This is a genomic window from Psychrosphaera algicola, from assembly GCF_028401425.1.
GTDB classification, from domain to species: Bacteria; Pseudomonadota; Gammaproteobacteria; order Enterobacterales; family Alteromonadaceae; genus Psychrosphaera; species Psychrosphaera algicola.
Genome location: NZ_JAQOMS010000002.1, coordinates 3229602 through 3460287 on the forward strand (window position 1 = coordinate 3229602; position 230686 = coordinate 3460287).

General features: G+C 40.0%; 189 protein-coding genes and 54 pseudogenes (2 of these 243 only partly in view). 130 read left to right on the plus strand and 113 right to left on the minus strand.

The window, feature by feature from the left end; genetic code table 11:
* From PN838_RS17720 to PN838_RS17775, 12 genes and pseudogenes are all read left to right on the plus strand, one after another.
* Positions 1-573 (plus strand): annotated as a pseudogene (locus PN838_RS17720) (cation diffusion facilitator family transporter); it begins 314 nt to the left of the window's first position.
* 79 nt (positions 574-652) lie between these two features.
* Entirely contained in the window at positions 653-994 is a 342-nt protein-coding gene (locus PN838_RS17725; protein ID WP_215963183.1) for a hypothetical protein, read from the plus strand.
* A gap of 64 nt (positions 995-1058) precedes the next feature.
* A complete protein-coding gene (locus PN838_RS17730) occupies positions 1059-2255 on the plus strand; it encodes an efflux RND transporter periplasmic adaptor subunit (protein ID WP_272181497.1) in 1197 nt (398 codons plus the stop codon).
* 42 nt (positions 2256-2297) lie between these two features.
* Positions 2298-5446: pseudogene (locus PN838_RS17735) on the plus strand (efflux RND transporter permease subunit).
* 247 nt (positions 5447-5693) lie between these two features.
* Positions 5694-6369, plus strand: a pseudogene (locus tag PN838_RS17740) (response regulator transcription factor).
* A complete protein-coding gene (locus PN838_RS17745) occupies positions 6366-6956 on the plus strand; it encodes a hypothetical protein (RefSeq protein WP_272181498.1) in 591 nt (196 codons plus the stop codon). The pseudogene PN838_RS17740 and the gene PN838_RS17745 overlap by 4 nt, the downstream one beginning before the upstream one ends.
* On the plus strand, positions 6893-7783 hold the full coding sequence (locus tag PN838_RS17750) for a sensor histidine kinase (protein ID WP_272181499.1): 891 nt from the start codon (positions 6893-6895) through the stop codon (positions 7781-7783). Before PN838_RS17745 ends, PN838_RS17750 begins: the two co-directional genes overlap by 64 nt.
* Positions 7783-8049 carry a hypothetical protein gene (locus tag PN838_RS17755; RefSeq protein WP_272181500.1) on the plus strand — a complete coding sequence of 89 codons (267 nt, stop codon included), beginning with the start codon at positions 7783-7785 and terminating at the stop codon, positions 8047-8049. The genes PN838_RS17750 and PN838_RS17755 overlap by 1 nt, the downstream gene beginning before the upstream one ends.
* 48 nt (positions 8050-8097) lie before the next feature.
* Entirely contained in the window at positions 8098-8421 is a 324-nt protein-coding gene (locus tag PN838_RS17760; RefSeq protein WP_272181501.1) for a DOMON domain-containing protein, read from the plus strand.
* 94 nt (positions 8422-8515) lie between these two features.
* Complete coding sequence (locus tag PN838_RS17765) at positions 8516-8695, plus strand: DUF5916 domain-containing protein (RefSeq protein ID WP_272181502.1); 180 nt, start codon at positions 8516-8518, stop codon at positions 8693-8695.
* Positions 8695-9495, plus strand: a complete 801-nt coding sequence (locus PN838_RS17770) for a hypothetical protein (RefSeq protein WP_272181503.1) — start codon at positions 8695-8697, stop codon at positions 9493-9495. Before PN838_RS17765 ends, PN838_RS17770 begins: the two co-directional genes overlap by 1 nt.
* Positions 9465-9989 (plus strand): TonB-dependent receptor, encoded by a 525-nt coding sequence (locus PN838_RS17775; protein ID WP_272181504.1) that lies wholly within the window; start codon positions 9465-9467, stop codon positions 9987-9989. Before PN838_RS17770 ends, PN838_RS17775 begins: the two co-directional genes overlap by 31 nt.
* A gap of 77 nt (positions 9990-10066) precedes the next feature.
* On the opposite strand, the gene PN838_RS17780 is transcribed toward PN838_RS17775, so the two are convergent.
* Entirely contained in the window at positions 10067-10363 is a 297-nt protein-coding gene (locus PN838_RS17780; protein ID WP_272181505.1) for a DUF3108 domain-containing protein, read from the minus strand.
* A gap of 133 nt (positions 10364-10496) precedes the next feature.
* A complete protein-coding gene (locus tag PN838_RS17785; protein ID WP_272181506.1) occupies positions 10497-10784 on the minus strand; it encodes a hypothetical protein in 288 nt (95 codons plus the stop codon).
* Between the two features lie 168 nt (positions 10785-10952).
* Here PN838_RS17785 and PN838_RS17790 point away from each other — a divergent pair, with 168 nt between their 5' ends.
* The 7 genes and pseudogenes from PN838_RS17790 (at position 10953) to PN838_RS27535 (ending at position 19453) form a co-directional block, all read left to right on the plus strand.
* Positions 10953-11804, plus strand: a complete 852-nt coding sequence (locus tag PN838_RS17790) for a phosphatase PAP2 family protein (RefSeq protein ID WP_215964987.1) — start codon at positions 10953-10955, stop codon at positions 11802-11804.
* Positions 11805-12068: 264 nt separating this feature from the next.
* The gene (locus PN838_RS17795) at positions 12069-12419 is read left to right on the plus strand and encodes a phosphoethanolamine transferase domain-containing protein (RefSeq protein WP_272181507.1); all 351 of its coding nucleotides are present in this window, start codon (positions 12069-12071) and stop codon (positions 12417-12419) included.
* Positions 12371-13243 carry a sulfatase-like hydrolase/transferase gene (locus PN838_RS17800; RefSeq protein ID WP_272181508.1) on the plus strand — a complete coding sequence of 291 codons (873 nt, stop codon included), beginning with the start codon at positions 12371-12373 and terminating at the stop codon, positions 13241-13243. Before PN838_RS17795 ends, PN838_RS17800 begins: the two co-directional genes overlap by 49 nt.
* Positions 13244-13479: 236 nt before the next feature.
* Entirely contained in the window at positions 13480-14940 is a 1461-nt protein-coding gene (locus tag PN838_RS17805; protein WP_272181509.1) for a BamA/TamA family outer membrane protein, read from the plus strand.
* 318 nt (positions 14941-15258) lie between these two features.
* Positions 15259-16775: pseudogene (locus tag PN838_RS17810) on the plus strand (phosphoethanolamine transferase).
* A gap of 3 nt (positions 16776-16778) precedes the next feature.
* Entirely contained in the window at positions 16779-17144 is a 366-nt protein-coding gene (locus PN838_RS17815; RefSeq protein ID WP_215964983.1) for a diacylglycerol kinase, read from the plus strand.
* 349 nt (positions 17145-17493) lie between these two features.
* Positions 17494-19453, plus strand: a pseudogene (locus PN838_RS27535) (LTA synthase family protein).
* A 662-nt stretch (positions 19454-20115) separates the two neighbouring features.
* Here PN838_RS27535 and glmS read toward each other — a convergent pair.
* Positions 20116-21949 (minus strand): annotated as a pseudogene (gene glmS, locus PN838_RS17835) (glutamine--fructose-6-phosphate transaminase (isomerizing)).
* A 13-nt stretch (positions 21950-21962) separates the two neighbouring features.
* A pseudogene (locus tag PN838_RS17840) lies at positions 21963-22720 on the minus strand (DeoR/GlpR family DNA-binding transcription regulator).
* A gap of 538 nt (positions 22721-23258) precedes the next feature.
* Here PN838_RS17840 and PN838_RS17845 point away from each other — a divergent pair.
* Entirely contained in the window at positions 23259-24602 is a 1344-nt protein-coding gene (locus PN838_RS17845; protein WP_272181512.1) for a methyl-accepting chemotaxis protein, read from the plus strand.
* A gap of 129 nt (positions 24603-24731) precedes the next feature.
* Here the strand turns inward: PN838_RS17845 and PN838_RS17850 are convergent, their stop codons facing one another.
* Positions 24732-26228 (minus strand): hypothetical protein, encoded by a 1497-nt coding sequence (locus tag PN838_RS17850; RefSeq protein ID WP_272181513.1) that lies wholly within the window; start codon positions 26226-26228, stop codon positions 24732-24734.
* A 174-nt stretch (positions 26229-26402) separates the two neighbouring features.
* Positions 26403-27761, minus strand: a pseudogene (gene glmU / locus PN838_RS17855) (bifunctional UDP-N-acetylglucosamine diphosphorylase/glucosamine-1-phosphate N-acetyltransferase GlmU).
* A gap of 81 nt (positions 27762-27842) precedes the next feature.
* Here glmU and PN838_RS17860 point away from each other — a divergent pair.
* Positions 27843-28319, plus strand: coding sequence for a 2-thiouracil desulfurase family protein (locus PN838_RS17860; protein WP_215962589.1), 477 nt, complete (start codon positions 27843-27845; stop codon positions 28317-28319).
* 84 nt (positions 28320-28403) lie between these two features.
* Here the strand turns inward: PN838_RS17860 and PN838_RS17865 are convergent.
* Positions 28404-29920 (minus strand): annotated as a pseudogene (locus PN838_RS17865) (protein adenylyltransferase SelO).
* A gap of 149 nt (positions 29921-30069) precedes the next feature.
* Between PN838_RS17865 and PN838_RS17870 the strand changes: the two are divergent.
* Positions 30070-30339, plus strand: coding sequence for a c-type cytochrome (locus PN838_RS17870; RefSeq protein WP_272181514.1), 270 nt, complete (start codon positions 30070-30072; stop codon positions 30337-30339).
* 102 nt (positions 30340-30441) lie between these two features.
* Here PN838_RS17870 and recQ read toward each other — a convergent pair whose 3' ends face one another.
* The gene (gene recQ / locus PN838_RS17875) at positions 30442-32208 is read right to left on the minus strand and encodes a DNA helicase RecQ (protein ID WP_370661051.1); all 1767 of its coding nucleotides are present in this window, start codon (positions 32206-32208) and stop codon (positions 30442-30444) included.
* Positions 32209-32330: 122 nt separating this feature from the next.
* On the opposite strand from recQ, the gene PN838_RS17880 reads away from it, so the two are divergent.
* The 5 genes from PN838_RS17880 (at position 32331) to PN838_RS17900 (ending at position 34874) form a co-directional block, all read left to right on the plus strand.
* A complete protein-coding gene (locus tag PN838_RS17880) occupies positions 32331-32786 on the plus strand; it encodes a thioesterase family protein (protein ID WP_215962587.1) in 456 nt (151 codons plus the stop codon).
* Positions 32787-32902: 116 nt separating this feature from the next.
* Positions 32903-33757 carry a hypothetical protein gene (locus PN838_RS17885; protein WP_272181515.1) on the plus strand — a complete coding sequence of 285 codons (855 nt, stop codon included), beginning with the start codon at positions 32903-32905 and terminating at the stop codon, positions 33755-33757.
* Positions 33757-33921 carry a hypothetical protein gene (locus PN838_RS17890; protein ID WP_272181516.1) on the plus strand — a complete coding sequence of 55 codons (165 nt, stop codon included), beginning with the start codon at positions 33757-33759 and terminating at the stop codon, positions 33919-33921. Before PN838_RS17885 ends, PN838_RS17890 begins: the two co-directional genes overlap by 1 nt.
* A 16-nt stretch (positions 33922-33937) precedes the next feature.
* Entirely contained in the window at positions 33938-34408 is a 471-nt protein-coding gene (locus PN838_RS17895) for an alpha/beta hydrolase family protein (protein ID WP_272181517.1), read from the plus strand.
* 31 nt (positions 34409-34439) lie between these two features.
* Positions 34440-34874, plus strand: coding sequence for an alpha/beta hydrolase family protein (locus tag PN838_RS17900; RefSeq protein ID WP_370661052.1), 435 nt, complete (start codon positions 34440-34442; stop codon positions 34872-34874).
* A gap of 173 nt (positions 34875-35047) precedes the next feature.
* Here PN838_RS17900 and PN838_RS17905 read toward each other — a convergent pair whose 3' ends face one another.
* From PN838_RS17905 to prlC, 4 genes and pseudogenes are all read right to left on the minus strand, one after another.
* Entirely contained in the window at positions 35048-35521 is a 474-nt protein-coding gene (locus PN838_RS17905) for a peroxiredoxin (RefSeq protein ID WP_272182643.1), read from the minus strand.
* A 14-nt stretch (positions 35522-35535) separates the two neighbouring features.
* Positions 35536-36258: pseudogene (locus PN838_RS17910) on the minus strand (class I SAM-dependent methyltransferase).
* 49 nt (positions 36259-36307) lie between these two features.
* Positions 36308-37029, minus strand: a pseudogene (locus PN838_RS17915) (DNA-3-methyladenine glycosylase I).
* Positions 37030-37067: 38 nt separating this feature from the next.
* Positions 37068-39117: pseudogene (gene prlC, locus PN838_RS17920) on the minus strand (oligopeptidase A).
* 276 nt (positions 39118-39393) lie between these two features.
* Between prlC and gorA the strand changes: the two are divergent.
* Positions 39394-40745: pseudogene (gene gorA / locus PN838_RS17925) on the plus strand (glutathione-disulfide reductase).
* A 222-nt stretch (positions 40746-40967) separates the two neighbouring features.
* Here the strand turns inward: gorA and PN838_RS17930 are convergent.
* From PN838_RS17930 to PN838_RS17940, 3 genes are all read right to left on the minus strand, one after another.
* Positions 40968-42929, minus strand: a complete 1962-nt coding sequence (locus PN838_RS17930; protein WP_272181518.1) for a FlgO family outer membrane protein — start codon at positions 42927-42929, stop codon at positions 40968-40970.
* A gap of 670 nt (positions 42930-43599) precedes the next feature.
* Positions 43600-43860, minus strand: a complete 261-nt coding sequence (locus PN838_RS17935) for a hypothetical protein (RefSeq protein ID WP_272181519.1) — start codon at positions 43858-43860, stop codon at positions 43600-43602.
* An 8-nt stretch (positions 43861-43868) separates the two neighbouring features.
* The gene (locus PN838_RS17940; RefSeq protein ID WP_272181520.1) at positions 43869-44153 is read right to left on the minus strand and encodes a hypothetical protein; all 285 of its coding nucleotides are present in this window, start codon (positions 44151-44153) and stop codon (positions 43869-43871) included.
* A 520-nt stretch (positions 44154-44673) separates the two neighbouring features.
* Here PN838_RS17940 and PN838_RS17945 point away from each other — a divergent pair.
* Positions 44674-45333: a CPBP family intramembrane glutamic endopeptidase gene (locus PN838_RS17945; RefSeq protein WP_215962579.1), complete on the plus strand. Its 660-nt coding sequence runs from the start codon at positions 44674-44676 to the stop codon at positions 45331-45333.
* 52 nt (positions 45334-45385) lie between these two features.
* Here PN838_RS17945 and PN838_RS17950 read toward each other — a convergent pair whose 3' ends face one another.
* From PN838_RS17950 to PN838_RS17960, 3 genes are all read right to left on the minus strand, one after another.
* On the minus strand, positions 45386-46576 hold the full coding sequence (locus PN838_RS17950; RefSeq protein WP_272181521.1) for a sigma-70 family RNA polymerase sigma factor: 1191 nt from the start codon (positions 46574-46576) through the stop codon (positions 45386-45388).
* 82 nt (positions 46577-46658) lie between these two features.
* Positions 46659-46853 (minus strand): energy transducer TonB, encoded by a 195-nt coding sequence (locus PN838_RS17955; protein ID WP_272181522.1) that lies wholly within the window; start codon positions 46851-46853, stop codon positions 46659-46661.
* A complete protein-coding gene (locus PN838_RS17960) occupies positions 46838-47305 on the minus strand; it encodes a hypothetical protein (RefSeq protein WP_272181523.1) in 468 nt (155 codons plus the stop codon). The genes PN838_RS17955 and PN838_RS17960 overlap by 16 nt, the downstream gene beginning before the upstream one ends.
* Positions 47306-47598: 293 nt before the next feature.
* On the opposite strand from PN838_RS17960, the pseudogene PN838_RS17965 reads away from it, so the two are divergent.
* From PN838_RS17965 to PN838_RS17980, 4 genes and pseudogenes are all read left to right on the plus strand, one after another.
* Positions 47599-48839: pseudogene (locus PN838_RS17965) on the plus strand (ABC transporter substrate-binding protein).
* Positions 48840-48934: 95 nt separating this feature from the next.
* Positions 48935-49300 (plus strand): hypothetical protein, encoded by a 366-nt coding sequence (locus tag PN838_RS17970; protein ID WP_272181524.1) that lies wholly within the window; start codon positions 48935-48937, stop codon positions 49298-49300.
* Positions 49228-49899 (plus strand): hypothetical protein, encoded by a 672-nt coding sequence (locus tag PN838_RS17975; RefSeq protein ID WP_272181525.1) that lies wholly within the window; start codon positions 49228-49230, stop codon positions 49897-49899. The genes PN838_RS17970 and PN838_RS17975 overlap by 73 nt, the downstream gene beginning before the upstream one ends.
* Positions 49900-49934: 35 nt before the next feature.
* Positions 49935-51086: a response regulator gene (locus tag PN838_RS17980; RefSeq protein ID WP_272181526.1), complete on the plus strand. Its 1152-nt coding sequence runs from the start codon at positions 49935-49937 to the stop codon at positions 51084-51086.
* Between the two features lie 304 nt (positions 51087-51390).
* On the opposite strand, the gene PN838_RS17985 is transcribed toward PN838_RS17980, so the two are convergent.
* The 3 genes and pseudogenes from PN838_RS17985 to proB form a co-directional block, all read right to left on the minus strand.
* Positions 51391-51843, minus strand: a complete 453-nt coding sequence (locus PN838_RS17985; RefSeq protein WP_272181527.1) for a VOC family protein — start codon at positions 51841-51843, stop codon at positions 51391-51393.
* 159 nt (positions 51844-52002) lie between these two features.
* Positions 52003-53253 (minus strand): annotated as a pseudogene (locus tag PN838_RS17990) (glutamate-5-semialdehyde dehydrogenase).
* A gap of 2 nt (positions 53254-53255) precedes the next feature.
* Positions 53256-54366, minus strand: a pseudogene (proB, locus tag PN838_RS17995) (glutamate 5-kinase).
* Between the two features lie 287 nt (positions 54367-54653).
* Between proB and rho the strand changes: the two are divergent.
* The 4 genes and pseudogenes from rho to fre all read left to right on the plus strand — a co-directional run bounded on the left by rho (position 54654) and on the right by fre (position 58537).
* On the plus strand, positions 54654-55922 hold the full coding sequence (gene rho / locus PN838_RS18000; protein ID WP_215962571.1) for a transcription termination factor Rho: 1269 nt from the start codon (positions 54654-54656) through the stop codon (positions 55920-55922).
* 109 nt (positions 55923-56031) lie between these two features.
* Positions 56032-57517 (plus strand): annotated as a pseudogene (gene ubiD, locus PN838_RS18005) (4-hydroxy-3-polyprenylbenzoate decarboxylase).
* Positions 57518-57811 carry a 2Fe-2S iron-sulfur cluster-binding protein gene (locus PN838_RS18010; RefSeq protein ID WP_215962569.1) on the plus strand — a complete coding sequence of 98 codons (294 nt, stop codon included), beginning with the start codon at positions 57518-57520 and terminating at the stop codon, positions 57809-57811.
* Between the two features lie 15 nt (positions 57812-57826).
* Positions 57827-58537: an NAD(P)H-flavin reductase gene (gene fre / locus PN838_RS18015; protein ID WP_272181528.1), complete on the plus strand. Its 711-nt coding sequence runs from the start codon at positions 57827-57829 to the stop codon at positions 58535-58537.
* 90 nt (positions 58538-58627) lie between these two features.
* Here fre and PN838_RS18020 read toward each other — a convergent pair whose 3' ends face one another.
* Positions 58628-58924, minus strand: coding sequence for an MAPEG family protein (locus PN838_RS18020; RefSeq protein ID WP_272182644.1), 297 nt, complete (start codon positions 58922-58924; stop codon positions 58628-58630).
* Positions 58925-59134: 210 nt separating this feature from the next.
* Here PN838_RS18020 and PN838_RS18025 point away from each other — a divergent pair, with 210 nt between their 5' ends.
* From PN838_RS18025 to trhO, 7 genes and pseudogenes are all read left to right on the plus strand, one after another.
* On the plus strand, positions 59135-59563 hold the full coding sequence (locus PN838_RS18025; protein WP_334313401.1) for a MarR family winged helix-turn-helix transcriptional regulator: 429 nt from the start codon (positions 59135-59137) through the stop codon (positions 59561-59563).
* Between the two features lie 231 nt (positions 59564-59794).
* Positions 59795-60448, plus strand: coding sequence for a GntR family transcriptional regulator (locus tag PN838_RS18030; protein ID WP_215962566.1), 654 nt, complete (start codon positions 59795-59797; stop codon positions 60446-60448).
* A gap of 120 nt (positions 60449-60568) precedes the next feature.
* Positions 60569-60754 (plus strand): hypothetical protein, encoded by a 186-nt coding sequence (locus tag PN838_RS18035; protein ID WP_272181529.1) that lies wholly within the window; start codon positions 60569-60571, stop codon positions 60752-60754.
* Positions 60755-60789: 35 nt separating this feature from the next.
* Positions 60790-61083 (plus strand): peroxiredoxin family protein, encoded by a 294-nt coding sequence (locus PN838_RS18040; RefSeq protein WP_272181530.1) that lies wholly within the window; start codon positions 60790-60792, stop codon positions 61081-61083.
* 129 nt (positions 61084-61212) lie between these two features.
* Positions 61213-61698: a GNAT family N-acetyltransferase gene (locus PN838_RS18045; protein WP_272181531.1), complete on the plus strand. Its 486-nt coding sequence runs from the start codon at positions 61213-61215 to the stop codon at positions 61696-61698.
* A 164-nt stretch (positions 61699-61862) separates the two neighbouring features.
* A pseudogene (locus PN838_RS18050) lies at positions 61863-63186 on the plus strand (MFS transporter).
* A gap of 188 nt (positions 63187-63374) precedes the next feature.
* Positions 63375-64363 (plus strand): annotated as a pseudogene (gene trhO / locus PN838_RS18055) (oxygen-dependent tRNA uridine(34) hydroxylase TrhO).
* Between the two features lie 79 nt (positions 64364-64442).
* Here trhO and PN838_RS18060 read toward each other — a convergent pair.
* Positions 64443-65317, minus strand: a pseudogene (locus PN838_RS18060) (EamA family transporter).
* Between the two features lie 201 nt (positions 65318-65518).
* Between PN838_RS18060 and PN838_RS18065 the strand changes: the two are divergent.
* On the plus strand, positions 65519-66196 hold the full coding sequence (locus PN838_RS18065; RefSeq protein ID WP_272181532.1) for a hypothetical protein: 678 nt from the start codon (positions 65519-65521) through the stop codon (positions 66194-66196).
* A 126-nt stretch (positions 66197-66322) separates the two neighbouring features.
* Here PN838_RS18065 and PN838_RS18070 read toward each other — a convergent pair whose 3' ends face one another.
* The 7 genes from PN838_RS18070 to PN838_RS18100 all read right to left on the minus strand — a co-directional run bounded on the left by PN838_RS18070 (position 66323) and on the right by PN838_RS18100 (position 69341).
* Positions 66323-66571, minus strand: coding sequence for an RNA recognition motif domain-containing protein (locus tag PN838_RS18070; protein WP_272181533.1), 249 nt, complete (start codon positions 66569-66571; stop codon positions 66323-66325).
* Between the two features lie 150 nt (positions 66572-66721).
* Complete coding sequence (locus tag PN838_RS18075; protein ID WP_272181534.1) at positions 66722-66940, minus strand: hypothetical protein; 219 nt, start codon at positions 66938-66940, stop codon at positions 66722-66724.
* A 23-nt stretch (positions 66941-66963) separates the two neighbouring features.
* Entirely contained in the window at positions 66964-67158 is a 195-nt protein-coding gene (locus tag PN838_RS18080) for a peptidylprolyl isomerase (protein ID WP_272181535.1), read from the minus strand.
* A 157-nt stretch (positions 67159-67315) separates the two neighbouring features.
* The gene (locus tag PN838_RS18085; RefSeq protein WP_272181536.1) at positions 67316-67603 is read right to left on the minus strand and encodes a peptidylprolyl isomerase; all 288 of its coding nucleotides are present in this window, start codon (positions 67601-67603) and stop codon (positions 67316-67318) included.
* 174 nt (positions 67604-67777) lie between these two features.
* Positions 67778-68167, minus strand: a complete 390-nt coding sequence (locus PN838_RS18090; RefSeq protein WP_272181537.1) for a hypothetical protein — start codon at positions 68165-68167, stop codon at positions 67778-67780.
* 53 nt (positions 68168-68220) lie between these two features.
* Positions 68221-68937, minus strand: a complete 717-nt coding sequence (locus tag PN838_RS18095; RefSeq protein WP_272181538.1) for a substrate-binding periplasmic protein — start codon at positions 68935-68937, stop codon at positions 68221-68223.
* A gap of 71 nt (positions 68938-69008) precedes the next feature.
* The gene (locus PN838_RS18100; RefSeq protein ID WP_272181539.1) at positions 69009-69341 is read right to left on the minus strand and encodes a DUF2956 domain-containing protein; all 333 of its coding nucleotides are present in this window, start codon (positions 69339-69341) and stop codon (positions 69009-69011) included.
* 302 nt (positions 69342-69643) lie between these two features.
* Here PN838_RS18100 and PN838_RS18105 point away from each other — a divergent pair, with 302 nt between their 5' ends.
* Positions 69644-70483 (plus strand): mechanosensitive ion channel family protein, encoded by an 840-nt coding sequence (locus tag PN838_RS18105; RefSeq protein WP_272182646.1) that lies wholly within the window; start codon positions 69644-69646, stop codon positions 70481-70483.
* Here PN838_RS18105 and PN838_RS27540 read toward each other — a convergent pair.
* The 7 genes and pseudogenes from PN838_RS27540 to cyaY form a co-directional block, all read right to left on the minus strand.
* Positions 70480-71117 (minus strand): annotated as a pseudogene (locus tag PN838_RS27540) (GGDEF domain-containing protein). The gene PN838_RS18105 and the pseudogene PN838_RS27540 overlap by 4 nt on opposite strands.
* 540 nt (positions 71118-71657) lie before the next feature.
* Positions 71658-72848 (minus strand): heme biosynthesis HemY N-terminal domain-containing protein, encoded by a 1191-nt coding sequence (locus PN838_RS18120; protein WP_272181542.1) that lies wholly within the window; start codon positions 72846-72848, stop codon positions 71658-71660.
* A gap of 9 nt (positions 72849-72857) precedes the next feature.
* Positions 72858-74615: a uroporphyrinogen-III C-methyltransferase gene (locus PN838_RS18125; protein WP_272181543.1), complete on the minus strand. Its 1758-nt coding sequence runs from the start codon at positions 74613-74615 to the stop codon at positions 72858-72860.
* 136 nt (positions 74616-74751) lie between these two features.
* A complete protein-coding gene (locus PN838_RS18130) occupies positions 74752-75099 on the minus strand; it encodes a uroporphyrinogen-III synthase (RefSeq protein ID WP_272181544.1) in 348 nt (115 codons plus the stop codon).
* Between the two features lies 1 nt (position 75100).
* Positions 75101-76038: pseudogene (hemC, locus tag PN838_RS18135) on the minus strand (hydroxymethylbilane synthase).
* A 158-nt stretch (positions 76039-76196) separates the two neighbouring features.
* Entirely contained in the window at positions 76197-76601 is a 405-nt protein-coding gene (locus tag PN838_RS18140; protein WP_215962550.1) for a DUF2914 domain-containing protein, read from the minus strand.
* A gap of 303 nt (positions 76602-76904) precedes the next feature.
* Positions 76905-77222 carry an iron donor protein CyaY gene (gene cyaY / locus PN838_RS18145; RefSeq protein WP_215962549.1) on the minus strand — a complete coding sequence of 106 codons (318 nt, stop codon included), beginning with the start codon at positions 77220-77222 and terminating at the stop codon, positions 76905-76907.
* A gap of 70 nt (positions 77223-77292) precedes the next feature.
* On the opposite strand from cyaY, the gene lptM reads away from it, so the two are divergent.
* The 9 genes and pseudogenes from lptM (at position 77293) to PN838_RS18190 (ending at position 83113) form a co-directional block, all read left to right on the plus strand.
* The gene (lptM, locus tag PN838_RS18150) at positions 77293-77562 is read left to right on the plus strand and encodes an LPS translocon maturation chaperone LptM (RefSeq protein ID WP_272181546.1); all 270 of its coding nucleotides are present in this window, start codon (positions 77293-77295) and stop codon (positions 77560-77562) included.
* A 2-nt stretch (positions 77563-77564) separates the two neighbouring features.
* Positions 77565-78815, plus strand: a pseudogene (gene lysA, locus PN838_RS18155) (diaminopimelate decarboxylase).
* Between the two features lie 15 nt (positions 78816-78830).
* Positions 78831-79661, plus strand: a pseudogene (gene dapF / locus PN838_RS18160) (diaminopimelate epimerase).
* A 141-nt stretch (positions 79662-79802) separates the two neighbouring features.
* A complete protein-coding gene (locus tag PN838_RS18165; protein ID WP_272182647.1) occupies positions 79803-80315 on the plus strand; it encodes a DUF484 family protein in 513 nt (170 codons plus the stop codon).
* A complete protein-coding gene (locus PN838_RS18170) occupies positions 80308-80508 on the plus strand; it encodes a site-specific integrase (RefSeq protein WP_272181547.1) in 201 nt (66 codons plus the stop codon). The genes PN838_RS18165 and PN838_RS18170 overlap by 8 nt, the downstream gene beginning before the upstream one ends.
* A complete protein-coding gene (locus tag PN838_RS18175; RefSeq protein WP_272181548.1) occupies positions 80502-81239 on the plus strand; it encodes a tyrosine recombinase XerC in 738 nt (245 codons plus the stop codon). Before PN838_RS18170 ends, PN838_RS18175 begins: the two co-directional genes overlap by 7 nt.
* A 183-nt stretch (positions 81240-81422) precedes the next feature.
* The gene (locus PN838_RS18180; RefSeq protein WP_272181549.1) at positions 81423-82232 is read left to right on the plus strand and encodes a response regulator; all 810 of its coding nucleotides are present in this window, start codon (positions 81423-81425) and stop codon (positions 82230-82232) included.
* A gap of 142 nt (positions 82233-82374) precedes the next feature.
* The gene (locus PN838_RS18185; RefSeq protein WP_272181550.1) at positions 82375-82935 is read left to right on the plus strand and encodes a hypothetical protein; all 561 of its coding nucleotides are present in this window, start codon (positions 82375-82377) and stop codon (positions 82933-82935) included.
* A gap of 4 nt (positions 82936-82939) precedes the next feature.
* Complete coding sequence (locus PN838_RS18190) at positions 82940-83113, plus strand: hypothetical protein (RefSeq protein ID WP_272181551.1); 174 nt, start codon at positions 82940-82942, stop codon at positions 83111-83113.
* Between the two features lie 69 nt (positions 83114-83182).
* Here the strand turns inward: PN838_RS18190 and PN838_RS18195 are convergent, their stop codons facing one another.
* The 5 genes from PN838_RS18195 to PN838_RS18215 form a co-directional block, all read right to left on the minus strand.
* A complete protein-coding gene (locus tag PN838_RS18195) occupies positions 83183-83785 on the minus strand; it encodes a sensor histidine kinase (protein WP_272181552.1) in 603 nt (200 codons plus the stop codon).
* 86 nt (positions 83786-83871) lie between these two features.
* Positions 83872-84399, minus strand: coding sequence for a hypothetical protein (locus PN838_RS18200; protein ID WP_272181553.1), 528 nt, complete (start codon positions 84397-84399; stop codon positions 83872-83874).
* 66 nt (positions 84400-84465) lie between these two features.
* Positions 84466-85083 carry a response regulator transcription factor gene (locus tag PN838_RS18205; protein WP_272181554.1) on the minus strand — a complete coding sequence of 206 codons (618 nt, stop codon included), beginning with the start codon at positions 85081-85083 and terminating at the stop codon, positions 84466-84468.
* Complete coding sequence (locus PN838_RS18210; RefSeq protein WP_215962542.1) at positions 85083-85454, minus strand: DUF3019 domain-containing protein; 372 nt, start codon at positions 85452-85454, stop codon at positions 85083-85085. Before PN838_RS18210 ends, PN838_RS18205 begins: the two co-directional genes overlap by 1 nt.
* On the minus strand, positions 85442-86269 hold the full coding sequence (locus PN838_RS18215; protein ID WP_272181555.1) for a MipA/OmpV family protein: 828 nt from the start codon (positions 86267-86269) through the stop codon (positions 85442-85444). Before PN838_RS18215 ends, PN838_RS18210 begins: the two co-directional genes overlap by 13 nt.
* A 197-nt stretch (positions 86270-86466) precedes the next feature.
* Between PN838_RS18215 and PN838_RS18220 the strand changes: the two genes are divergently transcribed.
* From PN838_RS18220 to PN838_RS18230, 3 genes are all read left to right on the plus strand, one after another.
* A complete protein-coding gene (locus PN838_RS18220) occupies positions 86467-88458 on the plus strand; it encodes a S8 family serine peptidase (RefSeq protein WP_272181556.1) in 1992 nt (663 codons plus the stop codon).
* A gap of 41 nt (positions 88459-88499) precedes the next feature.
* Positions 88500-91718 (plus strand): S8 family serine peptidase, encoded by a 3219-nt coding sequence (locus tag PN838_RS18225; protein WP_272181557.1) that lies wholly within the window; start codon positions 88500-88502, stop codon positions 91716-91718.
* A gap of 371 nt (positions 91719-92089) precedes the next feature.
* Entirely contained in the window at positions 92090-92491 is a 402-nt protein-coding gene (locus tag PN838_RS18230; RefSeq protein WP_215962539.1) for a hypothetical protein, read from the plus strand.
* A 182-nt stretch (positions 92492-92673) separates the two neighbouring features.
* Here the strand turns inward: PN838_RS18230 and PN838_RS18235 are convergent, their stop codons facing one another.
* The 4 genes and pseudogenes from PN838_RS18235 to PN838_RS18250 form a co-directional block, all read right to left on the minus strand.
* Positions 92674-93279 (minus strand): transporter substrate-binding domain-containing protein, encoded by a 606-nt coding sequence (locus PN838_RS18235; protein ID WP_441295805.1) that lies wholly within the window; start codon positions 93277-93279, stop codon positions 92674-92676.
* Between the two features lie 326 nt (positions 93280-93605).
* Positions 93606-94553, minus strand: coding sequence for an SRPBCC family protein (locus PN838_RS18240; RefSeq protein ID WP_215962537.1), 948 nt, complete (start codon positions 94551-94553; stop codon positions 93606-93608).
* A 378-nt stretch (positions 94554-94931) separates the two neighbouring features.
* Positions 94932-97269 (minus strand): annotated as a pseudogene (locus PN838_RS18245) (Tex family protein).
* A 99-nt stretch (positions 97270-97368) separates the two neighbouring features.
* Positions 97369-97708: pseudogene (locus PN838_RS18250) on the minus strand (GreA/GreB family elongation factor); the annotation flags it as partial.
* Positions 97709-97816: 108 nt separating this feature from the next.
* Between PN838_RS18250 and gmtY the strand changes: the two are divergent.
* The 18 genes and pseudogenes from gmtY to PN838_RS18340 all read left to right on the plus strand — a co-directional run bounded on the left by gmtY (position 97817) and on the right by PN838_RS18340 (position 114243).
* A complete protein-coding gene (gene gmtY / locus PN838_RS18255) occupies positions 97817-98800 on the plus strand; it encodes a gamma-mobile-trio recombinase GmtY (RefSeq protein ID WP_272181558.1) in 984 nt (327 codons plus the stop codon).
* A gap of 438 nt (positions 98801-99238) precedes the next feature.
* Positions 99239-100521 (plus strand): annotated as a pseudogene (locus tag PN838_RS18260) (VPA1269 family protein).
* 469 nt (positions 100522-100990) lie between these two features.
* Positions 100991-101869: a hypothetical protein gene (locus PN838_RS18270; protein ID WP_272181559.1), complete on the plus strand. Its 879-nt coding sequence runs from the start codon at positions 100991-100993 to the stop codon at positions 101867-101869.
* Positions 101859-102461 carry a gamma-mobile-trio protein GmtX gene (gene gmtX / locus PN838_RS18275; protein WP_272181560.1) on the plus strand — a complete coding sequence of 201 codons (603 nt, stop codon included), beginning with the start codon at positions 101859-101861 and terminating at the stop codon, positions 102459-102461. The genes PN838_RS18270 and gmtX overlap by 11 nt, the downstream gene beginning before the upstream one ends.
* A 1050-nt stretch (positions 102462-103511) precedes the next feature.
* Complete coding sequence (locus PN838_RS18280; RefSeq protein ID WP_272181561.1) at positions 103512-103691, plus strand: hypothetical protein; 180 nt, start codon at positions 103512-103514, stop codon at positions 103689-103691.
* A 57-nt stretch (positions 103692-103748) separates the two neighbouring features.
* Positions 103749-104818 (plus strand): annotated as a pseudogene (locus tag PN838_RS18285) (alpha-amylase family glycosyl hydrolase).
* Positions 104819-104844: 26 nt separating this feature from the next.
* A complete protein-coding gene (locus tag PN838_RS18290; protein WP_272181562.1) occupies positions 104845-105384 on the plus strand; it encodes a hypothetical protein in 540 nt (179 codons plus the stop codon).
* Positions 105385-105408: 24 nt separating this feature from the next.
* On the plus strand, positions 105409-105879 hold the full coding sequence (locus PN838_RS18295; RefSeq protein WP_272181563.1) for a hypothetical protein: 471 nt from the start codon (positions 105409-105411) through the stop codon (positions 105877-105879).
* 70 nt (positions 105880-105949) lie between these two features.
* The gene (locus PN838_RS27545) at positions 105950-106126 is read left to right on the plus strand and encodes a SpvB/TcaC N-terminal domain-containing protein (RefSeq protein WP_370661053.1); all 177 of its coding nucleotides are present in this window, start codon (positions 105950-105952) and stop codon (positions 106124-106126) included.
* The gene (locus tag PN838_RS18300) at positions 106048-106413 is read left to right on the plus strand and encodes a hypothetical protein (protein WP_272181564.1); all 366 of its coding nucleotides are present in this window, start codon (positions 106048-106050) and stop codon (positions 106411-106413) included. Before PN838_RS27545 ends, PN838_RS18300 begins: the two co-directional genes overlap by 79 nt.
* A gap of 444 nt (positions 106414-106857) precedes the next feature.
* Positions 106858-107208, plus strand: a complete 351-nt coding sequence (locus tag PN838_RS18305) for a hypothetical protein (RefSeq protein ID WP_272181565.1) — start codon at positions 106858-106860, stop codon at positions 107206-107208.
* A gap of 1 nt (position 107209) precedes the next feature.
* On the plus strand, positions 107210-107494 hold the full coding sequence (locus PN838_RS18310) for a hypothetical protein (protein WP_272181566.1): 285 nt from the start codon (positions 107210-107212) through the stop codon (positions 107492-107494).
* Between the two features lie 152 nt (positions 107495-107646).
* A complete protein-coding gene (locus PN838_RS18315; RefSeq protein ID WP_272181567.1) occupies positions 107647-109131 on the plus strand; it encodes a toxin TcdB middle/N-terminal domain-containing protein in 1485 nt (494 codons plus the stop codon).
* A gap of 89 nt (positions 109132-109220) precedes the next feature.
* The gene (locus tag PN838_RS18320; RefSeq protein ID WP_272181568.1) at positions 109221-111113 is read left to right on the plus strand and encodes a hypothetical protein; all 1893 of its coding nucleotides are present in this window, start codon (positions 109221-109223) and stop codon (positions 111111-111113) included.
* Positions 111114-111125: 12 nt separating this feature from the next.
* Positions 111126-112460: pseudogene (locus PN838_RS18325) on the plus strand (RHS repeat-associated core domain-containing protein); the annotation flags it as partial.
* A gap of 2 nt (positions 112461-112462) precedes the next feature.
* Positions 112463-112717 carry a hypothetical protein gene (locus PN838_RS18330; protein ID WP_272181570.1) on the plus strand — a complete coding sequence of 85 codons (255 nt, stop codon included), beginning with the start codon at positions 112463-112465 and terminating at the stop codon, positions 112715-112717.
* Positions 112718-112805: 88 nt separating this feature from the next.
* Positions 112806-113327, plus strand: coding sequence for a hypothetical protein (locus PN838_RS18335; protein WP_272181571.1), 522 nt, complete (start codon positions 112806-112808; stop codon positions 113325-113327).
* A 265-nt stretch (positions 113328-113592) separates the two neighbouring features.
* Positions 113593-114243, plus strand: coding sequence for an ATP-binding protein (locus PN838_RS18340; RefSeq protein ID WP_272182650.1), 651 nt, complete (start codon positions 113593-113595; stop codon positions 114241-114243).
* 64 nt (positions 114244-114307) lie between these two features.
* Here PN838_RS18340 and istB read toward each other — a convergent pair.
* The 6 genes and pseudogenes from istB to PN838_RS18370 form a co-directional block, all read right to left on the minus strand.
* Positions 114308-115068: pseudogene (istB, locus tag PN838_RS18345) on the minus strand (IS21-like element helper ATPase IstB).
* A gap of 15 nt (positions 115069-115083) precedes the next feature.
* Positions 115084-116628, minus strand: a complete 1545-nt coding sequence (gene istA / locus PN838_RS18350) for an IS21 family transposase (protein ID WP_272181572.1) — start codon at positions 116626-116628, stop codon at positions 115084-115086.
* A gap of 281 nt (positions 116629-116909) precedes the next feature.
* Entirely contained in the window at positions 116910-117266 is a 357-nt protein-coding gene (locus tag PN838_RS18355) for a hypothetical protein (protein WP_272181573.1), read from the minus strand.
* A 540-nt stretch (positions 117267-117806) separates the two neighbouring features.
* Complete coding sequence (locus PN838_RS18360) at positions 117807-117959, minus strand: hypothetical protein (protein ID WP_272181574.1); 153 nt, start codon at positions 117957-117959, stop codon at positions 117807-117809.
* Positions 117960-118037: 78 nt separating this feature from the next.
* Entirely contained in the window at positions 118038-119078 is a 1041-nt protein-coding gene (locus PN838_RS18365) for a DEAD/DEAH box helicase (protein ID WP_272181575.1), read from the minus strand.
* Positions 119079-119178: 100 nt separating this feature from the next.
* Positions 119179-119691, minus strand: coding sequence for a VspR family transcription factor (locus PN838_RS18370; protein WP_272181576.1), 513 nt, complete (start codon positions 119689-119691; stop codon positions 119179-119181).
* A gap of 99 nt (positions 119692-119790) precedes the next feature.
* Here PN838_RS18370 and PN838_RS18375 point away from each other — a divergent pair.
* A pseudogene (locus tag PN838_RS18375) lies at positions 119791-120100 on the plus strand (helix-turn-helix domain-containing protein).
* 27 nt (positions 120101-120127) lie between these two features.
* Positions 120128-120600: pseudogene (gene greB / locus PN838_RS18380) on the plus strand (transcription elongation factor GreB).
* 106 nt (positions 120601-120706) lie between these two features.
* Here the strand turns inward: greB and PN838_RS18385 are convergent.
* The 13 genes and pseudogenes from PN838_RS18385 to PN838_RS18445 form a co-directional block, all read right to left on the minus strand.
* On the minus strand, positions 120707-121534 hold the full coding sequence (locus PN838_RS18385) for a M48 family metallopeptidase (protein ID WP_272181577.1): 828 nt from the start codon (positions 121532-121534) through the stop codon (positions 120707-120709).
* Positions 121534-122430: a hypothetical protein gene (locus tag PN838_RS18390; protein ID WP_272181578.1), complete on the minus strand. Its 897-nt coding sequence runs from the start codon at positions 122428-122430 to the stop codon at positions 121534-121536. The genes PN838_RS18385 and PN838_RS18390 overlap by 1 nt, the downstream gene beginning before the upstream one ends.
* 8 nt (positions 122431-122438) lie before the next feature.
* Positions 122439-123113 (minus strand): type I restriction enzyme subunit R domain-containing protein, encoded by a 675-nt coding sequence (locus PN838_RS18395; RefSeq protein WP_272181579.1) that lies wholly within the window; start codon positions 123111-123113, stop codon positions 122439-122441.
* Positions 123107-123598 (minus strand): DEAD/DEAH box helicase family protein, encoded by a 492-nt coding sequence (locus PN838_RS18400; RefSeq protein WP_272181580.1) that lies wholly within the window; start codon positions 123596-123598, stop codon positions 123107-123109. Before PN838_RS18400 ends, PN838_RS18395 begins: the two co-directional genes overlap by 7 nt.
* Complete coding sequence (locus PN838_RS18405) at positions 123574-124452, minus strand: type I restriction endonuclease (protein ID WP_334313540.1); 879 nt, start codon at positions 124450-124452, stop codon at positions 123574-123576. Before PN838_RS18405 ends, PN838_RS18400 begins: the two co-directional genes overlap by 25 nt.
* Positions 124392-124952: a type I restriction endonuclease gene (locus PN838_RS18410; protein ID WP_334313541.1), complete on the minus strand. Its 561-nt coding sequence runs from the start codon at positions 124950-124952 to the stop codon at positions 124392-124394. Before PN838_RS18410 ends, PN838_RS18405 begins: the two co-directional genes overlap by 61 nt.
* A gap of 110 nt (positions 124953-125062) precedes the next feature.
* Entirely contained in the window at positions 125063-125230 is a 168-nt protein-coding gene (locus PN838_RS18415; protein WP_272181582.1) for a hypothetical protein, read from the minus strand.
* A gap of 29 nt (positions 125231-125259) precedes the next feature.
* Positions 125260-126135 carry an STAND family AAA ATPase gene (locus PN838_RS18420; protein WP_272181583.1) on the minus strand — a complete coding sequence of 292 codons (876 nt, stop codon included), beginning with the start codon at positions 126133-126135 and terminating at the stop codon, positions 125260-125262.
* A gap of 405 nt (positions 126136-126540) precedes the next feature.
* The gene (locus PN838_RS18425; protein WP_272181584.1) at positions 126541-126870 is read right to left on the minus strand and encodes a hypothetical protein; all 330 of its coding nucleotides are present in this window, start codon (positions 126868-126870) and stop codon (positions 126541-126543) included.
* Positions 126861-127349, minus strand: coding sequence for a toll/interleukin-1 receptor domain-containing protein (locus tag PN838_RS18430; RefSeq protein ID WP_272181585.1), 489 nt, complete (start codon positions 127347-127349; stop codon positions 126861-126863). Before PN838_RS18430 ends, PN838_RS18425 begins: the two co-directional genes overlap by 10 nt.
* A gap of 121 nt (positions 127350-127470) precedes the next feature.
* On the minus strand, positions 127471-128574 hold the full coding sequence (locus tag PN838_RS18435) for a restriction endonuclease subunit S (RefSeq protein WP_272181586.1): 1104 nt from the start codon (positions 128572-128574) through the stop codon (positions 127471-127473).
* A pseudogene (locus PN838_RS18440) lies at positions 128564-130091 on the minus strand (type I restriction-modification system subunit M). Before PN838_RS18440 ends, PN838_RS18435 begins: the two are co-directional and overlap by 11 nt.
* A gap of 59 nt (positions 130092-130150) precedes the next feature.
* Positions 130151-130381 carry a restriction endonuclease subunit S domain-containing protein gene (locus PN838_RS18445; protein WP_272181587.1) on the minus strand — a complete coding sequence of 77 codons (231 nt, stop codon included), beginning with the start codon at positions 130379-130381 and terminating at the stop codon, positions 130151-130153.
* A gap of 481 nt (positions 130382-130862) precedes the next feature.
* Between PN838_RS18445 and PN838_RS18450 the strand changes: the two genes are divergently transcribed.
* Together PN838_RS18450 and PN838_RS18455 are read left to right on the plus strand one after the other, a co-directional pair.
* Positions 130863-131408 carry a hypothetical protein gene (locus PN838_RS18450; RefSeq protein ID WP_272181588.1) on the plus strand — a complete coding sequence of 182 codons (546 nt, stop codon included), beginning with the start codon at positions 130863-130865 and terminating at the stop codon, positions 131406-131408.
* Positions 131405-131980 carry a hypothetical protein gene (locus PN838_RS18455; RefSeq protein WP_272181589.1) on the plus strand — a complete coding sequence of 192 codons (576 nt, stop codon included), beginning with the start codon at positions 131405-131407 and terminating at the stop codon, positions 131978-131980. The genes PN838_RS18450 and PN838_RS18455 overlap by 4 nt, the downstream gene beginning before the upstream one ends.
* A gap of 487 nt (positions 131981-132467) precedes the next feature.
* Here the strand turns inward: PN838_RS18455 and PN838_RS18460 are convergent, their stop codons facing one another.
* The 4 genes and pseudogenes from PN838_RS18460 to PN838_RS18475 form a co-directional block, all read right to left on the minus strand.
* Complete coding sequence (locus tag PN838_RS18460; RefSeq protein WP_272181590.1) at positions 132468-132728, minus strand: hypothetical protein; 261 nt, start codon at positions 132726-132728, stop codon at positions 132468-132470.
* Entirely contained in the window at positions 132718-132927 is a 210-nt protein-coding gene (locus PN838_RS18465; protein ID WP_272181591.1) for a hypothetical protein, read from the minus strand. Before PN838_RS18465 ends, PN838_RS18460 begins: the two co-directional genes overlap by 11 nt.
* Positions 132928-132929: 2 nt before the next feature.
* Positions 132930-133331, minus strand: a complete 402-nt coding sequence (locus PN838_RS18470; protein ID WP_272181592.1) for a hypothetical protein — start codon at positions 133329-133331, stop codon at positions 132930-132932.
* 819 nt (positions 133332-134150) lie between these two features.
* Positions 134151-134291 (minus strand): annotated as a pseudogene (locus PN838_RS18475) (transcription elongation factor GreAB); the annotation flags it as partial.
* A 434-nt stretch (positions 134292-134725) separates the two neighbouring features.
* On the opposite strand from PN838_RS18475, the gene PN838_RS18480 reads away from it, so the two are divergent.
* The 4 genes and pseudogenes from PN838_RS18480 to pckA all read left to right on the plus strand — a co-directional run bounded on the left by PN838_RS18480 (position 134726) and on the right by pckA (position 138805).
* Positions 134726-134911 carry a response regulator gene (locus PN838_RS18480; RefSeq protein ID WP_272181593.1) on the plus strand — a complete coding sequence of 62 codons (186 nt, stop codon included), beginning with the start codon at positions 134726-134728 and terminating at the stop codon, positions 134909-134911.
* Positions 134912-134918: 7 nt separating this feature from the next.
* Positions 134919-135446 carry a winged helix-turn-helix domain-containing protein gene (locus PN838_RS18485; RefSeq protein WP_272181594.1) on the plus strand — a complete coding sequence of 176 codons (528 nt, stop codon included), beginning with the start codon at positions 134919-134921 and terminating at the stop codon, positions 135444-135446.
* Positions 135447-135479: 33 nt separating this feature from the next.
* On the plus strand, positions 135480-136781 hold the full coding sequence (envZ, locus tag PN838_RS18490; protein ID WP_272181595.1) for a two-component system sensor histidine kinase EnvZ: 1302 nt from the start codon (positions 135480-135482) through the stop codon (positions 136779-136781).
* Positions 136782-137198: 417 nt separating this feature from the next.
* Positions 137199-138805, plus strand: a pseudogene (gene pckA / locus PN838_RS18495) (phosphoenolpyruvate carboxykinase (ATP)).
* Positions 138806-138944: 139 nt separating this feature from the next.
* On the opposite strand, the gene rarD reads toward pckA, so the two are convergent.
* The 3 genes from rarD to PN838_RS18510 form a co-directional block, all read right to left on the minus strand.
* Positions 138945-139616, minus strand: a complete 672-nt coding sequence (gene rarD, locus PN838_RS18500) for an EamA family transporter RarD (RefSeq protein WP_334313402.1) — start codon at positions 139614-139616, stop codon at positions 138945-138947.
* A 477-nt stretch (positions 139617-140093) separates the two neighbouring features.
* On the minus strand, positions 140094-140252 hold the full coding sequence (locus PN838_RS18505; protein ID WP_272181596.1) for a hypothetical protein: 159 nt from the start codon (positions 140250-140252) through the stop codon (positions 140094-140096).
* Positions 140253-140464: 212 nt separating this feature from the next.
* On the minus strand, positions 140465-140770 hold the full coding sequence (locus tag PN838_RS18510; protein WP_272181597.1) for a hypothetical protein: 306 nt from the start codon (positions 140768-140770) through the stop codon (positions 140465-140467).
* Between the two features lie 116 nt (positions 140771-140886).
* Here PN838_RS18510 and PN838_RS18515 point away from each other — a divergent pair.
* Positions 140887-142178, plus strand: a pseudogene (locus PN838_RS18515) (NCS2 family permease).
* Between the two features lie 88 nt (positions 142179-142266).
* Here PN838_RS18515 and PN838_RS18520 read toward each other — a convergent pair.
* Together PN838_RS18520 and PN838_RS18525 are read right to left on the minus strand one after the other, a co-directional pair.
* A complete protein-coding gene (locus tag PN838_RS18520) occupies positions 142267-142827 on the minus strand; it encodes a phosphoribosyltransferase (protein ID WP_215962528.1) in 561 nt (186 codons plus the stop codon).
* 132 nt (positions 142828-142959) lie between these two features.
* The gene (locus tag PN838_RS18525; protein ID WP_215962527.1) at positions 142960-143550 is read right to left on the minus strand and encodes a hypothetical protein; all 591 of its coding nucleotides are present in this window, start codon (positions 143548-143550) and stop codon (positions 142960-142962) included.
* Between the two features lie 448 nt (positions 143551-143998).
* Between PN838_RS18525 and PN838_RS18530 the strand changes: the two genes are divergently transcribed.
* On the plus strand, positions 143999-144745 hold the full coding sequence (locus PN838_RS18530) for an SDR family NAD(P)-dependent oxidoreductase (protein WP_272181598.1): 747 nt from the start codon (positions 143999-144001) through the stop codon (positions 144743-144745).
* Between the two features lie 232 nt (positions 144746-144977).
* Here the strand turns inward: PN838_RS18530 and PN838_RS18535 are convergent.
* The 12 genes and pseudogenes from PN838_RS18535 to PN838_RS18590 all read right to left on the minus strand — a co-directional run.
* Positions 144978-145160 (minus strand): annotated as a pseudogene (locus tag PN838_RS18535) (IS4 family transposase); the annotation flags it as partial.
* Positions 145161-145405: 245 nt separating this feature from the next.
* The gene (locus tag PN838_RS18540) at positions 145406-146137 is read right to left on the minus strand and encodes a FadR/GntR family transcriptional regulator (protein WP_215962525.1); all 732 of its coding nucleotides are present in this window, start codon (positions 146135-146137) and stop codon (positions 145406-145408) included.
* Positions 146138-146701: 564 nt separating this feature from the next.
* Positions 146702-147322 carry a MarC family protein gene (locus PN838_RS18545; RefSeq protein ID WP_272181599.1) on the minus strand — a complete coding sequence of 207 codons (621 nt, stop codon included), beginning with the start codon at positions 147320-147322 and terminating at the stop codon, positions 146702-146704.
* Positions 147323-147693: 371 nt separating this feature from the next.
* Positions 147694-148065, minus strand: a pseudogene (locus PN838_RS18550) (VOC family protein).
* A gap of 49 nt (positions 148066-148114) precedes the next feature.
* On the minus strand, positions 148115-148324 hold the full coding sequence (locus PN838_RS18555) for a hypothetical protein (RefSeq protein ID WP_272181600.1): 210 nt from the start codon (positions 148322-148324) through the stop codon (positions 148115-148117).
* A 31-nt stretch (positions 148325-148355) separates the two neighbouring features.
* Positions 148356-148784, minus strand: coding sequence for an RDD family protein (locus PN838_RS18560; RefSeq protein WP_272181601.1), 429 nt, complete (start codon positions 148782-148784; stop codon positions 148356-148358).
* A gap of 116 nt (positions 148785-148900) precedes the next feature.
* Positions 148901-149395: pseudogene (gene ccmE, locus PN838_RS18565) on the minus strand (cytochrome c maturation protein CcmE).
* Position 149396: 1 nt separating this feature from the next.
* A complete protein-coding gene (gene ccmD, locus PN838_RS18570) occupies positions 149397-149612 on the minus strand; it encodes a heme exporter protein CcmD (protein ID WP_215962521.1) in 216 nt (71 codons plus the stop codon).
* Positions 149602-150358, minus strand: a pseudogene (locus tag PN838_RS18575) (heme ABC transporter permease). The gene ccmD and the pseudogene PN838_RS18575 overlap by 11 nt, the downstream one beginning before the upstream one ends.
* A pseudogene (gene ccmB / locus PN838_RS18580) lies at positions 150358-151031 on the minus strand (heme exporter protein CcmB). Before ccmB ends, PN838_RS18575 begins: the two co-directional pseudogenes overlap by 1 nt.
* Positions 151032-151057: 26 nt before the next feature.
* The gene (gene ccmA / locus PN838_RS18585) at positions 151058-151696 is read right to left on the minus strand and encodes a cytochrome c biogenesis heme-transporting ATPase CcmA (protein WP_272181602.1); all 639 of its coding nucleotides are present in this window, start codon (positions 151694-151696) and stop codon (positions 151058-151060) included.
* A 126-nt stretch (positions 151697-151822) separates the two neighbouring features.
* Positions 151823-153149, minus strand: a pseudogene (locus PN838_RS18590) (M24 family metallopeptidase).
* A 452-nt stretch (positions 153150-153601) separates the two neighbouring features.
* On the opposite strand from PN838_RS18590, the pseudogene PN838_RS18595 reads away from it, so the two are divergent.
* The 8 genes and pseudogenes from PN838_RS18595 (at position 153602) to PN838_RS18625 (ending at position 160862) form a co-directional block, all read left to right on the plus strand.
* Positions 153602-155277, plus strand: a pseudogene (locus PN838_RS18595) (ABCB family ABC transporter ATP-binding protein/permease).
* Positions 155274-155609, plus strand: coding sequence for a hypothetical protein (locus PN838_RS18600; protein WP_215962517.1), 336 nt, complete (start codon positions 155274-155276; stop codon positions 155607-155609). The pseudogene PN838_RS18595 and the gene PN838_RS18600 overlap by 4 nt, the downstream one beginning before the upstream one ends.
* Before the next feature lie 1027 nt (positions 155610-156636).
* Positions 156637-157281, plus strand: a complete 645-nt coding sequence (locus tag PN838_RS18605; RefSeq protein WP_272181603.1) for a MipA/OmpV family protein — start codon at positions 156637-156639, stop codon at positions 157279-157281.
* 196 nt (positions 157282-157477) lie between these two features.
* Positions 157478-157645 (plus strand): annotated as a pseudogene (locus PN838_RS27550) (DUF3081 family protein); the annotation flags it as partial.
* A 113-nt stretch (positions 157646-157758) separates the two neighbouring features.
* On the plus strand, positions 157759-158652 hold the full coding sequence (locus tag PN838_RS18610; protein WP_272181604.1) for an MOSC domain-containing protein: 894 nt from the start codon (positions 157759-157761) through the stop codon (positions 158650-158652).
* An 82-nt stretch (positions 158653-158734) separates the two neighbouring features.
* Entirely contained in the window at positions 158735-159388 is a 654-nt protein-coding gene (locus PN838_RS18615) for a tetratricopeptide repeat protein (protein ID WP_272181605.1), read from the plus strand.
* A gap of 209 nt (positions 159389-159597) precedes the next feature.
* Positions 159598-160521, plus strand: coding sequence for a hypothetical protein (locus tag PN838_RS18620; protein ID WP_272181606.1), 924 nt, complete (start codon positions 159598-159600; stop codon positions 160519-160521).
* A gap of 140 nt (positions 160522-160661) precedes the next feature.
* Entirely contained in the window at positions 160662-160862 is a 201-nt protein-coding gene (locus PN838_RS18625; RefSeq protein ID WP_272181607.1) for a hypothetical protein, read from the plus strand.
* A 123-nt stretch (positions 160863-160985) separates the two neighbouring features.
* Here the strand turns inward: PN838_RS18625 and PN838_RS18630 are convergent, their stop codons facing one another.
* A complete protein-coding gene (locus PN838_RS18630; RefSeq protein ID WP_272181608.1) occupies positions 160986-161573 on the minus strand; it encodes a DUF1287 domain-containing protein in 588 nt (195 codons plus the stop codon).
* A gap of 243 nt (positions 161574-161816) precedes the next feature.
* Between PN838_RS18630 and PN838_RS18635 the strand changes: the two genes are divergently transcribed.
* From PN838_RS18635 to PN838_RS18655, 5 genes and pseudogenes are all read left to right on the plus strand, one after another.
* A complete protein-coding gene (locus PN838_RS18635) occupies positions 161817-162446 on the plus strand; it encodes a DUF4097 family beta strand repeat-containing protein (protein ID WP_272181609.1) in 630 nt (209 codons plus the stop codon).
* Between the two features lie 201 nt (positions 162447-162647).
* On the plus strand, positions 162648-163508 hold the full coding sequence (locus tag PN838_RS18640; protein WP_272181610.1) for an SDR family oxidoreductase: 861 nt from the start codon (positions 162648-162650) through the stop codon (positions 163506-163508).
* A 17-nt stretch (positions 163509-163525) separates the two neighbouring features.
* Positions 163526-164683 carry an ergothioneine biosynthesis protein EgtB gene (gene egtB / locus PN838_RS18645; RefSeq protein ID WP_272181611.1) on the plus strand — a complete coding sequence of 386 codons (1158 nt, stop codon included), beginning with the start codon at positions 163526-163528 and terminating at the stop codon, positions 164681-164683.
* A 37-nt stretch (positions 164684-164720) separates the two neighbouring features.
* A complete protein-coding gene (locus tag PN838_RS18650) occupies positions 164721-165668 on the plus strand; it encodes an L-histidine N(alpha)-methyltransferase (RefSeq protein WP_272181612.1) in 948 nt (315 codons plus the stop codon).
* Between the two features lie 185 nt (positions 165669-165853).
* Positions 165854-167183 (plus strand): annotated as a pseudogene (locus PN838_RS18655) (BCCT family transporter).
* Between the two features lie 121 nt (positions 167184-167304).
* Here the strand turns inward: PN838_RS18655 and PN838_RS18660 are convergent.
* On the minus strand, positions 167305-167694 hold the full coding sequence (locus PN838_RS18660; RefSeq protein WP_272181613.1) for a hypothetical protein: 390 nt from the start codon (positions 167692-167694) through the stop codon (positions 167305-167307).
* A gap of 364 nt (positions 167695-168058) precedes the next feature.
* On the opposite strand from PN838_RS18660, the gene PN838_RS18665 reads away from it, so the two are divergent.
* Positions 168059-168553 carry a DUF3087 family protein gene (locus PN838_RS18665; protein ID WP_272181614.1) on the plus strand — a complete coding sequence of 165 codons (495 nt, stop codon included), beginning with the start codon at positions 168059-168061 and terminating at the stop codon, positions 168551-168553.
* Positions 168554-168634: 81 nt separating this feature from the next.
* Here the strand turns inward: PN838_RS18665 and PN838_RS18670 are convergent, their stop codons facing one another.
* From PN838_RS18670 to PN838_RS18685, 4 genes are all read right to left on the minus strand, one after another.
* Positions 168635-169216 carry an HAD family hydrolase gene (locus PN838_RS18670; protein WP_215962502.1) on the minus strand — a complete coding sequence of 194 codons (582 nt, stop codon included), beginning with the start codon at positions 169214-169216 and terminating at the stop codon, positions 168635-168637.
* 219 nt (positions 169217-169435) lie between these two features.
* The gene (locus PN838_RS18675) at positions 169436-170437 is read right to left on the minus strand and encodes an AraC family transcriptional regulator (protein ID WP_272181615.1); all 1002 of its coding nucleotides are present in this window, start codon (positions 170435-170437) and stop codon (positions 169436-169438) included.
* A 2-nt stretch (positions 170438-170439) separates the two neighbouring features.
* Entirely contained in the window at positions 170440-170721 is a 282-nt protein-coding gene (locus PN838_RS18680) for a diguanylate cyclase domain-containing protein (RefSeq protein WP_272181616.1), read from the minus strand.
* 91 nt (positions 170722-170812) lie between these two features.
* Positions 170813-171364 (minus strand): hypothetical protein, encoded by a 552-nt coding sequence (locus PN838_RS18685; RefSeq protein ID WP_272181617.1) that lies wholly within the window; start codon positions 171362-171364, stop codon positions 170813-170815.
* A 339-nt stretch (positions 171365-171703) separates the two neighbouring features.
* Between PN838_RS18685 and PN838_RS18690 the strand changes: the two are divergent.
* The 6 genes and pseudogenes from PN838_RS18690 (at position 171704) to PN838_RS18715 (ending at position 179005) form a co-directional block, all read left to right on the plus strand.
* Positions 171704-174478: pseudogene (locus PN838_RS18690) on the plus strand (TonB-dependent receptor).
* Between the two features lie 77 nt (positions 174479-174555).
* Positions 174556-175913, plus strand: a pseudogene (locus PN838_RS18695) (metallophosphoesterase).
* Between the two features lie 248 nt (positions 175914-176161).
* Complete coding sequence (locus tag PN838_RS18700; RefSeq protein WP_272181618.1) at positions 176162-176746, plus strand: hypothetical protein; 585 nt, start codon at positions 176162-176164, stop codon at positions 176744-176746.
* Positions 176747-176772: 26 nt separating this feature from the next.
* Positions 176773-177375 (plus strand): glycoside hydrolase family 26 protein, encoded by a 603-nt coding sequence (locus PN838_RS18705; protein WP_272181619.1) that lies wholly within the window; start codon positions 176773-176775, stop codon positions 177373-177375.
* Between the two features lie 8 nt (positions 177376-177383).
* Complete coding sequence (locus PN838_RS18710) at positions 177384-177857, plus strand: family 43 glycosylhydrolase (protein WP_272181620.1); 474 nt, start codon at positions 177384-177386, stop codon at positions 177855-177857.
* A 2-nt stretch (positions 177858-177859) separates the two neighbouring features.
* Positions 177860-179005, plus strand: a complete 1146-nt coding sequence (locus PN838_RS18715; RefSeq protein WP_272181621.1) for a glycoside hydrolase family 43 protein — start codon at positions 177860-177862, stop codon at positions 179003-179005.
* A gap of 203 nt (positions 179006-179208) precedes the next feature.
* On the opposite strand, the gene PN838_RS18720 is transcribed toward PN838_RS18715, so the two are convergent.
* On the minus strand, positions 179209-179769 hold the full coding sequence (locus tag PN838_RS18720) for a hypothetical protein (protein ID WP_215962496.1): 561 nt from the start codon (positions 179767-179769) through the stop codon (positions 179209-179211).
* A 798-nt stretch (positions 179770-180567) separates the two neighbouring features.
* Here PN838_RS18720 and PN838_RS18725 point away from each other — a divergent pair.
* The 6 genes and pseudogenes from PN838_RS18725 (at position 180568) to PN838_RS18750 (ending at position 185254) form a co-directional block, all read left to right on the plus strand.
* A pseudogene (locus tag PN838_RS18725) lies at positions 180568-182044 on the plus strand (NarK family nitrate/nitrite MFS transporter).
* Positions 182045-182127: 83 nt separating this feature from the next.
* Complete coding sequence (locus PN838_RS18730; RefSeq protein ID WP_272181622.1) at positions 182128-183261, plus strand: PP2C family protein-serine/threonine phosphatase; 1134 nt, start codon at positions 182128-182130, stop codon at positions 183259-183261.
* Positions 183234-183887 carry a serine/threonine protein kinase gene (locus PN838_RS18735; protein WP_272181623.1) on the plus strand — a complete coding sequence of 218 codons (654 nt, stop codon included), beginning with the start codon at positions 183234-183236 and terminating at the stop codon, positions 183885-183887. Before PN838_RS18730 ends, PN838_RS18735 begins: the two co-directional genes overlap by 28 nt.
* A gap of 137 nt (positions 183888-184024) precedes the next feature.
* Positions 184025-184243 (plus strand): hypothetical protein, encoded by a 219-nt coding sequence (locus PN838_RS18740; protein WP_272181624.1) that lies wholly within the window; start codon positions 184025-184027, stop codon positions 184241-184243.
* A gap of 62 nt (positions 184244-184305) precedes the next feature.
* Positions 184306-184665: a GAF domain-containing protein gene (locus PN838_RS18745; RefSeq protein WP_272181625.1), complete on the plus strand. Its 360-nt coding sequence runs from the start codon at positions 184306-184308 to the stop codon at positions 184663-184665.
* Positions 184658-185254 (plus strand): GGDEF domain-containing protein, encoded by a 597-nt coding sequence (locus PN838_RS18750; protein ID WP_272181626.1) that lies wholly within the window; start codon positions 184658-184660, stop codon positions 185252-185254. Before PN838_RS18745 ends, PN838_RS18750 begins: the two co-directional genes overlap by 8 nt.
* Positions 185255-185267: 13 nt before the next feature.
* On the opposite strand, the gene PN838_RS18755 is transcribed toward PN838_RS18750, so the two are convergent.
* Positions 185268-185480 carry an accessory factor UbiK family protein gene (locus PN838_RS18755; protein ID WP_334313404.1) on the minus strand — a complete coding sequence of 71 codons (213 nt, stop codon included), beginning with the start codon at positions 185478-185480 and terminating at the stop codon, positions 185268-185270.
* A gap of 259 nt (positions 185481-185739) precedes the next feature.
* Here PN838_RS18755 and rep point away from each other — a divergent pair.
* A pseudogene (gene rep / locus PN838_RS18760) lies at positions 185740-187751 on the plus strand (DNA helicase Rep).
* A gap of 126 nt (positions 187752-187877) precedes the next feature.
* On the opposite strand, the gene PN838_RS18765 reads toward rep, so the two are convergent.
* Positions 187878-188273 (minus strand): c-type cytochrome, encoded by a 396-nt coding sequence (locus PN838_RS18765; RefSeq protein ID WP_215962491.1) that lies wholly within the window; start codon positions 188271-188273, stop codon positions 187878-187880.
* 535 nt (positions 188274-188808) lie between these two features.
* Between PN838_RS18765 and polA the strand changes: the two are divergent.
* Positions 188809-191597, plus strand: a pseudogene (gene polA, locus PN838_RS18770) (DNA polymerase I).
* 822 nt (positions 191598-192419) lie between these two features.
* On the opposite strand, the pseudogene yihA reads toward polA, so the two are convergent.
* Positions 192420-193095, minus strand: a pseudogene (yihA, locus tag PN838_RS18775) (ribosome biogenesis GTP-binding protein YihA/YsxC).
* Positions 193096-193283: 188 nt separating this feature from the next.
* On the opposite strand from yihA, the gene PN838_RS18780 reads away from it, so the two are divergent.
* The 3 genes from PN838_RS18780 to PN838_RS18790 all read left to right on the plus strand — a co-directional run bounded on the left by PN838_RS18780 (position 193284) and on the right by PN838_RS18790 (position 195942).
* Positions 193284-193910 carry a c-type cytochrome gene (locus PN838_RS18780; protein ID WP_215962489.1) on the plus strand — a complete coding sequence of 209 codons (627 nt, stop codon included), beginning with the start codon at positions 193284-193286 and terminating at the stop codon, positions 193908-193910.
* A 1258-nt stretch (positions 193911-195168) separates the two neighbouring features.
* The gene (locus PN838_RS18785; RefSeq protein WP_272181627.1) at positions 195169-195486 is read left to right on the plus strand and encodes a GTPase-activating protein; all 318 of its coding nucleotides are present in this window, start codon (positions 195169-195171) and stop codon (positions 195484-195486) included.
* Between the two features lie 78 nt (positions 195487-195564).
* Positions 195565-195942 (plus strand): DUF2489 domain-containing protein, encoded by a 378-nt coding sequence (locus tag PN838_RS18790; protein ID WP_334313405.1) that lies wholly within the window; start codon positions 195565-195567, stop codon positions 195940-195942.
* Between the two features lie 279 nt (positions 195943-196221).
* Here PN838_RS18790 and PN838_RS18795 read toward each other — a convergent pair whose 3' ends face one another.
* From PN838_RS18795 to PN838_RS18855, 14 genes and pseudogenes are all read right to left on the minus strand, one after another.
* Positions 196222-196932, minus strand: coding sequence for a response regulator (locus PN838_RS18795; protein ID WP_272181628.1), 711 nt, complete (start codon positions 196930-196932; stop codon positions 196222-196224).
* On the minus strand, positions 196901-198265 hold the full coding sequence (locus tag PN838_RS18800) for an ATP-binding protein (protein WP_272181629.1): 1365 nt from the start codon (positions 198263-198265) through the stop codon (positions 196901-196903). The genes PN838_RS18795 and PN838_RS18800 overlap by 32 nt, the downstream gene beginning before the upstream one ends.
* Before the next feature lie 640 nt (positions 198266-198905).
* A complete protein-coding gene (locus PN838_RS18805; protein WP_272181630.1) occupies positions 198906-199688 on the minus strand; it encodes a TonB-dependent receptor domain-containing protein in 783 nt (260 codons plus the stop codon).
* Positions 199676-200833 carry a TonB-dependent receptor domain-containing protein gene (locus PN838_RS18810; protein ID WP_272181631.1) on the minus strand — a complete coding sequence of 386 codons (1158 nt, stop codon included), beginning with the start codon at positions 200831-200833 and terminating at the stop codon, positions 199676-199678. Before PN838_RS18810 ends, PN838_RS18805 begins: the two co-directional genes overlap by 13 nt.
* Positions 200800-201282 carry a TonB-dependent receptor plug domain-containing protein gene (locus PN838_RS18815; protein ID WP_272181632.1) on the minus strand — a complete coding sequence of 161 codons (483 nt, stop codon included), beginning with the start codon at positions 201280-201282 and terminating at the stop codon, positions 200800-200802. Before PN838_RS18815 ends, PN838_RS18810 begins: the two co-directional genes overlap by 34 nt.
* A gap of 178 nt (positions 201283-201460) precedes the next feature.
* A complete protein-coding gene (locus PN838_RS18820) occupies positions 201461-202318 on the minus strand; it encodes a diguanylate cyclase (protein WP_334313406.1) in 858 nt (285 codons plus the stop codon).
* Positions 202306-202689: a response regulator gene (locus PN838_RS26605; RefSeq protein WP_334313407.1), complete on the minus strand. Its 384-nt coding sequence runs from the start codon at positions 202687-202689 to the stop codon at positions 202306-202308. The genes PN838_RS18820 and PN838_RS26605 overlap by 13 nt, the downstream gene beginning before the upstream one ends.
* A gap of 73 nt (positions 202690-202762) precedes the next feature.
* Positions 202763-204881: pseudogene (gene recG, locus PN838_RS18825) on the minus strand (ATP-dependent DNA helicase RecG).
* A 2-nt stretch (positions 204882-204883) separates the two neighbouring features.
* Positions 204884-205666 (minus strand): tRNA (guanosine(18)-2'-O)-methyltransferase TrmH, encoded by a 783-nt coding sequence (gene trmH / locus PN838_RS18830; RefSeq protein ID WP_215962482.1) that lies wholly within the window; start codon positions 205664-205666, stop codon positions 204884-204886.
* Between the two features lie 7 nt (positions 205667-205673).
* The gene (locus tag PN838_RS18835) at positions 205674-206063 is read right to left on the minus strand and encodes a RidA family protein (RefSeq protein ID WP_215962481.1); all 390 of its coding nucleotides are present in this window, start codon (positions 206061-206063) and stop codon (positions 205674-205676) included.
* A gap of 13 nt (positions 206064-206076) precedes the next feature.
* On the minus strand, positions 206077-208176 hold the full coding sequence (spoT, locus tag PN838_RS18840; RefSeq protein ID WP_272181633.1) for a bifunctional GTP diphosphokinase/guanosine-3',5'-bis pyrophosphate 3'-pyrophosphohydrolase: 2100 nt from the start codon (positions 208174-208176) through the stop codon (positions 206077-206079).
* A gap of 104 nt (positions 208177-208280) precedes the next feature.
* Complete coding sequence (gene rpoZ / locus PN838_RS18845; RefSeq protein WP_215962479.1) at positions 208281-208553, minus strand: DNA-directed RNA polymerase subunit omega; 273 nt, start codon at positions 208551-208553, stop codon at positions 208281-208283.
* Between the two features lie 107 nt (positions 208554-208660).
* Positions 208661-209277, minus strand: a pseudogene (gene gmk / locus PN838_RS18850) (guanylate kinase).
* A gap of 67 nt (positions 209278-209344) precedes the next feature.
* Positions 209345-209662 (minus strand): hypothetical protein, encoded by a 318-nt coding sequence (locus PN838_RS18855; RefSeq protein WP_215962477.1) that lies wholly within the window; start codon positions 209660-209662, stop codon positions 209345-209347.
* 302 nt (positions 209663-209964) lie between these two features.
* Between PN838_RS18855 and PN838_RS18860 the strand changes: the two genes are divergently transcribed.
* The 4 genes from PN838_RS18860 to PN838_RS18875 all read left to right on the plus strand — a co-directional run bounded on the left by PN838_RS18860 (position 209965) and on the right by PN838_RS18875 (position 212658).
* A complete protein-coding gene (locus PN838_RS18860) occupies positions 209965-210303 on the plus strand; it encodes a hypothetical protein (RefSeq protein WP_272181634.1) in 339 nt (112 codons plus the stop codon).
* 23 nt (positions 210304-210326) lie between these two features.
* A complete protein-coding gene (locus tag PN838_RS18865) occupies positions 210327-211775 on the plus strand; it encodes an FG-GAP repeat domain-containing protein (RefSeq protein WP_272181635.1) in 1449 nt (482 codons plus the stop codon).
* A gap of 69 nt (positions 211776-211844) precedes the next feature.
* Positions 211845-212300, plus strand: coding sequence for a hypothetical protein (locus PN838_RS18870; protein WP_272181636.1), 456 nt, complete (start codon positions 211845-211847; stop codon positions 212298-212300).
* Positions 212275-212658 carry a hypothetical protein gene (locus PN838_RS18875; protein WP_272181637.1) on the plus strand — a complete coding sequence of 128 codons (384 nt, stop codon included), beginning with the start codon at positions 212275-212277 and terminating at the stop codon, positions 212656-212658. Before PN838_RS18870 ends, PN838_RS18875 begins: the two co-directional genes overlap by 26 nt.
* A gap of 112 nt (positions 212659-212770) precedes the next feature.
* Here PN838_RS18875 and metE read toward each other — a convergent pair whose 3' ends face one another.
* Positions 212771-214084 carry a 5-methyltetrahydropteroyltriglutamate--homocysteine S-methyltransferase gene (gene metE, locus PN838_RS27555; protein ID WP_370661054.1) on the minus strand — a complete coding sequence of 438 codons (1314 nt, stop codon included), beginning with the start codon at positions 214082-214084 and terminating at the stop codon, positions 212771-212773.
* A 103-nt stretch (positions 214085-214187) separates the two neighbouring features.
* Positions 214188-215060 (minus strand): annotated as a pseudogene (locus tag PN838_RS27560) (5-methyltetrahydropteroyltriglutamate--homocysteine S-methyltransferase); the annotation flags it as partial.
* Positions 215061-215099: 39 nt separating this feature from the next.
* On the opposite strand from PN838_RS27560, the gene PN838_RS18885 reads away from it, so the two are divergent.
* Positions 215100-216065: a LysR family transcriptional regulator gene (locus tag PN838_RS18885; RefSeq protein ID WP_272181638.1), complete on the plus strand. Its 966-nt coding sequence runs from the start codon at positions 215100-215102 to the stop codon at positions 216063-216065.
* Positions 216066-216178: 113 nt separating this feature from the next.
* Here PN838_RS18885 and PN838_RS18890 read toward each other — a convergent pair whose 3' ends face one another.
* Positions 216179-216646 carry a YehS family protein gene (locus PN838_RS18890; RefSeq protein WP_215962474.1) on the minus strand — a complete coding sequence of 156 codons (468 nt, stop codon included), beginning with the start codon at positions 216644-216646 and terminating at the stop codon, positions 216179-216181.
* 500 nt (positions 216647-217146) lie between these two features.
* Between PN838_RS18890 and PN838_RS18895 the strand changes: the two genes are divergently transcribed.
* The 8 genes from PN838_RS18895 to PN838_RS18930 form a co-directional block, all read left to right on the plus strand.
* Entirely contained in the window at positions 217147-218337 is a 1191-nt protein-coding gene (locus PN838_RS18895; protein WP_272181639.1) for a type III PLP-dependent enzyme, read from the plus strand.
* Positions 218338-218768: 431 nt separating this feature from the next.
* Complete coding sequence (locus tag PN838_RS18900) at positions 218769-219275, plus strand: FecR domain-containing protein (RefSeq protein ID WP_272182652.1); 507 nt, start codon at positions 218769-218771, stop codon at positions 219273-219275.
* Between the two features lie 30 nt (positions 219276-219305).
* Complete coding sequence (locus PN838_RS18905; protein ID WP_272181640.1) at positions 219306-221504, plus strand: CHASE2 domain-containing protein; 2199 nt, start codon at positions 219306-219308, stop codon at positions 221502-221504.
* Positions 221505-221593: 89 nt separating this feature from the next.
* Positions 221594-227572, plus strand: coding sequence for a putative Ig domain-containing protein (locus PN838_RS18910; protein ID WP_272181641.1), 5979 nt, complete (start codon positions 221594-221596; stop codon positions 227570-227572).
* Complete coding sequence (locus PN838_RS18915; RefSeq protein ID WP_272181642.1) at positions 227569-227943, plus strand: hypothetical protein; 375 nt, start codon at positions 227569-227571, stop codon at positions 227941-227943. The genes PN838_RS18910 and PN838_RS18915 overlap by 4 nt, the downstream gene beginning before the upstream one ends.
* A gap of 19 nt (positions 227944-227962) precedes the next feature.
* Positions 227963-228502, plus strand: coding sequence for a hypothetical protein (locus PN838_RS18920; protein ID WP_272181643.1), 540 nt, complete (start codon positions 227963-227965; stop codon positions 228500-228502).
* The gene (locus PN838_RS18925) at positions 228502-230064 is read left to right on the plus strand and encodes a hypothetical protein (protein WP_272181644.1); all 1563 of its coding nucleotides are present in this window, start codon (positions 228502-228504) and stop codon (positions 230062-230064) included. The genes PN838_RS18920 and PN838_RS18925 overlap by 1 nt, the downstream gene beginning before the upstream one ends.
* Positions 230001-230686, plus strand: partial view of a hypothetical protein gene (locus PN838_RS18930; protein ID WP_272181645.1) — the 5' portion only. Its footprint extends 16 nt past the window's final position; only the first 686 of its 702 coding nucleotides appear in the window; its start codon is at positions 230001-230003; the stop codon falls past the right edge of the window. The genes PN838_RS18925 and PN838_RS18930 overlap by 64 nt, the downstream gene beginning before the upstream one ends.

Sequence of the window (230686 nt, forward strand, 5' to 3'; positions counted from 1 at the left end):
GCTATCCCTAGGTTAGCTCATCCTGAAATGCCGATGGTAGAGGGGATGTTAGGATTGGCACTACTCGGTGTTACAGTCAATGGTTATGCCGTATATAAACTTAAGGCAGGAACTACGTTAAATGAAAAAGTATTATCGTGGCATCTCTTAGAAGACGCTCTTGGCTGGGTGGCAGTCCTAATTGTTTCTATTATCTTGATGTTTGTGGATTGGCCTATTTTAGACCCGTTATTATCGATAGCTTTCACACTGTTTATTTTGTTTAACGTGGTCAAAAACTTAAAATCGACCTTAGCACTATTTTTACAAGCGTCACCTGATGAAGAAACACAAACCAAGATAACGGATGCCTTGTTATCTAATTCTGAGGTGAAAGAGATTCATCACATACACTATTGGTCTTTAGACGGGGAAAGCCATGTGTTAACTGCACATTTGCTATTAAAAGAACAATTTGATGTATCTACTATAAAATTGCTCAAAAAGACCATAGCTGAAGATTTAGCCACTTTTGACTTGTCTCATACAACCATCGAGTTTGAGTTTCCTGACGAAGTTTGCCGAGATGATTAACATAAATGCTATACAACGAATTTAGATTTGTACTCATAAATTTGTTATCTTACAGCCGTCTAACGAAGAGAATTTAATTTTGAACACTAACGTTGCTTTAAAAATACTGCTGATAATATTGATTGTTTTACAATCGTTTGTCACCGTATCTGCGAGTATGGAAACTCACCAGTTAGACGTTGAGCATCTACAAGTCATTCATGACCACGAAACAGATCACTTTTCTCAACTAGATATTGGTAACGAGCACGATATAGACGACTGCCACCATTGCGGACACTGTAGTGGCAAACATACCAGTTGGATTTTGATAAAAGCGCTTACACCAAACCTATCTTTAAATCACTCAGACAACTTTAACAAGTTAATTTTGTTGCCTCTAGGTACTTCAACTAGGCTCTATCGACCACCGATCAGTTAACTTTACTCCATGCAGTGCGCTTTTGCGCAAACACAATTTGGTTTAATAAAAGTTAAGAGTCATTATGAATAATATTTTTCGAATCACGGGCATTGCCTTAGTGATCATTATTGGCGTGTTTTCAATAAACACAACACTGGCTAATGAAAGTCAAAACATCACAACACCCGATGAACATTCACATGAGCATGAAAAGCCCACTAAGGAGCTTGCTCATGACCACGATCATGCTAACGACAAAGGAAATAACCCTGAAAATCTTGCAGTAGTTGAAGATGAGCATGAAGTTGGGGTTACCTTAAGTACTGAAAAAATTAATTTAGCAGGCATTAAAGTTAATGCTGTTTTCCCAAGGGCACATCTAAATACGGTGTACGCCCCCGGAGAAGTGAAAGCAAATGGCTATAAGAGCTATATAGTTTCACCTCGTACCGATTCTGTGGTTATTAATCGCCATGCGAGCTTGGGAGACCACGTCAAATTTGGACAACAATTGGTTACCTTGTTCAGTGAAACTATGGCTCAAACTCAAGCTGACTTTTTAATTGCGTCTTCTAACTGGAAGCGAACAAAAAAGCTAGGTACTAATAATATAAGCGAACGTGCACTTGTTGAAGCAGAAAACATCTACAAAGGTGTATTCGGCAAGTTGGTGGCTTTTGGTTTAACAAAGCAGGCAATCGAAACAATATCCCAACAAGATAGCGCTACGTTTGGACAGTATGATCTCGTTGCTGAGCGAGAGGGCGTTGTTTTACAAGATGATTTCATGCAAGGCCAACGTATTGAGGCGGGTGAAACCATCATGTTACTTGCTGATGAAAAAGACCTATGGGTAGAAGCGAATGTTCCCCCAAATAAAGAACTAAATTTATCATTAGGTAGTCCTGCATTAATTGATTTGAATGGTTTTAAATACCAAGCCAACGTTATACAAGAAGCTCACACAATTGACCCTATCACTCGAACCCGAATTGTTAGACTGTCGATTACTAACCCTGAACATAAACTTCATTCCGGTATGTTTGTGAAGGTCTATTTTCAGTTCGAGTCGAGTAATGAAGTCATTGCCGTACCAGAAGAAGCACTAATAAGAAGTAGCGATGGTGACTGGACAGTGTTTATTGAAGATCACCCAAATGAATTTAAAGCGGTTGAAGTAACAAGAGGTCGGTCTTTTGGCGATTATTGCGAAGTTTTGGGTATTGAAGCCGGAACGAAAGTCGTTACACGCGGTGCTTTTTTGTCGCGTCTGAGATAGCGAAGGGCGGATTTGATCCGCACAATCACTAAGGAGGCCAGCATGTTTAATCGAATTATAGATTGGTCTATTAACAACAGATTGCTTGTATTGATCTCAGTAGTTGCTCTGATAGCAAGTGCTTCGTTCACTATACCTAAGTTGAATTTAGACGCGTTTCCAGACGTTACAAACGTACAAGTAGCCGTTAATACTGAAGCGCCGGGGTTAGCTGCTGAAGAAGTAGAGCAACTTATTACCTATCCAATTGAAGCTGTGATGTACGCATTACCAGATGTAGAACAAGTCCGCTCTATATCAAAAACAGGTTTGTCGGGTGTTACCGTAGTATTTAAAGAAGGGACAGATATATATTTTGCTAGGCAATTGGTTTTTGAACGCCTACAGGCTGCCAAGGATCTTATACCTGTTGGAGTTGGAACCCCTGAAATGGGGCCTAACACTTCAGGCTTAGGGCAAGTATTTCAATATTTGCTGATTTCGGATGACACAAGCAAGTACGATTCAATGGCGCTTAGAAGTCTGAACGACTGGATCATTAAATTACTAATAATGCCTGTAGACGGTGTAACAGATGTGCTGTCATTCGGTGGTAACGTTCGTCAATATCAAGTTAATGTCGATCCTTCCATATTATTGTCCTACGAGTTAACTCAAGAGGATGTGGTATCAGCGCTTGAAAATAACAACGCCAATGTCGGTGGTTGGTATTTGAATCGTGGGCAAGAACAGCTAGTCATTCGAGGCACAGGTTGGTTTGAAAGTGGTGATAAAGGTATTGCTAATATTCAGCAAGTGCCTGTGAAAACACTTAATGGTGTCGTAGTTACAGTGTCTGATGTTGCTAAAGTAGAACTCGGTGCCGAGATTAGACAAGGTGCTGTCACGATGACACGTAAAGCTGACAATGGCGCTGTTGAAAACTTAGGTGAAGTGGTCTCTGGCATTGTTTTAAAACGCATGGGTTCGAATACCAAAGCGACGATAGATGGTATTAATGCCAGAACTAAGCTTATCAATCAGGCTTTACCTGAAGGTGTAAGGTTTGAGCCTTTTTATGACCAAGCTGACTTAATTGAAAAAGCGGTGGCAACTGTAGTTGAAGCCCTAACTTTAGCTTTTATCTTGATTACTATTGTACTGGCGCTCTTTTTAATGAATTTAAGAGCCACATTTTTAGTACTGATTTCTATTCCAATTTCTATTGGTATTGCATTAATGGTAATGGCTTGGTTGGGTATTTCAGCCAACTTAATGTCGCTTGGCGGTATCGCTGTGGCTATTGGTATGTTAGTCGATGGTTCAGTTGTTATGGTTGAAAACATGTTTAAACACCTAAATAGGCAACTAGAAAGCGACAGTGATGAAGCAAGAATTGAAACTAAGCAAAAGTTAAAATTGGCAGGTAAAGAGGTAGCTCGCCCGATCTTTTTGCGGCTTCAATTATTCTCGTTGTTTTTACGCCATTGTTTAGTTTCGAAGGTGTAGAAGCAAAGTTATTTCAGCCAATGGCTATCAGCATTATGCTAGCAGTGGTGTCAGCTATTGTCGTTGCTTTATTTATTGTTCCTGCACTTGCCACTTTCATGTTTAAAAAAGGAGTCAAAGAAAGGGAAAGTTTGATTTTAAAGCCTATCGATATTTTGTATCGAAAGTCTTTAAAAATCGCGTTAAAGCAAACCAAGTCTGTTGTTTTTGTATCACTAGCATTCTTTGGATCGGCAGTGGTTGTTCTTCCACAAATTGGTACTGAGTTCGTGCCAGAATTAGAAGAAGGAACGATTAACCTGAGAGTTACGTTAGCGCCTTCTTCTAGCTTGGAAACGGCACTTTCTGTTACCCCAATATTGGAAGAGAAGTTGATGGCATTTCCTGAAGTGACTTATGCACTTAGCCGAATTGGTAGAGCAGAAATTGGTGGCGATCCCGAACCTTTGAACAACATTGAAATCTACATTGGCCTTAAGCCTGTTTCAGAATGGACAAGCGCCTCTAATCGTTACGAGCTACAAGACAAAATGGAACGCTCATTGGAAGAGTTTCCGGGGCTGTTACTAAATTTCTCTCAGCCTATCGCTACTCGTGTCGATGAGTTGTTATCAGGAGTTAAAGCACAGCTTGCCATTAAATTATTTGGCTCTGATTTACAGGTGCTTGCAAACAAAGGGCGAGAAATAGAAGCTGCCATTAAGTCAATTGACGGTGCCAAAGACGTTGCACTAGAGCAGATTGCAGGTGAAGCACAACTTGTTATTGCTCCAAATCGACTTGAGCTTTCTAGATTTGGCCTATCTGTTGGCGATGTCATGGAAGTGGTTCAAGATGGGATTGGAGGCGTTGAAGCAGGTCAAATTATTAACGGCAACGAACGCTATAACATATATGTGCGCCTAGATGAGGAATTTAGAGCGAACAGTGAAGCAATAGCCGATATAAGGCTTCAATCTCCTACTGGGGCATGGGTGCGAATTGGTGATGTAGCATCTGTCACTTTTGAGTCTGGACCTCCACAGGTTAGACGAGATGATGTGCAGCGTAGAGTGGTAATTCAAGCCAACGTCCAAGGCCGTGACATGGGAAGTGTAGTTGAAGATATTCAAGCAAGGATAACCTCTGAAGTAGAGTTGCCAGCAGGTTATTCAGTATTGATTGGTGGACAATTCGAAAGCCAGCAACGAGCGCAACAACGTCTTTCTATAGTCGTACCGCTATCATTGGCTTTGATTGCACTACTCCTTTATTTTGCATTTGGTTCAGTAGGACAGGCTATTTTGATCCTGCTAAATGTTCCACTAGCCGTTATCGGTGGTGTATTTTCACTTTACTTTTCGGGTCAGTACCTATCGGTTCCAAGCTCTGTTGGCTTTATTACCTTGTTTGGCGTGGCTGTGCTTAATGGAGTTGTCATGGTGGAAAGTATTAACCAACGAGTCAAAGATGGATTTGAAACCACTGAAGCAGTATTTGACGGTGCGACTTCGAGGCTACGCCCTGTGCTTATGACTGCAATTACATCCGCACTAGGCTTGATACCAATGCTGTTATCAAATGGAGTTGGTTCGGAAATTCAAAGGCCACTTGCTAGTGTCATTGTTGGAGGCTTAATTACAGCAACATTACTCACGTTATTTGTTGTACCAAGCCTATATCAGTTATTTTCTAAAGGAAAATTAAAAGATATTAGGTCTTAGCAACTCGATATAGCCCCATTCATCCTTTGCGCGGGGCTATTCAAAAGGTCATTATTTAATTTTGAATAAATATAGGATTAAGTCGAAGGTACAATCGCCCCCTACCGAGATAGAGCTAATCTTCACTCTTGCCGAGTTTATGAGCTAAACCAGTTCTCAAAATTAATAGAATTAAGGATAAATTCAGTAAATCTTAAGGTTTATGGGTTAACTTACGAGATATTTTATTTGTTAGGTAATACAAACTTTGAAAGTTTTAATTATAGAAGACTCAATCCCGCTAAGAAGAAGTTTAAGAGTTGGCCTATCCAACCTTGGTTTCACCGTTGACGACACAGGTGATGGTTCTGAGGGGCTAAGTATGGCGTTAGCAGGTAATTATTCATTGCTGATACTCGACCTTATGCTTCCTACCCTTAACGGTACTGCGATCTTAAAGGCAATTCGTCAAGCAAATAAAGATATTAGGGTATTAATATTATCTGCTAAAGATCTAACCGAAGATAAAGTGGACGGCTTACTTAATGGCGCTGATGATTATTTAACTAAACCTTTTTCTTTTGATGAACTTCATGTTCGTTTGCTGTGCCTAATGCGACGCGGCAGTTTAAACGTTAATGATAGTAGTATAAATATTGGTGCTATTTCATTAGACCTTCATTTAAAGCAGCTAAAGTGCGGAGGGACTGACGCTAATTTGACACCCAATGAATATAAAGTTGTTGAGTGCCTTTTTCTAATCAAGGTAAAGTTATCTCACCAGAAAAGCTTAGCGAATATCTAGCGGGACAATATGATGCTGTAGCTAAAAATTCTATCGAAGCACATTTATCGTCAGCAAGAAAAAAGTGAAAGCTCTGGGGTTCGAGTTACCTATTAAAACTAAACGCGGATTTGGTTATTTCGTAGAGAGTGATTTGTGAATTCTATTAAAAAGAAGCTCAGCCGCTACTTATCAATTTCGATATCAATACTCTTGGTTTCTATTCTTCTAGCAACAGATATAAGCGTTGACACGTGGATCAGTAGTGAATTTGATCGTGCTATGACTAACAAAGCTAGTTTACTCGAAACATTAGTCGAAGAAGACGAGCAAGAGGTTGATTTTGATTTTGCGGGTGAATTTATGCCTGAGTTTGAAGGTAAAGTAAATCCTGAATATTATCAGCTATGGCACAAAAATAAGGTATTTGAAAAATCTGATACTTTAGAGCTTTTTGAGGTCAATGAGCTACCCAGATTAACAGTTAACCTTGGGGGATCTAAGTTTAAAAATATTACTTTGCCTGATGGACGGCAAGGTAGGATGATTTTTACCAAATTCCTACCTCAAATTGACTCGGAATTGAGGAAAAAGCTTGGGGTAACTAGAGCTGAATTTGCAAAAACACAACAACCTATGGAATTTGCTTATGCCCTTAGTACAGAAGAGTTAGACTATATACTTTGGTACGTGGATATTATTTTTATTCTTGTTTCTCTACTTGCGGTATTCACAATAAAAAAATAGTCTCAGTAGTTGTCGATAAAAGCTTAAAGCCAATCGATAATTTTAATAGTCAATTAGGAGAAATTAATCTTAACTCCGAGCAAATAAAAGTGCCTACCGACCAACTTCCAGAAGAATTACTACCTACGGCTAGCGCGGTAAATCAATTTATTATGGAAACTCACGAACTTTATAAACGTGAAAAACGGGTAACATCAGATATCGCACATGAACTCAAAACCCCTATTGCGGAGTTACTCAGCTTGAGTGAAGTTGCCATTAAGTTTCCACATGAAGAGCAAATCACCAGCCAGTTAGCCTCTGATGTGCAACAAATATCCAATAGGCTCAAAAATATAGTTAATGGAATTTTACTACTTCAAAAAAGCAGTACGACAACGGCTCTAGAAAAATCAGATATCAATCTAGTGCAACTAATTGAAAATACATTAAAAAGAGAAAACCTAAATAATAGAGAAATATCTTTCATAAAAAACCAAAATGGCTACACGGTAAAAACAAATAAAGTTGCCCTTGATACTATATTATCAAACCTGATTAATAATGCTTTTTACTATAGTCCAGACAACTCACCTGTAACCGTTGATATTTCAGAAGATAAAGACAATACGGTAGTTCAAATTTCTAATCTCTGCACTAATGGTTGTAACGAGGAAGATCTTAACCGATTTTTTGAACCTCTTTGGCAGCAAGATTCATCAAGAACTTCTACACAAAGATATGGCCTAGGGTTGGCAATAGTTAAGTCTTATTGTGAAAGGTTAGGCGCTTCTATCTCTGTGTCACTTGGTCCAGACAAACAAATAACTTTCACCCTCGTTATTTAATGAAAGCGCTTATCTATCTATTTGTTTTATTAATGCTACCGGTGAGTTTCCCTAGTAAAGGAGCTGTTCGCGATATTGGAGTCGATGGTTTACTCGACGAAGAGTTATGGCAAAAAGCGACTAATCATCATGAAACTTACCAAGTATCGCCTCAAACATTTAGAAAATTAAATAACAACTTTTCTTATAAATTTATTACTTCTGAGCAAGGAATATATTTAGCTTTAACGGCAATTATAAAAAATAAACTGAGGTTAAGAACCTAGGAAAATGACAAACTTTTTACCAATGATCACTTCCAAGTAATGCTCGATATGGATAATTCAGGCCAGACTAGCTATGTATTTTCAGTTAACCATCAGGGCAACTATTTTGACGGTATTTATAAACAAGACAAAGAATTAGATCTGGACTGGAGTGCCCAATGGCAATATGCCGTTAATGTTACTGATGATTTTTGGACAGCAGAAATATTTATTCCTTGGTCATCAATGTCTTTTAGCATTCAAAAGCAAAACCAATTTGGCTTAGCAATTAGCCGCTTAGATGAAGCTAGTAATTCCACTTATGCATCTATTCCCGCCAATTCGACTATGAATAGTTTTTTACAACTTTTTCCAAACACAATGTTGTTGTAAAAAGTCATTCAGGCTTTGATATTTACCCTCATATTTCACTTAATCGAGATATTATTAACAACGATGAATCAGCGGATATTGGCGCTGAAATATTTTGGAAACCCACAAAAATCAACAAATAAGCGCCACGCTTAACCCAGACTTTGGACAAGTAGAATCCGATGAACTCGTTGTTAACTTTTCCGCTATCGAAAGTTTTTTCACCGAGAAAAGACCTTTTTTAATGAAAATCAGAGCATCTTTGATGTATCAGGGCCTGAAACACTCAGAATAGTGCATACGCCAAGAATTGGCGGGGATGCATATTATGATGACGATTATTCCAGCGACCTTGATGCCGCACTTAAATACACCTATGCCAATGATAACTTTGCGTTAGGGCTAATGTCAGCTTTTGAAAGTTCGTTAGATAAAAACTCTACCGGGCGAGATTTTTGGTTAATGCGGGGGCAATATTATTTTGGCGAGAATAAATTAGGTATTTCTTTAAATAACGTTTCAACTCCCAGCGTAGAACGTCAAGCACAGATATTATCTACCGACTTTATATACACGTTTTCAGACAGTACAGAGTTTAATGTCGGTATTATAAATTCGAGAGTTGAGCAGCAAACTTTACCTATAGATGGCGTTGGTTGGTGGATTACAGGCAGCTCTGAGTTTTCAATAAATCATAGCCATGAGTTTAGCTTGTTTAGCTACGGTGAGAACCTACAGCTTAATGATATAGGTTACGTCAAACGAGTAAATAGAAAACAGTTTGAATATGAGTATCAATATCAAATTCCAGACTTATACCTATGGTCAATTAGAGACATGGCCTTTTCCTTAGAGTCAGAAATAAAAACCAACTTTCAAGATAAAAAGTTACCACTTCTCTTTGGGTTTGGTATTGAATTTGTCACAGAAGATGAATTCGAATATCAGTTTTCTATTGAACATGGCTCATCAGGTTATGATGACTTCCTAACTCGCGGTTATAATTCATTATGGTTGCCCTCATTTTACATAACCGAATTAGAAGTTAGCTCACCAGAATACCTTTGGGGAAATTTGATTTCCAATTTGAATTAGGCACAGAAGGGTTTTCTGGTCGCTTTTACAATATACAAAGCAGTATTGAACAACAGTTCAATGATAATCTCTATGTTTCTTTTACTATGTCGCAATACAATAGTGACAGTTGGCTAGAGTGGGATGAAGGAAACATTATTGATGAGTTTGATTTTACTGAGCAAGGGTTTGAGATCAGCGTAAATTACCAAATAACGGATAATCATGAAATTAGAATAAAGTTAGAATCATTGATTGGTAAAGCAAAGCACCTTGCAAATTATCAAGTTGATTCTAATGGCAAGGCTATACAAACCAATGAATCAGGTGATTTCTCTTTTGCAGAAAATGAGTTTCAACTGCGATACAAGTATTCATTTAGTAAGCTCACCGCCTTTTATTTAAGCTATGGTTTTGGCGGAGAATTCGAAGATGAGATTGCTAAGTTTGGTAAAAGAAATCTCTACAAAAAGCGATTGAATCAAAAGAAGCACATAATATCTTCGCGAAGTTAAGGCTACATTTTTAAATTACTTGAATCACACTAGACTTTACTAATTGAGTGATTATTTTAACTCTATCGAGTCTATAATCATTGTAGCGACTTCATCACCATCTTTTTCTGCAATACTTTAACGGGAACAAAATTATACTTTTCACTAAACCAAAACGTTGTTTTTCTAGTACTATTTTTGCGTACTCTTGTTACCTTCACGCACTCTGGCTCGCTAACATTAGTACTAATCACTTCTGTTCCTTCGTTAACGAAAAGGTAATCTTTAATTTTTGCGTCATCGTATACTTGATAACTGGTGTCAAAATTTTTACTGCTCAGATTTAACCTTAATATTTCAAAAACTAAAAGTGGGTCATACGTATTAGCTTGCAAGTTTTTTACCAACCATTTCCTTTGCTATCGCCAACAACAATATTTTTTATGATCAAAAAGCATTATTTGCCGTTTCGCTTTTTTAAAACTTCAATCGTCTATGATTTTACAACTTATTTGTTAAAAATCATTATCATACAAAGAGAATTTCCTCTTTTTTGTTTAGTGCAAATATTGTAAAAAATGCCGATAGTTTGGAAGTCAATTCTAATTTATATACTCCATTTGTATGAATTAGGGTTCGAGTAGCTTTACCATACTCTTTCCCTTTACGAAGTATTTTATAGTTTGCTGTGTACTGTGCTAATTGATTACCTCCAGCTATAGCATTTGGATTTATATTTTCTTTTGCTACTACAACCGATAGGCATAAAGTGAACATTATCAAGGAGAAAAACACACGCTTTACTGGCAGATTCATTATATTTTCTTCCTAAAACACTACTTAACGTCACGACTTGTATCACTTTTATCCGCAACATGTGTGCTTGGTCAAATTAAAAGTGCATCTATTGCCAAATTTCAGTTTTCACTAAGCGATTCTTAAGTTTCAGTTCATAAAATCAGCTCATCAAACTAGAGGTGATTTATGTTAATTAAGCCTGAACTTTGCAAAATAAATGTTCATTCCAACAAATCCTTTTATTGGAAGCCATTCGCTCTTTTTCTATTATTTTCGGCATTAGTTTCAAGCATTGCGTTGAACAAAGACCAATATATAGCCAGCCAACTAAAGGTATTTATTTTTGGTAATCAAACATTCCAGTTTTTACCTCAATACTTTTGGCATAACGTTACTTATTTAGGCGATGCGTTAATTCTCGTTCCTTTGCTTTCATTCATTTGTTTATTTAGCGTTAAAGCATGGGCTGCAATGTTTGGCTCAGTACCGCCTGCATTTATTATAAGTCATGCAGGAAAAGCATTTTTCGCTATTCCCCGACCAGCAGCAGTATTGGAGCATGACCAGTTTACTATTATTGGTCGTACTTTAGCCGCACACACAAGCTTTCCTTCTGGGCATACCATTACAATTTTCACTGCTATGTCAGCACTTATTTTTGTATATTTGAAGCAGGATAAACATCATTCGAATTTAAGAAACTCTGTAATAGCAATGCTACTGTTTATTGCAACCATCACTGCTATTTCAAGAGTTGCCGTTGGTGCTCATTGGCCTGCCGATTTACTCTTAGGCGCTCTTTTGGGTGGTATGGCAGGGATGAGTGGTGAGTATTTAAGTCGTCATTACTCAAAATGGTGGAACTGGGCAGTGACTAAGCCTATTTATCTAGGATACTTTATTCTTAATTTTTGTGCGCTATTACTTTATTTAACAATTAGCGGCGAAACCCCTGCATTATTTATAGTGTGGGTAGCGATAATTGTTAGCGGCACGGTCGGCACATACATTTCACTTAAAGCTATCCTATTAAAATGATATTAAAACTAAATTCATTATTCTTAATGATGAAAGCCAGTCATTATGTGTTAATAACTAGCATAATAAATACAATTTTTTCAATCTAGTTTTGTTCTCTTTTGTTGTAGAAAATACCGATGTATTAAGTGCCAGTGGTGCTGTCATTTTGTTGTCTGTGTTCCTCATCGCTTTTACCTTTACTTTTACATTCGCTTCCATTGTTACATTAATTTCCCTATCTTACTTAAAATATTTCTTGGAGTGACCGCGATAATTAATGCCATGGCAATTTACTATATGGCTAATTACCAAGTGGTTTTAGATAAAACCATGATGGGCAATATATTTAATACTGAGTACTCTGAATCATCTGAACTTATTACCTTTAAGCTTTTATTATTTATAGTATTTATCGGCTTAATTCCGGCTTATTTTTATATAAAGCTTAAAATAAATCGACTAGATAGAGGAAAGGTCGCGATAAATGGAGTTATTGGATTAATTACTTCAATCCTTATCCTCTATTTAAACGCCTCAAGCTGGCTATGGATAGACAAATACGCAAGCTTGCTTGGGGGAAAATATTGCCTTGGTCTTACATCATTAACACCAATCGATATTACGCTTCACTGAATAACTCAACTGACGGACAAATGCCCTTACCTGATGGGCAATTTAGCAATACTAAAAAGATGGTCTTTGTCTTAGTGATAGGTGAAACCGCTCGCTCAGACAATTTTTCTTTATATGGTTACCCGAAAAATACAAACCCTAAATTGCAACAAACGCCTAATTTACTTGTGTTTAAAAACACACAGTCATGCACCACGTATACTACAGGTTCACTAGCTTGCATGTTATCTCACACTGAAAAAGTCGCCAATTTTGAAGCATTACCAACTTATTTAGCTAGGCATGGGGCTGACGTGATATGGAGAACAAACAACTGGGGAGAGCCAGCAATTGACGTAAGCAGTTATGTTAAAGCTAGTGATTTACGTTCAAGTTGTCAGGGAGAAGGCTGTAGATTGGATGAGGCTCTATTAACAAACTTAATTGAAACTATTGAATCATCAACAAAACAAAAAATATTTATTGTTTTGCATACTAAAGGAAGCCACGGCCCTAGTTATTACTCTAGATATACAGCAAGTTTCAACCAATTTAAGCCAGTTTGTCGAGATGAGGAAATTAGTAAATGCACTTCACAAGAGCTGATTAATGCCTATGATAATACGATTTTATATACGGATCATTTTTTAGCAACTTTGATCGCCAAGCTTGAGAGTTTGCAGAGCATTCCATCAGCCATGATGTATATTTCAGATCACGGTGAGTCATTAGGAGAGCAAGGACTTTATTTGCACGGAACACCTTATTCATTTGCCCCTGACTATCAAAAAACATCCCCTTTTTGTTATGGGCTTCAGATTCGATGCAATCGCATAAGCAAATAGACCTGGAGTTTATACAACAAGGCGAGAGTCATACACACTTCAATGTATTTCATACTGTATTAGGTGCGTTTGATTTTCAATCACCTATCTACAAAAAAGAACTAGATGTATTAAACCAAAATATTTCACCTAACCTGAGAGAATAATCAGTGTAATTTAGGTCAAATATCAGTTTACACTAAGCCGATCTTAAGGTTACCTCATTACTATAAAGTCACATTGAACGAGGTGACTTTATGTATAGAATTATTACTTCCACCGTATTAGTCAGCACATTACTAAATATTAGCTTTACATCTAAAGCTTCCGACCAAAAGCAAGTCTGTAACCAAACAAAAAATCTTGAACTGACCACTAACGATATTTTTGACCTAGAAGATCCTGACACTATTTTCCTCCATCGATGGGGGAATTTTCTACACATAAAAACCAAAAGTACAACCCTAATAAATGAAGCCGCCTTTTTCATAAAAAAATGTGAAATTGATGAGCAAGACTTACAAGAGTTAGAGCGCCACCTTAGAAGCAAAAAGTATCTCAAAGATGCACGAGTTACCACTAACGAAAACTCATCCAAGATAAAGGTTGAAACGTGGGATAATTGGTCATTAATGCCTACGGTCGATTTTGGCAGAAAAGGCGGAAAAAATAAGTATGCCATTGGTATTAAAGATAGAAATTTTCTTGGCTTAGGCATTAATGCGGAAATTGAATCGTTTACCAATGATCAGCGCAGTGGATATAAATTTAAGTCAAGTTTCCCTCTGTTTTTAAACAACAACATCAATGCAAATATTCGCTTCACAAGCAATGATGACGGCACATCAGAAGCAATATCAATAGACAAAGACTTTGTAAGTTTCGACACAAATAAGGCCTTTAATATTGGTTTCAATAATTTTAATCAAATTGATACTCAATACAAAAATGGTGAGGAATATGATCGATACAACCATAAACAAAAGCTTTCTACTGCACGCTGGCAGTGGCTGTATAAAGATACGACTGCCAATACGCTAAGGTTTGGTATTGGCTATACCAGTGAAGAACATCAGTTTTCAAACGATGATATTACCCATTTAACCGCACCAGAATTCCTGCCTGAAAATAGAGAGTTTAACTACCCATTTCTAAGCGTTGAATTTTTACAAAAAGATTATAGAAAACTCACCAACGTCAATTTAATTAATCAGATTGAAGATTTTAACTTAGGTTGGCACCTAACAGGTAATGTTGGCTCCGATATCAGTGGGTCAAATACCTCACCAATACTCATCTGGCAGTCGAGTGTTTCCAAAGGCATAGATATTTTTGAGAACTCCTTTTGGTTTTTTACAGCTACTTTTGAAGGGGAAGCGTATAGCTTGTCAGGTAAAGAATCTAGAACTCTTCTAAATATTAGCAATGAGTACTTTCACAAATTCAATAACAATTGGGGCGGCTATTTTAAGAATGTAAGCCAAATTAGTCAGAACCAATTTAAAGACTCTCCCATCGTATTAGGCGGCGAAACTGGGTTGCGAGGCTACCCTCTTCAATATCAACATGGCGACCACAGTACGCTTTTCACTCTTGAAGCGAGGTATTACCCTCATATCAATATTTACAAACTTATAGAAGTAGGTGGTGCTGCGTTTATCGATGTAGGAAAGATTTTTAACCAGCAAGAAGCAACCTCAGAAAAAACTCATGGATGAAATCAATAGGACTAGGTGCTCGATTTTATTCAACCCAAACGAGTGAGGCACGAGTCATTCATGTTGACGTTATTAAACCAATAAGCTCCGATGCCAATGTCAATGGCGTTGAGTTTCGCATAACAACTAAACATTCATTTTAAGGCCATAAAAGTGAACCGCGCTATTCCCTTTATCAAAAACCTCAAACTCACAACAAATCAACTAGTAATCTATACCTGCCTATATATTACTTTTATTGTGAATATCCCGTTTTTAACCAAAACGGTAACTGTCATTACAGCCTTAGATCAATATAACCTATTATTTTTAATTTCTGTGCCTTTTTTCTTATTGTCGTTATCAATCATAGTACAAAGCTTTTTCGCTTTTAGATGGATAACTAAGCCGCTCTTAATCTTAATAGTTTTATTATCATCAATACTATTCTATGCGACTCTTAATTACGGCATCGTTTTTGACTACGGCATGATTCAGAACACTGCTGAAATCGATACTGCTGAAGCGTTTTCATATTTCAATTTGTCTGCTATTTTCTTCTTTCTATTTTTTGGGGTTGTACCTTCTATACTCATCGCAAAAGTGCAGTTAACCTATAACTCATTTATAGGGGAATTGTTCACTCGTTTAAAACTACTCAGTGGCAGTATTGGTGTACTATTATTAATAGCGATAGTTTTCTATTCTAGCTATGCATCTGTCGGCAGAAATAACCGCGACCTTGTAGGCTATTTAACACCTTATGCTTTAGTTGATTCAACAGCCAAATATATTAGGAAGAACTACTTATATCCTCCATTAAAATTTAGCCTATTAGACACCAAACCTGAAATTGTTAAGCCTACACAAAACAAACACGTAACTGTCATGGTATTAGGCGAGACAGCTCGCGCTCAAAACTTTTCGCTTAATGGTTATGATAAACCTACCAATCAGTATACCGACAAGTTGAATGTTGTTTCATTTGCAAACGTTAGTTCTTGTGGAACTGCAACAGCCGTTTCTGTTCCTTGTTTGTTTTCAAGATTAAATAAAGAAAACTATGACAAACGAATAGCAATTTCGCAGCAAAATGCTATTGATATTATTCATTTAGCAGGTGCGGACGTATTATGGATTAGTAACAATAACGGTAGCTGTAAAGATGTATGCAACCGGGTAAAAACACTAAAGATTGCAACTGAAAAGGCAAGTCCATTATGTGATGGAGAGTATTGTTTTGACGAAGCACTACTTCCCCCACTAAGACAGAAGCTGACTTCGTTAACACATGAAAACACGTTAATTGTGCTTCACATGATTGGCTCTCACGGTCCAACGTATTACAAAAGATATCCAGAAAAAAACGTATTTTCACACCTGACTGCCAACGTAGCGATATTCAAAATTGTACGCTAGATGAGTTGGTGAATACTTACGATAATACAATAGCGTATACTGATTACGTGCTATCTAAAGTTATAGGTGAATTGAGTTCCTTAAGTGAACTAAATGATGTTGAAACCTCTATGCTTTATATCTCAGATCATGGAGAGTCATTGGGTGAAAGTGGCGTTTTCCTGCATGGCTTACCTTATGCTTTTGCTCCAAGAGAACAAACCCACGTACCTTTTATCTATTGGGCCGATTCATTACACTTGAAAGGTAAAGCAGATTGTTTAAAAGAAGCAAGAAATGTCGACCTTTCCCACGACAATATATTTGATATTTTACTCAATGAAATGTCGGTAAAGTCCGGCACCTACAAAGAACAAAACAATCCATTAAACCAATGTAAGCTATCGAGTTTGATAGCTCAATCAGCATACCAATCTACTTCTATTGGAGCCAAATAAGTCATGTTTGATAATAAAAATAAACCGAAAGGTTTAAAAAGAGTTTACTTAGCAACCTTAAACTCGTTAAGAGCTTTTAACTGGTTAGTAAAAAACGAAGCTGCCTTTAGACAAGAACTTGTACTCTTAATCGTAGTTATCCCAATTACCTTTTTATTTGATATTACAAATAAAGAGCAACTGATATTAATTATAGTGACTTTGTTCATCCTTTTTACAGAAGTACTCAATACTGCGATTGAATCTGTTGTTGATAGAGTAGGGTTAGAAATTCACCCTTTATCAGGCTTAGCTAAAGATTTAGGCTCTGCGGCAGTTTTTATAAGCCTAGTTATCGCAGTATGTACTTGGGCTGCGGTTTTGATTTAATAACGAGAAGAATACAAACCAAAACTTAAAAGATATAGTGGTTAAAGTACTTCAAGTTACCCTAGGTTTTTGGGTTATTAAAGTGCTTGCCACCACATTAGGCTAAACAGGTGGATTAGAATTGAGTAGGTACACTGCAAACTTAGGCATTACTGTTTGACATAATAGTTTTAGTTGTAACTCTACCTCTACGGCCAGCCTTAATACAACATTGAGAATTAATTTTCATTAATTCATAGAAAATTTCAGTAGAAATCTACTTACCTAGTTAAATATCAGTTTAAATTAAGCAAATTTTAAGCTTCATAAAATAAGGTAAACATCGTTTTATTAAGAGAGTTTTTCAACGATGTTTGCTCCTGTCTATAGTGTTTTAAGACCATTTGTTATTTTTTCTGCTGCATTGCTTATATTTCTTACGGCAACAAGATTTGGTTTAGCTATGTGGCAAGTTCAACGATTTGATACGGCTTCTAGCCTTATTCAGCTCTTCGTAAATGGTCTACGTATTGACTTAAGTCTGCTCGGCTACCTATGTGCATTACCAGCTTTACTTCACCCTTGGCTAGTAGCGACTAAATTCAGATTAATCTGGTTAAACTGTTTGAAAATTTGGTTTTTCATTGCCGCTATTGCTGTCTTATTTTTTGAATTAGCAACACCTGCTTTCATAATCGAATACGGTTTTAGACCTAATCGTTTATTTATTGAGTATCTAGCTTATCCTGATGAAGTAACAAAAATGCTAGTTAATGGTCATTCACTGACGTTAATCGTAGTTTTTACCGCCTTAATTGTTGCTAGTAAATTTATATGGAAGTACTTAGGAAATTCCTACCAGCAGGTACAAATACCAATTTAAAAATCTCTATCGTTTCGTTCTTTACGCTTTTTATCGTTTTGTTTTTGTGTGCAAGAGGTACTGTTGGTCATCGCCCAATTAATCCTGCATTGGTCTATTTTTCAACAGACCCATTAATAAACTCACTGACCTTAAACTCAACCTACAGCGTTGCCTATGCACTTAATCAGTTTGGCGATGAAAAAAATGCTGCCAAGCTTTACGGCAAAATGAGTGATGAGCGAATTATCGAATTGGTTAGACACCAAACGCAACAACCTAAAAGTAGCTTTAATAATAGCGAGTATCCAACTCTAACTAAACGTTCGCCTTCTTACCAAGGCAAACCCAAAAATCTTGTGATCATTTTAGAAGAAAGTTTAGGCGCACAATATGTTTCATCATTAGGCGGAATACCAATAACGCCTGAAATAGACAAACTCAATGCACAAGGATGGGCGTTTAATCGATTATATGCCACAGGTACGCGCTCAGTTCGCGGTATCGAAGCGGTCATCACTGGGTTTACTCCGACCCCATCAAGAGCGGTAGTCAAACTAGATAAGTCTCAAAAAGACTTCTTTACCATTGCATCATTATTAAAACGTAATGGCTATGAAACCCAATTCATTTACGGTGGCGAAAGTCATTTTGACAATATGAAAAGCTTTTTCTGGGGAATGGGTTTACTGACATCGTTGATTTTGATGATATTGAAAACCCTCAATTTATCGCATCTTGGGGAGCTAGTGATGAAGATTTATTTAATCAAGCTGATATAGAGTTAACTAAATTACACAAATCTAATAAACCTTTTTTTAGTTTTGTGTTTACCTCTAGTAATCACGACCCTTTTGAAATCCCAGAGGGTGTCATAAGCCCTATAGAATATACCAAAGAACAATTACAACGATATGATTCTAAAGAATTACTTCGCCATAAAGCAATTCAATATGCTGACTATGCTCTTGGAAAATTTATAGCCAAAGCTAAAACACAACCATATTGGGAAGATACCGTATTCCTTGTTGTCGCTGATCATGATGCTAGAGCAACAGGCAGTGACTTAGTGCCAATCAATAACTTTCATATACCCGGTGTCATTTTAAATTCAGGAAACAGCCCTCAGTCAGATGAGCGAATTGTCAGTCAAATTGACTTAGCACCAACATTGTTATCGTTAATGGGCGTAGAAAATCATTCACCTATGTTAGGGCAAGATCTTACCGAACCAAACTCATCAGGCAGAGCAATGATGCAATACGCAGAAAATTTTGCATATATGATCGATGATGAAGTAACCATATTACAACCAAGTAAACCTGCTTTAAATTTTGAATATAATATTAATGAAAATCAATTAAACCCAAAAGCAGAAAACGTTTATTTATCTGAAGTAGCTTTAGCTCATGTTCTATGGGGCAGTTTAGCGTATAAAAATGGCTGGTATTTTTCTTTGTATGACTAAAAATACAACCTATTCATTTTAGTGAGCTCTAGTTATTAAGTCCTACATTAATCAATCACAGAACTTTAAATACTGTGATTGATTACGAGCCTATTGCCTATACAGCCAACACAATTAATAGATAAGTTATTGCTTGAGCTAAAGCATCTATTTAGATCTCGCTTTGTTCACATTCAGGCTGAACTTTTGTACTGAACCTTATGTTTTAGAGTACTCATACTTTGTAATAAGTGCACGTAAACCCTATGGCGTAATGTGCCCGAAAGCATCAAAGAATCACAAAAATTTAATACCTAAAATCATCTTAATTGAATGTCCACTTCTTTTAGGTAACTTCTTTATCTAACGCTGGGAGAGTTGTATCGATTCAAATATCGTGAGAAATAACAAGGCTTATGTCCGCTACCGTATAATTGTTGCCTTAATCGTTAAGTGTCTCAAGGCTTGTTATTGGCACAAAGCACGCATTCGTTCTAACTCACAAGTGTCCAAAAATGAGTTGGTTTTTCGGCAAGGGTTACCAATCGCTGTTTAGCGATATGCTTTAACTCTCACACGATTAGTAAAAAGGGCTCAATGAGCCCTTTTATTTTGTTTCCATCTTTATTTAGATGTTTCCAATGTTAATTGGAAATGACAATATGTCGTTTTATATCAATTGCTTATTCAACCGTAACGCTTTTCGCTAAATTACGAGGTTGGTCAACGTCGGTGCCTTTGATGATTGCCACATAGTAGCTTAATAGTTGTAATGGAATGGTGTACACAATTGGCGCGATAAGTTCGTCAACGTGTGGTACTTCCATTACTCGCATTGTATCGTCGCCTTTGAACTTAGCGTCTTTGTCGGCGAAGACATACAAAATACCGCCGCGGGCGCGAACTTCTTCAACGTTTGATTTTAGTTTTTCCAACAATTCATTATTAGGTGCAACAACGATGATTGGCATTTCTGCGTCGATTAGCGCTAAAGGACCGTGTTTTAATTCACCGGCAGCATAGGCTTCGGCGTGAATATAAGAGATTTCTTTAAGCTTTAATGCGCCTTCCATTGCGATTGGGTATTGCTCGCCACGACCTAAAAACAGACTGTGATGTTTATCAGCAAATTCTTCAGCCATTTTTTCGATGCCTTCGCTCATTAGAAGTGACTCTTCTAATTTTGCAGGTAAGCTGCTAAGTGCAGTCACAATCTGTTTCTGAACTTCGGCTGTCATCCCTTTTTGTTTACCTAAGGCTGCGGTTAACATAAGTAACGCAACTAATTGTGTGGTAAATGCTTTGGTTGATGCAACGCCAATTTCAGCACCGGCATTTGTCATAACCGCTAAGTCTGATTCTCTGACAAGTGATGAACCTATGGCACGTTACAAATAGTTAAGCTGGCTTTGTAGCCAATTTCTTTTGCAAGTCTTAGTGCAGCAAGTGTATCTGCGGTTTCTCCAGATTGGGAAATCGTGACGATAAGCGAGTTTTTAGGAACATAAGATTTGCGGTAACGGAACTCAGATGCAATCTCGATATTACAACTTACATTGGCGAGTGACTCTAACCAATAGCGAGCAACCATGCCTGAGTGATATGAGGTGCCACATGCAATAATTTGAACATGGTCTATCCCTTTTAGGATTTCAGCGGCGTTGTCGCCTAAACAGTCTTCAATTACGGTATTTTCGTTAATACGGCTAGCTAAAGTATTACGTACTGCAATTGGTTGTTCATGGATTTCTTTTAACATGTAGTGACGGTAAGCGCCTTTGTCACCTGCGTCATGAGTGACCGTCGATTCGTTAATTTCACGTGTTACTGGGTTACCATCGGCATCGTAAATATTAACTGAATCACGTGTTACTTCTGCTACATCACCTTCTTCTAAGAAGATAAAACGGCGAGTTACTGGTAAAAGGGCAAGTTGGTCTGAAGCAACAAAGTTTTCGCCCATTCCCAAACCAATAACTAATGGTGAACCTGAACGAGCAACAACGATGCGATCAGGGTTTTGTGGTTCCATGATGACTGTGCCGTAAGCGCCTTCAAGTTGTTTAACTGAAACCTGAACTGCTGCCAATAGCGTATCGTGCTGTTTGCGGTTTTTGCTACTAAGTGAGCAATTACTTCTGTGTCAGTGGCTGAGGAGAAGTCGTATCCGTCTTGTTGTAACTGTTCTCTCAGGCTTTCGTGGTTTTCAATGATACCGTTGTGAACCAAAGCAATTTCAGTTGACGAAATATGTGGGTGAGCATTGGCTTGCGTAACGCCGCCGTGAGTGGCCCAACGAGTGTGCGCGATACCAGTGGTACCATTTAGACCAGAAGCAGCGACGGCATCGGCTAGTGCCTGTACCTTGCCAACTTCGCGTTCACGCTTTATCACGCCGTCGCCATCTAATAAGGCGACACCTGCAGAATCATATCCACGATATTCTAATCGTTTTAAACCTTCTAACAGGATATTTACGATCCGACGTTCAGCTACACCACCAACTATTCCACACATGTTCTCTCTCCAATTAAACTTTTATAATTTTTACGTTATTTTTTGCGATTTGCGCTTCACTGTTTGCGTCAATGTCTGAATCAGTGATCAGGACATCTATTTCGCTCCAGGAAGCTCTAAATTTGGTATTTTTCGTTGTAATTTGTCTGACTCTGCAAGGACGATAACTTGCTGAGATACTTTTGCCATCACGCGGCTTAAATTTGTTAATTCGTTAAACGTTGTTGTACCACGCGTAACATCAAGTCCAGAGGCGCCTAAAAACGCCTGATCAAAGTTATATGAATCTAACATAGATTCTGCGAGTTGGCCTTGAAACGAACAGGATTGTGGGTCCCATGTGCCACCAGTCATCAACAAGGTTGGTTCGTTTTCAAGTTCAAAAGTTTGATTCGCCACTTGCATTGAGTTGGTCATAACCACTAAACCTCGCACATGTTGAGCGTGCAGCAATAATGTTGATGTGGTTGAGCCACTATCTATGACAATTCGGTTGTGATCTTTTATTAAACTGGCCGCGGCTTTAGCAATGTTCTGTTTGCGACTAGAAACCTGAGGACTACTGAGCTCGGATGAGCCTTTTGGTAGTGAGATAGCACCGCCATATTTACGCAACAACAATCCACTGTTTTCAAGTGCGGTTAAGTCTTTGCGAATGGTCACTTCTGACGTACCAAAGCTAGCCGTTAATTCATCTACGCTCACTTCTAATTTGTCATTTACTAAGTCAACAATTGCTCGTCGTCTAGATTGAGTGTCGCGTTTTTGCACTTAAAAGTCCCGTTTATCGTTTGATATTTGTTCAAATTGTTTATCGGATAGTGAACCTAGTCATTTTTGAAAGCAAGTTGGGAAACAGACTTTCGAAATTAACAATGTTCGAATCTTGTATCTTTCGAAACGAAACCATTATAGTTTCGTAATAACACACGTCAAGTTGTTCACAAAAAATATAAAGTCGATAAAATAAAATACCTCATCTATATTAACTATTATCTATATCAACTAGCTGAAACTAATATGACTGTACATAGCATCCGATTCAAATATACCGCAGCCTTTGGCGCAATTGCGCTATTTCTCATACTGTTGGTGGCATTTTATAACGCACTAATATCAAAAACCGAATCTGCGTTAGATTTATTTGGGAAAAATTTAATCCAGCTATCTCGGCTGTTTTAAACGCCGACAGAGATTTATATCAAGCCCGTGTTGCCGAGCAGCAAGTTTTACTTAATTCCCTAATAGTGAATCTGCTAAACAAGCAATTGTCGATTATCAAGATAATGCGCAACAAGCGCTTGACCGCATGAATAAGTACAAATTTCTGCTTCAGGCTTATCCTGAGATTTTAGCTAAATTAAGTGGGTTTGAACCGGCCTACAAAACGTGGTTACAAGAAAGTGGCGAAGTTTTTGAATTGGTCAGTAAGAGTGATGTTTACAAAGCTCGGGATGTAAGCGCTAAAAGTTCGTTAGCGGCTTTTGAAGCGCTGCGGAGTTTTTATGACATTGCAGGGGAAGAAGCCGACAAAATGTCTAAGTTAGTGTCATCAGAAACGGTAGACTCGGTGGCTAACCAACAGAGTGTTTTGCTTACGATTAGTTTAATTATTGTTTGTGGGATGATGACGATTGGTTATATCGGTCCTAAGTTGATGTCGAATTCTTTGATAACGCTACGCAACCAAATTGATAGCTTAAACAGCGGCGATGGCGATTTAACTCAACGTCTTAATTCGAAACGCCATGACGAAATTGGTGATGTGGAAAACAGTTTAGATCAGTTTGTAAATGATTTAGCGAAACTTATCTCGTCCATTGTTGGTCAGTCTTCAAAAGTTATTGAGGGTGTTGGACAGATGGATGGCGGCGCGAAAAGAGTGCAGGAGATCAGCCAAGAACAATCTGAATCTGTTGAGCAAATCGCGACGTCTGTAAATGAGATGTCTTATGCAATAAAAGAAGTTGCTGAAAACGCGCATTTAACCGCGGATGAGTTACAGCAGGTAACAGTATTGACTGAAGAAGGCACTCGAATTACTGAATCAGCCGTTACTGAAATTTCTAACTTGTCAGATACGGTTGCCAATGCGGCTGAGGTTATTATTAAATTGTCTGAGAACTCGGCGGATATAGCATCGGTTCTAGATGTTATCCGTGGTATCGCTGAGCAAACAAACTTACTGGCATTAAATGCAGCAATTGAAGCCGCCCGTGCGGGTGAGCAGGGACGAGGCTTTGCCGTTGTAGCAGATGAAGTGCGTACGTTGGCGAGTAAGACTCAGCAGAGTACTGAGAACATTCAAAAAATGATCGAGAATTTACAAAATGGTGTTGAACATGCTGTGGAATCGATTAATGCCGGTAGCGCGGTAACTGAATCTACAGTAGCACTGTCTAAACAAACCTTAACGGCGTTATCTAAAATTGCAGAAGCTTCGCAAAAAGTAACCGACGTTGCTGCGCAAACCGCAACCGCGACTGAAGAGCAAAGTCAGGTCGCACAAGAAATAAGTAAGTACCTAACAGAGCTCGCTGATAAAACGGCAAATACGTTTGAAATTGCGTCGCAAAATGGCGAGAGAGCAAGAAATGCGAGAGTTGAGGCGAAACAACTCAGTGATTCGGTAAGTCGATTTAAACTGAATTAACCGGGTTAATCTGACTAAGGGTAAAGCTCGGTTTACCGAAGTGTTGGTTATGCAGAATAAATAGAACTAACCAAACATATAGACTCAAAGAAGTTATCTATAATAGGTAACTTCTTTGAATTTTATATATTACTGAATAACTGCGATAAGGCTGTTTAAACTGCCGCTTGATGTCGCTAATGCTGGGTGACCTGCATGGAATGTTAAAGCTTGATTAATTAAACTCGCCGCTCGATTTAATTCACCATCTTCTGCCAACTCAACTGCAGTTTCATTCACTTTCTTAATTAAGTCGTCAAAATATCCAGCCACTTTTTCATTATCAGGTTCAGCCGCTAATACTTTAAATAAAGCATCATTTGCATTTTTAGTGCTGTCGCCTACGCTAAAAAAGTTACCACTGCGGATATATGATCTCGCATTTGTAAGCAACGCCTTGCGGTTTCTTGATGACATGGTTGGAGAATAGGTAGCTTGTGCATAATCCAAACGTTTTTGTTTTAATGCACTTAATTCATCAAGCTTTACTAGTGTTGAACTCCAACTGGCCATTTCAGGTATCGCACCAAGTGCTTGATGCAATAAGTTTCTTGCCAACTCAATTTTACCGTCGCTAACTAATTCTTTTATTTCTTCATCAAGCTCTTTAACTAGTTTGAACATACCCGTTTTTGCTTTTGAATTATCCGGTTCGCTGGTCAATACACGTTTGTATTTAGAGTAGGCGTTCGACGACTCAGGAGCGAAAAATTGCTTTCTTTTTAGGTAGGTTTTTGCATTTGACAATAGCGCATTACGAGTTGATGTAGACAACTCTGGAATATATTCATTTGGATCATGTAACGCACTAATATGACTATCAATGTTTTGTAATCCAATCGCACGTTCATTTAAATTAAGCAATAATGCGTGATCTGGTAGCTCGCTCAGGCCTTGTTCGGTCAGTGAAATGGCTTTAAAAATTTCTCCGTCATCCAGCAAATCATCAACTTCTTCTTGAACGTCTTCAAGCAAATTAAAATACTGGGCAATCGCTTTGGTATTTTTAGGATTGTCTTTTAACAAACGTCTAATATTATTAAAGGCATTTTTATGTTCAGGAGCAAAAAATTGTTTTTGACGTAAATATACTTTGGTATTTGAAATCAAAGTTCTAACCTGACTACTCGACAGTTGATTTGTTGCTTTTAGGTCAGCAGGAGAAATTTTTGGTACTGGTGTCTTTGCAACTTGACTGGTGGTTGCAGGGGCTTGAGTAAAACTTTGTTTTAATGCCGCCCAACTGGAAGGCTCAACACCTACTTCATACTGCAGTGACAAATATTCAAGTTTTAAACGGTCAGCGTCTAACGACTGACCTTGCTGAACAAGTGCCATTACCTGTTGTTTAGTTGCGGTGTCGAGTAACAATGCAAATGAATGGGTTTTTGGGTGCTCACTGTCGGTTTTAGCCATCATTTTGTAGACGCTAAACGCACTTGCACTTCTACCTGAAAGGGTATCTGAAGAAATGAACTTGATCCCCTGCTCATACAACGTATCTAAGATTAACGTATTGTTAGCACTTAACAAACTTGAAAATCCAATAAGAATTGCTGCAAAAGTAGTGATAAACCGTTTGTTCATGATAAATTCAGGGCCTTTGATTTGTCGAGTTTAAAAACACAGTACATTATACTGAATTCGAGTTATTATTCTATTAATTAGTCGAGCATTCCCCGACGACTGAATCGATGTATTAGTTACTGCAATGGTATTAAACGCTCCGGTATTACTAAAAAGTAACACCGGATCATGAGTTTAGCCTTTTACAGGACGTGGCCAATTGTCTATGTTTCGTTGCTTTCCGCGCGCAATTGAAAGAGCATTTTTTCAACATCTTTGGTAATCGTTGAACCTGCAGCAACAAAACCGTTTGCAGAAATGGTAACCGGTGCCACAAGTGTTGAGTTTGTGCCAATAAATGCGTTGTCTTCAATGGTCGTTTTAAATTTATTCACACCATCGTAGTTTGCCGTGATAACGCCGGCACCAATGTTTACACCTTGGCCAACTGTTGTATCACCTAAATAAGAGAAATGATTAACTTTAGACCCTTCGCCTAATGTTGATTTTTTCATTTCTACAAAATTGCCGACCTTAGCTTTATTGCCAACGACCGCACTAAGGGCGCAATCTAGCGAATGGACCAATTTGAGCATTGGTTAAAACTTCGGCTGACTCAATAATGCTATTTGCGTGAACCACAGTGTTATCACCAATCACGCAGTCAATAAGCAAGCAATTTGGACCAATAACCACATTGTTACCTAAAGTAACTTTGCCTTCAAAAACAACATTGATATCAAGCTCAACATCTTGGCCAACGGTTACGTCACCACGGACGTCAACTCTGCTTGGATCGCGCATTGAAGCGCCTGCCAACATTAGCTTTTCGGTTTCACGTTTCTGATATTCACGTTCTAAAGCGGCTAGTTGTACACGGTTGTTCGCACCTTCAACTTCCATTGCACTGTCGGGATGTGCTGTTGTTACAGCATAGCCTTGCTCATTCGCCATAGCGATAATGTCGGTTAGATAGTATTCGCCCTGTGCATTGTCGTTTGAAAGGTTATTCAACCACGATTTTAACAAGTCGCCGTTAACCGCCATTATGCCCGTATTTACTTCATTGATTGAGAGTTGTTCTGGATTTGCGTCTTTTGCTCAATAATGCCTACAACTGAACCGTTTTCACTGAATAATTCGACCGTAACCAGATGGATCGTCTAGCTTAACAGTGAGAAGCGCAATGCCTTTTTCTGGTTTAACAGCGAGTAACCGTTCTAGAGTTGCGCTTTGAATAAGTGGTACGTCGCCATATAGAATTAAAATTGTATCGTTGTCAGGCATAAATTGTTCAGCAACCTTTACCGCGTGACCGGTTCCAAGTTGCTCAGCTTGCAGTGCCCAATTGGCGTTGTTTTCAGCAAGTGCCTGTTTTAACGTGTCGCCGCCATGTCCGTATACTATTGTCACTCCTGACGCATTCAATGCAGTACCTGCATCAATTACATGTTGTACCATAGGCTTGTGTGCAACTGGGTGCAAAACTTTTGGTAAGCTAGAACGCATACGTGTGCCTTTTCCGGCAGCTAAAACCACGACAGATAAACTCATTTGGGCAATACTTCCATTTTAATTATTTTAAACGCAGGTATTATACGCAATCAGATGACATTTTTTTGAATTTTTTTATTAATGTATAAAACCAACAATTTTAAGTTATTAGTCTCAGCTTGTTTGCTTGGCCATCCGGTTCGGTATGACGGTAAGAGTAAACCTTTGGCTGACTTAAGTTGGTTAAAGCAGTTACAGCAAGACGGTAAGTTAGTGGTTATGTGTCCAGAGGTGATGGGCGGGCTTAACACACCAAGGGCGCCAGCTGAATACGCTGAAGGTAAAGTCATCACTGTACAGGGAATTGACGTAACAGAGGCCTTTGAAAAGGGGGCTGACCAAGCGTTAGCACTTTGCCAAGCGCACCAAGTGAGTCACGCCTTGCTGAAAGCGAATAGTCCAAGTTGTGGTAATCAACAAATATATGACGGTACGTTTAGCGCAACTTTAATTGATGGTGAAGGGGTAACGGCTAGGCGATTGCGTGAAAATGGGGTCGCGGTCTTTTCAGAATTGCAGCTTAATGAATTGCAACAGCAGCTAAATCACTCAGATTAGTTAATTCGTACTCAATCATTGAAATGTCGCGCGCAGCTTTTACTAAGGGCATTGCGCGCCACGATTTCGTATTACTTTTTGGTATTAACTGCTGCAACTGATACTGAGTTTACCTGCCCAGTCTGGGGGCAGTTTACTATAAAGGTCGAAGTCAGGCTGCTCGGCAAATGGCTGTGATAACACCAACAACAGTTCCTCTAAAGGTTTGTTATCTCCGCTCTCTGCAGCTTCAATGACTTGCTGTGCTAAGTAGTTTCTAACAATGTATTTGGGGTTTACCGAATACATTAGCTCGCAACGTTCATCATCTGAAATAACTTCCATAGAAACACGTTTTTTATAACGTTTTAGCCAAGCTGTTGCTGCATCACGGTCGACAAAGGTATCAATAAATACTTGTTCATTTTTGTCACTAAAACGGACATTGCTTAACATTCGCCACGTATAGGTATAGTCGCGTTTTTGTTCCTGCATGAGGGCGAGAAGTCCCCCAACAAGGCTTGATCTTCTTTTTGCTTTTCTTTAAAACCAAGCTTTTTCCGCATTAACGAAGAATAATTATCAAGTAAAATTGTTTCGTACTGTTTTAGCAATTCGGTCAATTCTTCTTTTGACAATAAAGGCGAAAGTGAATAGCCAAGCGCGTTGAGATTCCACAACCCAATACTCGGTTGTTCGTCAAATGCATATCGACCACTGTGATCTGAATGATTGCAAATATGTGATGGTTCATACACATCTAGAAAACCGTAGGGACCATAATCAAAAGTGATGCCCAAAATTGACATGTTGTCGGTGTTCATAACCCCGTGGCAAAATCCATAAGCTTGCCACTTCGCAATCATTTCCGCCGTTGTTCGGATCGTGAATTTAAGTAATTGATAAGCTTGCTGTTGCGCTGAGGCATTGGGCTTTAGAGCGCGTATTTCATCCGACGATTGCGGCAATACGTCAGTTACAGCATATGCCACAAGTTGTTCTAATAATTTAGTATCGTTTTGATAAAAGGCGTATTCAAAATGACCAAAACGAAGGTGACTTTCGCAAACCCGGATTAAAGCGGCACCGGGTTCGATGGTTTCACGCTGGACTTTTTCACCTGTTGTAAATAAGCCTAAAGCCCGGGAAGTTGGTATCCCCAAATGATGTAATGCTTCGGAAGCTAAATATTCGCGTATGCAGCTTCTTAATACTGCTCGGCCATCGCCAAATCGAGAATATGGGGTTTTTCCCGCGCCTTTTACGTGAATATCCCAACGCCCTGTGTCGGAAAGTAATTCACCGAGTAACAATCCGCGGCCATCGCCTAATTCGGGATTATATTGACCAAATTGATGCCCTGTGTATTTTTGCGCAATAGCTTGGGCCGCATCTACCATTTGATTTCCGCTAAACCAGTTAAGCCATTCAGATTGGCTTTCTAAGGCAGTCGCATCGATATTGAGTATCTTACTTGTTTGCGAACTGATACTTACCCACTTAGGTTTTGGGAATGCCGTTGGATTTACAAAATGCCCTAATTCAGACAACGAATTAGCATACGTATTGGAAAATCGTAAGTCGGTAATTTTTGTCGATTGCTTGCCAGATAGAATAGTCATAATCGTCGTTAATTTGATCTCAAACAAAGTGTGCGCCTTTCAATAGTTTACGCTATATTTAATTCAAATGTTTGGTGTTAAGCTGAGAAAAAGTAAAATTACAATAGGGGTTAAGATGAAAAGTTTAGTGTTTGGTACTGGTTGCCATTATGTCACTTAGTTCAACAACTGTACTTGCTGGCGATGCTGCTGCAGGTAAAACAAAATCCGCAGTTTGTGCTGCTTGTCACGGTGCTAACGGAATTAGTGCAATTCCAATGTACCCAAATTTAGCAGGTCAAAAAGAGCAGTATTTAGCGAAACAGCTAAAAGACTTTAAGGCGGGAAATCGTAAAGACCCAGTTATGGGCGCGATGGCTATGCCACTGACAGATGCCGATATTGCTAACTTATCAGCGTATTATGCGTCGCTAAAATAAAATAAAGTAAAATAAAATAAATTTAAAATGATAAAACCGACGCTTTGTCGGTTTTTTAATGCCCAGCAAATAACCTAGGTCGATTGGCATTGATTCTGAATTTTACAATTCAGAGACGTGACGATTGATCACTGATAAAAACGCGTCACCATAGCGACGTAGTTTTGTTTCACCAACCCCGGATACTAACAACATATCGCGTGGCGTAGTGGGTAATTTGTCTGCCATATCCGCCAGAGTTGCATCTGAAAATACGACAAACGGTGGCACATTATGCTCTTCTGCTATGGATTTTCGAAGTCCCTTCAATCGAGCAAACAATCGTTTGTCGTAATTTACAGGTGCGGCTTTTTCAAATAGCTTTTTGGTATTTAATCTCGGTACAGCAAGTTGTAACGTCGATTCGCTGCGTAAAATAGGGCGAGCCTTTTCGGTTAAAACAAGACTACTACCACGGCTAATATCTTGTTCAATCAAACCTTGATGTATTAGTTGGCGAATAATGCTGAGCCAATAGTCGTGCGTTTGTTCTTTGCCAATTCCATAGGTGCTCAATTCGTCATGTTTATGATCTTTAATCCGGATCCCTTGGCTGCCACGTAAAATATCGATGATATGACCAATTCCAAAACGTTGACCACTGCGGTAAATACAAGACATTGCTTGTTGCGCTAATAATGTCCCATCAAACGAGGTCGGTGGGTCTAAGCAAATATCGCAATTACCACAACCTGTGGTTGTAGGTTCGTTAAAGTAGTTTAGTAATACTTGGCGACGACAGGTTTGTGCATCAGCAAGGGCGACCATAGCGTTAAACCGTTGGAGTTCAACTTTTACTCGGTCTTCATTTTGATTGTCGCTGATCATACGGCGAATTCGAGGTACATCGCCTGAGTCGAAGAACATAAGGCATTGGGCGTCAAGTCCATCACGTCCAGCGCGTCCAGTTTCTTGATAATAACTTTCTATGGTTTTTGGCAGATCGTAATGAACTACAAATCGAATATTAGGCTTATTTATACCCATGCCAAACGCCACGGTCGCGACCACAATTTGAATTTGGTCTCGCTGAAATTGCTCTTGTACTTTTATTCTGTGGGCGTTTTCGTGACCTGCATGATACGGCGCAGCATTAAAACCTTTTTGCTTGAGTTTTTCTGCGACGTCATCAACTCGGGCACGACTCGAACAATACACCACACCGCAAGCATCGGTTTGTGTTCCAACAAAACTTAATAACTGATTCAGTGGTTTGAATTTTTCTTCTATGGTGTAGCGCAAGTTAGCGCGGTCGAAACTGCCAATATGGATATAGGGGTCGTTAAGATTGAGTTGGTGGCTAATATCAAATCGCGTTGCTTTATCGGCCGTCGCCGTTAATGCCATGATTGGCACATGCGGGAATAGGTTTTTAATTTGGCCTAAGCGCAGATAATCGGCACGAAAATCATGTCCCCAATGAGACAAACAATGTGCTTCATCAATTGCAAATAGACTGACCCCAGCTTGATGTAAGTGATCTAAAAATCGCTGCTGTAGCAAACGTTCTGGCGACACATACAAAATTTTTATTTCACCGTATTGCAACTGATTTAACGTTTGAAATTGCTCTTGTCGAGTTTGCTGACTATTAATGTAACTCGCTGCGATACCAAGCTCATTAAGTTGATCTACCTGATCTTTCATTAACGACAAAAGAGGGGTAACGACTATTGTTACATTTGGCAGCAATAATGCGGGTACTTGGTAACACAAACTTTTACCGCCACCCGTAGGCAATAGAACCAAGGTATCTTGTTGATTAATGCAGGATTCAATGACTTTATCTTGGCCCATGCGAAAAGCATCGTAACCAAATATTTTTGTCAAAATGTCGAGTGGTGTAGTCTGGTTGTCGGTCAATTTAGCGGTTCAAATTAAATATTTGGGGGCATTGTAGCATTGGAATCAAATGTTATACTCATCCGATCAGTTATTTTGGAATTATTTTTATGTTATCAAATGACGACGCTCGATCTTGGTTGGTAAATGTGTTCACCAATTTAAATTTCAACAAAAATTTAGGGCTAAAGATCACCGTTTGTGAGGCAAACAAAGCTGAAATTAGATTTGTGTGGGATGACAAATTAATGGGCAATCCAATGCAAAAAATTCTGCACGGGGGCGTAACCGCCTCGGCACTCGATACGGTGGGTGGCATATTGGCCATTTTTAGCCGGATGGAAAAAATGCACTTTGAAGATTCAGCCGCATTAATCGAATTTACCAAAAAAGTGGGAACTATCGATTTAAGAACGGATTATTTGAGACCCGGTCGTGGTGACGAGTTTATTGCAACAGCGCAACTGATCCGTTCCGGCAGCCGAGTTTGCGTGACTCGCATGGAATTACATAATCAAAAAGGTGATCAAATTGCCTTTGGTACTGGGACTTATTTGGTTGGTTAGTACAATAAATGCCTAGAACCTTAGACATTTTTAGTCCAACTCTTTAATATTACTGACTAAATAAAAAAGATATACAATATTTAAAATATAAAAATAAAGGGATAAGGGAATTTTATGTGGAAGAAAATTTTAGCAGTTGCCTTGCTAATAACGGCTTTTGGCAGTTTTGCGGAGAAAAAATACCGCTTGAGAATTTTGTTAAATTTTCAGAATTTGGTTCTGTTAAAATCTCCCCAAAGGGCGATTATTTAGCTGCAACAACCGTTCGCGACGGTAAACAAGTTTTGGTGGTATTGCAACGCGATACTATGAAACTAATAAATGTCGTGCAATTCGACGGTGATAAAGAGCAGGTTGGCGGATATAACTGGGTCAGTAAAGACCGTCTTGTATTACAAAAAACTTATATGCGCGGCGCTTATACGCAACCGTCTTATCATGGCGAATTATTAGGTGTTAATGCCGATGGCTCAAAATCACAATACTTAATGGGACACAAAGCTGGAGGCAAGTCATTAGGAGCATCAAGCAAAGCTGATGCGCTTCGTGCGTCATCTTTAGTGTTAGATCCTTTAGTACATGATGATAATTATTTTCTTGCAGAAGTTCATCCTTGGTTGAGAAAAAGCGGCGCAGACCGACACTCAACTGTCTATCTTGTCGATGTTTATACTGGTAAACGACGTAAAGTGACACGCTCGCCAGCCTTTAATGCGCAATATATTACCGACGGTAATGGTGAGGTTCGCTTCTCGGTCTCTAGTAATGATTATATTGATCAAGAAGTTTATAAGCGGGATGTTGAGACTGGCGAATGGACTAAGTTTAACAATTCGTTTAAACACCTTAGTAAAATTACACCACGCGTTATCGTTGATGGCGAAGACAATGCGATGTTTGTTACCGCAAGTGAAGACGGTGCGCCAATCGGTTTGTACAAAATCGATTTTGAAAAAATTCAGTTGAGTTAGTGAGTAAAGATCCAGTTGTAAATATTAGAAATGTTTATGGCAATGAAAAAGACGGCAAAATATATGCGGTTGAATATGAAAATGGTTACCCGGCTTATGAATTTGTCGATGGAAAAGCACTTTTATCAAAGCGCTTAAAAGGCTTGTTACAAGCCTTACCTTAGTCATCAAGTTCAAATTGTGAGTTCTACCCCGGATGAGCTATTTCAGATTGTTATCGCTTATAACGACCGTAATCCAGGTGATTATTACATAATGCACCCGGACGAAAAAACCGGAAAACCTAAAATTCAATATTTGTTTTCAGCACGTAGCTGGATTAACCCCGATCTTATGGCAAGTACTCGTCCGGTTAAATACACAACTCGAGATGGTATTGAAATTAATGGTTATTTAACGGTTCCTAAAGGCAAGGCGGAGAAAAATTTACCATTGATTGTTATGCCTCATGGTGGACCACATGGACCGCGTGATTACTGGGGATTTGATCCAGAAGCGCAAATGTTAGCGAGTCGTGGATTAGCGGTGTTAAAAGTGAATTTCAGAGGATCTGGTGGTTACGGTCCTGCGTTTGAAACTTCTGGTCACGGCAAGTGGGGCACGGAAATTCAATATGACATAATTGACGGCACCAAATATTTAATCGACTAAGGGCATCGCCGACAAAAACAACATTTGCATCATGGGCGCAAGCTTTGGTGGTTATTCGGCATTGATGAGTCCGATAATTGAGCCAGATTTGTACAAATGTGCTGTTGGTGTAGTTGGTGTTTACGACTTACCTTTGATGTTCAAAGAAGGTGATGTGCAAGAGCGCCGCTCTGGTGATAAATATTTAAAAGCGGTGTTGGGGCAAAATGTTGCACTTCAAGAGTCAATGTCTCCATCGTATAATATCGATAAATTGAAAGTACCCGTACTTATTGCTCATGGTGGAATGGACCAACGAGCGCCAATTGAGCAGGCTGAAAGTTTGATTGCCGCCCTAGAAAAAGAGGATCATCCGTATGAGTATTTGTTGTTTGAGAAAGAAGGTCATGGATTTTATTTAGAGAAAAACCGCCTTAAGTATTTCAAACGCGTACTTAAATTCTTAGGTAAACATATCGATTTTTAGTTGGGTTGACCGCTTATTATGAGGCGGTCAATGCGATAAATGGTTAGTTTATTGAACGCCACAATACATTGTTGTAGAAACAAAAAAACCGATGTTGCATATCAACATCGGTTTTTTATTTTTATCAAAAGCCACAGCTTACTTAAGCTTTTAATTGTTATTGATTTTCCTATTTATAATAGGGCTAGAATTGACTCCGCGTCACTCACTGCAAATTCTTTTGGTTCTTCAACATTGAGCTGAGTCACAATTCCATCTTCAACGATCATCGCGTATCGGCGTGAGCGAATACCACCAAAAATGCCTGTTTCAGCTTCTAAGCCAATTGCTTTTGTGAAATCAGCACCGCCATCCGCTAACATTAGTAAGTGTTCGGCATTATGTGCTTTACCCCAAGAGGACATGACAAAAGCATCGTTTACAGATAAACAAATAACTTTGTCGACGCCTTTTGCTTTTATTTTATCAAAATTGACAACATAACCCGGCAAGTGACTTTCAGAGCAGGTTGGCGTAAATGCATCAGGAACTGCAAACAAAACGACTTTTTGGCCAGCAAACAAATCTTCTGTGGTAACGGTTTTTACTTCGTTTGTGTCAAAAAACTGGAATTGTACACTTGGTAATTTGTCATTCACTTCAATCATAAAAGGTTCCATTGTTAGACCATCGCGGCCTTAATATATAAATCGAATCGGTTCTTTTTTGTTTTTATTTGACTATTTGGCGTCTGTTCGTTCAAAAACGGCGCATAGTCAGGCCTTTTACTACAACACGTTTTTGCGCTAATTGATAGGCTAACGGTAATAATTGATCGGCATCGGCATCATCTCCAACAAAAGATTGGAACAATGCCATATCTTTTTTAACGGCGGCAGATTTTTCTCTATGCGGAAACATTGGGTCGAGATAAACCACGTCGTATTGTTGGTTTGATGAAATTGAGTCTTGCAGCGCATCGTGTGACGTTTTATTGATTAACTGCATTCTTTGTTCGAACCAATCAATAGAGCCGTCTGAGATGGCGCGTCGAAAACCATCCACTAACATCATATAAACAGGCGGCTGTCTTTCAACTAAAGTGACATTGCAGCCAAGACTGGCCAACACAAATGCATCTTTCCCCATTCCAGCCGTTGCATCTAAAACGGTAGGCGTTGCGCCTTTATTTAGCCCAGCCGCTTTGGCGATAGCTTGGTTTTACCACCTCCGAATTTATGACGATGAGCGGTGGCGCCCCCGTAAAGTCCACATTGATTAGGGTTTTTCCGTCTTTAGTTAAACAAAATTTATTGTCTTCAAACAAGCCATAAACCGAACCGTTTTGCGGGGCCTTGTTAACCATTTGCCAGCCAAACGTTTCTGCAAGTTCGATGAGTTGCAGTGGCGCTGAGCGCCAATTATAAAATGGTAAAGAAGATTGTTGAGTTTGCTCAGTCAATGGTGTTAGTTCCCGCTTCAATGCCAACAAAATTGTCGCCAACAGAAAAAGACAATATTCGACTGAGTTGCTTGTACGTTAGACCGGTAGACTCGTGCTAAGGCGTTAAAACATTGTTGAATTACGGTTTGGCTTTTTTGCTTGAGATCCCGCCATCAACTAATTTATAAGCTCGAAAATAGGCTTCATTGTCTCTACTAATTAGAAATCCATCTTTGCCCATAAACCTTAATGCATAAGGGCCTGTGTTTCCACCAAGTCGAGCGCCGTGTTTTTTCAAAAATTGCCACAAACCAATAATGTCGTCGCAGGGCCAATTTGCAATAAATTTACCAAATGAGCCGTGTTCAGCGCTTACTTCATAAATCATTTGGGCGTTGGCCTTAATGGTCATAACCTTATTACCATTACGGATTATGCGTTCGTCTTTGCATTTTTGTTCCCACATTTCGTCGGACATCATCAGCATTTTTTCAATATCAAAATTAAAAAGACTTCTTCAAAGCCGGACCATTTTTGCTCAACAACTCGCCATACAAAACCACTTTGAAAAACTTGTTTAGTAAATGCGGCTAACCATCTGTCGTCAGAAAGACTGGCTATTTCGTCGGCGTCAAATATATCGCCGGCCATATCCATTACTATCTCTTTAGAGCCTTTTCGTTCAATAGCGCGGGCTAATATCCGGTCAAAGGGCTCAAGTTTTTTAAAAATTCTGACATTAAAATCGTCCAAATAAAGTCAAATCATGCTTATGCGGCAATGCCACAGTGTCGTAATAATGCATCAATTTCAGGTTCGCGACCTCTAAATGCTTTAAATAATTCCATAGGTTCCGCACTGCCGCCTTTTTCCAGAATATTGGTTAAAAAGCTATTGCCGGTATCGGAATTAAAGATCCCGTCTTCTTCAAATTTAGAAAATGCATCAGCTGATAAAACTTCTGCCCACTTGTAAGAATAATATCCAGCTGCATAACCACCTGCAAATATATGCCCAAAGCCGTGTTGAAAGCGGTTATAAGCAGGTGGTTGAACGACGGCAACTTGCTGTCTGACATCGTCCAAAATAGCCTGAATTTGTGAACCTTTAGCTGGGTCGTATTCAGCGTGGATTCGGAAATCGAATAAGCTGAACTCTAATTGTCTCGCCATTTGCATCGCTGATTGAAAGTTCTTCGCCGCAAGCATTTTGTCTAACATGTCTTTTGGCAATGGTTCACCTGTTTCGAAGTGGCCTGAAATAAATGCCAGTGCGTCTTCTTCCCAGCACCAGTTTTCTAAAAACTGACTTGGTAATTCAACCGCATCCCAGGCTACGCCATTAATACCAGACACAGAGGCTTCGTCAACCTGAGTTAACATGTGATGAATACCGTGGCCAAATTCGTGGAATAAAGTAACGACTTCGTCGTGGGTAAACAACGCGGCGTTGTCACCAATAGGTTGATTAAAGTTACAAGTTAAATACGCTACAGGGTTTTGGAGTTGATCTTCAGACCATAATACTCGTCCGCGACAATCGTCCATCCAAGCACCACCGCGCTTTTTTCTCTTGCGTATAAATCTAGATAGAAACTGCCACGGTATTTCTGGTTTTTATCAACGATATCAAAATATTTAACGTCTTTATGCCATTTATCAATGCCGGTTTTAACTTCAGTTACTGTAACCCCAAATAGGCGATTTACAACGGTAAACAACCCATCGAGTACTTTACTTTCTGGGAAGTACGGGCGTAACGCTTCGTCTGAAATTGCGTATTTAGCTTGCTTTAATTTTTCACTATAAAACGCATAATCCCAAGGATTCAGTTCGCTCACACCAAACTCACTTTGAGCAAATTGGCGTAATTCTTCAACTTCTTGCTGTGCTTGCGGCAGTGATTTCTCAGCCAGTTGGCTTAAAAATCCTAATACTTGTTGCGTATTTTCTGCCATTTTTGTTGCCAACGAACTTTCTGCAAATGACTCAAAGCCGAGTAGTTGCGCCAACTCATGGCGAAGTGCCATCAACTCATCAATAATTTCAGAGTTGTCGTATTGTCCTGCAAATGGCCCTTGGTCAGAAGCTCGAGTTGAAAATGCGATAGACATTTCTTTTCGAAGCTCTGCGTTTTCAGAATAGGTCATAACCGGCAGATAACTTGGGAAGTCGAGGGTAAACAGCCAACCGTCTATTTCTTTTACTTCAGCCATTTGTTTTGCCGCGGCAATTGCAGAGTCAGGTAGCCCTGCTAATTCAACTTCGTCGGTAATGACTTTTTGAAATGCTTGAGTAGCATCCAATACATTATTGCTAAAAGTTGAGCTCAACTCTGACATTTTTGCTTGGATTTCACCGTAGCGTTTTTGTTTGTCTTCCGGCAAGTCGATACCCGATAATTTAAAGTCTCGCAGGGCATTGGTAATAACTTTTTTCTGGGGGTACTTAATGTGGCAAATTCGTCTGATTGAGAATAGGCGTAATAGGCGTCAAACAACCCCTTGTGTTGACCTACCCAAGTTGAGTATTCACTTATAATAGGTAAACAAGATTCATAGGCTTCGCGCCATTCGTCCGAGCTTAATACCGAGTTTATATGAGAAATTGGTGACCAAGCGCGACCAAATTGGTCGCTTACTTTGTCAATATTGACCACTAGCGTTTGCCAAGTTTGAGTCGGAAGTTGAACAACCTGTTCGATGGACTTTTTGCAGCTATCTAGCAATGACTCTACCGCAGGCTTAATATGTTGAGGCTGGATTTGAGAAAACGGTGGCAGATCAAAATTGGATAAAAGTGGGTTTGATGAGTCAGACATATTGGCTACCTAAATTAGTCGCGGATTAAACGCGTGGCTATTCTTGTGATATTAATTAAGTTAGATAGTACCTTGAAAGTAACTTTACAAGGTCTAGTTTTTGTAAATTCTGTACTAGCTGAGTGTTGTTTGTTCACATATTGCTAATTTTTAGCGCATTTTTTCGAGAATATATAACTAACACGAAGGCGATTGCCCGAATCGTTAAATTCGATTTGGTTTTCTGGCGAGTAGGCCATATCCTTATGATAATTAGACTCAATTGGAAATAAATTTATGACAACGCATTTTGACTATATCGCCATTGGCGGCGGTAGTGGTGGTATTGCATCGGCAAATCGTGCAGCGATGCGCGGTGCTAAAGTGGCGCTAATCGAAGCAAAAGCAATGGGCGGCACATGCGTCAACGTTGGTTGTGTTCCTAAAAAGGCGATGTGGTTTGGGGCTCAAGTTGCAGAAGCGATCCATAAATATAGTCCTGATTACGGATTTGATGTCACCGTTAATAAATTTGATTGGAGCAAATTAGTTGCGTCTCGTGAAGCTTATATTAAACGTATCCATGGTTCATACGATCGCGTTTTAGATTCAAACGGTATTACGGTAATTAATGGTTTTGCAAAATTTGTAGATGCTAAAACAGTCGAAGTAGATGGCAAGCAATATACTGCTGACCATATTACGATTGCCACAGGCGGTCGACCAACTTGGCCTAAAATAGAAGGGGCTGAATTAGGTATAGATTCAAACGGATTTTTGCTTTAGATGAACAGCCAAAACGTGCTGTCGTTGTAGGCGCTGGATACATTGCAGTAGAACTTGCTGGTGTATTGCAAAGTTTAGGTACAGAAACTCAGTTAGCGGTTCGAAAACATGCGCCATTAAGAACATTTGACCCGATGTTATCAGAGACCTTAGTTGAAATAATGGCACAGGACAATTTGAAACTGTTAACAAACAGTACACCAAGTCGTGTTGAAAAAGCCGCTGACGGTTCACTGGTGTTACATTTTGAAAATGGCACAAGCGTAGAAACCGATTGTGTTATTTGGGCAATCGGCCGCACGCCTTCTACAGATGGCATTAATATCGAAAAAGCCGGTGTAGAGGTTGATTCTCGTGGTTACGTCCCAGTAAACGAACATCATGAAACTAATGTTCCGGGTATTTACGCCCTAGGCGATATTATCGGTAAGATTGAGTTAACACCAATTGCTGTTAAATCTGGCCGTATATTGGCTGAACGATTATTTAACGGCATTACCGATGTCGTGATGGATTATTCCTTAGTTCCAACTGTGGTATTTAGTCACCCTGCAATTGGGACTATGGGGCTAACTGAACCTGAAGCGGTTGCTCAATACGGGGAAGAAAACGTTAAAGTATATAACTCAAGTTTTGCCGCTATGTATACTGCGGTTACGGAACACAGACAAATGACCAAAATGAAACTTGTTTGTGCCGGTGACGACGAAAAAGTTGTTGGTCTACACGGTATTGGACTCGGTATGGATGAGATTTTACAGGGCTTTGCTGTAGCAATTAAAATGGGCGCGACAAAGGCCGATTTTGATGCTTGCGTTGCAATTCACCCTACCTCAGCTGAAGAGTACGTTACTTTGCGTTAATTTGCTCATATCGATTTGGTGAAGCTTTGCACTTGGGTTAGACCTAACCCTTAAAGAAAAACCTGAATAATGCACTGTGTTATTCAGGTTTTTTCTGTTTTTTCACCAGAATTTAAATCTGCGTATTACCATCCATTTTGCCGTGAAGTAATAGAAGTTAATTCGAAAGGCTTTTATACATTGCAGCGTTTTAATTCAGCAACATGCCATGTGTCCCTCACTTTACTTTGTTGGTGATGCAGTAACTTTCTCTGCCACTAAATCCGGGTTCCATTTTCTGAAGGTACGATCCAAAAATGCATTAGCAAGCGGCTCAAACTCAGGGTGTTGGCTCAAACCATAATAAACGGGCGCAGTTAAGATAAATTTTTCAATCCCTATCAAGTATGTATCCAGCATTGGTTGGCGCTTAAACATATTCTGGGTTTGTTGCTCAGAAATACCGCCAATGAAATCCATAATCCCTGCACAGAACCAACCGACCTTATTTTGTGTTTGTTGGCATTGAGAAGAGCTATAAGCAAGACTAGTTTTCAGTACTTGAACATACCTGTCGTCGCCTTTACGTTTTTTAATGGCAGCATAGTCATAAGGCTCTGTCTGATTAAGATCAACGCGTTGGATAAACTCCTCTGCGCTTAACCCTGTCAACTGCTGTTGTTGTTCATACAAAGTTTCGTCGCCCAACAGCAGCTTATAAAATACCAGTAATTCAGTTTGGGTAGACTCACTAATCGGTAATTGTTGATAACGCTGTTGCTGTTGTTCGTTTAGTTTTCCGCGCGTATCTAAATCCAGTAGTAATAATAAGGCGTTAATAAATTGTTCTGCATATTCAGGCGACTGGCGTAATTCTTCGTCAATATAATCCAGCGCAGTATCGATATTGCCGGCCAGTATGTTGATTGCGGATTTTGCCCTTCTATAGTCTGCACTGGGTTCGCTACGGTAGTCATTAATAAGCGCTAAGGTCGCTTCAATATCTTGTTGGTAGGCGTAGCTATAATAAATATTGGGTAAGAAGTTTTGTGTGTTTTCGGGAAATAGCTTTTCCATTGTTGATAACATTGCTTGAGCTTTATCTGGCTGTTCCGTTACAAGATACAAAAACACTAAGTTGGTGATATTTATCTGACTTTGTGGATTGGTTTTTAGTATTTTCTCCCTTCGCTTGATGCCATCTAGAATATTATCCAACGCTAAAGTACTCACATTTTGAATTAGCGGGTCATTAGGGGCTTTTTCATAAGCTTGTTGATAAAGCTTGACACTTATTGCTAAGTTACCGCTGTCCGAAGCCTGTGTTGCTATTACCAGCGTTTTAAGTGGAAAATCAGGTGCAATCATTAGTTCCCAAAACAAACGTTCTTTTTCTGCCTGACGCAAAGACTCTATAAAGCCACCATAATTATCAGCAAAGCTATACACCATGTAGAGTTGTGCCTTGGCCAAATAAAATTGCTCATCTAGTTTTATAGCTTGTTGTAATATGTCAGCAGCTTGTTTTAATGATTCCGAACTGCGCTGATAGGCGAGCTCCCGCCCCTGAATAAACAACTCATAGGCCTGTGGATTGGTGGTCATACCGGCTTCATGTTCCACTTGCTCGGGTAACAGATTTAGTTTGAGTGCTTGGGTAATGGCAAAAGTCAGTTCATCTTGCAGGGCAAAGATACTGGTTAATTCGCGATCATAGGTTTGTGACCAAATATGCGCACCACTGGTGACTTCAATCAACTGAGCAGTTATTCGGACCTTGTCTCTATCTTTGCGCACGCTACCTTCTAGTACATAGTTAACATTGAGTTTTTGGCCAATTTCACGAATATCGGTGTTACTGTCTTTAAAATTAAATGATGAGGTACGGGCAATCACCACTAACTGATTTAACCGCGCCAAAGAATTAAGAATTTCTTCGGCAATGCCATCACCAAAATAACCTTGGGATTTATCCGGGCTCATATCTTCAAATGGTAATACTGCGATAGAACGTTCTAAACTAACATCAGCACTGGAGGTAAATAGTTTTTCATAGGCGATAAATGCTAAGGCCAGCACCAATGCGCCTGCTAACAGGTAATTGATTTTATTGCCGGTTTGCTCACCAATAGACTCGTCGATATCAACCTCATGGGTGCGTTTAAGCCCTTCAGGGGTGAGTTCAAATGCCGAGCAAAAATGCATACAAAAGGAAAGGCAATCGTCAGAATAACCGTGGTAATGGTGCTGAATAAAATAGGCAAGTGTAAAGCGGGTGAAATCACCGCAACAATTTGTAGGATAATCCAGCAGGTTACCAAATAAACACTGGCAACCTTAAATACATTTCGGCGTTTTAATTCGGTAAAAAATGTCATCCGTGATGCTCATTATTTTTTATAAATTAACAATAATGGATTAACAACAACAGTACAATAGATATACAAATCAATCTAAAGTTTAAACCGCACGATTCCACTACAGGTGCAGATTAATGTTGTTTACATTAAGCGAGTGATCATTGGAAACTCATTCAGCTAGCCAAAAGTCGACTGTCGCTAGTTTTGAAAATAATTGGTAAATGGCTGTTGGAGCGTATCCCTAATGCCTAATTCAACAACATACTTTGAAAGTTCTTCATAATTATGTAAATGCTTAGCAGAATGAACGAACAGGAAGCAAGTAAAGTCCTGAGTCAGATACTAGGTTAAAAATTATGTACGTTGGGTTAATCTTCGCATCTTGATTTAGTGAAGTTTTGCTCTTGAGTTAGCTCTACCCCTTGAAGAAAAACCTAAATAATGCGCTGTGTTATTCTGTTTTTTTATTTTGTAACCTTTATCGCGATCAGTTAACGCAAACAAAACTACAATTGTTAGCTCGGTTTTATGTCATACCAAGGTTTAAAGCCTGACGGGATCAAAGAAAAGTCAACGTCGTTTTGCAATTCGATTATGTGGCGTTGCTCTAGGTTGGCATCGTTAATAATTTTTTGGTGGTCATTAAACTCATAAAATATCTTGTCAAAGGTGCCGTTTTTGATCAGTACCAAAAGCGCTTGTTGTATTTTATTTGCTAATTTCTCATCTTCAGCCCGAACAAAATAGTAAATGGCAGAGCGGTATCTAAATAACAAATTTTCATCTACGTGGAGGTTTTTCCCTTTACATTTGATAAGTCTGAATAGGTTTCAAGCACGCCTCTTAACGTGTAGTCATAAATACTGCGCCCAACATTTTGGTATATTTGATCTAGCAGTGTGGTTTCAAACACGTTAAAGCCATTGTTCCTTAGGATTGTTGAATCTGGCCAATCGTGGCTCTGGGCGGCTAAAAGGCTTTTTATGGCTGGCAGGTTTTCCGGCTGAGTAAAATGATGTTTGGTGTTGGTGTTTGTTGTGGCAATTCGGTACCCGATAAACCCTTTCATTAAGGGAATGCGTATCGGTCGATAATTTTTTCACGCTCGGCGGTGGTTACCGTCCAAACAATATCGAGCTTTTTTGAGTCAAACTTTTAAGCTGCCTTCGCTGTAACATTGGGACCGACACCGGCTCCAATTTACAACCGCCGAAATCGCGATTAATGACAAGGCAGACTTCTTCTAACATCCTAACGCTATAACTTGTATTTTGTGCCGCTGTATCGAGCTGCGCCATGTACTTTATGTTTGTCTGGGCATTAAGTCCCATCCCCACCAAGAGCAAGGTAAAAGAGAGGATGTAGAGCTGACTTTTTGTTATTTTCAAAAACGACACCCAAATTTGGATTATAAAATGCGAAACCTATAGTAAAAATATAGCAGTAGATTTTAAATGTGGTTGAGAATATTAAATTTAGCCTGTCGCCCCACCATTTATCACCACTTATATTAAATTTTTGTGAATCGAAGTTTATCTAGATATTTAGCTTAAGCTTGTATTTATTAGTTGTTTTGTGTGGAGAACTCGGTGGTTAGTTTGACCAAGGCTTATTACAAGCCAGTAATGTATGTTGAGTTTGTTTTGTTGTTTATCGTTTTACCCATCGTTGTTTATTTTTTAAGGCATACAGTAGCACCCTATTTATTATTGTGTCTGATCACAATTTTACTTTGGTGTTTGTTGTCACTGGTAACAGACCCGCGTTTTAAGCGCTTCAGGTTGTGGAACTTAGAAAAACTGCGAGAATTTCTGCCTAATGTCATGAAGACCTTTTTACTGGCGGCGTTTGTTATCACGTTGGCGAGTTGGTGGTTTACGCCCCAGTGGCTGTTCTCACTGCCGTTAGAGCAAACCCTAATGTGGATTGCCCTGCTATTTTTATATCCGGTTTTATCCGCATGGCCACAGGAAGTAATTTTCAGAACTTACCTATTTCATCGATATAAACATATATTCAAAAGTAAAAATTTACGAGCCTGGTTAAGTGCACTCAGCTTTGCATTAGCACATTTAATGTTTGCCAACTGGATAGCTGTTGTGGGGTCATTTTTTGCAGGATTGGTCTTTGCTTATACTTATATGCACAGTCGTTCAACTTTACTTGTGACTCTAGAGCACAGTTTATGGGGCTGTTGGTTATTTACTGCCGGTCTAGGCATACATTTTGACAGCGGCATGTTGACCTAAGCCTAAAAGCTGGGACTGTCAGCCGCTGTCGAATGACATGTTTAATTGATGATTATGACGGGCATTGTTGAAGCGAATCTCGGTTTTCAATTGCGGTAATAAATCCATTTTCATCCGCCATAAGATAAACCGCTTTGCCAGCAACCATCTGACTATGGCTTGGTGCATGAAGAAGGTGATTAACCATTTCTCGCGACAGCTGAAATACACCAACATCACATACTTGGATGACAATTTCATTGTCTATGCTTTTTACGATACCGGGCAACTTACGTTTATCTTTTAATGATTCGATGGCGGCAAGGTATTGCTGGTAATGTGCATTTTCTTTAATGTTTTTAACATCGTTTTGGTCGGCACTTAAAAACGTTACATCGTGGTAATAGGTCGTTGTATGGTCCGTATTATAAGTAGCTACAACGGAATACTGCTCATTAGTCTGTAGTGGGGCGTCGTTTCTGTTCCAACCAAATATAATAACGGCGACAAATATGCCCATGGCGTACTGCCAGCTCACCCATTTCCAAATAGAGGGTTTTGTTTGTTTAGCATTTGCCAATATGGCTTCTTGCAAATTAGGCGGTGGAACTACGTTTTTTTTCGATTTTCGTAACATTCTTGTAATCGAGTTTCTGTGTGTTTGTTTGACATAATTACTCCCCTCTCGTGTTTCACCAATGAGGGTGGTTAGTGTTTGTTTAGCATAACGTAAGCGACTTTTAACTGTCTCCATTTCGCAATGGGTAATTTGAGCAATTTCTCTCAATCTGAACCCCTCTTGCTGCAAAATAAACGCTTCTCTTTGGAGAAAAGGTAACTCATTAAAGGCCGCGTCAAAACGCTGTTGTTGTTCTATTTCATTCATAACATCAAATTGAGCTTTGGATGGTGTTGAATGGTCATTTATATTTGATTCGTCAAACTCTTCAACTTGCCATCGCTGTTGTTTTCGTAATTCGTCAATAAGTGCGCTTCGGGCAATTTTAAACAACCAACTTTTTACTGTGCCTGTATCAGAAAATGAGCGTCTATTTTTAATGACTTTTTCCCATGCCATTTGGCAGACATCGGAGGCTAGCTCAGGGCCTACTTGGCTAAACAAGTAATGGTAAAGATCTTTTTCGAGTCGTTTTACGATTTCTTTTATGTATTTTAATTCGCCCGAGTCCGCATATTTCAACATGAGATTTTCGTTTGATTCGGCAATATTAAGCCAGTTCTTCAATCCGATCGTAATATTCATCAACATCCTTAACTTCGGCGTTTACTAACCGTTTTTTGTTAGCTAAAACGGCTAGTCTATCGCGGCTTGAAGTTGTAATAACTTAGCTTTGGCCCAAATTAAACTCGAGCATTATCTGTTGGTTTTGCAACGTGATTGCTTTACCGTTTTTAATCTGTGGTTTGTACTTCCACCTTTTTAACGCTTTTTTAGCTTCGTTGTCAAAGACCCTTGCAGGTTGGGACTCTATAACAGCAATATCGATAACACGACCTACGGCATCTATGCTAAATGACAAACTAACCCATCCTTCGATGCCATCCCGCGCTGCTTTAATTGGGTATCTTGGTTGTACCCTGACAATTGGCGTTGCGGAGTTGTCCTGGCGACCTTCAAACACAATAGGGCCAAGTTGGGTAGGGGGATCTTGATACCAAAGTTTGTATTCATAGCCAACAAATTTTCGCTGGTCGTATCCACTGGAATTGGCGGTGGTGGGGGCGGCGCTTTTGCTATAGGCGGTGGCGGTAAAACATTTGGTTTTACTATTGTCGGTTTTTCTTCTTGCACCGCGAGTAATTCAGTTATAAATGTTTCTCTGGGTTCCGCAAAAGAAAGGTTATCGTTTTCTATTAACTTTCCCATCAAAACAAAAAGGGCAAAACATGCCGTCGCGCCGAGTAAAGTAAAGGCAGTAAATTTACCTATACTCTTTATTTCTGGGGCAATTTTAGTTGTGGCTTGGTTCATCTGTATTTCCTCACATTGTCATTAATTTAAAAGGTCAGTTGGCACCAAATGAATAACCTTATTAATAAAACGTTTGGTCATTAGAAAAGGGGTTAAATGTTATAAAAAATATTGCTAGCTTAAGAGACTCCCATAAATAATAGCGACTTGAAGGAAAAGGAAGCTCGTCATCTGTAATAAACATTTCATATATTCTTATAAAAAAACGATAAGTTGAAATTCACTGTCTATACTTCAGTTAATACAACAAACTGGGAACGAGAGTGCCGACAAATCAATCTCGCCGGAAATTTATAAAAAACGTTGCAGCGACATCAACAAGTGCTGCACTTATCTTAAACGCACCATATGTTTTTTCCCGTTCTAAGCCTGTTACGTTAAGGGTGTTGGGCACTCATGTCACCTTGCAAGAAGAGCTACGACAACAGGCGATGCGAGAGTTAGGGATTAATCTAGAGTTCACCGCAATGGGCAGTGCTGCGGTACTGCAAAAAGCGGCGGCTGCGCCTCATTCTTTTGATTTATATGAACAATGGTCAGACTCAATCAACGTGTTATGGCATGCAGGTTCGATTCAGCCAATAGAAATCGAACGCTTAAAATACTGGAATGAGATTAACCCATTAACAAAAACAGGGAAAATCGTTCCCTCAGCAAAATACGGTGCTGGTGATTCCCCAAATAAACTGCTTTATGTGCAGCAAGACGGCTCTTTAGGTAAAGCCGCAAGTTCAAAAGTTAGCTTTATGCCCTATGTCCACAATGTCGATTCGTTTGGTTACAACACAAATTTTATAAAACCTGAAGAAGCTTATAAAACTGAATCTTGGGGATGGTTACTCGATGACGCCAACCGAGGACGCGTCGCATTGGTTAATGCGCCGACCATAGGAATATTTGACGCTGCCTTAGCGGCTCAAGCTAAAGGATTGATGAAGTTTGGTGATATCGCAAACATGACCATCGATGAAATAGACACCTTGTTTAGCATATTACTAGAGAAAAACGTAACGGGCAGTTTGCTGGCTTTTGGACCTCTGTACCTCAGTCAGTGGAGTTTATGACGAACAAGCGTGTGCATATTCAGAGTATGTTTTCTCCTGCTGTGAGTGCATGTCGTGGCCAAGGGGTTCCTGTGCGTTATGCTTCTCCTAAAGAAGGGTACCGAGCGTGGCATGGGGTTATGTGTCTATCGGCAATGACCAACGGCCATGTTAAAGATGCCGCGTATGATTATATGAATTGGTGGCTATCTGGTTACTCTGGTGCGTTTATCGCAAGACAAGGGTATTACATCTCAAATCCAGAACGGAGTCGGTCCTTGATGCACCGAAACGAATGGGATTACTGGTATGACGGAAAACAGTCTAACACGCAATTAAAAGGAACGGATGGTCGTGTTTCAGTCGAAGCTGGTGAGATAAGAGATGGCGGAAGTTACGTTAAGCGTTTTTCAAATATCGCGGTGTGGAATACGGTAATGGACAATTATGATTATAGTTTAGATCGTTGGTTTGAGCTTCTAAATGCGTAAATACCTATATGATTGTTAAATTACAAAATACCATAGCCTTAAAAATCGGGGTGTTATTATTTTTAATAATATTAACGTTATTAGCAAACTACAGAGTGCTAACAAATAAAATTAGCGCTGTTCAATATTCAGTAGAACGAATTTTACAGATATCAAATAATTCAATTATTGTACTCGAAATCAACAAGGACATTGTTGAATTACAACGTGACGTCACAGTGTTTGGACAGGGTGGAAGTACCACGATATTTGCTAAGATGATGACAACTCATGACAGTATCAAAAGTCGATTGGAGGAGGTCCGAAGACAAACAGAAAACGACGAGTTACTCAATACCATTCAAAATATGAAAACGTTGGTGGTTCGCTATGGTGAAAACTTGGGGTTTTGGTTCAGCTGTATCAAACTAAAAGTAATTATATCGACATTGAACTACCGGAAGTGTTCCAACAGGGCGTAAAAGCATTTAACCAAATAGCGAAAGTGAATAACAATCAAAAGTTACTTTTTGAGGCGCTCGTCGCGCATAACCTTTGGTTGCAAATGGAACGCAGTTCAACACTATTTTTTAATAAAAAACAGTTTAAACAACGTAGCGTTGTAAATCAGTCGATAAGTCAACTGAATCAGAAGCTCACAGAATTAGCTCAAACAAGCGAAGCGAATTCGGAGGTTCACTTTGCATCCTTGTTAGCATTAACCAACAGATATCAAACCCTCTTTGCTAAAAGCGTTCAAGCCAACAGAAACTTTCTTGGGCTGATTAATGTTGTAATGGCAGGTGACGCCGTTGAATTTACTAATCAAGCAAAGTTATTAAAAACCCAATCCTTGGGGTTGTTAAGTGCGATCAAAAAGTCAGGTGCGGAAGCTGTAGAAATTACTGAGGTTATTATTAAAGCTTCTATCGCCGTTGGATTGATTTTGTTCTTGGGATTCGCGTTATTCTTTCAGTTGCATATTACCGCTGCAATTAAGCGTTTAACTTATGCATTTAAGTCATTTTTGACTGGCGATTTCTCCCCAAAATATCAGATACAGAACGTAAAGACGAAATAGGTTTATTAGCTAAAGCGGCCAGTGAATTTAAAAAAATGAACCAAGATTTGTTAAAAGCCAAACGTGAGGCTGAAAAAACCAGCAAAATAAAAACCGAATTTTTAGCCAATATGAGCCATGAAATCAGAACGCCAATGAATGGCATTTTGGGAATGGTTAATTTGCTCGGAAAAACGACACTGTCACCGCAGCAAGGTGAAATGGTTGGTGTTATTGAATCATCTGGACAAGGCCTTATGGTGGTACTTAATGACATTTTGGATATCAGTAAGATAGAGTCTGGCAAAGTGCTGTTAGAGCAAAAACCATTTAAGTTTAACGACGTTATCGTCGAACTGCGCCACATGTTTGAGCCATTAGTTGCTGAGAAAAATATTGAGTTCCATATTACGTCTGTGCCAGAACTCGCTTTAATAAATGTTGTTGGGGATGTGACCCGCTTAAAGCAGGTACTCATTAATTTGTTAAGCAATGCCGTCAAATTTACTGAACATGGCACCGTAACTTTGCGAATCGCGGTGGATAATTTGACGGATAAAAATGTCAGTTTGAATATAGCCGTCGTCGACACAGGAATTGGCATTGAACATAAAGTCATCAAAAAACTGTTTGATGCTTTCTCGCAGGGAGATACGTCGATAACGCGCAGATTCGGTGGAACGGGTTTAGGATTGACGATTTCAAATCGTTTGTTGACGTTAATGGGCGCGCCCCTCAAAGTAGAAAGTATGATTGGTGAAGGCTCCAAGTTTTCATTTTCTTTATTATTACCAATTAGCACGGGTCAAACCCATAAGCTTGAAAATGAAAACAAAAAGATCGTAATTGATCCTGCAAAGCGTATTTTGATAGTAGAGGACAATAAAATTAACCAAACGGTGCTAAATGCCATGTTAAAAGGGTTTGGGTTCAAAGATATTAAAATAGCCGATAATGGCGCAATTGCAGTGCAACTTTGTCATGAGTTTGAATTTGATATTATTTTAATGGATATGCAAATGCCAATAATGGATGGCTTAACAGCGACTCGAGAAATCCGCAAACTGATAAATTACAAATCGAAAAAAATAGTGGCGTTAACGGCCAATGTGTTAGTTGAAGATCAACAGTCCTGTTTTGACGCGGGAATGGACGAATTTTTAGCTAAGCCAATTGAACCAGAAAAGTTAAAACAGGCATTAATATAAGTCCCGTTCTCACAATGGAATGAAAATGATGAACGTCCTCCGAAACCAATGAAGTCCAAACCAATGGTAAAACCAATGAGGTCAGTGTTGCTGATTTTGTCAGTTCCTCTGCACTTGGTTGGAGATCCCAAATATCGCTGTGGCTCTTTTAGGATGACGTTTTTCTTATGGATATTAAAACCAATGGGGTCAGTGTTGCTGATTTTGTCAATTCCTCTGCACTTGGTTGGAGATCCCAAATATCGCTGTGGCTCTTTTAGGATGACGTTTTTTGTTCTGAATTAATTAACCGATTAAAAACAAATTAAGAAATTATCCCCGACTTCGAAGAAGATCGGAACTGAATTATTAATTGCCTTAGTATGGAAGCCGGATCCATCCAGAATGCTTCCCAAACATGACCATCTGGATCGGCAATATTTCGATTGTACATAAAACCTAGATCCTGAGGTGGGTTAATATCTAAGGTGCCACTATTTTCCATAGCGGCATCTTTAAATTGGTCAACGGCTTCTCGTGAATCAAAAGATAACGCCAACATAACCTCACTTGAATTTGACGGTGGAATTGGACGATTTGTAAATGTTTGCCATTTAGGATGTGTGAGTAACATCACATTTATTGCATCACTCCAAACCATGCAAGCGGCAGTTTCATCCGTAAAATTTTGATTATTTGTAAAGCCAAAGGATAGATAAAACGCGACGGATGTTGGCAGGTCACTAACTGGTAGATTTATAAAGATCATTTTTGACATGGCCATTACCTCAAAAGTTTTGTGAAACTAGTATTGCTAATAATAATTAATAGCGCCAATTAGTAAATTAATGCCATAAAAAACGGAGAACCTCATTAAAGGCACTCCGTTTATTGGCTATTACAAAAATAGTTATAATTAGAACTATTTGACTAACAACTACCCTCGGATCTGACCATCGCCGGTTACAACAAATTTTTCCGTTGTTAGCGACTCTAGTCCCATTGGACCGTACGCATGCAATTTGCTGGTGGAAATACCAATCTCAGCACCTAGTCCTAATTCTCCGCCATCTGAGAATCGTGACGAGGCATTAACCATTACAACTGCAGAGTTAATACGGCGAACAAACTCTTGGGTTTTTGAAATGTCTTGGCTGATGATAACTTCAGTGTGACCTGAGCTAAAACGTTGAATGTGCAGTACGGCTTGTTCAAAGTCGTCGACAACACGGATAGCAATTTCAAGTGCCAAGTATTCCGCGTCGTAATCCAAATCGGTAGCTAGGTCGGCATTTTCGAAATATGGAAGTGACTTATCGCAGGCATGAACTTTTACACCAGCTTTTGCAAATTCCGTGGCCACTTGTGGTAAAAACGTTGCAGCTACATCTTTATGGACAAGTAAAGTTTCTAATGAATTACATACACTAAGGACGCTGAACTTTACCGTTTAGTAATATTGCTAAACCTTTGTCTAAATTAGCTTGGTTGTCGATGTATAAATGACACACCCCTTTAAAGTGTTGGATCACTGGAATTTGACTGGTTTTAGTCACAAATCGAATTAGACCTTCACCACCACGCGGAATGACCAAATCGATAGTGTCCGATAACGTTAACATTTCGTTCATGATCTCGCGGTCAGGATTTGGTACCAAACTAACTGCAGCAGGCTCGATGTTATGTTCGACAAAGGCTTGATGGATACATTCAGCTAAAGCTTTATTGCTGTTAATCGCTTCTTTACCGCCACGTAATACAACCGCATTACCTGCTTTAAAACATAATACGGCGGCGTCAACGGTAACGTTTGGACGACTTTCGTATACCATTGCAATAACACCTAATGGAATACGTTGTTTAGCGATTTTAATGCCATTTGGGCGCACATCGTTTTTGTGATCATGCCAACAGGGTCTGGCAACGAGACAATATGTTCTACCGCGGCTGCTATGCTGTCGATACGAGCTGCATCTAACATTAAACGGTCAATCATAGCCGCAGCTAAGCCATTTTTTTCGGCGTCGATTAAATCCAGTTTGTTTGCTTCAATAATTGCTGGTGTATTTGAACGTAAATGACGCGCAATGCTAAGCAGTGCATCATTTTTTGTCTGAGTCGATAAATTGGCAACTTGTACCGACGCAGCTTTTGCGTCTTTTGCCATTTGTTGTATAGAAAAAGTCATAATTAGTCCTTGAATAACACAAGGTCATCACGATGAACGACCTCATTTTTGTGTTTGAAACCTAAGATAGTTTCAAAATTTTTGCTTTCTAGGCCGGAAATTTGAAGTAACTCGGCACTAGAATATTGGCTTAAACCACGGGCAATCACTTTATTGTTTGCTAGTATATCTATGGCTTCACCTCGAGCAAACTCTCCGTGTACAGCAGTAATGCCTTTTGCCAGAAGTGACGCACCTAACGTGAGTAGAGCATTTGCGGCGCCGTCGTCAATTTGCAGTGAACCTGCCGCTTTTAACGTGTGTCTTAACCATTGTTTTTTGCACTATCTTTTAGTGCTAGCGGTTTAAACCAAGTCCCCACCGATTTGTTTTCTAAAATATCATTAAATACGCTACTTTTTTACCGTTAATAATAAATGTATTTACGCCGTTACTTGTGGCTTTTTCAGCTGCCTGAAGTTTAGTCTTCATTCCACCGGTTGCGATTTTATTTTTTGTACCGCCGGCTAATTTATATATCTCAGGTGTAATCTGATTGACTTCAGGGATCAGTTTGGCATTTGGAAAACGATTTGGATCGGCGTCAAATAGGCCATCGATGTCACTGCATATAAATAGTGCGTCGGCTTCACAAACGAGCGCAACTAAAGCCGCAAGATTGTCGTTATCGCCTACTTTTATCTCGGCTGTCGCCACAGTGTCGTTTTCATTGATGATTGGCAATACTTGATTCGCCAATAATTCACGTACTGTATTTTTGATATTAACGTAACGACGGCGGTCTTTTAAATCGCCCTAGGTAATTAAAAGCTGGCCACAGGGGAAGCTAAAGTGATGTTGCCAATTGGCCATCATTTTTGCTTGACCTACCGCAGCCATCGCTTGTTTTTCTGCAATCGTGGTGCCTTGTTCATGGCTATTAATTAAACCACGACCTGCTGCCACAGAACCGGAAGAGACTAAAACCACTTCTTTACCAAGGGCTTTTAGTTCGTTGATAAATTTTGCAATGGGTAATACATATTGGCCACTAACTTGTTTGCCATCGGGAGCAATGAGTGCACTACCAACTTTTATTACTGCACGTTGCCAATTTAACCCTTCGTTTGCCATTTTTACCGATACCCTGAAATAGAATAAATACTTTAAAGGGACTCTACCCAATATTGTGCGTTCGGTCGACATCGAAAAGTAATAATGTATGTTTTTACGGTGTAATGTCGGTTAAATAGAAAAAAATAGAAAAAAAACGATTTTATATTAAGATTTGGCTCTGTTAGCTTTACGCTGGTTAAAAATACTGCTAACTTACTTAACAGTTTGTGCAAACCCCGCACGCCTAGTTACTCTAAACAAACAATAACTTCAGATAGCTCATATCAAATATAAAGACATCCTATATGCATTTAAGTGAATTAAAAAATAAGCCGATTAACGAGTTAGTTAAGCTGTCGGAATCGATGGGCTTAGAAAATATGGCTCGTCTACGCAAACAAGACATCATATTTTCCATCCTAAAAAAACACGCCAAGAGTGGAGAATCCATTTACGGTGATGGTGTTTTAGAAATATTACAAGACGGATTTGGATTTTTACGCAGTGCCGATTCCTCTTATTTGGCAGGCCCAGACGATATTTACGTCTCTCCTAGTCAAATTAGACGATTCAATTTGCGAACAGGGGACTCCATTTCAGGCTTAATTCGCCCTCCGAAGGACTCTGAACGTTATTTCGCACTATTAAAAATTGAACAAGTCAATCACGACAAACCAGAAATCTCCCGCAATAAAATTCTTTTCGAAAACCTTACTCCTCTGCACGCAACTGACCGTTTTACTATGGAACGCGGCAATGGTTCGACTGAAGATATTACAGCTCGAGTTTTAGATTTGGCTTCACCAATTGGTCGTGGACAACGTGGATTGATCGTTGCACCACCTAAAGCGGGTAAAACAATGTTGATGCAAAATATTGCAACTTCAATTGCCGCTAACCACCCTGAAGCGACGTTAATGGTTCTACTTATTGATGAACGTCCAGAAGAAGTAACCGAAATGCAACGCCTAGTAAAAGGTGAAGTTATTGCATCGACGTTTGACGAACCAGCGAGTCGTCACGTACAAGTTGCTGAAATGGTAATTGAAAAAGCGAAGCGATTAGTTGAGCACAAAAAAGATGTTGTTATCTTACTTGACTCAATAACGCGTTTGGCTCGTGCATACAACACCGTAATCCCTTCGTCAGGTAAAGTACTGACAGGTGGTGTTGACGCAAATGCTCTGCACAAACCAAAACGTTTCTTTGGTGCTGCTCGTAACGTAGAAGAAGGTGGTAGTTTAACGATTATCGCAACTGCGTTAGTAGATACCGGTTCTAAGATGGATGAAGTTATCTACGAAGAATTTAAAGGTACGGGTAACATGGAGTTACATCTAAATCGTAAGATTGCTGAGCGCCGTGTATTCCCTGCTATCGACTTTAACCGCAGTGGTACGCGTCGTGAAGAGTTGATGACATCGGCAGATGAACTACAAAAAATGTGGATCCTACGCAAAATTGTTCATCCGATGCAAGAAATTGAAGCGATGGAATTTTTGATCGACAAGCTTTCGTTGACCAAAACGAATGAAGAGTTTTTCGATTCAATGAAGCGCCAAAAAGGCAACTAACCATCCGATCAATTTAGTTAGTTGATTGATAATAAACCCCAACTTAGATTGGGGTTTATTTTTAGTTTCAAAGCAATAAAAACACTTCTTTATCTGTTGGTACCCTGAAATGAAATACAAAGATCTGCGCGATTTTATTGCACTTTTGGAAGAGAAAGGCGAATTGGTTCGCGTCACCACTGAAGTTGATACTTATCTTGAGATGACCGAAATAGCCGACCGTACTTTGCGTGCCAAAGGTCCTGCCATTTTGTTTGAAAATCCAAAAGGCTCAAGCATTCCCGTCCTAGTGAATTTGTTTGGTACACCAAAACGTGTTGCTCTGGGTATGGGACAAGAAGATGTATCGGCATTACGTGGTGTCGGTGAAACGTTAGCATTTTTGAAAGAACCGGAGCCGCCGGCGGGTCTTAAAGATGCATTTTCAAAATTGCCTATTTTTAAACAAGTGTTAAATTTAGCGCCAAAAGAAGTGAAAAAAGCACCTTGTCAGCAAGTTATTATTGAAGGTGACGACGTAGATTTGACCCAGTTGCCAATCCAACATTGTTGGTACTGGTGATGTCGCGCCACTAGTGACATGGGGATTAACCGTCACTAAGGGTCCTAATAAACCAAGACAAAACTTGGGTATATATCGTCAACAGTTATTGGGGCCAAATAAACTGATTATGCGTTGGTTGTCTCACCGCGGCGGCGCATTAGATTTTCTCGAATTTAAAAAGGCTAATCCAGGCGAGAATTACCCAGTGTCGGTAGCATTAGGTGCCGACCCTGCAACGATATTAGGCGCAGTAACGCCGGTTCCTGACACTCTGTCTGAATATGGTTTTGCTGGCTTATTGCGTGGTAGCAAAACTGAAGTGACAAAATGTATTTCTAATGATCTACAAGTTCCGGCCTCTGCGGAATTCGTACTAGAAGGATACATAGACCCAAATGAGATGGCGCCAGAAGGACCATATGGTGACCATACTGGTTACTATAATGAAGTTGATGACTTCCCAGTATTTACGGTAACGCATATTACTCACCGTAAAGACCCGATTTACCACAGCACTTATACCGGTCGTCCACCAGACGAACCAGCAATTTTGGGGGTGGCATTAAACGAAGTTTTTGTGCCGATTATCCAAAAGCAATTCCCTGAAATTGTTGATTTTTATTTACCGCCAGAAGGCTGTTCATACCGTATAGCGGTCGTTACCATGAAAAAGCAGTATCCAGGTCATGCCAAACGCGTGATGATGGGCGTTTGGTCTTTCCTACGCCAATTTATGTATACTAAGTTTGTTATTGTGTGTGATGACGACATTAACGCAAGAAACTGGGAAGATGTTATGTGGGCAATAACGACCCGTATGGATCCGGCTAGAGATACCGTATTAATTGAAAATACCCCAATCGACTATTTGGACTTTGCCTCACCGGTTTCTGGCTTAGGCTCTAAAATGGGCCTTGATGCCACAAACAAATGGCAAGGTGAAACCGACCGCGAATGGGGTATTCCCATTGTGATGGATGAAGCTGTAAAAACACGAATTGATGCTATTTGGGATGACCTAAACATTCCTCTGCCGGATGGAGATAAATAAATGACTAAAGTAACCATTCAGCCAAACAATATTGAGTTTGACGTTGCCGTAGGCGAAACGATTTTAGAAGCTGCAGAACGGAATTCCATTGAATTTCCATATCGTTGCAGACAAGGCGTGTGTACAGCATGTGTTTGTAAAACATTAAGTGGGGAAGTCAGTTATGGCGACCGTGATCCAGAGTCCTTATCGTTAACGATGGGCACAGATCCAGACAACCCTCAAAAATATACCTATAGTTGTATCGGGTATCCATTAACGGACATGGTATTGCACCATCCATTTATTAAATAAAAGAGTAAAGATTTAATGCAAGTTGTTAGTGCTCAAACGATTCAGGCAGAAGTGATTTCAATAACAGCCGTGACCGATTTTGTAAATGTAGTGAAACTACAGCCTTTAACAAAGCCAAGTTACCTTGCTGGTCAATATCTGCAAATTGTTTTGTCGGACGAAGACAAGCGGATTTTTTCGATTGCCAGTTGCCCAGATGACCAACATATCGAATTGCATATAGGTGCGGGACCTGATGACGCTTATCCGCGCGGTGCTTTGGATCACATGGCGAACAATGATGTTGTGACGCTTGAAATTGGGCTCGGTAACGCGTTTTATCAAGAGAAAAGCGTTAGACCAATTATTTTAATGGCGGGTGGAACTGGTTTTTCGTATGCCCGTTCGATTGCAGAACATATTAAAAACCATTATCCGGAGCGTAATGTCACTTTTTACTGGGGCGCAAAGGATGAAGAGAGTCTTTATGCCAGTGACGAAATGAAGATATGGGCAAAACAAAACCCTAATTTTACTTATGTCCCGGTAATTGAAGAAGCTACGGCGGAATGGCAGGGGAAAACGGGTTATGTTCACCAAGCGGTTATGGCTGACTTTGCGAGCTTAGAAGCATTTGATGTTTATTTAGCCGGGCCATTTAAAATGGCAGGAGTTGCTCGTGAAGATTTTGTCAAACATGGCGCTGTTTTAGAGCACTTATACGCTGACGCTTTTGCCTTTATTTAACATATTGGTTAATACACGATTTACAAAAAAACCGTAATATAGATTACGGTTTTTTATGTCTTGGTTTTATCAATTTACGGTTTTTAGCAGTTAAAATGACGCATAGATAACGCCTATCAAGTACAACTGGGCAAATAAACCAATCATATAAAAGTAACTGCGAGGGCTTGGGTTTTTATTGGTCGCGATAGCATAAAACAACACCATATGAACCAAACGAGCAACAAAAAATATCACGGTTACTGTTAATAAGTGCTCAGCATTTACACCAACTAAGCATGCAACTAAAACTGAAAGTACAAACAAAGGCACGTTTTCCAGTGAATTAAGAAAAGTACGATTACTGCGGAATACAAAGGAAAAATGATCAAGTTCTGCGCTGACAATTCATAGCACATATTCAGTTTGTTTTCTATGAGCTCCTGTCGCAATTAAGGCTTGCAGAACCATCATGGCAAGTAAGGATGTGACGACAAATAAAACCTGTGTGTATTGTTCAAACATTTTGTTTCCTCAGTTATTAGTTTGTATGCAAATTATAATACTAGGGTAATCTGCTAAAATCAATTTGTTTGTGTACAAAATAAATTTGGAATTATGGAACAGCTAAAATTATCTAACCAAATCTGTCATCGTTATTACGTCGCATCTAATGCGATAACAAGGGCGTATCGCCCACTTTTAGATGAGCTTGGGCTCACCTATCCTCAGTATGTTGTATTAATGGCATTATGGGAAGAAGACAATGTTGAAGTGAAACAAGTTAAGGCCAAGACTCATATCGATGGCGGCGCTTTATCGCTGATTTTAAAAAAGTTATCAGCCAAAAATCTTATCAATATTGTGCCGTCGGAACTGGATAAAAGAATTAAACATGTTCAATTATCTGACAAGGGCTGGCAATTGCAGCAAGAAGCGAGTGGTATTCCTGAAAAATTAATGTGTCAGGTTTCCAATATGTCGAGAGAAGAGGTTTTATTACTTAAAACGCTTACCGACAAATTGGTGGAAAACTTAATTGAGTAATGTCAGACCGTTTACCAAGCAAAGTTATTGCCAATTGAGTTAATCTAGTCCGATTCAGTCTAAAGAATGAGCAAAGCATTTTATTTTTATTTATAGCAAATTGTAACAATTGAATCCTTAGACCGTCAGCCTTTAGCTTGTATAATTAATTTCGCTTTCTAGTGTTCATCGGTTATGTAACACCATGTGAGTTGGAAAGCGGATTTAAACACGCAATATAAAAGGACACATATGGCTATAGTACATAAAACTCGTACCCAGCTTGTTGCAGAGGCAATTAGAGAGCGAATTTTGCAGGGCGAAATTAAAGCCGGAGAACCTTTACGTCAAGCGGCATTAGCTGAAGAACTTAATGTTAGTCGGATCCCAGTTAGAGAAGCGTTGTTGCAACTAGAAGCGGAAGGCCTAGTTAATTTCGAACCGCATAAAGGAGCAACGGCAGCCGATATGTCTGCAAAACAAGTTGATGAAGTATTTGAATTACGTTGTTTACTTGAAACCGAATTATTGTCTTATTCAATTCCCAATCTAACAGATGACGATATTGCCTATGCGCAAGAACTCATGGATAAAATGGCCGAGTGCCAAGATCACGGTACAACACTAGGCGAACTCAACTATCGATTTCATAATATTCTATATAGCCGCGCAGACCGGCCCCATACATTTGAGCTTGCGGACGTCCTGATTAAAAACTCGCTGCGCTATATTCGAATGCACTTGACGTTAGCGGGCGGGGACAAGTCGTCACAAATTGAGCATAAAAAATTATTGGTACTTTGTGCTGAAAAACGAATTAACGCGGCTTGTGAATATTTGCGGGATCATATTCTTAAAGCAAAATACAATATTATTACGTTAATAGAAGCAAGCGAGTCGCGTTAAAGCAAAATAGAACAATAACGCGATTTAGTCTTTTCATCTGCAATAAAATCAGTAAAAGTTGGTTCTTATTATCATTACGGTGTGCCATAAATTAAAGTGTGCCATAAATTAGGAACTGAAATGAAACAGCAACTTGTTCAACTACTTTCAATCGTAACCTTGTTATTTGTCACAGTAGCATGCTCAATTAGTCCTGCGAACAATCAAAATTTGGCGGGGCACTACTCCGATCTTGCCGGTTTTAATATTCAAAAAGGTCAATCTCCAATTGGGTTTAATTTACCGAGTGCTTCAGGGGGAAATTAAGTCTAGCTGATATACTAACCGACCAACATGTGCTTTTGGTTTTTTACCGTGGAGATTGGTGCCCGTATTGTATTGATCAATTCAGTACGATTCAGCCAGTACTGCCACAGCTGAAACAATATAATGTTAAGTTAGTCGCGGTTTCGCCAGATCAACAAAGTGCTGCTCAAAATACGCAACGCAAATTTGGCCAAGATTATACTTTTTTGATGGACACTGACCTGCAGGTCACAAAACAATACGGCATTAATTCAGAAGAAGGGTTGCCGCATCCTGCGGTATTTTTGATGAAACAGGCACCGACGCTTTCGGAGTCGGAAGTGGCCTGAGTATTACGTTTCAACCGACCATACCACCCGACCAACGGGTGAACAGTTGTTAGAGCAAGTAAAAGCATTAATATCTAAACCATCAACTAATTAACAAAATGTTCCACTGTGGGATAAAAGGCAATAAATGTGAATATTGATATTAGATTAGCAAATTACGACGACGCTGAGGACGCTTCTGCAGTTGTTTTGGCCTTAAATATGTACGCCAAAGACCCTATGGGTGGCGGCCAAGCATTATCAGAATTTGCTCAGGCAAATTTGATAGCTGGCCTACAATCCACGCCAAATGCGTTTACCGTTTTGGCTTTTGTTGACGGTAAAATTGCAGGGTTGGGAAATTGTTTCCAGACGTTTTCAACTTTCAAATGCAAACCTATTGTCAATATCCATGATATGGGGGTTAATGATGGCTATAGGGGATTAGGCCTAAGTCAGAAAATGATCGCAATGATAGAACAAGTGGCGAAAGAGCGTGGCGCATGCAAAATTACCCTAGAAGTATTGGAAGGCAATGAGGTTGCCAAAAATGCTTATCTAAAATACGGTTTTACTGGATATGAGCTTGACCCCAAAATGGGCAAAGCGATGTTCTGGGAAAAGCCAATTAAATAATTTATCCGCGTTGTTCAAACAGGACGGTTAATAATTCTACGACTTAGTATTAATACGTCCTGTCGATACTTAACTCGTTATCTGTTTAATACTTCGACTTACTTCTCTTAAATTTATATGCTTTTATTTCTCGGTAATAAGCTCCACTTTTATTAGGAATGTTTATGACTCAGTCCGTATCGTTTAAAACTGTTAAACGATTTCCGTTGTTAATGTGGATATTACTATTTGGGTCTTTTATCACCCGTGGCAGCTTTTATATGGTTTGGCCATTTTTGGCGGTGATACTTTTTGAAAAGTTTCAGCTTTCGGCTACTAGAATCGGGCTTATCTTGTCCTCAGCAGCGGTAGTCTCGGTCTTAGTCAGTTTTGTAGTCAGCAGTTTATCAGATCGAATAGGTCGACGGCCTATGATGTATGCCACGGGCGTGTTGTATATCATTTCCTTTAGTCTTTTAGCTGAAGCAAATACAGTAAATGGCTTTGTAATTGTTATTACGTTGTGTTCCATAGCCACCGCACTTTGGCGTCCGCTTACCTCGGCGTTAATTGGCGATGTTATTGATGATTCAGGCGTCAGAGAGCTTGCCATGCAGTCATTGTATTTTGCCGTAAATGTTGGCTGTGCTATTGGTCCAATTGTCGGTGTTTGGCTGGGGTTAACAGGTCAACAGTCGAGCTTTTATTTCACAACTTATGCGTTTGGATTTTTGCTCGTTTTATTGTTTTTGGGCTTCCGTCATTTTGACCGCCAAGCCAAAATCGACACGTTAGATCCCATTGAAGATATGGTTCAGGTTCAGTTCGATACGCGACAAACATTAACTAATAATGAGTCTAAAAATGATAAACCAAAAAGCGGATTAAAATATGTTTTACGGATCTTAGGACAAGACAAACTGCTGCAATATTTAATCTTGGCGAACGTGTTAGTGTATGTTTATTTACGGCCAAATGGACAGTTCATTAATACAATACTTAACCCGTGAAAAAGTAACCGATTTATTGGAGTTGGTATCGTCAATGATATTTACCAATGCGATGGTGATCATAACGTGCCAATTTATTTTGCTTAAAATGATGTCTAAACAAAGTCTCATAAGGCGAGTACAAATCGGCTTGTTGTTATTAGCCATATCGCAACTTTGGTTTGCGTTAAACCCGGTCACTATGTTTTGGGGCTGGATTGCAGCGGTGATTATTATGAGTCTAGCGGAAGCGATTTTGTTCCCAACGATGAACGTTCATATCGACCGGATTGCGCCCGCGCATTTAAGAGGTGCGTACTTTGGTGCAGCATCGTTTTATGATTTTGGCTTTGCCTTTGCACCGTTAGGCGGTGGTATCATTTTAGATTATTTCGGCGGACCGATACTCTTTTTGGGGTGTGGTTTGTTGGCTTTGTTTATCATTTATCTGTATCACGTTTTGGAACATATGTCGGGACCTGACGTTAAAACCGAAGCTAAATCTACTGGGCAACGATAAACGGATGAACTTTTAATCGCGAGGAGTGATCTAAATCATATTGAGCGAGATCAATGTTTTGGTGCCGTACCGAGGCATCTGATTGAAATTTAGTCAGCTTGGCTTTTTTTGTTAATTATTGGGTATAATCGCGCTCCAAAATTATCCATATGCTCCGGTTTTACGTTCCGGGGGCAAGAGGAATCGACATGTCACAAGTAGTAGTGTGCGCAATGTATAAGTTTGTGCGCTTAGAAAATTTTCAAGAACTCCGTCAGCCATTACAAAATACAATGGAAGCTAACGGTATCAAAGGTACTTTGTTGTTAGCTGAAGAGGGGATTAACGGTACGGTAGCCGGTCATCGTGAAGGAATAGACGCGTTATTAACTTGGCTTCGTCAGGATCCTCGTTTAGTTGATATTTCGACCAAAGAAAGCTTCGACGATGAAATGCCATTTTATCGCTGCAAAGTTAAGCTTAAAAAAGAAATCGTGACAATGGGGGTTGAAGGTATTGACCCTAGAGAAGTGGTTGGCACCTATGTTAAACCCAAAGATTGGAATGCGTTAATAAGTGACCCAGAAGTGGTATTGGTTGACACTCGTAATGACTATGAAGTGCAAATTGGTACATTTGAAGGAGCGGTAAATCCTAACACTGAAACGTTTCGCGAATTTCCTGAATATGTCGAAAAAATCTTGATCCGAAACAACATAAAAAAGTTGCAATGTTTTGTACTGGTGGCATTCGCTGCGAAAAATCTACAGCCTATCTAAAAGAGCAAGGCTTCGAAGAAGTTTACCATCTTGAAGGCGGCATCTTAAAATACCTTGAAGACGTGCCAAAAGAAGAGACCAAATGGCAAGGTGAGTGTTTTGTTTTTGACAATCGTGTAACGGTAAATCATGATTTAGAAAAAGGCGAATATGACCAGTGTCATGCGTGTCGTATGCCGATCACCGAAGAAGAAAAACAATCAGAGCACTATGTTGTCGGTATTTCATGCCCACATTGCATCGACAAAGTTACAGATGAACAGCGTGAACGATTTGCGGAGCGTCAAAAGCAAATGGAATTGGCGAAACAACGTGGCGAAGAACATATTGGCTCAGAAGCCAAAGACGTTATTGAAGCTAGAAAAGCGCTAAAACTGCAAAAAAAGAACAAGCTAGAAACGCTAAGGCGTAATTTTTAAGTCGCCGTTCTTTAGCGAAGGCAACGTATTATACTAATCGGTATTACGTTGCCTTTTTTGTTTTATTCGTTCTTAAAAATTAACTCCACATCACAAGTATTGCCGCCACTGCAATTAACAATAAACCAATAATTTCATAACGTTGTACTGGCTTTTTCAACCACCATACCGAGATCATAATCGTAAATAACACTTCGGTTTGGCCCAATGTTTTAACTAAGGCCACGTGCTGTAATGCCATTGCCGTAAACCAACCGATAGAGCCAATACAACTTGTTATACTGGTGGCGATTGTCATGATTTTATGTTGACTTAATTCAGCTAAAACCTGTGGTTGTTGTTTAAAAATATAAAATGTTAGCGCTAAAGTTTGAATACACAAAACCCACAATAAAGACCACGCCGCGCCGACATGAAATGGCACATCAAGTAAATGGCTTGCTTCTCTTGCTAGCAAAGAGGTAAGGGCGAAACAAGTGCCGCAGGCAAGTCCAATCATCAAGGTTTTAGGGCTTAACGACCCTTTTTTACCGGCACTACTTAAAACAAAAATGGCTATAGACCCGATAAAAATCCCAAGCCAACCTAACAATGACAAATTGCTACCAAAAAACAACACACCTAAAACGCCAGCCACAAGCGCTTCACTTTTTGCCAATCCGGCGCCAACCGCAAAGTTTTTTGCTTAAACAAGATAACCATAAAAGCCGTCGCTGCAATTTGGGTGGCCGCCGCAATACAGGCATAAATAATAAAGCGGGTATTAAATTCAGGTATCGCCATTGGCTGGTACAAATACAAACCGTATAGGTAAATCGCGACGATAGGTGGCGCAAACAAAAAGCGCGACAAAGTCACGCCAGACGTGTGTACATGTGCACTCAGTTTGCTTTGCAAGGCGTTGCGCCATGTTTGCATAACAACCGCTAGTAACGTAAATAAAACCCAAGTCATTACATTGCCCTGAAAATATTATATTTAAAGAAAACAGAAGATTACTCTAACCATTGTTTATGACAATAGGATTTGTTTTATATCTTATATTAGCTACCTGAATTTGCTATTGTCAGTGGTTAATGGCTTATCGAACTCAAGCTCTTAAGCAGAATATTTAAGAGGGAAAGTATATTTGGGAGGTATAAAATGCGGTTCATAATGAGTATTTTATTTTGCCTCTATTTGACTGGTTGTACGAGCACTAAAGTTCATTTTTACACCCGATATTTACCCACCACAGATGTCTCAAAAATAACCAAAGCATTAGAGGACGCCAACTTTACTGTCGTTAAAAATAGACATGCTTTTCCCGAGGACATAGAACAGTCTGCAGTGTTATATTCTTTATTTATTCAAGATGACAAAAGTGTCTCATTGTTGACTAAAACACTTACTGAGATTGGCTGGCCTATCCAACAAACGCAGGCACTTGTTGCAGGAAATCATTGGTATACCAAAAATAGCGTTGGTTTGTACTTATTGCCAGACGGCGTTAAAACGGCCAATAAAGTCGCGACTCAAGATTTAGCCGATGATTACCAAAGTCGTAACTGTAATGAGTCGGTGAAAATTAGTCTTAAAGGTGACAACCGTTATACGATGATGTTTGCTGAAAACAAAGAGAGTAAAACAGATCACCTAAATGGGTACTGGAAGGTAAGAAGTTACCCGTATCTAGAGCTCACTTCGCTGAATGAGCAATGGTGGTTCTATTTTGAAATTGAACAAAAAATTGAAGTTGATAAGGTCAGTAAAATCCAAATAGTAGAGTTAAAGCCAGTCGACCAATATCGATTTTTCCCAAATTGTAGTTTTGTCACTGGTGTTCGGCTTTGATGCTAAGGGACGTTTCTGAATTACCCGCGATATAAAAATTAAAACTGATAGCCACGTCAATAAATACAAGCGGCTAGCAGTTTTTTGGTGCCGTCTTTAGACAACAGCGAGGTGTTTAACTAAGCCTTAGTGTTTATTGATCTTCAGCTTTTTTACTCGGATTACTTTGCCGTCTAGCTTTGTGCCGTTTAACTTAACTATGGCTAAAAGGGCTTTTTTGTCGTCATTAATTTCAACAAACCCAAATCCCTTGGATTTACCGGTGACTTTGTCCAATACCAATGTACAGTATTCTAATTCAGCAAACTGGGTGAAAGCTTCAGTAAGCTGCTCTTCGGTTGTTGAACGGGATAAATTTCTAGCAATTATTTTCATGTGATCTCATTTGTAATGAACTCAAATTACCGCGTAACTCAACACGGTAAATAAGGGTATGCTGGTCATGATAAGAGTGAATGAACGCGACCACAAGTAAATGTATCACTTCAATCAAATATAACCCCATAAAAGCGTGCCAATTTGGCACTATTTGATGAGGTTATTCGCCGTAGGTGTCGCGTTAACACTTGGCTGGTAATAACAAACATCGATATTTCCATTCCTAGGGTACGTATAAAACTCATGGGTCCGGTTTTTAGACGAGTCGATTCGTTGTTGAAATGCAGCCGATTCGACCATTTGTACCTTTACGGTATATTGCTTGTTTGTAGTTAATGTATCGCCAATGTGCGCACTGTTAATCATTCCTTTTGGTTGGTCGCTATCAATTATGCCCCCTTGAGCTTATCTCCTCGAGGCAGTCGTTGTACAACGTCCATACCGAAAACAACTCGACCAAACACCGACATATTACGGTCGAGATGACGCGGAGCGTGCCCTATGACGATATAAAACTCAGAACTGGCACTATCAGCACCGTTGCCCCTTGCCATCGCCACTGTGCCGGAGCAGTGCAAAACCACTGTTCATTAGTTGTAAGATCACGGCCAGCGGGAACTGAATTAATAAAGCCCGTTTGTGGAGCCAATAGATCGGGGCTTTGGATTAAGGTAAAGCTATCTGAGACTGGCTGGGTAAACTCGGCCTTTAATGGCTGTTTAAATTTAGAGGGTTTTCCTTTTACATTATTCCATTCGCCTTCACCTTCACCGGCTTGAGCAACAAAGCCTTCAATGACTCGGTAAAAGGGAGGCCGTTATACCATTGGCTGCTGACGAGTTGCTTAAACTGTTCAACATGTTTTGGTGATACCTGTGGCAATAGTTGAATGATCACTAAACCTTCGGTGGTTTCTAAATAGACTAAGTCTGACTGCGAAACTGAATATTCGTTTTCTTGGCTTATTGCCGCTGAGCAGAAAATAAAAAACAAAAGCCCAAATGTGGCTTTACTGGTTTTGGCCAACATACGTTCACTCCAGTGAGCAGATTGATTTTAAGCCGATACTGTGACCTTTTTTATACGCCAATTCAATACATCGATGTTGTTCTAGACTTTACCAATTGTGCATTTTGTAAATACTAGATGCCAACCTTAACGGATATACACTGGTCTAAAAAGCGAATCCTGCACTTAACCAAATTACATTTTTGGCGCCATCGGTGCTAAAAAACCGTCGCCATCAGTATCCGGCATATGGCCCAAATCTAGTCCAACTCGGAAACCATCAGTTAAACTTTGTGGGTAGTAGTTAATATTTAGAGAATAAACCGATCGTATGGTAGCTGTATATGTCGCCCCGATTGACCAATTACTGTTAAGCAAATAATCATAGCCTGCGCTAGCGCCTATTAAACCAACCGCACCTCGCAAAAGATGCTGCTCTTTCTGTAGTGAGATTTGATAGCCAATTAAACCGGAATACTGTAATCCTGTTCCTAGGTTATGGTTTAGTTCACTTGCTTTGACAACGCAGCTACTAAAAACGGCCAAAAGAAAAATAAATCTGAGTTGCAAAATAGGTCGGTGCATTGTGTCTCTCTTTGGTGGCCTAAAGGGAGGCCAATACTGGTTTTTTGATCGAGTTATTCATTGGTTTGATATTTAGACAATAACGTTTTTTGCTCAGCGGCATTAACAATTTTTGTGAGTTTTCCATTTTTTGTCATTTCAATGATTTTTGCGTCAACAATTGGAACAAGATGTTTGTGGTCAAGATGGATGTAATGATACAAATCGAAAGTCGCTAACGGTTTTTTAATAGCGATTACGTTTTTTAAACCAAGTTCTTTAAGTGCCATTAAACCATCAATGGTATTGGTTAATGCAACGTCAACGCGGCCTGAATCAACCATGCGCATTATCTCAATGGTTGAGTTCATGTCTATCACCTGAGAGTGGCCCTCAGTAATTCTGTTTGTATGTTTTACTCCACGAACTTTTGCGACAAAGTATTTTTCTAGATGGTCTTTGTTCTCAATTACGATATCTTTGTCTTTATGCACAAAGGCTGTGGTCTCAAGGTAGTAATAAGGCGTTGGTACTCTTATTGTGGTTGGGTTTTCAATACCATAACTGAATATCCTCATTATTTCGCCATCACTAACGCCAGAAGTTGCTGAGAGCTGAGCACGTTGAGCCGGCAGCGGTGTAATGCTAATGACGATACCAAGCTCTGAATATATTTGGGGTAAAACAATGCGACCAACTTCTTGCTCGGTTAAAAAATTAATGGATGAAAAATGAAATTCTTCTGCAAAACTATTCCCAATAAATAACAACAAAACCGCAAATAATTTCATTGGGTCTCCGCAAGTTATAAAATACAAATGTCGATTTTTCAAAAATCGACTTTATTCAATGACTGATTGAACTAGATGATGTTTATAAATTGTAGGACATTTATAATTAAACTGACGGCTAATATTAGATTAATAATCAAATAATTGTGGTTTGGACGATTGGTGACCACATTGTCGTTATTAGGCTGAGGGTGTTCAGATTGTATTTTGGTTTCTAGTTTCTTTCGCTTTTTGTCTAAATCTCGTGATTTGGCTTTATGTCTCTTTTTGTACTCGGCGATGCCTTTTTCGATGCCTTTAGCAATCAACTTAGTTTGCTCTTTGGTTTGATTTGGTTTTTGTGTCGCTTTGGCAATTGTCATCGCTTCGTTTTCGGTTTGTGCTGAAATGGTGTTTTTTGTCATACAGATTTTGGTTTCTCATCAAATTTGGTTTAACCTACTGCCATTCAGTTGTAATTTCAAATTGAGGTTTTCTTTTATGGAATGGATGCGAGAACTACTTGATCCAAATAATTATTATTTCCAACAGTTTTTTGCCTTATTCACGTCCATTGTTTCGTTACTTATTCTGCGTACTTTTAAAGGACGATTAATTAATAGAAGTAAACAATCTCTCCTCAATGCCAGTGTTTATGCATTGTATTTACCCGCGAAGTTTTTTCTTATTTTGCTGTCGACCTTAGCACTTAATTGATTTGATCAACGTGCTCGGTGGTGATTATTTTGAGTTTGATAAATACCCAATTGTGCAATTACTCGCGGTCTTGCATTTAAGTTGGTATGGCTTCCGAGTCGTTAATACTATTGAAAGTGAAACATTAAACGAAACAGAACCGACAATGCTTGACGCAACGGCAGTAATTGGAATTGCGAAGATATTTCGTTTGCTCCTTGCGGTGATCTGCATGATTGTCGCGTTTGATCTGCTAGGTCTCGACCCTCGGGGATTAATTGCAGTAGGTAGTGTCTCAGGCGCAGCCTTAGCTTTTGCATCAAAGGACTTGGTATCAAATTGGTTTGGTGGTGTGATGTTGTACTTAGACAAACCGTTTAAAGTGGGCGATTGGATCCGAAGCCCTGACCGCGAAATTGAAGGTACGGTTGAGTATATTGGCTGGCGGATCACTCGGATTAAAACATTTGATAGACGGCCTTTATATGTCCCAAATGCAATGTTTAATAACATTACAGTGCAAAATCCGTCGAGAATGACGCACCGTAGGATCAATGAAACAATAGGTGTTCGCTATGATGATGTGGAACAAGTGCATGATATTGTGGATGCAATTCGGAACTATATTAGCGGATCTGATTTAATTGCTCAGGACCAAGTGATCATTGTTAATTTTAATGGCTTTGGTACTTCGTCGCTTAATATTTTGGTTTACTGTATGACCAAAACGATTGACTGGGTTACGTTTCATCAACATAAAGAAACACTATTGCTAGATATTGCGGGCATTGTTGAAAGTCATGGGGCAGAGTTTGCGTTCCCAACTCAAACAATAAAAATGGCAGTTGCAGAACCAGAACCAGAAGCTTAACCAGCACATACTTGGTTTCTGCCATTTGCCTTCGCAGCGAGTAAAGCTTGATCGGCAAGTTTAATGGTTAAGTCGATATCCGGAATATCCCAAACTTCCGCGACACCAAAACTTGCCGTAACCCTAATTTGTCCCTTGTGAGTGTTAACGCGGATTGCGCGCACTAAATGCCGCAATTCTTCTGCAAAATCGAGGCCTTTCTTTAGGCCATGGTTGTGCAATAAAATCGTAAATTCTTCCCCGCCAAATCTGGCGGCAATACCCAATTCTCCGGTATGTCGAGTGATAAGGGTCGCAATCTCGACAATAACCAAATCACCAATATCATGACCATAATTATCATTAATGCGTTTAAAAAGTCGATGTCGCACATGATGATGGAATGCGGTTCTTTGTCAAAATCCATATGGCAGTCTTTAACTTTATCGAAAAAGTACCTGCGGTTATAGATCCCCGTGAGCGGGTCGCGGATTGATAATTCATAGTGCTGATTAATCGTGTCTGACATAAGCAAAGATTGTAATCCGCCCATCATCATTAATACGGATAACACCTGCAGTAATAGCAATACGCTCATGTACTGGTAGTTGTTTGGAATATAAACATAGGCGATTGGAACCGTAACAAAACACATGATGGCAAAATAGACGGCAATTTTTAACGACTTCTCACCAAAAGTGGGTGGGCGTGTTTTATCGTGCCAAATAATGGTGAGCGATGTTGCCAAAATGTAGATAGAATTTAAAGCGTGATTTGTAGAACGTGCGAGCTGGCTGTCGTCTAAAAAAAGGTATAAGCCGACTTGAGACACTACAAAAATAGAGATGTGTGTTATTGCTTTGGGACATTGGTGGATATGATGATACTGACTAATTCGCCAATGTAACCCAAATTTTAAAGCATATAAATTGCCTAGAAAGAACAAATTAGCGATTAAAATTGATAAAAGTTCAGGAATAAATGGCCGGAATAAATAAAAACAAAAAGCAAAACAAGTAAGGAAAAAAATAACGAGAAATAGCGAGTCACTATTTTAGCATTAGTCGATTCGGCAACAGGACTAAACATCATAAATGCAGCGGATATGATACTGCTGCATAAAATTACGATGATAAAAGTAAGTTGTCCTATTAATTCAGCTGTCAATCGCGTCTCCTGAAACGTATTTAAAAAGTCACGTAATAGACTTAAAGACATCTACACTGTAGCGTAATTCACCTAACTCAGCTAGAACCATGGCGTATAAACGCTTGTCTACCAAGTTGTTATTGGAATAAACAACTTGTTCGAGGGCTTGTTTTGCCAGCTGAAAATCTTTTTGTCCGGCAGCTAGATAAGCATAAATAGTTAATAGTGTTTTATTATCCGGTTGCTTGGTGATGTGTTTCTGTATTTGCGAAAACAGCAGATCCATTGACACAAACGTCGTATTTTTGAATATATGTCGGATCACTTCTAGCAACCAATCCTGTTGCTTCAATAAATCGTTTTCCAATAATATCGGTTCAATAAGTTGGCTCTGTTGTTGTTCTGACAACGCTAAGATGTAAGACGTTTGTAATGCTCTATCTGACCTAATCGCTTTGTGCCAACCGGTCCAAACCGTCTGAAGTTGATTAATGGAAAACGCAGAGATATAGCGCGTAAATGCTTTGTAGAACATGGTTTGATTAAGCTGCTGTAATTCATCAAAGGCGTTAACGTCACTGTGTTTTTTAGCCAGTTTATTTAGACGAGGTAAATGGCTAGCCACTTCATTCCAGTTAAAGTTTTGAGCATACACGCTTAAACATAATTGTTGAAAAGGCAGTGGTTGTTTGGCAATAGGTAATTTTAGGCTTTGCACTAGCAGGTTCGCGTCTTCATATTTGTGCGCTTTCATAAGTCCGGCTAAGGTCGCAAATGGGGTAGTTAACTTAGTATCTTTTGCTATGTCGTCGGTCAGCAGTAAAGTATCTGACTCATTTAATTGAGCACGGCATACGCCCGTAAGTTTATTTGCAGATTCCAATCGTTCGGTGCGTTTTACTCTGGCAAATTGATTAATTGCTTGCTGCCATTGGCCCAACGTCATGTAGTCAATTCCGGCTTGGAGGTAATTTGCCTGATTTTTATTTTGACGTGACTGCCACCACAAAGTAGGCAAAATCAATGTGGTATAAACCAGCTTTAATAGCCAAACCACCATCCATAACGCAACAACAAACATGACAATAGTAGCGCCAAATTCGACAATACTGCCTTCGATTGTGTAGTTGCCTATCGCAATTAACACGTAGCCTTGGTCGCCTTTAATATTCGGCGCAAATATTAGAAACAGTCCAATAATTAAAAGCGCTACGATTTGCTTAGTAAATTTCATCATCGCTATAACCTATTGCCCAGACATGCGCGATTGTTGGCGCGAGACATAATTAGTTAATTCAGACTGACTGCCCAATTTGGTTGGCAAGTTGAGTTCGATGTTGCGGTTTTGCAATTCGCTTAAGGTATTGATAGTTGCAACCACCTGTGGGTCGTTTAGGTCAAAATATTGCTGCATCCAAGATAGACTCCGTACAATACCATCGTTATATAATGCGTTGTTTTGCAACAAAATATTTTGCTGTGCTATTAACAACTGGCGTGTAATATTTGCTCTAATAAACCATTGTTGCTGAGCCGGAATTTGCGGTTCTATGGCAAGTTCTCGATGTTTAATCGTGACAAAGTTTGTCATAAATCGATTAAAACTGGTTTTTAAGTTGGCCTGCCAATCTTGAATTTCATCAGACACAGCCGAGTCTGGTTCGATCGCCGTTGCTGTTGGGATATATATATGTGAGAACTTTAAGGTATTCACTTGGTCGAGAATACCAGACAGGCTTAAATATAAACTGTCTCGGTCTGGTTGTTTAGCGCCATGGAGTTTTGCAACATCTTCACTGATGCTTTGGCGAAGTGGAAAAACACTTGGGTCATTCATTGCAGCCAGTCGATTATTGGCATTTGCTAGCAACATTAGGGCAGTGTCGACATCCTGATCGATAATGATTTTTCGCTCAGCTAGGTTAACTAAGTATAAGGCTTCAGAGGCTAACCATTCGTTCGGTTGGCTTTGGCCTAATTCTTTTACTCGATTGGTTAACGTTTTCACATTATTCGCAATCGATTTATCCTGACTTTGTTGGGCTTTCAGTTGGCTATTAAGTTGACCACTTAATTGACTGATTTGCGATTTAAGGTTTTTGATTTCTGCGACATTATTATTAACCGCTTGTTGGTTTAACGTTTCAACCTGACTTTGCGTTTTAAGCCACATTTGGCCCTGCCACCAGACAAAACCAATGGCTCCGATTGCAACAAAACTGAGCAATAAGGCAAAAACCGCTGTTTTACTTAATCTTGAATTGGACTCTTTTGACGTATTGTGAGGTTTCGCCGTTTGTTTTGGCGTAGGCTCAGTTTGCGCCGTTTTATGTTCGGTTTTCGAGGTAGGTTTTGATTTGGTCTGGGTTTTAGACTCTGTTGCTTTAGGGTTTGTCGCTGTTTCTGGTGGTGTTGTCGCCGTTGCTTTCGCCGCTATTTTTTCTTTTTCTTTAGCGATAGCTTCGTTTTCGGCACGTACTTGTTGCTCGAGTTTCTTTAACGCCTCATTGCTTTTATTTTGAGCTTCATCAACGGATTTTTCCGACGTGTCTGGTTTTTTCAACGCGGCTTCTTGTTTCTGTTTGTCTTTATTCAAAGCAGGCGCTTCCTTACTAGAAGATTGCGTTGTTGAGGTTTTGTTATCTTTATTACTCATCGAAATTTCGCCTTGCCATTGGGTTAACAACTGAATAATCGACTGATTAGTCGTGTGTTCAGAGACTTTTACCTTATTTTTATCAACACCTAACGCTATGACATGGTCACGGATACGGTGACTAATGACAATCCAATTTTTATTGGTAAGCGTTGATATCTGTGCCTTATCTACAGCTGACACAACGTTCTCGAAAATGCCATCGGCGATATCGATACTTGTTGCCAATATAAAGTCGGCAGTAAGCCAGTTTTTTATGTCATTTGTAGCGTGCTTGGTGACTTGACGTTCATATAAATCAACTTCAGTAACGACCCCTAGTTGACTTTCTATATGACGTTTAATCACGTCGCGGCCGCCTTTTCCTTTTAGTATGGCGGCGTTAATTTTTTATCGTCGTTTAAATCGGGCAATAAAATTAACGATTCGCTATTCGACTCTTCCGGGCAGATGATCTGGTCATTAAGATGACTAAATGCCGCAATCAGTTCATCTCGGCTCCTGGGCCGACGGCAATTATTTTACCTTTGGGCATAAAAGCAATTTTGTTTTGTAGTAAATACGTCGCAAAATGTCTGACTGCGGTACGACTGACAAAAATCCAAATAAAATCTGGATCAGGGGTATTTTTTAATAACGCCGTCAAACTTACATCAAGTGTTTCTTTCGCAAATGGGGCTGTCGTTATAATTGGCGCAACTTGTGTTTCCACATTCACTTGTTCGCAGAGTGCTGAAAGCTCTTCAGCCATAGGCGACGGACGTGTATTGAGTAACCGTGTATTGAGTAATCGTGTATTGGGTAACGCAGCTGCGTCAGTTAATTTGCTCATTTTAAACCGTTTTATACACTTCTGTTAAAATTTTGTCAGCGCCTTTTTCCAACAGTTCATTGGCAAGAATTTCACCTAGTTTTTCTGCGTCAGCACAAGGACCAGAAATCTCACCTTCGATGATACTATCGCCATCTAAGCTGCCCACTAAACCTTTAAGTAATAGTTCGTTGTCGATGACTTCAGCATAAGCGCCAATCGGTACTTGGCAACCACCTTGCAACGCTCGGTTCATGGCGCGTTCTGCGGTCACACGAAATCGAGTTTCAGAGTGTTCTAGTACAGATAGCCATTGTTGTACTTGAGTGTCGTCCACTCGACACTCAATGCCAACGGCACCTTGACCATTGGCCGGTAGAATAAACTCAACAGGTAAATACTGCTTAATTCGTTCAATCATGCCTAAGCGAATGAGGCCTGCTGAGGCAAGAATGATGGCATCGTATTCGCCTTCATCTAACTTTCTTAGACGAGTATTCACATTGCCGCGTAAGTCTTTAATTTTAATATCTGGGCGCAGCGCTTTAATTTGGCACTGACGACGCAGACTCGATGTTCCGACAACGGCGCCGGTCGGCAAACTTTCAAAGTCAGTCACGGTATTTGAAACAAAGGCGTCACGTGGGTCTTCACGTTCACAAATGGTGTACAACATAAGACCATCTGGGAAGTCGACAGGGACATCTTTCATCGAATGTACCGCGATATCAGCTCGGTCTTCTAACATGGCCACTTCGAGTTCTTTAACAAATAGTGCTTTGCCACCTATTTTAGCCAACGGCGTGTCCAAAATTTGATCGCCTTTTGTTGTCATCGGCACTAACTTAACCGTCAAATTTGGGTGGGCTTGTTCAAGTTTGTCTTTTACGTAATTTGCTTGCCACATAGCTAACGCGCTTCTCGCGTAGCGATACGTAGAATAGGAGATACAGCTGTCATTAATTTAGAAACCATCGCTTAAAGTTATAGTCAGAGAATACCAGTTAAGACATTATTGCTAAAGACTAACTGGTATTCTTATTGTTTATGCCTGATATACATCAACTTTACGCTGAAAATAAAGACAATAAAATGTCGTTGTTCATTTTGTTGAAAACTTAAGGCTCAAATAAAAAAGTCTCAGTCGTTAATATGGTTCCGTCGGCCGCAACAACCATCACTTCCCAACTACCAGAGTGAAAATTAGCATCTAAGTTTTTACTTGAACGTGTACGCCAGCGATTAGAACCAATATTAAGCTTAACTTCGGCCTCCAATTTGCCATTTAAAAACCAGCGATGCGTGACGTTCGAATCTGCTTGATTCATGACTTCAGTAAAGAAAAATACTTTGTTTGTGCCAGAGGGCAAAGTTTGCTCGTTGTAATTATCAACGGGCTCGCGATCGGCAATGGCGGTTGTAATAATCGCGCGGTTAACCGATGGTGCGATTGTTTCACTAGATGCAGAAAAACTCGATAAAAATACAACAAGGCTAACTAAAGTGTGGATAAAAAATTTCATAAGGCTGACCCTTTAATCGATTTAGAATTAACATGCTGAATGTCTTTAGTGGCGTAAAAAATAATGTATTGAATATTACATTAAATCGCACAATTAATAGTGTAGTGAAATATTCCGTAAGCGATAAGTAGATTTTTGAGTTTTATGCATATTTAACCATATGCGTGAAGAAAGGGTCGAAAACAGGTGGGGTTTAACAACAAAATATTTAGAAACAAATGTTGCAGGAATTTAAAGGTGCCAATAAAACCTGATATTGGCACTCGATAACGTTTATTTCGTGACTATTTATTTTCCGTTAGCTTAAGGCGCAATCGAAATTGGCTCACCAGCTTGTTTTGTTGCTGCATCACTAATAAGCGCCCAAAGTTCAGACCCGCCTCGATTATCAATCCACAGACCATCTTTATATTCAAAGTGATGACCATTAAATTTAGTGGCAACCCATAGCTGTTGCAGTGGTGCTTGTTTATTCACGATAATCTTTGTGCCGTTAGGGAATATGATTTCAACAATGCCGCCAGCGCTTTCGTAATCGAGATCAAAGTCGACTTCATCAACGGCGTCTTGTAATTTCATTAAAAAATCGTCAGCGAGTTGATGATATTCAGAGTCATTCATAGTAGATCCTACTTGCATTTGTTGTTGATAGTGAGATTATAGCGGCAACTATAATAGATACCGTAAAAACATGAAACGTCCGTTTAATTTTTACCGTAAAATTTTTGCATATTTTATAATGAAGATGTTGTTTACAACGACTTTACTCGTTGCTGTGTCTGGTTGTGGCCTTAAAGGGCCGTTATATTTACCTGACCAACCAGAAAAAGCTGAAGTAACACAAACAGAAAAACAAAAAGAAGAACAATCGTCAAAACAGTCTGAACCCACACAACAAAAAAAGATAATAAATAGACTTTGGTGTAAACCACATATTTTGATAATTATTTTGGGAACATAACTTTGGATTACTTTAATTTTCGCGACGGTCAATTATTTGCCGAAGACGTCGCTAGTCAGCACCTCGTTGCTAATTTTGGCACACCTGCCTATGTTTATTCACGTGCGACAATTGAACGCCACTGGAAAGCATTTGATAACGCCATTCAAGATCATCCACACCTCATTTGTTATGCTGTAAAAGCAAACTCAAACTTAGCCGTACTTAATGTCATGGCACGATTGGGTTCTGGTTTTGACATTGTATCTGGTGGTGAACTCGCCCGTGTGATTGAAGCTGGTGGCAACCCGAACAAGGTTGTTTTCTCTGGTGTTGGTAAAACAGAAGCCGAAATCGAGTACGCCTTAGAAGCTGAAATTAAATGTTTTAATGTTGAGTCTGAACCTGAATTGCATCGTATTGCCAAAGTTGCAAAGGCACTAAATAAAGTGGCCCCGGTGTCAATTCGCGTTAACCCAAATGTCGACGCAGGGACTCACCCGTATATTTCAACTGGATTAAAAGAAAACAAGTTTGGCATTAGCGTAGAAAAAGCGCTATCGATATATCCTTGGGCAAATGACAACAAACATCTAGATGTTCAAGGCATCGATTGCCACATTGGTTCTCAACTTACTGAGATCGAACCATTTTTAGATGCTCTTGATATTTTATTAAAACTAATCGACCAACTAGCCGATCTTGGTGTTGATATTAAGCACTTAGATTTAGGGGCGGTTTAGGCGTGACATACGACAATGAACAACCTCCGCAGCCAAGTGAATATATTTCAGCATTGATGGCGCGTTTAGAGAATCATAAGCACTTAACTATTTTGTTTGAGCTAAGGTCGTGCGATTATGGCCAACGCTGGAATTTTATTGACTAAAGTAGAATTTTTGAAAGAAAACGAAGGCAAACACTTTTGTATTGTAGATGCTGCGATGAACGATCTTATTCGACCGGCATTGTATTCTGCGTGGCAAAAAATCGAACCTATTGCGCAATTAGACCGTCCAGTAAATAATTACGATATTGTTGGCCCTATTTGTGAAACAGGTGACTTTTTGGGGAAAAATCGTGATTTAGCGGTTGCAGAAGGTGATTACCTTGTTATTCGTTCTTCTGGTGCCTACGGTTTTACCATGAGTTCAAATTATAACTCTCGAGTTAGAGCGATTGAGTTAATGGTTGATGGTGATCAAACACATGTTATTCGACAACGAGAAACATTGAGTTCATTGTGGGCTGGTGAATCAGTCTTAGATAAGTAATTTGGAATATCGAACATGATGTTAAATTTCACCAAAATGCACGGCTTAGGTAATGACTTTATGGTTGTTGATGGCGTGACACAAAATGTGTTTTTGTCACCGGATCATATTAAAAAGTTAGCCGATAGAAATTTTGGTATTGGCTTCGACCAATTGTTGTTGGTCGAACCGCCTTATGACCCAGACTTAGATTTTCATTATCGAATATTTAACGCTGACGGAACGGAAGTGTCACAGTGTGGAAACGGCGCTCGTTGTTTTGCTCGCTTTGTGCATTTAAAAGGCTTAACCAATAAAACGGCGATTAAGGTCAGTACAAAATCTGGCAATATGGTGTTGTACCTCGAAAACAACAACCAAGTTACTGTAAACATGGGCCGTCCGATATTAGAACCAAAAAAGTGCCATTTACTGCACAGCAACAAGAAAATACTTATTTGCTTCGCAGTAACAACGACACGGTAATGTGTGGTGTCGCCTCTATGGGTAACCCGCATTGCGTGGTAATTGTCGATGACGTAGACACCGCTTCGGTTGAAGATCTCGGTGCTCGTTTAGAATGCCATGAACGGTTCCCAGAAAAAGCCAATATTGGTTTTATGCAGATCCTGTCCCGTGACCACGTTAAATTGCGTGTTTACGAACGAGGTGCCGGTGAAACACTGGCTTGCGGCAGTGGCGCATGTGCCGCTGTGGTCGTTGGGCGAATTCAAGATTTACTAAACAGTAAAGTTCAAGTAGATTTACTAAGGTGGCACATTACATATTCGATGGCATGATGAAAACTCACCGGTCAAGATGACTGGACCTGCAGAATATGTTTTTGATGGACAATTACATTTATGAGTAAAGCGTTGACACCTAATTTTGACGAGTTGGAATTGGATGCTGAATTGGTAAAAGAATACCTACAGCAAAATCCCGACTTTTTCTCCAGCATCCTGAGCTAGTGACTCAGTTAAAAATCCCCCATGTAGCAAAGGGGCGATTTCTCTATTGGAAAAACGTCAAGAGGTACAACGCGATAAAATTACGCTGATGGAAGAAGAATTAACCTCATTAATGGGCCATGCCCGTGCCAATGAGATTATTTTTAAAGCGATTAGCCAAATCTATATTTCATTGGTTGGTTGCCAATCGATTAGTGATTTAGAACAGGCGGTTAATAAAGTCTGCCAAGAGCATTTGTATTTAGTGCAATTTAGGTTGCTGCAACCTGAAGACGAAGCTTACTTGCACCTACAAGCTAAATTAAATTCCAAAGGCACGTATTTAGGTCGCCTTAAAGCCGACCTAATGGACGTTGTTTTTGATCAACCCGCTGGCTCGGTTGCATTAATAGAAGTTGTGCACGAGTCTGAAGATGACGAGCAAATTTTTGGTATCGGAGCGTTTGCAGCAAAGCAACACGACCATTTCCAACCACACATGGATACATTTTTTATCCGTGAACTCGCGCGGCTTCTCAGTCAGCACTTTGTGCATTTAGTACGTGAATAAGATTGAGTTAAACTCAGACACGCTCCCCACAGAGTTGGTTGATCTAACCACTCGATATTTACAATACCTCAAGTTTGAACGCGCTTATTCTGACCATACCGTCAGCAATTATAGCCATACATTAATAAGTTTAATGACGTTTTCTGCGGAAAAAACCTTGTTCGCTGGCAAGATATTGACGATACGTTGTTGAAGCAGTGGATTGGTCAGTTTAAACGAGAAGGATTAAAGGCTAGTTCGATCCAACTTCATTTGTCTGCGGTTCGTGGCTTGTTTAAATATTTGGTGTCAAAGCGCGAGATTGCAATAAATCCAGCCGACTTGCTGGTTTCTCCTAAACAAGATAGACCGTTACCTAAAAATTTAGAAACCGATGAAGTGCATCACTTATTGTCGTTTATTCCGGAATCAGATATTGAATTTCGCGACAAAGCTTATATGGAACTATTTTATTCATCTGGGTTACGTTTAGCTGAATTGACCGGGTTAGACGTTGTCGATGTTGATGTGCAAGAATGTATGGTTAAAGTCACTGGTAAAGGCAACAAACAACGAATCGTGCCTGTTGGCAGCGTAGCGATTAACGCGATTGTTGACTGGATAAAAGTACGACCAAGCTTAAATAAACACAATATCGATGCGCTTTTCATCAGTAAGCTGGGTAACCGTTTAAGCGCGAGACAAATTCAACAGCGATTAAAATATTGGGGTCAAAAGCTTGGAATGGCCAATACGGTCCACCCCCATAAATTACGTCATTCCTTTGCTACGCATATTTTAGAATCAAGTGCCGATCTGCGTTCAGTGCAAGAATTATTAGGTCACGCAAATTTAAGTACAACACAAATTTATACACATTTGGACTTTCAACATTTAGCCAAAGTGTATGATCAGGCACATCCAAGAGCAAAAAAGTCTAACTAAATTAGAAAACTAAGCTGTAAATTTGACTAACCAGCCTATAATTTAGAAATAGCAACCCTCGTAAGGTGCTCAAGTGATGGCCATAAATAATGGATGAGAGTGTAGATTAACTAGTATTAATGTACCGTTGGCGATTACCGAAATTGTCAATAATATGTCCGGAACTAAGAGATGTAGGATCAAATGGAACATATTGGGTTAAACAAAATAACAAACTTCAATGAGCTTAATGTATTAGTTATTGATGACAATATATTGGTTCACGACCTTATAAAACATACCTTCTATGATATGGGTATTGTTAATGTGCGTTGTGCCGAAAATGCGTTTTATGGTTTAAGACTGTGTACCGAAATGCAATTTCATATCGTGATCTGTGCGTTTAATGTAAAAAGTGATAAAGATGGATTTCATATTTTAGAAGAAATGAAATTTAAAGGCTTTGTGACGAAACAAACCGTACTGATATTTTTAAGTTCTGAAACAGACGAAACCTTAGTTAATAGTATCGCTGAATTGCAACCTGATGATTTTTGGGTTAAACCTCTAAACGCAAAAAATGTAATGACTCGCTTGAGTTATATTCTGGATGTTAAGCGTAAGTTATTTAATGTTTTTGAATGCATTGATAATGGCGATTTTAGTAAGGCAATTTATTACGCTGAACGACATATTAAAAACCCTGAACTAAAAAAATACCACATGAACCTCAGACGCCTAAAAGGTGAATGTTTGTTGTCGTTGATGGAATTTGTGGATGCGGAAGAATATTACCGTGAGTTACGTCAAAAATATAAAATGTCTTGGGTCTACCTCGGTTTTGTAAATGCGTTGTTAAAGCAAAATAAGATCGATGAAATTGATCAGTTGCTTGACTCTATGACTCACAGAGTGGACACCCGATTTGCGACCTACGATCTTTTAGCGCAATACTATGTTGACAATGAAGACTATGTAAAAGCCTACGATGAAATTAAAAAGCGGCTGAGTTAGCGCCGAGAAACATCGCAAGAAACAAAAAAGTTTGGGATTTAGCACGACTGAATCATGATCAACGTGAGCAATACCACGCAACGGTTAACATGGCTAAATTTGCTAAAAAGTCAGTTCACGACTCCCTGAGTTACTTCTAAATGTGATCCGTTCAGCCATCGACTTGGCAACGTCAGTTGATGTGCATGAGTCGCTAGATTTATTGGGGAAAGCCGATAAATACATTCATCAACTCGAAGTCGATTACGAAGATGCGGGGCATTTTAAAGAGCAACTGATTGTTGCCAGAGCTCGAATATTTAATGCTAGAGAAGAAAAACAAAAAGCGCTTAGGTTAGTTGAAATGCAAGTTTCGCCTAGACCAAATATGTCAGTAGAGGACAATTTGGACAAGGTAAAAGTTTTCCACGAACTAGGTATGCGAGAAGAAGCCCTAGCGTTACTTGAAGCGGTGAAAAAGCAAATTGCCTGTGATTCATTAGCCGGTGCGGTTACAAATAAATTTGTTGAGCAAGAAGCGGAAGAAAAAGCGGAAATTCATTTTACCCCTAAGCAGTTAAATAGCATGGCCGTAGAGTTTTTCAAGCGCAAGAAAATGGCACCAGCGTTAGATTCATTGCATAAAGCACTAAGGCTCACGCCTAGGAATATCAAGGTGGCTTTAAGCTTGTTAAAGGTTATCCAAGGCAATACATCGCTCTGAAGGGTTGGATTTAGACCAGAAAGAACTTGCTAAAAGTACATTGCAAATGATTGACAGTGGCGAGCTCGAAGATAAACAAAAATTGCACTATGACGAAATACGAGCGGAGTTAGGGCCAATTGTATGTGTTGATGAAGCCGGTGATGTTGAAGAGGGTGATATCGTCACACCAATCTAACTAGGAAAGACCTTAGCGTTACCTTTGATTATCTCTTTAGACGTTAATAGTCGCAGTAATTGAGCATCGTTACTGCGACATAACTATTGGTAAATGCAGTGCCACTTTCGCACCACCGTATACAGACTTAGAAATTGCCATTTGGCCGTCATGTTGCTCTGTCACACGGCGAACGACTGCAAGGCCAATTTGGTGATGTTCCGGAATAATATCGTCATTCGAAGATGTCTGATCCCATCCTAAACCATCGTCTTCAACAGCCAACAATAACGTTTTATGCTCGACGCTGGCAGTTATCCATATATTATGTTGGCAGAAACGAAGGGCATTGCTCACTAAGTTCGTTATCGCCCGGGCAAGCAGTTTTATATCCGCATTAATTACTATTCCTTCTGCAATGTTTAAATGAATAGTGCGATCTTTGTCTTCAATAAATACTTCGGTTAATGCTTTTACTTCGCGAAGTAATTCGGTGGACGTTATATTAAGCGGTTGCTCCCGGTATTCATTTTTTGCAAGCCGCAGATAATCATAAATATTCGCTTCAATATCGTTAAGATTATTTTCAATTTGACCTTTCGACTGTGCAAGGGTTTCTTGTTTGCTCATATGGTTGATAAATTTCAGCCGAGCAAGGGGCGTTTTTATATCATGACAAACGGTTTCCGCCATTTCCGCCTGAAAGCGATTTAGGTGCTCAATCCGTGTGGTTAAGTTTCTCAGTGACTCCGCAAGAGGTTGTAAATAGGAACGAGAACTTAGGCTAAACTTGGGAACTTCCCAAACTTGATCTCATCAAGGGCGCTGTTGCGTAAAATTTCAATGTCGTTGAATAATGACCGACTGAATAGAAATAGAATAAGGAACAGCAAAAAGTAAAATAAGTAAACAAGGTCTAGAGTAAACTCAGCAGACGCCGGCCAATCTATCCGGTTAATGCAAAGTAACTTATCGCTATTGTCGGTAAGACATAACATTCTTTTGCCTTGGCTGTCGGTCAATTCAAATAGCGGCTGCTCATTTGTTGGTAATGCGCCGGCCCAGTATTCAGCAGGATATTCAACAAATAAAGCACCGTCACATGACGATTTTGACTGCGCATCGCATCGAATCGGCCGATTTTTAGCTGTAAGCTGTTGAACGTTTTGCAACACAAGTGCGGCGTCAATTACTGGCGGTTGATCACTTTGGGCTGATTCAAAAATTTGGTCGACACTAAATATCAGCAACAACAAAGTGATAGCTAAAGCGAAATAGAATCGTAATAAAGGGTTATTGACCTTCAATGTGATCATCCTTTGACAAGTAATATCCTTCACCCTAGGCGGTAATCACATTCCAGCTCGGGTCGATTAATTGCAGTTTTTACGAAGCCGAGATGCTCTGCCATCCATTGCGCGGTCGATACCGTCGTATTCACGACCAAGATGGTGCTGAAACAACCATTCGCGACTGACTACGTGTCCAAACTGAGCCAGTAAAGCGGTTAACAACCTAAATTCAGCAGAGGTTAGATTTAACTTTTCGCCATTTAGGTAACTTGTTTTAGAGTTTGTATCTAGCGTCAGGTTACCCATTTGAAATAAAGTTTGCTGGGGTTTAACTTGCCTATCCAATTTGAAAAACACATTTATTTTTGCCAGCAATAGTTCGGGGTTTATCGGTTTAACTAAATAGTCCTCAGCCCCTAACTCATAACCTTTTAATTGGCTTTTTGTGTCAGTCAGGGCTGTCATAAATAAAATAGGGCCGGCAAACTCTGCGCGGACTTCTTGTACAAATTCGAAGCCATTTTTGCCCGGCAGATTAATGTCGCAAAGTAACATGTCAAATTGTTGCTCGGGCAATTGTTTTAGCGCCGTATGGGCCTGACTAAAGTGAGTCACAATAAACCCCTGGTCTTGCAAATAGGCCTTTATCAAACGAGCGAGTTCAAGGTCGTCTTCTAAAATTAAAATATGACGTTTCATTAAAATAAACTCCAGCTTAGCCGACGTTTTTTTAAAGCTGGGCGCTCTGCACTTAGTAGTTTTATTGTGTGACTGTCGACTTGTTGGCTTGTTTTGGCATCCACTAATTGAATAGTGGTGTCGCTGTAAAGTTGGATGCTGAGGTGGATGTTTTCTACTGATTTAGCGCATTGGATTTGGTGTTCATGGCCGGATATTTTTAGGCAGGCGGTTTTGTTATGTCGCCAACTTATTGTCAAATCGACATTACAGATGGGATCGGTTTGATATAAGCAAACTCTGGGCAGTACGTCGAAAGTCGCATCAGCACTAAAAGACTTAAGGCTATTGAGGGTAATAAATACACAAAGTAATTTGCCTACGGCATCCATATTAATCCCATAAACATAATATCGTGATGTTGTTTAACGATATGAATACTGCCGTCAAAATTTGAAGGCATCCACTCTCGGCGCGCATGGAGCAAAATGCGGAGTTCCTCATTGAGCTTCCAACTCGTTTCTAGTTTAAAGGATGGTAGCCAACTCGCACCGGGCAAAAATTGATAACTACCAGTGGTGTCTGCATGGGTTACACTAAAATAGTAATCGCTGTATTTCTTATCTAAATAACGAATGCCCGCGGTCGTCGCGATGGAAAAATGTTCTGTTTGGTATAGCCCTCGTAATTCATTGGAAAACTCATACCCGTTATGAACCGAAGTGATGTCAGTATGCATCGCTGATTTGAATTGAAAATGCTCAGAATGCCAAAATACACTGGCACCTGCGAGGTAGCTCGAACGACGAGTTTGTGGTGTTAGTAAATCTTGTAACGGTGTATTAAAGGGGGCGTTTAGAGGCAGATCGGGGTTTGCCATTATCCCTCTTAATAATGCATCTGATACCGAATCGCCGCGAAACAAGAGTGAATCAAAACTCTGTTTGCTGGTTAAATCGAATGACCAATCATTTAATTCGGCAAAGTTATAACCTAAATCTAGGTTCTCAATATAGAAGTTGTTGTGGTAATAAGACCAACGAGGCAGCAAGTAAAAATTTTGCTCGCTTCCGTGGGCCATAATCGAAGAATATGAACCATAACCAATCGCAATACTGGCACTTAGTTGTTCCTCATCCGCTTTTACACAAAAGCCAAGAGAAATAACCATTGTTAAGCTAATGGCAAAGTGGAGCAACGTTTTCATAAAAAAATGGTACCTAAATAAGTTCTATCAATTTTATATCAAATCCAACCCTATAAAAGTATCGCTAATTATTGATCTGTACACTTTTGCACTCTTTTAAAAATAAATTCACGTTATAACCGCTTAACGAATGAGCAACTCCAAGGTGCTCATTCCAATAAATATTATAGAAATAGTATATAAATTTCGGAGTTAATGTGAAAAATAGCAAAATAGCAATAACTGCTTTGTCGGTGCTTTATGGTTTGGGGTTAGCAGCATCAGTTGATGCAGCGCCATCAAACAAAACATCGGCAAATGGGGTAATACAACAAGTCGATTTAACAACAATAAAGAAACGGAATCACACAGTTCCAAATTCTCTAAACAGAATTAAAACAATGCTAGGGGCTAGAAATCAATTAATAAATAATGCCTCTGCTAAAAGTAAATTTGCCCAGGTAGAACCTCATGATGGCAAACGAGCGTACATTATCCAACTGAAAGATCAACCAATTGCCACCTATACCGGCAATATCAAAGGCTTGCCAGCAACCGCGCGTAGTACGATTGCAAATGAGTTAACGGCTAAGCAAGGTAATGTGAAACGGGCAAGAAGTAACAGTCCGGCAGCCAATGCTAAAACAATAGATCAGATCCAGCAAACCCGCACACAAGCCTACAAAACGTATCTGACTTCTAAAAAACAACTGGTACTTAATAACGTTAGAGCCAAAGGCGGTGACGACAAAGTCCGTGCAGATTATTTTAGTTCGTTAAACGGCATGTCGTTAAATCTAACGTACAACGAAGCGTTAAATCTAGCGGAAATGAAGGAAGTTAAACTTGTTCAACCTTCAAGAATGTTGCAGTTACATACTGACACTGGGCCGCAATTTATCGGTGCTGATAAAGTGTGGGCCGGTCAAACGTCAACAGATGTTGGTTACAAAGGTGAAGGCATCATCGTTGGTATTATCGATACCGGAATTAATAGTGACCATGTGGCGTTTGCCGACATCGGTGGTGATGGTTATGACCACACAAATCCTTTGGGCACTGGCGTTTATTTGGGTGATTGTGCCGACGGAACCGTGCAATGTAACGACAAGTTAATTGGTGTCTATTCGTGGCCTGTTATTACCGATACATATGGTGATTTAGCGCCTGCTACCGGTGAAGATTATCAAGGCCATGGCTCTCATACTGCGGGGACTGCGGCTGGTAATTACGTTGAAAACGTACCGTTATTGTCAGCATCGTTAGGCGACGGAGATGGGGTGGAAAAAGGTTATACTTTTGCATCTACATCAGGTGTTGCGCCCCATGCCAATATCATTTCGTACCAAGCATGTGAATTAGCGGGCTGTCCAGAAGAAGCATTAGTATTAGCGCTTGAACAGGCAATTGAAGATGGCGTAGATGTTATTAATTTCTCGATAGGTGGGGGAGAACCATTTCCGTGGGAAGACGCTACTGAACTTGCGATGTTAGCGGCGCGCGAAGCGGGTATATCCATCGCAGTTTCTGCGGGTAATGCCGGTGGAGATGATAACAACACTTACTTTGCTAGCCTGAGTCATTCAGCACCTTGGTCTATGGTTGTTGCGGCGTCGACCCACGACCGAGTCATTGATGTTAATAATAGTATTTTGACCTTAAGTGGTGGTCTTAATGTTCCTTGGATAGATGTTAATCCAGACGCTGATTGGCCAGATGGTATTGCTGGATATTCCACAACTGGAATTGAAAATGGCACCCCTGTTGTTGCTGTGGATTACGGTGACGAGTTATGTCTAAATCCATTTGCGGAAGGCACATTTACATCTGACCAAATCGTGATTTGTAAACGAGGTGAAAATGCTCGCGTTTCTAAAGCTTACAATGTTATGGCTGGTGGCGCAGGTGGCTTTATCTTATATAACGATTTATATAATTGGGAAGGCACAGAACAAGAACTCGGTTTAATCGACGATACATTCCCACTACCAGGTTTGCATGTTGGACGATCAACCGGTGAAAGCATAATTAGTTGGATTAATGATGGTGGTGAAGACCACAAAATGTCAATTAGCGCAGGTTCAGTGGACGTTTTCCAAGATGATTCGGCAGCTGATATTCTAGCTGGCTTTTCTTCCTTAGGGCCGTCAACAACCTTTAAGCATCACATGTCGCCGAATATTTCGGCACCTAAGGTGTTAATATTTTAGCGCCATACGCGGATGAACATCCATTAAACCCTGACTCAGCTTTGTCGCAAGACTGGACGGTTATCAGTGGTACCTCGATGGCCAGCCCACATGTGGCTGGTGCTATGGCATTAGTACGCCAAGCTAACCCAGATTGGACTGCAGCTGAAGTGCAGTCTGCATTGCAAATGACGTCGCAAAATACGGTTCGTAGAAATGTTGAACCAGATATTGCACCTGAAGGTTTACCGGCAACCGTACATCGCGCAGGCTCGGGCCGTATCGATGTTGCGGCCGCAGTCAAAGCCGGTTTGATAATGGATGAAACCGTTGAAAACTTTGAATTGGCTAATCCCGTGGAAGGTGGTGATGTACGCCAACTTAATTTACCACAATTAATGGATTCTAATTGTCGTGGTGGTGTTTGTTCGTGGCTTAGAACGGTTACGGCAACCGAAGATGGTACATGGACTATTACCGAGGGCGATTGGGTCTATGACCGTTGGACGTCACTTTATGAAGGCGAAATAAATATACAAAACGCCAAAATGGAATTCTACCCGTCGACATTCACTTTAAAAGCGGGTGAGTCACAAAGTATTATTGTTAAAGCTGATATTAAAGATGTTCAATATCAGTATGATACGAGACTTACTGGTTCGGGTGATTACGAAGGTCTGGAGTTATGGAACAACGTTTACCTAACATCTAGTAACGCCACTACGCCAGATTCTCACTGGCCAGTATCAATTAACTTTGACCGCAAAGGTATGCCTGAAAACGTAAATGTTACCGTCAACCGCGACCAAGGTGCATACCATGTTGCCAACCTACCAATGCCAGTAACAAGTGATATTGCTTATCTTGGTCACGGTCCGGTGAAAGCGGATGTTACGGAAATTACGTTACCGCAGGACAACAATCACAAACCTATCTATTCGGGTCCTTCAACCGACTGGGAAGGCAATGAAGTTCTAAGTACTGAGCATTACAAAGTTGATTTAATTGATATTCCTGAAAACACCGCGCGTTTTGTTGTTGAAGTGTTGGGGCATGAAGCTGGACCTAGTGTGCAGGAAAATGTCGGTAATGTTAATGGTTCACTGGCAATTCATATTGGTATCGATACAGACGGTAATGGTTTACCAGATTTTGATAACGAATGGGTTTGTTCGTCAACGACTCAAATCGAATTAAACTACTGTAGCTTAACTAAACCAAATGCCGGTCAATATTGGGTAGTTTACTCAAATACCTCTGCCAATATGTATGACTGGGCTGTTGAAGACATTGAGTTTTTTGAAGAGTGGTATGGATTTTCACCAGACTTACTAAAAGATACTTATTCCATAGCTACGGCAGTAGTTCCGATGGACCAAAATAACTTGAGCGTAACGGGCCCTGCGGCAAATACGGAAGCGAAAATTGGCCTAGACCTATCATGGGATTTGGATGATTTAGTCGAAGGTGACGTAGCTTACGGCGCATTTGAAATTGGCTCGAATAATGTTTCTAATGCATACGGCTTTGTACCACTTCGCTTAGAGCGAGGCCCAGATGACGTTACTATCACCAATAAAAACCGCGCTCGTGGTGGTGAAACGCTAGACGTTAGTGTCCATGTCGTACCGAATAATACTGGGATGGATAGAGATATTGATCTAAGTTTATCTTTACCAGAAGGTGTGACGTTGGTAGAAGGCTCACTTAACGTAAATTATCCTGAGTTAGCACCTGGGTTAGTTATGGATGGCAATGTTATTCGACTAACCGGGACACAACCTGATTCGTCCAATTGGGCTCGTTCTTATAAGGTTACAACAAGTGTTGAAGATGAACTTTGTCAGGTACCTAACTATGGTAGCAATGACAGAGGTTTTGTTGGCCTTTACGAAAATTACGGATTTACACCAGAAGTTGGTGGTTCTTCTATCGATTGGGCTGGTTCATGGAATGATGATTGGACTGAGTTTAGTAACCAATTTGAATTACCGTTAAGTCAGTTTTGGGGCGAAGACGGTCATATTAATTTGTTTAACAATGAGTCATACCGTAAATACTCAAACCTTTACTTGTCACCTCAAGGGTTTGTTTCATTTGATAATGCGTGGTCAGGAAGTCAACACGCTGTTAGTCAACCGTTCCCTTATCTAATGAACCCTTATGCGCCATTTATTGGTGTGTTGTGGAAAGGTCAAACGTTACTAGGCGCAGGCTTTAATCAAGTCATTGAAGCACTATCTACGCCATTAAATATTGACTATGGCGATCCTTCAAAAATGTCTGGGATGATGGTTGCCTATGCCATTGACGAAGCGAGTGAACAAGACGATATTATCATTGAGTGGTTAAATTCACGCTCGGAAAGTATTGAAGCAAGTTGGTTTGGTGAAAATATCGTGCCAGACAGCGAACGTGACGACCGCTATACATTTAATTTAATCCTACATAATGGTAATCGCTTTGGTGCAGGTCAGTTTGAAATTATCATGGCATACGGTGGATTAGATTACGCAGATGTGGGTGATTACGGCTCGGTTGGTCTACATGGTAATTACGGCCCAATTGATATCTTTGGTTTTCCATTTGGTGAAGAGATTGGGGTTAACTATGCTTACAACGACTTGAGCTCTAAATTACAAGAGAACATGGCCGTTTGTTACGACTATACAGGACCTGAAGCGAGCCAGTTTGATGTTTCATTCCAAGTACGCGTATCTGAACTTGCAGCGGGCAAAGCGCTTGATATCGAACTACAAAGCCATGTATCGGGAATGGGCGATGTTTCTATAATGTCACCTGTTGAAGTTGTTGGTAACTTAACGGTACCTCAAATGAATGACTTAGAAGTTGATGAAAACGGCTCAGTTGATTTACTTGTCGCTTATGTCGATTCTGACATTAACCCTAACGTGATATCAGTTGAAGGTGAACACATTAGCGCGGTTGTTCATGGTCATCAAATTGGTTCGAAGGTTACAATAACCCCAGAAGCCAACTGGTATGGTGAAACTGAAGTTATGGTGAAAGTTGCTGACAGCAGTAATCCTACAGACATGGGTTACTCGACCTTTATGTTAACCGTGGTTTCTGATGGTGTGGCACATGTATTAGGTTGTATGGACTCAACAGCAACTAACTATGATGCTGAAGCAACAGAAAGCAACGATAGCTGCCAGTATGCCGTCGCTAAACAAGAAAAAGACAGTAAAGGAGGCTCAATGGCATTTTTATCTTTGTTATTAGTACCATTACTTATGTTTAGAAGACGCACTAAGTAAAACGTTCGTTTTGATAATCAAAGGTTTTCCAAATTGGAAAACCTTTTTTTTGCTGATTTTTATCCTTAATCAGGTATTCCGCACAGCCATGTTTTAAAAATCGTGACTTTGCAAAACTTGTTAGCAAAAAACCGTTGGACTATAGCGACAAACTCGCTAAAGTATCACACAACAAGATGTGTGCCTCTGATTGAGGTGTGACTGTCGATAGGGAATATCAGTTGTAGCGAGTTCAAACAAGGAATGTTTTTAAGGTAACTTAATACGCCAATATCAGCATTCCTCGATTTGTACTCCTTAGCCAACAGAGTTTTTCTACTAGTTCAGCGTTTTGTTTAACTTAAATAGGGTGTTAATTTACAAGGGTTTGTATGAAAAATTTAGTGTTTTTAGTGGTGTTAATGTTTGTTTCTAGCGTGTCATATGCGAGCTCTATTGAAAGCTTCAATAATATAGAAATAAACCCACATAATGATTCCTCGCATAAAGTTACTGCGACAATCCATCTTATCGTAGATTCACCATTTGGACAGGCGGAAGATACATTGGCCGCAAGAGAAATAATTGCTATGGCTTTGAGTAATTTGACGTTAAAAGAGTTAACTCTCAATGGCGTCGAGACAGCGAAACACCATATTTTGAAGCAAGTAAAATCGGGTGGTTTTATTGATGGTAGCAATGTTAATAATGTCTATGTAACCGATTTGTTTGTTACCTTTACTGGGGCTAGTCACACCACGGTACTATCAAGGTCAGGTAAAAAATCTGGATAATGTAAAGGAGTTAGTGGAGGGGAATTCCTCCGCACTCGGCAGGACACTCTGAATATCGCTTAAGTTCAACTAATTTTACAAGCTAAGGAATGTCTAAAACGACGAGACAATTAAATATGAACTTGTCTGCATTTTATTAGATATGCTTGCAGTTATTACTGATTTGGCAGACTTAGTTTGAATTAATGTAACCACTTATTTTTAATAGCCTGCCACTGTTTTTTACCTAGGTCAGACCTTAGCCAACGGACCATAATATTGTTAAGCTCAGGGCTCGCTTTAGAGGTAAGAATGCTTCTGTAAAAAGGCGTACCGTCGCCATTTAAAATATAAGTCTTTTTTGAAATATCGGGGTTGTTTCGTTTCATAAACCAATATGATTGCAACCCAATGATGCCAACATCAGCTCGGTTTTTTAATAACATATCCGCGACCAAGGATTCATGTCTAACATTAAACCGAGTGAAATTATGTTGGCTAGCTCCGTCTTCAAAATTTACGTAAACATACCCTCTGACACCAACAATGACTTTACCATTGAGCGATGAAATATCTTTGTAGACTAAATCTTTATCATTGGTTATGTAGAGTTCGCTATCAAGCATTAAATTGCTAATCCAATCATATTTTGACTTTTTGCGATCGTTTACCCAAAGAGGGTTGGTCCACAACAAAGCACCGCTTTTTTCGTTGAGCATTTTGAGTGCTCTAATTTTAGGTACATAAACCACCTGAAAATGATACGTTGGGGCAAAAGCTTCTAGTGAACGAGCTAAGTCGTAACTCATACCAATTTCTTTTTCTTGATCGAGAATAAAAGGGGCTTATCTATGTAAGTAAATAGATCAAAAGGTTTTTTGTGTTCGAACGCAAACGCATTAAATACCAAGGTATTGGTCAATATAATCAAGATAAGTTTTAGCATGCTCCTCCCTAATTCAATACTACTTGCCATTGTTATTAGTAAAGATAGCAACTTTACTCTATTACTCTGGTGGTTGACGTACAAAACTGTAACAAAGTTTTTAACAAAAAAAGCAATGACATTGCCATATGTCGGTCTTTAAATGATCCTATATATCACCGACTAAATATCATTAACAAAGCGTCCATTTTACTTAATTGGCGTTACCATCATTGTTTTTAAATCTTTTGGCGCTGTTTCGATTGGCGAGTTTAAATAAACTTCGTAATCTTTTGCTTTTTTATTGTTTTTTAACTTAGCGAACCGCATATAGTTGATCAAAGTAACCCAGCCATTTGGAATATGGTAATAACTGCCAGTATGGATCACTTCACAGGCTTTATGTGGCGGTTGTTCACCTTCTACCATACCTTGCGGCAGCGTAAAGTCTGGCCGTTGTTTATAGCCAAAGGCAGCTATCATATCGCCTTGGTTTTTGACTAAATCAAATTCGTTGACGATAGTGGCTACAAAGTCGGGTTGTGGTATGTCCATAGCATGGAGTTTTTCAAAAGCTGGACCAACGGCTTCACTTACCTTGTTAGCGGCAAATGTACAGGCGCAGCCTGCATAATAAAAACCATCTTTATGCACTACACCGGTGATGTCGACTTTGGATGTAACAACGCCGGTTTCAATAAACTCTTTGGCCATTTTTAGACCACGTTCATAATCGCCACCAACATAAACCGACATCATTTTTTTCATAAAAAACATAAAGAAAGGCAGTGTACCTTGCATGGCCCATGTAACTTTTGTCGCGTCATTACCTTCGCCATCAGTAATGGTTTCAAATTGAAATTGGGTTTTAGAATGGCTTTTCCATGGTGAAATAAAATGCAGATCAAATTCGATACTCTTATCCGCTTCTTTATTGATAATTTCTATAGTTCCAGAGCCAATACGTTCGCCATTCCATGATTGCTTGTGACCTAATTCCCCTTTGTTTCCTTCAACCTTAATTGGGCATGTGGGCTCTTGAATTATCCACGGCGACCATTTGTCCCAGTCATTAAAATCACCCAGGACATCAAATACGCTCGCAACGGGCTTATTGATAACTATTGTGCGGTCTAATTCAAATGGGATAGAAAACATAGGGCGTTGCTCCAATAATTGTTTTTTTAGATTAGTGCAAATTTTTTGTTATTGCATGTTATTTATAAAGATTATCTGGTTTGATTGGTTTCTATTACGTTGTAGCACTTTGCACAATGAGTAACTCATTTAGCGATAGTGAAAGGTGGTGAAAACGAAGATTTAATTGCAGACCTTTTATTATGAGAGATGACGTTCTTTTCAAAGTCAGCAACGAACGTTTAGCTAGTCGTACGGGAGCTTATAAACGCATCCAACAGATGGTCATAATTGGGTTTTACTTCGGGGCATTAGTTAGTGGTGTTTTGTTGAAAAATTAAGTTAGCCACTTGTCCCTAACATAACGTTAGAGACAAGATGACTATTATTAAGGTCTGGCTATTTTTTCAATTTGGCAAAGGCATCGGCAAATGCATTGCCCATCGCAGCGTTGCCTGCATTTTTATTGCCACCACCAGAAGACTTCTGTGGTCGTTGATTGTCTTTTTTGTTCGGCGCTCGACTCGGCGCATTGTTTTTAACTTGTGACGGTTTTGCGCTAGCTTGTTCATCGAGCCGCATTGATAAACTGATGCGTTTTCGCTGAACGTCAACTTCCATGACTTTAACTTTTACTATGTCACCCGCTTTCACGACTTCGGAAGGGTCAGCAACAAACTTGTCAGTCAATGACGAAATATGAACTAATCCGTCTTGATGCACACCTATGTCAACAAATGCACCAAAGTTTGTGACGTTAGTCACCACGCCCTCAAGGGTCATATTCGGTTTTAGGTCATTTAATGACTCTACACCCTCTTTAAATGTTGCCGTTTTAAACTCAGGACGGGGATCACGGCACTGGTTTTTCTAGCTCTTTTATGATGTCTTCAACGGTCGGTAAACCAAAATTTTCATCAATGTATTGTTTAGGCTCAAGGCGTTTTAAAAACTCTGCGTTGTTTAAAACATCATTTACCGCTTTGCTATTTTGATCGATGATCCGTGTGACCACCGGGTAAGCTTCAGGGTGAACCGATGACGCATCTAGCGGATTTGTGCCGTTAGCAATTTTTAAAAAACCTGCGCATTGTTCGAACGCTTTTGGCCCTAAACGTTCTACTTTCTTAAGTTCTGTACGGTTTTTAAAACCACCTATTTGATCTCGTAATTTAACAATGTTTGACGCTAGGGTTTTGTTTAGGCCAGAAACTTTAGTCAACAGTGGGATTGACGCCGTATTTAAATCAACACCAACGGCATTTACACAGTCTTCAACAACAGTATCTAGGCTTTTAGATAAGGCACTTTGACTTACGTCGTGTTGATATTGGCCAACACCAATTGACTTAGGATCGATTTTCACTAACTCCGCTAGCGGGTCTTGTAGTCTGCGAGCAATAGAAACTGCACCACGAATAGAAACGTCTAAGTCTGGAAACTCATTTGCTGCAAATTCACTTGCTGAATAAACTGACGCGCCAGCTTCACTGACCATAATTTTAGTCAGTTTAAGTTCAGGTGCCGCAGTAATTACATCGGCGGCTAGCTTGTCCGTTTCACGAGATGCTGTACCGTTACCGACGGCAATAAGTTCAGCTTTGTGAGTACGGGCTAAATGTTCAATGGTCCGCTTTGACTTTTCCCAATGGTTTTGTGGTTCATGTGGGTAAATCGTAGCAGTGTCGAGCAATTTACCTGTTTTATCAATGACGGCAATTTTACAGCCGGTACGAAAACCAGGGTCGATGCCAATCGTGGTTTTTGCACCCGCAGGGGCGGCCATTAATAAGTCGTGTAAGTTTTTAGCAAATACGCGAATAGCTTCGTGTTCCGCTTTTTCCCTAAGCTCGGTTAAAAGTTCGTTTTCCATCGACATGGATATTTTTATTTTCCACGTCCACTGAACAACCGATTTTAGCCACTTGTCGGCGGCTTTTTGATTGAATGTTAAGTCAAAGTGCTGCGCAATAATGGTTTCGCATTGTGATTCTCTTACCGGTGTTTCGTAGCTAGGATCGGCATTCAAGGTAAGTTGTAAAACCCCTTCGTTGCGACCACGTAACATGGCTAGAAGACGGTGAGATGGCGTTTTAACAGCGAGCTCTGAATGTTCAAAATAGTCTCTGAACTTTGCCCCTTCGGTTTCTTTACCGGCAATGACTTTAGCTTCTAGATACGCATTTTGTTTTAAGTGACGACGAATTTTATTCAGCAGATCGGCGTTCTCAGCAAAGCGTTCCATCAAAATATATTTAGCACCATCTAATGCCGCTTTGGTATCAGCGACATCATTAGTGATAAAGTGACTCGCTTCTGCTTCTGGGTCTAATGAAGGGTCGTTATAAAGCTTGTCTGCAAGCGGTTCTAAACCTTGTTCTTTGGCAATTTCACCTTTAGTACGGCGTTTAGGTTTATAGGGTAAATATAAATCTTCAAGTCGGGTCTTGTTGTCTGCACTTAATAAGGCTTTTTCCAACTCCGGTGATAATTTATCTTGCTCGGTAATCGACTTTAAAATGACAGCGCGGCGTTCTTCGAGTTCTCGCAGATAGCTAAGTCGGGTATCTAGGTTTCTTAATTGGGTATCGTCTAAGCCGCCTGTGGCTTCTTTACGGTAACGTGCGATAAATGGCACAGTAGAACCTTCGTCTAACAGTTTAACTGCCGCTAAAACTTGCTCAGGGCGCGCAGTTAACTCGCTTGCGATGATTTGAATTATTTGATTGGCTGACATAGTTCACTTCCAAGGTTTGAATTCAGCAAAATGATCTCCTTTTATGGTGGTTCATTTGCTCTTTTTAAACGGTAACTAAAAATTTAGTGCGAAAAGCATTTATTTAGGTTTTGCGGGGTAGCTAATAGAGTTAACAAACCAGGTTTTTTTCCGCTTGGGGTTTGCACAAAAACTCATCATCTACTTCGCATTTTAAGATTGCCTTTGCCATTGGCGAGTCGATGGAAATGTAGTCCATTCGACCGTAAATTTCATCGGGGCCGACAATACGAAAAGTAAGGGTTTCTTGTTGTTCGTTTTCGATTTGAACCAATGCCCCAAAAAAGGCTTTGCCTTCTTGTTCTGGCGAATAATCGATAACCTTTAGCTCTTCGAGGCATTTGCGCAAATACCTTATACGACGGTCGATTTGTCTCAGAAGTCTTTTGTTTTCTTTATATTAGAACCCCAGTAAAAAATATACTATAAATATTAATTTGTACTAGTTATATCGAATTTCCTTTCTATACTTAATTGTAAACACCATTATTCTTATACTATTTGTTATATGTCGTTTGTTCATAAAGTAAAAGTTAAATATCATAGCACTGAGATTGGTAAAGAGTTTGAGCTCTTAGGCCTATTCACTGATACTGGTGTCATAATATCTCACTTGAGGTATTTGGCCCAAAATTACTACAAAAGTCAGTCTTGGAAGGAACGTTCTGTTTTTTCTGTATCATTGCTCATTAATTATATAAATGCTTGTCAATTTCACTTTGATAAGACAACAAAGCTTTTGAGGGAATTTACTCGCAGCCTAACTACAGGAACAATCGATTACGAAAATCTAGTAGATCCGTCAGGTTTATATTGGAAAGGGCGAAGTATTACCGATGCTAACAACATTTTATATCACATAACGGCTTACACGGATTATTTAGCTCAACAAGATGGTTACGAAACATCGAGAATTAATCCGTTTAGAAAGGCCAATTCTTTTGAACAGCGACTCAATTGGTGTGCTTATTATCAAAAGCAAACAAATGTATTTCTAAATCATCTATCTTCAAAAAGTGACGCTCTTATAGCAAACCAAAAAGTTCGAGAAATAAATGGTTTAGTTACTCCTCATGTCAATCAAGAAAAAGCAATAAAGTTCCCAGAAGAGAAAATAGAAAAGCTCTTAGTGCACGGTTTTGTTGTTAGAAACAAGATAGACTATAAATCGCAGGCAATCACCATGTTGATGCATTTTGGAGGATTACGAAAAAGTGAAGTTTTTCATTTATATGTAAGTGACATTTCCTTACACCCTGTTTATAAAGATGAGGCACTAGTCAGAGTTTTTCATCCTGAATATGGTGTATCACCCGACTCTGACTTCGCTAATAGGCAAGAATATTTGCAGCAAACGACGAATTATAAACCTCGAACCCAATATAGATTAACTGAGAGGCTATATTCGGGTTGGAAAGCTCCTTTATTAACTAGTAAAAAATATTTTTTGAAGTCACTTTTAGCCCTGTTGAAAAGGCTCGAGAGTTTTTAACAATCTGGGCTCTGTATTTAAAGCACCAACGAGTCGAACCACCTAGCAATAACTTCCACCCTTTCGCATTTACAAACAGTATTGGCGAGCCAGAAACCATAAAGAACTACCAAAGGCTTCATAAAAATGCGGTACAAAGAATTGGGCTCATTCACAAAAAAGAAAATGGTACAACCGAACATGGGCATCGGCATGCCTATGGATATCGCCTCAGAAAGCAAGGTTTAACTCAAATCGAAATACAAAAAGCGATGCACCACAAAAGCCCTTTATCTTGTATTGTGTATATTCAACCAACCGCAGAAGATGTTAGAAATTACTTACGTGGTATTAAATAATGGCTTATAAGAAAAATCTGAAAGCTTAGCTTTACCAAATGAGCCGAAATGTTTAGCTGATGTAAAAGCAATATGTGAATATTACGGAATTAAAAACTCAATGGATTATCGCAGCCGTTATAAAACTATTCCAGGTTTACCAGCTCATCCAGAGCGAACGTTTGCTGATGATTGGGTTAGTTATTATGATCTATTAGATATTCCTGTGCCTTACAGTTATAAGGAAATTATAGCAATACTCCATCCACTCAAAATAACATCACAAGCTTCTTATAAAGCGTATGTTAGAGACATTGGTGATAAACGTATGCCACTAGACCCGCAAGGGGTATACGCAACCGAATGGATTAACTGGTTTCAATTTTTGGGGAAAGAAGAGCCTTATAAGCCTAAGTTTATAAATAAGGACTTTATCTTATGGGCAGAGCGGATAGAAGAATTTATGAAAGAAGCTCTAGGGGCTTCAACAAAAGTAAATTACCTATGTCGCTTTGTGAGGCTATTCATTGAAAAATATGATAAAAGCTTGTCCCCCGAGGCATTTCTGACCAAAGAGAAGCAAAATATTAAACCTCTCAAGTTAGAGCTTGAAAAATTAAACACTGACAATATGCGCCGAAGCGTTATTCGATATGCGAATGAATTTCTTGAATATGTCATCCAAAATAAGTTAACAGAAGAGGATCCGGAAACAGGTGAAATATTCCGAGTTCAAAATACTAAAAACCCTATTTCATTATTGTTAAGCAATCAAAGTGTAACTTCGCCAATTAGAGCAGAGACAACGAAGCCTTGTCTTCAATATAGTTTCGTAAAAAAGCCCAGTTATGGATGTTTCCTGAGTCAGCCAAACATTTTCGTGATTTGAAACATATTCAACAATTTGATGCCGATTGGCACAAAGTGCCAAGGTCCTTCATCAATCTCAAAGACCCTGATTGTGTGTTTAAAGAAATTGGTGGCACTATGTATTTATGGGTTCCTATTAGTTGGTTACATACTTATACCCTAGCTACAGTGCCTCTGAGGGGCCGACAAATCGCTTATAATGACTCTGGTGAAGCAGACGAATATATTGCCGATCTAGACGAGAAGGGCAGAATCATATGGAAAACAAATAAAGCCTCTTTTTCAGGAATGACTAAAAACCAATCATTTATTAGTAAATTTCCTGATAATCAATTAGGCATGTATATCACAACAAATAAAACCTCAAATAGAGGTGAAGGTTATTCAATCCCATGGATACACGAAAAGTTACCGTACTGGTTGGTCAAACTAAGAAAATGGCAACAAAACTACAACCCGATAAATCAGCCTACTCCGTGGATGAATTGTAAAAGAACAAATTTAAATGAAATTCAAAAAAGCGAAAAGGCCTGAATTGTTTTCTATTTAGGGCCTTTAACGATGTTGAGCCTGCCCATGTCAGTTCAGCCTTAACTGCTAGGCTCGCTGCCGCTTTATACCATATACAACCCAAAAGCTTTGAACTTGCTTCATTAAGTAAAAACCCAAATACCTTAAGCCACTATAAATCGAAATATACACCTCACTCGATGAGAGTTAGCTTAATTACGGCCTATCTTATGAAAATGGGCTTGCCTGTAGAAGTAGTTATGAAAATAGCAGGCCACTCTTCGATTGTAATGTCAATCTACTACTGCAAAATAACTCAACAAGAGATCAGAAGCCGCCTTGAAAAAGGAGAAAAATAGCACTAAAAGAAAAAGCGAATGCTACCCAATCACTAATTGAACAAAATAAAATAGAACAAGTTAAAAACCAACTTATTGCTAATAACTCCGAACTACTCGCTTCATTGACTAATGACACTCCCGCAGGAAACTTTATGTTTCGTGATTACGGGGTCTGCCCATACAGCGCCAGTCGTTGTGAAGACGGCGGAGAAATGATAGGCGCTACTCAAGCTAGAGCTCCTGCCCCTTATGGCTATCTTGGTATGCAAAACTGTGTTAGATGTCGCCACTTTATTACTGGGCCGGCTTTTTTAGGTGGTTTGATTTCATTAGCGAATGAAGTTTTATTGCAAGCGAACTACCAATCACACCAATGTACTGACTTATTAAGTCAAATTAATTTGAAAGAAGAAAAACTTGCTGCCTATGATAAAGAAGAATATAAATGTTCATTAAACAATACCACTTTTGATTATGCTCCACGAAATCTTATTGAAATTGAGCTGAGGAAACTTGAATCTGAAAATGAAGCCGCATCAAAAAAGATGGACTTATTTCTTTGCGACTTACAATCAATATTTAAACTTATTAAACAATCGCAAACAGCCGCGTCGCAAGAAATAAATTCTGGAGAAACGAGCTTATCTCTAATAAAACAGCCAAATGCCGAACTACAAATAGAGATAGAGGATACCTCTAAACTACAACAACTTAATGAAGTTTGTGAAAACGCGACTATTTACGAATCCGCATCCGCCTCATTAGCGGTCACCCCGAGAACTCAGTTACTAGATAAAATGGCTACCTTAAATAATATCGCACCTTCCTTGTTCTTAATGCCTGAAAAGTTACAGTTAGAAGCGGGAAATCAAATGGTTCAACTGCTATATAGTCGTCTAAAATCATGGGAAAAAGTTAATGACCTAGTCGAAGGCAGAATAACACTTGTGGACCTTCAGGACGAAGAACGTATATCACCATCTGAAATTGAATTAATTACTCGTAATAAGTTACTCAAAAATGAACAATAACACGCCAGAATTAGTATTAAAAAAATTAAAACAAGACGCTAGTAATAAGGTGCAGGAAACGCTTGATGCTATCTATCAAGTTTGTGTAGAACAAGCTAAACACGGGCTTTACGACTTTTCTATAGCGACCATATCTCGCCTTGGTAAAAACCGTGGCGTTCCCAAGGCTCAGAGTATTCGCAATAAATCTGGTGAAAAGTATCGTGCGTTAATTCAATGTTTTTCCGACAATAGAGGCCCTAAACTCAAAGTTAATAGAAAAGAAAGTTGGATAGATGAGATTGATAACCCAAAGCACAGGTTGCTAACTCAAATGTTGGCAGCAGAACTGGCTTCGACTAAACATAAGTTAAACGAAATAGTTCCGCCTGAAACCGTAATCAACGTATTTGATCATAACGAACCTATCGATGAATACAGCAAGCTAACCCAAGTTGAAAGACGAGCCCTAAATTACATTTTGTCCGACTCTTTTAAAAATAAGTGGCATCTCAGCGAGACAGAATATGGTGAATTAGTAGATGAAAATGGAAAAGCTTTATTTAAACCAGCAACTATTGATGCAATAAAGAAAGCATTGAGGTATTTGTGAACGTTACCAAAATCATTTTTGGATTGTGTTGACGGAAACTATTGGGTTAGAAAACCGGGTTATGTTACAGGGGCGAGTTATTCGTCTACTATTTTCCCGATCCTGTAACTAAACCATTACAATACTATTGTTGATAATATTTATGTAGTACTGACTAATCAGTTAACCAATACAATACAGAATCTAAAATTCAAATCAAAAAATTCAAAAGTAGAGAGTCCATAATAGTGCTCAATATCATATGTATGACTCTGAAAAGACAATTATATTTCAGATTTATTTTGACACTTCAGATTAGGCGATGTATGTAAAAGTCAAAGAAGAAGTAGAAATTCTCGGATTGCACAAAATCATTTATTAGCTGTTAAGTGCATAAGTCAGTGGGATGGTAATCTCGGAAAACCATTATGGTCTTCCCCGAACAACTATAACCGTCAGAACAACGCCGCCTAGCAGTTCGACTTCAATCATTTAAAAATATATTCAGCTTTTACTGGAGGTATTATGAAGCGAAGAATACTTGGTGATTGGTGATTGGTGATTGGTGATTGGTGATTAAGCAACAGTAAGCCAGCGGCTTAACGATTGTCTATTTTTGCAAAGAGCATAAACAGCTTACTTCCAACTTTTTAAATATCGAGCTAAGTTAAATGTTGTCGGGACAACACTTACGTTGGTTAACGTTAAAGGCTGCAGCAGGTTAGAACTCTAAATTATAGGAATTGCTTGATAGGGCTTTTGCTAACTCTCCCGCTAAGTCAATACCTGCATACGTATTCATTTTAAAAGTGATGTAATGTAACATAGGATTATTGATCAAAATTTGGTTGCGATTATTGGCTTGTATTTTAAATACTAATTAGCATAGGGATATCACTACATGAAACCTTCGTTATTCTTGATCTTGTTTATCATCTTTTTTCAAATCTTTCGCATGCAAAGAAAGAGAACAAACTTAAATTTAAAGTCAAACAAAATACTGCTTTTGGCGAATGTAAATATTCTGGGGAAGTAGTTCTTTCCGCAAAATACAAATTTGATAATGACGGCTTGAAAATAAATCCAAATACCGACGCCGTAAATTCCTTTATCGAAGTGCTAGGCACGACTGACAATGCGGTTTATGCGACGATTGCGGCGCACCCCATTGTATTCGGTCGTGGAAAAGCCAACATCGTATTTGATGCCGGTAACTGTCTAGCTGACATTAAATTGCAATTTGCATACTAATCGTAATTTAAGCCTTCATTTTATGCGTATTATATTTAAATTTGCCTTTTTTGCTTATTGTCGGGTTGTACGCCTGAAAAAGAGTTACATGTTCAAGCACTTATAGAGCAAGACAATGTTTCAGCTAAAAATGAACAAGTAGTCGTTGCGCCAGTATATCAGATTTGGGTTCGCTCATTCTTCGATAGCAATAATGACGGCAGTGGCGACATCAGAGGGATAATAGAAAAATTTGATTACATTAAATCGCTAAATGTAAAATCAATACTACTGAGCCCAGTTTTTCCTCTCCTTCCTACCATGGTTATGATGTAACAGATTTTTATTCGGTGAATTCAACCTATGGCGATATGCAAGCGTTAGAGGACCTAATATCGCTTTGTCATAAAAATTCGATAAAGGTTATTTTGGATATCCCTATTAACCACACTTCCGACCAACATCCATGGTTCCAAAGCTCCATAAATAAAACGACGCCTTATGAAGACTACTATCGATGGATGGAGACCCTGCCACAAGACCATGGGTTTCCTTGGGATGAAGACAGCCCGGCTACGGCGACATGGCACACGAAAGATAAACGAAGTGGTTATTATTACGGTCTTTTTGGTTTTGCCAGTCCAGACTTAAATTTTAAGAGTAAAAGCGTAGTTGAAGAAATTAAAAGAGTTTTCGCTTTTTGGGTTGGGAAGTCTGTAGACGGCTTTCGGATTGATGCGGCTAGGCACTTAGTTGAAGAAGGCCCTAATCCACTTCAGGCAGATACTGCGTCAAATATGGCTTTTATTAGAGAATTAAACGCCCATGTTAAATCTCTAAACCCTGACACTTTTATTATTGGCGAAACTTACGCGTCGTTGGAAGAGTCGGTTGCCTATTTTGAAGGTGAAGACGCATTTGATGCGTTGTTTAATTTTGAATTTAGTGGCGCAATCAGAGGATTGTTTGAGGAGTCCATGTTCAACGAACGTTTACTCAACAAATTCGATAGAAAGACTCAGGCAGACGTAAAAAACTATATGACTTCCTCTGGGATAATCAGCCTCTCGGCAAAGCGTTTTACGTTTTTGTTAACAGTCATGATTTGGCGCGTTTTAGATCTCCTGATCTCACATCATTCAATATAGAAAAAATGATCGCGAGCTTAACCCTCTTGAGCCCTTTTGCGAACGTTGTTTACTACGGTGAGGAGATTGGACTGCAGCAGGTCCTAGGTAATGAACATGAGTTGCAACGAGCGATTATGCCTTGGGACGACACATCAGAACTTGGCTTTTCATCAGATGGTCAATTTTGGTTGGATGAACATAAATGGTTTCCTTGGAAAAAATCTTCACCGGATTGGAGTGGTGAATATTCCGCTTTATTTCATCAGACTAGCGTCTTAGCTCAAGAATACAATGGCTCCATTTTGGACACGTATCGTAAAATGCTTTTGCTAAAGTCTACCGATGAGGTTCTCACTGATATTCAAGAGTATGAAATATTAAAGGGTGAGCCAAAATTGTGGTGGGTAAAATACAAAAATCAATCGGGAACTCGGTTCGTTGTAACGAATCTATCCCCAATAAAGAAAATGAAAGTCCAAATACCACAAAATCAAAATGCGAAATACGTAGATTTAATTAGCAACCAATTATTTGAACCTAATACCGAATTCTGGTTAGAACATAGGTGTTACGGCAGTATTTAAAGAATTAACAAAAGGAATGTAAGCGTGAATATATTCAAGGGAAAACTAAAAGTTATAGATATATCATTACGTGTTTGTATCTCAGTCCTAACATTGATGGCATCAAATGTGTACGCGAGTGTGTCTGCTCCAGCAACAGACCCAACAGGTGATTTTAAAGTTACATGGACCAACACTGCGAGCTCCACATCTTCAAGTTGTAATGGTAATGCTTATGAAGTAAAAGAATATAAAAATGGGTCATATCAAAGACAATTGAATATATCGTCAACCTCTCAAAAGTATGTCGACATTTATGATAGGGACGAAGCTACATACCGGTATGACGTCAAATATCGCTCTTGCTCTGGCAGCGCTAAATCTATGTTGGTGGCAGGCAGTGCAACCGTTTTGGTTATCGAAAGTTCAATTAATAGTGGCTTTGGCGCCTCAGGTCATGATCCTGACATTAGTTATGGTGCAAATGATGAAACGATTGGCCTAACGCCAGAGTAGTTTTAGAGTTGATGAGTCTGGAGCCGCAACCTATTCCATTCCCCTGAGTCTGGCCCCTAGCCGTGCGGGAGTGCAACCGCAAGTATCTTTAAATTATTCAAGTTCAAATAAATCCGACGGCCCTATGGGTATCGGCTGGTCAATTGGCGCGACATCCGCTATATCGAGATGTCCACAAAACAAGTTTTTGATGGCGAAGACCATGTTCGCGGACTTCAGTACGATAGTGGAGACCGACTATGCCTAGATGGTCAGAGACTTCTTCATAATTCTGGTACCCATCTAAGAGGTGGAGCCACTTATATTAAATCGGTCGACGACCAGTCTATTATTACAGCTCACGGCGGCTCGTCATCTTCTGGACCTGAATATTTTACCGTAGAAAATAAAGCAGGCGAAACTCATTATTATGGTGAGGTGTCAGGGCTGTATCTTCAAAACATACATGGAAATGTCATCCAAGACACGTCTGATGCATTTGTTGAGCCTATAGCGGCTATGCTGATGGCAGTATTGCAAAAAGTTATGCAATAAAAGCGATCGTTGATTCTAAAAACAATTACATTTTATTTAACTACGACAAAGACACTCAGAGCGGGACCTTTTACCTTGATAGTATTGATTATGCAGGTAATACGGTTCCAGTCAGCTACTCCCAACCTTTTGCACGAGTTGAATTTGAATACGAGGATTATGATAAGGGCTTCAAAGGATACGGGCCAAAAGGAAGTTATTATAACCATAATAAAATACTCGCAGCGATACACAACACGGTAGATAACGAAAATTATCGTTCTTATTTCGTCGATTATGAAGCGGATGTATCTAAGTTTATTGAAGAGAGCACATTAGTTGAATCCATCACGGAATGCGCAGACGCAGGCCGCCAAACTTGCCGTAATGCAACGGAATTTAACTGGAATCGCCGTGGTTTATCTACTTCATCAATGACTTGGGAGTGCGATACCGAGCTCTGGAGTGCAATCATTTTGTCGCTGGGTCCCAAACGATACAGACTTTGAAGCGTTTGATACGACAAATACAGCGTATTCAGGCGCGAAAAATACAGAATACACGTTGATTTTTGATATTGATGGGAATGGCATAGATGATTTTGTATATCCAGACGGCTCTGAATGGAAAGCACGTTTGATGAGTACAAATGCAGTTGGTAATACGGTTTCTCTTGCTTCTTGGGCTACAAATGAGAAAGAACATGCATTAACGATTGATTTTAATGGTGATGGAATACGAGATTTACTTTATGCGACATCAGATACCAGTAACTGGCAAGTCGTTTCATATATACTAAGGTACAAACTCTCGTAATATGTGCGATTGCTCCGGTGATTGTACTGAGGTTGAGTATGAATCCGAAAAAATAAACCGCGATTTAGGTATTCAAGCTATAGGATTAGACTCTCAAGTTCAAGTAATGGACGTCAACGGAGATAGTTTTGAAGACATCGTTTTTAGAACTGGGAAGTATATTAAAGCTTACCTAAATAACGAAGGCGATGAGTCATTTAGCCAAGCAATTACTCTTTATACTTACCCTACATCGAGTATCAGTGACTTTGAACCTATGGGGACAAAAACGCTACCGCTAACCTGAAATATTCTTCGGGCATTGACGTCAATGGTGATGGTAAATCCGATCTAATTGCCAAGACTACTACAACTTCAGCATATTGTCGAAATTCCATGGGGCAAATGATATTTTCGAGATCTCAAAGGGAATGTGAGTCAGACCTAAACGGCACGTGGGTGACGTCTACTACAACCAAATACGACTTGCTTTTAGCCACCGGTGATGACACCGCTCCAACTCTGACTTTAGAGTCAAACCTGGGCGGTGCGACTATGAATACAGTTCGATTCGGCGACCTAAATGGCGACTTTATAACAGACATTACATATGTGAAAGGAACAGATTGGTATTATCGATTAGGGAATGGTATCGGCTTTTCTCCGGAAAAGCCCATGGGGCTCGTGACGGATAGTACAAAAAAGTTACTTAACCGATTTGTTGATTTGAATGGCGACGGCCGAACAGATGTACTGCATGCAACAGCGAGCAACAAGTGGGCTATTTATTTTTCTCGCCCCACTGAAAATATTGAAGATATTGATTTTGAACACCGTGGGTATCAAAGTTTTGATTCAAACCCAGAGAACATGCAGTTTGCCGATGTCGCTGGTGATGGAAATTTGGAGCTATTAACTGCAACGTCATCTACTTGGAAAAAGCAGTTTCAATCCAATTCTGGGCAATATAATACGATAAACGAAATAGTTAACGGTTTTGGAGTTTCTACACATATTCGATATAAACCACTAACCCAAAACGATGTCTATTTTGGTAAAGTGTCTGACAATCTAATTGACACAGCGACATTTTCACCTCGTCGAGGAAATTTGGTTGTTCGATTTGTCGGTGAGCGTGGCGATTTTTATGATAATCCTTATTCACCAACGCCAGGTAGAGCTGCAATTTATTATGAGTACGCCGGACTTCTTATTCATAAGGAAGGATTAGGTTCCCTTGGATTCCAAGCTATTAAGACTTTCGATTACCTTACAAAAATTGAGACTACGACTGAATATAATCAAGATTATGGCGCAAGCTCTTATGTCCTAAGAGGCATGCCAATCCAAACGAATTCGAAAAAAGGAGAAGTTACATTATCTTCTGCAACGAATACGTTGGCAGTGAAAAACAGCGAAAATGGTGTTTTTGGTGTCATCGAAAATTTAGTTGAGAAAAGTTACCAATATAACAGTAATGGTACTTCTACAGCGCTTTCTGAGGTCGATTCTACCTTCGGGTATTCTTCATGGGGTAACTTAACGACGAGTGAAATTGTCACTACTGACTTGACGACGTCAGGAACCAGTCTTACGACGTCAACCGTAAATGAATACGGGACGTCAAATGAGTACAAACGATTAGCACGATTGACGAATACGACCGTAACTAAGACGAGAAAAAATGAAGGGGTGACATTACCAACGGTCACGAGAGAGTCATCATTTACCTATAATTCAGATTTGATGCTAGAGACGACAACTCGTTCTCCGACAGACAGTCAAAATAAGCAAGTCACGACTTACGATTACGACGAGTATGGGAACAAAATTTCAACTATCATCGTGGCGAACGTTAAGGATACGACCTCATCACAGACTCGAAAAGCGACAACCGAATACGGCCCTAAAGGCCGGTATGTTAAGTATAAAAAGACTCATTAAATTATAATCAATACTATAAATACAATAACACGAGCTCAAGTTCAGTTTCAGGGGTTATCGATAGCATAAGCGTTAGAAACCAAAACTACTTGTATACAAAATCTACGCTAAATGCCTTTGGTGAAGTGAAGTTAATTGACTATCCAGATTCGAGGCACAAATCGATTGAAAAACGTTATTGTGACTCGAGTTGTTCGTTAGATGGGTATTATATTCAAAGAGTTGCCGAAACCGGAAAGCCGGATAAGGAAGTTGTTTTTGACAAATATGGAATGGAAATTGAGACGAGAGTCGTAAGTTTCGATGGTTCAAATTCGGTTGTAACTACCACCTATGATGAATATGGGCGTAAAGAGTCTACGAGTAGACCGAACAATCCAGCCCTAACAACAGACTTTGTATACGATGACATTGGAAGAGTAGAGCGAGTCACTAATCCCGATGGTTCATATAAAACCTTAGAATATGATGGGGCGAACGAAATCGCTACCAATGAGATTGACCAAAAAACCACAACGGTGAAAAACGGTTTAGGTGAGACGATTGAAGTCGAAGATAACGAAGGGAATACCGTCGAGTTTACCTACGATGCGTTTGGCAATTTGTTGAACAGTGAAACAAAAGCAGACGGGAAATCAAGTATAATAACGAATGAGTTCGATTATTTGGGACGCAAAACCAGCACTGATGACCCGATTAAGGGCGAATGGACCTATAAGTATAATGGTTTTGACCAAATCTATTCTCAAACGAACGCTGAAAATGACAAGTTTACGTTTACATACGATACATTAGGCCGGAAAACTAAAAGCTATAATAGTGAAGAAGGCACGCTCTGTTGGATATATGGTACGAGCAGCACATATAAAGAGCGTAATAAATTAGTAGAAACTGCGAAATATGATGGAGCAGATAAGACTTGCGGTAGTGACACGCCTACAATCAAGACTGAATACAGTTTTGATAGCGTTGGTCGGCCTCACGAAACCGTAACAACATTTGAAGGAGAATTTGATACATATAGTCAATCTCAATCTTATGATGCTGCAAGTCGACCTCTCATAACTAACTTTGACGTGCCGGGTTCTAGTTTCTCTGTAAAAACTTTCTACACAAATGCAGGTTACGTCAAAGCTAGAGTCAATAATGAGACTGGATTTGTATTAGAGCGCATCGACTCTATGAACGATAGTGGCCAAGTTACAGGGATAACGTATGGAAACGGTGTCGAAGGACAATATGATTTTGAAGGGGATACGGGCAGATTAAGCGACGTTGACTTTATTGGCGATTCTAGTTTATTCAACCTAGACCTGACGTATTACAATAATGGTGATTTACACACTAAACGAAGCAAATATTATTCTGGTGATGCGGCTGATTATACTGAAACTTTCATCTACGACGACGTAAGTCGTTTGAAGAATAGAAATATCAGTGTCATAACCGCCAACCCGGCCCTGCCATCTTCATTTACAGGTAACCAAACCTATACGTATGACGGCTTCGGCAATATAACAAGCAAAAAAGGCTTTGGTACTAATGGCACGTCAACTGGCTACTATAAGTACTCATCAACTGATGTCCATCGATTAGAGGCCATATACAAAAATTCGAGCCGAACAGGGGCGACCTACAACAATTTTTCAGGTAAATATGACAATAACGGTAATATCGAAAATGATGGTGTGAGAACGTTTACTTACAGCAGCTTTGATTTACCTACTGATATTTCAAGCTCGACGGCATCCGCGACGATGAAATATGGCGTTAACAGACAACTTTACTATAAATCTGAATCTAAAAAAGAAAATGGACTCAACGCCACCTATACACGAACTTATGTCGGTGGATATGAAAAGACGATTAGAAGTGGCGGATATGGTTCCTTAACTGAACATAAATATTACATTGGTAATGCCATCGTCACGAAGCGAAGTAACCAAACTGATGAAATATTGTATATGCACAAGGACAGCTAGGGCTCTGTTGTACTTGTTACGAATCATGATGGTGATTTGGTCTCGCAATCAATTTACGATCCGTGGGGTAAAAGTACGACGCTTTATACTGACAGTGAGTTTAGTTCGTTTAATTCGTTAGTACCTACAGAGCGAGGCTATACCTCCCATCGTATGATGGATGACCTAAACATTATTCATATGAACGGTAGGATCTACGATCCAACCTTGGGACGATTCTTACAAGCTGATCCGTTTATTCAGGCTCCTGAAAATACTCAAAACTATAATCGTTATAGCTATGTATTGAATAACCCGATGAGTTATACAGATCCGTCAGGGTATTTCTTCTCAAGCTTTAGACGTGGGCTGATAAAAGCTGCCACTAAGGTATTTGGTAAAGATGTAGTTAATATTGTCGGTTCTACTGTATCCGCAGTCTATGGCGGAGGCTGGGGAGCAGCAGCTTGGACTTATGAATATAACAGAGCTATGGGCGTTCCACCTTCTGGCGCTTTAAGAGCCGCAGCGGTTGCAGGTGCTAGTGCGTATACCTTCCAACAAATCGGTGATTATTATAGTAGTGCAGGTGCTAGTAATGTTGCAGCAGTTGAAGCGGGACAAATGAGCGCATCTGGTTTAACTAACTTTGGTGGCAATATGTTAACTTCAGGGCAAATTGCTGGACAAATAGCATCACATGCATTTGCAGGTGGTACATTATCCGTGCTTGGTGGTGGAAAATTTGGTCATGGATTCGTATCCGCTGGCTTCACCAAAGGTGTAGGGACAAGCTTGAACACACACTACTATAACGGACCAATTAGCGGCACCATTATTAATATGACTGTAGGTGGCACAGCTTCAGTTATAACAGGTGGAAAATTTGGTAACGGTGCGATGACCGCAATGTACCAAAGTTTGTTTAACGAATACGGAAAAGGAGGGTTAGAAGGTTTAACTAGTGCAGCAGCCAGAGAAATGGCTATGTGGAAAAAGAGTATTAATAGTTTATTTGGCGGAAATGATGTAACCACTATACAAGGACAGATGGCAATCAAACATAATGTTAAGATGGCAGCTGTTAGTGTGGCTGATACGTCAGTCTCAGCTTTAAATACGGCTGGAGAATATGCTGGGTATTGTCCATTAGCTCCATGCCAAGCTGTATCTTGGGGAGCTGCGGGTATTGACTATATGTACAATGATAGAGTCGGTGGTCTGTGGGGTAATACGCTAGCTGGATTTGCTGAGCATTACATGGATACTAGATTTAGATATGTTCCGTCACCATTGAAAGACTGGGGGCAAGCTCAAGTTCAAGGAGCTATCTCGGAATATACTTCAAAGAAAATTAATGGAGGGTAAAGATGAGACTCTTTATAGCTTTGATATTTATTATTTTTAGCTTTATTTTAGGAAACGAATTAGTGTCAGGCGAAGCCCTGTCAAAATATGGTAGTGGTAAGTTATCAGAAGAACCAAAATCATATTATTTAAAAGTAACTTTTCACGGAGTTATTTGGTTAACGTCATTAGTTTGCTTATTTCTACCTAAACATAAGTTAGAGTCTCTAAATGAGTGGCTTAAGCAATTTGATTCAAAATACGATAAGGAAGAGTAGTAATGAAGTCGTATCGACTAATTCGGTTTTGCAGAACTTATTTGTATTTAAGTGCAATTTAGCTGAAATTAAGGGAGTAGAATATTAAATGTTACTGTTTAGATATTTTCTAACCATTGCTATGGTTGTAATGCTATGCGGTTGTGCAGCTCAAATAAATGAGAGGACTAGCATTAAAAGCACGGAGGCAACCGCCTCCAACGTAAGTGTCTTATTGGAAGTTCAACCTTTAGAAAGGATTGACGAAAGCAAAAGCCTAACCACGAGCATAGCAGAGCTTAAAAAGGTGATTTCAAAGAAATATTTAGGAAGTATTGCTTCTGCTTCAGAAAACCCTAAACCTGAAGCGCTTTTGAAAATCACAATAGAGCAATTTCGCCACGTTTCAGGTTTTGGAAGATTTATGGCTGGATCGATGGTTGGAGATGCTGTACTTAAGTTGAATGTGAAGTTAATTGCCGTAGCTGATGGTCGGGTTATTCACGAGTCTACCCTTGATACTCAATCTAGCTTTGGTGAAGGCGTTTTTGGAGCCACAACATCAAGACAAATTGAAGCAATGTCTGTAAAGATAATTGATATTCTAAATTCAAACACTGCTAAAAGTTGAAGTGTAGTCTATTGAGTAAAGCCAACTTCGGCTGGTTTTATTTTACACAAGTGCAGAAATAGTTTTTTAACTCTTTTTATTCAATATTAAAGAAAAATACTTTAATGTTTGACGTATCAACTTTGGATTAATAGTTAATCAGTTCAACTCTCAGTGAATTGCAAATAATACGGATTTTTATGGATAGTTATAATTTCAGTGGCTCTGCTGCAATTACATGTAACGGAATAAAAAGCACTTTAAGAATATTGATCCTTGGAGAGCAATATTTGAGCTAGCTTGGAATGGGTTAGATGCTAACGCTACCGAAGTAAAAGTAAATATCGAAACTAATGAAATGGATGGTACTGAAGCCGTTGAAGTTTTCGACAACGGTGACGGAATCGACTTTCACAATATCCAAGATAATTTTGCTAAGTTTAATGACTCATCTAAATCAGACGCTGATCAACATGGTAGTCATGGTCGAGGGCGTTTGGCATTTTTCAGAATCTCTGAAAATGCTACATGGTTTACAAAGCACAACAATGAAAATGCAAGAATTAAGGTTTGCGCGTCAGACATTAAAGATTTTGATGGCGTTTCAATCGACGAGTCTTTACAACATTCCTCACTAATGCAAGAGCCAAAAGGCACGATAGTTACGCTTAGTAATTGTGAAACTAATTTGCCTCCTCATGAAGTGTTATTGCCAAAGTTTACTATCGAATTTGGCTGGTATTTAGCATTAAATAACAAAAAAACGCTGACGCTAAACAATGACCCCGTTCCAGTTCCCGAACACGACTTAAAAGAGTTTAATATAAGCGTAGAAGATAATGACTTTGGCCTTAAAGTAATTAGATGGCACAGCAAGCCAACTTCAGAGAAATCACATTATTATTTACTAAATAAAGACAGCTGCGTAATAACATGAAGCTGATCGGTCAATAACATTGATGCTGATCGCATTTTTGTTTCTCTATAGACCTCAGTAAAATTTAACTTGAGTGATCAGCATCAGTCAAGGAATTTAGTTTTTTCGCATTGATTCTCCTTTTAATTCCAGCTTAATTGAACCATGGACTAACCTATCTAATATCGCATCAGCATGAGTAGATTCGCCGATCATTTTATACCAATTTTCTATCGGTAATTGACTAGCAATTAGCGTTGATTTGCTATCGTACCTAGCATCAATTAATTCGAGTAAATCACTGCGTTGCTGAGGGGTTAAGGGCTCTAATCCCCAATCATCAAGTACCAATAGATCAGCATAAGCGAGTTTATTAATAAACTTTCGGTAACTCCCGTCAGCCTGAGCCATAAACATTTTCTCGAGTAGCTCTTTAAGCCTAAAGTAATACACGCTGTATCCTTGCTGACAATGATTATGACCAAGTGCACAAGCAAGGTAAGTTTTGCCACATCCTGTCGCGCCTGTGATGAGGATGTTTTGATGTAAACGCAGCCATTCGCCTTGGGCTAGCGAACGCATTTGTGTTTTATCGAGTTGGCGACTCGCACTGTAGTTTAACTGGGCAAGCGTACCGCTAACTCTAAACTTTGCTTGTCGGGTTAATCGCTCTATTTTACGTTGCTCTCGTCCTATAATTTCATGCTCAAGCAATAAGCTTAAACGTTCTTCGAAGCTTTGCTCTACATATAAATTGGGTTGCTCATGTTGCCTTAATAAGGCTTCACGTATGCCGCTAAGTTTTAAGCTATTCAGTTGCTGGTTGACTTGTTGATGAGTATTCATGTTTTTCCTTTTTGATTAATGGTAATACTGGCTACCACGGATGTTGGGGTGGTCTATTTCATTTAGTAAATCGAGTTGAGCTTGTGGTAATGGCTGTTTATCTAATCCTTTTTCTAGGATATTTTTCACTTGCTTAACTCGGTTAAGGCCTGTGGCAAGCGCACGTTGACAAGCTGCTTCAAGTCTTTGTTCACCGAATTTATTACCTAGGTTGAGTAGCCCTAAACACGCACGGTAGCTTTGCTCTGGGTGTTTTTTCATCGTTAGTAAATTAATCACATATTGCTCTGTTGATACGCCAAACTTTCTGGCCCAACTTTCAAAACGAGCTGCACTCCACTGTTGTTGTTTTTGATGAGCGATAGGCATATGCTCTTCAACTGTTGTATGGCCACCGACACGGTGAGAGCGTGGGTGAACAGCTACTTTTACTCCTTTATGATAAAGCGTCACCAGCTCATTACTGGCATGTGCTTCTAGCTTTTGTTTTATTAAACGATGAGGTACGGAGTAATAATGTTTCTCAACTTCAACATGGTGATCAATATGTACGCGTACCTGTTTGACCAAGGTGTAACTGTATGGCTTTTGAGGTAAGGGTTTGAGTACAGGTTTATCTATTGTTTTAAATTGACTTGCTCTCGAACTAGGATGCTTTTTCATCTGCCGTTGGTTTAAGTCGATTAGTAATTCCCTGATTTTGATATTGAGTTGACGTAAACTAAAAAACGTTTCCTTACGCAGTCGCGCCATTATCCAGCGTTCAACAATTTGTACCCCCACTTCCGCTTTAGATTTATCCTTAGGTTTATAAGGCCTAGCAGGCACAACAACCGTATTATAATGACAGGCAAGTTGTTGGTAGGTTGGGTTTAAATCTGGCTCATATCGACACGCCTTTGTCACACCGCTTTTCAGGTTATCGGGGATCACCAATTCAGGGACTCCACCTAAGAATTCAAAACAACGGGCGTGACTCATCACCCAATCTTCTAACCCTTGGCTGAATGTCGCTTCGGCATAGGTGTAATTTGAGGCCCCCATCACCGCAACAAAAATCTGTGCGGTCCGGCACTCTCCAGTGCTTGGGTCGACGATATTCATCGTCGGCCCGCAATAGTCAACAAACAGCTTTTCACCCGCTTTATGATTTTGTCGCATTGATGGCTTTTGGCATTTAAGCCAAGATTTATATTGGCGGCAATAATGGTTATAGCTGTAATAACCTTCGGGGTGACGTTCTTTATATTCCTCCCACAGTAATTGCAATGTCATGGTTTTAGGTCGCAGCTCTTGCTGAACAATTGACCAATCCGGTAAAGCATAGCGCTTGGGTTGAGCTTTAGTATTAAAGAATGCCTGATGAAGGGATTGCTCGTCCCAACTAGCCGCTAAAGGCCAGCTAGTGATATTGAGTTGAGCTGCTCGGTTAACATAGGTTGAAACAGAGCCCGGTGATATAGACAGGCTTTTAGCAATTTGACGGTGAGTTAATTCACACCCGTACTTTAATCGAATGATCTCTTTTAATTTACGCATAGAAATAGGTGCCGTTGGCATGGTTATCCTCATCATCAAAAAAGAGAAAAGGATAACGGTTAAAAACACCTATAGATAAAACAAAAAATAATAAATTTTAATCAATAACATAAGTTGATCACTCAATAACATTTTGGTCAAAAGTGATCAGCATCGATGTTATTGAGTGATCAGGATGAATGTTATTGGGTGATCAGCATCGATGTTATTAAGTGATCAGGATGGGTGAAAATACGCAGTTTGGCTTTGGCTGGCAGAGTTGGTTTAGGCTTGCAAAAGTATTCGTACGGCTATTAATATGCTTAATTAATTTTATTTATGCTTTCCATGTATTGAGTTAACTTGCTTAAGCCTGCTTTCGATTTGCAAATATCTGCGGGAGTCGCGTTAAGGTGTTGTTGTTTCGTATAAAACCAATGAAGCATAAAATCATTATTACCGCCGGCTAAAGAAAACAAATGTTTATAAAAATGCAGAAAAATAAGCTGTAATTCAGATTCTATTCCGGGGATCTCAAATCCAGTTGATTGTTTTTCAGCATAAATTAATTCTGATACTCCAACGATTTTTGCGCGGCTCTCTAATTCAATTTCAAGCGTGTCGCAAGCTCTGTTAAAGCTTTGCATTAGTACACGAGACTTATCAAAAGTATTTTTCAAACTTATCTCCTGTTACCTGCATATTCCGAAGTATGCAGCTACCAGCGTTAATCAGTGGTAATTAATTGTGAACCCAATTTTACGTATAATTGAGTTTAATCTAATTTATCTTCAAATGCTGAAACTTATCGGAATCTCATGCCAATAAACTTTGGATCGGATGCTGATATTGTTTGGATTAACTGCCGGTAGTGAGTGGAATTTGCAACTGTAGAGTCCATTAAAACCAAGGAGTCCATCCCATTGTTTACAGAGTAAGAGGTATCTACGTGGATCTTTTTATCAAAGACGACAGATTGAGTCGAAAAGTTATTTGAAGGAAGTATCCACGTGGATATTTATTTTTATTATATATCACTAATTGTGTGTTTACGTTCTGCTAGGCGCGGTTGGCCAGACTTTCTCAATTGTTCCAATAATTAATTCCTGAAGGCGAGACAAACTAGCTCTTAATTTCTGTAACTCGCCCCAATCCGTCTGAGGCAATCATAAATTGGTCTACAATAAACTTACAAAAGTAAAGAAGTGCGCTATTTATAATTAATTAAATGCGGCGATTATTTTCTGCTTGAATTGGCCGAGCCTAAGCTCATCGAACTCATTTAATATCTTAGCATTTGATTCCATAAGGGCGCTTATACCGTCATTTCCCCAACTCAATTTATGGAGTTCTGGTTTTTCTAGTGTAAGCATTTTTTTGATAAAATATTGTCGGTATTAATGTATTCGTTGTTCTTTTGGCTAGTAGGGATATTAATATAACGGTATGTGTCAGGGATATCTTGTTCCATTCGAACGGCTATTGAAGCTAGGCTTTCTTCGGCGAACGTATATAACTAAGGCCTCTTGGTTTGGTGAGTTATTGACTCTTAAGATTCGTCCCAAGACCTGTCTAAAGTAAAGCTCGGTCTTAACACTGCTCATATGACAGCAAACCTGCAACCTTGGTATATCCGTACCTTCACTGATCATGCCTACGCTTACTATCCATTCAGTAACTCCATTTTTAAATCTATTAATCTCGGCTAACGCATCATCGTGCTTGTAAGTCACTATTGTTGCTTTTTGATTAAATTTATTCCGTAGCAAGTTACACAAAGATTTAGCATGCTCTACTGACGCGGCAACTACTAACCCTCCGGCATTAGGGGATTCTTTTCGAATTTCTGAGAGCTTATCGCAGGCTAACCGAACTAAATATTCTACTGCTTGGTTGTTAAAAATAACATTGCGATAGGAAATATTTGAACTTTTTAACAATTCAAGGATAGAGGGATATGATTTATCACCTTCATCCGTTGCTATAGTTAGTTTTTCATTATCAATTAGAACTATTTTCGGCGAGCGGCAAACGCCATCATTAACCGCCTGAGCTAGAGTATATTGATAATCGCAGACTAATTGACCTTCCGGATCTGTGTATTCGGCCATAACTATTGGTAAGGCATCAGAACGCCAAGGAGTACCTGAAAGCGCTAGTGTGTATTTAGCCAAACCTTGAATTTTTACTAGGATTTGTTGTCCCCAAGCATTAGCAACTTCCTGTGAACTTCCGGAACAATGATGAATTTCATCAAAAATAACCAAGACACGATATTTTCTGATGGTTTGCCAAAAACTGTTATCTAAGTATTGAATCGCTTGATACGTTAAAGACTTCCCAATGGCTCCAATTTCACCATTAAAGTGACAGTTTAACCTTCTACTAAATGTTTCTTTAATACCGTGTGCTACAGACAAAGATGGCGAAAAACAAAGAACTAAGTCGATTAATTCATCCTCAAACAATCTGTAAGCGACTTCCGATGCCATTATCGTTTTCCCAGCGCCTAGGGTGGCTTGGCAAAAAAATGAGATGGGCCAGTTCTGAACTTCTCTAAAGCTAATTCAACACTTTCTTGTTGCCATAGTCTTAACATGTGCTGCTACCCTCTAATACAGAGATTAACTTAGATGTGGCATTTATTCGACCAAGTAAACTTGCAGCCTGTCCTTTTGCTTTGTCTTTTAACGTTGTTATAACAACCCTATTGTCGGGAAATCGTTTGATAAAATTTTCATAATGTTCGACTTCTCCAAGAGTAATTTCCAACTCTCCTTGTATGCTGTTTCGTTCTTTTTTAAGGGATTGAATTTTTTCAAACGACGCTTCAGATGCGTCATGTAGTGACTTGGAAAAACATTCAATAAATAGATTTGTTTTCGCGTATTTTTTATTTCGACCAGTGCCTTTTGTACTAAGCAATCCTTTTTCCTCAAGAGCAAGCAAGTGGCGGTATAACTTAACCCTAAGTTCTACTGGGGTCTGTTTCTGCTCAAATTTATTATGAGCAACGTCTCGTAATTCTGTAACAGTAAACTCATCCATGGCTTCTTCAATTAGCAGATGTTTCATCAGGTTGTTTAGTCTGTAATGTTTTTTCATCTAAATGACACTTTCATAAACTTAGGATTGCTAAGTATACAAAAATAATTAAAAATTAGACAATCTAAGTTATTAAAGAGACAACTAAATGATCTTTTCGTGGTTACTAATCCATTTATCATTCGCCTTAAGCAAGCTAGAAAAAAGCTGGACTCACACAAAAAGGCCTTGGAATCTTGGTTGGTATGGAGCACAGCTCAGCTAGTGCACGTATGAATCACTATGAAAAAGGTCGACATACGCCTGATATTAGTATGTTGAAAAAACTAGCTAAACAGTTAAACGTCCCGCTAAATTACTTTTTTGCGAAGATGAAATAACTGCAGAGTTATCCTGCCTAATCAATAAACTGTCAGAAAAAGACAAGAAAAAACTGATTGAAAAGCTGAGTCATAAAACAGACTCTTAGTTCCTTATAAAAAGACTCAACTAAATTATGAAAACTAAACTTATTACCCGTGAAGGGTATTTAAAACTGCAAGAAGAACTTGACTTTTTATGGCGGAATGAACGACCGGAGATCACAAAAAAGTTACATGGGCTGCGAGTCTTGGAGATAGATCGGAGAATGCTGACTATCAAGAAAACAAAAAAGATTGAGACAGATTGATAGAAGAGTCAGGTACTTACGTAAAACTTTAGAAGAAACAAAGATAGTTGAATATCACCCAGATCAAGATGGAAAAATTTTCTTTGGCGCTTGGGTTGAATTAGAAAATGACGACGGAAAAACCCTTAAATTTCGAATTGTCGGGCCAGACGAAATATATGGCCGAAAAGACTATACGTCTATCGATTCACCCATGGCTCGAGCCTGTTTAAAAAAATCTGTCGATGATGAAGTTGTAGTTAATACGCCTTGACGGAAAGGTAACTTGGCTAGTGAATTCGATTAGTTATTTAATGTAGTCCGTTGCTATAACAGTCAGTTGGCCACTTAAACTCGTGGCAGCACAATGCTTTTTGGCAAAATCATGTGTTTGCAAAGTCACCAAACCTTCACAGGCCATAGTCACTACTCATTCAAATACATCTCCGCCATGTCATCTAATTTGGCTTTTACTTCTTTCCAATTCGGCATCACTTGGGTTAGCAAACGCCAGAAACGCTCGCTGTGGTTGTGTTCAGCAATGTGACAAAGCTCATGTAATATCACGTAATCAATGCATTCTTTTTGTGCTTTAACAAGATGGGGATTGAGCATCAAGTTGCCCTTGGCAGAGCAGCTTCCCCATTGCTTTTTCATTGGCATTGTACGAAAAGAAGGAATGCCTTTTACCCACGTTGTTTTTGGTAGTAATTCGGCAAGCCGCTCGTGAAAGATGGTTTTCGCTTTTTGCTGATACCACCTATCAATAAGTGGTTTAATTTCCACCACCCGATCATCATTATCTTTACTGATTTCATGCTTAAGTGTGACGTTTAATTTGCCACGGTTTAGCTTTACGTTGGGTACTTGATCAGCATCAATGTGGATCTTTAATACATAGCGCTTACCTAGGTAAAACTGCGTTTCGCCACTCACGTACCGCTTGGGCAATACCGTATCCTTTTGCTTTGCAAATTCATCAATGCTTTGCCAAATCCATCTAGCACGCTTGTGCATTGCATTTTGAATAGCATCATCACTAGCATCATGAGGCACAGTAGCGACAACTCGCTGATCAGGGTGAACCTTAATAATTACTTTGCGTGCTGTTTGTTTAGCGTTATCAGTAGGCTTTGTTTTACGAATAACGTCGTAGTAAATGGTGTCGTTACCATAGGTAAGAATACATTGTTCTTCAATTGTAGATCTGCTTTCTCCTGAATTAATAGAAGCGGCAATGGTTTGTTTGGGCACTATAAGTCGCCTCGTGATATACCAAAGCGTATTTTCTTTAACACTTCTTCAATTAGCTTTTGAGCGTTTTCAAGGCCAAGATCGCCAAATAACATCGGCAACAACTTCATGTGTATGGCGTTTTCAATCTCCGCGGGATTGATTGAATACTCAGCAACAGCGGTATTCACCACATCATCAATACTAAACGCCAAAGCAACCAATTTGTCACTATGCAGGTCCTTTTCAGTCAAAAACTCAGCATCAAATAGGTGCTTGAACAAACCAAAATAGGCTTGTGCATGTTTATTTAATTTGCCGGAATCATCTACAAAATCATTGGGAATATCTGCAACTTTGCGGCCTTTTACTTCTTGTTCAAAATCAGCAAAAAGGATGTACTGTTTAACCGGTGCATCAAACATCGCTTTGGCATCTTCAATTGCCTTTTTAAGCATCTTAGAAAAGTACTCCTGCGCATAAGGATCATCCGCTAAGTCCTGTTCAATCATCTTAGTGATCCGGCCCGTAATTTTGTCTGTTTGGTTACGCGCCTCGTCATCGCTCATATCTTTAGGTTTAACGTCTTTTCCTAAATTACCGACTAAATATGCACCATCGGGATCTTTTACTTCAATACCAGCAATATGCTTGTCTAGAAGGCTGCGAATATCTTCTGCGTATTCATCATAATTAATGGTTTCGTCAGCATCTTCACGCACTTGTTTGCGCAAATCGACAAAGGCTTTTAGGTCACGTTTGTACAAGTCACGTTTGTTATTGAACGACTTATCTTCAAAGTAGGTTGCTGATTGCAACGCTACTTTCATACAATTTGAAAATGCGGTCAGCGCTGAATAAAAGTCATCACGCTTTTTAAGATTGGTATCGACAAGCTTACCATCAACATCATTCACCTTTGGCGCTAACGCTTGGCGAAGCGCTGGGCCATCTTGTTTGTTTTTACACCTTCAAATATCGCCCACAAATCACTGTGTAACCCCGGCAGTTTTTTATATTCCGTATCCATTCGGTTATACAAACCTTTCAGGTCGTCGATATCAAAACCGCCTTGTGTGCGTTCAGCAAGGTCTTGGTACTTTTCTATTGTTGTATCAAGTTCTTTTAATATGCCGCGATAATCAATTAAGTAGCCAAACTGTTTTTTGTTGTGCAATCGATTAACACGGGCAATGGCTTGGATTAAGTTGTGCTCTTTAAGGGGTTTGTCGATATACAGTACTGTGTTTTTAGGCTCGTCAAAGCCGGTTAGCAGTTTATCAACCACTATCATGATGTCAGGGCCATCATCTCTACCAAAGTCTTCAATAATGGCTTTGGTGTAGGCTTTTTCGTCCATCTTATTTACGTTAGCCTTCCACCAATTTTGTACAATGTCTTTGCTTTCTTGATCTACCGCCTCATGACCCTCACGAGTGTCAGGAGCTGACATCGCCACAACCGATGTGACAGTACCAATTTTATCTAATGCCTCTTTGTAGCGAATGGCAGAGGCTTTAGAGTCACAAGCTAGCTGGCCTTTTAAACCTTGATGTTTAAAATTTTGGAAGTGGTCGGCAATATCATAGGCAATTAACATAATACGATCTGCGGTTTGATAAATTTGACCTTTTTGCGAAAACTTCTTTTTAAGTCGGTCTTTTGCTTGTCGCTAAGCTTACTGGTGCTGCGCTCAAACCAAGCATCAATTGCTTTTTCGTTAACGTTGAGCTCTGGAATCCGCTCTTCGTATAAAAGAGGGGTAACCGTTTTATCTTCAACCGCTTGCTGCATGGTGTAAGAGTGAATGATCTTACCGAATTTGTTTTCAGTCTTATCGTCTTTTAACAGTGGTGTACCTGTAAAAGCAATAAAAGCCGCTTTAGGCAACGTCTGCTGCATACGGATATTATTTTCCCCGTTTTGGCTGCGGTGACCTTCATCCACTAACACAATAATATTCGGGCTGTCGTTGTAGCAGTTTTTGTGTTTTATGGCAGAGCCAAACTTATTAATGATCGAGAAAATAACTCGCTCGTTACCTTGACCAATTTGTTCCGCTAAACGCTTTCCAGTCGTTGCCATTGCATCTTTTTATCACGGTCGGTGAGTACACCACCGGAGGCAAACGTACGGCTTAGCTGGTCTTCTAGATCCACGCGGTCAGTTACAATAATTACGCGGCACTGCGCAAGTTCTTCAAGCCAAATAAGCGCTTTGGACAAAAACACCATAGTAAATGACTTACCACTGCCCGTGGTGTGCCAGATAACACCACCTTCACGAGCGCCAGTGTCATCGAAGGTGTTTATGCGCTCAATAAGTGCTTTTATGCCAAATACCTGTTGATATCGAGCTACAATCTTGCCTGCTTTTTTATCAAACAAGGTAAACAGGCGAGTCATATCGAGAAGACGTTCAGGACGTAGCAAGCTTACAATAAGCCTATCTTGGTCGGTAACAGTTAAGTCACCAGCGGCTAGAAGTGACTGATAATCTGTTTTATCTTTTGCAGGGCGATGATTAAACAGCGCATTTAATTCTTCATCGCTCAACTTGTGATTTTTTAACCTAACAAATTCCGCTTCGGGTATTTGTTCTTCTTTCCATTTAGCCCAAAATTTATCTTGTGTACCGCACGTCGCATACAAGCCCTCATGCCCGTTTATGGCTAACAGTAACTGGCTGTAGGCATATAAATGTGGTATTTCATCCTGCTTTTGATTACGAATGTGCTGAGAAATTGCCTCAACGTTGGTCGATTTACCTTCTTTGTTCGAGTCCGGGCGTTTTGCTTCAACCACCACTAACGGCAACCCATTTACAAAACACACAATGTCCGGTCTGCGGTTGCCTGTACCCTCGGCATTTTGTACTACTAATTCTTCGGTAAAATGAAATTGATTATTATCAATGTTGTGCCAATCAATAAGCTTAATGGTGGGGGAGGCTTTTTACCATCTATAAATTCAGTAACGCTAACGCCATACATTAGGGCATTGTAAATTTTCTCATTAGCTGCTTTTAACCCGAGGTTCATGGCAGGGTTCAGCTCATGCATCACCTTATCAACTGCGGCTTCTGATAATGTATGTTGCTTACCCGCAAACGAGAACGTTTGTTTCGCTAAGATTTCACGCATAACAGGTAATAAAATAACCTGATGAGTGCTTTTCTTTTCATTTGCTAAAGTATTACCACGTAACGCTTCGCATTCACTTGGTGGAATGAAGGTGTAGCCTAAATTTGTAAGCAACGAAAGCGCAGGAATTTTAGCGCTGAACTCTTCTTGGAAGTTAACACTGAATGTCATTTTAGCCTTTCCCTGTTTTTTGGTATCCATCCATCGCTGTCCTTGCACTGATATTCCTAAAAGGTGCGACAATTGTTGTTTCTCTTTATAGTCCACAGGGAAAAGATAAATATGCTGAATTACCATTTCTTTCAAAATTCTAAGACAGACTTGATTGTCTTTAAGTTGTTTGACGCAGCTAGAAATGTGTTCAATATTTATTGATTTATTAAACTGAAGTTCGATTGCTTGTCGTATCAAATGGAAAGCAGGCGTACCAACATTTTTTCCATTTCTCGGTAAACTTCCAAAGCTTCTTTCGAGCCTACAGAAGATGCAATTTTCCTTGTAATACCATTAATTACGCCATAAGTAAGATGTAGGTACGCATTTTCTGCTTGTTTTTCAATCTCTCTATTTGTCAAATTTGGGTGTTCTGATAAGTGAGTTGATATCAACTTAACGATTTCTTTTTCGCTGTGTCAGAGATCTTAATAAAATATTCCAAAAACCTTAAACCAGCATTCGCTCCTGTTTTAGCTAATTCTTCCATTGCATCACGTGTAAGTGTTGCATGTCGATTGCGAATAATCTGTCCCGCAATCTCCATACCTTTAAAGGTTTTGTTGATATTAGCTAATATATCCAGCTCAACTTCATTTTTATCATCAGAATTTCGTTCCATTTGATCTAAACGTTCATTTTGCTTGTCACGTTCATTCTGAATTTCACGTTGCTCAATAATTAACTCAGGAATAGCCTTCATGAACTCAGACATAAATGAAAGCTGCTCCTTATCTAAAGTAGCTTCCTTATGATCATCAAATAATGAAGTTAATATCGACTTTATTTCGTTTAATACCCACGAATCTTTTGTGTGGTGCGTAATAAAGATTAGAATATTTGCAAAGTCTTCTCTATGGAGCCTTTCTAATAAGTCTTGAATTTTGGCTTGAGTTTCTTCGCTGTCTCTATATGATTCAGCAATTTTTTTGCCTACAAAGAAGTAGTAAATGTAAGGGTATTTAAAACCAACATTAATACCGTTGCTTGATAATATTGAGTGCCCAACAAGCTTTCTAAGTACTTTTTCTTTATCAACATGCAAGTAGATTTTGCTGTAATTTTTAAAAAATTCTTCAATCTGATGAATGTTGAGATCGGAGCCATGTTGAAAAATTTCCCAAGCCAATTCCGTTAGTACATTGAGGTATTTATCAAAATCTTGTTTATCAATATTCGCTTTATCAAACGATTGGTAAATTAACTGCTGATAGCAATGACCATATGATGTCAAGTCCAAGTTAAGTTGCGCATTTGCTTCAAACATCTGCAATAGCATCAAGACATAAATTGGCTTTGGTGGGACAATATTTTTTTGATAACAATATTAAGTCGAGCCTTAAGTTCATCACACTTAGCGTAAAGTTCTTCTTCTTCAATGCTTTCTTCAACACCAAGAGAAATCCATTTTTGAACTAATTCTTCTCTTTTTTATTCCCTAGCCCCATCAATTCGATTCGGTCATGTTCATCGAGAGCGGGAATATCACCATAAATAAAAGTATATGAACTATGACAAGTAATAAAAGTGTTGTCGGTTGTTTTATTTATCTCTTCAAGAAATTTGCTTTTGAATTTTTTATTTAGGCCTATTTCATCAATGTTATCAATGAGAAGGACAGCTTTTTCATTCTTATTAAAGCTGTCAAATGTAAGATTTTCATATTGTTCGGTTAATGCCCTCGATATTTCTTGCTCTGCGGACGCTTTTTTATGTTTAACGCATCAAGATAGACTGGCAAAAATGATAGTTTCAGTAACTCTTTGTATAGATATTTTAGAAGAGAAGTTTTACCTTGTTGTTCTTCGCCAGATATAATGTGATGACCAAGGTTTTGTAATAAATATTTTGCTGGCTTTATGTCTACTAAATCATTGGAGCTATCTAGTTCAACATCTGGAACAACATAAATATCATCTAAACTTACTTGGTTAACTTTGCGATGTGTGAGCACTATTTCGGTATCACTGAGCCAAGAACTCGCTTTATCAGTTAATTGCACTCCTTTTGCCGTAGTCTTCCTAATTGGGTGTGACTTTGGCTTAAACTCTTGAATGTGCTTTTAACACCACCAATAACATTCACCCAAGCTTCATCTTCGTTACCCCAAGACGCAATAGGTACAGCATCTTTTGGCAAGCCTTGTATTTTCGAAAGCACTGAATCAGACCAGTCAACTGCTCTAATAACAATAGGAATTAGTTGTGCACTTCCTTCCTTATGCATTGAAAGGGCTTTTTGCACTTCAACACCCATACAATAGTCCGAATTCATAAAAGAAGAGCTAATTAAGAATAAAATTATTTCTGAAGAGGCTAAGTTTTCAGAAATTTCGTCACTCCAATCTTGACCGGGTACTATTTTTCTATCATTCCATTCACTTACAACATTAGCTCTAACTAACCCAGACATGTGCTCAACTAAACTGTCTTTAAATTGCTCATCTTTGTGTGCATAACTTATAAATACTTTTACCGCCATTATTCTTCCTTAAATTAATACTCGTTTTTTGCCAATTAACAGTTGCTGCATTAGTGCTTTTTCTCTTGTTTGAGATCTGCTAATTGTTGCTCTAGTTGGGCTAAAGATTGATCAGCATTGTTCAGAACTTTCGCAATTTTTTCTGTTCATCATAACAAGGTATATATACTTTAAGACCTGATATATCAGAAGAGTTGATTGCTGGATAATTTGAGCCTACTACTAGAGCATTTATTTGACTCGTTATATGGCAACTAAATAAATAGTGATATAGATAATCACCAGAAACATCTTTCTTTGGAGTTAGAACAGAAAAGCCAGTAGAAGCAATCATTCCGTCATGTTCTTCTGTTACTTTAGCGAAGCCCTTTAAGTTTGGCCTCACTGTAGCTAACAATATATCTCCATCACTCACTACTCTTCTTGCTCGTGATGGCGATGAAGCATAAACGTGTTTTTCTAGCTTTTTAGAGATCTTTCCAGTTTCAACGTCTGATAACGAGATGTAGCTGAACTCAAAATTTTCAGGAGTCTTCTTACCTAGTGAGATCTTATCTAGTGTTGCAAGTTCACTTAGATTGACTCTCTCATACTCACCCTCAAACGACTTCCCTGAATCATCAAGTAGGCGCTTTTTGCCTGTGAGCAGTTGTTGCATCAGGGCTTTTTTCTGCTGTTTGCTGTTGTCGATTAGTTGCTCAGTGGTGCTAATCGCTTTATCCCAAATGGATAGTATTTTGGAGATTTTGCGTTGTTCCTTATGCTCTGGAACTTCAAGCTTTAGTTTCTTTAAACTAGTACCTGTCAGATTCTTTTGTACTCCGCCAGATGCCATCTTAGAAATATGGTGTTGAGTTACATCATATTTTAATAAATAGTGGAGGTAAGACGCATCTACATCACTTTTTAGCTTAAACCTTATCAAGAAAGCTCCAGCTATTATCGGCTTATCTTGTTTTTCGAAAATGCATGGAATACCGCATGTCCCAGAGCGAGTAATCAGTAAATCGCCACTAACAAGAATGTGAGATTTAAACTCGTCAATATCTAAATCTGCATAAGGGATTGTGTTGTAATTTATTGTTCCTTCATCACACAGGTCAGTTGTGCGTATAGTTCCAATAGCTCCATTTTTAGAATATAAATCTGAAGAGAACCTTGGTCCAAATGCGCTGCTGGTAACTAAGTCACCGAGCGTAATTGCTTTCCATCCATTAGGCACCATAACCTAACTCCTTTAAGTAGCCTTCCATTTCCGCTTCAAGAGTTTGCAGTTCACGTTTAAGCTGAACACGCTCAGTGCGCACTGCCACTAAATCAATATCTGCTTCTTCTTCAAAGGTATCAACATAACGAGGAATGTTGAGATTAAAGTCGTTTTCTTTGATTTCATCGAAACTGGCAAGGTAAGCGTATTTATCTACATTTTCACGAGCCTTGTAGGTGTCGATGATTTTTTGAATATTTACGTCAGTTAGCTGGTTTTGGTTTTTGCCTGACTTGAACTCACGACTGGCATCAATAAACAATACGTTTTTGTCTGTTTTGTGCTTTTTAAATATTAAAATGGCGGCAGGAATGCCTGTTCCAAAGAACAATTTTTCTGGCAGGCCAATCACAGTATCAAGCAAGTTTTCTTCAATCAGTTGTTGACGAATTTTGCCCTCACTAGATGCACGAAATAACACACCATGTGGCACTACCACACCCATGCGACCCCCTTTCTCCGATGAAGAGCCGGGTTTTAGGGTTTCAATCATGTGACTAATAAACGCATAGTCGCCTTTGGTTTTTGGTGGAATACCTCGTCTAAAGCGCCCATAAGGATCGTTATCAGCAGTATCATGCCCCCATTTTTCGAGAGAAAATGGGGGTTCGCAGTAACTACGTCAAAGTGCAGTAAGCCGTTTCCGTCTTTCTCTTTTAGTAGCGGATTACGAATGGTGTCGCCCCATTCAATGCGGTGGTTGTCTTCACCATGAAGGAACATGTTCATTTTGGCTAATGCCCAAGTTGAACCAATGGCTTCTTGCCCAAATAAGGCGTATTTTTTGAGCCAGAATTTTTACGCACCATAGCGCCACATTTAAGAAGTAGTGAGCCACTTCCTGTACATGGGTCGCATATTTGGTCGCCTTCAACTGGCTCTAAAATCGTTGCTAAAAGGGTTGATACCTCTGGTGGGGTATAGTATTCACCAGCGGTAGCACCACTGCCAGCCGCAAAGTGTTTGATCAGATATTCGTAAGCATTACCGATGATATCTAAGCTGCCCACACGCTCTGAGCTTAAATCTAAAATGTCTTTACCAAAATCTTCCAGTAAGTGACGAAGTAAGTCGTTCTTTTGTTTTTCTTGGCCTAGGCGGTCAGTGTTAAAGCTGATGTCTTGGAATACGTTTTTAAGCTTACTGCCGTTGGCTTCTTCAATAGCATGTAAGGCTTTATCGATTCGCTCACCGTTGCCTGCTTCATAACGCTTTTCGTATAAGTCCCAAAAGCTTGCGCCTTCTGGTAGCACAAAACGCTGTTTCGACATCATGGCGTGAATAAGCTCAGGGTTATCACCATATTGCGTAACTAATTTGTTGTATTCATCTTTATACACATCAGAGATGTATTTTAAGAACAACATAGTCAAAATGAAGTCTTTGTAGGTATCGGCACTGATTACGCCACGGAAGGTGTCACAAGCGTTCCATACAGCTTTGTTAATATCGTCTTGGTTAATTTGTTCTGTCATTTTAGTTCGTCCTAATTTTTTAATCTACCGATGCTTTTGCAGTTAAAAGTGTTTTTTGATTATAGTAATTGTTGGGCTACACCTTTTATTTGCGTTTCTCGGTTTTCTATTAATGCTTGCAGTATTTCCTTTTCTTTTAGAAATGTATTTGCTAAAGCAACAACTTTGTACTGTTTTTCTATGTCTGGTATCGAAATCTTTAGGCTTAGAATTGTGGATTTATTTATCCCTACTTGCCAGCTACCTTCCGCCATTTCTTCAAAATACTTTTGAGCTGGAGCTTGATTCAATTGCTAAGGCTAAAAATTCTGGCAATAATAACGTCGTATCGGAAACTTGAATGATAAAAAGTGAGGAGAACAAACGATAGCCTCTTCAAGTTCATGTGATACGCATGCCGCTATATTTTTTGGTCCTCTAGCTGTAAATATTACATCTCCTTTTTCTAGCCAGCCTACCTTTCCACGTTTATTTTCAACTGTTGCGGAAATAATACTCTGCCAATTTATTTTGCCATCTCGTGTTACGTCTCTAATTTGAATAACCTTCGATTTTGCATTTGTATTTTCTACAACTTTCCCCTAAAGGGGTGGCCTGCTCTGATTTTTGCAATGTCTTGTAGTTTCATAATTAAACATAACTTTTGTTTGAATTTATTAAACTCTAGCATGAAGTGAAATTAATACAACATACCAATAGTGCAAAATAAATGTTGGCAAATTGTATTTTGTGCACTATAAGTATGGTGCAGTAGCATTTGGGAGGTACTTAATGTTGAAAATCGATATTGTAATAGAGACTACTAATCCATATATTCGTCGAATCTGTGAAGACTATTGGAGATTTGAAACGAATGGTCAGTTTGCTATGGAGGTTGACTATCTCGCCAAGTCAAAAAGTAGAAGTAAAAAATCTTTAACCGACTTGGTTCGAGAATACTGCACCGCTCTTATTGACTGTGACTCTTTAAATTGTAAAAGGTGTAAAACACATAGTGTGTTTACAACAAGGGACCAGTTGGAGTTCATTCGAAATCAAAACCGAGATGTATATTACAATTATACGGATGGAGCAGAAAAAAGATTTGGGATTAATGGAATCCCTAGCAATGGCTGGGACCTTTTGGATGTTTGCAACTCATGCAATAAGGAAATCAAACGTCACAAAGACGTATTACAATCTTGCCGTAAAAGAAAGAGGCGTGCTTTGAATATACCGGTAAAAAACAGTATTAAAAAGCCTCAAAATACAAGCGAGTTATCAAGCATCATGCGAAATCCATTAGGAAACCCGATATACAGCCACAAAAACCATTGAGTAACTATTCGGCATTAGAGGCTTGGTTGTTACTATGTTTAAACCAAACGTTTAAGTCTATAAAATTCCCCAATAGGGTCTATCGCAAATCTCAAACTCCGTTTTTCGGTTCAGAAGACTATGATCTAGAAGTGCTTACTCAGCTCTATAGCCAATCTTTAATAGTGCCTTCGGTGCCGCTGAAAGATAGTGCATCGAAAGCAGATTATCTCAATACTAGTTGGCATTTTGTTCTACCAGAAAAGGCCGATTACTCCACTTTTATTAATACATTAACAAAGAAACAGTTTGGCCTAACTAAAAATGATGTTGAGCTATTGTCCGAGTTTATAATTGAAGGCCGGGTAAGAGCTATAATGGATCCTATCAATAATAATACTGACTACTGGAGAGTGTTTGGAAATACAGAAGATGTTAGGTTAAATTCAGCGCTCAAAGATTTGGTCACAGTTTTTCCAATAAATCATTTAGAAGCTCTATCAAATATAGCTGCCAAAGACCTTGCCGCAAAATATCATAGAACTAGCAACTATTTACGAAAAAAACAAGTTTATATTTATCCGGAATTATAAAGTATTCGGAATTTGCTCAAGCTGATAAGACTTTTAAGTTTTTTGATAGGTCTGATTTTTTTACATATGAGCCAAGCGCATTTGAAAAGCAACTTAGCACTTTATTGCAAGTAACAACGCCACTTGGAGAAATAGAATTTAGCGAGTTTAAACGTAAGTTGGCGCACTATTTGGTTTGATCATAAAAACAGATGCTAAAGCATGGCTGTTTATGTTAAGTAAAAGTTTCTTAATATCAATTAGGGTAGAGCAATGTTAAATAGTACACGTCATGTAGTATGTATAATATTCGTATGTGTATGATAAATAAAATTTATATTGGTATTAGGTGTAGGTTATAATTTGCAACCATTTTGCGTGAATTTATATACGTCTGGGTGGCATAAAGTGTCAATTTATCTGCGTTACATCGCTAGAAGTGAATTGTTATTGGTGCGCTTTGTGTAAAAGTGCATCAATAACACCACTAGATACACTTTACCGTTCACTAAACAAGTATGGTAGTTTCCGAGCCGCGGCCCCAACCACTCAATGTAACAAGTGCCATGGAATCGCATATGCGCTTATCGCGTAGATGGTTATGTGCATGTTTAAAGGCAACGCTCAAATTCTGTAGGCACAGTAAATCCAATGTCGACAGTTCTGCCACGGCATCATCCATGACCGCTTCGGCTAGAGCTATCTTATCTATTTCAATCAAATAACAAATAAAATCTTGCTGCAGTGCACTTGGTACGTTAGTAGTCATAACCTTCCTCCCAGCCGGAGTGTTCGGCTTCAGCAGAAAGAGACATATCTTCACATCCAGCATAATTATTAATACAACCAGTATCATCATGCTCCCAATTGGAAGAGTTTGGGTGGCCATATCCATTATAATTGGAAATAACTTTAGGTTCGTCGTCTGTAATTAACGATTTGTCTTGTGGAAAACTAGACGTATTCATGACTATTCTCCACTGTATAATTTGGCTAAGTACGACTCAGAAATCCAAGGGCCTTCTAAAGCCAAGTTTTCTGCCATTTCAGCGAATCGACCACCATCTGAGATGTCTAACGCAAAATCAAACTGAGAAGCAATGATCTCGAATACATCATGGGGTTCTTCAATCGTCGGGTAGATATTGGAATGATTGACCGACAGCGTGTAATTGAGCCTAAACCATTCTTCGGCGTCGATTACCAATATCACACCGCGACCTTCATATGAGATCAAGGTTCGCCAATTTAAATAGCCAAATTCACGAGCCAATTCATCTTGAATTTGGGTCAAAGAGCGAGGAGAGTCTTTGCGAAGAGTTTTTGCTTTCTTTTTAAGCTTAGCAATAAAGCTTTTTGTTATAGATGACATGAAGTCTCCATATATCTACCAATACGTAATGTAATGTCCACTTGATCCATCGCTTGGCGCCATATGGGCTTATGCATAAACAGATTATAATTGAGTTATCTCGAAAAATATTTGCATGGACTGACAGGCTTTACTCAATAGCCGATTAAAATTTTATATGTGATTCGCAAAAAGTCAACAAATTTCATAGCTTTTAGTTTACTAACCGTACTTTTTCATCGCCGAAGTCAAAGGATTAACACTAAAGGTATTCACCTATGAGGAGTAAAAACCAAACTAGGGTTGGTAAACTAAATGCTGGAGTTTTTAATTGTGCGAGTGGGGTGGATGTTTGAATCTAACAAACTTTTCTGTGCCTGTTTGATGTGACTGAGCCCAATCAGCTCTGGCGAAGTGACGTACAGTGTGATCGGAGTTCAGCACTAGCAAGGATTGCTTAAATGAGCCAGAAGTCTAATTGAAATTCATAAATAATTGAACAGGAATTCAGGTTGTTTATGACGCTAGTTTGGATGTGCAGATAGCTGAGTTTGTGCGTCAGTGACTCATTGTATGCTAATAGGTGATGTAATCCGCTGACAACGCTAAGTGAGGCGAATTCGTTAAGCCAAGATACTTTTTCTAGACTGAGTTGGGACGGATGAAAAATATGAATTAGATGCTAAAGCATGGCCGTTTATGCAAGTAAAAGTTCTCAATATCAATGAAAGTGGAATAATGCTAAATAGTATACTGGCGGTAGTATGTGTAACATTGGTAAAATCTTGATAAATAATGATTAAATTAAAAATAGTATAAGGTGTGGGGTTCTAAGTCCAAATCGGCGTTCTCGGAGCGGTCACCTAAGCTCGCAGCCCAGGCGACCTTTCTGGTAACTTCTGGTCGTTCTGTGCGCCATAAATGGTCAAGTTCAGCTTGTAGCTTTAAATAACCTTCACGGGTGACTAGATTTGTCTTCATTTGCTCGCATAAGTTCGTTTAATGTTTGGCTGCACAATATGTCGTGACTGCAAAAAGAAATCAATGGTGATCCCTCTTTTTAAGCAAATATATTGCGCTGCGCGGGGCGCACCAATTTTCAGGTTGATATAATTTAGCTATGCGAAACTAAATGGTCGTGTGGTTTGAATGCTTGGGGTGATTCAAAAAGTGACCGAATCACTTGGAAAATTTACGAAGACAAACTTTGTAACATCCCTTTACTGTCTTCCACCTAAAAATGCCTTATATTCTTTATAGTGTTTTGATCTTTGTTGTAAACATTAGCCGAACTCCATGTACTTTCAACTGGCCGTTTAGCCAATTTACCCTATGGGCTAAATTGAAAATTGACACCAAAGATCAACACACTCAACAATTGAGTGTAAACAGACAGGCAAATTTGGAACCTAAAAATGGAACAAGAAACCACGAAAATTTTGGTTGTAGATGACGACATGCGTTTACGCAGTTTATTAGAGCGTTATTTGACGGAACAGGGTTATATCGTTCGCAGTGCAGGTAACTCGGATCAAATGGACCGATTACTCGAACGCGAAAACTTTCACCTGTTGGTACTCGATTTAATGTTACCTGAGTGAAGATGGTTTGTCTATCTGTCGCCGATTGCGTCAAATAGGCAACGAAATTCCAATTGTTATGCTAACGGCTAAAGGTGATGAAGTAGACAGAATAATCGGTCTTGAATTAGGCGCTGACGACTACTTACCCAAACCGTTTAATCCCCGCGAGCTATTGGCCCGTATTAAAGCAATTTTGCGTCGCAAAACAAAAGAGCTACCGGGCGCACCAACGCTTGAGGAGGAAGAAGTTGAATTTGGCGATTTTAAACTAAACTTAGCGACCCGTGAAATGCATCACGGTGATGAAGTAATGCCGTTAACGAGTGGCGAGTTTGCTGTTTTAAAAGCTCTAATTAGCCACGCAAGAGAGCCATTGTCACGGGACAAGCTGATGAACATGGCACGTGGCAGAGATTATTCTGCACTTGAGCGAAGTATCGACGTGCAGGTGAGTCGATTACGTAAAATGATTGAAGAAGATCACACTAAACCGCGTTATATACAAACGGTCTGGGGAATTGGTTATGTATTTATCCCAGATGGTAAAGGTTAATTGTTTTATTAACGTTGTTCTTTAGGTGTGCATATGAAGGTGTTACCACGTAGTGCGTTTGGGCAAACAGTATTTTTAATTGGTTCGCTGTTGTTGATCAATCAAATTGTTTCCTATCTTAGCGTTGTATTTTATTTGTTCGAACCGGCTTACCAACAGATCAATAATCTGATGGCGAGTCAGGTGAAAGTGTTATTTTTAGGCGAAGAAAATGGCTATCGTGTGCCAACTCAGTTGTCTAAAGACTTTATCCAGGCGACCAAAATTCAGGTCATGAAGGAGGAAGATGCACGTTGGAATGGATTAGATGAAGCGGCACATTACCCTTATTTTTCGGAACAGATGTCTAAGAAATTAGGTGGTGAAGCGGAAGTACGTATATCTCACGGCGAACTGAGTTTCTTTTGGGTAAAACCACCTCAAGCGCCAAACTACTGGGTTAAAATTCCGCTTGATGGTTTTCAACAAAAGAGTTTTTCACCTTTGGTTATCTATTTAGTGGCAATAGGTGTGTTGAGTGTGGCTGGTGGTTGGGTCTTTGCGAGGCAGCTTAATCGGCCGTTAAAAGCACTGCAAAATGCGGCAATCGAAGTGGGGAAAGGAGAGTTTCCAGAAACCCTACGTGAGCGCGGTTCAGAAGAAATTATTGCGGTAACTCAGGCGTTTAATCAAATGTCGGCGGGTATCCAGCAACTGGAGAAAGACCGTAACTTACTGATGGCCGGTGTTTCACATGATTTAAGAACGCCGCTAACCCGTATTCGATTAGCGACTGAAATGATGAGTGGCACGGATGAATTTTTAAAAGACGGGATCGTCAATGACATCGAAGATATGAATGCGATTATTGATCAGTTCATGGAATTTATCCGACATCACAAATTGGAAGAATTAGAAGCGGTAGATATAAACCAGTTACTACAAGATGTGGCCGATTCTGAAAATAATAATAGAGGTCGTAACTTTAATCTTGTATTTGACCCTGAATTACCACAAGTGAAAGTACGACCGATTGCCTTAAAAAGGGTAATTGCAAATTTGATTGAAAACGCCATCCGATACTCCGAGGGTGACATAACTATTTGCAGTCATTACGACCAACAAAATCGTAAAGTGCATTTTCGAGTAAGCGATACAGGCCCTAGTATAGATGAAAATGATCTAGAGCGTTTGTTCGAACCATTTACTCAAGGTGACTTAGCTCGAGGTGGCGAAGGCAGTGGATTAGGGTTGGCTATAATCAAAAAGATTGTCGATATGCATGATGGAAAGGTTAAGCTACATAATGTAAATCCTAGGTTGGCCGCGACAGTTTCTCTGCCAATACGAACCTAATTCGATATTATATTCATTTTTTGTCGGTGAATAAATATCCAGTCACAATATAAAAACCGGAGCTCCCACGCTCCGGTTTTTGTTTATCTATATGAAATATATACAAATAAATCTCTGTTCTATTTTTTAAAATAACCGCTCTGATGCGTTTTCCGCTTATGCCTCATAATTACCCAAACAAAACTGAAAGTTCTAAAGAAAACTTTCAGTATGGGCTACAAAACTTTCAGGAATTACGATAGACTTGTTTTCGTTCAATAAAAACACGTAAGTTTTTAAGCGCAGCTTTAAGGTTGATTACGAAACTGGAGTAAACGAAGCGTACTTTTGGGCAATGTATTTTTTCGCAACAACTCGAAACGTGAGAATGCGAGTTAAAAACCAAATTGTTAAATCTAAAGTGTTCAGGTGAATATAATGGCTATAAATATCGACTTATCGCAGTACGGCATAACAAACGTTTCAGAAGTTATCCATAATCCTTCTTACGATAGATTATTCGCAGATGAAACAAACCCTGAGCTAGAAGGATTTGAGAAAGGCGTGGTTACCGAATTAGGTGCCGTTAATGTAAGTACGGGTGTATTTACCGGTCGTTCGCCAAAAGATAAATATATCGTCGAAGATGATGTCACTCGCGACACAGTATGGTGGAACTCTAAGTCTGCTCCAAACGATAATAAGCCTATTTCAAATGACGTTTGGCAAGACTTAAAAAATGTGTCACAGATCAGCTATCTGGTAACCGACTGTATGTTGTTGATACTTTTTGTGGTGCAAATGAAAAAGTACGACTTAAAGTACGTTTTATAGTGGAAGTTGCTTGGCAAGCTCACTTTGTTAAAAACATGTTTATTCGCCCAACTGACGAAGAACTCGAAAATTTCGGCGAGCCGGATTTTGTTGTAATGAACGGTTCTAAAACAGGCAATGCAGATTGGCAAAAACACGGATTAAATTCTGAAGTCTTTACGGTATTCAACCTTTCAGAAAAAATGCAAATAATTGGCGGTACTTGGTACGGCGGTGAAATGAAGAAAGGGTTGTTCGCAATGATGAACTACTATTTACCGCTAAAAGGTATGGCTTCAATGCACTGTTCAGCTAACGTTGGGGAAGAAGGCGATGTTGCTATTTTCTTCGGACTATCTGGTACGGGTAAAACAACCTTATCAACCGATCCTAAACGCCAACTCATTGGTGATGACGAACACGGTTGGGATGAAGACGGTGTCTTTAACTTTGAAGGTGGTTGTTATGCCAAAACTATCGACTTAGATAAAGAAAGCGAACCCGATATTTATAATGCAATTTGCCGTGATGCGTTACTTGAAAATGTCACAGTAGATGATAATGGTAAAATTGATTTTTCTGATGGCTCTGTAACTCAAAATACTCGAGTTTCGTACCCTATATACCATATCGAGAATATCGTTAAGCCGGTTTCTAAAGCTGGCCATGCGCAAAAAGTTATCTTTTTAACGGCGGATGCCTTTGGTGTATTGCCTCCGGTTTCTAAGTTAACTAAAGAACAAACGAAGTATCATTTCCTTTCTGGATTTACTGCTAAGTTAGCTGGTACTGAACGTGGTATCACGGAACCTGTTCCAACCTTCTCATCATGTTTTGGTAAAGCGTTTTTGACCTTACACCCTACTCAGTATGCTGAGGTTTTGGTTGAGCGTATGAATGCCGCGGGTGCTGAAGCTTACTTGGTCAATACTGGATGGAATGGTTCAGGTAAACGTATTTCGATTAAAGATACACGTGCGATTATCGATTCAATTTTAGATGGGTCAATTGAAGCTGCTCCAACTAAATTTGTACCTATCTTTAACTTAGAAGTTCCTACTGAATTACCTGGCGTGAACTCTGGTATTTTGGATCCGCGTGATACATATCCAAAAGCGGATGAATGGCAAGTTAAAGCAGATGACTTAGCCGCTAAGTTTGTGAAAAACTTTGTTCAGTTTACTGATAATGACGAAGGCAAAGCGTTAGTGGCAGCGGGCCCACAAATTTAAATCGCTTGATAGCGGATTAGTATTATGTGTTGAATCGTAAAAAAACCTCGTTAATCGAGGTTTTTTATGTCTGCAATAATCTAAGTAATAATTAACACAGCAGATACTTGTTGGTCATGCAGATGACTAGGCTAAGCAACTAGTGAGTTTTTATCCTGTTATTTAAGTAGGTTCGGTAACTTGAGTAAGAATAGAAAATTAACGCTGTCCAGATAAATGCAAATGTCTGCCATTTAGCGTCACTCATATTTTCTTGATAAACAAATATGGCAAAAAGGAACATGATGCTTGGTCCAATGTATTGGAAAAATCCCATAGTGGAATAGTTTAAACGACGAGCAGCGCCGACAAAACAAAGTAATGGTGCTGTTGTTACAAGCCCAGTCGCTATAAATAACAGATTTAAATTAAGTGGGTTGTTAAACATATTTGTCGTCACTGTAGGCTCTGAAACTAGCCAATAGATAATGGCCGGTACAATTAACAGTGCGGATTCCCAAAAAATGCCGGTCACCGCGTCAACTTTGATGGTTTTTCGAATAAGGCCATACATTGCAAATGACGAGGCAAGACCAAACGCGACAATTGGAAAAGAACCATAAGTCACAACTTGAATTAAGACGCCGGTAAAAGCGAGTGCCAGTGCCAGATATTGAAGGCGGCTTAGGCGTTCAGACAAAAACACCATGCCCAATGCGACGTTTAATATCGGGTTAATGTAATAGCCTAGACTTGCGTCTAAAATGCGCCCAGAATTTATGGCCCAGATAAACAACCACCAATTTAACGCTAAAAAGCAACTACTTAACATTAACAGTAGGATATTTTTTTGTCTTTAAACACAGCGATAACAGCTCGCCAGTTATTTTTAACTGAAATTATAATAGCCAAAACAACCACGGACCATAGAATGCGGTGTAGCAATATTTCAAGCGGCGAAATGTGGTCTAACAGTTTGAAAAATACCGGTGCTAAGCCCCACATAGAATAAGCCATAACGGCTAATATAGCGCCATTCTTTCCATTTGAATTCATTTTTAAGTGTCAAACCTTGAGTCACACCTTGGCAATAAACAACGTCGCCAAGTGATGTTAATTAGTTACGAGCAAGTTAACAGATTTTTGGGAATAATTTCTAAGAGATATAAATAAATTCGGTAAATAATGCACGGCTCTATTTATTGATAAATATGGCCGTACGTTTTATATGAGCTTACTATTTCATATTTACCACAACTGCCCCGTAATAATCACCACAGGTTTAGATGCAGTAAGGATTTTGAATTTATTAAAAGTGATATTTGATTAATAGGTTTGCATTGCGTTCGTCGATGGAGTCGATGCCAAATTTGTTGTCCCAATAAACGTACTCAATGCCGACGATAAATTTGTTTTTCATATTTAACGCTGGTGCAAAATCGTAACCTAGCTGCGAGGTAAAATTCATTGACGCCTCATAAGAATCATATTCAGTTGCGTAGTCGATAAAGCCGGTATATGTCAGAGGTCCAATTGGAGCACTCCAAACGAAAGTCGCCTAGTAATTGTTGCCACCAAAGGCATTGTTACGGTGAAACAGATTCAGCTGGACAAACTTAAAGTAGGGTACATCTAGATCGGTGCCAACGCCAAATAGATAGTTATTGCCGGGGCCCATTTCTAAAGTGCCTGCAACATAAACGTTTTTAATAAAACCATTGAATTTTTTACATGAAATCGTGAGTTATATTCACCGTAGGTTTCAACATCGCCGTTGTCAGATATTAGCCGATCAAAAAACATAAAGGTATCACCCCAAGTACTTCCGTTTGCGTATTCAAACGAAATCACTTCACGTTTATTGTCACCCAGTTCGTAATCACTGCCTTTTAAATAGCTTAAACTAAAGTCAGACCATTTTGTTTTTGCCATACTAGGCGCTGAAAATAAGATGAAGGTCATAAGGCTTAGCAGTATTGTTTTCATGTTCTTGTTCTCTTTAGGTAAAATAAAAGATTGATTCTATTAATCTTTCGCAGTGCATGGTACAAAATATAGCGCTATTTTAAAAATATTGCTCAAAAATTGAAGAAGGTTTAGATATGTTGGAAAAACTGTTCCATTTAAAAGCCAATAATACGAACGTGAAAACCGAAATTGTCGCGGGTTTAACGACGTTCGTCACTATGGCTTATATTATTTTTGTAAATCCAAGTATTTTAGCCGAGGCTGGGATGGATAAAGGGGCCGTATTTGTCGCTACTTGTATCGCGGCCGCGATTGGTTGCTTTATTATGGGGTTTGTTGCGAACTATCCCATCGCGCTTGCGCCTGGAATGGGGTTAAACGCTTTTTCACTTATGGTGTTGTGCTTGGTATGGGGCATACATGGCAAGCCGCTTTAGGTGCGGTATTTCTATCGGGGATTATCTTCCTTTTATTGAGCCTTTTTAAGGTTAGGGAATGGATCATTAACGCGATCCCCAGAGTACTAAAACTCGGTATTGCAACGGGGATTGGCTCATTTTTGGCGTTAATAGCACTTAAAAATTCGGGCATTATTGTCGCTCACCCAGCAACATTTGTTAGCCTAGGTAACCTTTCTGAATTCACCCCTTTAATGAGTGTGATTGGCTTTTTTGTGATTGCCGCTTTAACTGCAAGAGGTGTTAAAGGTGGGGTATTATTTGCGATATTAGCCATGACGTTAATCGGTATAGGATTTGGTGATATTGAGTACGCTGGTATCATGTCGATGCCACCTTCGTTAGCCCCGACATTTTTACAAATGGATTTAAGCGCCGCGTTGGAATTATCTATGTTAAGTGTTGTTTTTGCTTTCTTGTTTGTTGATTTATTTGATACGTCAGGAACATTGATTGCAGTTACGCAAAAAGCCAAATTAATTGACGAAGATGGCAATATCCCTCGCCTTGGAAAAGCATTATCGAGTGATTCTGTCGCAACGTTAGCGGGGGCTGCGTTAGGTACATCAACAACGACAAGTTATATAGAAAGTGCAGCTGGAGTGTCCGAAGGTGGTCGCACGGGGTTAACTGCGGTTTGCGTTGGTGTGCTATTTTTACTGAGTATTTTCTTTGCCCCTTTGGCGGGTATGATCCCAGTATATGCGACCTCGGGGGCTTTGTTTTATGTGGCGATATTAATGCTATTTAATTTGCAAAATGTTGATTGGAGTGACATTACGGAAGCTGCGCCGGTGACTGTAGTATTGCTTTTTACACCGCTAACATTTTCTATTGCGCATGGGATAAGTTTGGCGTTTATAACGTATGCATTTACTAAGCTATTGTGTGGCAAAAGAGATGAAGTCAGTCTAAGCGTTTGGATTCTGACGGTATTATTTATTGCTAAAATTGCATTTGTTGATTAGTGATTTACAGCTATTTGTTAAAATCGTTAATTGTGTTTTTATTGAATTTAATTACGGGGTTGAATGCATCAACCCCGTATTTTTTTATTTATTTAAACAGATCTATAATATTTTTTAGATCTGTTTTACCTTCCGCTAACTCTTCAGCCGTCAACCCTGATAACTCGTGTGGAAACACTAACCACTCATCACTTTGTTGAACGTAATAGTCGGGAACTATGTCTACCTGACAGTTTTTTGGCTTAAACCACGGACACGCTATTCGAATGTCTTTTGGTGTATTAAGTCGCGATAAACTTTTAATTTGTGTGATCAGCGCATCAATGCTTCGTCCTGAGTCGAAAACATCATCGACAATAAGTAACGAATTGTCCGCATTCGCATTTTCAATCAAATAATGTAAACCATGAACTTTAATTTCTTTGGATTGCTGACCAATACCGTAATATGAAGATGTGCGCACCGCAATGTGATCTGTTTCGACTTTTCTAAAATCGAAGTATTCTTGAACTGCGATGCCAATTGGTGCTCCGCCACGCCAGATCCCAATAATAAAGTCAGGTTTAAATCCAGATTCATAAACTTGATGGGCAAGACGAAAGGAATCTTCTAATAATTCTTGAGCAGTAATAAATCGCTTAGGGACCATATTATTTTATTTACCTTTATTTATATGGCAAAAGGGATCAACTACTTTAGCTCAATAAATCCCGATATTCCATGTTTGTTCAGTATTTTCACAACCATAGGCGGACACGCTTTTGGTCGGCTTGTTTTGTATTTAGGAGTTGTTAGACATGTCTTGTTCTGTTTCAGAAGAATACTGATAAGTATTACTTTGCTCATCTTCTTCAGATTCTATTGTGTCTTCTTCTGACTGTGCTTCATTTTTAATAATTAATTCGTTAATTTCCTCAGAAAAATCAAAAAATAGTCTTGGCGCCTTTTCGAGATAAAACTGGCTATTGAAGCTACGGGTATCGCTAGGCAAGGCTTCACAGAGCCTTGATATTAAGGCTGGAAGCTGCTCTTTAGGGTACCAATTGATATCTTCAAACTGAGAAAATACATTGGAAAATGTATCGACTAAGTCAGACAAACGCTCTAAGTTTAACGAGTTTACCGCTTGAAACACAAAGTAGTTATTGCCCACGGCAATCAATCGCCGTTTGTGTTCTGTTTCAAGTTCCAATTCATACTGTTGTGGTAGCGACGCGACCAACTCTTTATAGCGATTTTGCAATTGACGGACTGAATGATTTAACGAAAGTTGCTTGGTTTTTAACGCGTGTATTGTTTTTTGTTTCTTTCGGACGACATATAAAGAATAAACAACAACGATGACTAAAAGCCAAAATAACACTGAACTCATGTGGTGCTCTGATTAACCTAAGGTTAACTGAATTCTAAGCAACTAATCTATTTGGTACAACTGTTGTTTACTTTTTGACGTAAATGTCCGAAATAACTGCATAAAATAAAAAATTAGAAAACTGAAATAATTTATTGAGGAATACCATATGCCCCTGTTTGGTTAAAAAGTCATGTCGCCGATTTAAGGAGTGGCATGCACTGATTGGTCAGCGAGGTGTGCTTTTTATTTGCTTTGGTAAATTTTATAACGAGCTTTTAGCAGCTCGATATTGGAATTTTGGATAAGAATTAACCAAAATGGTTAACCATTGGTCAATTAATTGGTTGACAATTCATTGTTGTGTGGTTTACATTCGATCGGGTCAACTTAGTTAAATCGGGAGTGCGGCCTGTATTTACTTAGTTGCAATCATCTATTTCATTTATTAGATCCTCTGGAGAATCATATGTCTATGAAGGGAAAGGTTGCAATTGTAGCCGGTGGTGGCCGTGATATTGGTCGTGCGTGTGCTATCGATTTAGCCAAAAAAGGTGCAAATATTGTATTAACTTATCATTCGAGTAGTGAAACTGCGCTTTCAGCTGTTGCTGAAATAGAAGCGTTGGGGCAAAAAGCCGTTGCTATTCAGGCTGATCTAACCGTTCAAGCCGATGTAGATAAAACGATAGATGCTGCAGTAAACCAACTCGGTGGCATTGACTGCTTAGTACATGTGTCAGGTGGCTTAGTTGGTCGCGTCAAAATTAGCGAGATGACAGATGAGCATTGGCATAACGTGATGAATGTAAATCTAACGTCATTATTTAAGATGACAAGAGCATGCGTTCCTCATATGAAAGCTGGTAGTTCAATCGTTACATTTGCTTCACAAGCAGCGCGTGATGGAGGCGGACCTGGAGCGGTTGCCTATGCGACATCTAAGGGCGCTGTAATGACATTTACGCGTGGTTTAGCTAAAGAGTTAGGCCCAGACATTAGAGTGAATGGTGTGTGTCCTGGAATGATTAGTACAGGATTTCACGATACCTTCACTAAGAGTGAAGTCCGTACGAACGTAGCAGGTGCAACTGCACTTAAACGAGAAGGTACGTCAGAAGAAGTTGCTAAATTAGTGTCATTCTTGGCATCAGACGAGTCGTCTTATATGACGGGTAACTGTGTCGACATTAATGCTGGATTGTTATTTTCCTAATCAATGTTGCTGTGCGTTTTTGATTACGTTTTTGATTAGGTTTTTGATTATGCTGATGCGTAGTTTTATTTATGCACTAAAAACAACCTAAGCGCTGTCTCTTGATCACAAGTTTGACTCAAGAGCTTTGGCTAACACGTCATCTTCAAGGATGGTTAGTAACTTAACCATCCTTGTCATTACACTTTAACAGACGCACAGTCGGTGCGTTTTGTATCTTTGTCCATCGCTACTGTTCAATAAGCCCAACGACTTCAGATGCTTCTAGGGCAAACAAAACGATACTATGTGCAAGCAAACCACGATGTCGGTAACCTTGGTTAATGAAGCCTAATTCCGTTCGAATAGATCAATGGCGATAAATGATATCAGTGGTATTTTCCAAGGAAAGTAGCAGGTAATGTTGTGTCGCGCTCGTTGCGAAAAGCTTAATCCTTGCTTCAGCATTTACGGGCGTTACTATATTTTTTATTACCCATAAAACGAGAGTAACTTGCCAAATCGCTTGGAGACCTGCTCATGGATTAAGAAAATGGTTCAAAAAAATCCCTGCTAATTTCTTAGCAGGGATTTGGGTATAAGAGACTGCCTTAGGGCATCTATGTGTAATACTAAATCATATGACAACTTAGAGGTGGGTAATTGTCATATGGTAAAGTGTTACTGAACTAAGTGATTGAGCGAGTACAATCCACGAGTTTCACTACTTTTACGTTTAATCTCTTCCAATGCTTGGGCTTCACTAGCTTCAAAAAGTGCATTAATGAGTCGATTAAAATGTTCATGCATTGCTGCTCGCGCTTTTTCTGCATTGCGGTTTTTTAAACCGTTAAAAATATTTCTATGTTCATTCATGCGTGCTTCTGCACTTGAACTACAAACACCAGCATATGCTTGGATGATATTTTCACGACTCTCTCGTAGCGACCAAAACTTTTCAACAGCCATCAAAATAGCTTTGTTTCGAGTGGCTTTAGAAATGATACGGTGGAATTCTTTATCCGCTTGGTCGGCGTTTATACCGCTTTCCATTGCGAGTAAAGTCTCTTCCAGTTTGTCGAGTTCTTCTTCAGTAATAGTCGTCGCTGCTAATGCAGCAGCTTCACCTTCAACTAAAGCTCGGGCCTGAGTTAATTCGAAAGCACTCACTTCAATTTCTGGTTGCTGCTTTTTGTTCGAGTCTAAAACGTAAACACCAGAGCTTGTTTTAACTTCAACACGTCCTCGGACTTCGAGTGCGATTATTGCTTCTCTAATTGTCGGACGACTAACGTCAAATTGTTCAGCAAGGACACGTTCTGGGGGCAGTCGGCTTCCGGGAGGGTAGTCACCCGCATCTATACGACGTTCAATTTGTTCTACTATTTCCCAAAATAACCTGCGGCTACCCATGCTAAACCTCTTAATTACGTAATGCTAACAAGCAAGAATTGATAATGAATTGTTGGCGATATTGTATCTTTATAACAGCTTTTGGCAATTCTTCAAATTGGTAATTTAATTTAATTTAATTTGGTAAGGCCAAGATTGCCACCTTGGTTATCAAATTGGTTTTATTATTGGTCTGTTTTTGAAGGTGTTTTTTGCTTAAAAATTAGCTATTTATGAAGTTGTCGTTGCTAAGTTTTTCTCAAGATGTTGTTTTATATGAGTAATGTATTTTTTTGTGATGTGGGCATTATATTGATGTTTTTTTAGTTGAGACAATGTCAAACGCAATATGATTTATTTTTAATACAACTTGAGATTTTTCTAACGATAAAACATAAATTAAATATTAAATTTGTGTATTTTGTTATTACCAGTTCGATTTAAAAATACCATTCAAGCTGTTGGCTAACTTTAATGAATTATCGACAGAAAATATTGCAATTAAAGGCACTGTAGACTTACTGGTGGCGCCATTGGACTTAACTTTTTCCTATGGCGCTATCGACTAAAGTAATTGGACCCAAGTTACATAGGTGTAATATTGTAAAATTCGTTAAAGCCAGCCAGTATATTTGTTGTTGCTACGGCCGAGAGAATGAGACCCATAATACGACTTACAACGCTTGCTCCGCTGCTACCAATCACTTTGTTAATCCAACCTGCAAGTAGCATCATAATGTAGACTAAGAGGATTACAGAAATCATTACAACTACCGTTTGCGCCTGCTCCCAAATGCTAAAGAGCGAATTCTCAGTAAGTAGAACTGCCGCTAACATTGCACCTGGGCTCGCGATTGAAGGCACTGCAATTGGAAAGATAGCTGTTTGTCGGTAATCTTTCTTTATAAGTTTGAGCTCTTCTTCTGGTTTACTGTCGCCAAAAATCATATTCAGTGCAAAGAGAAATAGAACAATGCCGCCAGAGATCTGAAAAGCGGGTAATGGTATTGCCAATGCTTTGAGTAGGAGTTCTCCAAGAACGACAAAAAATATCAGGATGCAGGTGGAACAAACCGCTGCAAGTAGGGCAATACGTCGTTTGGTTTTAGCATCATATTTTTCAGTTACTGCTATAAATACCGGTATGGTTCCTATTGGGTCAATGACGGCAAAAAATATGATAAAGGTCGCTAAAATATCAATCATTATTAAGGTCCTTGTTTGTCTGAACACGCTGGCAATGATCTGGTTTAGAGATTTGTCTCACGTGAACTTAGAGTGTTGAAGAACGAGTTAAAATCGAGTGTATTGCTACTTAACGATCGTAAACGAGTATATTAGAATTAAAGACTTTTTCGACTACCTGCCGATAACGGGGCTAATAATTCAGTTTAAAACTTGTATGTTAAAGGATTAATATTACGTTGGTGAAAATTGAATATTTCGGTATTTAATATTAGAAAATTGAGCCTCTTTTTAGTTCGCCAGTTACGCGCATAAACTTATATGCCTAAATGAAAAATGGATATTTTTCTAAAGCAATTAATCTTCCCGATCATCGACAATTGTAAGCCAGATTATAAAGCAAATTGAGTGACGTGCCAAAGTTCACCTGATGGCCCCCATAAATAGACTACCTTCCCCCAATGCTCTGCTTTAATGGGTTCGTATTTAATGTCTAATTCGATCCCTCTTTAAAACAGTTACTTTGCAAAGCTGAGATTGTCTCAAACGCCTCATCAATGTCTAAAACAGCAAGTTGGAACATTAAGTTTGTAGCAAATTCTTTGTTATATAAGCGGGTTAGGAAAAAGGTGCAATCGCCATTGGTGAAAAGCGACAGATCGTCCGTAACAAACTCCATTTTGAACCCCATCGCCTTGTAGAAACGTTTGGGAAACTTGATAATCTTTACTTGGAATAAATACGCGAATATCGTCAACTTTCATTGTTTAGCTTTCCTTTTCGGTGCAAACACAAAACCTAAGGTACCAATAATTAATGCTGAATGCGAACAACGACGGTGCCTGCAATAAAATCATGAAATGCCCGGTTTTTAGCACTAAACAACATAGTAACAATTTCGAGCAAGTGCCAAAGCAACATTGTTATACCCATTGCGATTATAGTGAATGTGTACCACTGAGGAGGATTTGCTGCCCCGTCTTCTGGCGCAAAAATGGTGGCAATGGTAGCTGCGATAATCATAAAAATGGGAACGCAATCTCGGATAAAGGCCTTAGTTAAATGTGATTGTACTTTCGGTGACATGGTTCACTACCTTAACGGCTAGCGCCATCTTTCCTAATGTTTGACCATAAAGTGTATGAAGAGCGACGCTATAAATACCAAATTGGATTAAGTCGATAAACTGTAATGTTGATTCGACGACACCGCCTGCGCCTGTCCCGATAAAAATGAGTATCGCAGAGACTATGTAAACAACAATACTGTCAATAATCGATGCGCCTATGCGAGGACCAAATGTTTGATACTTTTCGAGTTCTAGTTGTTTTTCAACGTCGACAAGAGTTTGTGGATTATCCATTTTGGCGGCAATGGCTGTTTGGATTTGTTTGACTCGGTCTGGAAATTTTTCAGCATCAATGTGGCATTGAGCGTCTAATAGTTCATCCAATGAATAATCGCTGAAATCGGGGTTGCTCATATTTTACGTCCATATAAAAATTTTAGTTTCTTTGATTGTATTCTAACGCTACCTGCAAATTTAACGACGCTCACCTGAACGTCGTTATCAATTATATTGGTATTTATTGTTCTGTATTAGTTACCGCCGTAATCGACGTTTTTATGTTTTTTCTTGGCACTATCGGCAATTTCTTTTGGCATGTATTCTTCATCATGTTTAGCCAATACTTCAGTGGCTTTTATGATAAACCCATCGGTTAACATGCCCTGTGCAACAATACCTTGCCCTTCTCGAAATAGATCAGGAAGAATACCTGTGTATTGCACTGTCACTTTAGGATCTTGTTCGGTAAAGACCGTTGGCGTTTTCATGTCACCTAAATCAAAGCTCACTTCCAGTGTGTCTGCATTTCGAATGACACTGCTCTGGAATAACTATTCCGCCGATATCTAGGCGTTGACCTAGGGTTGGTTTTACACCGGTTTCTTTTTTACCATAGTGGATTTCAGATGGGGTATAAAACAAATCAATATTTTGACTTAATGCGTACAATACCAAGCCTGTTACAGCACCAAGGCCGAGAACAATGGTCGATATTATAGCGAGTCTTTTTTACGACGAGGGTTCATGTTACGGTTCTACTCCTGCAGACGATTGTTGCGCACGTTGACGTAATTTTTCGTCGCGATTTAGTTTTTTAATAATTTGTTGTTTTGTGTGTTTATGGCCAGATAAACTAGACCACAACAAAATGGCAAATAACAGAAAAGCTGAGCCATAAGATAACCAAACAAAAAAGCCATATCCACCCATATCGAGAAAAGCTGAAAAACTATCAAACTGCATGTTTGTTCTCCTCAACAGTAACGAGCTTTTTTACCCAAGGGCGAGTGACATTGTGTTGCAATATTTGTGATTGAAAGCGGATACAAATAATCACAGCACTTAAAAATGCAAAACCTAGAAAGCAAAATACAAATGGGTAAAACATATCTAATGTCATAGAGGGTTTACCTAATTTGCTGACGGTTGCACCTTGGTGAAGTGTATTCCACCATTCTACCGAATATTTAATAATCGGGAGGTTGATGACTCCAACCAATGCCAAGATGCCTGCAGATTTGCCCGCGGCAATTTTATCGTCAAATGCACTATTTAACGCCATAACGCCGAGATAGAGAAATAATAGAATAAGTTCTGAAGTGAGTCGCGCATCCCAAATCCACCATGTTCCCCACATAGGTTTACCTCATAGCGGCGCCACTTATCAGTGCGATTGCGGTAAATACAGCCCCTACAGGTGCCATAGCGGCAACAGCTGCGCCAGCCAAACGTAATTGCCAGACTAATCCACAAAACGCGGCTATGGCCATCCCTAGGTAGATCCCCATCGACAGACTGGCGGCAGGAACATGCAGATAGAAAATTCTAAAACTATCACCTTGTTGGTAGTCTGGTGGCGCAAATAACAAGCCCCAAAATAGCCCTATTGTTAATAAAGCACCTGAGACTACAGCGAACCATGGGATAAGTTTACCAACCAAATGATAACTTGTTTCAGGATTGGCGTAAGGGTGTAACCACTTCCACATTAATTTGTACTCACTTTTAATGCTGAACTAATTGCAAATGGGGCGAGGGTAACCGCGCCGACTAATAAGGCTGCTATGATAGCAAGTTGGCCTTGATAAGGTAAATTCATTGCCGCAGTATTTATGGTACTTGTCGCAAATATTAATACTGGAATAAACAACGGCAAAACAAGCAAACTAAGAATAACGCCACCATTTTTAAGGCGCACCGTCAGCGCAGCACCGATTGCACCAATAAAACTCAATACCGGTGTACCCAATAATAGCGTTAACATCATTGCGTTGTATGCATTGTCATCTAAATGTAAAGACACGGCTAAAACTGGCGCGATAAAAATTAAGGGCAACCCAGTGATAAGCCAATGAGCCGCCACTTTTCCCAAAACAATAATGTATGTGGGGTGGGGGCTGAGTAACATTTGCTCTAATGAACCGTCGTTAAAGTCAGATTTAAATATTCTATCGAGTGACAATAAGGTTGCGAGTAATGCAGCGACCCAAATGACCCCTGGTGCAATTGTCGCTAAGGTATTGGTTGCCGGCCCAATACCAAGTGGAAATAATGTGACGACGATAATAAAAAGAGGATCGGGTTTAATACGTCATCTTTATGGCGGTAAGCCAAAGTAAGTTCGCGTTTGATGATGAGTGTCAATACCGTGAAATACGACATCGCAGGTTTAGAATTCATTGTCATCCCTAATCAAACCGATACTGCAACGTTAACTTTGTCACATGTGATGCAATTAAGTTAAAATCTTGATGCGTGGTGAGAATAATCGCCCCGCCTTGTTGGATATGATTTAAAAACAACTTCTCTAACTTGCTAACGCCCGATTTATCGATAGCCGTAAACGGTTCGTCTAAAATCCATATTTTTTGAGTCGACTGCCAAAGGCGACCAAGCGCAATACGTCTATGCTGGCCGGCGCTTAGCTGCGACGCGTAAACATCTTCAAACCCAGCTAAATCAACTTCACTAAGCGTTTGTTCTGTATCAGCAACGGTTTGACCATGTAGAGCTAAGCTAAACTCCAGGTTTTCTTCCGCGGTGAGCTCACCCTTAACACCAGGTTGGTGGCCAAGGTAAAGCAGGTTCTGCCGGTATTCTTCGGCTTGTTGCTGGATGTTTTTGCCACGGTAAAGTACGTCGCCTTCGTTGGCAAAAGACAGTCCCGCGAGTATTTTTAATAAACTCGTTTTGCCCACGCCATTTGGCCCTTCAACCTGAATGATATCCCCAGCACTAAGCTCAAAATTGAGGTCTTCAAATAGAACTCTATCTTGACGAATGCAAGTTAAATGCTTTGATGATAATAATGGGACGTGGTTTGACAAAGGTTTTTAACTACGGTTATCAAAAATTAGATGATTATTGTCACATGAGATTGACAAATTGCCAACCTAGGTTGGCAAAAAGCTTGGAGGTAATTGTTTGATTACCGAATGTAGATCAACAAACCCTTATTTCGCAGGGGCTTCGCCAATTAAAATCAGCTCCGTTTGACGGCCATCTAAGTACCAAACGCCAGACTCATCAAACATCGCGTCTTCTTCCAGCATAATGCGGATCTCTTTGTTCCACGCATCGATGAAAACCGCATTGTTTAGTTCTATCGAATAAGCCGTATTGTGATGTAACGGGTAATCACCATCGCTAAGGCACGCCAGTTTGTGCGTCCCACATACCTAGTGTTGTCCCTGCGGCATGGCCGTGATAGCCAATCGGGTGGGTATAAATGGTTGGTTTTAAGCCGGCTTCTATTGCGGCGCTTCGGGCTTGTTTTAACACTTGGTTACCGGTTTTACCCGCTTTAAATAAGTCAGTGAAAATGTCTTGTAGTTTATTACCTGTGGTAAAAGCGGCAGTTAAATATTGAGGTGCCGCGGTTTCACTAGGTTTCAAAACATAGGCATGTTGTTGCGTGTCGGTATTAAGCCTTAAATAAGTAATGCCAAAATCAATATGTAATAAGTCACCATATTGAATGATATTTTGTTCATGACCTTCAGAAAATGCGGTGTCGCTATCCAAGGCTGGTTGTTCATTGCGTTGCACTGAGATACTTGGGTGAAACCAGACCTGTAATTTCAGTTCGCGAACGCGTTCTCTAAACCACCATTGCAACTCGGTTGTTGAAGTTACGCTAGGAGTGATAACTTGATTCGAAAAACCTTCGGCAATGATCGCGTGAGCAATACGCACTATGTCTTTATACATAGCGACTTCGGGCGCGATTCGTTGCTCCAACCAAGAAACCGCAAGGGCTTCTGCTGACACCATTTTGTTACGCCATTTGGCGGGAAGATTCGTTTTTAACGTTTTATAATCCGTTAACACTAAGCCATCGGCGTGGGCCCAATTTGTTGAGTAGTTTAAACCAATATTTTTAGGCTGGTAACGCTCAAGCAGTTCGCTAAGGGCTTCCCACTGACTGGATTGACGTTTTTTATTCCAACCTTGTTTAAACACCGAACCCACTTTATAAGGCGCAATCGCATAGGCGTCTACTGTGCCGTTTGGCGTCAATAAAAAGAGTAAAATAGTGGTTCGTCGTGCTGAAATCCAGGTTGCTGGTAACATCGTCTTTAGCACCGGATCTTCATTGTATTCACGGCTTATTAATAACCACGCATCTAACCCAGATTTAGTCATCATTGCTGGTAGCAGTTGAGTAACACGTTGTTCTGTCATGTCATCAATAAATTGCGCGCGCTCTTGCATCGATAAGATATCAGAGGCGATTGACGATTGCCCAAAACTAGAAAAACTGAAACTAAGACAAAGCATTAGGGAAATTAAAATACAGCGCATGGGCCAACTCTTTTGGTTAGTAAAACAATATTAAAAAACGATAGTGACGCTACATGAGCATAACATCTTTAATTATTATATGAATGAAGTTTGAGATAGTCTGCATGATTAAAACGGACAAATACTACCAACCGCGATAGTGTTATTTTCTAACGCCTATAAAATATTTAATTATGCATACTGGTATTAGTATTGTTTCAATTGGTTTAAATTACAAACAGATATAAACTGACCTCAAATGGATAATTGAAGTAACTGTTCGTTATCTCCATATTAAACAAATCACTCCTTAAGAAAAGGCGCACTGTGAGACATTCCCGTTCTATGCCCGATGATCCAGTTGACTTTAACTGGCGCTCCCTAACCGCATTAATTCCTTATATCCTTGAGCATAAGGTCCGTGTCTTTTGGCTTTAGGGTGTTTGGTCTTGGCTAAAGTCGCAAGTGTCGGCCTACCGTTTATTCTTAAACATGTGGTTGATGACTTAGACAAAATGAACGACGGTTTAGTGGCAATAGTCAGTGTGCCATTGGCGTTAGTGATTGCCTATGGTGCGGTTCGGTTTTCTACTGTTTTACTAGGCGAAATTCGCGATACATTATTTGGTCGAGTAACCGAGCGTGCGATGCGAAGAGTGGGGTTGAAATTATTTAATCACCTCCATGAGTTAGATTTAGACTTTCATTTGAATCGTCAAACCGGTGGTTTGTCTAGAGACATGGAACGTGGAACTACTGGTATCAGTTTTCTGATGCGCTTTATGGTGTTTAATATCGTTCCAATTTTGCTCGAAATTATGTTTGTCGTCATTATCTTCTTCACTAACTACGGTATTGAGTTTGCGGCGATAACATTATTGTCAATTGTGGCTTATGTTGCGTACACCGCAGTTGCGACGGAATGGCGAACCAAATATGTGCGTGAAGCCAACAAAGCAGATTCGAGCAGTAATTCGCGAGCTATAGACAGTTTACTGAATTACGAAACCGTGAAGTACTTTAATAACGAAGATTATGAAGCTTCACGTTACGACGAAGATTTAGCCAAATGGGAAACCGCGCGCCGTAAAAACCGGCTCACGTTATTTGCTTTAAATTCGGGACAAGCATTAGTTGTTGCTATATCGATGACGGCGATGTTGGTACTAGCCGCAGAAGGCGTAGTTGCAAAGGAAATGACACTAGGTGACTTTGTGCTGATTAATGCTTTTATGATGCAATTGTTTATGCCGCTTAACTTTTTGGGGTTTGTTTATCGCGAAATTAAAGGATCTTTGGCCAATATTGAAAATATGTTCGCTTTGCTACGAAAGCAGCCCAAAGTGCAAGACAGTATAGCTGCAACCGAATTGGTGGTCACCACGGCAAAAATAGAATTCAAAGATGTAAAGTTTCATTATAATAAAAAACGCCAAATCCTGGACGGCATTAATTTCACAATATTACCTGGGCAAAAAGTCGCAGTTGTTGGTGAAAGTGGGGCGGGTAAGTCTACATTAGCAAAATTACTGTTTCGATTTTATGATGTTAGCAGTGGTCAAATCCTAATAGATGAACAACCAATTGACGGCGTGAGTCAGCACTCGTTGAGAAAAATATTGGTGTGGTGCCACAAGACACTGTGCTGTTTAACGATACAATTTTCGAAAATATAAAATACGGCGACCCGCAAGCCTCAGAGGAAGATGTTTGGCGCGCGATAGAATTAGCTCATCTCAAATCCTTTATCGTTTCTTTACCTGACCAAGAAAAAACCATGGTCGGTGAGCGAGGGCTTAAGTTATCCGGTGGTGAAAAACAACGTGTAGCGATAGCTCGTACTATTTTGAAGCGGCCGCCGATTTTGGTTTTTGATGAAGCAACATCATCACTTGATTCTGGTTCTGAGCAAGCTATTTTGACCGCTCTGAAGTCGATAGCTAAAGGACATTCGTCTTTAGTTGTTGCACATAGGTTGTCGACCATCGTAGATTCGGATAATATTTTGGTTATGGTAAAAGGAAAAATTGTTGAACAAGGAACACACCATGAGTTATTAAACTTAGGTGGTCATTACGCAACAATGTGGGCAATTCAAAATGAACAAAGAAGCGAAACGGAATGATTGATTATCCAGTGTTTTTTGGACTTTGGGGCATGTTGTTTTTGTTTATCGGACTCAATCGTTCGGCGACAATCAATGGGGCTAAAAGGGTATTAGTTGAAGCTGGCCCAACGGTTTTTTGTCGGGACTTGCCCCTAGCTCGGATCTTCAAGCTAAATGGCCGAGCATTGGTTAAGTCAGATGTTGTTAAAATTCAACGTGCGGCTCGTTGCGTAACATTATTCACCGCAAGTGGCATTGCGTTTGACTTGTGGTTACCTAAATCGACGGTAGATGAAGTAGCCTTAAGAGCGAAAAAACTTTTTAGCAACGCCAAGTATGTTGAGGTTTAAATCACTGAATTAGTAGATTTTTTACGTTTTTTAAAAAACGGATCATAGCATTAGGGTAAAGGAAATAGCCTTTATATCTGCATATTTTTTTGGTCAATAAGTATTTTGTAAATATCGCAATGTACATTACATAAATGCCCAGCAAACCATAAAATACATTTATAGAAAATAAATCATCAATTTTAAAAAGTAATATAAGTACAATTGCGATAGCCCAAAAGCTATGTAACCTCTCTCCGGGATAATGATGAAATTCAAAATATTTTAAGTGATTTAAATATAGATCACCCTTGTCATCGCCTACATATTCCCTGTGTTGTGTTTGCCTATACGAATATTTCATTGATTGCTCTCAGCCTGTTGTTCCATAACACTTAATTTATAAACACTGTCGATGCCATAGGCAATATAACTAAATGTCATGATACCTAAGATATTGGCCATAATATCAGCTATTTCAAACGTTCGGGTTTTAAATAGTAAGTGGCTACATTCTTCTAATATAACAATGATGCAAACGACCAAGCTAGCTAAATATATCGGGACATATCGGCTGTTCGACGCTTTTTTAAAGTTAGTAGCCAAAACAGCGCAAAAGATAAAAAACCAAACAGAAAAAAATGACCTACTTTGTCGCCATTTGGCCATGCCGCAACATAATTGATGATGCCATTGGATATGCCTAGGTCTTTTTGGTAAATCAGCCAAAACGCAAAGAGGCTAACTGTTAGGGTGCATATTCTAAAAAAGAGTTTCATTGTAATCAGTTATAGTCCATTAGGGTCGAAATTGACATTGAGATTAGGAACAATAAGTACTGCCTGAATTTTAACTTCGGTTTCTCCGTTAATACTAGTTTATTTTTGTCAGCAACGGTAATTTCAGTTGTTTAGCGCACAACATTTGGTTATTTTTAGCAAATGAAATTATTTGCCTTAATTATTCTGTCTTTTTACTCTCTTTTAGTGCACTTGCCGATGACGCTGGTGGCTGCCAAATTGAATTGTTACTCGATTGCGACCTAGATATGCCAAAAGAAAGTCAACCAAGCGGCTGGACGTTTGGTGTCGGTGTTGCAACTGCGGTCAATGTACCTGTTTATATTGGTGCTAAAGAAACCCGTTCTGCTATTTTACCAATCCCGTATATTAACTATCGCAGTCCAAATTTAAAAATTGGCCAAGGCGGTATTGTCGCGAGATTGTTTGATAGCGAAAAATGGTTGTTGTCTGTCAGTTTGTCCGGTGCGATTCCTGTCGACAGTGATGATGCTGAAGCACGGAAAGGCATGCCAGACATTAATGCCATTTTTGAGTTTGGTCCAAGTCTTAAATATTACCTTGTGGGCGATGACTCAAGCCCCGATGCCATTTTTCTCGATATGAATATTCGTCAAGCCAGAACTATCAAATTCACTAATTTGAAATTAACGTCTAGTCCTTCAATCTTAATGCGAAAAGGGTTAAGCCAAACGTTTTTTGGCGGTAAAGTTAACACGCGATTAAAGTTAGGTTATGAGTTTGTGTCTGAGGATTATGCCAATGAATTTTATGGTGTGAGTCCAGAATATATGACAGATGAACGAGATGCGTTTGTCGCCCACAGGTGGCTTCGCGGGCTTTCGAGTAAAAGGCGGTGTTCGTTGGCAATTAAAGCGACATATTGTCAGTAGTTTTTTGCATATGCCGATATTAGCGGCGCAAAATATGTTGATTCTCCATTGGTAAAATCTAAGCAGCATCTATATGGTGGATTAGTATATTTTTATCTATTTGAGTAATGGCGATGAAAAATAGTATTGATTTAAAACGTTGTTTGATGATTTTCGACAAAGTTATGTCGGATGGTGAAAAAAAGAAGATAAGTTCCACTATGAAGGACTAGAGGCGTGGTCCGATTTTGACGGCTACAACTGTTATCTGTCTCTAAACGATGTAACGTTAACGATGATGTTTCATGGCAAATATGATATTCAATTTGGCAGTGCAGATTCATTTCAAAAATTTGAGAAAAAATTAGCCACATTCAAACTGTAAAGGCGTTTAGCGCCCAAAAAGTCTTTTAATAAATAGATGTTTAAAGACATTAAAACCGTTAGTTGTAGTTTGTTGACTGCACTAAAGTTTTGGCACATCCAGAGGTCATTAAATTGTTAGCTCGTCAGACTGGTACTATCGAAGAAATTAATATCTATCCCGTGAAGTCCTTAAAGGGCATTTCATTGAGCCAATCTGTGGTGACGCCCCTAGGGTTAAAGTGGGACCGCTTTTGGATGATAGTGAATGAAGATGGGTTGTTTATGTCGCAGCGAAATATCCCTGCGATGGCAACTATCTCAACCACGTTGACGGACAGCCATTTGGTCTTAAGTCATGACCAATTTGGAGAGTGCCAAATACCTTTGCTTTATGCGGGCTCAGATGAGCTTGACGCGACCTCATTTAACGCAAAAGTTTGGCAAAGTGAATGTGTCGTTCTAGATGAAGGCGATAAAATTGGATCGTGGTTAACTTCTATTTTAGGTCGGTTTCGTGGGCAGGCGTTGCGACTCGTAAGATTAAATCCCGAAAGCCAACGAGCTGTCAGTAATAAACACACCAACGGTGATATTCATCAAACTTATTTTGCCGACGGTTATCCGTTTTTAGTGGCTACATCTGCTTCTTTAGATGAACTCAATACAAAATTGGTGGCGCAGTCAGAGTCGGCTGTTCCTATGTCTCGATTTAGAGCAAATGTTGTTATTGCTGGAACAACAGCATTTGTTGAACATCAATTTAAGTATATGCAAATGGGAGAGGCTGGTACTCTGCATTTATGTAAACCCTGCGAACGTTGTAAAATGACGTCAATTGATCAGAACTCCGGTGAAATAAGCAATTCTAAGCAACCGTTGAAAACGCTGTTTTCGATGGAAAATATTGCCGATAAAGGTGCCTATTTCGGACACAATGGCGTATTAATCAAAAGTAAATCTTTGGAAAATGATTGCTGTATCAGTGTTGGTGATACGGTCTGTTTTAGTCATGAAGTACAAGGTTAGCCAACATAAGATGACTTTTATTAGACGGTTAAAAATATTGGTGTTGGAGATAATTCCAATCATTTTTTTCGTAACCCCTAGTTTGGCCCAAGCGCAATTAGATGAGTTCTGTGTTAATAACTATTCCAATTGTTTAAGACTGGTTGAGCAAAAACTAGCGGAACAACCCAAAAGTAAAATTGAGTTTTATAAGCTTAAGATGTACCAACTTGATTCACTCTATTATTTAGGTAAATACCAACAGTTAGACATAGAGATGGGCAAACTGATCAACGCATCTAGGCTGCCAAAAGTGGTAGAACTTAAAATTCATATTTATTCGGCAAAGTTAAAAATAGGTCAAAAGGATGACCCTGAACGTAAAGCTCACTTAGCAAAAGCACAATTAATTTTCCAAGCGTTGTTAAAAACAGGTGACGACCCAAACACGTTAATTGATTATGCTAATTTGCATATTTATCTAGGCCAATACACTGAAGGTATTAGGCTTTTAAAGCAGTTGGAACGAAAGTTTAGTGATCATAAAAATGCCAATATAATTGCTAAAGTCGCGATTAACTTAGGCAATTTATATCTCCTCACTGGGGACTTGGTTAAAGCGCAAACTCAATACCTTGTTGCCATGGAACATTCGCGTAAAGCCGGATTAATTAATGTTAATATCATTGCTAATTACAACTATGGCCGAACATTTCAGAAATTAGAGCAAAACAGCAAAGCGATAGCGATTTTTTAGAGTTGATACCGCGAGCGTCAGAATTAGTTGATTCAAATATTGACGAGCTGACGTATTATCGACTTGGGCAGTTATATGTAGCAGAAAAAATTGGACTTTGGCAAAGTTATATTTAGAAAAAGTCGATATAAATGACAAATTTGACAGTTACGAAGAACGAGTTGATGCCCTAATGGCTATTATTAATAAAAATTTAAAAGGAAGTTAGTGTGAAGTGGATTGGCATTTTTATCGTAATTTTATTAGTCGGTATGGCGAGCTTGCCATTTTTGGCAACAGACAAGCAGCGATTAGTGCCAGAGATTAAGTCCGTCACTGCAGATGACGCTAAAATTGCTCAGAATGTCACTAAACAATTTCATCGTAGTATCGCGTCGAAACAAGCGGTTCAAGAGTTTTCGTTATCGAATGACGAACTGACAGCAGCGTTAAATGTCGCAAGCTATTCTGTGCCCAATATTGATATCGAGTCACGATTAACGTCATTGGGATTAACTTTAGTAGCCACAGTCAAATTGGAAAAACGTGGTTTTAAACGTTATGTAAATGTCATATGTATGTTGACCAACGGTTATGAAGGAGCCGATATCGACTCCTGTAAAATAGGTTCTGTGACACTTCCTGGAGATTCCCTCAAACCAATAATAAAGTATGGCCTTAACAAATTTGTAGGCAAACATAGTTATGACTTATGGCAGCATTTTATAACCAATTTAAGTTTTGAACGAAACAAGTTAGTTGTGAAAAACTTGGACGCCAATATGATTAAACCGGCACTTCAGGCGAGTTTTAATGAAGCCCAGAACCTAGTAAGTGGTACTTCAAATTTAGATAAAGCTCTAGTCACTAATTATATTGAGCATTTATCGTTACAAAATTATGATTCAAAGTCGTTAATGGAGCCAATTAGAAGCGCCTTTTCACATGTTAAAGAGCAAACACGTAACAGCCCAACTGACGTTCGAAACCGCCATGTTCAAGCTGCAATTTGGGCACTAGTGATCCGTTACGGTAACCCTAAATTTGGTCGACTCGTAGGAATACCCGGAAAAATTGGCCGAGGTATGTCGGCCACATTGAGAAACCGCGAAGATCTTGCATTGCACTTTCTCTATTCCGCTTTTTACAATTAAACAGTGGCACACAAACCGCATTTAGTATTGGCGAAATAAAAGAGTTAATTGATAGTAACGCAGGAGGCACCGGCTTTAGCTTTGCAGACATTGTTGCTGACAAAGCGGGCTTAACGTTTGCTGAGTTTCTGACTGACCCAATGACTGATACAAAATCAGCCTGCCTCAAATTGGCCAATGTTTATACAGAAGATATGTTTATATTAGACATAAACCACCGGCCAGAAGGTATTTCAGCCGAAGAGTTTAACGATAGATACAAGTCAATTCAGTCGCAGAAATATAAAGATGTGATTGAGGAAATTGGCCAAGCCATGAAACAACTGGAATTGTATCGTTAGTAAATGGGCTTAATGACGGTGAAGTTGAAACCACTTCGTCGAGATACTTACGAGCCCAAAAAGGAAGCCGTGATTTACAAAGTTGCTACACATACGTAGCGTGCATTATCACAAATTAGCGGATCAGTTTGCTGGCACATAGCGATAATGGCCAGTAATTTTATAGTCAAATAACATGTCGTCTACTTTTGGACCTCGGCCGATATTATGGACAATCAACGGGTTGCCCGATTGCTCGGATATACGGTCAATAACAATACCAATATGGGGTAAATTACCCGTTAATACCCAAGTGACTATGTCACCTGTTTTATAGTCTTTACTGTCGTTTGATACCTTTAGTACTGTTCCGTGGCGAGTGAAAAACTGTTGCAGGTTAGGGACACGTCGGTGATCAATATTTTTGTCGGTCCGTGTCAGTCCCCAAATTCGTTTCGATGGATACAAATTGAAATTGGCAACCATATCCTCATGAACAAGCTTTTGTAAATCCACACCTAAAGCGCGATAGGCACGAATAACAACATCGGTGCATACGCCAATATTGTCAGGTACATCGCCATTTGGGTAAGGGATAGATATATACGCACCATCATAAGTCACATTGTGAGTTGTACGCTCTAACAGCGCTGAAACAATGTCGGCTTCAAACGTGTTTGCCTTTGCCCCGACGCTGCACAGTACGAGCAGGTACATTGCGATATTTTTCATCTTCTATCCTTAGCACTTACGGTTTTGTTGTGGCGTTAAAATGATGGCTTATGCCGATTGTTATTAGAACCATTAAACATGAGTGTACCGTCAGTCGCTTTTCTCTGACTCGTTTGGCGTCAAATCGTTATTATGTTGATGGGACTAACTTTATAAACATTTGAATAAAACCAATAACTCAAACAGAATAGCTGATTATCATGGTTTTTATAAAACAACTAAGCGAGAAAATAAGCGAGAAAAATGAAAACAACATTAAATCATAAGCTTAAGCTCATTAAAATAATGGGTATGTATCTAACGATATCGACGTTATTTATGACACTCACTGGCTGTGTTATCGGGAACAGAATTGCCCAAGACGGCTCTGATTCCCATACATCTGCGGGAAATATTGATGTAAGGGATAATAACATTGCAGGGGATTTAAGTGCTTATAATGGCAATATTAGTATTGGCCAAAACGCTGACGTAAAAGCCGTTGAGATTGTAAATGGCAATATAGCCATTGGTGATTTTAGCCGTGCATTGTCATTAGAAACCACCAACGGAAATATAATTACAGGTAAGCAGGTCTTAGTAACTGGAGATGTAAAAACCGTAAATGGTGAAATTAGAATTGCAACCAAATCTGTGATTGGTGGCAACATTATCACCGTCACTGGTGATGTAGTTTTGGCCGATGAAGCAAAGGTCGATGGCGATATTATTATTGAAAAAACCGGGTTTATTTTATCTAAGTTTGAAACCCGCGTACCGATTATAGAGATTGGTAAGGACGTCATAATAAAGGGAAAAATACACGTTTATCGACCAATCGAGCTTAGACTCGATCCGTCAATAGACCCTAAAATCATTGTTCGCCATGACTGATTAGCAGTTATTTATTTCGTATCGGGGGTATTTAGCCTTGGTCCGTTTAACTAAGGGGCCAATTAACATCGAGGTTTGTATTTCAATCTTTTTGCTAAACACTTTTGTGGGTAGAAAAGAGGACAAATAAACGTAACGTTTGGCTTATACAATGAAGTCAGGTTGCAAAGTTAGAACCGTTTTAATTCAGAGGTCGTTAAATTGAAAATAGCAATTACAGCAGCAAGTGGGCAATTAGGCTCACACATAGTGAAAGCATTGGCTGACATGGTCCCCCAAAGTAATGTGATTGCATTGGCTCGGACACCTGAAAAAGCGAAGCATTTGGGAATTGAAGTACGTCCGGGCGATTATAATGACAGGTATCAATTAGAACAGTCATTGCAGTCAGTTGATAGCTTATTACTGGTATCTGGTATGGATGCGCCCGATAAACGAATTGGGCAGCATCAAAATGTCATACAGGCGGCAAGAAACGCAGGTGTGAAAAAGATAGTGTACACCAGTATTCAAGGTGCGGAACAAAACACCAGTTTTTCGCCGGTGGTTCAAAGTAACCGACAAACGGAAAAAGATGTCAGTGAAAGTGGACTACAATGGGTTATTGGGCGAAACGGCATTTATATCGAGCCTGACATCGAATATATAGAAACTTATAAAAAAGAGGGACGGATATCTAATTGCGCCGGTGACGGTCGGTGCGGTTATACCTCAAGAGCGGAATTGGCTTATGCATATGCCAAAATGCTAATGGAAGATAAGCATAATGGCCAAACCTACAATTTACACGGTGAGGTGATCACCCAGTATCAACTCGCTGAATACCTTAATATGGGGTTTGGGACCGATTTAACCTATTCTGCTGTGTCCGTTGAAGAATACAAAAAGGAACGCATTGCGGCACTTGGCGAGTTTATAGGTACTGTGATTGCAGGTATTTATCAGGGGATCCGAGAAGGTAAATCTGATAACGTTAGCGACTATTTAACCGCCGCAGGTCGAGAGCATGAAAGCTGGTTGACGTATTTTACTCGGTTGAAAAATGCCCAAAATGCTAAATGAATTTAAGGTGTAGCCGCATGTTATTAGCTTTATTTCAACAAACACGGAAATATACCGAGTCCCTTTGTGCACCGTTAAACATCGAAGATTACATTCCGCAGGCTGTTGATTTTACGAGCCCGCCTAAGTGGCATTTGGCCCACACAACGTGGTTTTTTGAAGAGATGATCCTAACCAAATTTTTGGACGGCTATGCGGTTTTTGACGCTCATTTTGGTTTTTTGTTTAATAGTTATTATCAAAGTGTTGGAGAAAAAGCGGTGCGTGCTCAACGTGGGTTGATGACACGCCCAACAGTAGATCAGGTATACCAATACCGACATTATGTGGATGAACAAATCCAGCGTTTACTTAGTAAAGAAGTCTCCGAGTCTGTCAAAGCACTTATCACGCTAGGTATTCACCACGAGCAGCAACATCAAGAATTATTATTGACCGACCTAAAATACACTCTCTCGTTAAACCCAATTGCGCCTGTATACCAACCTAACTTTAATTTGGTGGATAGTTGCAATGCGGGGACGTCAGAGGAAAAACACTGGCTCGGTGTGAAAGAAGGGGTTTATGAAGTGGGTTATGCTGGCGACGACTTTTGTTTTGACAACGAACGTGGACGCCACAAAGTGTACCTGCAAAATTTTGAAATCGCTTCATCATTGGTAACAAATGGCGACTATATTGAGTTTATTGAAAGTGGCGGTTACCGCACATTTAGTTATTGGTTGGATGATGGCTGGAGCTGGTTAAATAGCCATAATATTACTGCGCCACTTTATTGGAAAAATATTGATGGTGAATGGCATTACTATACGTTGGCAGGATTAAAGCGAGTTAACAAGCAGGCTGTTTTGTCGCACATTTCTTATTACGAAGCGAACGCATACGCGCATTGGAAAAAGATGCGTTTGCCGACCGAGTTTGAATGGGAAGTGGCCTCAACCCAATTTGAATGGGGACAACGCTGGGAGTGGACTTCATCGGCTTACCTACCATACCCAGGCTTTAACATTAGCGACGGAGCGGTTGGTGAATACAACGGTAAATTTATGATTAACCAAATGGTATTGCGCGGTGCATCTGTGGCGACATCGGAAAATCATTCACGCGCCACTTATCGAAACTTTTTTGCACCGCATTTTCAATGGCAGTTTTCTGGCCTGCGGTTAGTTAAATAGGTCCACCTAAAATGGACTGTTAAGGATACAACACAATATGATTGAGCAATTTGCAAAGAGCGTCGACATTGGGTTGAGTAAACCCGAGAAAACCCTTCCTTCTAAATATTTTTATGACAAGAATGGCGATGCACTTTTTGTTGAAATAATGAACATGCCAGAGTATTACTTAACCCGTTGTGAAATGGAGATTTTTAGCACCCAAACAGCCGCATTAATAGAGTCATTTCAAGCGGATAAAAATACCTATTTTGAGTTAATTGAACTCGGCGCTGGTGACGGAACTAAAACCAGTAAATTACTTGAAGCGTTAAGTACGGAAGGTTATCAGTTTGACTATCTGCCCGTAGATATCTCCAAAAATTCGTTAGATCAACTCCAAACATCACTAGAACAAAGCTTGCCAGACGTTTCGGTTATTCCAAAACACGGGGATTACTTTGAGATGTTAGGCTCCATTAAAGACAGTCATCACCCGAAAGTTGTGCTGTTTCTTGGCTCGAATATTGGCAATATGACAGACGCAGTTGCCAGCGACTTTTTATATCAACTTGGGGCGAATTTAAGTAAAGGCGACAAACTATTGTTAGGAACTGACCTGATTAAATCTGCGGATATTGTATTGCCTGCTTATAATGACAAAAAGGGCATAACAAGCGAGTTTAACATTAATCTATTGCATCGAATGAATGCTGAACTCGGCGCCAGTTTTGACCCTGATGAGTTTGTTCACGCCCCTGAATATTGTATAGACGAAGGCATTGCTAAAAGCTATTTGTTGAGTGCCCGCAAACAGTCCGTTGAAATTGAAGCTACAGGAAAGACGTATCATTTCAAGGAAGGGGAAAAAATTCATACAGAAATTTCACGTAAGTACAATGATGACATTCTCTCTAAAATATTGGCTAAAACCGACTTTGAGATAACCCAAAAGTTTACTGACCAAAATAATTATTTTGCCGACTATTTATTGAGTCGAAACTAACCTTGGTGGACAATTAAGTTGGTTGAAAGTAAAACAACAAAACTAGAACAAATTGCGTTGTTTGTCTGTGTCAGCTTATCTGTTGTCGCATTCCTATTTCCTCAATTACTAACCGACCAACTGCAACCGGTAATATCAGAACTTCTGCGTTATTTAGGATCTCCTTTTTTATCCTCGTTAACATCTTGCTGTTTACGGTTATCGCCATCGCCATCAGTCCTCTTGGTCGGCGCAAAATCGGTGGCGAGTGCGCCCGAGTGGAATTTAGTCTGTTCGGTTGGTTGTCGATGTTATTTGCCGCCGGTATGGGATCTGGATTGATATTTTGGGGCGTTGCTGAACCCGCACTGCATACCATTGCCTCACCATTAAAACACAGTCTTTATCCAAACCCGCAGTCTAGCGGATTGGCATTGACCTTAGTTAATTGGGGATCACATGCATGGGCATTATACGCCGTATTTGGACTGGTTTTAGGAGGGCTTAGCCTCAATAGCGATAAGTCTGGAGACATTACAGGACCGGTCTTGAGTGCAAGCAAAGGTCTATTTAATGAACGTTGGCAGGGCAGACTAGGCTTTAGCGTTAAGCTGGTGGCGGTTTTTGCTATATTTTTTGGTGTGGTTGGCACGATTGCAAACTCGACGTTGTTATTACGCAAAGGATTAGAACTAAAACTTGGCATAAGTTCAGCGTTGTTATCGGGTTTTATCATCATCAGTTTAATCGTGATTTTATACACGTTATCGGCCAAGTTAGGACTTAAAAGGGATCCAAACCCTCAGTAAACTAAACATGTTTATCGCGTTTTCTCTGATTGTGTGGTTGCTCATGTTTGTACCAGTTCAACCCATTATTGATACTGCTGTTAGTGGCACGTGGGATTACATTCAGTTGATCACAAGTGGCACTTGGCAATTCTCTAGTCAGTTGAATGATCCTAATTGGGCGAATGGTTGGACCTACAATTACTATTTTTGGTGGTTAGCATGGGGGCCTTTTGTCGGTGTGTTTTTGGCAAAAATAAGCCAAGGTCGTCCGGTATGGCAGTATATTTTAGGCGTTATGTTGGTACCGACGTTGGTGACCATTTTGTGGTTTAGCGTTTTTTCGGGCTCTGCAATCGCGTGGGATGCTAGTCATCAAAGTGGTATTTTAGAGGCGATAAAAACGGACTATACCCAAGGTCTATTTGTGTTTTTTGAGCAACTCGGTTGGCAAGGTTTCGTTCTTATTTGGGCAAGTTTGCTATTGCTACTCATTTTTGTCGCCACATCCGCTGATTCAGCGGTTTTAGTCATACGACAATTATGTGGGGCAAGCGAAAGACCATCTTGGAGTCTATACGGTTGGTCATTTGCTTTAGGGTTGTGCGCCTATGTGTTGTTGGTGCAAAACAATGAGTCGTTAAACAGAAGTGTGGCGATCATTGGAGCCCTGCCATTTTTACTTATATTCTTGATGCAGCTTTTGGGATTTGTCAGAGAGCTTATAAATGAGTTATGGCACAAATAAGCCATTTAGAGGATTTAGCGGGTCAAAACTAACGACACTATTGCCGTTAGTTTTGTCGTATCAGAGCATTAGCTTATGGCGACTAAGATAGCAGCCAGTACCGCCCCAGCAATACTGTATTTTACACCGGTTTTAAATGTCTTACTTTTTGGGATAAACATCCAAAATGAAGATACCGAAAAAACAATAACGACGCACCAAAGAAAATATTTAACCAATACACCGGTGAATTTGTTGTAGCTTTGTGCAAGTGAGTCAACTTATCTAACACAACTGGCAGTTGGTAACGGGTGTAGCTTACGTCGCCAGTCGTTTTATTATATGACCCATCTTGGAAATAAATAAATTGCTCGTCTTCAGAGTCTGCTTTAAATCGTTTGATTTTTAAGGACTGGCCTAATCCCGATTGGTCAAGATTTGTCGCAAGTGATTGTTCCACAGCACTCGATATTTTAAAGACATGGGTATCTCTATAAATTAGCACAATCCCACTGAGTGCATAGATGGTCATAATTCCCGCTAAAAAAAGCCTAAATAACGATGCAATATGCGCATGGAGATTAATTTCATTTGGAACCTATCCTATTAGAGTCGATTAAAAAGAGTCGATAAAGCAGCAGGGAAAAACGATTATTGCGCACAGTAATAAATATTTAGCTCATATTCAAGAAACTTGTTTTTCGCGTATTTACAATAATCTATTTTTAATCAGCCCGTTGTCATGTTGCCTGATTTTATTCGTTTTCTAGGGCTCTAAACATAGAGCTTATAAGAATGTGACGCCTTACGCCTTTTACAATTAGACGTGACCCCAAAGGTTTGCGTACAATGCCGCCATTACCTATCCAGATTAACTTTCAAAAAGTGTGTAACAAATGAAATTGCTAACGATAGACAAACAAACTTACCGTAAACACCTTAATGTCGTCATCGCGATTTGCGTTGTGAGTTTGGCCGTCCTATCATTACTTATTTCGCAATCGGCTATCTATTTTTTCACCGACCGAGAAGGCAGCCATTTTTGGCTAAATGTAATGGGTGTAGCGGTTGCTATGATGCTCATAGGTACGGCCCTCAAGAAAGTTAATCAACATGCGTATATGCGAGAGGTGTACTATGTTTGGAAGCTTAAACAACAAATTAATTATATCTACCGAAAAAGCAGAAAAATTGACGCAGCGGTTGCTGAGAACAATGTTGATGCCATCACAGTGATGAACTTTTATTACAAGGCCTGCGAGCAACTTTACACCTTAGATGACAATACAATAACCATAAATTCGCTAACTAAAAATCAAATGAACTGCAGGAAAAAATCGAATCGCTCAATCTCAAAGTTTCCGTTGAAGACTATCAACAGTCGCTATTAGATAAATTCTAGCAGCGTTGTCACTCGATTAGTTAAATCGATAATTGCTACTTAGCAGTCGGCAATATTGTATTTTCGGTGATTACATTATCTTGCCGTTTTCGACTAATATACAAGCCATGCCAGCAGCTATGGCAGCCTGTTTACCAATGATAGTGTCTTCAAATACAACACACTTTTCCGGTGGTACACCGATAAGCTTTGCTGCCGTAAGAAAGGTTTCTGGGTGTGGCTTACCGTTGGTAACATCGTTAGCCGTAACCAGTGCACCTAAATGTTCAAGTAATCCATGTTTTGCTAAAAGTTCTTCAGCGTGGGAGCGTTCTGCACCAGTCCCTACAGCGATTTTTTTCGAGTCTAAATAGTGATGGAACACTGCGGCGGTGGAGGCTATAAGCGTTGGAGAATGATCCATTGCGTTCCAAACGTCACGTTTGTATTTAGCGACGACAAGTGAATCATGATTTAAGCCAAATTTTTCATTTAAAATATGCACGGTTTGTTTAGTCGGAACGCCACCTAATCCATGCATGTAATCTAGATCAAAGTCATATCCAAATTTGTCACAGACTTTATGCCAAGCCTCTAAATGTGATCCCATTGAATCAACTAAAGTGCCATCCATATCAAATATTATTGCGTCAAATTTTGCTAAATCAATCATTTAAGGGCCTTACTGCTCTGCCATTTTTACTAAAAGGAGTTAACTCGTTAAAAGGTAAAGTAACACTATATCTAGCTAAGCTTAAGTTTTAATGAAGTCATTAAGCAACAAGGCTAAGGCGCGTAGTTAGATTTATTTAGCACTACGAGGGCTACCGTTTTTGAAAGCCCACTAAAATCGTATTCCCATTTGAGTTGCCTAGAACCCAAATGATCTTATCTAGGTGCCTTTAATTTCCTTCGGGGTGTAACCGGTCCAACGTTTAAATGCGCGTCGAAAGTTAGTTACGTCACTATAATTTAAATGTTTTGCGACGGTTTCGTTATTATTGTTGCAGATTACAAGTTCGAATACAGCTTGTTGTTTATTTACGTTGTCGTGAATGTGTTGAAAACGTAACTTCGCCGTGCTTAACCGTCGTTTTAAGGTGGCGGGACTCATATCTAAGCGTTTTGCGGCTTGTTCAAAATTAACAATGTGGCCACGGTTAATCGCCATATGTAAAAATTGTTTAATGCCGGTATTTGAATCGCATTGTTGTGTTTGGCGACAAATGACCAATAATCGCTGTCTTGCGAGTTTGCTGGCCTGTTTGTTAAGGACGTTTAGCTCGGCAGATTGAAACACGATGGCATTATGGTGAGCGTTAAACTGCAAGCGATGGCCTAGGTTTTCTTCATATTGATAGATGTTACGCGGGCGACTGTGCTCAAATTGAAACTGAACAATAGGTTGTGCTGCGCTCATTGTTTTACAGCAATGGTAGATGAGTGAGCAAAATACCTCATAAATAAACTGTTGGTTTTCATCGTTATAACTCGTGTTTAGTAAAATATAGTGTTTGTTATCGGCACGCCTTATATGGATAAAAGCCAGAGGAAATATCATTGCTTGATAGAGTATTAAAATTCTAAACAGCCCAGTCAGGGTGCGGCAATTGAGTAGCAACGTGGCAAATTCAGAGTTGTTTACGGATAGCAGTCGGCGTCCCAACATAAAACTGAGATCCTGACTCCGCGTATATTTTTGACAGTTATTAATGAGGATATGAAATTGTTGAACGCTAACATTATGGTTGAGCTGTGTCAGGTCTTGAGCAAATATGCCAGTTCCTTTTAACAATTGCTCTATCGTCGCCCCACGACTCATCGACAATTCAACTAGCGTTGAAACCCAAATATGGGTGTGCAAAACTTTGTCGGTGGGCCAACTTACCAACATGATTAGGCAACCCTAGTTCTGTCATGTTTCTGCTGAACCATTCGGTTATTTAGCAGTTCAAATGCGCTTTGGGCAGACTCAAATTCTTTGGTTGAACAATGACTATAAGAAAAGCTCAAATACGTTGCAGCCACAGAAGAGGTTGGCTTAATCGAATAACTTGCAATTGCTTGTTCTAACTGGTGGATCACAGAACCGAGTTGCGACGAGGTGAGATTGGGCAACAGTGCGATAAATCTATCGCCAGCATAACGACATAATAAGTCGGTTGGCCGCAGGTTCATCAAAAAAGCTCTGACAATTCGCGCAATACTCGGTCAGCTGCTGGGTCTCCGTTAAATTGCACAAAGTCATCAAATTGGTCGATATCTAACATCAGCAATTGAGAGTTAATATTGGTTTTTTTGCGCTGGTTCGTTCAATCATTCGCTCTATTTGAGCTTTCATAAACTGGCCATTATAAAGCCCAGTTATAAAGTCTATTGATTGATGTTCTCTAAAACTTTGTTCACGTTTTTTCAATTGTTGGTTAATGCTTACTTGTTCTTTATGCCACTGATATAAGCCATATGTTGTTAATAACATGCCTATTGGCGCAGGAACGGATTCGTATGCGGTGATCCACAATTGCTCAGGAGGGTAAAATAAAAACTCATCGAGAAAATCCGCCAGCACAGAAATGTGCATAAAGACCAAACCCACCACTAAATAATTAGTTAGCTGTCCAGCAGGGCGGCTCATCAGTATGACCGTGATCCACATTAACGTGACTGCTGCGATACCACCTTCACCTAATAAATCAGCAAAGTCGTAAGTGGCAACGTCTTTTAATTGGCCAAGACTGAAGGTGGTAACGAAGGTGCAAATAATCATACAGAAGGTAAATATGATCAGCCGATGATGTTGTCCTAATAAATTGAAATTCATTTTTCTAACCAGTTATGTTTTTACAAAGTCTAATTAACTCGGTTTTTATAAACAGGGTCATTTTAGCTCAGGGAGTTTGCAGAAATATGACTAAACATTTTTGATTTGGCTGTATGGCCTTTTAAACAAGGGCGCGAGCGGGTTAATTTCGCTCATTAACCAGAGAAAACGAATATTTTTGTGACAATAGGAGTCCATCAACGGGTTAAAAATCTTTGCCATCATATTTCTGTCATTTTTCATCAATACAGTGCCGCCCTGCAAATGACTAATAACAAACAACTAATAACAAACAACAGTAAGACTGCAATGAAAAATCTAACAATAAAAGGCAAAGTAATGACAACTCACTTTCTTCGTAAGAAGTTTAAAAAACACGCTATTTCTTTGAGCTGTGCGGCTCTGATCTGTGCGGGTCAGTCGGTCGCAGCCGACATTACAGGGGTTTTGATGTCAGCGGATCAAAACGTAAAATTTGAAGGCGCGTTAGTCGAAATTAAATCACTTAACTTAAAAACGGTGACACAGCGTAATGGCGCATTTAAGTTATCTGGCGTCGAAGATGGCATATACACTCTTGATATTACCTACATCGGTTTTAATTCAGTAAAGCAGACTGTCATTGTCGAAAATCAAGTCGCTAAACCTTTAGTTATTACACTTGGTGAAAGCGATGAGCTTGAAGAAGTTGTTGCCTACGCTCAGCGTTCAAGCCAAATGGATGCTCTAAACAGACAAAAAACTCTAAGAACCTTAAGTCTGTTGTTTCATCAGAGTCTATTGGTCAATTTTCCGATCAAAATGCCGCGGAAGCATTGCAACGACTACCGGGCATGTTTATTCAACGGGACCATGGGGAAGGCCGATTTGTGGGGATCCGCGGTATCGATCCTAATCTAAATAACGTAACTATTAACGGCGCTAACATCCCTGCACCGGAAGCCGGTGTGCGAAGTGTGGCAATGGACGTTATCCCAAGCGAGCTGATTGAAGGTTTAGAAGTCAGTAAAACGGTTACTCCTGATATGGATGCCGATGCAATTGGTGGTTCAATTGAAGTTAAAAGTTTAAGCGCATTTGACCGTAACGGCCGAACATTCTCAGTAACAGCACAGGCGCGTTATAGTGATTTAACAGAAGAAGTGAGTCCGAAGTTATCTGGAAGTTTCACCGACATCATTCATTTAGACAAAGGCCAACAACTTGGCGTTGCTGCGGCGGTAAGCTGGTTGGAACGCAAATTTGGTTCTCATAATGTCGAAACTGACGGTGGTTGGTTAGAAGATATGGAAATTGAAGACGCGCTTACAGGTGACGATGTTGAAGTATTTGGCGCAGAAGAAATAGAACAGAGATATTACGAAATCACCCGCGAGCGATTAGGCGTTGCCCTAAATTTAGATTTTATCGCTAGCGCAACAAGCCAGTTTTATTTAAGAACCTTGTATAGCGAATTTTCAGATGATGAATTTAGACTTCGCAACGAATACAAATTTAGCGATGGTAAGCTCAACTCCAACACGGCGAATTCGATGTCTGTGGTTGACGCTGAAATGGATCGGGATACAAAAGACCGTTATGAAGTTCAAACTATCCTATCGACTGTACTTGGCGGCGAGCAACAAATAGATACATGGCACTTGGAATACAATGTTGGTTATTCCGTTTCGACAGAAGAAGAACCAAGCCGAATGGACGTTACTTTTGCCGGTGAAGAGTTGGATTTAAGCTATTTAACCTCAGGACCAATTCCAACCTTCCAAGCACCAAATAGCGGCATTGATATGTCGGCGTTTGAAATGGACGAAATTGAAGCGAACGACAATAAGGCCGAAGATTCAGAGTTGTCATTCAAATTTGATATGAGTCACCCAATTTCATTTCTAAACATGAACGGCACGGCCCAATTTGGTTTAAAACATCGTGGTCGTGAGAAAACTAACGACATGAAAGTATCTATATATGATGGTGGTTTTGATGATATTACCGCCGCAGATTTTGAGACAGCTACGCCTTCATGGGGATTAGGTGACTTTGGACCGGGATTAAGCCGAGCTGAGTTACAGCAATTCATGGCGCAAAACCGCAGCGTACTTGAGCTTAATGAAAACGAGTCAAATGTTGCCAGTAAAGGCGAAAGTTATACGTCAGAGGAAACTATCAACGCCTTATACGCGATGTTTGATATGAATTATCAAAATTGGCAGATAATCGCCGGGGTGCGTTTTGAATCTACTCAATTTGCGACAAACGGAAATGTTGTTCGCTTAGATGTGAATGACGATGAAGACACGGAAACGCTAATTGTAAACGGTTGGAACGTCGAAAAAGACTATGACCACTTTTTACCTAGCGTAAATGTTAGGTACGACCTAAGTGATAATTTGCTAATGCGATTTGCGTATACCAATACCATTAGTCGTCCAAATTTTAGTGATTCTGCGGCATTTCAGTTGATTGAAGTTGAAACCGAAGACGGCGAGTCAGAAGTAATTGCCGAAGTGGGCAATCCGAATCTTGAAGCGTATGAAGCAAGCAACTTTGATTTTTCAGTTGAGTACTACCTAAGGTCAGTTAGGGGTTATCTCTGCTGGGCTTTTTCATAAAAACATAGACAACTTTATTGTTAAGCAAGAAGTGCAAGACAATGGTAGTTGGTCAGGATTTGACGAAGTTGTACAGTCAGTCAATGGCGGAAGTGCGAAATTAACGGGTTTAGAATTGGCCTATACCAAAGGGTTTGATTCAGGCTGGTTGTTGTCAGCTAATACCACATTAACCGATGCGAGTGACGACTTACCGAGTCAATCAGATACGATTGCAAATGTATCAGTGGCGTATGAAACAGACAAGTTTAGTACACGTTTAACAGCAAGTTATAAGAGTGAAGCATTTTTATTTGAAGATGCTGACCGCAGAGTATTTGAAGACGAACATCAACAGCTTGAGTTCAGCGCCAAATATTATGTCGACGACAATAGTATCGTTTATTTTAATGCGGTTAATTTAACGGACGAATCTTACTACTTATACCACGGTACACGTAACTACAATTATCAGTATGAAGAGTACGGCCGCTCTTTTGAAATAGGCTTTACATATAACGGCCTTTAATAGATTTTGAGTGACTCATAGTGCAACAGGGATGTTGCACTATTGATTAAAAAGAGCAAAAAAGAGCAAAAAGAAATATGACTACAAAACCACGATTGAATACAAAAAAGAACGCAATAGCAGCCGCGAAACATATTTTATCGATAACCCTATTTGGATTATTTCTAAATGGATGTGCAACTGACAGTACGACGGCTCCCTCTTCAACCCAAGCGGTAAAAAGTAATGATCAAGACATTCATTTTTTGGCGTTTGGTGACGGCGGGTATCATGTTGATTATCCAAAACAAAAACACATATCTAACCCGAAAAACCGACAACAATTTATCGTCTCGGAAATCGAAGATTGGTTGGAGGAAAAACGTCCATTAGCAGATTTTGATCACGCCCCAATTTATATTTATCCAGGGACTGATATTGCTACTGAGCGGGGTGGCGCCTTGCCTGTGGGCAAAGCGATGGCTAATTATTGTAAAACCAATCGTTGTGATTTTGGCATTCAATTGGGCGACAATATCTATCCAGATGGTGCCGACGCAAATGATGGTAAAGACGATCAACAGCGAATGAATGATCTCATCCTAAAACCATTAGTGCCGTTGTTTGAACAAGTGCCTGATCTAAAAGTGTATTCATCACTGGGTAATCATGACTGGAAGTCGTCGCGTAAAGGTGTCGCGTTACAAACAAAATGGATGGCAAAACAAGATAAATTCCACATGGGTGACAAAGGGTATTATCGTTATACACAAGGCACGCCAAGGTAATGAAGTCGAATTTTTGTGCTTGATACAAATATGTTACTGGCCGGTCAGACGTATTATGAAGTGCCATTAAATGACGACGGCAGCGAAATGCCATTAGCCCAAGCCCTCGAACTCGGTGTTGCCAAGCTAGAAGGCATAGAAGTGCACGAGGGGCCAAAAAATAATGAAGATGTTGAACAGTTATCTTGGCTAGAGAAGGGACTCAAAGAGTCGACAGCAAAATGGAAAATTGTTTACGGACATCATATTTTGTGGTCTTACGGTGGGTCAAAATACGATGAAGGGCATGTATTACGAAAGTTACTGTTACCAAGTTTATGTGAATACGCAGACGCTTATATCGCAGGACATGAGCATGATTTAGAGTTATTAACAGATGACTGTTCTAAGTATCAAAATGCCAAACGACCAAAACTACCTTTGATTATAAGTGGCGCTGCGTCAAAAATGCGCGGGCAGCATTCAACGTTAGCTGCGTTCCAAGAGCGTGCTTACCCAGAAATGGACATCATTTGGGGTAAAGGTTTTATATGGGGATTTGCATCGATTCAGTTAGACAATAATAACGACACGTTAAATGTTAACTTTTTCACAACCCCGCGTGATGGTTCGGGGATTTAATTGAAGAGCAAAAATTCAAGTTCCAACATCGCTCCAAGTCGCTTTAGATAAGAGCCTATCATCAAGCTAAAACTTTTGAGTTAGCTCAACTGTAGTGGTTGGGCTAACTTGATGACCTGTCGATAACACGTTTGCTTCTTGCCTTTAGTGTGGCCCTATATACCTCGAATTTTATGTACATTTCTCTGTCGCGCTTTATTAAGTTAGTTAACGTATTTACGTTAATTGATAGCGCAATTGCATCGATGTTTTTAAGAACATAGTGTGGCAGCTAATATTATTGTGAGGTGGTTTTATGAATGGTGTTCTTTTTCGAATAAGCAGCGTGATTGCTGTGGTTTATGCGGTTTCGATGTTATTGGCTTGTAGTCCAGAGCGTCATTCAAATCATCAATCCAGTGCTTCAGAGTCACCACAAGACTACCAATTTGTGCCAAGCGCGGATAAAGCCTTAATGTTTATTGGTCAGGACAGTGAGTCGATAGCGGATTACATAAAAGATGTTCCTGAAGACAATATAGAGGGGTTAACGTTGTACACCCAACTAAAAGCCGCTGATCCTGAAAAAACATTGATGGGGGTCCATAAAACCGATAACTGGTTAGCGGGCGATACCAACTTTAATGAATCACTCGCATTAGTTGACCCGCATGCATCACTTGCAGTGGGGTTATCCTTTGATCATTGTAATAAAGCCGAATCGCAAAATTCCCATGAGCAAAATATTGTAGAGGGTAAGTACGACAAAACAATAAGCCACATGATTAAACACTTTAAGTCGTTGGCACCGCGCAAAATTTACTTACGAATAGGTTACGAATTTGACGGTCCATGGAATTGCTATACCCCAGAGAACTACAAAAAACATTTCGTAAAATAGCGTCCGTTATTGTGCAACAAAACGCATTGAATATAACGACCGTTTGGCAAACAGCGGCGTGGTCTGACAGCTTTGGCATTGATATTTATGACATTACTCGGGAAAATCATTTTGACGCTTGGTACTCTAGCGATGACGTTGTTGATTGGGTTGGGCTATCGGTTTTCTACCGAGATTTAAAACAGTGGAATTACCAACCTAGGACTACGCCAGTAATTGCTCAGCAAAAGCTAGTTGATTTTGCGCGGACACATAACAAGCCCGTGATGATTGCTGAGTCAGCGCCTCAAGGTTATCGAATTGGCGGCTTAACCAAAAGTGTGATCCAAGAAAACTTACCCGAAGACGTTACGGCTGAAGAGATTTGGCAAGGTTGGTTTAAGCCTTACTTTGACTTTATTGACGAGAATCGCGACGTGATTAAAGCGGCTGCGTATATTAATGCGCATTGGGAAACGCAGGGCATGTGGGTCTGTAAACCTGGCATTGCTGCCGGACAACCTGGGTGCAGTAATGGCCAATGGGGTGATACCCGAGTACAGGCTAATGCATTAATAAAACAGCGATGGTTAGAGAGAATTAACGACGAAACACGCTGGGTCCAAACGAGCCAGTTTGAAGGTAAGTAGGGACAAGTATGACGAAACTAATCTCAAACCCAATCTTAAAAGGGTTTAATCCAGACCCAAGTATTGTCCGCGTAGATGATGACTATTACATTGTCACGTCTACGTTTGAATGGTTCCCCGGTTGCCAAATTCATCATTCTAGAGACTTAGTTAATTGGCAACTTATTAACCGGCCACTTGACCGAGTCTCACAACTTGATATGCGCGGTGTACCAGACTCTTGTGGCGTTTGGGCGCCTTGTTTGACTCACCATAATGGCGTGTTTTATCTGGTTTATAGCAATGTTAAAAACTTCAATGGTAATTGGAAAGACACGCCTAACTATTTAGTAACCGCCACAGATATTAATGGGCCGTGGTCTGAACCTTGTTTTCTCAGTTCTAGTGGGTTCGACGCTTCGTTGTTTCATGATGACGATGGCCGTTCGTATTTCGTTAATATGCTGGTGGATCACCGCAACGGCAAGTTTTTGGCGGCATAATCTTGCAAGAATTTGATACCAAGAAAAATCAACTTGTGGGTAAAATTCACTACATTTTTGAGGGTACCGAACACGGTCGCACAGAAGCGCCACACTTATATAAACGCAATGGTTACTATTATTTGATGACCGCTGAAGGTGGCACGAGTTATGACCATTGCATTACCTTGTGCCGGTCAAAAACGATTACTGGCCCATATGAGGTTCATCCCGAAAATCCACTTATTACAGCTAAGTACAGTCCAGACAACTATTTGCAAAAGACCGGGCATGGTGATTTGGTCGAAACCCAAAATGGTGACTGGTATGTAGTGTTTCTTACTGGCCGCCCTTTAACAACTCTAGGGCGTTGTATTACCGGTCGTGAAAGTGCCATTGAAAAGGTTGAATGGCGCGACGATGGCTGGCTTTATTTGGCCTGCGGAGGGCATGAGGCAAGGGCGTTTGTTGAAGCGCCAGAGCTACCTGAGCATGCATTTACGCGATCAAATACGAGAGTTAATTTTGATTCAAATGAGATAGACATTCACTTTCAGTCACTACGTGTGCCCATGACACCGGATTGGGTTAATCAAACCGACCGATCAGGGTTTCTGCGATTATACGGCCGAGACTCTTTAGCCTCTTGTTTTGAACAAAGCATGATTGCCCGGCGAGTCCAAGCACATAGTACGTCAGCTGCAACTTGTATTGAATTTAACCCTGAAAATTTTCAACAAATGGCTGGGCTTACGTGTTACTACAACAGCACTCATCACTATTATTTACATATTTATGGCGATGACTTTGGCCAGTACAGTGGCAAAAAATACTTAGCGATAATCAGCGCAGATAATAATGAAATTAGCGAGCCACTGACCAAACCTATTGACGTTTCAGATCTTGAAAAAGTACATCTTAAAGCTGAATATTTTGGCGCACACCTGCAGTTTTATTATGGTATTGATGATGAAGGGAAGGTTAAATGGAGGAAAGTCGGTCCGGTATTGGACGGTAGTATTTTGTCCGATGATTATGTAGAGCATGCTGAGCAATATTTTCACCCCTGTTTTACCGGTGCGTTTTATGGACTTGCTTGCCAAGACTTATCAGGGCAGAACAATTTTGCTGACTTTGGTTATTTTGATTATCAAGAAGTCGAACCATAACCGGGAGGCGATAAAGTTACAGGGTTACAAGTGGATCGGTGCGCATCAATTTAAAGCGCGGTACAAACTGTAAATAAAAAGGGCAATAATATAATTATTGCCCTTTTTGATTCTGTTCTTTGTTTAATTCCGTTGTTTGTTTAAATCTAGCATGGAACAATTTTGAATCTTATGTTTTTGCCACAACAGATGTAAATTAAGAATTAGAATTGGTAATTTACACCGAAGGCAAGACGGCTATCTGAGAACGTCTCGATTTTTGCAATAAATTTAAGTTTCTCAGAATGTTTATAAATTGCATTGATACCTAATACGGTATCGTCTTCAAGTGCTACGTAAGCTTTGTAGTCGATTTTGTCGTTCAGTGAAGAACTGATCCCTAATTTACCTAGAAGCTCTATACCAGAGTCTGAAACAGAACTGGAATTGCCCATGATAGAGAAATCTACATTATTGTTTACATAACCCAAACCTAATTGCGCAAACCAATTAAATTGGTTATTTAGCTTGTCGCCAATACCATAAGAAAGACCGATTAACGTATGGCTAAATGAAGTATCACCAACGTCACCAGATAGGTAAACTAACGTACCTTCGTAATAACCATTTTTGGTGTTTTCAATGTAATTTGGTGCTGCGGTTTCATAGTTTAATGCGATACCTGAATAATCACCCTGGAATGCAACTGTTGCATCTAGTGAACCTTGGTTAGCGTATGCGTTAGAAGCCAAAACTGTTGCGAGAAGTAAAGTCAGTTTTTTCATTAGAAATCCTATTTTTCAATTTTAAATTGTTAATGCTGAAAAGTGTCGAATCAGCCATCGCCATCCAGTCGAAAGCTGGTGCGGCATTTTAACGAATAATTGTGACAACTCCTAACATTAAGGCAACTAATATCAATTTAAAATGTATCCCATTAATTACGTACCAATTATTTTTAAAACATAGACTTATATAACAGCGGTTGCGCTTTTTCGTTGCATTTGATGCCCCTCTGTCGTCGACAATTACCGTCTAGGTCAATCGATAAAACTAGAGTTTTTTAGCGTTCGCCACTAATCGAAAAAAACAGCGCTTTTTTACGCATGTGGACTGCCAATACACATGGATCAGAGCTCGGTATTAACAATTAAATTTGATTAAATCGGATTACATTTCGTTATGTGTTTAAAGGTTTGTTATACCGAACATTATTGACTTGTCTGTCAAGTTGAGACGTCCTAATTGAACAGTTGAGAGCGAGGCAAACAACACATTCTTAGATGCTCGTTGATTGTGCGTCTGTGGATCAAAACTGTGCAAACAATGAAGTAAATAGTCTAAACTCATGGGTTAATTTATTTTAACTAACTGTTTTTATAGAATAAAAATTCATTGGCATTAAAGGTGCAAACAATCCTTTTCAATAACAGTTTTAAAACGAACAGTTACATATTAATACTCTATCGCCAACTAGGTTGTCGGCGTTAAGAGATTAGGCGAAGAGGCCACTGGAAAATGTCAATAAAGTTGATGTTTGCCCGTGGCCTTTTTTTGGTTAAAAATCATTGGTGGAAATGATAATGGCAACAACTCAAGAATCTCCAAAATTTAATTTATTTAATTTTGACGGCAAAATGAAAGTCTTACATTTAAGTTGGATTGCGTTTTTATTACATTTGTTGTCTGGTTTAACTTTGCTCCATTGTTACAAGCGGTTAAAGAGTCGCTTGGATTAACAACGTCTGAAATTAAAACGTTACTGATATTAAATGTGGCATTTACAATCCCAGCCCGAGTCATCATAGGAATGTTAACCGACAAATTTGGCCCTCGAATCGTCTACTCCGGATTATTAGCTGTTTGTTCTATTCCGTGTTTTGCTTTTGCGCTAGCTGACACCTTTACTCAAGCGGCGATTGCTCGTTTTGCATTGGGGCTGATTGGAGCGGGGTTTGTTGTTGGTATTCGTTTGGTTTCAGAATGGTTCCCGCATAATGAATTAGGGACTGCTGAAGGGATTTATGGCGGTTGGGGCAACTTTGGCTCAGCGGCCGCGGCGTTCACCTTACCTACCGTAGCAGTTATGTTTGGTGGAGAAGATGGCTGGCGTTATGCCATGGGGATTACCGGACTCATGAGCTTGCTATATTCAGTTATTTTTTATCGCAATGTTACCGATACGCCAAAAGGGGCAACTTACTATCGTCCTAAAAATGTTGGCGCGATGGAAATCACGTCAACTGGTGATTTCTTTCTGCTTTTAGTGATGAAGATCCCAATGTACGCTGCGCTGGCATTACTTGCTTGGAAATTATCGCCAAATGGCGTAAATATGATTTCAGAATTCGCAGAGATGGCCATATATGCAAGCCTTGTTGCGTTGTATATATTTGATTGTTCTAAAGTTTGGAAAGTGAATAAACAAGTTTTTAAAGAAGAAGTGCCTGAAATTCATCGATATAAATTCAAGCAGGTTGCGGTATTAAATATACTTTACTTTGCTACTTTTGGTTCTGAGCTTGCCGTGATCTCTATGTTGCCGCTGTTTTTCTCAGAAACGTTTGAATTGACTCCAGTGATGGCGGGAATGGTCGCATCTGCTTATGCCTTTATGAATTTAATGTCTCGTCGCTAGGGAGGCTGGTTGTCTGACCGTTTTGGTCGAAAACCGGTATTACTTATTTTAACTGCGGGATTAGCAGTAGGTTATTTTGTTATGGGACTTGTCGACAGCACATGGCCCGTAGCGCTTGCGGTTATAGCAGCCATGGCATGTTCGTTTTTGTTCAGGCTGGTGAGGGCGCGGTCTTTGCCGCTGTACCATTGATTAAACGTCGTATGACTGGCCAGATTGCCGGTATGACAGGGGCTTACGGCAACGTAGGGGCAGTAGTTTATCTTACTGTACTATCATTAGTTGATTACTCTACTTTCTTCTTCGTTATCGCCGGTACTGCACTGGTCGGTTTAATCACCTTATTATTAATGGAAGAGCCTCAGGGCCACATTGCCGAAGTACAAGAAGATGGTACGGTTGAACTTATCTCGGTTGGTTAGTGAATATTTACTAACCTCTATGTAATTGAATTAAGTAATGCGTTTCTTATTATATGAGAAACGCGTTTTAATTGGGGAAAAACGTGTCAGTTGAAAATGTTAAGAAGCCGACTTCTCAAGCGCTTGATGTTGCTTTTGGCGGGTTTTCTGACAAAGGAGTTAAATCTGAAAACCAAGACGCGTTTGCGGCTCAGCAACCTGAGATGTCGACTCGAAAGAACAAGGGAAGTGTTGTCTGTATCGCCGATGGTGTCAGTTGCAGTGACAACGCAAAAGAAGCGAGCCAGCTTAGTGTCACAACCTTTATCAGTGATTATTATTCAACTCCCGACTCCTGGACGGTAAAAGAATCCGTCGCTCGAGTTCTATCATCCCTGAACTCTTGGTTATTTCATCACGGTAAACAAGCTGACTACCGTCAAAACCAGCTAGTGACGACATTCAGCGGCGTGATTTTTAAGTCAAACACAGCGAATATATTTCATATTGGTGATAGCCGTGTGTATTTGTATCGTGACGGCGCTATCCAACTTTTAACAAAAGATCATTCCCAATTCACCTCCAAAGACAACAGTTTTCTCACACGAGCGCTTGGCATGGACAGCCATTTAGAAGTGGATTTCTGCCAACATGAATTGCAGCTTGGAGACCGTTTTGTGTTCACTACAGATGGCGTACATGAGTCGTTATCAAGTGTGCAGATGAAATCGTTACTCGCAACAACAACACTATCTTTAGAACAAATAGCACAAGACATGTGCTTGCTGGCTAAAAACCAAGGGAGTGTCGACAATCTAAGTTGTTTTATTGCCGAAATTAAGCAATTACCCACGCAAGATATCCATGAAGTCTCCCGTGAACTAACGGCATTAAAAATACCGCCTGTATTGTCTAAAGGGGCAAAGTTAGACGATTTTTTAATAGAGCAGGTTCTGCATAGCGGTACTCGAAGCCACGTCTATTTAGCAAAACATTTACCAACCGATAATGAGTTTATTTTAAAGTTCCCAACTGAAAATTACAGTGACGACTTAAATTATTTAGAGGGCTTTATTCGGGAACAGTGGATAGGCAGTCGTATTAACAGTCGTGGAGTAATGAAAATTTACCCTCGAAATGAGATGCAGAGCAGTAGCCCTTTTTATACCATGTTTGTGAATACGCAAAAGGCAAAACACTGCGGCAGTGGATGTACGACAATCCACAACCGAGTTTAACGTTAGTCCGAGAGATAACTGCTGAGATTATGGCGGCAATTCGAGTATTGCAGCGACACAGTATGGTACATAGAGATCTCAAGCCTGAAAACATCATCATTAACGACAATAACAAAGTTAAGATCATTGACTTTGGCACGGTACAAGTTGCAGGGCTTGAGGAGATCCGATCGCCATTTAACAATGATGAAGTGGTCGGTGCGGTAGGTTATATCGCTCCGGAGTATTTGTTAGGCCAAAAAGGAGTTCATCGCTCAGACATATTTTCACTCGGTATTATGGTTTATGAAATGTTGACCGGTGAGTTGCCATACAAAAAGCCATTTATACAGAAGAATGAAGTTAATAATTTGGACTTTTGGCGATACCGTAGTATTCAAAAACACCGACAAGACATTCCAGTTTGGATTGATTTGGCGCTTCAAAAAGCAACCCAACCTAATATTACGCATCGATATCAAGCGATGTCTGAATTCTTACAAGATATTAAAACGCCTAACTCACAGATGTTGAGTCGTTTAGACGCAGCTCCCCTGTTGGAAAGAAACCCTATGGCATTTTGGAAATCACTCTCTATTGCGTTATTGGTGGTATTAGCGGTTCAAAATATTTACTATTTTTCATAATTGCTATTTTCATCATAGGGTTAAACATTTAGACTTGGATAAAGTAGCTGACTTTTGTATTTATATTAGATACTGAACTAAACTAAATACTGCGCCCTAATTAAAGGCATTCAAATTATGGAAAATGTAATAGCGATATGCACATAGACGATCGCGAATTTATTTTACACACCAGTGAAATTGTCGCCTGCCTTACCAAATGCCAAAACACCAAAGAACTTCTTGAAAGGGTTCATGCTATTCTGCGGAAAATCACTTATGCGGAAAATTTCTGTGTAGTGCTGTTAGGTGACGACGGTTATCTGCGATTTCCTATGTTGCGGATACTGAAAACAGAGTCGACCTACAAAGCTTAGATCACCTGACAGTCGATGATATTCATTCGAATCTAATTTTTTATGCGCTCACAAGCAATATCGTGTGCAACTATTCAAAAGAAATGATTGAGCACCTTCAAGCTGAATCCTTAGTTAAGGTTGAGTCTAAGATACCAGAACAATGGCTTAGTTTTCCGTTGGTTGCAGACGAACACTCATTAGGCGCGATAATTCTGCAAACCTATGACCCGGATATAACGTATTCGGACCATGATATAGAGTTGCTGGTTATGATTAGCCACGTGATTTCAAATTCGTTGAATGTTTTTTCATATCAAGAGCAGTTGTTTTACGCCAACAAATCACTGAAAGCGTACCAATCGAATCTTGAAAATTTGATTGAAATAAAAACTGAAACGCTAGAGCAAAAAACGTTAAACCTCGAGAATGGAAGTGACTGAACGGAAAAAATTGCAAAAAGAGCTTGAGTTAAACGTTTTAGACCTAGAGCAGGAAATCATAAAAAATAAAGAGTTGGGTAATAAGTTAGAACATCAGGCAACTCACGATTATCTGACTGACTTAGCCAACCGGCAGTATTTAAACGGATATTTAGCCCGGTGTGGGGCAAAAATGGCCCGGGGCAAGTTTACGATTTATTTGTTATTTATCGACTTGGACGGTTTTAAGCACATCAACGACAATTATGGTCACGCAGCTGGCGACGCCGTGTTGATTGAAGTGAGCAATAGACTGACTAAGTTAATGCGGGGTTATGACATAGTTGCGCGTATTGGTGGTGATGAATTTGTTGTGGTCTTAGAACTGGTAGACAGCGATGAATTGGTCGAAAACATAGGTGAGCGAATTATCACTGAAATCAGCCGTGATTATGTGTTCGAAGACCAAAAACTCACAATAGGTGCAAGTATTGGAGTCGCCCGTGCCGAAACAAAAGAGCAACTGGATATGGTTATTCTAAACGCAGATCACGCTATGTATGCCGCTAAATCTGAAGGAAAAGGTAGGGTGTGTTGGCATCGAGAGTAATTTAGGCCGTCCTCTACGTCACGTCTAAGTTAACTTTCTTATTAACCGCGCCGTGACGTAAAATTAACTCACGGTTACTCTGCCGTAGTATCAGCAAATTGTTGTTTAATTTGTTCAAATTCTTTTCAAGTAAATCCAATTTTTGACGCGTTCGAGCCAATACTTGAGTTTGCACATCAAACTCTTCGCGGCTAACGACGTCAAGCTGACTCAGCTTTGCCTGCAATACCGTTTTAATCTTTTCTTCGACATTATCGGCTAATGTTTTTACGCCTTAGTGGAATTACATTGGTGATCTGCTCAGCGATTTGCTCAATTTTTTTGCGTCTAACATAGTCGGGTCCTTAATCATTAAGTTGGCTATTGTATAAGTTCATAATAAAAAGGCTAGTGCCAAGGCCGCAATTAATTTTACAGATTGGTATAAGTACCAACTAAGGCAAATTATTGGTAATATTCGGCTCCCAAAGTTCAAGGATATTTCCATGCGTTTAAACCCCGAACAAGAAGCTGCCGTCACGTTTGTTGAAGGACCTTGTCTTGTGCTAGCCGGTGCAGGTTCCGGTAAAACTCGAGTTATTATTAATAAAATTTCTCACCTAATTGAACGTTGTGGCTTACCCGCAAATCAAATTGCAGCGGTAACATTTACTAACAAAGCGGCGCGGGAAATGCGCGAGCGAATTAAGCAGTCGATGGATCGTTCACGGATCAAAGGTTTAAAAATATCAACCTTTCATACGCTTGGCCTAGATATCATAAAAAAGAAATAAAAACTCTGGGTTACAAATCCAATTTTTCCTTATTTGATGACCAAGATTGCTTCTCGTTGTTAAAGGAACTGACCGAACCTGAGCTAAAAGAAGATAAAGAAAGCATTTACCAACTGATCAATCGGATTTCGTCATGGAAAAATGACTTAATTTTGCCACAGCAGGCGCTTGATGAAGCAACAGACTCTGAAAATGCCCTTTACGCTGAACTTTACCATCGTTATCAATCACAAATGCGTGCCTACAACGCGTTGGATTTTGACGATCTAATTTTGATCCCTACGTTATTATTTAAAAATTATGATGAGGTACGAGAGCGGTGGCAAAAGAAAATACGTTATTTGCTGGTGGACGAATATCAAGATACCAATACCAGCCAATATGAATTAGTTAAGCTACTTGTCGGCGACAATGCTCGGTTTACGGTGGTCGGTGACGATGACCAATCGATATACTCCTAGCGAGGTGCGAGACCACAAAATTTAGTTTTACTTAGCAAAGATTTTCCGGCATTGCGGCTAATTAAACTTGAAATGAATTATCGGTCGGTTGGATGTATTTTGCATGCTGCAAATGTGCTAATTGATAAAAACCCACATGTATTTGATAAAAAGCTCAAAGCGCATGCAGAATATGGTGATCCAATTCGGGTTATCCAAACTAAAAATGAAGAACATGAAGCTGAGCGAGTTATCGCTGAGATCATAGCTCACCGATTTACCAATAAAACCCATTATGGTGACTATGCGATTTTATATCGAGGCAATCATCAGTCTCGTATCTTTGAAAAATTGCTTATGTCTAACCGTATTCCATACAAAATTAGCGGCGGTACATCGTTTTTCTCTCGACCAGAGATTAAAGACATCATGGCGTATTTACGCTTATTGGTGAATCAAGATGACGATAATGCATTTTTACGGATTATCAATACGCCACGACGTCAAATTGGTCCTGTAACATTGCAAAAACTTGGTCATTTAGCCAATGACAAACATATCAGTTTATTTGAAGCGGCATTTGATAATGCTTTTATGGGAATGATATCCGGACCGGCTAAATCCGCTATTCAGTATTTTACCCGTTGGATTGTGGAGCTAAGCGATCAGGTATTGCGAAGCGAGCCTAAAGAAGCCGTTAAAGACATGTTAAAAGGGATTCATTACGAAGACTGGTTGTTTGAAACCAGTGCCAGCCCGAAAGCCGCAGAGATGCGTATGAAAAATGTCAGCGAGCTTTATAGCTGGGTAAATCAGATGTTGGACGGTGATGATGAACATGAACCATTATCTTTAGCAGAGGTGGTTACAAAACTGACTCTACGAGACATGATGGAGCGTAACGAAGAAGACGAAGCTGATAACCAAGTCCAGTTGATGACAATGCACGCGTCTAAAGGGCTCGAATTTCCGTATGTGTTTATGGTTGGGATGGAAGAGGGTTTGTTGCCTCACCAATCGAGCATTGATGAAGAAAACATAGAGGAAGAACGCCGGTTAGCCTACGTTGGTATCACCAGAGCACAAACTCAACTGTTTTTAACTTACGCTAAAGAGCGTCGTCAATACGGTGAAACGATCACAACCGAACCATCTCGCTTTTTGGATGAGCTTGATCAAAAAGATTTACGCTGGGAAAAGTCAGGGCAGCAGGTTTCTGAAGAACACAGAAAAGAGAAAAATAAAGCGAATATTGCAAATTTGAGAGCGATGTTAAAAAAATAGCAACATAGGCTAAAACAAAGCTGAAAGTGTTATCCGCAGTCGAATATGAGTGGCGGTCAAAAATTGTGAATAAAAAAGCGAGCATTGTGTGGACACTCAATTGCTCGCTATTTTTTGGCGAAGATCTTACTTAGATCCGTCTACCATATATTCAACCGCCGATTTAATTTCGTCGTCTGAACACGCCATACAACCACCTTTAGGCGGCATTGCGTTGAATCCGTTAAGTGCGTGCTTTGTTAATACCTCTAAGCCTTGTGCAACGCGAGGACCCCAAGCGCCAGCATCACCCATTTTTGGTGCACCCATAACGCCAGAACCATGACAAGCAGTACAAGATGTGTTGTAAACTTGTTCCGCTGTTTTTGGGCCTGTATCAGCCGCTTCTGCAGGCTCAGCGCCTTCTAAATAAAGCTGACCAACTGGTTTAATTCGTTCAGCAATTTCGTCTTTTGTCGATTCGCCAGCTTGGGCAAATGTTACAAACAAAATAGACACTAATATAACAAGCAGTTTTTTCATCTTGAATCACCTATGATTTTGCGGGATAGCAATAATTATCCTGCACATTCTACCTATAGAAATAACCCTTGCAATATTATTGATTTATATATTGAAAATATTTCTACTTTTTGTCCCATTATTAAAGCAGGAATCCACAAAATGTAAAAAGAATAACGAATCTAAATGACGATCAAAAAAATATATAAAAAGATCTAGATCAATGATCTTTTTATGTGTAAATTATTCATCCCTCGAGCGGGGATTGATTCGTCCAGCCGATTTGTTTCTGGCCGCATATAATAAAAAAATAATAATATAGCGGAGCCTAGTCTCGTATATTTATTTCAAAAACAATTTAAATAAGCTATTCCATTGACTTAAAATCGCAGTGGGTGGTGTGCTATGGAAAAATGGTTATTAACAAAGTTATCCACAGGCATAACGCGTTATTTATATCCGATCAATATTTTGTAAATCATTCATATAGCGGGATTGCCACGTTTATGGCATCCTTATGCCCTAAATAATCCATCGCCTAATGGAAACAATCCACATGACTACTTCTGACTATAAACCACTCGTGCTAGTCGACGGTTCTTCGTACCTTTTTCGTGCATATCATGCGCCACCTCATCTCACAAATTCGAAAGGCGAATCCACAGGTGCAATCTATGGCGTCGTAAACATGCTAAAGAGTTTGATCCGTCAATATTCGCCAGATCGCATGATCATGATCTTCGATGCTAAAGGACCAACATTCAGAAACGAAATGTATTCTGAGTACAAAGCCAATCGTCCACCGATGCCAGATGACTTAAGAACGCAAATTGAACCGTTGCACAAAATAATCAGGGCAATGGGAATTCCTCTTGTTTCAATACCGGGCGTAGAAGCCGATGATGTCATTGGGACCATTGCACAGCAACAAGCGGACTTAGGACACGATGTTTTAATAAGTACCGGTGATAAAGACATGGCGCAATTAGTTAACGACAAAGTAACGTTAATTAATACCATGACAAATACCCTATTGACCCCTGATGCGGTTGTTGAAAAATTTGGTGTCGCGCCCGAACTCATTATCGACTACCTCGCATTGATGGGAGATAAAGTTGACAATATTCCCATGATATCATAGGTGTTGGTGATAAAACGGCGGTAGCCTTATTACAGGGATTAGGCAGTATTGAAAATATCTACCAAAACTTAGATAAAGTTGCTGGTCTTGGTTTTAGAGGTTCTAAAACCATGGTCGCTAAGTTGGAAGATAATAAAGAACAACTGCAGTTATCATACGAATTAGCCACGATTAAGATGGATGTCGAACACGACTGTCCAGATGAAGCTATGACATTAGGTTCACCCGACAAGCAAAAACTCGCTGAGCTTTACGCTGAATGTGAATTTAAGCGATGGTTAAAAGAAGTTTTATCTGGTGGAGCAACCCCGCCGCCAGTCGGCCAGACCAAGCAAGATGTCACGAAAATAATCGATGAAGAAGTGAAGTCGGTTGTTATTAATCAAGAGAAATATTTAACTATCTTTACATTGGAGCAGTGGCAGCAATGTTTGGATGAAATAAATCAAGTTGGCCTAATTGCGTTTGATACAGAAACGACCTCATTAGATTATATGGAAGCTAAACTCGTTGGTTTCTCCATGGCCTATGAGTGGCAAGGGGACATCAAAGCGTTTTATGTGCCACTTGCGCATGATTATGAGGACGCGCCGGAGCAACTATCTTTAGAACGCGTATTTGACTCACTATCTGCACTTTTAATGGACAACAATGTTAAAAAGGTTGGGCAAAATCTTAAATATGATATGAATGTCCTCATTAAATACGACCTAAATATTGCAGGCATAGTAGGTGACACTATGTTGCAGTCGTATATATTTAACAGTACGGCTACCCGTCATGATATGGGGAGCCTAGCGCTAAAATATTTAGGGCATAACTGTGTCTCTTTTGAAGATATTGCCGGTAAAGGCGCGAAGCAGATAACATTTAATCAAATTGAATTAGAAAAAGCGGCACAATATGCAGCGGAAGATGCCGACATCACATTGCGCTTATTTTTCTATTTTAATGAGCAATTCGACAAAGTTCCTCGCTTAAAAGAACTTCTCGCTGACATTGAACTTGCGGTTATGCCAGTCTTAACGCAAATGGAACAAAGCGGCGTATTGATTGATGCTGATCACTTGCATGGCCTTAGTAGCGAATTTGCAATTAAACTTGAAGAATTAGAACGAAAAGCCCATGACGTTGCTGGTGAAGTATTTAATTTAGCGTCTACGAAACAACTACAAGTGATCCTATTTGATAAAATGGGCATAACGCCGCTTAAGAAAACTCCTAAGGGAGCGCCTTCAACAGCGGAAGATGTACTACAAGAATTGTCGTTGACTCATGAATTACCGAAACTAATTTTAGAACACCGTGGTTTAAGTAAGCTTAAGTCGACATACACAGACAAACTGCCTTCGATGATTAAGCCTAGCACAGGGCGCGTCCATACGTCATACCACCAAGCTGTGGCCGCGACAGGACGCTTGAGTTCAACCGATCCTAATTTGCAAAATATTCCGATTCGTAATACCAATGGTCGTCGAATAAGAGAAGCATTTATTGCCCCTGAAGGTAAGCAAATCGTAGCGATAGATTATTCGCAAATAGAACTGCGGATCATGGCGCATTTAAGTGGTGATGAATCGTTGGTTAATGCGTTTGCGAATAACCAGGATATTCATAGAGCCACGGCTTCGGAAGTGTTTGCGACACCATTTTCTGAGGTTACAAACAACCAACGACGAGCGGCTAAGGCAGTTAACTTTGGACTTATATATGGCATGTCGGCGTTTGGTCTTGCACAACAGTTAGATATTAAACGTTCTGAGGCTCAAGACTATATCGACAAATATTTTGAGCGTTTCCCTGGTGTACTAACCTATATGGAAACCACACGTCAAAATGCCGAGAAAAATGGCTTTGTTGAAACCATTTTTGGTCGTCGACTTTATTTACCAGACATTACTGCTCGTAATGTACCAAGGCGCAAAGCAGCGGAACGTGCCGCAATTAATGCGCCTATGCAAGGTACTGCGGCTGACATTATTAAATTGGCAATGATCTCTGTTAGCCAGTGGATAAAAGAAAACGCCGCCGATGATGTGAAAATGGTAATGCAAGTCCACGATGAATTAGTATTTGAAATTTCAGAAAGTAAGTTGGATATGTATGTGTCAACGTTAGTGAACCTGATGGAACAAGCAGCCTCACTCAATGTGCCATTAATTGCGGAAGCAGGGATAGGCGAGAATTGGGACCAAGCTCATTAACAAAAGATTGAACCTAGGTATAAGATAGAATTATTTTATGTAAGTAAATTACATAATTTTATTACACTACCCTTGCTTTATTAATGAGCAAATATTATGCTTTACGGCGTAGGGTACAGACGTAAGATGTTCTATCTTTCAGACCTTTTATTTCATAATATGAAATAGGCTTAATTGCCGCCCCATCCTTTGGATGGGGCTTTTTTTGTCTAAAATTTAGTGGATGAGTATTATTTGTTCGTGGGGTTAATTTATTTAAACTTTAATATTTCTTTATTATCAAGTAGTTATGTATTGTTTAGTAATATAAACTCAGGTTTTTTAGAGTAATGACTTTACTTTTTATTTGAAAACGCTATTATAGCTACAGTCGCTCTTTGAGCAGACCCTGTTGATATTGACGAGAATTTTTATAGCCTCTCCCCTTATTGCTATGACCGGTGCCAAAAGCATCGGTTTTTTTTGCCAAAAATAAAGTTTTACGGTTTTTACCGACAGTTATGTTATTTAACTACATTTGAAGGGCGTTTTTTAATCACTTTACAAGAAGGTAAGTGTAATCTGATCTCTCAATTACTTTGAACTACAAATTTTCCGCTCGATACTTATTATCCTTTAGGCTTCAACCTGCCACGCTGCACCACAAGCTAGCGTGGGTTTAGGCAATTTTTGCATTTCAATTCTCGTTCTAATTTTGTTCAATCTCAATGTGCAGCCAATTGACTTAACTATATTAAGTGGGATTGTTATTGGTGATATAACGCTTGGTTGAAACTCAATATAAAAAAAGCGCCAACGTAGGCGCTTTAGAAACTGACTTAACTAGCTAATAAGATCAAAATTACTATTTATTGGTGTTTTGCTCGGCTTTTTATCAGCAATTTTGTCGCCAAGTAATTCGTCTGCAGATAACCATTCATCTAATTTTTTAGATAACTGCGGGATACCTTGTTTTTTCAAAGATGAAAACAACTCAACAGTCACGTCTCCTTGGAATGCCAACGATGCTTCGCGAATTTTTAGCAATTCGCCTTTTTGTTTACCCGACTTAAATTTGTCGGCTTTAGTTAACAGTACTAACACAGATAATTGACTCTGAACCGCCCAATGAATTAAATCTTGATCGAGTTCTTTCATAGGATGACGAATATCCATTAATACCACCAACCCTTTAAGGCAGGTTCTTTTTTCTAGGTATTCTGAAAGTGAGCGTTGCCACTTTAATTTCATCTCTAATGGTACTTTTGCATAGCCGTAACTAAGGTAAGTCGACTAAACGACGGTCAGGCGCGTCCAAAGAAAAAACATTGATTAATTGTGTTCGGTAAGGTGTTTTACTGGTACGAGCCAATCCTGTTTGTTCGGTAAGTGTATTGAGTGAACTAGACTTACCGGCGTTCGATCGTCCAGCAAAGGCAACTTCGTATCCTTGATCGGCTGGCAGTTTCGAAATATCCGGTGCAGACGTTAAAAACGCCGCCTTTCTGTAGTTAATAATAGATCGTGACACAAAAATTCCTCGATTAATTTAGCCGAATGTCAGAAATTCAAAGACTTGGCCTAAAATAACCGTCTTAAGAATCTTCCACATTGTGACATTTGGTGTAGAATACGTTAATTATACTCTTTGCGTGAACTGCTTCATAGCCAAAGGAAATGAGATAACTTTAAAACAGAGAATAAAATATGAGAAATATCGCATTATCACTCACTTTGCTTTTCGGACTCATCAGTTCTGCCAATGCTGTAACCGGCGACGCTGAAGCAGGGAAAACTAAGTCAGTTACCTGTGGCGCATGTCATGGACCAGATGGTAACAGCACTTTGGCAATGTATCCAAAGATAGCAGGACAACATGCTGATTATATTTATAAACAGCTAAAAGAATTTAAATTAGGAATGGAAACCGGCGGCAAGCAAGGTCGCTACGATGTCGCGATGAGTGGTATGGCCATGCCTTTAAATGATCAAGACATGAAAGATCTTGCCGTTTATTTTTCAAATCAAACAACTAAGTCGGGTTCTACACCAGAAAATGTTGTTGAAGAAGGCGAGTCATTATATCGCGGTGGTGATATGGAACGCGGTATTCCGGCATGTATCGCATGTCATGGACCACGTGGTGTTGGTCAAAGCTTAGCGGGCTTTCCTAAAGTATCGTTCCAGCATCCTGAATACCTTAAGTTACAGCTAGAAAAATTCCGTTCTGGTGATCGTAAGAATGACATGAATGGCATGATGCAAGATATCGCTGTGAAATTAACAGACAAAGATATTGAAATATTATCTAAGTACTTGTCTGGTCTTCACTAGTCATTGTATTTAAGCTTAATCAGTATAAAACTGATTAACGAAAAAGGCGCCTCTTAGGCGCTTTTTTATGTTTAATAACTAATGAACTATATATACGAAATGGTAATAATGGCATTTTTATTACGTGAAGCAGTAATAGACTCGGTATATTGGAATAAAATTTCATTCTAAAATCAGCATATCCCACCAAGATGGGGCAAAATAGGAAAAATTAGTGGGATATTTGTGAGATATATCTCAATTTTGCTATGAGATAAGTCCCAAAAAATATACCGAGAATAGCTCAATCCTTTGAAATATATAGATAAGTTAATTGGTTCATTAAATAAATGTAAAAAATGTTAATTATAGGTTGAGAGTTTTTGGGATAGGAGTAAATTAATCCCCGTTGCCACGCAGCGAATAAAAAAACGGATAAGTTTCAAGGAAGTCATAGTGGTGACTGCTAACAATAACTCAGGTGAGTTCACACGGAAGATTGAATAAAGTGTCATGATGACCGATAAAAAATAAAAACATATATGGACATTAAATAAAAAGAATACGGAAAATTTATATAGTGACGAGACAAGGTGTCGTGCGTTCGGAAGGATTATCGAAGTAAAATAGGAGAGGTGCCAATATATTTTTGGCGACTGATATAAATTTAAGGCGATGGCTGTCACACTATCGCCTTTTTATTGCCTGAAATTCAACAAACCAGTAAAATCCCCATAATATCAATTCATCTAATATTTTTTGCATTCAGTGGGAATTAATAAGTATTTGGACAAGCGATGGTTAAAAGCGCAGCTTTTTGCGTCTAAATTCATAACTTGCGGCATAATTGCTTGTTAAACGTATGAAAAGCAAAAGCTTAAAGTGTTTTATTTGTTATTCAAAGTTTAAAAATTTTCGACCTTAAATGCTCGTGATCTGAACTGGTGATTTTGTATAACTGAATAAAAAGTATTAGATCAATTGATATAAATTATAATGTCTTCTAATCCCTCACCCGGAGTAAATAATGACTCGTCAGAAAAAAGTAGAAAAGTTGGTCAAATTGGGATCAGAAAGCAAGAAACCCGTCCCGCAGATAAAAAAGAATCGGGCAGAAAAAAACGCATAAGGGTCAGAAATCAGGCTCGCGTAATAGTCTAGTTGATGGCAAAGTTGCTAACTCTGCTAATACAGCCGGTTCTGGGAAAAAGCTAAATAAGAAATTGGGTAGTAAAATCAAAATTGATTTAGTGCCTAAAAACCAGTTAAAGAAGTGGAAGTGGTTCACGGTGTACCAGGTGTTAAACTTGAAAAAATTCAACCAATCACATTAACGCCAGCAGAGGAATTTGCTGCGCTGGAAAATGATGAGCTACTTATAGCACTTGCCGAACGTGTTGAAGCAGGTGAATTGTTGACAGGAAAGGACGCAAAGTACTTTAACCGCAATATGAATCGTTACGACGAACTCGCTGAGAAGCTTGGACTTGTAGACGATATTGATGACGAAGATGAATACGACGAAGAAGAGTACGTAGACCCATTAGAATCGCTTGGCGGTGATGAGTGGAGTGATTTAATGGATAAGGATAAGTAAGCTTACTATGTGGTATGCAGTAATCGCAGTAGCCGTTTTAGTGGTAATTGGTTTGGCATATTATGCCGGACAGTTGTTATGGCAGGTACAAGAGCAAAAAAGCAACAACAAGCTAAACTTGAGAAGCGTAAAACCTATCTAACAGATAGCATCAAACATATTGCTTTGGCAATGCAGGCTGAGCAATGTGAATATTCTGAAGGAGTGTTGCGAATATGGGTTTTGCTTGAGCATTATAAGCGAGACGCTCAGCTCGATGCAGACTATTACACCTTATACCCAGGTTTTGCAGGTCTATATGAAATTATTAAAGATATGCCAACACATGAAGCTCGTAAAAAGCTGACTAAAAAAGAAATGGCTAAAATGGATATGACCCGTTGGCAAGCAGAGCAACAACTAGAGTCGCAAATTACCGAAGATTTAACTAAAATCATTGAAGAATTTGCAAGTTAATTTCAATTTTCTAATTGATCCTAAAAAGCAGTATTTTGGATAAATACTGCTTTTTACATTTAAGAATCAAAAAAACTGCAAACCAAGCGAAACTAAGCGAAACCAAGCCCAAGCCCAAACCCAAACCCAAACCCAAACCCAAACCAAAGCCCAAAGCCCAAAGCGCCTCCAGCTTTATTTATACCCTTTTAAAGTTGTAGTCTGCTTATTCACTTAACAACTTTAATTTATGTCTCAGACCAACGCTAGAGGGCGATTAGAAAGACGGTTTCTCATCAACTACTTGCTATGCAACTTATTTTTTGCGGCAAGCTCAATAATAGTCAACTTCAATTGGTTAAAATCGACTGGTTTTGCGACGTGTGAATCCATACCATTTAATAGGTAATGATCGACGTCTTTCTTCATAACGTTAGCGGTTAATGCAATTATTGGAATCGAAGCTTGTTTTTTATTGTCTAGGGCTCGTATGAATTTTGCCGCCTCGATCCCGTCCATTATCGGCATGTGAATATCCATTAAGATGACATCAAATGTGTCTGACTTAACTAGGGTATCGATACATTCTTGCCCATTATTAACAATGGTTATATTGGCCTTAGCGTTGGTCAACATAGTTTTTATAACAATTTGATTAATTGGGTTGTCTTCTGCAACTAATATATTAAAACCAATTAGCGTTTTACTGTCGGTAATAAGTTGAGCATCAACTTCCGTATCATTAACCGCGCCTTTTATGGCATAAAATAATTTTGATTCTAAACATGGTTTTTGCAAAATCGACTTTATCGGAAGATCTGTTGAAGCACTTTCTATTATTGATAGGTCATAGGATGAAATAACGATAAATTTAGGCAGCTTTTTAAGCTGTAATGCTAATATGGCTTCAATAATTTGTTTGCCATCCATCTCAGGTAGAGTCCAATCTAATAAAACAGCATCGTAAGGATCTGGGTTATTAGATAAATGCGCTGACAGCATCTTTACCATTGTCAAAGCTTGTCACTACAGCATTCATTTTTGTTAAATGAAGTTGCAAAACATCTAATGCTAATGGGTTATCGTCAACCACTAATAGTTTTAAAGGTGGCTCATAACTCTCATCTAAACCATCGACAATAATAATATTTTTATTTTGGCGAAACACCATAGAAGCAGTAAATGTACTGCCAACACCATATTCACTTTTAACGGTGATTTCACCACCCATTAACTGACACAATCGTTGACTAATAGCCAAGCCTAAACCCGTGCCGCCAAAATTACGCGTTGTTGATGTATCTGCTTGGGTAAACGCGACAAAAAGTCCTTTACGCTGTTCAGGTGTCAGTCCAATACCAGTATCAACAACTTCAAATCGAAGTGTAATGTCACTACTGCTGTCTGTCGGATCGACAAGTTCCATATATATATTGACCGTAACATTGCCTTTGTTGGTAAATTTAATTGCGTTAGAACAGAGATTTAACAGGACTTGATTGGTCCGGACGATATCTCCTAATAGATCCGGCTTTATGTCGCTCAAAATATTAATATTAAAATCTATGCCTTTTTCTTTTGCATTTTCATTGAGGGAATTATGAATAAAGTCGATCAATTTATAGATGGAAAAAGGGACTGATTCGATTGCAATATTGCCCGATTCAATCTTAGAGAAATCCAAAATATCATTAATAACAGTCATCAAGTGATTAACTGAGGTGTCCATCTGCTTGATAAAATTACTCTGTTGTTTTGTTAATTCGGTTTCCAATAGAAGTTGAGAAAAGCCATATATACCGTTTAACGGTGTTCTAATTTCATGACTCATATTGGCAAGAAACTCAGATTTTATTTGTGCAGACTTCTCTGCATAGGTAACTGCCGATTCCAGTTGGACATTCTGATCATGCAGTTGCTCCGTTTTGACTTTAACTAATTGAGTCAATTTTGTTCGCTGATTCAAAATTTGAAAAATGAGCAAGGCAACTAGTGCAGACAAGGCGATGCCGGCAACCAAAATGCTCCTCAGAAGTTCAATTGATGTGTCTTCAAGTGAAACTTTTGGCAATATGATCAATTGCCATTGGCTACCTTCTACGTTTATTGTGCTTTGAAAACTTAATGGCGGCAGTTCAGTAGAGCTACGCTCGGATGCTGGGGTAAACTGTTTTTGTGGGTATTGGTAACAATTTCCGTTTTGGTCGAGGATCCTGTAATTAAATTGGTCTAAAGACTGTTGAATTACGTTATTGCCAAAAATATCTTCAATATGCTGGCTTGATACAATTATCCCTTCAAAAGTAGTGCTACCGTTTTCTTGCTTTTTTATAATCGGTTGCATATGTAAAAAGAAAGGTTTTGAAATAAGGCCTAGTAAAGGTCCGGAAATACTACTGATGTAAGGTTGTTGGTTTTCTATTACGCGAAAAAACCTTGGGCCTACAGGCGACTGTGGCCTTATATTACGACCATAAAAATGGTTCTGTGTTGGCTGTGGAAATGTGTATTGAACGAAGTTTAGTCGATTTTGATGGGTACTCGGAGGGGTGACAACGTTGCCATCAATAAGATCAAAAATAGCAAAGTCTGAAAATTGTGGTTGTGGGTTTTCTTTTATCTTGGCGATTGTTTCTTCTTTTTGGTCTAAATCTATAGACCGCAGAACAGAAAGCCTTCTACCGGCTGGAAACGTGGGATAAACACTTTCGATGAAATTGGAAAACTCGACATAATTTACCCAATTGGAAGATGCAAATAGATTGGCAACAGATGTAACTTGAAAAAAGATCGATTAAACTCTGAGGATATATCTCTAGCTCGCAAGTTTGCCTGTGATTGAAATTCGACATTTGCATTCATACGCTCTTGAGCTTGCTTTAAATCATAGAGATAAAAAGTACTAGCAAGGCCCAATAAAAAGACAATTAGCGTCAATATTTTTGAGGAATGTTTTTGTAAATTAAAGTATTTCATTTAGCATTCTAATCAAATAAGTATTCAAGTGTTATTCCAATTGTTTTAGGGTGGCTTTGCGCGCATAGCCTTACCAATTCGGTAGACGTGCCCGGGACAGTCGCACGTTCACTACAAAATTGTTCATCAGTTAAGTTTTTTACCCACAAATTTAACTGGTACTGTCTGTCATGGCCAAAGGAATAATTTACATTGGTATTTAGCAATGTGACGGCCGGCTCTGAAAAGTTTGCTTGCCAAATCGTGCTATTTTCACCAGCCAATGCATGGATATGTTGTTCGGCATAACTTAAGTGTAGCCGCAATTCTAATTCACTTTGAGAAAATTCAATTGTTTTCTCAATTGAGCCATTTAATGTTAATTCTGGCGCATTTGTTAGTTTGTTGCCAGCAACAACTTGGTTCTGAAACCCCACCTGTTGACTCTGCGGTAAATGGCTCACATCTAACTTAGCATCAGTCACTTCAGTATCTAACCAACCGATACCTAATTTAGCCTGTAAATTGGCGGCAATCAGCCAGTCAACTTCTACCTCAGCACCCGTTGACTTAGCTTCAGGTAAGTTAACGAGCGACGCATAAAGCTCCGCCGGATTACCTGGATTATACACTAGGTAAAACTGATAATTCTGCCAGTTGTTGGTAAAAACTGCGCCGTTAATCCGCAATCTATTGTTTAAAAACTGCGACTTCCACCCAGCTTCTAGCGTAATTAGTGTTTCAGGGAGAACGACTTTATCGAGTAATTTGTTGAATGTTATGGTTGTCGGGTTAGAATTTACCGCGCCCATTTTGAACCCCGCGAAATTGAGGCGTATAACAAAGTGTCATCAATTATTTGATAATCAAGCGCCAGTTTGCCACCCCATTCGGAAAATGACTCATCAATATTTGCAGAGCCACCGTAGCCATTGTTCGCGATTACAAATTGGTTTAATTCTTTAAACCCAACATAATCTTGATAAATATTAAAGTTAGGATTACCTAAACTGTACCAACCCAAAGTACCTAGTGGAAAAGGGTTAGCGGGATCATCCATCATCATACCAGCGGAATTCACAGTAGGTGCTAACCCTTGATGGGTCCAGCGATAGCCGCCGGTAAACTGTAGTTTTTCCGTCAAAGATTGTGAGTATTGGCCATAAATTGATGTGGTTGTTGTATTGGTTTCTACAATTGCGGCTCTATCAAATAAAGGGCCCCCTCCAGCATCATCGATTGCGTCGTCTGGTCGGCCTTGAGTGCCGGGGTCAATATAAGCGGCCTGTGCTAGGTCGCCTGTATCTTTATTGAAGGCCAAACCAACCAACCAAGCGGATTTTTGATTGGTCGATAGCAGTTGAAATTCATAGGATAAATTATTGGTGTCCGTTGAGTTATAAGTGAGGGCTTGGAAAATCGCTGAAGGTATATTTTGTGATCCCCAGTCATCCATGCGCTCAGATTCAACGGTTTCAAACGATGTAATTGAGTTAAATTCCATTGAACTAAGTTGCCAATTAAGTTTGAAATATCCACCAAAGGCGGTGATGTCATTTCTTGGGTCGATAATACGTGACTGATTGTAAGCTAAGTCAATATTATCTATATCGATTGTGGGTTGTTCGTCTGTGCCTGAAACCAGCGTCTTCACGGCGGATATTTGATCCTGTGCACCGCCGTAAATACTCATATCTAGCTGAATATTTTGACTAAATTGATGTCGAAGATGTGCTCGAAACCCTTGTTTATTAACGTCGTTATACTCAGTATTATTACCAAGTTGTTTACTGGTCACTTGGCCGTCTGCGGTGTGATTAAAGAAGGACAGCCTAAGTCCTGTTGTGTCGTTTATAAATATATCGCTTGCGATATCAAAAAATCGACGATTAAAACTGCCGATGGAAAGCCTAGCAAAGCCGTTTAAGTCGGATTCAAGTTGAGGGGACGTGGACATAAATTTAATTGCCCCCCAGTTGTATTTTTACCATAAAGGGTGTTTTGTGGGCCACGTAATACTTCAACGCGTTCAATATCATTTAATGTAAATGCCGCTAACATCGGGTTGTTAATTGCTACGTCATCAATATAAAGGCCAACAGCAGAAACCGAGGACAAATTAAAATCATCAAGCCCTATGCCACGAATAAAATAATTATGCATGCCACTGATCGCTCGGGTGGTATTTACATTTGGGATTAATTCCGCAATATCTTGGGATTGAGTGATCGACATTTTAGTCAGTTGAGCGCGGCTCAAAGTCGTAATTGAAATTGGCACTTGCTGCACCGATTCCACTCGTTTTTGGGCTGTTACTTCAATATGTTCCAGTTCGTGTTTATCCACAGCGTGAATGACATTGCAAAAAAACAATGCAGGGCAAGCAATGACGTGACGAATTCTCATGTGCGAAAAAATCCTAGAAAATTATGAATATAAAGTATAGTTGACATTAGCAGAATAGTAAGTTGATTTGATATCCAATAATATAAAATATCTAAACTAAACAACAATTTAGATATTTTATTATCGAATTTAAAATTACAGTGAGGGCAAACAAATTAGATAAAATGACACATAAGTGTTATTGATTAGCGACAATTCTATTTCTGCCTGTGTCTTTTGCTTCGTAAAGTAGCTCGTCAGCCCGATTGATTAATTGGTCAAGGCTAGCAAATACTCCGCAAGTTAAGCCGATGCTTATTGTACAAGACACATTTTGACCATTGGCATTGATCGACATCGCAGCAAGCTCAAGCCTCAAGTCTTCCAATAAATCTTCCGCTTCATCTATAGGCATTGAGCCAAAGTGGACACTAAACTCTTCGCCACCTAATCGTGCAACGAGTTGTCCAGAAAAGTGTTTGGCGAGTAGGCTGGAAACTTCTTTTAGTACAACATCGCCAACTTCGTGTCCGTAGTTGTCATTTATCGATTTAAAAAAGTCGATATCTAACATTGCTAAAGTTTGATTCTCTTTTGATTTAACTAAGTGTGCCAAAGACTCAAAAAAGTATCTTCGATTATACAAAGCCGTTAAAAAGTCGGTATTGGCTTGTCGGGTGATGGTTTCGATATTTTCAATATATTCAATATTTTGCTGAACACGGCAATAAAACTCTTCAGGACAAAATGGTTTTTTCAAAAAGTCATTTGCACCATTTTTAATGAACTTTGCCGTTAACGACGGATTGTCAGCGCCAGAAATACCAATGATGCTAATTTCATCTTTATTGTGTATTGCTCTGATCTCGTTACAAAGCTCTAGGCCGTTCATATTTGGCATTTCTTTATCAGTAATTACAAGCTTAATGTCGGGATTGGCTTTGAGTTGTTCTAATGCTTTTGAACCACTATTTGCGGTTAACACTTTGTAGTTATGTCGCACTAACAATCGACGTAAAAAGCTAAGTGCGCTTTGAGAATCGTCTACGACAAGCACTTTAACTCTTTCGTTTTTTGGAGTCTTAAAATTAGATTGTGCAAATAATTGTAGGCTTGTTTACTTTCCTTGGTGATGTAATCAATGATTGGCAATTTCAGCATTTTGTCGCGAATGTCATCATCTAACATACCGGTCATAACAATGCCGGGAACTTTGTTCTCAAGTAGATAATGAATTGCTTCGCCATCCGGCGCGTCCGGCAGACTGTAGTCTATTATTGCGCAAAAGAACTCATTCAGAGCAACTTTGAGGTTTTTGAGCTCTTCAAACGTTGTTGCAGTTACAGGTTCAAATCCCGCCTTTTTAACTAAAAAAGAATGCAACTGAATAATAGGTAAACTGTCTTCGACGATTAATATTTTGTTCATAGACTTAATAATTTTTACTACGCTAAGTTAGAGTTAAGCACTATAAAAAGAGAACAGCAAGGCGAAGACAAGATTAGATTGTATCGGCAGGGCAATTTCTTTTATGCGTAACCGTAAAGGTTTTTTCCCCAAGCCATCGAGTCATTAACTGTTCGGCTTCTTTGGGAGATTCTAATACTATGTGCTTTGCAATATTTGCCGCGGTTGGAATAAGCTCTGCATCGCGCTCTATATCGGCAATTTTAAAGTCGGCGAGGCCTGTTTGTTTTGTTCCTAATATTTCCCCGGCACCACGTATTTCCAAATCCTTTTGCGCAATGACAAAGCCATCATTAGATTCGCGCAAAACGGCTAATCGTTTTTGTGCCGTCTGAGTTAAAGGCGGGTTATATAACAAAACACAGTGCGACTTTAACGCACCGCGGCCAACTCGGCCACGTAATTGGTGTAATTGCGCTAACCCTAAGCGTTCAGGGTTTTCAATTATCATTAAACTGGCATTCGGAACGTCAACGCCAACTTCAATAACGGTTGTTGCAACTAGTAGGTTGATTGCCCCTGCTTTAAACTGCTCCATTACGTGCTGTTTTTCGTCCGCTTTCATTCTTCCGTGGACAAGACCTACGGTTAGATTTGACAAGGCTTGTTGCAACTCGATAGCAATTTCTTCAGCAGCTTGGCATTGCAAAACTTCACTTTCTTCAATCAGAGTACAGACCCAATAAGCCTGTTGCCCGGTTGTTTTGCACACTTCTTCCACCCTCGAAATAACGCTATCGCGCTTCGTATTAGGCATTGCTACAGTCGTAACCGGAGTTCGCCCCGGTGGTAACTCGTCAATAACCGAACAATCTAAATCGGCGTAGGCCGTCATTGCTAGCGTTCGTGGAATTGGGGTTGCGGTCATTACTAATTGATGCGGAAAGTAAGTATGACCTGCATCGTGCCAAACGCCTTTATTTCTAAGTTCAAGTCGTTGGTGAACACCAAAGCGATGTTGTTCATCAATGATGATCATGGATAGTTGGTGAAACTCAACACTGTCTTGAAATATCGCGTGGGTCCCAATGATCATTTTAGCCTGACCATTGCCAATCACTTCTAATGCGAGTTTTTTTCAGTCGCTTTTGCCTTACCCGCAATCCACGCGACTTCGATGCCAAGAGGCGCAAACCAATTGCGGAAATTGATCCAATGTTGTTCAGCCAATATTTCAGTGGGGGCCATTAAGGCGACTTGATGACCTTGTTGAATAACACTTAAAGCTGCAAGGGCGGCGACTAACGTTTTACCCGATCCAACATCGCCTTGTACAAGTCGTAACATTGGTTGCGGAAGCGCGAGATCCGCTTTAATTTGCGCAACAACTCGTTGTTGAGCGCCGGTTGGCGTAAAGGGTAATGTCGCAATAAATTGATTGTGCAGTGCATCGTTTGGCGTAAATTTGGTGGCTTTATCTGCCTGAACCTTTCGCTTGAGCGACAACATACTAATTTGGTGACTCACCAATTCCTCTAGCGCTAGACGTTGTTGTGCTGGGTGAATGCCGTCTTCTAACAAGTGATAAGGCGTGTCTACGGGTGGTCGATGGCAAAGTTCGAGTGCTTGTTTGATGGTAAATGAAAATGGCATCAAGCTTGGTTCAATAAGCTCTGTCACTTGATACTTTTGCAAACGTAGAAGGGCTTGTTCAGTGATCATGCGCAAAGTTGCTTGTTTTACCCCTCGGTTGTGGGGTAAATTGGCGTCAACGTTTCTTCTAATTCAATAGGCGCGTCAGGGGTTATGGACTTATATTCTGGATGTATAATTTCAGGGCCACTGCGGCCACCTTTAATTTCGCCAAAACATTTTAACCACGTGCCGGGTTCGAGCTGATTTTTTTGTGCTGCACTAAAATTGAAAAATCGTAACGTCATGCCACCCGTTTTATCGGCAATTTTAACCAATAACATGCGTTTACGACCAAACTGAATTTGGCTATTGATCACCTCGCCCACAACAGAAACATGAGTCCCTACAACTGTATTTGAAATGGGGACTATGCGGCTACGGTCTTCGTAACGGATCGGGAGATGGAATAGGGCATCTTCAATTGAGTAGATATGGATCTTCGTTAGTTTTTCAGCAACTTTAGGCCCTATGCCTTTTAATGTCGTTACTGGAACAGATGCTAACGAAGAAATACGCATCGTTAATTACGCTTATCAGGCATTGGTAAAGGATCGAGTTCAAACTGCTGATCGCTATGGGTAAAGTCCACACGTTTCGATTTTTGTTCCGGGCTCAATAATGCAAAACGTTGCTTCAACGTTTGATACCAATCTGGGTCTGCTGCAATTTGGCCGTATTCATCTAGTGGGGGATATGGCGTTTGTGTGCGAACACATAACTCGGCATAAATTGGATGCCCACCTTCGAACAACATTTGATGACGAATCGATTTGTCGATTCGCGACTGGTTGTACATTCCCGCTTCTCGACGTTGCCGTTGTGCTTCGTACATTATTAATGCGCCTGCAACACTGACATTGAGTGATTCAACCATGCCATACATAGGCACAACAATATGGTGGTCGGCCATTTCTAATGCCTGTTCAGAAATGCCATCCCGCTCTTGTCCTAAGATCAGTGCCGTCGGTTTTGTATAGTCGATATCACGAAAATCCACTGCTTTATCAGACAAGTTAGTTGCAAGTACTTGCATGCCTTGTTGCTTAAACTGATTAATCGCTGTTGTGGTATCAGGCTGTTCGGTTACTTTCACCCACTTTTGGCTACCAGAGGCACGGCCACCACTAAGCCACCGACTTTCGGTCGTATAAATCGCATGGATATTGTGGATGCCGACGGCATCCGCCGTACGAATTATAGCTGATAAGTTATGGGTTTTATGGACCTGCTCCATACATACGGTTAAATCTGTCTGGCGTTTATCGAGCAGATCAGTGATCCGTTTAAATCTTTCTGGGGTCATAGGAGGATTAGCAGTCTGCTAATTCTAGAATACCGTCGATTTCAATTTGTACGCCTTTTGGCAAAGCAGATACCTGAACCGCGGCTCTTGCTGGGAAAGGTTCAGCAACAAATTTGGCCATGATTTCATTTACTTTCGCAAACTGACCTAAATCGGTTAGAAAGATATTGAGCTTAACTGCGTCACCAAGTGAACTGCCGGCTGCTTCACAAACCGCGGCTAAGTTTTTAAAAACTTGCTCTGCTTGTTGTTCAAAATCTTCAGAGATCACTTCCATTGTTTCTGGTACCAACGGAATTTGACCTGACAAATATACTGTTGTGCCCGTTTTAATCGCTTGATTGTACGTGCCAATCGCCGCTGGTGCGTTGTCTGTACTGATAACTACTCGAGTCATGTTCGTTCCTTATTTATTTTCTACTGATGCGTTGAACATCTGGCATCGTTCTAAGTTTTTTAATCAATCGGGCTAAGTGGATACGGTCTTTGACCGTTACATCGGCGGTGATCACATATAAATTGGAATCTTTTTCTTCAGTGTTGATGTGTTCAACATTGGAATTACTCTTAGAAATCAAGTGAGTGACTTTCGCTAGCGCGCCCTGATGATTGATTAATTCAATTTTAAGTGTCGTGACATATTCACGGTCGGTATTTGTATCCCACTTCACTTTAAAGAATTTTGCGGGTTCTTTTTCCCAATGACGACAGTTCGGGCAGTCTTCGCGATGAATGGTAAGCCCTTTGCCTTGTGACACGTGCGCAACAATCTCATCACCGAATATAGGGTGACAACATTTACTATACGTGACCAACATGCCGTGAGCGCCGGCAATTGGAGTATGATCTTTTGCCATTGTTTCGTCGTCTTGCTCGTCAGAATTTAGCAAACGGTTACAAACACTTAGCCCCATCAAATTACCTAAACCAATTTCTCGGTACAGATCATCCATTGATTTTAAATGCAGATCTTTTAATAGCTGTATTTTGTTATCTTCTTCAATATCTTCGATATTGAGTTCGCCCAATGCTGAATTTAGCAGACGTTTGCCTAAATTAATGGCTTCGTTACGACGTTGGTGCTTGAGGTAATTTCTGATCCCCAAGCGCGCTTTGGCGGTTGTTACAAAGTTGAGCCAAGTGGCATTCGGCTTACCGTTTTTGGAGGTCATAACCTCAACAGTTTGGCCAGAATCTAATGCTTTACTTAACGGATGATGTTTGCGGTCAACTTTAGCGCCGATACATGTATTACCGACATCGGTATGTACACTGTAGGCAAAATCTACAGGCGTTGCCCCCATAGGTAATTCATGAATTTTACCATCAGGAGTAAAGACATAAATTTCTTCAGGGAATAAATCTGTTTTTACGTTTTCAATAAATTCAAATGACGAACCTGCGCTTTGCTGCAACTCTAATAAGCTTTGCATCCATTGGCGCGCACGTTGTTGCGATGTATTGCCGGTGGTTTCACCTTCACCTTTATATGCCCAATGTGCTGCAACACCTCGGTCAGCTAACTGATCCATCTCACTTGTACGAATTTGTATTTCAATTGGAATGCCATGAGGACCAACCAAAGAGGTATGCAGTGACTGATAACCATTGGTTTTTGGGATCGCAATATAGTCTTTAAAACGAGTTTCAATAGGTTTATAAAGATTATGCATTACGCCGATGACACGGTAACACGTGTCGATGTCGTTAACGACAATTCGGAAGGCATAAATGTCCATGACTTCGTTGAACATCAATTCTTTGTTCAACATTTTCCGATAAATACTAAATAAATGTTTTTCGCGACCCAGCACATTACCAGCAATCCCAACTTCTTGGAGTCGGGTTTCAATTTCTTCCTGAATATTCTGAATGATTTCTTTACGATTGCCGCGGGCTTGTTTTACCGCAGCGGATAAGGCCCGCGCACGCATTGGATACAGGGCTTGAAAACCAAGATTTTCCAATTCGTTTTTAAATTCGTGAATACCCAAGCGATTAGCAATTGGCGCGTAGATTTCTAAAGTTTCTTTGGCGATGCGACGTTTTTTCTCAGGTTTTAGTGATCCTAAGGTACGCATGTTGTGCGTTCTGTCTGCCAATTTAATTAATATGACTCGAATATCTTGAGTCATCGCCATGATCATTTTTCGAAAATTTTCGGCTTGGAATTCTTTTTTGTCTTTAAAATGAAGTTTGTCGAGTTTAGAAACACCTTCAACTAAATCGGCAATGGTATCGCCAAATTCGCCAGCTAACTCTTCTTTGGTTACTGGTGTATCTTCGATAACATCGTGCATTAACGCTGCGGCTAATGTTTCATGATCAAGACGCATGTCTGCAAGTAGCACTGTGACAGCCACAGGGTGGGTGATATATGGATCGCCACTCGAACGCATTTGGCCTTCGTGCGCATCTCGCGCAACAACATAGGCACGCTGAATGATTTTAACTTGCTCGGTCGGCAAGTATTCGCAGATCTTTTGTTTTAAGCCTTCAAATAAGTACACTAATTAATCAGTTCAAAAAGATGGTGGATGGAATTATTTAAAATATACGATGTTTGAGGGGTAAAGCCAACGTGAAGTTACACGTTGGCGATAAAGTTTTTCTACTATTCGTTACCAACGATAGCGGCAACAGCTGCCATTTCTTCCGCTTCACGAACATGTTCTGCTTCGTTATCTTGCAGATCCATTACTTCGTTTGTGATCAAACCAGCTTCGATTTCACGTAGAGCAGTTACAGTTGGCTTATCTAGACCAGCATCTACTAACGGCTCTTTGCCTCCAGTTGCTAACTGACGCGCGCGGCGTGATGCAACTAAAATCAAATCAAAACGGTTACCAATTTTATCAACAGCGTCTTCTACAGTTACGCGAGCCATTTACAATCTCCAGTTTTACCGCATTTTGCGGATTATTCACTTCAACACTTAACGCAAAAATTGCACTAAGTTAAAAATTTTTTAAGGGGCGTAATATTACACTAAGGTTAGCTTTTAGCCAACAGATCATTTAACAAGGATTGATGTTTAATTTGTTGGTTTGCTTTTCTGCACCGATGTGCGAGTACAACGGACTCCAATTGAGCCAAAGTGGTATCAAAATCATCGTTTATTAAAACAAATCCATATTCGTCATAGTGAGACATTTCGCTTTGCGCTTTGTCCATGCGTTTGGCGATCACGTCTTGTGAATCTTGGCCGCGTTTATTAAGGCGATTTTCCAGTTCAGTTTTTGATGGTGGTAAAATAAACACCGAAATAACTTCGCTCACTAACTTGCGCATCTGCTGCGCGCCTTGCCAATCAATATCCAAAAATACGTCAATGCCTTGGTCAAGTTGATCAATTATCGCTTGTTTAGAGGTGCCATAAAAATTGCCAAATACTTCAGCCCATTCAAAAAACCATTCTGCTCAATAACCGCTTTAAATTCATCTTTATCACAAAAGTGATAGTGAACACCGTCAACTTCACCGGGTCTTGGCGCGCGTGTTGTATGAGACACAGATACTTTCATATCGTCATGTTTTGCTAACAATGCGCTGATCAAACTTGATTTACCCGCACCACTTGGTGAGGAAATGATGAACAAATTACCTTTCATATTACTCGTTCTTTTGAATTGGACTATTTTAAAGCGCGTCAGTATATCATCTATTTAAATGATGAACTTAATTTCCGCCATCGGCTGCTTTGTCAGCGGCTTCTTGCATCTCTTTCATTTTTTCTTCTAGCGCTTTGACGCTCGCTTTAGCTTCATCAAGTGCCTGAGCTCGTTCGGTAACATAACCAACAAGTGGATTATCTACCGCGGCATCCGCTAATGGTTCTGCTTTTTCTAACAACATTTTAGCCGACTCTGGCATGTTATCCTGTGCTTCAGCCCAAAGCGGCTCAATATAAGGTTTTACATAACCATTAATATCGACTTTTAAACCGTATTGAAGAACTAAATATACAACGGCGATTTTCAGAATTAATTTAAACATACGTTTCTCGTTAACAAATTCAGTTAATAGTAATGCATTTAAAGGCCAATTTGTGCCAAATGCAAGACTGAAAAGAAATTTGGGGGTGAATAATATCACATTCACTTTTTAGCGTTAGCGGTCGATAATAGCTAATAAGCTGATCTTTTATCAGAGTTTTAACCAAGTGGATTGCACTAAAACGTATCTTTTGTGTAATCCCTAGATATTTTCTGGAGTCTATCGCAGGCTCAGTTGTGTCATTTTTTAAATAAGCTGTTTGAATTAGTCGACAGTTAATACTTAGATGGTGAAGATGTTTTATGCCGAATAAATTGTTACTGGTCATTCTCCTCGTGATTTTGAGCATTAAGCCACTTGTTGCTGCGCCTTCAGATGTCCCGCGTGACGTCTCCGGCAGCGCTCAAATTGATGTAGATGAAAACAGCACGTTTGTTGCCAATTTTATCATTGATGATGAATTTAATGGCACTAAAACGCTTAGTCTAGAAGGTGAAGATGGCGACTTATTCGACTTAAATTCAGGCCAGCTAACGTTTTCCCAAGCCCCAAATTATGAGCAGCCCGGCGACAATACCCACAATAATGTTTACAGCTTGAGGGTAAATGCAAGGGACAGCCAGGAAATCCGTCAGCCATAGACATTCAAATCATCGTTATTAATGTGAATGAAGCACCCGTGATTTCAATCAACAACAACTATTCGGCCTATGAAGACACCAATTTTAGTTTTGGTTTAGCGGCAAGTGATGAAGACGGCGACGAATTTACGTTTTCAATTGCTGGTGCAGACGCCGAGTTGTTTTTGTTGTCGGAGGACTTTCAGGTCACGCCGATATTCACCTTAAACTTTGAACAACCACAGGACCAAGACGCGAATAATGATTATGAGCTGATTGTTTTAGCTGAAGATATAAATGGCAATGTTGGGCAATTAGCCGTTAACTTTTCGGTCTTAAACCGCCAAGAATTAGGGTATTTCACAGGTCTTGCACCTATTGTTATTTACGAAGTTGACGCCAGCAATGGTGAAAGCTCGCCACTGTTTAAAAGTCTTACTTGGGTTGAGCCCGACGCACAATTTGCTGGTCAAGTTTTGACAATTTGGGGCCACTTACCGGAAGACTCAATTGTATTGGAAAGTGATCTGTCCGCAGAATTAACTGTGTTGTCGCAAACCGGTCAGGTCATTTATATGGGGGAAATTGTTGCCCAAATCACACCGAGCAAAAAAGGCGAAGCGGGTGCACCGTTAGAAATTACCTTTAATGAGTTTACGACGCCAGACGCTGCAAATGTCATTTTGTCGGCCATTAGCTATCGCAATAGTGCAATTTTACCGGTCGAAAGTCGTTTGATTTATTTTGAGTTAGTGGACCAAAACAACAAAGTTATTAGGCTCATAAACAGTTTAGATATGATTGAAAATGATCAGTATCAGCCAAGCTTTACATTAACAAATGACTCGAACACTCATTTAACTGACATAAATGACGACAATTTGGTTGATTTAGTGGTTGGCCAAAGCGATGGACAACTCGCGGTATATATCAACAACGCCAGCGCGATGCTTGACTGGCAAAGTACAGCTAATGGAGCGTTAGCGCAGTTTGATGTTGGATCAGATGCCGTGCCTTTTGCTGCTGATTTAGATAATGATGGTGACAACGACTTGCTCGTGGGAAATCAGTCTGGTTTTTTGAGCTATTTTGAAAATACCACCGACGGTGGGGCACTCACTTTTGTCAGTAAAATTGGCCGAGAAAACCCCGGCCGGTTTATTGACGTTGGCGCTGGGGCCAGACCGACATTAGTCGATGCTGATAATGATTTAGACTTCGACTTGTATATTACCAACAGTGACGGCGAATTATTTTATTACGAAAATACAGGCAGTGTTAGCAATGCCGTATTTGAACTGCAAAACCAAACGTTAATTGACTTAAGTTTAGTGGGCAATGTTTTAGGTTTGGCGTTTGCTGATCTTGATACCGACGGCGACGTTGATCTGCTCGTAGGCAGCGACTCAGGTCGACTGATTTATTATAAAAACCTCGGCACGGTAACCCAGCCCTTATTTAAATCCGAAGGATTGTTGAACCCATTTAACTAGGGGCAATTTGAAGGCAATGTCTTCCCGCATTTTACCGATGTTGACGGCGATCAAGACCTAGATGTTCTGGTGCAAAGTTCAGCCTCATATTTCGATGTGTTTGATAATCAATCAGGTCTTACAGTAAACGTCGTCAAACGTGACAATACGGTGCCTGTTTTTGTGCCAGCCGAAGAAGTGAATTTGGTGAGCAATGTCAAATACCTGTTAATCGCTGAAGTCTCCGATCCCGAAGACGATCCGATAACATTTCAATGGCAACAGCTTAGTGGTCCAGACGCTAATATTTTACGGCAATTAGGACAAGAGTTAGAGTTTGTTGCGCCAAGTGTTGACGAACATCAAGTCTTGCAATTTAAGTTGGTGGCGAGTGATGGGCGATCTTTGGCAGAGCAATTATATGACATCAATGTATTTCCTATCGGCACTAATATTCCGGGGTATAACCTTCCGACAATCGAGCTAGGAGAGACACTAACAGCGCGACCTTGGCGAACAAGTGTGGTTAGCTGGGGTAATTTTTGATGCCGATGATGATGAGTTAGTCTTTAATTGGTTGCAAGCCACGGGGCCGTCAGTGGAACTTATTGATGATGATACGTTAACGCCCAGTTTTATTGCGCCTGAAAGTGACGAATCTGTGTTGCTGAAATTTCGATTGGTTGTAAATGATGGTCAGTTTACCGTTTACAAAGATGTAACTGTTGTGGTCGACGTTGTTGTTGAAACCCCAGATGAAGAAACACCCGACGAGGCAGACGAAAAGGATGACTCAAGCCCTAAATTTGGATTAAGTTTGTCGATAGGTTATTTGATATTTGCCTTAGGGATTGTCGGATTTAGACGACGTTGGAGCGCGCTGGTTGCTATTTCGACCAAATAAACTGGTGTTGATATTTTACTAATTGAAATAGCCAGTTTATCCATTAATACATAACTAAACGGAAAAACCGTACTGGATTGTTAAAACAGTACGGTTTTTTTGTGTTCTTTGATTAGTCCGCGATTACCACTGAAGGGTTACGCAGTGACTTGGCTGCTTTTACCATGTTTTCTAATGCCGGTTTTACTTCTTCCCACCGACGGGTTTTTAGTCCGCAATCGGGATTGATCCATATCTGGTCACGGTCAAATATTGTCGTCGCCTTTTTGATCAACGTCTGGATACTTTCCAGCGTTGGGATATTAGGTGAATGAATATCGTAAACCCTAGGGCCAATTTGATTTGGATATTGAAAACGTTCAAAAGTTTGCAACAACTCATTGTCTGAACGAGACGATTCAATCGTAATCACATCGGCGTCCATATGCGCGATTGCATCGATAATGTCATCAAATTCTGAGTAACACATGTGAGTATGTATTTGTGTTGAATTAGCGACATCACGGGCACATAATTTAAATGCATTTACTGACCAGTCTAAGTAGTGCTGCCAGTCATTTTTACGCAGAGGCAATCCTTCTCTTAGTGCCGCTTCATCTATTTGAATTATGTTAATGCCTAATTGCTCCAGCGCCTGTACTTCTTCTTTAACTGCCAACGCAATCTGATAGCAAGTGGTAGATAAGGCTTGATCATCACGAACAAACGACCAGTTCAAAATAGTCACAGGCCCCGTTAACATGCCCTTAACTGGCTTGTTTGTTAACGACTGCGCGTATTCAGCCCACTGCGTTGTTAATGGTTGGCTACGGTAAACATCACCAAATAAAATTGGCGGTTTTACACAACGAGAACCGTAACTTTGTACCCAGCCCAGTTGAGTTTGAGCAAAACCTTCGAGCAACTCACCAAAGTATTCAACCATGTCATTACGCTCAGGTTCGCCGTGCACTAATACGTCGAGGTCTAAATCGGTTTGGTATTGAATAACCGATTCAATTTCCTGCTGCATTTTTGTTACGTATTCAGCGTGGTCGATTTTACCGCGCTTATACTGGTTGCGGGTTTGACGAATATCAGCGGTTTGCGGAAATGACCCTATGGTTGTTGTGGGGAACGCCGGCAGTTTAAGTTTTTGTTGTTGTATCGCTTGTCTTTCGACATGCGGGCTTATTCGATTTAAATGTTGAGTATTGATATTACTTAGGGCGTTTTGCACGTCTTGGTTGGTCACTAAAGGAGAGTGGTGACGACGGAGCAGACTTGTTTCATTATCCTTTAGTTGCTGTGCAACTGCATTGCGGCCTTTGTTTAATGCCAGCGTTAAACATTCTAGTTCGGCAATTTTTTCTTGGCCAAAGGCTAGCCAGTCGATGAGTTCGTCCGCTAATGACGTTTCGTTCGCGAGAGTGACAGGAACGTGCAATAACGAGCAACTTGGCGCTAACCATAGGTTGTCTTGTTTCCATATGGGCAAGAGGTTCTATCGAGTCTAAAATTTTTGTGAGATCAGATTTCCAAATATTTCGTCCATTAATCACGCCAAGAGACAATACTTGGTCAACCGACTGGGATTGCACTAACGATGACGCTTCATCAATGTCATGAGTCACGTCGATGTGAATACCCGCGACTGGTAATGTGGCAACGAGATCGAGATTGGTGCCCAGTGGCCCAAAATAAGTGGTTAACAAAATTTTCAGTGACGATGTTTTTAGAGCATTAAACGCATAGCGATAAGCAAGTTGCCACTCAGGTGATAAATCAACAACTAAAGCGGGTTCGTCAATCTGTACCCATTCAATTCCGTGGCGTTCGATGACCGCAAAGAGTTCTTGGTAGATAGGCAATAATTTGTCTAATAAGGCCAATTTATCACACTGATCTTTGCTTTTTCCTAGATGTAAATAACTGACCGGACCCAAAATCACAGGTTTCACCGTTGAGCCTAATGCTTTGGCCTGATTGATTTGACGAATGAGTTGTTCTGGGTTTAACGAAAACTCAGTGTTTTGATCAAATTCTGGAACGATGTAATGGTAGTTGGTGTCGAACCACTTGGTCATTTCACCTGCTTGCGTGCAGCAATTGTTATGGTTGCGCGCTTTGCCACGGGCTACTTTAAAGTAATTGTCGAGTCTTGAATCATCGTCGTTTTGAGCCCGCTTCGGCACGTTACCTAATAAAAAGCTGGTATCGAGCACGTGGTCGTAAAAAGAAAAATCTCCCACTTGGGTGAAGTTTAAATCTGCCGTTGATTGAATGTTTTGTTGTTGAATCGTATTTGCCGTTAACTGCAGTTCGTCAGCAGTAATGTCGCCACGCCAGTATGATTCAAGTGAAAATTTAAGTTCTCTGTTTGGACCGATCCGTGCCGCGCCCAATAAATGTGATTTAGCCATCTATACCTCTAAATTGAAATGATTTTGAAGTATGGTAGAGTGACTGTTCTATTAATAAAAATGGTTTATTTTCATAAATACATGAAAATGGCTCATGAAATAATTGCATGGAAGATCATGTTAGACCGACATCAACTCGAAATGGTACGCGCCATTGACCACTACGGCACAGTGACTAAGGCATCGGAACACTTATGTTTAACGCAATCGGCATTAAGTCATGCGATTAAAAAGCTCGAACAGCGGGTAGGCGTTCAACTTTGGCGCAAGTCTGGGCGAACCTTATTATTGACCGACGCCGGTGCACATGTTTTACAAGCGGCAAATAAAATACTGCCGCAATTTGAGCGCTTTGAGTCTGAACTTGAGGCACTCAAGCAAGGTTTTGTTGGCTCGTTAAAGTTAGGCATTGAATGTTACCCCTGTTTTCAATGGTTATTGCAAGTGGTATCACCGTATCTCAGCAAATACCAAGACGTCGATGTGGATATAAAAAACGAATTTCAATTTGGTGGCATGGGCGCGTTATTTGCTCATGAAATTGATTTGCTTATCACGCCGGATCCTTTATTGAATAGAGCGATAGAATACATTCCAATTTTTGACTACGAACAGGTTTTAGTGGTCAGTAACCAACATGCCTTTGCCGAGTTAGAGCATATTTTGCCCGAACAACTCGAAGATCAAATTTTGTTTACGTATCCGGTAGAAACCACGCGATTGGATGTCTTTAATCAGTTTTTGTTACCGGCTGGACGCACAGTGAAACAACATAAAACATTAGAAAACACTGAAATGATCCTACAACTGGTTGCGTCAAATCGAGGGGTTGCGGTATTGCCCGATTGGCTGGTGGCCAAAGCTGAAAACAAAGATCAAATAATGTCATTACGGTTAGGAAAAACAGGCCTGCATAAGTCGACCTTTATTGCGGTAAGAAAGGGTGAAACCCAAAGCCGATTTGTCGATGAATTTGTGGCGCTAGCAAAACAACAAAGTGCCTGATAAAGGAACTCTAGCTCGGGTTTTTATGTAAATTGGCAAGCATAGGAAAGCAGACACAAAAATGCCGCGATAAACGCGGCATAAGTTATTTGATAACGTAGAGTCTACCTAACTTAGTCTTCTTTAGGCGCAAACTTAAGCTGCAGTCCCATTAGGAAGTTACGTAATACTTGGTCTTTACAAGGACGGAAATGTTTATGTCCTGCTTTACGGAACAGGGCACTTAGTTCATGTTCGCTGAATCGAAAGTCCGCTAATTCTAAAATTTCCAACATGCCTTTAGATTGCAAATCAAACGCGATTTTTAATTTGCGCAATACAATGTTGTTATTCAAGGTGGTTTCTGCTGCCGGTGATGGGCCTTCACGCTTGCCACGTCGTTCAATAATAAGACCATTTAAGAAGTTGGCAAAAGCTTCATCAGGCAAGCTTTTGTAACGCTCGTCTTCGTCTTTAGCTAACCAGCTAGTTAATTGAGCATTTTCAACTTTGTAACCAACGTGGTCAAAAATTGAAAGCATTTTAGCGTTGTCATAGCTAAGGGTAAATCGAAGTCTTCGAAGAGCGTCGTTATTGGTCATGTTAGGTCGCATTTGTTCAAAATTTTCTCGATTATACTTGGTTTTATTCGGTTTGTCTCAAGCAGCAATGACCCAAATTGAAGATAGTTTGGAAAGACGAAATTTTTACTGAAAAGTTACAGTTAAAAATCCGCTTTTTATCCGTATTTTCAACTGTCCTTTTAACGCTAACTCAGCATAAACAGAAGGGGAAATACTCAATTTGTGGTCTTTATTGTCGATCATATGTCACTAAAAATAAATTAAAATCCATTAAAAACATGAGGTTGAAATTAATTTCAAAATAATGAAAAAAATATTGCACTGAATGTTTTTTGCCTAAAATACCGCCACTTCTTGTTGATAGCCAATCCAAGTACATCGTGAAAAACACGGCTAAGGCAGTTGAGCAACTATCCAAGAGTGACTTTTAATGTTTAGTTATGTTTTGACTCGCTCGCCTCACTTTTGAGGTTTATATATTTGTTTTATTGAAGACGTCTGGAGAATAAAAGAACACTATGTCTATCAACCCAATTGTTACGCCTATTCACGCTCAATCTTTGTCATTTAACCATGTCGATTCTGCTGAAGTTTTAGTTGCCCAATACGGCGCGCCGTTAATGGTGCTTGACTGTGATGTCGTGCGTCAACAATACCGAGCTTTGCAACAAGCGTTGCCAAACGTAGATTTACATTACGCATTAAAACCTTTGCCTCATCCTGCTGTAGTGTCAGCATTGTTAGCGGAAGGTGCATATTTTGATCTGGCGACAAACGGCGAAGTTGACTTAGTTAATTCAGTAGGTGTACCAAGCGATCGCACGATTCAGACTCACCCGATCAAACGTGTAAGCGACATTCAATATGCGCTTGAATACGGTTGTTGTGTATTTGTGGTAGACAACATTAACGAAATCGACAAGTTTGTAGCCTTCAAAGACGACGTTGAGTTACTGGTTCGTGTGAGCTTTCCTAACGCCGATGTTTTAGCCGACTTATCGAAAAAGTTTGGTTGTAAACCAGAACATGCTGTTGCGTTGATTAATCACGCGCACAACTTGGGCATTCGTGTAAAAGGGTTGTCGTTCCATGTTGGTTCGCAAACTCGTTCTGGTGACAAATACGCGACTGCAATCTCACGTTGCGCCGACATTATTGAGCAAGTTACCGAAGCCGGTTTACCAGCCCTTAATACGTTGGACATTGGCGGCGGTTTCCCTGTGCAATACACAGCGGACGTTCTACCAATTAATATCTTTTGTGCGCCAATTCGTGATGCGTTAGCGCAATTACCAGACACAGTTCGTGTGATTGCTGAACCTGGACGTTTTATTGTTGCCCCTGCGGTAACTAATATTGCTTCTGTAATGGGTCAAGCAGAGCGAAACGGCAAAACTTGGTATTACTTAGACGACGGAATTTACGGGTCATTTAGTGGTTTGATGTTTGACGAAGCAAAATACCAAACAACAAGCGTTAAACAGTCTGACGAATTATTCCCAGCTGTGTTAGCCGGTCCTACGTGTGACAGTATCGACGTGATTTCAGAAAACATCATGTTGCCAAAACTAAACAATGGCGATTTGATAGTGAGCACTATGATGGGAGCTTATTGCTCTTGTACGGCAACCGATTTTAACTTCTTTAAACGCGCAGAAATGGTGGTTGTAAACGAACATGCGTTTTCTGAGTCAGCTGTTAGTGCTTAGTTTTTAATGCGCAGAAACATTAAACTGGCGTCGTTGTTCGTTTGATTAGTCAGTAGAGTCTGTATTTTTAAAAAACGCCCGAGATTATGTCTCGGGCGTTTTTGTTGTTGCTATCACATTTATAAAATTAATTGATTAATTGTAATCAAATTACAACTACTTCATAGTATCTATAAGTGCATTATTTTTGTTCAATAGGTTGTAGTTATGAAATCGTCACCCTTTACTCGCCGAGAATTTGTTCGTTATTCATTAATGGCCGCTGGTTATTCCCTAACTGCTGGTAGTTCTTTACTTGCGCCGCTAGTGCATGCGCTAGGCAAAGTCCCAACCAAACTGGACGACGGTGAGTCTATTTTTACCTTGTCGGGAAAAGTAAAAATAAACGGAAAAAAGCTTCTGATTCATCCATTATTACCGCCAACGATACCATTGAAACAGACAGTAACAGTCAACTCATATTTGTGGTTGGTAAAGATGCGCATATTTTACGAGAAAACAGTAAGCTGATTTTAACCGACAATACCTCAAGCTTAGAAGCAGGGTTGCAACTAGCGAAAGGGAAAGTGTTGTCGGTCTTTGGTAAAAGAGGGCAGGGTGAAGGCAGTTTAAAGCTCAAAACCACGACGGCGACAATAGGTATTCGAGGAACCGGGGTTTATTCTGAGTCACACCAAGATCACAGCTATGTATGTACCTGTTATGGTCAAACTGAAATTGCTTCTTTGACCGATCCGAGCAGCTCAGAGATATTGACAACAACACACCATGATGCACCTCGTTATATTTTAAAAGATGGCAAAGCCGGTAGCTTGATTGAAGCTGCACCAATGAAAAACCACACTGATGAAGAACTCATGATCATCGAAGCCTTAGTGGGCCGCGCGCCTCCGTTTTCTTCTTTGATGCAATACAACGCACCGCGCCGGGGTTATTAAAGTGGTGCTAAAGAATGAGATATAAAGTTCATGTTTAAGCGGATTTCAGCAGACCGGCTCTGCATAACTTTGCTGTTATGCTTAGTTACGCTGTGTCATGCATTTACTGCTTTTGAAATACCGCTTATCAGCGCCATCGAAAAATCACTTTACGATACCAGTTTAAAAATCCATTTAACCGACGACACCGACCAACATGTTGCCATCGCTAATATTGATGAAAAAAGCATAGCTGAGCTTGGTCAATGGCCATGGCGCAGGGATGTATTGGCGCAAATGGTCGACACCTTATTTGACCATTATCAAATTAAGGCGTTGGGATTTGATATGGTGTTTGCCGAAGCGTCGGATAATACCGGACAGGAAGTTTTGCAGTTACTTGCCAACAGTGATTTAAAAGATAATTCGACCTTTCAAATGGCATATAACGCATTGCAGCCGCAACTGGATTTTGACTTGGCCTTTGCCACAAGCCTAAAGGGGCGAGATGTCGTAACCGGGTTTGTATTTGAACAAACACCAAAAGACAATGTAAATCGATTACCGCTTCCTATTATGGACCTGACACCTGAAGTTAAACGTAACAACTCATTAGTTGAAGCCTATTCATTTGTTGCCAATTTACCTTTATTGCATGAAGAAGCTTCATACGCCGGATTTTTTGATAATCCATTGTTGGATGACGATGGGGTGTTTCGTCGAGTTCCCTTATTGCAACATATACAAGGTTATGTGTACCCGTCATTGGCACTAGAGCTCGCTCGTTTAGGATTAGGGGCGGATAAAATAGACGTTCATTTTGACCGGTATGAACAACGTTCTTTTGTGAAGTCGGTACGACTAGGTGATCGGATTGTACCCGTGGCTGAAAACGGTGAAATATTAGTGCCTTATCGTGGGTACGAACACAGTTTTCCTTACTTTTCTGTTATCGATATCATTCAACAAACGGCTGATCTTGAAACGTTAAAAGGCAAGGTCGTGCTACTTGGTACTGACGCCGCTGGGTTACTGGATTTGCGAACCACCCCATTTGCCAATACCTACCCAGGTGTTGAAGTTCACGCGAACATCGTTTCCGGCATTATTGAAGATAGAGTAATGCAAGTTCCAGAATTTGCGTTATCGTTTGAAATCACCAGTATTATTACCTGCTCCGTGCTGTTATTGCTCATCATTTCACTTCGAGATCCGCGTTGGCAAATTGTTTCTGTCTTAGTACTTATCGTCGGATTATTAGTGTTAAGCCAAGTGTTTTGGAACAAAGGTTTTGTTATGCCATTAGCGTCGAGCTTATTGCTAACGATTGTATTGTTTGTCACGTTAACCGTGATCAATATGATGACCGAAGCACGACAAAAGTTGTCTATCGTGAAGATGTTTGGGCAGTACGTGCCGCCAGAGTTGGTTGCTCAAATGAGCCGAGAACCTGAGAAATACCATTTGGAAAATACCAATAAAGAACTTACTGTTTTGTTCTCTGACATCCGAAGTTTTACCACAATTTCTGAAAGCCTCTCTCCGGACGAACTATCCGATCTAATGAACCAATATCTAACCGCAATGACTACCGTTATTCACCGCCATAATGGCACTATAGATAAGTACATGGGCGATGCGATAATGGCCTTTTGGGGCGCACCGATTGATACCGAGGAACATGCCCTCTTAGCAGCGCGAGCGGCTATGGATATGGCCGACGAGTTAACCAAACTCAATGTCGACTTTACCGCGCGTGGTTGGCCTGAAATCAAAATAGGGATCGGCCTAAATACCGATACTATGTTTGTGGGCAACATGGGATCAGAGTTTAGGATGGCATATACCGTCATGGGCGACTCGGTCAACCTTGGTTCAAGGCTAGAGGCTTTAACGAAACAGTACGGTGTATTTTGTCTTGTTGGACCTAAAACAGCCCAGCATCTCGCGGAGAATGAATTTTCATTGAGGCAAGTCGATTTTGTAAAAGTGAAGGGTAAAAACGAACCTGTGGCTATTTTCCACATCGACAAAGAAATTGAACCTGAGCTAAATTCAAACTTTGCACAATTTTTAGACGCATATAAACAGCAAAATTGGACAGTTGCGTTAGACTTTATAAAACGCTTCAAGCAAGAAAATAGTATTAATGAAATATTGTTGACCATGTACGAAGACCGCATCCGTCACTTCCAGCAGTACCCACCGGGTGATGGTTGGGATGGCGTGTTTGTGCATACCAGCAAATAGTTACAGACAAATATAAAACGTTTAGGCCATTTTCATTCACCATGTGTGACTGGGCTAATCTCTCAAATAATAAAAATACGAGTAACGTTATGAAAACCATAAAATCGATAATTTGGCTAAGTTGCATATTCATTGCAATTTGCTTTTCCTCAAGTAGTGAAGCAAAAGTGACGTATCTCGGGGATAATGGGGTTTATGAGAAAATTTATTTGAGTAATTCTGTTACCGCTTGTGCCAGTTGCCACTACTCAGGCTCTTCCAGTTATACCGACCTCAGTACCTATTCAAAGTTTAAAACTCACGGCAGTACCTCCAGTAGCTATATAGCGACTGGGTTTATGCCCTATAGCGATGCAGACTTAAATACCAATGAGAAAAATTTAATTAGTCAGTGGGTAGCAGACGGTTCTGTTTACGCTGAAGCACCAACCGTTGCCGTAGTTACCGATATTGTGAGCTCGAAAACCAGCGCGACTCTTTATGCTTCAATTGACCCAAATGGGTTTAAACCTTCCGCATATGTTTTTAATTACAGTACAGTAAATGGGTCATGGACTAATTCGGTAGTTTCAACGAGCAGCCAAGAAAGTGCCGTTGGTACTGGCGGTGGTGGTGTCAATAGTGGTTATTACAGTGTTAAACAAGTCAGTACAAGCCTATCCGGATTAAGTTGCGGTACAACCTATTATTGGCGGCTATATGCGACAAATACCTATGGCACTAATTATTCATCTACGGACAATTTTACAACATCGGCCTGTAATTATGGCCCGACAATTTCTACGACCACGTTAAACAACGCGACAGAACAAACGTTATTTCAGCAAACAATTTCCGCCACCGATGCAGAAAGCGACACTATCCAGTACGCGCTTACCACTGCCCCAACAGGCATGACAATAGGAAGCTTAAATGGATTAATTAGTTGGACGCCGACAGAAGAACAATCTGGTAATAGCTATACCGTAACTGTGACCGCAACTGATTCGACCGCGGATATTAATGCGACGGCACAGAAAAGTTATACAATTGAAGCCTTCGAAGTTAATGATGCGCCCCAAATTACTTCAACTCCAGTGATAGTTGCGACGGAAGATTCGGTTTATACCTATAACCCCGTGGTTGTTGATGACGACGACAGTGCATTTACATTTAGCTTGCTGTCAAAACCGGTTGGGATGAGTATCAATGCGTCAAACGGCGAAATAACATGGACGCCGGTCAATGGCCAAACAACAAGTGGTTCAGTCATTATTAAAGTATCGGATAACGATGCAACAAATGAAGGCACAACAACACAAACGTTTTCTATTTCCGTCACGGCGGTAAACGACTCGCCAACCTTAACAACAACTGCAGTGACAACAGCAACTGAAGATCTGAGTTATGTTTATAACGTTGGAGCAACCGACGAAGAGGGCGATACGCTCGGATATGAATTAACGACGGCACCAACTGGCATGGTTATCGGTTCTTCAACGGGAGAAATTAACTGGACACCAGAGGCCTCTGCAATTGGCGACAACGCTGTGGTTGTTGCAATATCCGATGGTAACTCCAGTATTTCTCACAACTTCACCGTTACAGTAACCGCGGTTAATGACACACCTATCATAACGTCGGTAGCGGTTACCAATGGTGCTGAGTCGGTCGCTTATCAATATACGGTTGTTGCGACTGATGAAGAAAATGACAGCTTGACCTTTAGCTTAACCACTGCGCCAAGTGGCATGTCAATCAACGAAACAAACGGTTTAATTACGTGGACTCCTGCGGCGGCGGCCGCAAGTTATGCCGAAAATGTGGTTGTAGAGGTCTCCGATGGCAATAGCAGTGAAAGTCAAAGCTTCACTATAAACGTCATTGCAGACGACGACGCCCCATTTATTTCAAGTACAGCAGTCACAACAGCCACTGAAAACACCTTATACCAATATCAATTATCTGTAGTAGATTCAGACGATACAAGTGGCGGTGCTAACCATGTTTATACTTTGCTCCAAGCACCAGAAGGTATGATAGTCGATACATCTGGGCTAATTAGCTGGACGCCAAGTGATGAACAAACCGGTAACTTTGATGTTCAAGTGCGAGTACGAGACGGTGCCGATAATGATATCCAACAGGATATTCAATCTTATTCCATTACGGTCGCCGCCGTTAACGATGCACCGATAATTACATCAAGCCCGAGCACCTCGGCGGTACGTTTTGTTGAATATACTTATCAGGTCGTGGCAACAGATGTTGATGATGATGTTAGCGAATTAACCTTTGCGTTAACGTCTACTCAGGACAACATGACTCTATCTGCGAGTGGATTGCTAACCTGGACGCCAGGTTCAGAAGACTTAAGCTCTGGGGATATTACCATTGCCGTTACCGATGGAGGCGAAGATGGAGCCGTAGCTGTAGAGCAAACGTTTGTTATTACGGTTAGTGTATTTAACTTTCCACCTGAGATCACCTCAGAACCGGTTCTTACCGCGACTGAAGATGTGCTGTATGAATACCAAGTGGTTGTTGAAGATATTGACGATGAAAATAACGGTACCGACATCAATTTCGAATTAACGAATGCCCCCGACGGTATGTCTGTGACAAGTACAGGGTTAATACAATGGACACCACTTGAGGGCGTTGAATCAGCGAGTGCCATATTACTTACAGTGACCGACGGTGGCGAGAATGACAGCCAAGCGGCCACACAAGCATTTGATATTGTTGTTACTCAAATCAATGACGCGCCAACAATTACATCGACGCCAACACTCGCGGTCCTTGAAGGACAACAATGGCTGTATCAATTAACGATTGTTGACCCAGATGACGACGTGACTCAAGACGCATCGGCATTAACAACGACTGTGGTTTCAACATTAGGTAACGCGCTTAATGTCACCGACAGCGGTGCATTGTCATGGACCCCGCAAGAGGGCGATTTAAGTTCGGGTGAAATCATCATCACGGTGACAGATGGCGGTGAAGATGGTGCGACAAGTGCTGTACAAACTTTCACAGTAAGTGTCACAAGTGTCAATCAAGGTCCTGAAGTTGCGGCGGTGACATCGCTGAACGCAACGGAAGACTTGCCTTATCAATATACATTAGAGGTTACGGATCCTGACGATCAAAACGACGGACAAGAAATCACTTATCAGTTAGTTAGTGGTCCAATAGGCATGACAGTGTCTGCTACCGGGGTTATCGATTGGACACCAGCAGAAGGTCAATTAACGTCTGGCGATGTCATTATTCAGGTTGCTGACGGTGGTGAAGATGGGGCGGAAGCAGCATCGGTCATGTTTGTTATAACGGTCACTGCAGTTAACGACGCACCTGTGTTTGATAGCAGCCCAATCACTGAAGCGACTGAAGGTCAGCGCTATACTTACCAAGTGACTGCGACCGATGTAGATAACGATAATGACGCGCTGATCTTTAGCCTGCTTCAGGGGCCAACGGACATGACGATCGTTAACGGCGAATTGAACTGGACGCCAGGTAACAATGCAAAAAATGCAGATATTGTGGTTGTTGTAAGTGATGGTGAACTAACCGTTCAACAGAGCTTTTCGATAATTGTCACTTTGGTCAACGACGCGCCGAGTTTTGACTCACAACCTATTACCCTTGCGGTTGAAGATACGCTTTATACCTACGATATTATTACAAGCGACATTGATTCTGAAAATCTGACATTGTTGTTATTGTCGGGCCCAAATGGCATGACGTTAGTTGATAATAAATTAAGTTGGACACCAACGGAGGGCGTTGTTACCGGCAGTGTTAATTTGTCATTGTCAGATGGACTTATTACTGAACTACAATCGTTTGATATTGCCGTTACCGCCGTTAATGACGCACCTGAGGTGAGCGCATTTGAACCACAACAAATCACCGAATTACAATCTATCGCCGTTCAGGCCATATCGACTGATGTTGATTCTACTGAGGTCGCATGGTCATTAAGTGGCGCACCGCTTGGTATGTCGATATCGGCAAATGGCTTAATATCATGGCAAGCACCGCAGTTTAGTGCAGGCCAATATACCATTGATGTTGTTGCGGATGACGGCGGCGATACCAATCATCTAGGTCAACAAACCTTAGTTGTCAGCGTTTTATTATTAGATGGCGACGGTGATTTGGTTGCTGATTATGCCGATAACTGCCCATTAGTTGGTAATACAGCTCAACTCGATACCGATATGAACGGTGCCGGCGATGTATGTGATTCTGACGACGATGGCGACGGCTTAAGTGACGAAATTGAATTGGCGTTTGGGCTGAACCCTCTTGATAAAGACGATGCATTAACCGACTTAGACGGTGACGGCTTGTCTAATTTAGACGAATACCTGTTATGTCAAAGTGAAGGCGATACAAGTTGTTCAACCTTTAATCGCGACAATGTGCCACCTGTGATTACGGTGGAAAACGACGCCATAACGGTTGTTTCAACCGGCTTACTTACCGCAGTTGATTTCACCGGCAATGCCACTGCAAACGACTTAGTTTCTGGTAACGTCGATGCCACATTAAGTAATGTCGGCCCTTACCGCCCGGGTCGTTATGACTTGGTTTGGCAAGCCCGTGATGCGGAAGGCAACGTTGCTACAACAACGCAAAGACTCGATGTATTACCGCTTATCAGTGTTAATGGTACGCGGGTGATTGGTGAAGATCAGGCGGTGGAAGTGACCTTACGATTAAACGGCTCGGCACCTGAATATCCGGTGACAGTTGGTTTTGAAGTGTCAGGCACCGCAAGCAGTGAGGATATGGATTTGGTTAATGGCAGTGTTGTTATTGAACAGGGACAGGAAGGCAAAATTATGTTTTCAACATTCGCGGATACGCTGGTGGAAGAAGATGAATCTGTGCTCATTCAACTCACTTCTGTCGACGGTTTTGCGCGCTTAAATGCCATCGCCAATCAGCAAAAACAAACCCTAATGATAGTAGACCGCAACGTTGCGCCAGAACTAAAACTCGTGGCGCGTCAAAATGCACAAGTTGCCGCGAGCATTTATCAAGATCAGGGGTTAGTCACAGTGACAGCCAGCTCATTTGACGCCAACAATGATCAAATTACACTGGCAATATCGATGACAAATGGCGTGACTTTTGACGCCATAAGCGACAATGAAATTACGTTTGACCCAACTTTGCTCGACACAGCCTTTGTGCGAGTGACCGCCACCGCAGACGATGGACAACAAGTCACAACTCTTACTAAGCGGTTGGATATTGTCGCTGCAGCACCAACACTTAGCGCATCTAATGATAGCGATGGCGATGGCATCACAGACGCAGATGAAGGGTTTGGCGATAGTGACGGTGACAAAGTACCGGACTATTTAGACTCAATTGATGAACCCAGTTTAATCGCCACAAGTATAGGAGGCGACCAACTCATAGCAACAGACGGTGGCTTACAATTATCGTTAGGTGAATTGGCGGCCGCGGATCTTTCTGGTGGTGCTTTAATCAATCAGCAAAACATCGTTAATGACGCGGGTGAACAAGTGGCAGATGATGGCTTCTCCGTCATTGGCGGGCTTTATGACTTTGAGGTCTCAGGTCTAAATGATGCCATTCGTCAAGCGCGAGTGGTCATTCCGCTTAGTCAATCAATTCCGTTAAATGCGACATATCGCAAGTTTGACGGCAGTCAGTGGCTCGACTTTGTGGCCGATGCAAACAACGCAATTGCGTCGGCAAAAACGATTGCAGGAATATGCCCAGATCCAGAAGACGATGTGTATACCGCGGGATTAACTTCTTTTGATAATTGCATAAGGTTGACCTTGTCAGACGGGGGACCAAATGACGCCGACGGCGTTGTTAATGGCGTCATTGTAGACCCAGGAGGGGTAGCAATTACAACCACCGAGCTGACAGTATCGTTTGATACACCAGTGCTTGAGAAACCAACAGAACAACCAGAAGGGGGCAGTTCGATGAATATGTTGTGGTTGTTATTCGCAACGTTTTTAGTTGGCACACGTCGCAATTTAACAATGGCCACATGCCGCGAGCTTAAAAAGGAGATGTCAAAATGAACAATGCCTTTTTAAAGCTAAACACCCTTTCAAAAAGTAAATCAAGAGTTGGTGTTGCTGCCACTTTACTGGTTGCCTGTTTTTCCAGTGCTGTGAACGCTGCAGGCGAAGAGCGTAATTGGTCTATCGATGCCGATATTGGTAGCTTTTACGATTCAAACGTCGGCAAAGCCAAATTCCTTCGAGATACCGTTGAAGATGAAGTGGTGCAACTCAACGGCCGATTTCAATATCGCTGGGAAAGTAATAAAAGCTTGTTGTCGGTGAGTGCTTTAGCAGAGTCTGAATTTTACGACACGGTTGATACCCTCAATTCACTCACAGCTGGGGTTGAAGTTGCTTACAGTTGGCAAAACAGTTTTGGTTTTTAGCCCCTTTTACCGTGCCAGCTTGACCTATAAACACAAAGAGTTTGATAGTGCCGGCCGCACCTCCGATATATTGAGTTTTCAAGCATTTGCAACAAGACGAATTAGCACCGACTTTACCGGCCGACTAGGTTATCAATATACCAATGTTACAGCGGGCAATGCGGTATTTGATAATTCGGAACACAGGTTGTTTGCCAACGTCGACTATCTTTGGTCAAGAGAGCTCGTCGCTTATCTTACCGCGAGTGTCATATCTGGCGACGTTTATTCTGTAGCGCAGGCCACCTTTTGTAACGGCCTTACCGCAGACGACATCTATCCCTTAATTAGCGAATCAAAAGCAATTTGGCGTGACGACTCATTTAATCAACATTTTTGTGGCGACTGGTTTGCGTATCGTTTGGCCGCAACAACAACAAGTTTAGCGTTAGGGGTTAACTACGCGCTGAGCCATAAGTACAGTGTCGACATTTCGGCCACGGCAATCGATAGCAGTGCGTCAGACTGGGTTGAATATCAGCGAATGCTGGTGCGAGCAAGTTTATTGGTGAGATTCTAATGATGAAAATAATTTTAATATGCGCAATAACAGTCATGCTGGTGGCCTGCGGTGAAGACGCTGTCGCGCCGGAAACAGAAAGTGCTTTTCCAAAGATCCACGCCAATAAATTTTTAAAGTACGTTAACACCCAATCGGGGTTACCTGCGGGTGAATACCAACTAAAAATGTCTTCTAATGGCACTTTCAACAATATCAGTTACCAAATAGAAGTCGTAAAAGGAACCGCAACTGACGACGCAAATTTGCAGCCAGAAACGTTTACCGGTGAGTGGATTTCCGGTCAGACAAGTACAGAAACCTTTTTACTAAACCAAGCCATAGGTGTGGAAATTACCATGGCGTCATCGGCAGAATTGACGATTGGCCTATATAAAAACGACCAACTCATGGCGGCGACGCAAACAACCAGCGCAACCGAACCCGCTGTTATTTCGATTGCTGCAAGTAACATTAGTAATGCAGCTTATTCTGATGCGTATTATCGAGCGGTTGACCCAGACAATACTCGCACAACCTTGGCGGGTTGGTTAGACGCAAATGGTTTTGACCAAGGTGATGAAACCTATGTGGCATTTAGAGATACCAAAGATCTCGGATACGGCCGCAGCATGTTCGCCCGTAAACGCGCAGACGGCGGTACTGCGATATACGTTGATAATTATATTGTTAAATTAGGCGGTCCGTCACCGGCCAATTATGGCCCACTTAATGTACACGCTGCCGTTGAACAAAATAGAAAATATCATGCGGGCACTAATGCCATCGAGTTTAGCCCCATTGACGCAAGTGACCCCAACTCGCCAATGATCACTAAATTTTTCACTTTCAAACCGGCCGATAGCAGCGGTGTGCAAGAACGATTACTTGAAGCAGATCTAGATGGACGCGGCATTAAGCCAGTGCCAACCACTTGTATTAGTTGTCACGGTGGCGCTATGCTGCCGCTGGATAAAAATGGCGAGTTTCAATTACAATCTTTACAAACGGCAAAGTTAAACCTATTGGAAATAGATACATTTGAATACAGTGATTTAACGGGCTTTAGTCAACTTGAACAAAGTGAAAATTTACGTACATTCAACAGCATCATCGCTGATACGTTTGAGCAACAGAAAAATCAAACGGGTGTTAAAGGTCATTGGTCAGCCGATTTTGCGATTGAAATTGCGAAAGGTCGCTACGGTGATGATTTAGACAACGGCAGTTTTGATACCGCATATGTGCCCGCCGGGTGGCAACAAAACGGTTCTCGTCCATCGGGCGTAGCGTCTTTATATAAAACGGTTATCGAACCGCATTGTGTCAGTTGCCATTCGCTTCGGGGTACAGAAATTGGCGAGTCGACAAAAGTTGAAGTTGATGGCGAGTTAATCAGTTTAGCCAATGCGGTGAATTTTAGCAGTTATGAAAAATTCATAAGTATGTCGGATCGAATTATCGACTACGTATATCGCCGTGGGCAAATGCCAATGTCGTTAAGAAATTACGAACGTTTTTGGCAAAATCCACAGGGCAAACCTACATTCTTAGCATCTTTTTACCTGGGTTTGACGTCTTAGATGAAAACGGCCAAGTCGCCCAACCACAATTTCCTTATGCCAAAACCGTTGCGCCATCAACACTTGTTGCCCCGGGCTTTGTACTAGGTGAAGGCAGTATATTTGCCTCAACCTATGCATGGCGATTAGTTAATAAAGCAGATGATACAGATATTGTGTTGGGAGATTTAAATACGCCTAACTTAGCAATTTTATCGGCGACACCTGGGCAATACGAATTTGAGCTTGTGGTGACCAATAAGGAAGGAACCGCAAGTAGCCCAAGTCTGATAGCAGTTACCGTCGTTGATGCCGCAGACGCAACACCAGTGACGTTTGATAACGAAATTCGGACTCTTATGGGGACTAGCGACAATAGTTCTTGTTCATTATGTCACCGACCCACCGGCAGCTATCCTAATATCCCAGCGTATTATGCCGATTCGAACCCTGATCAATACTTTGACGTACGCTCGCGGATCGATTTTGTCGACCCAACAAACAGTCCAATTTTAATTAAACCCACGTCTGAAAATCATGGTGGTGGGGTTGTGATTGACCGTTCTACGGTGGAAGGTGAAAAACAATACACTATGTTATTGGACTGGATCTTGGCTGGCGCGCCATGTGGCACAGATACTGA

What these genes read in the sequence shown, in the direction of transcription:
- PN838_RS17730 (WP_272181497.1), top strand. Translation starts at nt 1,059, where the DNA reads ATGAATAATATTTTTCGAATCACGGGCATTGCCTTAGTGATCATTATT.
- PN838_RS17755 (WP_272181500.1), top strand. Translation starts at nt 7,783, where the DNA reads ATGAAAGCGCTTATCTATCTATTTGTTTTATTAATGCTACCGGTGAGT.
- PN838_RS17760 (WP_272181501.1), top strand. Translation starts at nt 8,098, where the DNA reads ATGGATAATTCAGGCCAGACTAGCTATGTATTTTCAGTTAACCATCAG.
- PN838_RS17785 (WP_272181506.1), bottom strand. Translation starts at nt 10,784, where the DNA reads ATGAATCTGCCAGTAAAGCGTGTGTTTTTCTCCTTGATAATGTTCACT.
- PN838_RS17790 (WP_215964987.1), top strand. Translation starts at nt 10,953, where the DNA reads ATGTTAATTAAGCCTGAACTTTGCAAAATAAATGTTCATTCCAACAAA.
- PN838_RS17795 (WP_272181507.1), top strand. Translation starts at nt 12,069, where the DNA reads ATGGCAATTTACTATATGGCTAATTACCAAGTGGTTTTAGATAAAACC.
- PN838_RS17805 (WP_272181509.1), top strand. Translation starts at nt 13,480, where the DNA reads ATGTATAGAATTATTACTTCCACCGTATTAGTCAGCACATTACTAAAT.
- PN838_RS17815 (WP_215964983.1), top strand. Translation starts at nt 16,779, where the DNA reads ATGTTTGATAATAAAAATAAACCGAAAGGTTTAAAAAGAGTTTACTTA.
- PN838_RS17845 (WP_272181512.1), top strand. Translation starts at nt 23,259, where the DNA reads ATGAATAAGTACAAATTTCTGCTTCAGGCTTATCCTGAGATTTTAGCT.
- PN838_RS17850 (WP_272181513.1), bottom strand. Translation starts at nt 26,228, where the DNA reads ATGAACAAACGGTTTATCACTACTTTTGCAGCAATTCTTATTGGATTT.
- PN838_RS17860 (WP_215962589.1), top strand. Translation starts at nt 27,843, where the DNA reads ATGTATAAAACCAACAATTTTAAGTTATTAGTCTCAGCTTGTTTGCTT.
- PN838_RS17870 (WP_272181514.1), top strand. Translation starts at nt 30,070, where the DNA reads ATGTCACTTAGTTCAACAACTGTACTTGCTGGCGATGCTGCTGCAGGT.
- PN838_RS17880 (WP_215962587.1), top strand. Translation starts at nt 32,331, where the DNA reads ATGTTATCAAATGACGACGCTCGATCTTGGTTGGTAAATGTGTTCACC.
- PN838_RS17900 (WP_370661052.1), top strand. Translation starts at nt 34,440, where the DNA reads ATGGGCGCAAGCTTTGGTGGTTATTCGGCATTGATGAGTCCGATAATT.
- PN838_RS17905 (WP_272182643.1), bottom strand. Translation starts at nt 35,521, where the DNA reads ATGATTGAAGTGAATGACAAATTACCAAGTGTACAATTCCAGTTTTTT.
- PN838_RS17930 (WP_272181518.1), bottom strand. Translation starts at nt 42,929, where the DNA reads ATGCATTTTTGCTCGGCATTTGAACTCACCCCTGAAGGGCTTAAACGC.
- PN838_RS17940 (WP_272181520.1), bottom strand. Translation starts at nt 44,153, where the DNA reads ATGAAAGGGTTTATCGGGTACCGAATTGCCACAACAAACACCAACACC.
- PN838_RS17950 (WP_272181521.1), bottom strand. Translation starts at nt 46,576, where the DNA reads ATGAATATTACGATCGGATTGAAGAACTGGCTTAATATTGCCGAATCA.
- PN838_RS17960 (WP_272181523.1), bottom strand. Translation starts at nt 47,305, where the DNA reads ATGAACCAAGCCACAACTAAAATTGCCCCAGAAATAAAGAGTATAGGT.
- PN838_RS17980 (WP_272181526.1), top strand. Translation starts at nt 49,935, where the DNA reads ATGAACCAAGATTTGTTAAAAGCCAAACGTGAGGCTGAAAAAACCAGC.
- PN838_RS17985 (WP_272181527.1), bottom strand. Translation starts at nt 51,843, where the DNA reads ATGTCAAAAATGATCTTTATAAATCTACCAGTTAGTGACCTGCCAACA.
- rho (WP_215962571.1), top strand. Translation starts at nt 54,654, where the DNA reads ATGCATTTAAGTGAATTAAAAAATAAGCCGATTAACGAGTTAGTTAAG.
- PN838_RS18010 (WP_215962569.1), top strand. Translation starts at nt 57,518, where the DNA reads ATGACTAAAGTAACCATTCAGCCAAACAATATTGAGTTTGACGTTGCC.
- fre (WP_272181528.1), top strand. Translation starts at nt 57,827, where the DNA reads ATGCAAGTTGTTAGTGCTCAAACGATTCAGGCAGAAGTGATTTCAATA.
- PN838_RS18025 (WP_334313401.1), top strand. Translation starts at nt 59,135, where the DNA reads ATGGAACAGCTAAAATTATCTAACCAAATCTGTCATCGTTATTACGTC.
- PN838_RS18030 (WP_215962566.1), top strand. Translation starts at nt 59,795, where the DNA reads ATGGCTATAGTACATAAAACTCGTACCCAGCTTGTTGCAGAGGCAATT.
- PN838_RS18035 (WP_272181529.1), top strand. Translation starts at nt 60,569, where the DNA reads ATGAAACAGCAACTTGTTCAACTACTTTCAATCGTAACCTTGTTATTT.
- PN838_RS18065 (WP_272181532.1), top strand. Translation starts at nt 65,519, where the DNA reads ATGAGTATTTTATTTTGCCTCTATTTGACTGGTTGTACGAGCACTAAA.
- PN838_RS18070 (WP_272181533.1), bottom strand. Translation starts at nt 66,571, where the DNA reads ATGAAAATAATTGCTAGAAATTTATCCCGTTCAACAACCGAAGAGCAG.
- PN838_RS18075 (WP_272181534.1), bottom strand. Translation starts at nt 66,940, where the DNA reads ATGATTAACAGTGCGCACATTGGCGATACATTAACTACAAACAAGCAA.
- PN838_RS18085 (WP_272181536.1), bottom strand. Translation starts at nt 67,603, where the DNA reads ATGTTGGCCAAAACCAGTAAAGCCACATTTGGGCTTTTGTTTTTTATT.
- PN838_RS18090 (WP_272181537.1), bottom strand. Translation starts at nt 68,167, where the DNA reads ATGCACCGACCTATTTTGCAACTCAGATTTATTTTTCTTTTGGCCGTT.
- PN838_RS18095 (WP_272181538.1), bottom strand. Translation starts at nt 68,937, where the DNA reads ATGAAATTATTTGCGGTTTTGTTGTTATTTATTGGGAATAGTTTTGCA.
- PN838_RS18100 (WP_272181539.1), bottom strand. Translation starts at nt 69,341, where the DNA reads ATGACAAAAAACACCATTTCAGCACAAACCGAAAACGAAGCGATGACA.
- PN838_RS18120 (WP_272181542.1), bottom strand. Translation starts at nt 72,848, where the DNA reads ATGATGAAATTTACTAAGCAAATCGTAGCGCTTTTAATTATTGGACTG.
- PN838_RS18130 (WP_272181544.1), bottom strand. Translation starts at nt 75,099, where the DNA reads ATGAGCAAATTAACTGACGCAGCTGCGTTACCCAATACACGATTACTC.
- PN838_RS18140 (WP_215962550.1), bottom strand. Translation starts at nt 76,601, where the DNA reads ATGAAATTTTTTATCCACACTTTAGTTAGCCTTGTTGTATTTTTATCG.
- cyaY (WP_215962549.1), bottom strand. Translation starts at nt 77,222, where the DNA reads ATGAATGACTCTGAATATCATCAACTCGCTGACGATTTTTTAATGAAA.
- lptM (WP_272181546.1), top strand. Translation starts at nt 77,293, where the DNA reads ATGAAACGTCCGTTTAATTTTTACCGTAAAATTTTTGCATATTTTATA.
- PN838_RS18180 (WP_272181549.1), top strand. Translation starts at nt 81,423, where the DNA reads ATGGAACATATTGGGTTAAACAAAATAACAAACTTCAATGAGCTTAAT.
- PN838_RS18195 (WP_272181552.1), bottom strand. Translation starts at nt 83,785, where the DNA reads ATGGCGGAAACCGTTTGTCATGATATAAAAACGCCCCTTGCTCGGCTG.
- PN838_RS18205 (WP_272181554.1), bottom strand. Translation starts at nt 85,083, where the DNA reads ATGAAACGTCATATTTTAATTTTAGAAGACGACCTTGAACTCGCTCGT.
- PN838_RS18210 (WP_215962542.1), bottom strand. Translation starts at nt 85,454, where the DNA reads ATGGATGCCGTAGGCAAATTACTTTGTGTATTTATTACCCTCAATAGC.
- PN838_RS18215 (WP_272181555.1), bottom strand. Translation starts at nt 86,269, where the DNA reads ATGAAAACGTTGCTCCACTTTGCCATTAGCTTAACAATGGTTATTTCT.
- PN838_RS18230 (WP_215962539.1), top strand. Translation starts at nt 92,090, where the DNA reads ATGAAAAATTTAGTGTTTTTAGTGGTGTTAATGTTTGTTTCTAGCGTG.
- PN838_RS18235 (WP_441295805.1), bottom strand. Translation starts at nt 93,279, where the DNA reads ATGAGTTACGACTTAGCTCGTTCACTAGAAGCTTTTGCCCCAACGTAT.
- PN838_RS18240 (WP_215962537.1), bottom strand. Translation starts at nt 94,553, where the DNA reads ATGTTTTCTATCCCATTTGAATTAGACCGCACAATAGTTATCAATAAG.
- gmtY (WP_272181558.1), top strand. Translation starts at nt 97,817, where the DNA reads ATGTCGTTTGTTCATAAAGTAAAAGTTAAATATCATAGCACTGAGATT.
- PN838_RS18270 (WP_272181559.1), top strand. Translation starts at nt 100,991, where the DNA reads ATGTTTCGTGATTACGGGGTCTGCCCATACAGCGCCAGTCGTTGTGAA.
- gmtX (WP_272181560.1), top strand. Translation starts at nt 101,859, where the DNA reads ATGAACAATAACACGCCAGAATTAGTATTAAAAAAATTAAAACAAGAC.
- PN838_RS18300 (WP_272181564.1), top strand. Translation starts at nt 106,048, where the DNA reads ATGTCCACAAAACAAGTTTTTGATGGCGAAGACCATGTTCGCGGACTT.
- PN838_RS18310 (WP_272181566.1), top strand. Translation starts at nt 107,210, where the DNA reads ATGTGCGATTGCTCCGGTGATTGTACTGAGGTTGAGTATGAATCCGAA.
- PN838_RS18330 (WP_272181570.1), top strand. Translation starts at nt 112,463, where the DNA reads ATGAGACTCTTTATAGCTTTGATATTTATTATTTTTAGCTTTATTTTA.
- PN838_RS18335 (WP_272181571.1), top strand. Translation starts at nt 112,806, where the DNA reads ATGTTACTGTTTAGATATTTTCTAACCATTGCTATGGTTGTAATGCTA.
- istA (WP_272181572.1), bottom strand. Translation starts at nt 116,628, where the DNA reads ATGCCAACGGCACCTATTTCTATGCGTAAATTAAAAGAGATCATTCGA.
- PN838_RS18360 (WP_272181574.1), bottom strand. Translation starts at nt 117,959, where the DNA reads ATGCTTACACTAGAAAAACCAGAACTCCATAAATTGAGTTGGGGAAAT.
- PN838_RS18365 (WP_272181575.1), bottom strand. Translation starts at nt 119,078, where the DNA reads ATGGCATCGGAAGTCGCTTACAGATTGTTTGAGGATGAATTAATCGAC.
- PN838_RS18370 (WP_272181576.1), bottom strand. Translation starts at nt 119,691, where the DNA reads ATGAAAAAACATTACAGACTAAACAACCTGATGAAACATCTGCTAATT.
- PN838_RS18395 (WP_272181579.1), bottom strand. Translation starts at nt 123,113, where the DNA reads ATGTTAATTGCCTATGATATTGCCGACCACTTCCAAAATTTTAAACAT.
- PN838_RS18400 (WP_272181580.1), bottom strand. Translation starts at nt 123,598, where the DNA reads ATGGCAACGACTGGAAAGCGTTTAGCGGAACAAATTGGTCAAGGTAAC.
- PN838_RS18410 (WP_334313541.1), bottom strand. Translation starts at nt 124,952, where the DNA reads ATGGTAATTCAGCATATTTATCTTTTCCCTGTGGACTATAAAGAGAAA.
- PN838_RS18420 (WP_272181583.1), bottom strand. Translation starts at nt 126,135, where the DNA reads ATGTTTGAAGCAAATGCGCAACTTAACTTGGACTTGACATCATATGGT.
- PN838_RS18430 (WP_272181585.1), bottom strand. Translation starts at nt 127,349, where the DNA reads ATGGCGGTAAAAGTATTTATAAGTTATGCACACAAAGATGAGCAATTT.
- PN838_RS18435 (WP_272181586.1), bottom strand. Translation starts at nt 128,574, where the DNA reads ATGGTGCCTAATGGATGGAAAGCAATTACGCTCGGTGACTTAGTTACC.
- PN838_RS18450 (WP_272181588.1), top strand. Translation starts at nt 130,863, where the DNA reads ATGTTGAAAATCGATATTGTAATAGAGACTACTAATCCATATATTCGT.
- PN838_RS18460 (WP_272181590.1), bottom strand. Translation starts at nt 132,728, where the DNA reads ATGACTACTAACGTACCAAGTGCACTGCAGCAAGATTTTATTTGTTAT.
- PN838_RS18465 (WP_272181591.1), bottom strand. Translation starts at nt 132,927, where the DNA reads ATGAATACGTCTAGTTTTCCACAAGACAAATCGTTAATTACAGACGAC.
- PN838_RS18470 (WP_272181592.1), bottom strand. Translation starts at nt 133,331, where the DNA reads ATGTCATCTATAACAAAAAGCTTTATTGCTAAGCTTAAAAAGAAAGCA.
- PN838_RS18480 (WP_272181593.1), top strand. Translation starts at nt 134,726, where the DNA reads ATGGAACAAGAAACCACGAAAATTTTGGTTGTAGATGACGACATGCGT.
- envZ (WP_272181595.1), top strand. Translation starts at nt 135,480, where the DNA reads ATGAAGGTGTTACCACGTAGTGCGTTTGGGCAAACAGTATTTTTAATT.
- rarD (WP_334313402.1), bottom strand. Translation starts at nt 139,616, where the DNA reads ATGTTAAGTAGTTGCTTTTTAGCGTTAAATTGGTGGTTGTTTATCTGG.
- PN838_RS18505 (WP_272181596.1), bottom strand. Translation starts at nt 140,252, where the DNA reads ATGAATTTTACCTCGCAGCTAGGTTACGATTTTGCACCAGCGTTAAAT.
- PN838_RS18510 (WP_272181597.1), bottom strand. Translation starts at nt 140,770, where the DNA reads ATGAAAACAATACTGCTAAGCCTTATGACCTTCATCTTATTTTCAGCG.
- PN838_RS18520 (WP_215962528.1), bottom strand. Translation starts at nt 142,827, where the DNA reads ATGGTCCCTAAGCGATTTATTACTGCTCAAGAATTATTAGAAGATTCC.
- PN838_RS18525 (WP_215962527.1), bottom strand. Translation starts at nt 143,550, where the DNA reads ATGAGTTCAGTGTTATTTTGGCTTTTAGTCATCGTTGTTGTTTATTCT.
- PN838_RS18530 (WP_272181598.1), top strand. Translation starts at nt 143,999, where the DNA reads ATGTCTATGAAGGGAAAGGTTGCAATTGTAGCCGGTGGTGGCCGTGAT.
- PN838_RS18540 (WP_215962525.1), bottom strand. Translation starts at nt 146,137, where the DNA reads ATGGGTAGCCGCAGGTTATTTTGGGAAATAGTAGAACAAATTGAACGT.
- PN838_RS18545 (WP_272181599.1), bottom strand. Translation starts at nt 147,322, where the DNA reads ATGATTGATATTTTAGCGACCTTTATCATATTTTTTGCCGTCATTGAC.
- PN838_RS18555 (WP_272181600.1), bottom strand. Translation starts at nt 148,324, where the DNA reads ATGATTATCGCAGCTACCATTGCCACCATTTTTGCGCCAGAAGACGGG.
- PN838_RS18560 (WP_272181601.1), bottom strand. Translation starts at nt 148,784, where the DNA reads ATGAGCAACCCCGATTTCAGCGATTATTCATTGGATGAACTATTAGAC.
- ccmD (WP_215962521.1), bottom strand. Translation starts at nt 149,612, where the DNA reads ATGCAGTTTGATAGTTTTTCAGCTTTTCTCGATATGGGTGGATATGGC.
- PN838_RS18600 (WP_215962517.1), top strand. Translation starts at nt 155,274, where the DNA reads ATGATTGATTATCCAGTGTTTTTTGGACTTTGGGGCATGTTGTTTTTG.
- PN838_RS18605 (WP_272181603.1), top strand. Translation starts at nt 156,637, where the DNA reads ATGCCAAAAGAAAGTCAACCAAGCGGCTGGACGTTTGGTGTCGGTGTT.
- PN838_RS18625 (WP_272181607.1), top strand. Translation starts at nt 160,662, where the DNA reads ATGACTGATACAAAATCAGCCTGCCTCAAATTGGCCAATGTTTATACA.
- PN838_RS18630 (WP_272181608.1), bottom strand. Translation starts at nt 161,573, where the DNA reads ATGAAAAATATCGCAATGTACCTGCTCGTACTGTGCAGCGTCGGGGCA.
- PN838_RS18635 (WP_272181609.1), top strand. Translation starts at nt 161,817, where the DNA reads ATGAAAACAACATTAAATCATAAGCTTAAGCTCATTAAAATAATGGGT.
- egtB (WP_272181611.1), top strand. Translation starts at nt 163,526, where the DNA reads ATGTTATTAGCTTTATTTCAACAAACACGGAAATATACCGAGTCCCTT.
- PN838_RS18650 (WP_272181612.1), top strand. Translation starts at nt 164,721, where the DNA reads ATGATTGAGCAATTTGCAAAGAGCGTCGACATTGGGTTGAGTAAACCC.
- PN838_RS18660 (WP_272181613.1), bottom strand. Translation starts at nt 167,694, where the DNA reads ATGACCATCTATGCACTCAGTGGGATTGTGCTAATTTATAGAGATACC.
- PN838_RS18665 (WP_272181614.1), top strand. Translation starts at nt 168,059, where the DNA reads ATGAAATTGCTAACGATAGACAAACAAACTTACCGTAAACACCTTAAT.
- PN838_RS18670 (WP_215962502.1), bottom strand. Translation starts at nt 169,216, where the DNA reads ATGATTGATTTAGCAAAATTTGACGCAATAATATTTGATATGGATGGC.
- PN838_RS18675 (WP_272181615.1), bottom strand. Translation starts at nt 170,437, where the DNA reads ATGTTGGTAAGTTGGCCCACCGACAAAGTTTTGCACACCCATATTTGG.
- PN838_RS18680 (WP_272181616.1), bottom strand. Translation starts at nt 170,721, where the DNA reads ATGAACCTGCGGCCAACCGACTTATTATGTCGTTATGCTGGCGATAGA.
- PN838_RS18685 (WP_272181617.1), bottom strand. Translation starts at nt 171,364, where the DNA reads ATGAATTTCAATTTATTAGGACAACATCATCGGCTGATCATATTTACC.
- PN838_RS18700 (WP_272181618.1), top strand. Translation starts at nt 176,162, where the DNA reads ATGAATGGTGTTCTTTTTCGAATAAGCAGCGTGATTGCTGTGGTTTAT.
- PN838_RS18710 (WP_272181620.1), top strand. Translation starts at nt 177,384, where the DNA reads ATGACGAAACTAATCTCAAACCCAATCTTAAAAGGGTTTAATCCAGAC.
- PN838_RS18720 (WP_215962496.1), bottom strand. Translation starts at nt 179,769, where the DNA reads ATGAAAAAACTGACTTTACTTCTCGCAACAGTTTTGGCTTCTAACGCA.
- PN838_RS18735 (WP_272181623.1), top strand. Translation starts at nt 183,234, where the DNA reads ATGTACGACAATCCACAACCGAGTTTAACGTTAGTCCGAGAGATAACT.
- PN838_RS18740 (WP_272181624.1), top strand. Translation starts at nt 184,025, where the DNA reads ATGCACATAGACGATCGCGAATTTATTTTACACACCAGTGAAATTGTC.
- PN838_RS18765 (WP_215962491.1), bottom strand. Translation starts at nt 188,273, where the DNA reads ATGAAAAAACTGCTTGTTATATTAGTGTCTATTTTGTTTGTAACATTT.
- PN838_RS18780 (WP_215962489.1), top strand. Translation starts at nt 193,284, where the DNA reads ATGAGAAATATCGCATTATCACTCACTTTGCTTTTCGGACTCATCAGT.
- PN838_RS18790 (WP_334313405.1), top strand. Translation starts at nt 195,565, where the DNA reads ATGGCAGGTACAAGAGCAAAAAAGCAACAACAAGCTAAACTTGAGAAG.
- PN838_RS18795 (WP_272181628.1), bottom strand. Translation starts at nt 196,932, where the DNA reads ATGGTAAAGATGCTGTCAGCGCATTTATCTAATAACCCAGATCCTTAC.
- PN838_RS18800 (WP_272181629.1), bottom strand. Translation starts at nt 198,265, where the DNA reads ATGCAACCGATTATAAAAAAGCAAGAAAACGGTAGCACTACTTTTGAA.
- PN838_RS18805 (WP_272181630.1), bottom strand. Translation starts at nt 199,688, where the DNA reads ATGGGCGCGGTAAATTCTAACCCGACAACCATAACATTCAACAAATTA.
- PN838_RS18810 (WP_272181631.1), bottom strand. Translation starts at nt 200,833, where the DNA reads ATGTCCACGTCCCCTCAACTTGAATCCGACTTAAACGGCTTTGCTAGG.
- PN838_RS18815 (WP_272181632.1), bottom strand. Translation starts at nt 201,282, where the DNA reads ATGAGAATTCGTCACGTCATTGCTTGCCCTGCATTGTTTTTTTGCAAT.
- PN838_RS26605 (WP_334313407.1), bottom strand. Translation starts at nt 202,689, where the DNA reads ATGAACAAAATATTAATCGTCGAAGACAGTTTACCTATTATTCAGTTG.
- trmH (WP_215962482.1), bottom strand. Translation starts at nt 205,666, where the DNA reads ATGACCCCAGAAAGATTTAAACGGATCACTGATCTGCTCGATAAACGC.
- PN838_RS18835 (WP_215962481.1), bottom strand. Translation starts at nt 206,063, where the DNA reads ATGACTCGAGTAGTTATCAGTACAGACAACGCACCAGCGGCGATTGGC.
- rpoZ (WP_215962479.1), bottom strand. Translation starts at nt 208,553, where the DNA reads ATGGCTCGCGTAACTGTAGAAGACGCTGTTGATAAAATTGGTAACCGT.
- PN838_RS18855 (WP_215962477.1), bottom strand. Translation starts at nt 209,662, where the DNA reads ATGTTTAAATTAATTCTGAAAATCGCCGTTGTATATTTAGTTCTTCAA.
- PN838_RS18860 (WP_272181634.1), top strand. Translation starts at nt 209,965, where the DNA reads ATGCCGAATAAATTGTTACTGGTCATTCTCCTCGTGATTTTGAGCATT.
- PN838_RS18890 (WP_215962474.1), bottom strand. Translation starts at nt 216,646, where the DNA reads ATGACCAATAACGACGCTCTTCGAAGACTTCGATTTACCCTTAGCTAT.
- PN838_RS18895 (WP_272181639.1), top strand. Translation starts at nt 217,147, where the DNA reads ATGTCTATCAACCCAATTGTTACGCCTATTCACGCTCAATCTTTGTCA.
- PN838_RS18905 (WP_272181640.1), top strand. Translation starts at nt 219,306, where the DNA reads ATGTTTAAGCGGATTTCAGCAGACCGGCTCTGCATAACTTTGCTGTTA.
- PN838_RS18910 (WP_272181641.1), top strand. Translation starts at nt 221,594, where the DNA reads ATGAAAACCATAAAATCGATAATTTGGCTAAGTTGCATATTCATTGCA.
- PN838_RS18915 (WP_272181642.1), top strand. Translation starts at nt 227,569, where the DNA reads ATGAACAATGCCTTTTTAAAGCTAAACACCCTTTCAAAAAGTAAATCA.
- PN838_RS18925 (WP_272181644.1), top strand. Translation starts at nt 228,502, where the DNA reads ATGATGAAAATAATTTTAATATGCGCAATAACAGTCATGCTGGTGGCC.